The sequence below is a fragment of the Deinococcus radiopugnans ATCC 19172 genome (genome assembly GCF_006335125.1).
In the GTDB taxonomy this organism is placed as follows: Bacteria; Deinococcota; Deinococci; order Deinococcales; family Deinococcaceae; genus Deinococcus; species Deinococcus radiopugnans.
The window spans coordinates 1-230686 of the sequence record NZ_VDMO01000001.1 but is presented as its reverse complement, the minus strand read 5'-3'; the positions used below and the strand labels follow the sequence as shown (position 1 = coordinate 230686).

Genomic DNA, 230686 nt, shown 5'->3' with positions numbered 1-230686 from the left:
TTGATCGCCCGCAACCGGGTTTGCAGGGCTTGCAGGCGCTCGTCGCTCAGCGGCACGTCCCCGCGTTTCCAGTCACGGCGGCGGTTGCCCGCCAGATCGTGGGTGGCGCGGCGCAAGATGACCATGTCGCGGGCCTCGTCCAGCGGCATCCCCAGCGAGCGCAGATCAATCAGATCGCGCAGCAGGCGCAGCGAATAGGGGCCGTACAGCAGGCGCCCCGACGCCGTGGTCAGGTCGGGAGTAAGCAACTCCAATTCGGCGTAATGCATCACTGTGCGGCGCGTGACCCCGGCCTCCCGCGCCAGTTCGGCAGTGGTGTAGAACGTGGTCTGGGCTGGATCGGGGGTGCTCAAGGGGTGATAACCACCTTGCCGATCACGCGGCGCTCCAGCAGATCGCGCATGGCCTGCGGGCCGTCTTCCAACGAGTAGCGCTGACTGACCAGTGGATTGACGGTGCCGTCCATCACCCAGTCGGCCAGCCGTGTCAGGTTGCGGGCGTTGGCCGCCGGGTCACGCTTGGCGAACTCGCCCCAGAATACGCCTACCAGGGACGCGCCCTTGAGCAGCGGAAGGTTGAGGGGCAGTTTCGGAATTTCGCCGCCCGCGAAACCGATCACCAGATAGCGTCCGCCCCAGCCGATGCTGCGGAAGGCCGGCTCGGCGAACCTGTCGCCCACCGGGTCAAAAATCACGTCCGGCCCTTTGCCGTCGGTCAGCGTCTTGACCCGTTCGCGCAGATCCTCGGTGGCGTAATTGAAACCCTCGTCCGCACCGTGTTCACGGGCCAGTTGCAGTTTCTCGTCGCTGCCCGTGGCCGCGATGACCCGCGCGCCCAGCGCCTTGCCGATCATGACCGCCGCCAGTCCCACGCCGCCTGCCGCGCCCAGCACCAGCAGCGTCTCACCTTCCTTCAGGTGTGCGCGGTCGACTAGGGCGTGCATGGTGGTGCCGTAGGCCAGGGGCAACGTCGCGGCCACCTCGAAATCCATGTCGTCCGGCAGCGGCATGACCGTGCCTGCGTCCGCCTTCAGGTGCGAGGCGAAGGCGCCCAGGCCGGTGAAGGCCACCGCCCGCTGCCCGACTTTCAGGTGTTTGACGCCCTCCCCGACGGCGGAGATGACGCCCGCCGCCTCTGCCCCCGGCACGAACGGCAGCGGCGGCTTGATCTGATACTGGCCCATGACCATCAGGGCGTCGGGGTAGTTCACGCCCGCCGCCTTGACCTCCAGCACCACTTCGTTGGGGCCGGGGGTGGGATCAGGCTGGGTCTGGACAGTCAGGGTTTCGGGCTGGTCAAAGGTCTGGCAGGTCAGGGCGCGCATGGTGGAACCTCCTGGGAAAGGAAAGGGGGCGGCGGGATGGAATGCCCTATATTAACGTCAACGTTCAAAATAGACGCAAACGGACATTCGCCTTCCCACCAAGGAGTACCTGCCATGGCCCCCTTCCTGAGCAAACGAGATCTGCGCTTTCAACTGTTCGAGGTGCTGGACACTGCCGCCCTGCCCCAGCGTCCACGCTTCGCCGATCACAGCCGCGAGGTCTACGAGGACGTGCTGAACCTGGCCTACAACGTGGCCGACAAGTATTTTGCCAGCCACGCCCGCGAGGCCGATCTGAACGAGCCGCACCTCAAAGACGGCCAGGTGCAGCTTCTGCCCGCCGTGGGGGAGGCGATGCGCGCCTTCCGCGAGGCCGGGTTTTTCAGCGCCCACCACGACGAGGAACTGGGTGGCCTGCAACTGCCGTGGGTGATGACCCAGGCGGTGCAGGCGCACTTTCAGGCGGCCAACGTGGGCAGCAGCGGCTACCCTTTCCTGACCATCGGCAACGCCAACCTGCAGCGCGTGTTCGCCTCGCCCAAACAGCAGGAAAAATACATGCGCCCGCTGGTGGAGGGCCGCTGGTTTGGCACCATGGCCCTGTCCGAGCCGCACGCCGGCTCCGGGCTGGCCGACATCACCACCACGGCCACGCCGCGCGAGGACGGCACCTACAGCATCAGCGGCAGCAAGATGTGGATCTCGGGAGGCGAGCACGAACTGAGCGAGAACATCGTGCATCTGGTGTTGGCGCGCATCAAGGGAGGGCCGGCAGGCGTCAAGGGCATCAGCCTCTTCCTGGTGCCGCGTTACCGGATCAACGAGGACGGTACCCCTGGCGAGAGCAACCACGTCGTGCTGGCGGGCCTCAACCACAAGATGGGTTACCGGGGCACCACCAACACGCTGCTGAATTTTGGCGAGGGCGGTGAGTCGATCGGCGAGCTGGTGGGGGAGCCGGGTCAGGGCCTGCGCCAGATGTTCCACATGATGAACGAGGCGCGCATCGGCGTCGGGATGGGCGCGGTGATGCTGGGCTACGCGGGCTATCTGGCGAGTCTGGAGTACGCGCGTGAACGCGCGCAGGGCCGCGCCGCCAGCAACAAAGATCCCCTCAGCCCCGCCATTCCGATCATCGGCCACGCGGACGTCAAGCGCCTGCTGCTGCGGCAGAAAGCCTTCTTGGAAGGCGGACTGGCGCTGGGCCTCTACGCCTCCAGTCTGGTGGATGACCTGCAAACCGGGCCGGAGGAGGGCCGTGCCGACACCTCGCTGCTGCTGGACCTGCTGACGCCCATCGTCAAGTCCTGGCCCAGCAAGTACAGCCAGGAAGCGCTGAGCGACGCGATTCAGGTGATGGGCGGGGCCGGCTACACCCGCGATTACCCCGTTGAGATGTACTACCGCGACAACCGCCTGAACCCCATCCACGAGGGCACCGAGGGCATTCAGGGTAACGATCTGCTGGGCCGCAAGCTGACGCAGGCGGGCGGACGCGGTCTGGAAGTGCTGCTGTCACGCATCGAATCCGATTTGCAAGCCGCTGAAGGGCTGGAGGGACTAGACGAGATTCGCGCCGCGCTGAAAACCGCGCTGGAGCAAAATCAGACGGCTCTGAAAGCCATCCTGGGCCGCGCCGTGGACCTTGGGCCTGATCTGTTTTTAGCCAACGCCAACAGCGCCTTGGAGATGCTGGGCCATACCGTTGTGGGTTGGATGTGGCTGCGACAGGCCGCCGCCGCTGCCCGCGCCTTGCCGAACGCGAAGGGCGATGACGCCAATTTCTATCAGGGCAAATTGCAGGCCGCCCGCTTCTTCGCCGTTTACGAGCTGCCCAGAATCGAGTTTCACGCCAACCTGCTGGCGAGCGCCGACGCCACCACGCACGAGATGCAAGGAGAGTGGTTTTGATGACCCCGCAGATTCCTGAACCCCGCTTTTGCAACATCGGCACGCGCACGCTGGCCTACGACGAGGTGCGCCCCGAACACCCGCAGGGCAACGTCCTGTTGCTGACCGGGCTGGGCAGCAACCGCCTGGGCTGGCGCGGGCAGCTCCCAGTCTTTGGGGAGAAGTACCGCACCTTCGCCATTGATCACCGCGACACGGGGGACAGCGACGCTGTGATTGGTGATGGGGGCGACGCCGACTACTCCACCGCCGATCAGGCCGATGACGCCGCCGCCTTCCTGCGGGCCATGAACGCCGCGCCCGCGCATGTGGTGGGCCTCAGCATGGGCGGCTTTATCGCCCTGAATCTGGCGGTGCGCTGGCCGGAGCTGGTGCAGAGCCTGACGCTGGTCTCCACCTCGGCGGGCGGGGCGAGCCATGTGGGGCCGGACCCGGCGGGCCTGGACGCCCTGCGCCCCGATTTCACCCTGTCGCCCGGCGAACGCGCCCGCCGCACCTACGGCCTGATCATGGCCCCCGGTTTTCTGGATGCCCACCCAGAGGCTGCCGACGCCATTGCCGCCAATGCCAGTTACCGCCCGCTGACGCCGGAGCGTTACGCCCGCCAGTTCCGTTCCACGCGCACCCATGACGTGACCGCCGACTTAGAAAAGCTGCTGGTGCCGACGCTGGTGGTTCACGGCGACGCCGATCCGCTGGTGCGCTACGAGAACGGACAGCATCTGGCCGCCCATATACCCGGCGCAGAGCTGGTGACGTACCCCGGCACCGGGCATATTCCGATTGTGGAGCGGGCAGAGGAGTTTAACCGGGAGGTGCTGGCGTTCATGGCGCGGCACTGATCCTTTGCCCGCCCACGTAGACCTCCAGAACGTTCAGAGCCGTGTCCAGCACCACCAGATCGGCGCGCAGTCCCGGCGCCAGCCTTCCCCGGTCGTCCAGACCAAGGGAGCGGGCGGGCGTCTCGCTGGCCATCCGGCTGGCCCCGTCCAGTGGAATGCCCGCCTTGACAGCATTTCTCAACGCCACGTCCATCGTCAGCAGGCTTCCGGCCAGCGAGCCGTTTTCCAGATGGGCCTGTCCATCCTTGACAATCACGCGCTGACCGCCCAGTTCGCTGACGCCGTCGCCCAGGCCAGCGGCGCGCATGGCGTCGGTGATCAGGGTGACGCGTTCAGGGGCGGCGGCGCAGGCCAGCCGAAAGCTACCAGGGTGAACGTGGATGCTGTCCAGAATCACTTCCAGGTAGGCGTGGGCGTCGGCCATCAGCGCGGCGGGGGGGCCGGGGACGCGGCCCTCGATGCCGCCCATCGCGTTGAACAGATGCGTGGCGCAGGTGGTGGCCCCCGCCGCGTTCAGGACGTCCAGAAAGGCGGTCACGGTCTCGGCGTCGGCCCGGGTGTGCCCCACGCCGATGCGGACGCCGGCCTGCGCCAGTGCCTGTGAGGCCTGCAGCGCTCCTGGCAGTTCCGGTGCGATGGTCACGGCCCGCACCACGTTCAGCGCCAGCACCTCGGCGATCAATTCGGGCAGAGGCTCCAGCGTGTTCGGCGGCTGCGCGCCCAGCCGCCCCGAACTGATGAACGGCCCTTCGAGGTGTGCCCCGACGATGTCCGCGCCGCCCGGTGCGCCGCCTCCGTCTATCACCTGCCGGATGCCGCGCAGCGCCGCCATCACCTTCTCCCAGGGGTTGGTGATGGTGGTGGGCAGCAGCGTGGTGGTGCCGTGCTGGGCGTGAAAGCGGGACAGCGTCCTTACCGCCTCCGGGCCGTCCATCGCGTCCGCACCGCCGCCACCATGAACGTGCGCGTCAACGAAACCGGGAAGAATCAGCCGGTCTGTGGGTGCGCCTGCATCGGGCGTGATGGCCGTGATCTGGCGGTCAAACGCCAACCGCGCGGGGATGAAGGTGCCAGTGGGCAGCAGCACCTGCCCGTTCAGGATCTGGGGATGGGAGGAGGTCATCAGTGGGTCCCAGTGTCGCTTATTTTCGGGGCCGGTGGTGCGCCCTTATCGGCAGCCCGGCCCGCCGTTGATCGGAAATCCGTCTGCCTGCTGGCCTGGAACGGTAAAACCAGGCCCGTCTGACCGGCGGCGCCCTTGCCCAGCCCGGCGTCTCCGGGCCTGGGTCCCTGAGCGCGTGATCGTCCTGGCACCCCCTATCGGGCTGCGGGCAGCGCAGTCCGCAACGGCCTGGGTCACGGGTCGCGGACCAGCTCGGCCGGTCTCGGCACTCCCCTGACCGCGTTTCTGCCCGCAGCCTTCGCGGCGTACAGCGCCCGGTCGGCCAGCGTGAGCACCCCGGTGATGTCCTGCTGGCCGTCCAGCACGGCCACCCCGAAGCTGCCCGTGGTCACCAGGCCGGGCGCCAGGTCTGCCCAGGACGCGTTCTGCAGGGTCTCGCGCAGCCGGGCACAGACCACCTCCGCCTCCTGGGCCGTCACGTCCGAGAGGATCACGATGAATTCCTCGCCGCCCAGCCGGGCCAGCAGGTCCTGTTCGCGCAGTTCGGCGCTCAGCAGGCGGGTCACCCGGGTCAGCACCGCGTCGCCGACCAGATGCCCAAACGTGTCGTTGACGCGTTTGAACAGGTCGAGATCCAGCAGCGCCACCGCGCTGGGGTGGCCCTGCCGGGCGCGGGCGTGCAATTCGGCCAGCACCTGCATGGCCCGCGTGCGGTTGGGGGCACCGGTGAGTGGGTCGCGCAGCGCGGCCTCGGCCAGCGCCTCCGCCCGCACCTCCGCCTCACGCGCCTGCTGCGCGATCTGCCGGACCAGGGCGCGCTGCTGGTGGTAGTCCCGGTACAGGTTTTCCATGCCGCGGGTCACCTCCTGCTGGGTCTCGAAGGCCTCGCGGTAGCGCCCACCACGCGCGTAGATGGCGGCGAGCTGTTCGCGTGAGCGGGTCTCCCACAGTTCCGAGGCGGCCTCGTGGAAGTAGCCGACGGCCTGTCCGGCATCCAGAATCGCGCGTTCGAGATCCCCGCTGCGGGCGTACACCCGGCTGCGGTCCAGCAGTGCGCGGCCGTACAGCAGCGGAAAATCGGCCTCGCCCGTAAGCCGGACGTGATCGTCGGCCAGAGTCTGGGCCACGGTCAGGTCGCCGGTCCACAGCGCGTGGCGGGTCAGCGCGTCGAGCACCGCCGCCGTCTCCAGCAGGCTGCGGTCGTGGCGTTCGCTGAGCATGGCGGCCAGCACCCCCGCGGAGACGGCCAGCTGACCCTCGGCGGCCTGCAGCAGTGCCTTGATGTCAGGGTCAAGCTCCGTTCCCGCCAGCAGAGTTTCTGAGACGGAGACCACGAAATTGATGTGGAACGTTTCCCACAGCCCACGGGCATCCGGTTCCCGCAGCGCCTGCATGGACGCGGAGTTCAGCAGCTCCAGCAGGTGCTGGGCAGCCTGCAGGTAATTGCGCCGTTCCAGCTCGAAGTGAGACGCATTGACGGCCACCAGTGCCACGCCCCGGGCGTCGCCGATCTCCTCGGCCAGAATGAGGGCCGCCATGAATTCACGCTGCGCGCCCGCATCGTCGTAGGATTCCATCATGGCCAGCGCCAGCGTCACGTGGGCCTTGACCTGCACGGTAGCTTCCCCGCTGACCCGCGCCCAGTGCAGGCAGTTCAGCGCATGTTCCATCCCCGCCTTGAGGTCCCTGAGATCGAGCGCGAAATACGCCGCTTCACGGTACGCCAGGGACCGGGTGTCTGCCGCGCTGTCGGGATCGGTGGCCCGGTCCAGGGCGGCGCGCAGTTCGGCACGGATGGCCGACGTGCCCGCGCGGATCTGTGCCAGGTCCCCGGTCTCTGCACCCGTGGACGCCGAGCCGAGCCGAGCCCCCGGCAGTTGCTGGGTGGCCGGGTCGTTATCCGTCATGGGTGTCCCCTTCACGGGCGAACAGCGCCTCGAAACACGCGAGCGCGTGCGGATCGAACTGGCTGCCGGCGCCCCGCCGCAACTCCGCCATCGCCTGCGCGTGGGTCCACGCGGCTTTGTAGGGGCGCTTGTTGACCAGCGCGTCGTACACGTCGACCACGCTGAAGATCCGGGCCAGCAGGGGAATCGCCGTGCCGGCCAGGCCGTCCGGGTAGCCGGCTCCGTCCCAGCGCTCGTGATGAGAGCGCACGACGGCGCGCACCTCGCGCGGCACGAAGATCTCGTCGCGCAGAATGTGATCCCCGATGATCACGTGCTTTTGCATCAGGGCACGTTCGCCGGGGGTCAGCGGACCCGGTTTGCGCAGAATGTCGTCCCCCAGGGTCACCTTGCCAATGTCGTGCAGATACGCTCCCCAGCGCAGGTGCTGCAGCGCCTCGTCTTCCAGTCCCAGCGCCTGCCCAAGGCGCAGCGCCAGCGCCGTGACGCGGTCGGTATGCCCGAAAGTCTCGCCGTCCCGTCCCTCCAGCACGCGGCCCACCGCCCGCAGCGCGGCCTCGCGCATCTGACGCATCTGGGTGTAGGTGCCCACCCGCTCCTGCGCCCGGTCCACCCGCGCCGCCACCATATCCAGCAGGGTGACCAGTTCCGGTGGAATCGTGCGCGGCGTGTCCAGCTTCACCAGACCGATGATCCCGGTCATGCGCTCGCCACTGCGCAGCGGCGCGGCCAGGATTGAACGGGCGCGCATCAGTTCGGGCGGTGAATCCGGTTGGGCGCGGTAGTCGGAGACCGCGGCGCTGCGGTTGGTGGCCATGATTTCCGCAATCAAGCCGCGCGGCGCGTCGACGCTCATCAGGGCTGCGGCAATCGCATTGGCCGTGGCCTCATCGCCCTGAATCATGCTCAGGTGGACCAGGCCGCGCTCGTCGACGTCCATCACCGCCCCGATGTCGAATTCGCTCAGGGTCAGCAGCATCCCCAACGCCTCGCGGGCGATGTCGTCCGGGTGGGTCAGGGTCTCCAGCTGGGCCGACAGGTGCGCGAGCTGCTGATACTGCCGGGCGCTGCGCTGCGCGTCCTCCAGCGCCTTCCAGCGGGTGTAAGCCACGCCCGCCGCCTGTCCCAGCACCAGCAGCAGCTGCGCGTCGGGCGTGCCCAGAATCTCGTCGCTGTCCGTGGTGTCGGCGGCCAGCACCCCCAGCACCTGGCCGTCGGGGGCCAGCAGCGGCACCCCCAGGTACATGCCCGAGCGGGGGCGGCCCGCGACGAAGTGCGCGTCGCGGGTGTTCAGGGCCTCTTCGACCAGATACGGCGCCGCAGTTGAGATAACGTGCCAGCCCAGACCCTGGCCCCTGGGCAGACGTCGCCCCACCGCCGCGGAGGCCCGCTGCCCTGCGGCGGCCACGACTTCCAGTTCGCCGGACTCCGCGCAGTGCAGCGAGATCGTCACGGTGGTAGCCCTGGTCCTGTGCAGGGCCAGGGTGACGCAGCGTTCAAAGGCGTCGTCAGCCGACTGGGCCAGCAGCACCACGGTCTGGAGATCCAGTTCGGGTTTCTGATCTGCCTGGGCAGGAATATGGTACTCAAAAGTCATCTTCAAGAAACCCACGGCCTGGACGCGGTACACGGGACAACAGTTCTTCCAGGTGAACGGAATATACCGCCTATCAACTGTCCGAAACCTCACACAGCCCCTGTTCAGGGGTCAGGGTGCCTCAGGATTCAGCTGACGTCAGCCCCTCGCGGACCAGCGGGGCCACCTGCGTGCCCAGCCGCTCAATGCCGCGCAGCATGTCCTGGTGGGGCAGCAGCACGTTGGTCATCTGGAAGGTCAGGCGCGACAGGCCGCCCAGCACCCGGTTCACGTACGCCACTTTCTGGGCCACGGTCTGCGCGTCGCCGATCAGGTACGCACCGGTGGGCCCACACGCCGCGTCGAAGCTCTCGCGCGTGGGAGGCCGCCAGCCGCGTTCCTGTCCCAGCGCCGCGAACAGCCGCTGATGACCGGGCCAGAAGGCGTCTCTGGCCTCCCCTGTGGTCTCGCCCACGAAGCCGAAGGCGTGGACGCCCACCTGAAGCTGTTCGGGGGCGAAGCCGGCCTGCTGCCCGGCGCGGCGGTACAACTCGATCAGGGGCCGGAACTGCCGGAAGTCGCCCCCGATAATCGCCACCATCAGCGGCAGTCCCAGCGTGCCCGCGCGCACGAACGAGGCGGGGGTGCCGCCCGCGCCCAGCCAGATGGGCAGCTGGTCCTGCACGGGCCGGGGGTAGATGCCCTGCCCGGTCAATGCGGGGCGGTGCTGCCCGGACCAGTGGACGTGCGTCTCGTCCCTGATCCGCAGCAGCAGGTCCAGCTTCTCGGCGAACAGCGCGTCGTAGTCCTCCAGGGCCAGCCCGAACAGCGGGTAGGCTTCCACGAACGAGCCCCGGCCCACCACCAGTTCCGCCCGCCCGCGCGACAGCAGGTCCAGCGTGGCGAACTGCTGGAACACCCGCACCGGATCGCTGGCGCTCAGCACGGTGACGGCGCTGGTCAGGCGAATGCGCTGCGTCCGGGCCGCCGCCGCCGCCAGGATCAGGGCCGGCGCGGAATCCAGGTATTCGGGGCGGTGGTGCTCGCCGATGCCGAACACGTCGATGCCGGCGCGGTCCGCCGTCTCGATCTCCTCGATCAGGTTGTTCAGGCGGTCCGTGGCGGCCAGGGTCTGGCCGGTGCGGGGGTCCGAGACCACGGCGGCAAAGCTGTCGATTCCGATTTGCATGGGGGGCGCTCCTGTGGGAAAGAGTAGGGGAACTGCCGACGGTGGGACCGCCGGTCTGAATCGTCCAAGCATACTGTGTTTTTCAAAGTGATGTGTGTTATTCCGGGCTTGTCAGACGTGGCCTCGGGGCCGCCGTGCTGTAATTCCCCATGCCCACTGCGCCTGTCCTGCTGGCCCTCGATATCGGCGGTACCTCCATGCGCGCCGCGCTGATGGAGGGCGCTCAGCTGATCCACCGCGCCGAGAGGCGCACGCCCAAGCCCAGCACGCCCGGAGCCGTGATCGACGCCGCCCTGGCCCTGGCCGCGCCGCTGGCCGCGTCCGCCGCCGCCGTGGGCGTCGCCTGCGCCGGGGCGGTGGCCGCCGGGCGCGTGACCGCCACCGCCACCCACACCTTCCCCGGCTGGACGGACGTGCCCCTGGCCGAGCGGATCGGGTCAGGGCTGGGGCTGCCCTGCGCGGCGCTCAACGACGCCCGCGCCGCTGCGTGGGGGGAATTCGCGGCGGGCGCGGGCCGGGGAACCCGCGAATTCATGTTCATCACCGTCAGCACCGGGGTGGGGGCCGGACTGGTGCTGGGCGGCCGACTGCATCTGGCAGGCAACGGGCTGGACGCCGAACTGGGCTTCGTCAGCGTGCCCGCCGGGTGGACACAGGGGAGGGAGGTGGCGCCGCTGGGTGAGCTGGGACCGCTGGAATTCGAGACCAGTGGTACGGCGCTGGGCGTTCAGGCGCGGAAACTGGGCTTCGAGGATGCCCGCGCCCTGGCCGACGCCGCCGAGGCCGGGCATGCGCAGGCCGACGCGACGTACCGCCGCTCCGCCGCCCTGATCGCCTGGAAGATCGCGGACGTGGCCGCGCTGCTGGGGGTGACCCGCGTGGCGCTGGGCGGCAGCGTGGGCCTGCGGGCCGGGTATCTGGCGCGGGTGCGCGAAAGCCTGGGCGGGTTCCCCCCGCGCTACCAGCCGGAAGTGGTGCACGCCGAACTGGGCGCGGACGCCGGGCTGATCGGCGCGGGCCTGTGGGCGGGACGTGCGGAGCGGGCTTAGAGCAGTTGTCAAAAGAGCTGTTTCCTTTTGATCGAACGGACTGGCACAGCTCGCAGAGAGGGAGTGAATTTTAACGAGGAGTTGGGACTGATTCAGCTCCGAAGGAGAGAATGGAGGCATCAGAAGTCTTCGTTTCTGATGCCGTAATTCGGACAACTGCTCCAGGCCACCGCCTATACTTCAGTCCATGTCAGCCGCTGGCCTGCACCGCTGGAACCGCGCTGGGGCGAACGCCATTGCCCACGCGCTGCGGGCGTGGTGGTGTGCCAGGCTGGGCCGTCCGCTGCGAGATGAGGGGGGCGGCCTGTCCATTTCCCGGATTCCGGGGCCAGTTCTCCAGCTTTTTTGTGAGGTTTTACCATGACCGTATTTGACCGCCTGTTCGCCGATTCCACCCTGAGCCAGTTGCAGGAGAAAGACGTCCGCGATCCGCTGGCCCACAAACGCGCCGAGTTCAAGCTGCCGGAGGGCGTGGTCTACCTGGACGGCAACAGCCTGGGCGCGTTGCCGCTGACGGTGCCCGCCCGCCTGGCCCGCGTGGCCGAGCAGGAATGGGGCGGCCAGCTGATCCGCTCGTGGACGGCCAACGACAGCGCCTCAGTGGGTGCAGAGGCCGCACAGGACTGGATGAACCTGCCGGACCGCGTGGCCGCCAAGATCGCCCCGCTGATCGGCGCGCATCCGCACGAGGTGGCGGTGGGCGACAGCACCAGCGTCAACATCTTCAAGCTGCTGGCCGCCGCGCTGCACATGGCCCCCCCGGAGCGCCGCGTGATCCTCACCGAGGCCGACAACTTTCCCACGGACCTGTACATGGCGCAGGGGCTAAACGCGCTGCTGGGCGGCCGCTACGAGCTGCGAACCGTGCCGAGTGCAGACCTTGAGGCGCAGCTGACCGATGACGTGGCCCTGACCCTGCTGACCGAGGTGGACTACCGCACCGGGCGCCGGCTGGATCTGGCGGGGCTGACCGCCAGGGCGCACGAACGGGGCATCCTGACGGTCTGGGACCTGGCGCACTCCGCCGGGGCGTTTCCGGTGGACCTGAACGCGGCGGGCGCGGACTTCGCCGTGGGCTGCGGCTACAAGTTCCTCAACGGCGGTCCAGGCGCTCCCAGTTTCCTGTTCGTCGCCGAGCGGCATCAGGACTCGGCCCAGGCCTTTCTGAGCGGCTGGATGGGCCACGCCGATCCCTTCGAGATGGCCCGCGAATTCACCCCCGCTCCCGGCGCGCGGCGCTACGTGGTGGGCACCCCCACCGTTCTCAGCCTGAGCGCGCTGGACGCTGCATTAGAGGTGTTCGCGGACGTGGATATGAAGCAGTTGCGGGCCAAGTCGCTGTCGCTGACCGATACCTTTATCGAACTGATGACGCCGCTGGCCGCGCAGCACCCGCTGACGCTGGTGACCCCCCGCAGCCATGACGAACGAGGCAGTCAGGTCTCCTACCGGCACCCGCAGGCGCGCGAGGTGATGCGGCAGCTGATCGAACGCGGCATTCTGGGCGATTTCCGCACGCCGGACATCCTGCGCTTCGGCTTCACGCCGCTGTACCACTCGCACGCGGACGTGTGGCGGGCCGTGCAGGGCATCCAGAACGTGCTGGAAGAGGGTGCGGGGGCGTGACCGGCGGGGATCAGAACGCCGCCGAACGCGCCTATACCGACTTCTCCCAGAGCCTCAGTTACGGCGATTACCTGCGGCTCGACACCCTGAAGGCCGCGCACCAGCCCATCACCGGGGCACATGACGAACACCTGTTCATCACCGTCCACCACGTCTCGGAAGTGTGGCTGGAGCTGATCGTGCGCGAGCTGCGGGCCGCCATGACGCTGCTGGAAGGCGGCATCACCGACGCGCCGCTGAAAATGCTGACCCGCGTGGTCCGCGCCCAGGAACAGCTGACCAACGCCTGGGAAGTGCTGAAGACCATGACCCCCGCCGACTACCTGCAGTTCCGCCACGCCTTCGGGCAGGCGTCCGGGTTCCAGTCAGCCAGCTACCGCACGGTGGAGTTCCTGCTGGGCAACCGCCGCGCCGTGCTGCTGCGCCCGCACGAACACCGCCCGGACCTGCACGGGCCGCTGGAGGCCGTCTTGCACGCCCCCAGCGTCTACGATCTGGCCCTGCGGCTGCTGGCCGAACGCGGACTGCCTGTGCCGGACGAGGTGCTTGGCCGGGACCTGACCCAGCCCCCGGTGCTGAACGAGACCGTGCTGGAATCCTGGCTGACCGTCTACCGCGATCCCGAGACGTACTGGGACCTGTACGAACTGGCCGAGAAACTGCTGGACGTGGAGGACAACTTCCGGCGCTGGCGTTTCAACCACCTGACCACCGTGGAGCGCACCATCGGTTTCAAGCCCGGTTCCGGCGGCACCAGCGGCGCGGGCTACCTGCGCGGCGTGCTGAGCGTGGTGCTGTTCCCCGAACTGTGGGAGGTCAGGACGCGGCTGTAAGGCCTGACCGCGCGTCCCTCACCTCGGCTGCCAGTACCCCTCTCCGACGCAGTCCCGGCACAGCACCGCCCCGTCCCGGCGCACCTCGCGCTCGTTGATGATCTCCTCGCCGCAGCCGCCGCAGATCGCGCGTTTGCCGTTGACGCTGATTACGGCGGCCAGATCCAGGGTCAGGCGCACGGGCGTGACCGTGAACAGGGCCTCGTCGCTCCAGGTCTGGTACGCGTCCATGTAGGCGTCCCAGCGTTTCTGGCCGTCGGCGCGGCCCGCGCGCACCCGCGCCCGCAAGTCGGTGCGGGGCGCGATGCGCACGGCCTGCCCACTCCGCACCTCCACGAACGTTGCGGCCACCTTGCCGTGATCCAGCAGGCGCAGCGTGCGGCGACCCAGCCAGCAGCCCGTCGCCACCGAGAGGCCGTCGGCGAAGCAGCCGTCGGTCTCGGCCAGCACCATCAGCTTCTTGTCGGTGCGCGGCACGGCCATGTCCAGCGCCCGCCCGGCCAGCAGGCCCATGCGGGCGCCCAGCACCTGGCGCGGACACAGGTGGCGGTGCAGCGCGGCGCTCAGGGCCAGCAGCTCGTCCAGCCGGGGCGCGGGCGCCAGCACGGCGGTCACGGGTGCGCCTCGATGCGGTCTTGCAGGTGCGGTGCGGCGCGGTTCATCATCCGCATGATACTCAGGTGCATCCACGCCAGGGCCACCAGCGTGATCAGCAGCACGACGATAAAGGTGCTCTGCGGAAAACCGGTGGCCGACTTGGCGTAGGCGAACAGCGGCGTGAGAAAGAAACCGCCCAGCCCGCCCAGCATGCCCACCAGCCCGCCCACCGCGCCCACGTCGCGCGGGAAGTATTCAGGGATGTGCTTGTACACCGACGCCTTGCCGATGCCCATCGCCACGCCCACCAGAAAGAGCAGCGCGGTGAAGGGCCACACGCCCAGCGTGTAGTGCATTACGTCGCGGGTCACCGTGGTGCCGTTCGGCCCCGGCAGGTACAGCACGATGTGGCCGCTGGGCATGCTCATCACCAGCAGGGCCACGGCCATCAGCCCGAAAGCCCCGTAGGTGGCGGCCCGCGCCCCGTAACGGTCGGACAGGTAGCCGCCCAGCGGACGCAGCAGGCTGGCCGGAAAGATGAACAGGGCGGTCAGCAGCGCCGCCTCGTACAGCGGCAGACCAAACACGTCCACGTAATACTTGGGCATCCACGCCGACAGCGCCACATAGGCCCCGAAGAACACCACGTAGTACAGCCCGAAGCGCCACACCCGCGTGTTGCGCAGCGGCGCGAGCATCTCCCTGAGCGGACGGCCCTGCCCCGGCGTCCGGTCTTGCCGGGGCGCGAAGATCAGCACGGCCAGCCCCATCACCACCAACAGCACGCCGTACAGGAAGGGAATGGCCCGCCAGCCGCCGGGGATGACGCCGCCCAGCAGGCCCGCCGCCGGCACCGCCACGATCATGGCCGGGCCGATAAACTTGGTCACGCTGGCCCCCACGTTCCCGGCCCCGAACACGCCCAGCGCCGCGCCCTGCCGCGCACGCGGGAACCACACGCTGTTCCACGCCACGCCCACCGAGAAGCTGTTTCCGGCGAAGCCCACCAGGAAAGCCAGCGCCAGCAGCGCCGGGTAGCTCTGTGCGAAGGCGATCAGAAAGGCGGGAATGGCGGTCAGCAGCAGCATCGCGCCCATGACGCGGCGTCCGCCCAGGCGGTCGGTGACGATGCCCGCCGGCAGCCGCCACAGCGAGCCGTTCAGCACCGCCACCGCCGAGAGCCACGACAGCTGCACATCGCTCAGACCAAATTCCTGGCGGATGGGCAGGCCCAGGATGCCGAACATCAGCCACACGGCGAACATCAGGGTAAAGGCCACCGTGGACAGCGTCAGCACGCGGCGGGAGGCGCTGGCCTCGGCGGTGGTGGGGGCGGGCGGGATGAGTTCAGGAGGAACAGGGGTGGGGGTGGTCATATCGGGGCAAACCTCCGTCGTCCCACTGCTCCTCTGGGAAGCTGCGGGAGGGTTGCCCGCATGCTCGCCCCCCCACTTACAAACGGATAACAAAACGGTCATCGGCGTTGTTGGAGGACGTGGCAGCGGCAGGGTGGCCGCGTCCTGGCCCTCCTTCGATTGAGCGGTGTGTGGTTCGGCTGTCTGGGACGGCGAATTTTGGAACCCTGCGGCGGTGTTCCCTGTCCAGAGGAACGCGGGCGGCACGGCAGGCTGGACAGCGGGCCACGTCCGTCCGGACTCCGTCTTGTTAGCCGCTTGTAAGTGGCGCACACGACACTCCGCGCATGGCAGACCTTTCCGCAGAGCGAGAACCGCAAAGCCGTCGGCCCCAGTACGTCATGACGCTGTGGCGCACCACTGGGGGCGTGTGGCAGGGCCGCCTCAAATCATTGCAAGACGGGGCCGAGCAGATCGTGGAGGACTTGCGGGATCTGCCGGGCGTCCTGATGGCGATGCCTGACCCCAAGGAGAACCATGCTTAACCCGAATGTACCGGCGCTGCCGCCCCGGCGCGACACCGAACCCGTGCTGGTGCCGGTGATGGACGTGACCCTGGATCGCCGGGGCCTGCTGTACGGGCTGGCCTTTGCCACCCTGCTGACTGTGGCGGTGTACTTCGGCTCGCAGCGCTTCCACGGCTTCGACGGCGCGCTGGCCGGGTACTGCTTCGCCACCGTGTTCGCGCTGTTCGGGGTGGTGTACCGCTACGTGGTGTGGCTGCAGCGCCCGCCCACCCGCATGTACTGGAAACGCGGCTGGCAGCTGTTCTGGCAGCCGGGCCACCGCCTGCAGAACCTGGGCCTGTTCTTGCGGGCCGGCTGGGAAAAGCTGATCGAGCAGCGCTTTATCCGCAAACGTTCCCGCAAACGCTGGCTGGCGCATCAGCTGATCTTCTGGGGCTGCATCATCGCCATTGCCATCACCTTTCCGCTCACCTTCGGCTGGCTGCGTTTCGAGAGCGACTTTGCCAAACCCAGCGACTACATGATCGTGCTGATGGGGCAACGGCTGGACTTCTTCACCTTCCCGGCCCGCAGCGCGCTGGGCTGGCTGATCATGCACGGCCTGAACGTGGCCGCCGTGCTGTGCCTGGGCGGCATCGCGCTGGTGCTGGGGCGGCGCATCAGGGACGAGGCCGAACTGGCCACGCAGCGGTTCGACAACGACATCATGCCGCTGGTGCTGCTGTTCGCGGTGAGCGTGACCGGCATGATGCTGACCGCCTCCAACATGTTCCTGGAGGGCAAGTTCTACTACTGGATCACCACCACCCACGCCGTCACCGTGTACCTGTGGCTGCTGTACCTGCCCTTCGGCAAGTTCTTCCACATCTTCCAGCGCATCGCCAACGTCGGCGTGTGGTTCTACAAGGCCGCCGGGGCCAATGGCCCGCAGGCCAGATGCGCCCGCTGCGACGCCGAGTACATCAGCCAGATGCAGCAAGATGACCTCAAAACCATCCTGCCCGATCTGGGCCTGGACTACACCCATTCGCAGGTGGGCAACTGGCAGAACCTGTGCCCGAGTTGCCGCCGCAAGCTGCTGACCCTGAACCAGTTCCGGGCCACCGGCAAGGAGTTCATGTAATGGCCAACCCGCCCCTGTCCCGCGAGGAATTTCTGGACACCTACGGCCCCACGCTGCACTACTCGCCCCCTGGCGGCTTCCGCAGCGTGGAAGATTACGACGCGCTGGTGGACACCCACTGCTGCTTTTGCGGCCAGCAGTGCGGCATCCGCCTGAAGGTCAAGAACAACGAGGTGGTGGGCTTCGAGCCGCGCTACGAGTTTCCCTTCAACAAGGGCAAACTGTGTCCCAAGGGCATCAAGCGCTACCTGCAAGGCTCTCACCCAGACCGCCTGCTGCACCCGATGCGCCGCACCGAACACGGCTACCAGCAGATCACCTGGGACGAGGCGCTCTCGGAAACCGTGTCCAAGATTCAGGAGATTCAGGCCAAGTACGGCAAGGACAGCTTCGCCATGCTGTCGGGCGTTTCACTGACCAACGAGAAGAGCTACCTGGTGGGCAAGTTCGCCCGGCTGGCGCTGCAAACGGCCAACCTGGACTACAACGGACGGCTGTGCATGGTCTCGGCCGGGGCGGGCAACAAGAAGGCGTACGGCATTGACCGCGCCTCCAACCACTGGGAGGACATCACCGACGCCAAGGTCATCTTCATCATCGGCACCAACATCGCCGAGTGCTTTCCGATCACCACCGACTACATCTGGCGGGCGCGCGACAAGGGGGCGAAGATCATCTACGCGGATCCGCGCATGGTGCCGATGGCCCGCACCGCCGACCTGTTCCTGCCCCTGCGCATCGGCAGCGACAGCGCCCTGCTGATGTCCATGCTGCACGTCATCATCCGCGACGGTCTGACCGACGAGGCGTTCATCGAGGCGCACACGACCGGTTTTGGCGACGTCCGCGCCGCTGTGGCCGACGCGACCCCCGAATGGGCCGCCGAGATCACCGGAGTGCCCGCCGCCAAGATCGAACAGGCCGCCCGCTGGTACGGCGAGGCCGAGACCGGCATGATCCTGCACGCCCGTGGACTGGAACACCAGGTCAAGGGTGTGGAAAACGTGATGAGCTGCGCCAACCTCGCGCTGGCGACGGGCAAGATCGGCAAGCCGGGCTGCGGCCACTCCACCATCACCGGGCAGGGCAACGGCCAGGGCGGGCGCGAACACGGCCACAAGTGCGATCAACTGCCTGGCAACCGCGACATCACCAACCCCGAACACCGCAAGTACATCGCCGAGGTCTGGGGCTGCTCGGAAGACGAGATTCCCGGCAAGGGCATCACCGCGCAGGAAATCCTCAACGAGATTCACGCGGGCAAGATCAAGGGGTTGCTGAGCATCTGCTTCAACCCGCTGATCTCGCTGCCCGACGCCAATTTCAACCGCGAGGCGCTGAACAAGCTCGAACACTACAGCGTGATCGACTTCTTCCTCTCGGAAACCGCGCAACACGCCGACATCGTGCTGCCGGGCAGCCTGCAGGAGGAGGACGAGGGCACCACCACCAGCGGGGAGGGCCGCGTGATCAAGATCAACGCGCCGGTGACCCCGCCCGGCGAGGCGAGGCGCGACTGGGAAATCCTGCTGGACATCGCGGGCCGCCTGGGCCGGGGCAAGTATTTCCAGTTCAGCGACACCCAGGAGATCTTCAACGAACTGCGGCTGGCCTCGCGCGGCGGCACCGCCGACTACAGCGGGATTACCTGGGAAAAGGTGGTGAACAACCAGGGCGTGTTCTGGCCCTGCCCCCAGACCACTGACGAGGGCTTGGCGACCATGCACGCGGAAAATCTGGATGACCGCCATCCGGGCACGCCCCGCCTGTACGAGGGCGGCAAGTTCTACCACCCCGACGGCAAGGCGCATTTCAACGCGGTCAGCTGGCGGGAGAGCGGCGAAGTCGTGGATGACGAGTACCCGATCTGGTTCACCACGGGCCGGGTGGTCAGCCAGTACCTCAGCGGCACGCAGACCCGGCGCATCGGGCCGCTAGTGGATCAGTTCCCGCATCCCAAGCTGGAACTGCACCCCCGCATGGCGAAGGAACTGAACATCAAGACCGACGACTGGGTGACCATCCAGACGCGGCGCGGCGAGGTCATCATCCAGGCCAATGTGGTCAACACCATCCGCCCCGACACCGTGTTCATGGCCTACCACTGGGGTGGCAAGGAGAGCGCCAACCTGCTGACGCAGCGAGCGTTGGATCCCATCTCCAAGATTCCCGAATTCAAGGTCTCGGCCTGCCGCGTGCGCCTCGCCACTCCGGAGGAACAGGTCCAGGGCGAACACACCAAGTCCCTGAGCGCCCGCACCGAGAAGAACCTGCCCGTGGGCTACAACCTCGCGGAACGCCGCAAGGAGCTGCGCCGATGAGGGAACGGCCCTTCCCTTCCACATCCATCCGAAAAGGCAGCGGCTGGCTGCTCCACGTCAGGGCCGTTCCCCAGGCTCCTACTCGCGTCCGCTCGGAACGGGGCGGTTCCCACCCCGCCCGGAGGCTGACATGAGCGACATGCGTTTTTTCGTTGACCCCATCCGCTGCATCGGCTGTAAGGCGTGCATGCAGGCGTGTTCCGAGTGCGACACCCACAAGGGCAAGAGCATGATCCACCTGGAATACATCGAGCGCGGCGCGTCCACGCAGACGGCCCCGATGGTCTGCATGCACTGCGATCTGCCCACCTGCGCCGCCGTCTGCCCCGCCGACGCCATCAAGCGCACCGAGGACGGCGTGGTGCAGAGCAGTCAGGCCCCGCGCTGCATCGGCTGTTCCAACTGCGTCAACGCCTGCCCCTTCGGCGTGCCGCGCTACTACCCCGAAATTGATCAGATGCTCAAGTGCGACATGTGTTATGACCGCACCTCGGTGGGCAAAAAGCCCATGTGCGCCAGCGTCTGCCCGTCCGAAGCGCTGTTTTACGGCACGCTGGAGGAATTCCAGTCGCGCCGGGGCGGCACGCCGCAGAACAGCTTCCAGTTCGGCGAGCAGACCATTACCACCAAGGTCTTTCTGGTGCTGCCCGACGGCGAGATCGGCCTGGATATGGACGTGATCTCGCACATGGATGCCCGCTTCGAGCCGGACGCCTTTGATCACCTCGACCCCTTCGCGCACCTGGAGCCGCTGCCGATGGAGCAGCCCCAGACCCTGAGAGGCCGCCTATGAGCCGGATTCCGTCTGCTCCGTCCATGAGCCGGGACAGCTCCGGCCCATGGACTCCGCGCCCGGCCCCCTCCTGTCTCCTTCTCGCCAATCGTCGCGGACAGACGCCCATGAGGACGCTGCTCCTCCTGCTCGGATTCCATCATTCCTGCGGAACGATTGCATCGGAGTATCTATGACCGAGCCCAAACACCCCAAGAAGGACATTCTGGAAGACCCGCGTCCCATGGGCGATCCGCGCAAGACGCCGCACTGGAAGACCGACTTCAGCGTGGACTGGGACGCCACCGATTACGTCTCGCGCCGCGAGTTCACCCGCTTTCTGGGCCTGAGCAGCGCGGGGATGGCCGTGGGCACCGTCCTGATCGCCGGGCTAGCAAGTGTCGGCGCGCGGCCCGTCGCGGAAGTCCCGCCGCTTCGCCTGGGCCGGGTGGAGGACTTTTCCCCCGGTTCCTCCACCGCCTTCGAATACCCGGCCAAGGGCCAGTACTCGCTGCTGGTGCGCCACGAGGACGGCACCTTCAGCTCCTACAGTCAGAAGTGTCCGCATCTGGGCTGCGCCGTGTACTACGAGCCGCACGAGAAAGTATTGGAATGCCCCTGCCACGAGGGCTTCTTCAACGCCCGCACGGGCGACGTGATCTCCGGGCCGCCGCAGCGTGGACTGAACCTGGTCAAGCTGGACATCCGTGACGGCGAGGTCTGGGCCGTGGGAGGAGGAGGCCATTGACCGGCTCCTCCCGCCCCCGCTACGCCCAGCGCAGCCTGGTTGTGGGCGTGCTGCTGGCCTTCATTCTGATTTTCTGGAGCATCCAGCTGTTCATCCTGATGCTGGCGCTGGACGCCTATCTGGGCAAGGAATACGGCCTGCTGTGGCCCGCCGCGATCAGCAGCGCCCTGCTGGCGGCGCTGACGCTGTGGCTGGTGCGCCTGATTCCGCGCGAACCTCGCGAGTAAACCAGAGCTTCCCGCTGCTCCATCCCCCTGCCGCCCCACCCATTTGAAGTCGCCCCAGACCTCAAGGAGCCTGTGTGACCACCTCCGAATCTTCCAAAGCCAACCACCAGTCCTCCAGCTACCTGCCCGAGTGGACGCCCAACGATCCCGTCTTCTGGGAGCGGGAGGGCAAGGCCCGCGCGTGGAAAACGCTGTGGGTCACCACCTTCGGCCTCACGCTGGCCTTCGCGGTGTGGTTCATGGTGTCGGCCATCGTCGTGCGCCTGAACGACATCGGCTTTAACCTCAGCAAGGATCAATTGTTCTGGCTGACCGCCATGCCGGGGCTCGCGGCAGGCCTGACCCGGCTGCGCCACATGTTCCTGGTGCCCACCTACGGCTCGCGCACCACGCTGACTGTCTCCACGCTGGGTCTGCTGATTCCGGCGGTGGGGTGGGGGCTGGCGGTACAAAACCCGGAGACGCCGTTCTGGGTGCTGCTTTCGCTGGCCTTCCTGGCCGGGATGGGCGGGGGCAACTTCAGCTCGTTCATGCCCAGCACCAGCCTGTTTTTCCCCAAGAAGATGCAGGGCGCGGCGCTGGGCATCCAGGCGGGCATCGGCAACTTCGGCGTGTCGCTGGTGCAGTTCCTGACGCCGTGGGTGGTGGGCGTCAACCTGTTCTGGTTCCTGGGCAGCCAGTCCGAGCAGTGGGTCTTCGCGGGCAAGACCAGCACCATCTGGCTGCAGAATGCCTCGTGGGTGTACATCCCGTGGCTGATCGCCGCCGCCGCCCTGAGCTGGCTGCTGATCCGCAGCGTGCCGATCAAGGCCAACATGAAAGAGCAACTGGCCATCTTTGGGGACAAGCACACCTGGATCATGACCAGCATCTACATGATGACCTTCGGGGCCTTCAGCGGGCTGGCCGCCGCCTTCCCGCTGCTGATCAAGACGCTGTACGGCGGCTTTGAGAACGCGCCGCTGCCCCTAAAATTCGCCTTCCTGGGGCCGCTGATCGGCTCGGCGGTGCGGGTGCTGTTCGGGTTGATTGCCGACAAGACCGGCGGCGCGATCCTGACCAGCATCAGTGCCGTCGGCATGGGCCTCTCGGCCATTGCGGTGACCTTTTACGTCACGCCCACCGATCTGACCACCTTCCCGCTGTTCGTGGGCACCATGCTCGCCATCTTCTTCTTCAGCGGCATCGGCAACGCGGCCACCTTCCGGCAGATGCCCATCATCTTCAACCCGCCGTACAGCTCAGGCGTGATCGGCTGGACGGCGGCCATCGCCGCGTTCGGGCCGTTCATCGTCAGCATGCTGATCAGCTTCAACCTGGCGGCCAGCGGGAATGTCAAGGGTTTCTTCTACGGGCTGGCGGTGTTCTGCGTGCTGAACCTGGGCCTCAACTGGTACTTCTACGGCCGCCGGGGCGCCGAGAAGCCGAGTTGACGCCGTCCTTGTCATCCTGCCCTCTCCCTGGCGAGAGGGTTTTTTTGGTCTCTGGATGGTCACGGAAGTGGACAGCGTGGTGGAGTCGGGCCACGTTCCACCGAGTTTAGGAGCTGGCTTTCAGGTCTTTTTAAGGAACTGGAACAGTCCTCTGAGATGTAATCGTCCATACTGTCAGGATGCCCACCCAACTCATGCAGACCCTGAGCTGGACTGCTGGGACGCTCAGCAGCGATCCACGGCAATTCTTTCACGTGGTGCGGGTCTTGCTCGACGATCTGCGCCGGGCGACGGGCATGGACGTGGCCGAGCTGTTCCTGGCCGACCCGCAGCAGACCACGCTGTTCCTGAGCGGCTATTCCGGGGGAGATCACGCGGCGTTCTTCGAGCGCACGGTGTTCCGCTTTGGCGAGGGTTTTCCGGGCCGCGCCGCCCAGGAGCGGGCGGTGCTGGCGTGCGCTGGCCTGGAAGACGAGCCGCGCTTCGTGCGTGGGCGGGTCAAGACACTGGGCTATCACGCGTTCGTCAGCGTGCCGCTGGCGCTGCCGCACGCGGTGATCGGCGTGCTGAATCTGGCGGCCCACAGCGCCGAACAACTGGAGGGGGCGCGGCACAGTCTGGAACAGATCGCCCCGCTGCTGGCCGCCAGCCTGTACGCGGTGCTGACGTCGCTGAGCGAGCGCACGCTGGAACGCGTGCAGGCGGGTCACTCGCCGGACGAGCGGGCGCTGGGACTGCTCGAGGAGAACCTGCGGGCCACCTCCGCGCTGCGGGCGGCGTTGCATCCGCGTCAGGGCGAGGTGGTGGAAACCCATCCGGGCCAGATTCGCCCGTGTCCCGGCCCGGAGCGCTGTCCGGCCCTGCGCGGGCTGGTGCAGATCTCGGGCCACGCCGAACTGAACTGCCCGTTGCAGCCTGGTGACGTGCAGACGGTGTGCCTGCCAGTCTGGAGCGGCGGCGAGGTGATCGGCGTGGAGACGGTGCAGTTCTCCAAAGCTCTGACCCCCGGTGTGCTGACCGAGGCCGCCGCGCCGCTGCTGTGGATGACCCGGCTGGCCGCGCACGCCCTGGAACTGGGGACCGGGCGGCCCGAAGCTGCCCCGGGGCCGTGGCTGGAAATCGAAACGCTGGGGGCCTTCCGGGTGCGCCGTGACGGTCAGGTGCTCACGCCCCGCGACTTCAAACGGCGGCAGGCCCACGAACTGCTCAAGTTGCTGGTCACCCGCTGGGGCCGCCCGGTGACGGTGGAGGAACTGTGCGACGCGCTGTGGCCGGGCGAGGCGTACGGGCAGCGGGTGCTGGCCCGGTTGCACGTGACCCTGAACGCGCTGCGGCAGGTGCTGGAACCGCCGGAGGCAGAGGACGCACCCGTGCTGGTGCGCGACGGCGGGGCCTACCGGTTCGCGCCGGGCCTGCCCGTGCGGCTGGATGTGCAGGACTTCGAGCTGCTGGTGCGCCGGGGCGACACGCAGCACGGCGAGGAGGCGGTGACCACCTACGCGCGGGCGCTGGAACTGTACCGGGGCGATTTTCTGGAGGATGATCCCTTTACCGACTGGTACGTGCTGGAACGCGACTATCTGCGCGAACTCGCCCTGCGCGCGCTGTTCCGGACGGCGGACATCCAGCGCGAGGCCGGACAGTGGCAGAGCGCCCAGACGGCCTACACCCGCATCCTGACCATTGATCCCAACCGTTTCGAGGCGTACGCGGCGCTGATTGACCTGCTGACCCGGCGTGGCCGCCTGGAGGATGCCCAGAGCTGCTGGGAACGCTACGTTCGCGCCTACGGGGCCGTTCCACCCGACTGTCCCCGCCCGGCCCTGTTTTCCTGACCGGCCAGGGTCGCCCCGGCAAGCGGAAGCCGGTTCACGCCGCTTTCCCGCCGTTCCCAGAATGGGGGGGAAGGGGGGACGCGGCGTGAGCCGGATGCTTTGTGCCGAGGTGCTCTGGCTGGCGCGGCCTACACGAAGCGTCCGCCGTCCTGAAAGACCTCGCCGTCCAGCAGAATCTGCCCGCCCTGCCGCAGGTCCTTGATCAGATCCCAGTGCAGCGCCGAGACGTTGGTGCCGCCGGTTTCGGGGTAGCCGTTGCCCAGCGCCAGATGCACCGTGCCGCCGATCTTCTCGTCGAACAGGATGTTCTGGCTGGGGGCCTGGATGCCGGCGTTGCTGCCGATGCCCAGCTCGCCCAGCCACCGGGCGCCGTCATCGGTGTCCAGCGCAGCCCGCAGCGCCGCCTCGCCCTGCTCGGCATGGGCGTCCACCACCAGACCGTCCTTGAAGGTCAGCCGCACGTTCCGCACCGCCGCGCCCCCGTAGACCGTGGGCAGATCGAACAGAATCTGGCCATTGGCGCTGGTTTCGATGGGGCCGGTGAAGACCTCGCCCGACGGCATGTTGCGCTTGCCGTCGCTGTTGACCCACGCTCTGCCCGCGATGTTCAGCGTCAGATCGGTGTCCTCGCCCACGATGCGGACCTCGCGGGCGCGCGACAGGCGCTCGATCAACCCTGCCTGCAAGTCACGGATCTCGCCCCACTTCGCCACCGGATCGGGCGTATCCAGAAACATGGCGCCCGACACGAACGCCTCGTACTGGGGCAGGGTCATGTTCGCGGCCTGGGCGCCGTAGGCGGTGGGGAACAGGCTCAGGTTCCAGCGCCGCCCGGCGCGGGCGCGGGCCACCGGGTTCATGGCCTTGCGGTGACGGGCCACCCGCTGCGGATCAAGGCCCTCGGCCGGGGTAGAAGGCGTCAGGATGCGGATGGAGGCGTCGAGGCTCTCCACCTCCGCCAGCAGCAAAGGCTCAGTGGCGTCCAGCAACGAATCGGAGGCTAAACGCTGAAAGTCTTCCAGTTGAGTCGGGTATTCCAGCCGGATCAGCGGGGTTGCGCCGCGCTCCAGCAGCAGGCGGTGCAGTTCCTCCACCAGCGGCAGGGCCAGGGTGGTGGCCTGCACCAGCACCCGCTGGCCGGGCTGGGCGTCCACGCAGTAGTCGGTCAGCAGGCGGGCGTGGGCTTTGGGATCGTAATTGGATGGCTCGTTCATCAGCTGGTCACTCATAGACTGGTCACGGCTCCTCCGTCCACCAGCAGCACGCTGCCGTTGACGTAGATGGCGGCGGGCGAACACAGGAACGCCGCCACCCGCCCGAATTCATGTGGTTGCCCCAGGCGGCCCATCGGAATCTGCGCCTCGGAGGCGGTGCGAATCTCGGCGCGGCTGACGCCGCGTTTCTGCGCCTGGGCGTCGTCGAGCTGATTGATGCGCTCGGTCTCGATTCTTCCGGGGGCCAGTCCGTTGACCTGAATGTGGTCCCCGGCCAGTTCCAGCGACAGGCTCTTGCACAGCCCGTACACGGCAGGCCGGAAGGTGTTGGACAGGGTCAGGTTGTCGATGGGTTTCTTGACGCTGCTGCTCAGCAGGGCCAGGATGCGCCCGCCGCCCGCCTGCCGCATCAAGGGCAGCGCCAGCCGGACGCTGCGAACCACGCTCATCAAGGTCAATTGCACCCCGGTGGCCCACTGTTCCTCGTTCAGCGCGGAAAAGTTGCCCGGAGGCGGCCCACCCGCGTTGCACACCAGAATGTCCAGCGAACCAAAGGCCGCCCCCACCTCGCCAAACAGACGGGTCAGATCGGTCTCGCTGGCGACGTCGGCCTCGAAGGCCAGCACCTCGTGGCCCGTTTCCGTGTGAATGCGCGTTGCCGAGGCCTGAGCGCGGCCCAGATCGCGCGAGCAGATCGCCACCCGCGCGCCCTCCGCCGAGAGGGCCGCCGCCGTCGCGTAGCCCAGGCCTGCGCTGGCCGCCGTCACCAGCGCTGTTTTTCCCTGTAATCCAAGATCCATCAGACGTGCCCGTACTTTTCCAGCACTTCGGGCAGGCCCAGGCCCCGGTTCAGATCCTCGCGGATGGCGACTTCCTTGCGGGTCAATTCCTCGGCCCGTTCCAGCACCGGTTCGGCCAGTTCCTGCGGGACCAGGATCACGCCGTCCACGTCTGCCAGAATCAGGTCACCGGGGCGGACCCTGACACGCTCGGCGGTGGCCCCCGGCAGGTACACCGGCACCTGCCAGGCGTTGACCCCCCAGCGTCCGATGGACTGCACCGGGCTGCGGTACTGCGTGAACACCGGGAAATTCATCTTGCCGATCCACTCGATGTCGCGGATGCCGCCGTCGATCAGCGAGCCCACACAGCCCCGGTGCTGCATCCCCAGGGCGATCAGCTCGCCGAAAAAGCAGACGCCCGACGCGCCGCCACCGCTCCAGACGCTGATTTCGCCGTCCTGCAGACCGGAGACGGCCTTCATCTTTTCGGGATCGCCCGTGCCGGAATACGGCGTCATCTGGCCGCGAATGGTGTAGGCCCAGCCTGCCATCTTGTTCTGCGACTCGTGGATGGGCCAGAAGCTGCTGGCCAGGCCGTAATCAGGGTGGCCCAGCTCGTCCAGCACGTCGGCAACGTTGGCCGTATCGACCTTGAGATAACGTTCGCGCAGTTCGGCCCTGCGCTCTTTGGAAAGGGGTTCGTGTGTTGCAGTCATACGGTTCCTTGTGGGTGCTGGCGGCGCATCTCGTCCGCGATCAGGGTGACCGGGGCGCAGCCGTAAGAGAGAAGCCGATCATGGAAGACCTGCGGCGCGAGGTCAAGCTCGGCGCGCAGTTCCCGGATCACCTGCGTCCCCAGCCAGTACATCAGCCGGGTGGCCGGGTAGATGCTGTTGCGCGTCGTCTCGGCCCAGACGCGGCCCGGCGCGAAGCCCACCTCGTCCCGGTAAAACGCCCGCATCTGCGCCAGCGTCCACTGTCCGGTGTGCAACCGGATGTCGGCCAGGCAGCACGCGGCGTTGCGGAACTCGAACTGCTTGAGCAGCAGTTCTTCCTGCGGCGTGTAGAAACCGGGCGCCTCCAGTAGCAGATCCTCGGCGTAGCAGGCCCAGCCCTCCACCAGCGTGCCTGCGCTCAGAAAGGCGATGCCGCTGGCGCAGTCGGTGCCGCCCAGTTGCGCGAGGCGCGAAGCTGCCCCCCGCGCCCGTGCGTTCTGGGTGTGGTGGCCGACGCTGCCGTGGTGGACGGCGTGGACGGCCTTGATGAACGGAATGTTCTGGCCGCGCAGGTACGCCGCCGTGTCGTCGCCGGGCGGAAAGATCCAGTAGAGGCTGCCGCCCCCAGGGTGCTCGGCGGGTGGCGAGCGGTAGAACAGGAAATACAGCGCTCCAGCGGCTTCCCTGGCCCACTCGGGGAGAAACTCGAAGGCCAGGCCGTACTCGCGGGCGGGCGTCACGAGTCCCCCGGCGGCGTCCAGAGCGCGATTGTGCCAGTCCTGATAGGTGGCCTGCACGTCTTCTAAAGCGGGATGTTGCGCTTCCAGGTCGGCCAGTTGCTCCTGCCAGCTTCTGGCCGGGTCCAGCTCGTGGGCCATTTTCACAAGTTCCGAACCCAGGTGGTCAAACGCAGCCTGCGCCCTCTGCTCAGCCGCCGCCGCTGAAGAGGGCAGGGCGTGGGCCTCGCGCATCAGGAATTCCAGATGGTCGCGCCCGCAGGCCGGATCAGCGTCACCCACCTTTAAGGCCAGGGCGAAGGCCTGAACGGCGGCGGCAGCCTGGGCGGCAGGTTCCCGCCACTCCGCTTGAGCGTCGGGATGCTTGGACAGACCGCGCAGGAGTAAGGCTTCCAGCGCTTCCGCCTCCTTCCGGGCCCGTTCCACCCAGTCGGCGGGCAGGTTCAGCGGCGCCAACGTTCTGGTGCCTGTGGCCAGAAATTCGGGCATGGCCTTCAGCCGTGCCAGGACGGCCTCCGTATTCGTCGGGCGTACGCTCGGCAGCAGCAGGCTGATCAGGCCGAAGGCCGCCTCGCCCGTGTAGAAGGCCGGGTTGTGCTGGCGGGGGCGCTCCCGCGCCTCACGCAGGGTGACGCGCAGTTGTGAGCGCAGCAGCCACATATCCAGCCGCTCTCCCGCCGTCCCAGCTTCACCTGTCCAGGCTTCTACCCTCTGCAAGAGGTTGGCGAGATCATGGCGCTCCTTGTCCAGCGCTTCTGCGCCCACCGGAGGCAAACGGTCATCGTGCCCCGGCAACCCCATGAACGAGGCGTCCACCGGGCGGAACTGGGCGTGCAGGGCAAGGTATTGCTCAACCCACCCCTCAAGCTGGCTCACGGCGCCTCAACCTTCGGCAGGTCCACCCAGCGCCGTTCCCGGAACGACTGCACGATGGCGTTGACCGTCTCCTGGCTCTTGGCCCCGTCGTAGAAGGTGCATTCGCCGGGCAGATCGTCCAGAATCTCGTCCACCCAGAAGCGGATCAGATTGCGGTAGTACAGCTCCGGCCAGGGCGTGTGCAGCGTGGTGCCGGGCGGGTAGGCCGCGCTCGGCAGGTCAATTTTGCGGAACTCCACCGCGTCGGGCGTGGCGAAGTGCAGCGTTTCGGCGATGCCGTTCTCCTCCACCAGCCGGGCCACCGCCGCGCCTTTGCTGCCGTAGATCCGCAACTCCACGCCGGGGTAGTTGCCCACCGCGATGTACGACGTCTGCAGGATGCCCTGCGCCCCGCTGGCGAACTCGGCCAGGGCCACTGCGCCGTCCTCCACCGGAATACGCTGCATGCCCTCGTAACCGCGCACGATGCGTTCGGGGACATAGTTATGCAAACTGCCGATCACGCTCTGGTATTCGCCCGCGCACCAGCGCACCAGATCCAGCAGGTGCGAACCGTAGCCCACGATGGACGAGGGAATCAGCTGCGTCCAGTCGGCGTCCTGCGGCACCTGACGCAGTGGGTAGGTGGGATCGAGGAACTGCGAGTTCTGCTCCAGGCCGTGAACGTGGAAGATCTCGCCCAGCGTGCCGTCGTCCACCCACGTCTTGATCTGGCGGATGGCGGGCGAGTAGCGGAAGGTAAAGCCCAGCTTGGTGCGGACCCCCTTCTCCTGGGCGCGTGCGGCGGCGGCAAAGGCATCCTTCGCGTCGTGCGCCAATGGCTTCTCGGAAATGACGTGCTTGCCCGCATGAATCGCTGCCAGACTCAGCGGCAGGTGCGTGTCGGTGGGCGTGCAGACATCCACCATCTCAACTTCAGGATCGTTGATCAGTTCGCTGGCGTCGGTGTAGATCTTGCGGATGCCGAACTTTCGGGCCAGCGCCTCGGCCCGTTCCGGCACGGTGTCGCAGATGGCCACCAGATCGGCGCGGTCATAGGCGTGGTAGCCCGGCAGGTGCGCCTGCTCGGCCCAGGCGTGCGCGCCGATCACACCGACGCCCAGCTTCTTTTCCCCGCTCATGGCAGCGCCTTGCCGATGGAGGCGACGTACGCTTCCAGCTCGTCGTAATTCTCAAAGCCGAGCTGCCGCTGGCCGCCCTCGATCTCGTAGATCATCTCGCACAGCTTGGCGTTCAGGCGGGCGTCGGCCCCCACCTGCGCGGCGTAGTCCACCAGCTTGCCGTTGCTGGAGCGCACCTCGGAGGGCCGGTTGCGGTAGACGATGTCCCACCAGATGCCGCTGCCCTTTTTCTTGAACTGGTGGGCGTCGGGTTTCTGGTCCTTCTTGAGCAGCCAGACCGCGTGGTTGATGTTGTCGATCAGCTTCTGGGTGTCCTGGGGCGTCTGCGGCTTGTAATTGGCCGGATCGAAGAAATCGAAGGCTTCCACCGTGATGCCGTTGGCCTCGGCGATTTCCAGCGCCTCGCGCACCACCGCGCCGGCCACACGGGCGTACCGTTCCACGCCCAGCGTCTCGCGGATCGGCGCGTTGACCAGGGCGCTGAACACCACCTGGGCGCTGTAGACCTCCTTGGCCCAGATCTGCCCCCAGATGTTGTCTGAGAGCTGCACCTCGGTCAGGGCCGAAAGTTTGTCTGCCAGCTCCAGCAGGCGCGGCGTGCGCTCGCCGGTCATCTCGCCCAGCTGAATGGCCCCCTCGTGGACGAATTCCAGGTAGCCGGGGTCCACCAGCGCGCCGCCGTAATTGGGGATGGAGCCGATCACGCGTTCCAGGCCACCCAGTCCTGCCTCGGTCAGCCGGGCGGCGATGTCGTGTTCGTTGAAGCCGTTCTGGTACGACACCACGAACGTGTCGGGGCCGAACAGCGGCAGCACGCTTTCCAGCGCCTCGATGGTGTGCTGGCTCTTGGTGGCGATCAGCACGGCTTCCAGCGGGCCTTCCAGCTCACCCGGATGCAGGGCGTTCACGTGGAAGTGCAAGTCTCCGCGCACGCCGTCCACCTTCAGGCCGTGCGCCTTGATGGCGTCGATGTGCTCGGCCCAGCGGTCCACCAGCGTCACGTCGTGTCCAGCCTTTGCCATGTAGGCCCCGGCGAGGCCGCCGATGGCTCCTGCGCCCAGAATCGTGATCTTCATGTTGTCTCCTTGCTTTGAGTTGGCGGGTTTCAGTTGCGTGGGTCGAAAGCGTCGCGCAAACCGTCGCCCAGAAAGTTGACGGCCAGGACGGTGATCAGGATCATCAGCCCCGGGAAGACGGCCAGCCACGGCGCGGCGGTCAGCCACTGGCTGGCGTAGTTCAGCAGATTGCCCCAGGTGGGCGTCGGCGGCTGCACGCCCAGCCCCAGGAACGACAGCGCACTTTCGAGCATGATGGTGCCGCCCACCGACAGCGTGGTGGACACGATGATCGGGCCGAGGGCATTGGGCAGGATGTGACGGAACATCACGCGGTTGTCGCCGCCGCCCAGGGCGCGCGACGCTTCGACGAATTCGCGCTCACGCAGGCTCAGGAACTGGCTGCGGACCAGCCGGGCGGTGCCCATCCAGCTCAGGCTGCCCACGATCACGATCAGCAGCGTCACGCTGGGCCGCAAGATGCCCGACAGCAGAATGATCAGCGGCAGCAGAGGAATGCACAGCACCACGTCGGTGATGCGCATCAGCACGGTGTCGGTCCAGCCCCGGTAGTAGCCGGACAACGCGCCCACCAGGGTGCCCAGGAAGGTGGCCAGCAGCGCGCTGAACAGCCCCACCATCAGCGAGATGCGCGCGCCGTACAGCACCCGCGTGAAGGCGTCGCGGCCCAGCTGATCGGTGCCCATCGGGTGTGCGGCGCTGGGCGGTTGCGGCTGGCCGATGATGCTGGCGTCCTGACCGTCGAAGGTATATGGCGCGAGAAGCGGCGCGAAGATGGCCAGCAGGCCCAGCAGAATCAGCACCACCAGGCCCAGCACGGCCAGTTTGTGCTTCAGGAAGCGGGCGATCAGGGTGGGCCAGAAGCCCTCGCGCCGTCTGCGGCTGGCCGGAACGGCCTGGTTGCCAAGCGTGTCAGTCATAGCGAATCCTGGGATCGATCAGGCTGTAGGCCAGGTCAGCCACGAGATTGCTGACCACCAGCGCAAACGAGCCGACCATCAGCAGGGCCATCAGCACCGGGTAGTCGCGGCCATTCATCGACTCGATGAACAGGCGGCCCAGGCCCGGCCACGCGAAGATCGTCTCGGTGATCACCGCGCCCGACAGAATGGCCGCCGAATCCAGCGCCACCACCGTGACCACCGGAATCAGGGCATTCCTGAAGGCGTGGGAATACGTGACCCGCCGGGCCGAGACTCCCTTGGCGCGGGCGGTGCGGATGTAGTCCTGGCTCAGGATTTCCACCATGCTGGAGCGCATGTAGCGGCTCCAGCCGGCCACCGAGGCGAAGGCCAGGATAAACACCGGCAGGATCAGGTGGCGCAGGAGGTCGGGCAGCGAGCCGTCCCCGATGGTCTGCATGCCCGCCGAGGGCAGCACTTTCCACTGCACCGCGAACAGCAGCTGCAGCATCAACGCCAGCCAGAACACCGGCATGCTGATGCCCAGAAAGGACATCAGGGTAATGAAGTAGTCCACCCCGGTGTAGCGGCGGGTGGCGCTCAGGATGCCCAGGGGCAGGGCCACGAGCAGGGCCAGGACAAAGGCGCTGCCGCTCAGCATCAGCGTGGCGGGCACGCGCGACAGCACCTCCTCCATCACCGGCTGTGCGCTGCGAATCGAAAAGCCCCACTCGCCCTGGAAGAAGGCGGTGACCCACCGGAAATACTGCACGGGCAGCGGCTGGTCCAGCCCAAAGGCGCGCTTCATGTTCTCCAGCGCTTCCTGGGTCACCGAGGGGTTGTCGGCGTAGACGTCCAGTGGGCCGCCAGGGGCCAGATGCAGCACGCCAAACAGAATCAGCGAGACGCCCAGCAGCAGCGGGATCATGCCCAGCAGGCGTTTGAAAATGTACGACAGACTCATGCAGCTCCCTTCGCAGTGTGGTGGCGTGGAGATCATGAGCGCAGGCCCCGCAGGCCGAATGGTGAGGGCCGATGCGGGGCCTGCGCCTCTTGCTCTACTTCTTCAGATACCAGCCGCTGGTGTTGATGAAGTTGGTCATGTTGGTGGGATTGGAGACGAAACCGCCGAGTTTATCGGTCACGACGATCATGGACGGGTTGGAGGTCACGGGGATCGTGGGCAGATCCTGCATCAGTACCGTCTGGAAGTCGCGCAGGGCCTTGTTCCGGACTGCCGGATCCAGGCTGCTGTCTGCGGTGGCCAGCAGCGCGTCAACCTTGGGGTTGCTGTAGCCCTGGCCGTTGTTGGGGCCCTTGGTGCCGAAGAAGACGCCGTAGGACGGGTCAGCCGAGGTGATCCAGCCGCCGTAGTACAGGTCATAGCCGCCCTTGTAGCGGGCGTCGCGCAGGGCCACGCCGGCCTTGTTGTCGGGCTTGAGTTCGATACCGATGGCCTTCATCTGGGCGATCATCACCTGCTGGGCGTCCTCGTCGGTGGAGCGGCCCGCCTGCGCCATGATGTTGAAGCTCAGACGCTGACCGTTCTTGGCGCGGATGCCGTCGCTGCCCGGCTTGTACCCGGCGGCGTCCAGCAGCTGCTTGGCCTTGGCCGGATCGTAGGGGTACTTCGGCACGTCCTTGTTGCTGTACGAGAAGACGGGCACCACCACGGTGTCGATGGGAATGGGGTAGCCGCCCAGCGCCTTGGAGATGGTGGACCGGTCCAGGCCGTGAGCGACGGCTTTGCGGACGTTGATGTCGCGCAGCGCGGCGGGACCTTTCAGGTTGAAGTCCAAGTGTTGCCAGGACAGCACCGGGTTCTTGATGACCTTCAGGCCGGCCTGGGCGCTGAGCTGGGGCACCTGGGAGTACGGCACGCTGGTGGCCATCTGGATCTCGCCGGACTTGAGCTGGGTGACCAGCGTGTTGCTGTCGGGAATGATCTTGAAGATCATCTTGTCCAGGTACGGCAGCTGCACGCCCGCCTTGTCCTTGCGCCAGTAGTAGGGGTTGCGGTCCAGCACCACGTACTGCCCCTTGACGTACTGGGTGACCTTGAAGGGGCCGGTGCCCAGCGGCATCTGGTTGTAGTTGTCGGTGTTGAGGTCCTTGCCCTCCAGGGTGTGCTTGGGCAGAATGCCGAAGGTGAACAGCGTGCTCTTGAAGTCGGGCGCCACGCGCTTGTAGTTGACCACCACGGTCAGGTCGTTGGGCGTGCTGATGGAGGAGATGTCCTCGGTCCCGTCCTTGGACTCGGCGATGAATTTGGGATTCTTGACGGCCTCCCAGGTGAACTTCACGTCGGCCGAGGTGAACGGCTTGCCGTCGGACCACTTGACGCCGGGCCGGAGCTGGTACGTGACCACCATGCTCTTGTTGTCGGCGGCCACCTTGATGCCGCCGTTCTGCACCGTGGGCACGCGCGTCGCCAGCACCGGCACGTATTCCGCCTTCTCGTTGGGGGCCACCAGACCCTCGGCCACAGTGGCCTGCACGTCGCCCAGAAAACCTGTGGAATAGACGTTGAGCGTGTCGATGTCGTAGCTGAGTCCGACGGTCAGGGTGCCGCCGCGCTGCTGCGCCAATCCCATTCCGCCCAGCAGGATCGCCGCGCTGAGTCCGAGGACCAAGCGCTTCTGCATGGTGGAATTCACTGTCTGAATCTGAGTACCCATATTTCTAACCTCCGATGAGTGAGAAAAGTGCGGCCAGACCGATCAAAACCAGAATATGAGTTAAGGTTTGCACAGTAGTGTATGCATACTTATGCGGTGAAGTCAAGCCCGAATTGCATCCCAGAAAACCTCTTATATTCCGGGATATGGAATGAAGGCTTGACTTTAAGTTCCACTTGACGGAATGATGGGCGGCATTCAGGAGGAACAACATGGAGAACCAGAACGCAGCCCCAAACGACGCTTCGCTGGGCCGCCAGCTCACGGCCCTGACCATCGGGATGGACCACCTCGAACGCCAGCTCTCACGCGGGCACGGCGTACTCGACAGCGAGGGGCTGGTGCCGATCTATCTGGGCGACGAGCTGGTGCCGCCGCTGGCCCTGAGCGACTGGGACGCGGTCCACACCGAGCTCGATGATCTGGAACGGCAGGTGGCCCAGTCCCCGGCGGGCGCGCGGCATGTCTTCCTGGACGACATGCTGCGCTCGCTGAGAACGGCCACCCGGCTGTTCGAGGGCGAGGTCTTGAGCTTCCGCGAGAAGCTCGAGGGCCTGGTGGGCGTGCCGGCCCAGCCGATCAGCGACGATCAGCTGCTGGAGATGCACGGTCAGCTGGAGGGGATGCTGGATCAGGCCGGAATGCGCCACGGCACGCTGGCCGAGCGCATCGGGCGCTGGGAGGAGGAGCGGGCGCTGGACTCGGGCCAGCTCGAACCGGTCTTTACCGAACTGATGGCCGAAGCGCAGCGCCGCACCGACGCCCGGATCTACCCGACGGGTGACTACACCATGCGCCTGAATCCCCTGCGCGACGTCCCGTTCACTGCGCGCTGCAACTTCAACCAGGGGCAGATGGACCTGAACATGGACCTTAACTTCACGCGGGCGGCCCTCAAGCATCTGGTCTGCCACGAGGTCTTTCCGGGCCACTCCACCCAGCTGCTGTACACCCGCGACAAGGCGGGCAGCGGCCAGAGCACCGCCGACGTGCTGCTGTGCACCACCAACGCCGTGACCGGCTGCGTGCAGGAGGGCATCGGGGATCAGGGCGTGGAACTGCTGGACTGGGTTGAACACCAGGACGACGCGGTGCATGCCCAGCTGCGGCGGGTGCGCAGCGCCAGCGCCACGAGTGCGGCGTGGTATCAGATGGGCGAGAACTGGGCCGAGGACCGCGTGATGGACTTTCTGGAACGCTATTCCTTCGGGCAGCGGGCCTGGATCGAGGGGCGCATCCGCTTTGCCAGCTACAGCTTCCGGGGACCGTTCATCGCCTCGTACTGGTTCGGCAACGAGGCGGTGCGCGAGGTGCGCGAGGGCCTGAGCGAGGGGCAATGGTCCGCCTTTATCGACACGCTGTACGGCCAGATGCACTCTCCGCGCAGCCTGCGGATGTTTGGCTCCTAGACTGGGGCATCCTATGAGCGAAACTGTCCAGAGCGTCGAGCGTGCCCTCGACATCATCAATACCATCGTGGCGGCCAACCGTTCGCTCAGTGTGGGGGAGCTGTCCCAGGCCATGGACCTGGCCCCCAGCACCATCCACCGTATCCTCCAGACCCTGACGGTCAAGAACTACGTGTTTCAGGACCCTCAGACCAAACGGTACGACATCGGCCCCGAGATCGTGGACATCAGCAGCGCGCTGTACCTGCGTTACGACCTGGTGCGCCGGGTGCGCCCCTACTTGCAGGAACTGGTGGAGGTGACCGGGGAAACCGCCCACATCGCGCAGCTCTACGGCACCACGGCCATGTATCTCAGTCAGGTGGAGCCGTTCAGCATGGTGCGGATGTTCACCACCCCCGGCAGCATTGCCCCGCTGCACTGCAGCGACGTGGGCAAGGTCTTTCTGGCTGACCTGCCCACCGCCCGCGTGGATGAGATCGTCCGCAAGACGGGCCTCCCCGCCCGCACCCCCCACACCATTACCGACGAACCGGCGCTGCTGGACGAGCTGTTGTGCGTCCGCACGCAGGGATTTGCGCTGGACGATGAGGAGCGCGAGGTGGGCGTGCGCTGCCTGTCGTCGGGCATTCTCAACGGCGCGGGCAAGGTCATCGCGGCCATCGGGGTGGCGGGTCCCACCAGCCGCATGAGCCGTGGCCGCATCGAGGAGGTCAGCGAGGCGGTCATCGGCATGGCCCGGCGCTGCGCCGATGAACTGATTCGTCAGCCGGTGCCGGAACCCGTGGGCGACTGAACGCCGCCGATCAAGATCACGGAGGATTGTCATGACCGAGATCATCTTTACTGAACACGACCGGCTGGAGATCGGCGCGGACGAATACCGCCTGCGGCGCGAACGGGTCTTTCAGTTGCTTCAGGACCGGCAACTGGACGCCATCTGCGTCTTCGGCCCGACGCGCGTGGCGTACCTGAGCGGCTTTTTCTTCTCGCCCACCGAGCGGCCCATCGCTCTGGTCCTGACGGCGGGCGGCGCGGTGGCGGCCCTGTTGCCGAACCTCGAACTCAGTCACTTTCAGCAGCAGGGGCCGCAGCTGGACGACTCAGCCGTTTATCCCGAATACCCTGGCGGCGGCTCCGGGCGTCACCCCATGCTGTTCCTGCGCGAGCTGCTCTCCAGGCTGGGCGTGCTGGGCAAGGTGATCGCGGCGGACGTGGACGGCTACGAACACCGCTGGGGCTACCGGGGGCCGGCCCTGAGCGCCGTGCTGGATCAATCCGTTCAGGCCGACGTGGCCCTGATCGACGATCTGCGCATGGTCAAGAGCGCCGCCGAGATCGCCCTGATGACCGAAGCGTGCCGCTGGGGGGACCACGCCCACCGACTGATGCAGGACAGTATTCGCGTGGGCAGCGAGGAACTGCTGATTTCGCACGGGGCCAGCCTGCAGGCCACCCGCGACCTGCTGGCCGAACTGGGCGGGCGCTACGTGCCCAAAGCGCGCGAGGGGCTGCCCGCCAACGCCATGTTCATTCGAGGCAGCAATACGGCCCACCCGCACGGCCTGCACGAGGCGGGGGCCGTTCAGGCGCGCGACGTGCTGGTGACTGGCGCGTATGGCGTGGTGGGCGGGTACGAATCCGAGCTGGAACGCACCATGATCGTCGGCGAGCCGGATGACCGGTTTCGGAGGTTCTTCGCGGCGATGCTGGCCGCGCAGCAGGTGGGCCTGGAGGCCCTGCGCCCCGGACGCAGCTGCGCTGAGGTGGAGGCTGAGGTCCGGGGGTTTATCCGTGATGAACTGGGCATGGACGATCTGGTCCGCCACCATACCGGGCACGCTTTCGGGCTGGAGGGACATGAACACCCTTTCCTGGATCTCGACGATCACACGGTCATCGAGGCAGGCATGGTGTTTTCGGTGGAGCCGGGGCTGTACGTCCCCGAATTCGCCGGCTTCCGGCATTCCGATACGGTGGTCATCACCCCGTCGGGATCAGAGCGGCTCAGCCTGTATCCGCGTGAGCTGGACGAACTGGTGGTGCCGGTAGCCTAGAGCATTTGTCAAAAGAGCTGTTTCCTTTTGACCGAACGGAGTGAGTGAGTTTCAACGAGCAGCTGGGACTGATACAGCTCCGAAGGAGAGAATGGAGGCATCAGAAGTCTCCTTTTCTGATGCTGTAATTCGGACAACTGCTCTAGGCCGCGCCCCTGATCAACGCTCCGATTCGTTTCAGCGTCGGAAGCAAAAAGAAAGGCCAATCGTTTCTTCTGAGGTCTGAATTTCACTGCTGTGCAGATAATGCCGCCAGGGCCGCCGCGTGCTGCGCCAGCGCCCGTGTCATCGGCTGCGGCGCAACAGCCTCACCCTGGGGCCTGAGCGTGTCCATCACCGCTTTGATGTCGGGGAAAAGTCCGGCGGCGGGCATGGCCAGCAGGGCTGCCCCCTCCGCTGCACCTGGCGCGTGTTCAATGTGCTGAACCGGCAATTCAAGCGCGCCGCTGACCAGCCCCAGCCACAGGTCACTGCGCGCGCCGCCGCCGGTGGCCAGCAGGGTGGTCAGGCTGGACATCGGCCCCATGACCCGGTAGGTGTCCGACAGCGCGCAGACGGTGCCTTCCAGCAGCGCACGGACCAGCTGCGGGCGGCGGTGCGCCAGGCTCAGGCCAGACCACGAACCGCGCACGTCGGGGTTCATCAGCGGGCTGCGTTCCCCGGCCAGGTAGGGGAGGAAGGTCACGCCCTCCGCGCCGTCTGGAACCGTGGCCGCTTCCTCCAGCAGGGCGGGAAAATCCGTTTCGGGAGCCAGAGCGTCGCGAAACCATTGCAGCGCCCCGGCACACGCCAGCGTGACGCCCAGCAGGTTGTAGCCGCCGTCGGCGTGGGCAAACAGGTGGACGCGGCCCTGCGGATCGGGGGTGGGCGTGTCCAGCGGGGCAAACAGCACGCCGCTGGTGCCCAGGCTGACACTGCCCACGCCAGGGCGGTGAGCCCCCAGGCCCAGCCCGATGCCCGCCGCCGCATTGTCGCCGCCGCCCGCCACGATCTTCAGGTCAGGGGGCAATCCGATCTGTGCCGCCATTCCGGGCAGAATCTGGCCCACCACCGCCCAGGACGCCACCACTTCGGGAAAGAGGTCCACACTCAGCGACAGGGCGTTCAGCACCTCCGTATCCCAGGTCTTGGCCGCCAGATTCAGCGCGCCGGTGCCCGAAGCGTCAGAAGGTTCGGTGCAGAAATTGCCGGTCAGGACGTAGCCCAGGTAGTCCTTGGGCAGCAAGACCTTATGGACGCGGGCGAAGTTCTCCGGCTCAGCGGCGCGCAGCCACAGCACTTTGGGCAGTTGAAACCCGGTCACCGCGCGGTTGCCGGTGCGGGCAATCAACTCCCCACGCGGGATTTTCGCCTCGATCTCGTCCACCGCCGCTCCGGTGCGCTGATCGTTCCAGAGGGGCGCTGGGCGGATCACCTCGCCGCCCGCATCCAGAAACACCGCGCCGTGCATCTGTCCGCTGAGGCCCAGCGCCAGGGGCGTGTGGCCCTCTGCTTTCAATCTCGCGGCCAGCTCCGTCAGCGCGTCCAGCGTGGCGGCCGCCCAGTCCTGCGGGCGCTGCTCGGTCCAGCCGGGTTGCGGCGTGAGCAGGGGATAACTGCGCGTGGTGCTGGCCACCACCCTGCCGCCCGCATCCAGCGCCACCGCCTTGACGCCGCTGGTGCCGATGTCGATGCCCAGCGTGACGCCGTTTTCACTCTCTCCGGTCACCCGCGCACGCCCATCAGCAGTTCGATGGTCATCTGGTCCAGGGCTTCCAGGCCCGGCCCACGCGCGCCCAGCGCCTCACGGTCAAATTCACGGTTCTTGAGGGCCTCGGCGTTCTCGGGCGAAAAGTTGCTCAGGGCGGCCAGTTCCTTGTCTTCTACGCGGTAGGCCTCCAGCGCCGCCTTGATCTCGGCGTCAGCGCGGAACTGGGCCACCTTGTCCTTCAAGATCAGGTAGGTCCGCATGCAGCCGCGCGCGAAAGCCCACACGCCCGCCTCGTCCTCGGTGCGCAGGGCGTGGGCGTCGAAGTGCAGCGGGCCGCTGTAACCTGCGTCTTCGAGCAGCATGACCGTGAAGAACGCGCCCTTGAGGTTCTCGGCGCCGAAGCGCAGGTCCTGATCGAAGCGGCCCATCTTCTGATCGTTGAGGTCGATGTGGAACAGCTTGCCCGCGTCCAGCGCCTGCGCGATGGCGTGCGGAAAGCTGAGGCCCGCCATCGTCTCGTGGGCGAATTCGGGATTGACGCCGAACAGTTCGGGCCGGTCCAGCGTGGGAATAAAGCCCAGGGCGCTGCCCACCGTGGGCAAAAAGATGTCCCCGCGCGGCTCGTTGGGTTTGGGTTCCAGCGCGAAACGGTAGCCGTAGCCCTGGGATTCGGAATAGGCGGCCAGGAAGTTGAGGCTTTCGCGGAACCACGCCAGCGCGTCCATCAATTTGCCGCCCGCGTCTACCTCGGTGCCCTCGCGGCCCCCCCAGAACACGTAGGTCGTTGCGCCCAGTTCGGCCCCCAGGTCCATCGAGCGCATCGTTTTTTGCAGCGCGTAGGCCCGCACGCGGCGGTCCGCGCTGGTAAACGCACCGTCCTTGAAGGCCGGGTCGCCGAACAGGTTGGTGGTGGCCATCGGTACTTTAAGCCCCGTTTCGGACAGCGCGGCTTTCAGGTCCGCGACAAGTCGGTCACGCTCGGCAGCCGTCGCGTCAATCGGCACAAGATCGTTGTCGTGCAGACTGATGCCCGACGCGCCCAGTTCAGCCAGCTTGCGAACGATGTCCGGTGCACCCATCGGCTGCCGGGTGGGTTCCCCGAAGGGATCGCGCCCGACGTTGCCGACGGTCCAGAGGCCAAAGGTGAAACGGTCTGCGGCGGTGGGGGTAAAGTCGGTCATGGTTCTCCCAGGGTATAACGAAAACGATTTCTGTTTGATTTGATCAGGGTGACATCGGGCAGGCCGTCTAGACCGTCAGCACATCCCGCCCCGGCAACTTGCCCGCGATGATCATCTCCAGCACCTCGTCCTGCGTGATCTGCGAGGTCAGGGCGCTGCCCACCACTTTCCCGTTTTTCATGACGGTCACGCGGTCGGCCAGGTCGAACACGTCATGCATGTCGTGGCTGATCAGAAAGATCCCCACACCCTCGGTCTTCAGCGACTTGATCAGCTCGTTGACCTGATGCGTTTCCTGCGGTCCCAGTGCGGCGGTGGGTTCGTCCATGATCAGCACCCTGGCCTTGAAATAGATGGCCCGGCTGATGGCGATGCACTGGCGCTGGCCGCCCGACAGGTTGAACACGGGTTTCTTGAGGTCCGGCAGGTTGACTTTCAGGCGGTCCAGCACCTTGCGGGCCTCCAGCTCCATGGTGTCCTCGTCCAGCGCGCCGCCGCGCAGCAACTCGCGCCCCAGGAAGATGTTGGCGGCCACGTCCAGATTGTCGGCCAGCGCCAGATTCTGGTAGATCGTCTCGATGCCCAGCCGCTGCGCGGCGCGGGGACTGGTGAGTTTCACTTCCTGCCCGTCCAGCAGAATCTGCCCGGCATCGGCGGTGTACGCCCCGGAAAGCATCTTGATGAGGGTGGATTTGCCCGCACCGTTGTGCCCCAGCAGCCCCAGCACCTCGCCGGGAGCCAGACTGACATTGACGTGCTCCAGTGCGTGGATCCCGCCAAAACTCTTGGAGATGCCGCGCGCCTCCACCAGCGGCGTGACCTGCTGCGGGGCAGAGGCGGCGCTCATTTGGCCCTCCGGCGCTGGAAGAGGCCGTCCAGCGTGACCGCCAGCATCAGCACCAGCCCCTGCACCACGTTCTGCCACGCGCTGGGCAGGTCCAGCAGCAGCATGCCGTTGATCAGGCTGGCCATCAGGATTGCGCCCAGAAATGCGCCGGGGATGCTGCCGGTGCCGCCCGCCAGCGAGGTGCCGCCGATCACGGCCGCCGCGATCACGCTCAGCTCGGCCAGGGTGCCGGTGGAGTTGGTCCCGGCGTTCAATCGGGCCGTTTGAATCGCCCCGGCCAGGGCGGCCAGCATCCCCATGATGCCGAAGACCAGGATGGTCAGGCGGGTGGTGTTGATCCCGGCCAGCCGCGCGGCTTCCGGGTTGCCGCCATAGGCGAACACGTAGCGGCCGAACCGGGTGGCGCGCACCACCCACATCATCACCGCCGTGACCGCCAGCATGATCAGCACCGGCACCGGAATGCCGCGCGCCAGGCCGCTGCGGGGATCGGGGTAGCTGTTCATCACCAGCACGAAGGCCAGCACCAGCGCCAGCGTGACGCCGGTGAAGACGAGTTGCAGCGCGGCGGAGCGGTTGGGCAATCCACGTCTGGCCCGCTGCCGATAGTTCCGCAGGTCCGTCCAGACGATGGCCGCCGCGATCAGTGCGCCCACGCCCCAGCTTGCCGGGCCGCCAATCGAGCCGTTCAGGCCGCCGCCCAAAATCTGGAAGGTCTCGGTCAGGGGCGCAACCGTCTGGCCGCTGGTCAGCAGCCACGCGCCGCCCCGGAAGATCAGCAGGCCGCCCAGCGTGACGATAAAGGACGGCACGCCCAGCACCGCCACCCACGTTCCCTGCACCATGCCGATGCCCAGCCCCAGCAGCAGCCCCAGCGCCAGCGTGAGCAGCGCGCCCCACCACGTCTCCTGAGTGAACACGCGGATGTTCAGGACCGCCATCGCCATGCCCGTGAAGCCCAGGATCGAGCCGATGGACAGGTCGATGTTCCGCATGACGATGATCAGCACCATGCCGCTGACCATCACGCCCACCGACGCGGTCTGCACCGACAGGTTCCACAGGTTGCGGGAAGTGATGAAGACCCCGTCGGTCAGCAGGTTGAAGGCAATCCAGATGCCGGCAATCGCCAGCACCATGAACAGCAATCGGCCATCCAGGCCCAGTTGTGCCAGTAATCGCCTGGGCGGCGTGGTTGAAACGGTCTTGACACTCTGCATATTCCTCCAGCCCCAGCCGGGCGCGGCACGAAAAGGGGGAAATGACGGGGCGACCCTACGGCCCGCGTTCATTCCCCCTGGCAAGGTCTAGGGATTCAGCGGCAGGCTGCCGGGGCCGCAGCGCCCGTCACGCCGTTGCAGATTTCGGCCTTGGTGGCCCACTTGGCGGTGATCAGCGTGCCGAGGTTGGCCTTGGTGATCACGACGGGCTTGAGGAGGATGCTGGACACCGCCACCTTTCTGGGGCCGCCGTTGAAGGTGCTGCTGCCCTTGATGGCGTTGACTTTGGTCCCGCCCGCCAGTTGCACGGCGATCTTGGCCGCTTCGGTGCCCAGCGTGCGCGAGTCCTTCCAGACGGTCCCGGTCTGCAGCCCCTTGGCAATCCGGTTCAGGGCGGCCTTGTCGGCGTCCTGGCCCGAGACGGGAATCTTGCCCGCCAACCCCACGCCCGCCAGTGCCGAGACCGCGCCGCCCGCCGTGCCGTCGTTGGAGGCCACCACCGCGTCGATCTTGTTCTGGTTGGCGGTCAGCATCTGCTCCATGTTGCGCTGGGCGATCTCGGGCTGCCAGCCCTCGGTGAACTGACTGCCCACGTTCTTGATCGCGCCGGACTTGATCGCCTTGTCCAGCACTTCCAGTTGGCCGGCGTACAGCAGGGCCGCGTTGGGATCGCTGGGGCTGCCCTTGATAAAGGCGTAATTGCCCTTGGGTTTGGCATTCAGGATCATCCTGGCCTGCAAACGCCCGACTTCCTTGTTGTCGAACGAGATGTAGAACGCCCAGGGGTCCTCGATCAGGCGGTCATACGACACCACCGGGATGCCGTCGGCCTTGGCCTTGGCGATGGCAGGCAGCACGGCCTCGGTGTCCTGGGCCAACACCAGCAGCACGGTTGCGCCGCGTGTCACCAGACTCTCGATGTCCGAGATCTGCTTCTCGTTGGAGCTCTGGGCGTCGGCACTGAGGTACTTGGCCCCCAGCTTGTCCAGTTGCGCCTTGATCGCCGCCTCGTCGGTCTTCCAGCGCTCCTCCTGAAAGTTGGACCAACTGACGCCCACCACCACCTGCTTCTGTGCCAGGGCGGGCGAGGCGAGAAGGCTCAGGCCGAGAACGGCGGTCAATAGGCCCATTCGTTTCATAGAACTCCTTGATTTGGCGCTCTGCGCCGCGAAAGAGGCAGGAGAAGCTGGACAACCCAATAGAATTCAATTGAGGAGGAAAGACAGACTTTGAAGCCAAGTCTCAGCGGTTTGAGCTAAGGAAAACGATTTCGGTAGGTGGAGTATACGCTCTTCTTCCGAAAGGTCAAGAGGTCACATCCTTAGGGCGCCACCGACGCCAACTCAGTCCGTGGCTGTGACTCTGGACCTGGGAACAGTCAACGGTGCGGTGCTGCGGCGCACCAGCAGATGTGGGGACAGCAGCGTCTGCGACACGGGCTTTCCCCCCAGCCGGGCCAGCAGAACGCGCACGCCCTCCGCCGCCATTTCCGCTGCGGGCTGATACACCGTCGTCAGGCCGCCCGCGATGTATTCCGCGCCCAGGATGTCGTCGAAACCCACCAGCGAGAGGTCGGCGGGAACGCTCATCCTGGCCCTGGCGAGGGCCTGCACCACCGCCGCCGCGCCCAGATCGGTTTCGGCGAAGACCGCGCTGACCTCGCCCTGTCTGACGGCCTGCACCAGCAGATCACCGCTATGCACGGCCGCCAGGGGGGAGAGTCCGGCGGCGGTCATCGCCTCCCGGTAGCCCTGTTCCCGGCGCTGGAAGTGTTCGACGCCGCTGGCCTCACCGCCGCCGTAAAAGGCGATGCGGGTGTGCCCCAGCCCCAGCAGATGCCCGACGGCCTGCCGCGCGCCCGCCGCATGGTCCACGTCCACGCTGCTGATGCCCGGCGGCACCCGCTGGGTCCACAGCGCCACCACGGGGAGCGGCAGTTGGGCCAGATCCTGAAGCAACTGGTGGCCGCGCAACGGATCGCAACTGACCAGCAGCCCGTCGACCCGCCCGTCCAGATAGGTGTGGTGCAGGCCGCTACTGCCCGGATAAACCACCAGTGCCGGCACGTTCAGGCTGCGCGCCGCGTCGCTGAGGCCCGCCATGATCGCGCCGTCAAAAGTCCGGCGGACTGCGTTGCTGGTGGTCATGGCCCCCAGCAGACTGTCGGGTTCCGACGCGCCCACCGCTTCCAGCACCACGCCCAGTTGCCCGGTCTGCCGGGTCCGCAGGTTGCGGGCGGCCACGTCCGGCACGTAACCCAGCTCCAGGGCCACCCGCCTGACCCGCTCGGCGGTCTCGGCACGCACTGGATAGTCCGCGCGGCCCGACAGCACCTTGGACACCGTGGCCGTGCTGACGCCCGACGCGGCGGCCACCTCGCGGATGCTGACGCGCCCGGTTTCGGGCTTGCTCGACCTAGTCACTGCCTTTCAGGCTAACCCAGTTTCCGTTTGCCGCCGCACTTTCCAGCACGCGCGTCATGAATGCCACGCCCCGCACGCCGTCTTTGACCGTGGGGTAATCAGGGTTGACGCTCTCGCCGCGTTCGCGCGCCGCCAGATCGTCGGCCACCGCGCGGTAGATGTTGGCGAAGGCCTCGATAAACGCTTCGGGGTGGCCGGCGGGCAGCCGGGTCATGGCCCCCGCCGCGTCCCCTGTGCCCGGCCCGCCGCGCGTCAGCATCTGCCTGGGGCTGTCGAGCTGGTCATAGAGCAGGTGGTTGGGGTCTTCCTGCCGCCAGCTCAGGCTGCCCTTTGTGCCGAACACCGACAGGCGCAGGTCGTTCTCGCGGCCAATCTCGATCTGGGAGACCGTCAGCACACCTCTTGCGCCCCCCTCAAAACGCAGCAGCATGCTGGCGTCATCGTCCAGGCGGCGGCCCGGCACGAAGGCCGTCAGCTCGGCGGCCACTTCTTCCAGCAACAATCCGCTGACAAACGTGGCGAGTTGCTCGGCGTGGGTGCCGATATCGCCCAAAGCTCCGGCGGGGCCGCTGCGGGCCGGATCGGTGCGCCACTCGGCCTGCTTGCCCGTCTGCTCGGTGGCCAGCCAGCCCTGGTGGTATTCCACGATCACCTTGCGGACGCGCCCCAGCTCGCCCCCCCGCACCATCTCGCGGGCCTGACGGATCATCGGGTAGCCGCTGTAGTTGTAGGTCACGGCGAAGACGGTTCCAGCCTGTTTGACTGCGGCCTCCAACGCCTGCGCCTCTTCGAGCGTGGGCACCAGCGGCTTGTCGCAGATGACGTGAAAGCCCGCCCCAACCGCCGCCAGCGCCACCGGGAAATGCAGGTGGTTGGGCGTAACGATGGAGATCACCTCCGCGCCGTCCTCGCGCCCCTGTTCGCCGTCCAGCAGTTCCTGCCAGGTGCCGTAACGGCGCTCGGGGGGCAGGCCCAGCGCCGCGCCGGATGCTCTGGAGCGCTCCGGCGTGCTGGACAGCGCCCCGGCCACCAGCACGTAGCGCCCGTCCAGTGCCGCCGCGTGTCGGTGGACAGCCCCGATAAAGGCGTCCTGGCCGCCGCCCACCATGGCCAGGCGGATGGGGCGCTGATAGTCGCTCATGCTTCCTCTTTCGCAAACGCCGCGTCGAAGACCACGTCCGACGGCGGGAAATCCAGGCGGCGCGTGTAGGCCGCGCTTTCGGTGGCCCCGGCCACCCGGTCCATGCGGGCGTCCTCCCACTCGATGCTGAGGGGGCCGCTGTAGCCGATGTCGTGCAGCGCCACGATGATGTCCTCGAATTTCACGTCGCCGCGCCCCACCGAGCGGAAATCCCAGTAGCGCCGCCCATCGCCGAAGGTGGTATGTCCACCGAACACGCCCACCTCGCCGCCCCCGTGGCCCCACCACACGTCCTTGATGTGGACGTGGAAGATGCGCTCCGGGAAGCGCCGGAGAAAGCCCACGTAATCCACGCCCTGGTACGCCAGGTGACTGGGATCGTAGTTGAAGCCGAAACGCGGGTGATTGCCCACGGCCTCCAATGCGCGGGCGGCGCTGGCCGTGTCGAAGGCGATCTCGGTGGGATGAACCTCCAGCGCGAAATTCACGTCCACCTCGGCAAACGCATCCAGAATGGGGGTGAAGCGGCGGGCAAAGTCCGCGAAGCCGCGCTCCCAGTACGCCTGATCGGTGGGCGGGAAAGCGTAGAGACTGTGCCAGATGCTCGATCCGGTAAAGCCGGTCACCACGTTCACCCCCAGCTTTCGCGCGGCCTTGCCGGTATCTATGATCTCCTGTGCGGCCCGCACGCGCACACCCTCGGGATCGCCGTCGCCCCAGACGTATGCCGGAACGATGGATTTGTGCCGCTCGTCGATGGGATCACACACCGCCTGCCCCACCAGGTGGTTGCCGATGGCATGGATTTGAAGATTGTGCCTGGCGAGCAATTCGCGCACACCGTCCACGTAGCCCTCTTCTTTCAGGGCGCGCTGCACGTCGAAGTGATCGCCCCAACAGGCCAGTTCCAGGCCATCGAAGCCCATTGTCCTGGCGAGCGGGGCGAGTTCGGCCAGGGGCAGGTCGGCCCACTGGCCGGTAAACAGGGTGAGAGGTCTGGGCATGGGGTCAGGGTGCCTCCGGGCCACCGTTGGGGTCAAGTTGGGAGATGGGGCTTGGGTGGGGGCTGTTTGCGGTTCAAACCCCTCCGTCCGCTGCGTGGCCGTCTCCCCTGAGGGAGGCCAGGGAGCGCGACAGGCCGGGACATGTGGTCATTCCTGCCCCCGCCGCCGATTCGGGAGGTGATCCGCAGGGTCAACCCGTAGGCCGCCCCTTCACACCGCAAAACAGCCTTAGCCTGTGTATCAGAACGGCGACTTGGGGAAGTAGAACTTGGCGGCGTTGTCCTTGGTGACCAGCACGCTGGGAATGATGGTGGTCTTGGGCATGGCCGTGTTCGTCATGCGCGATTTGGCGGTCAGCAGCATGGCGTCGCGGATCATGTTGGGCGGATAGGTCACGTCGGCGGTGATCAGCGGATCGCCGTCCTGCACCTTCTTGATCATCTCCTTCATGCCCGCGCCGCCCAGCACGAATTTGATGTCCTTGCGCCCGGCCTGCTCGATGGCCTTGAGGACACCCACGGCGATGTCGTCGTCCTGCGCCCACACGGCGTCGATCTTGGGGAAGCGGGTCAGGTAATCCTGCATGACCTTGAAGCCGTCGTCGCGGTTCCAGTTGGCGTACTGCCGATCCAGAATCTTGATATTGGGGTACTTTTCCTTCATCACCTTATCGAAGGCGTCCACCCGCTGGTTGTCGATCACGGTGGCAATCCCCCGCAGCACCACCACGTTGCCCTTGCCGCCCAGCGTCTTGCCCACGTACTCACCGCTGACCCGGCCCAGGCCCGGATTGTCACCAGCCACGTAGGCATCCTGCGCCTTGGGATCGGTCAGGGCGCGGTCGACCACCACCGTGAACACGCCCTTGTTCTTCAGGTTGGCGACGGGGCGGGTCAGCGGCGCACTCTCCTGCGGCAGGATGACCAGCGCGCCTATCTTGTTGACCGTATACATGTCCTGAATCTGGTTGGCCTGCTCGTTGGCGTCCTTGGCCGTCTTCACGATCACGGTCAGGTTCGGGTACATCTTTTCCAGCTCTTTTTTGGTCTCGTTGGCCCAGTACACCACGCCGCCCGTCCAGCCGTGGTCCGCCGAGGGAATAGACACGCCCATCACCTGCTTGGTCTGCGCCAGTGCGGCGGAAGCGAGCAGCGAAAGAGAGAGAACCGCGAATTTTTTCAGGCTGTGCGACATGGTGAACTCCTTGCAGGGCTCGTCTGGAAAGCGGTGGACGACGGAACGCGGTGCGGATACGCCCCTGGGCCGTGCGGCGGCCCGGTGGAGCCGACGGAGTGGAGGTCAGGCTGCGTGAACGGTCGCGCCGCGCTCATGAGCGCTTTCCCCGTTGCAGGAAGGCCACCACGATGATCACCACGCCCTGCACGGCGGCGTTCAGGTACACGCTGATGATCGAGGTCAGGTTCAAAACGTTCTCGATGCTGAGCAGCAACACGGCCCCCACCACCGTCCCCCAGATGCGCCCGGAGCCGCCCTTGAGGGCCGTGCCGCCGATAATCACGGCGGCAATCGCCTCCAGCTCCCACAGGATGCCGGTGCTGGGGCTGGCGCTGCCCAGCCTGGGCACGTACAGCAGCGTCGCCAGCGCCACGCAGATGCCCTGAATCATGTAGGTGATGACCTTGACGCGGTTGACGTCCACGGCGGCGTAGCGCGCCACCTGCTCGTTGCTGCCGATGGCCTGCACGTAGCGCCCGTAGCGCGTGCGGTTCAGGAGCAGCCCGCCGAGCAGCGCCACCACCGCGAACACGATGATGGGCAACGGGACGCCCAGAATCTTGCTGTAATACACCGGGCTGTAGGCGTCGCTGAGGGTGTTGTTCAGCGAGATGCTGCCGCCCTCCGACAGGTAGGTCAGGACGGCGCGGTAGATGCCCAGGGTGCCCAGCGTGACGATAAACGGCTCGATGCGGCCCCGCGCGATGAAGGTGCCTTGCAGCAGCCCCGCCCCGGCCCCGATGGCCAGCGCGCACAGCATGCCCACGGCAATGATGCCCACGCCGCCGCCCCCCCCGCCCAGCGCGTTCATGATCAGGATCATCGAGCCGGCGATCAGGGCGGCCATCGAGCCCACCGACAGGTCAATCCCGCCCGAGATAATCACGAACGTCGCTCCTACCGCGATGATGCCGATGAACGAGGCGCGCGTCAGCACGTTGGACAGGTTGGAGACGGTCAGAAAGTCGCTGTTGAGCAAGGTGGCCACGATCATCAGGGCGAGCAGCCCCAGCAGCGGCCCCAGGCCCCCCAGGCGGGACAGCAGCGGCGGGCGGGCGGTCTTCGTTGCTGTGGAAGGATCGGTCATCGGGGCGCGGCCTCCAGGGCGGGGGAATGGGCTTTCAATCCGGTGGCGTACTGAATCACTTCCTGCTCGGTCAGCTCGCCCCCTGTCAGGTTGCCGACGATGCGGCCCTCGCGCACCACCAGCAGGCGCTGACACAGGCCCAGCAGCTCGGTCAGCTCGCTGGAAATCACGATGACCCCCTTGCCAGAGGCGGCCAGCGCTTGAATCAGCAGGTAGATCTCGCGCTTGGCCCCCACGTCCACGCCGCGCGTCGGCTCGTCCAGCACGATCACGTCAGGATGCACTTCCAGAATGCGGGCGAGGGCGAGCTTCTGCTGGTTGCCGCCGGACAGCGCGCTGGCGGGCACGTCCAGCCGCCCGGTGCGGATGCCGTAGGTCTCTACCGCCTGTTCCAGCGCCCGCGCCTCCGCCCGGGTGTCCAGCAGGGGCCGCGCGTACTCCTGAAGCGTCATCAGGGTGAGGTTGGGGCGCAGCTGAAACTCTACCAGCAGCCCCTTGCCCTTGCGGTCCTCGCTGAGGTAGACGACGCCCGCCTCTGCGGCCCGGCCGGGGCTGTCGAGGCGGGTGGGGCGGCCCGCCACACGCACCTGACGGACGGTGTGGCGGCGCAGACCCAGCAGCCCCTCGAACAGCTCCGTGCGCCCCGAACCCACGAGGCCCGCGAAGCCCAGCACCTCGCCCGCCTGCAGCGTGAAGGAAATGTCGTGCGCCCAGCCGGGAACCTCCAGGCCCTCGACGTGCAGCGCCTCTTTCCCGGAAGGCTGGCCCTTGTCCGGGAACATGTCCTCCAGCTCCCGGCCCACCATCAGGTTTGCCAGATCGTGCGGGGTCTTGCCTGCCGCCGGGCCGCTGAACACCACCGCGCCGTCGCGCAGGACGGTCACCGAGTCGGCCAGCGCCTGCACCTCGTCCAGCTTGTGACTGATGTAGAGAATGGTCACGCCGCCCCCGCGCAGGCGGCGGATCAGCGCGAACAGCACGTCGGTTTCACGGTTGGTCAGGGTGGCCGTCGGCTCGTCCATGACCAGCACGCGGGCATCTCTCGCCAGTGCCTTGGCGATCTCCACGAGTTGCTTTTGCGGCACGCTCAGCTCTTTGACCTTGACTCGGGGGTCAAGCCGCACGTCCAGCCGCGTCAGGGCGTCTGCCGCCTGCCGGTTCATCTCGGCGTCGTTCAGCAGCGCGCCGCCCAGCTCACGCCCTAAAAAGATGTTCTGCGCCACGCTCAGGTCATCGGCCAGATTGAATTCCTGATGAATCAGCACCACCCCGCGCGTCTCGGCGTCGCGGCTGCTGTGAAAAGTGACCGGCTGCCCGTCCAGCAGGATCTGTCCCGAAGTGGGAGGCTGGTAGCCACCCAGAATCTTCATCAGCGTGCTCTTGCCCGCGCCGTTCTCGCCGATCAGGGCGTGGATCTCGGCGCCTCCAATGTCAAAGGTCACGCCGTGCAGCACTTCCACCGGGCCAAAGGTTTTGGTGACGGTGCGGAAGGCCACGGCAGGCACGGCGGTCAAGAGCGTTCTCCAGGTTCAGGCAGACAGGGCCCAGCAGGCGTGGAAGACACAACGTTCCAGATCGGCACGGCATTCTCCAGGAAAAGGGGAGAGGCGAGGGACACGACAACGTGAACAGCACAGCACTTCGGGTTTTCAGTGAGCCAACCATAACATGTCGGAAGAGGAAAGGGAAATCGTTTTCCACCTGATTGAGCGCCGCTGGAGAACGCATAGAGGCGCCGGTCGGCACCGCCTCTGAGCGCTGGCGCGTGCCCCGCCCCGGTGTGCCAGACTGTCGGCACTTTTCAACTCTGGAGGTTCGCCCATGACCCATCCCGCATCTGCCCATGTCGCTGCCCCGCTGCCCGTCGACGGCGTGTATTTCCGTGCCTGCAACCTGTGCGAGGCCATCTGCGGCCTGCAGATCACCGTTCAGGGGGGCCGGGTCACGGACCTGCGCGGCGACCCGCTGGACCCGCTGAGCAAGGGCCACATCTGCCCCAAGGGGACGGCGCTGCCGGACCTGCACGCGGACCCGGACCGTTTGAAACGCCCCATGCGGCGTGACGGCGACGCCTGGCACGAGATGGACTGGGACGAGGCGCTGGATTACGTGGCGGCGCGGCTGAAAGAGGTGCGTGAAGAGTACGGCGCGGATGCGGTGGCCACCTTCCAGGGCAACCCCAGTGTTCACAACAGCGGCACGCTGCTCTCGGCGGGCGGACTGGTGCGGGCCATCGGCAGCCGCAACCGCTTCACGGCCACCAGCATCGATCAATTGCCGCACCACTTTGCGGGCGCGGAGATGTTCGGCCACCCCTTTTTAATGCCCATTCCGGATATTGACCGCACCGACTTCATGCTGATGATGGGCGCCAACCCCCTGGCCAGCAACGGCAGCATCATGACCGCGCCTGACGTGCGGGGCCGCCTGAAGGCCATCCGCGAACGTGGCGGGCGCGTGGTGCTGCTGGACCCCCGCCGCACCGAGAGCGCCGATCACGCCACCGAGTTCCACGCTATCCGCCCCGGCACCGACGCCCACCTGCTGCTGGCCCTGCTGAATGTCATCTTTGCCGAGGGGCTGGAGCGGCTGGGTCATCTGACCGATTTCACGGATGGACTGGACGCGGTGCGGGACGCGGCGGCCGCCTTCACGCCAGAACGTGTGGAAGGCTTGACGAGCGTTTCCGCCGAGACCATCCGCACCCTGGCCCGCGACTTCGCCGTCGCCGAACGCGCCGTGGCCTACGGGCGCATTGGCCTGAGCATTCAGGAATTCGGCGGGCTGGCGCAGTGGCTGGTCAACGTCCTGAACGCCGTGACCGGGCATCTGGACTCGGAAGGCGGTGCGATGTTCACCAAACCCGCCTACGACCTGCTGCAACGGGCGAAAAAAGGCGCGACCTACCACGGGCGCTTTACGTCGCGCGTGCGCGGCCTGCCCGAATTCGACGGCGAATTGCCCAACGTGGTCATGGCCGAGGAAATGACGACGCCCGGCGAAGGCCAGATTCGCGCCCTGGTCACGGTGGCGGGCAATCCAGTGCTGTCCACCGCAGACGGTGCGGTCCTGGACGCCGCGCTCGGCACGCTGGAATTCATGGTCAGCATCGATCCGTACCTGAACGAGACCACCCGTCACGCCCACGTGATCCTGCCGCCGGCCTTCGGACTGGAGGTGGCGCACTATGACGTCACCTTCCACCTGCTGGCGGTCCAGAATACGGCGCGGTACTCGCTGCCGGTCTTTCCGATTGCGGAGGACCAGCGGTTCGACCACCAGATTTTCATGGGCCTGGCCGAGCGTTTGACCGGCAAGGCCGGCAGCACGCCGGAAGAGAAGCTGAACCTGGGGCTACGGCATGGCCCCTACAACACCAGCCTGGAGGAACTGAAGGCCAACCCGCACGGCGTGGATTACGGCCCCCTGCAACCGTGCTTCCCTGGGCGCCTGCTGACCGCCTCCGGCCGCGTCAACCTGGCCCCCGCGCCGATGCTGGCGGACCTGCCCCGGCTGGAGGCGGCGCTGGACGTTCCGCCGCCGCCGCTGGTGCTGATCGGGCGGCGGCAGCTTCGCAGCAACAATTCCTGGATGCACAACACGCCGCGCCTGATGCGCGGGCCGGGGCGCTGCACGCTGCAACTCAACCCTGCCGACGCCGCCGGATTCGTGGACGGGCAGGCGGTGGAGGTCCGCTCGCGCGTGGGTGCGGTGACGGTGCCGCTGGAACTGACCGACACGCTGATGCCAGGCGTGGCCAGCCTGCCGCACGGCTTCGGGCACTCGCGTGCGGGGGTTCGCCTGGGGGTGGCCTCGCAGCACGCCGGCGTCAGTCTCAACGACCTGACCGACTCCCAACGGATCGACGCCCTGACCGGCAACGCGGCCGTGAACGGCACGCCGATCACGCTGCACGCGGCCGCAGCATCGGCGGAGAGCGCGGCGGACTGACACTGTTCCCTTGCCCAAAGGTGGCGCCGGTATTGAAGGAACGCTGAGGGCCAGCCCACCCCCGCAAAGCTAGACTGGCAGGATGCAGACGCGGACGCTGGCGGATCCCGAAACGCTGGCCGCCCGCCGCGCCCGCTTGCAGGAACCCCACATCGCGCCGCTGACGGCTTTTGCAGAGAGACTGCGCCACAGCGAGGCGCTGGGGGCTTATTTCGACGTGCCCGATTTCGATCCCAGGAGCGGCGGCGTCCACAGCGAGATTCTGCTGCTGCTGGAATCTCCGGGGCCGAAAGTCGCGCAGACGGGATTCGCCTCGCCCGATAACCCCGACCGCACCGCCGAGAACCTGAGCTGCCTGCTGAAGCTGGCCGGCATCAGCCGGGAGCGCTGTCTGTTGTGGAACATCGTGCCGTGGCAACTCAGTGCCGCCGGGGTGGTCACGCCCACGGCGGCGCAGGTTCGGGCCGCGACGCCGGCCACCCTGGAACTGCTGACGCTGCTGCCAGCTTTGCGGGTGGTGGTTCTGGTGGGCGCCAAGGCGCAGGGCGGCTGGCGGTTCGTGTCGCCCGCACTGCCCGGCCCCCTGCCCACCGTGAACTGCCCACACCCCAGTCCGCGCTACTTCGCCACCGATCCACAGGCCCCAGTGCGGGCGCTGTCGGCCCTGGTGGAGGCGCGGCTGCTGGTGAAAAACACCTAGCGGGTTTGAGGAAAGCCCAGATCCACCCGGCTGCTCGCCGGATCGGGCCAGCGTGAGGTGATCACCTTGCTGCGGGTGAAGAACTTGATGCCGTCCGGGCCGTACATGTGGGTGTCGCCGAACAGGCTGGCCTTCCAACCGCCGAAGCTGTAGTACGCGACGGGAACGGGAATCGGGACGTTCACGCCCACCATGCCGACTTCGACATCAAACTGGAACTGCCGCGCCGCTCCGCCGTCGCGGGTGAAGATGGCGGTGCCGTTGCCGTACTCGTTGTCGTTGATCAGCTTCAGGCCTTCCGCGTAGGTGTCGGCGCGCACCACGCACAACACTGGCCCGAAAATTTCATCGTCGTAGGCGTCCATGCCGGGTTTCACGTTGTCCAGCAGCGAGACGCCCAGGAAGAAGCCGTCGCCCTCAAACTTCGCCTCGCGCCCGTCCACCACGACTTTGGCGCCCTGCTCCTGTGCGGAGCCGATGTAGCCGGCCACCCGGTCTCGGTGTTCGCGGGTGATCAGCGGCCCCATCTCGTTGCCGGGCTCGTTGCCGGGGCCGATCTTGAGGGCAGGGAGGCGCTCCCCAATGGCGTCAATCAGTTTGTCGCCCGCGTCGCCCACCGCCACCACCACGCTGATCGCCATGCAGCGCTCGCCCGCCGAGCCGTAGGCGGCCGACACGGCGGCGTCGGCGGCCATGCCGATGTCGGCGTCGGGCAGCACCAGCATGTGGTTTTTCGCGCCGCCCAGCGCCTGCACGCGTTTGCCAGCGGCGGTGCCCTTCTCGTAAATGTATCTGGCAATCGGCGTGCTGCCCACGAAGCTCACGGCGGCGATGCCGGGGTGTTCCAGAATGGCGTCCACCGCTTCCTTGTCACCGTGGACGACGCTCAGCACGCCGTCGGGCAGCCCGGCCTCTTTCAGCAATTCGGCCATGAAGTTGGCCGCCGATGGATCTTTCTCGCTGGGTTTGAGGATAAAGGCATTGCCGCAGGCCAGCGCGTTGCCCAGCATCCACAGCGGCACCATCGCGGGGAAGTTGAAGGGCGTAATGCCCGCCACCACCCCCAGCGGTTGCTGGATGCTGTACACGTCCACGCCCGTGCTGACCTGTTCGGAGTAGCCGCCGCGCAGCAGATTCGGGATGCCGCAGGCGTACTCCACGTTCTCCAGCCCACGCGCAATCTCGCCCAGCGCGTCGCTGTGCACCTTGCCGTGTTCGCGGGTGATGATGCGGGCCAGTTCCTCACGCCGTGCCGACAGCAACTCGCGGAACCTGAACATCACGCCCGAGCGGGTACTCAGGGAACTGGAGCGCCACTTCTGGGCGGCGGCGGTGGCGATCTGCACCACGGCGTCAAGCTCGGCCTTGCTGGCCAGTGGCAGCTGCGCCTGCACCTGTCCGGTGGCCGGGTTGTAGACGGAGGCCGTGCGGCCCGATTTGCCCTCTGCGGGCGCGTTGTTGATCCAGTGGGTGAGGGTCTGAATTTTCTCGGTGGTGGCGGTCATGGTGTTGCCTCCGTGGGCTTGGGGGGTGCTGGGTGCGCCGCTCAGCAGCGGGGAGAGAGCAGTGCGAACTTCCCTAGTCCGCCGCCACCCCGCCCGCAATCGCCTGATCCACTAAAGCCAGCGCCTCTTCATACACGTCCAGGCCAGCGTCCAGCTCGTCTTTCGTAATGACCAGCGGCGGGCAGACCCACAGGAAGTTGAAGCGGCTGTAGGCGTAGACGTGCTTGCTTCGCAGGTGAGCGGCCAGTTGGCCCATCTCCGGCGAGGTGCCGCCGAACGGGGCCAGCGGTTCCTTCGTCGCCTTGTCCCTGACCAGCTCCAGCACGGAAAACAGGCCCTTGTAGCGCACGTCGCCCACGCAGGCGTAACGCACCTTCATGGCCTCCAGCCGTTGTCCCAGGTACGCGCCCAACTCCAGCGCGTTCTCGAACAGGCCCTCGTCCTCGTAGATGGCCAGATTCTCTACAGCGGCGGCGCAGCAGACCGGGTGGCCGCTGTAAGTCAGGCCGCCCCACAGCATGTGGGTGTCGAAGTAATCGGCCAGCGGCTGGCTGAGAATCACCGCGCCCAGCGGCATGTACCCGCTGGTCAGGCCCTTGGCGCAGGTCACGATGTCGGGTTTGATGCCGTAGTGCTGCGTTGCCAGCCATTTGCCGGTGCGCCCGAAACCGCTCATGACCTCGTCGGTGATCAGCAGGATGCCGTACCTGTCGCACAGTGCTCGGAGTTTGGGGTAGTAGTCGTCGGGCGGCACCAGCAGGCCGTTGCTGCCGGTGATGCCCTCCACCAGAATCGCGGCGATGGAGTCCGGCCCCTCCATCTGAATCACCTCCTCGATGTGCGACACGCATTCGCGCCCACACGAGTCCGGCGTCTTGCCGAAGGGACAGCGGTAGCAGTACGGGTCAAACACGCGCACCACGCCTGGAACGCCCGGCTCCACCGGCCAGCGGCGCGGATCGCCGGACGCAGTCATGCTGCCCATCGTCGCGCCGTGGTAGCTGCGGTAGCGGGTGATGATCTTGTCGCGGCCCGTGACGAGGCGGGCGATCTTGATGGCGTTCTCGTTGGCCTCGCTGCCGCCCAGCGTGAAAAACGTTTTGGCCAGCCCGGTAACTTCCGCGAGCTTCTGCCCCAACTTGCCGCGTGGCTCGGTGGCAAAACTCGGCCCGGCGAAGCACATCTGATCCACCTGCTTCTTGATCGCTTCCAGCATGCGCGGGTGCTGGTGGCCGATGTTCAGGTTGATCAGCTGGCTGGAGAAATCGAGCCAGGCGTTACCGTCGCCGTCGTAGAACTGGCTGCCCTTGCCGCCGGTCATCACCGGGGGCAGCGCTCCGCCCTGCACCGACCAAGAGAACATGGTGTACTCGCGGTTCTGCTGCGCGATGTCGTGGGCCGACGCGACGGGGCCAGAATGGACGGCGGGACGCTCTTCGGTGCTGGTCATGGGGACAACCTCCGGGCGAGAGAATTGTGGAGCAGGATGCTGCCGCCCATTGTCCCTCTTTCGCAGGGCTGGTCTCAAGAGACAGGGTGTCCAAAAGCAGCACTGTCAGGGCTACTTTCGGGTTTCAGCTTCCCGCGACAACTCCAGCGCCAGCAGCAGCCCCAGTTGCCGCTTCGGATCGTCCAACTCGCCCAGCATGGCGCGCAACTGTTCCAAGCGGTAATACACCGTCTGACGGCGCACGCCCAGGCTGCGGGCCGCCTCGGCCACGTTGAAGTTGCATGCCAGCAGCGCCCTCAGCGTGCCCAGCAGCGTCAGACGCGGGCGCGGCGGCAGCGCGAGCACCGCGCCCAGGTGCGAGGCCACGAAGGCTGCGGCGCGGCCGGTCTCGTTCAGGGCGTCGGTGACCGGTGACAGTGAGGGTAGCGCGACGGCAGGCGGCGGCCTCAGAATCCGGGCGTGGGCGGCGCGGGTGAGTTCGGCGAAGCTCACCTCCTGCCGGAAGACGATCAGCGGAAAGTCGGCTTCCAGTGCCGCCTCCAGCGCGGCCAGGGGCACTTCGCGCACCTCGCGCACCAGTTCCAGCACCAGGCCGTGCGCTCCGCCTCCGGCCAGGGAGCGGATGTAGACCTCCGCGCCGTCCCCGACCAGCGGTGTCCCGGTGCTGAGCAGCAGTTCGCCGCCGCTGAGAAAACGGGCCGCGTCATGAATCTCGGAGACATGAACCCAGGTGACGGGCTGGCCCAGCCGGGCGTGACCGCCCCTGACCTCCGCGCCCGCAAAGGCCGGGAGGGTGAGCAACTCGGCCAGGGTGGGCAGCATGGGCACAGCTTAGCCGCAGTCCTGGTCTGTCCGTCTCTAACGAACGCCCGTTAGGGCAATTGGCCTAAGATGAGGCCATGTCCAATTCAGACCCACGCGGCTTTCGCACGCGCGCCGTTCACGCGGGGCATGGAATCGACCCCGCCACGGGGGCGCACGCCACGCCCATCTACGCCACCAGCACTTTCGCCTACGGCAGCGCCGAGCGCGGCCAGCGCCTGTTCGCCGGTGAGGAGAGCGGTTACTTCTACTCGCGCGTGACCAACCCCACCGTGCGCGCCTTCGAGCAGAAGCTGGCCGATCTGGAAGGCGCCGAGGACGCCGTGGCCTTTGCCAGCGGCATGGGCGCGGTGTCGGCCATTGCCCTGACCCTGCTGAAACCCGGCGACGAGGTGGTGTTCCTGGCCCCGCTGTACGGCGGCACCGAGGGCTTCCTGCTGGAGGTGGCCAGCAAGTTCGGCGTGGCGGTCCACGAGGCTCACGACGAGGCTGACCTGGAAAGCAAGCTGAGCGCCCAGACCCGCATGGTCTGGCTGGAAACGCCCACCAATCCGCGTCTGGGCATCTACGATCTGGCGCGGGTGGCGCGGGCCGCGAAAGCGGTGGGGGCGCTGACGGTGGTCGACAATACCTTCAGCACGCCTTACCTGACGCGCCCGATCGAGTTCGGCGTGGATCTGGTGATGCACAGCGCCACCAAGTACCTGGGGGGGCATGGCGACGCCATCGGCGGCGTGGTGGCCGGCCCGGCAGACATGATGATGGAGTTGCGCGGCGTGGGGTTGCGGCACGTCGGCGCGTCGCTGGGGCCGTTCGAGGGCTACCTGTTCCTGCGCGGCATGAAGACCCTGCCGCTGCGGATGGAGGCCCACTGCGCCGGGGCGATGGCGCTGGCCGAGGCCCTGGAAGACCACCCGGCCATCGAGGCGCTGTACTACCCCGGCCTCAAGAGCCATCCCGGTCACGAGGTCGCCGCGCGGCAGATGCGGGGCTTCGGCGGGCTGATCAGCCTGGACCTGGGCAGCCAGCAGGCCGCCATGACCTTTCTGGACAGCCTGACACTGTTCACGCAGGCGGTCAGCCTGGGGGACGTGGAAAGCCTGACCTGTCACCCGGCCAGCACCACCCACGCCCTGCTGGGCGAGGAGACCCTGCTGCGTCAGGGCGTGACCCCTGGGCTGGTCCGCATGAGCGTGGGCATCGAGGACCCGGACGATCTGGTGAGGGACGTGCTGGCGGCCCTGGAAAAGGTGCGGGTCAAGGAACTGGCGTAAACGCGCCGTCCGCTGTCCTTTTCCGCTAGCCTGACCACATGACCCGCACCTCCATCGACCTGAACGCCGACGCAGGCGAGTCCTACGGGGCCTGGACGCTGGGCGACGACGCAAGGCTGTTTCCCCTGCTGAGCAGCGTGAACGTCGCCTGCGGCTTCCACGCAGGCGACCCGCTGACCATGCAACGGACGGTGGCGCTGGCGCAGCAGCACGGGCTGGGCCTCGGCGCGCATCCCAGCTACCCGGACCTGCCCGGGTTCGGGCGGCGCATTCTGGAGGCGGCCCCCGATCAGGTCTACGCCGACACGCTGTACCAGATCTCGGCGCTGGCCGGGATGGCGCGGGCCGCTGGGGTGGCCCTGCAACACGTCAAGGCCCACGGCGCGCTGTCCACCCGCGCCTGGACCCACGCGCCGACGGCGGCGGCGATTGCCGGGGCCACCCGCGACTTCGATCCGGCGCTGCCGTTGATGGTCCTGCCGGCCACGCTGCTGGAAACCGAGGCCCGCCGGCTCGGCGTGCCGGTGGTGCTGGAAACCTTTCCCGAACGCGCCTACCTGCAAGACGGGCGGCTGGCCCCACGGTCCATGCCCGGCTCCAGCATCCATGACCCCGCCGAGGCCGCCCGCCGCGCCGTGATGATGGCCACCCAGGGCCGCATCGAGGCGATTGACGGCGGCTTTTTCGAGTTTGACGTGGATTCGCTGTGTATTCACGGCGACAACCCCAACGCCGTGCAGATTGCCCGCGCCGTCAGGGACGCGCTGGAAGGCGCAGGTGTGCAGGTCCGCACCTTCGCCGCACCAGTCTGAATGCGGCGGCCTGCCCGTCCCACCGGGTTCTACGTCCAGTTCTCGGCAGGGCTGGACCTGACTCAGAACGCCCGCCTGCACGCCTTTCACCGGGCGCTGCGGGCCGATCTTTTGCCGGGGGTCACGGATCTCGGTCCCGGCTACGTCAACCTGTTCGTGGAATACGATGAATCGCTGGTGTCCGGCGCGGCGGTGCGTGGCTGGGTGACGCGCCATCTGCGGGGGGTTGACGGCGCGGCGGAGGTTCAGGGCCGTCTGACCGAACTGCCCGTGCGCTACGACGGCCCGGACCTGCCCGACGTGGCGGCGCGCACCGGCCTGACAGAGGCCGAGGTGATTCGCCTTCACTCGGGTTCGGAATATCACGTCTACGCGGTGGGCTTCACGCCCGGCTTTCCCTTTCTGGGAGAGGTGCCTGAAGCCCTGAGGCTGCCGCGTCGGTCCACCCCACGCGCGACCGTTCCGTTCAACGCTGTCGCCGTCGCCAATGCCCAGACCTGCGTCTACCCTTTGCCCTCACCGGGGGGCTGGAACCTGCTGGGCACGGCACTGACGACGATCTATGATCCCAACCGTGAGCGGCCATTCCTGATCGCGCCGGGGGACCGCGTGCGCTTCCGGCCCTCGCAGGGGGAGACGCCGCCCCTGCCCACTGTCCGTGAGACGTGGCCCGCCGAACCGCGCTGGCCCGCGTTCCGGGTAGAAAAGCCCGGCCTGCTGGACCTGCTGATGGACGCGGGCCGCCCGCATCAGGCGTCGGTGGGGCTGGCCCGCAGCGGCCCGCTGGACTCGCTCTCGGCCCACTTCGCCAATGGTCTGGTGGGCAACGCACCGGATGCGCCGCTGCTGGAACTGACCCTGAAGGGTCCGGTGCTGACCGCCCTGCGGGACGTGGTGGTGGGCGTGGCCGGATTCGGGATGCAACCCGTGGGCCAGCCCATGCAGCAGGGGTTTCGGCTGCGGGCGGGGGAGACCCTGCGCTTCACCTCCACCCAGATCGGCGCGCGGGCGTATCTGGCGGTGGCGGGCGGCTTCGAGGGCACGCCGTTCCTGGGCAGTTGCAGCACGGACCTGATTGGCCGGGTGGGCCGGCCGCTGCGGGCGGGCGACGTGCTGGGCCTGGCGGACCTGCAGGAGGCCCTTGCCGGTTTTGCCAACCTTCCGTTGGGCCTGCCCCACCACGTCACCCTGCGCCTGCGGCCCGGCCCACAGGCCTCGCCCGAAGCCCTGAGAGCGCTGGGCCGCGCGCCTTTCCGCGTCATGGGCTCAGACCGCATGGGCCTGCGCCTGGGTGGTCCAGAAGTTCCGGGCGGGCAGGTCACCAGCGAGGGCACCCCACCCGGCGCGGTGCAGGTCACGCCCGCCGGGGAACCGATTCTCCTGCTCGCGGACCGGGGGCGCATCGGCGGGTACCATAAGCCGGCCATCGTTCATCCGGAAGACCTGCCGCTCGCGGCGCAGTTGCGGCCCGGTCAGGCCGTGTCGTTTCAGCCTGATCTTTCGGGCACGCCGGACGACTGGGCGCGGCGCTGGTCCGTCTGGGCTGATTCTGCCGCCACCTGACCGCCCGACCTCAACACACCCACAGGAGAACAAACATGACGAACCCACAACGCTTCAGCGAAAAAACTGTCCTCATCACCGGCGCGGGCGGTGGCATCGGGCGGGCGGTGGCCCTGCGCTTTGCTTCCGAAGGCGCCAGGGTGGCCGTCAACGACATCAAGCCGGAGATGGTTCAGGCCGTGGTGGACGAGATCACGTCGGCGGGCGGCGCGGCGCTGGCGGTGCCCGCCGACGTGTCCGACGCGGCGGCGGTGGACGCCATGTTCCGCAAAACTGAGAGCGAATTCGGCCACGTGGACGTGCTGTACAACAACGCCGCTTTAATCGACACCACCTGCCATTTCCTGGAGGCGGACGAGGCGTGGTGGGACCGAATTCAGAAGGTCAACCTCAAGAGCGTGTTTCTCTGTTCCCAGCGGGCAGCAAAGATTATGGCGCGGCGGCGTAAGGGTGTCATCTTGACCACCTCTTCCGGCGGGGCCACCCGCGCCCACCGGGGCAACGTTGCCTACGACGCCACCAAGGGCGGCATCGAGGCCATGACCCGCTCGATGGCCCTTGATCTCGCGCCTTACGGCATTCGCGTCTGCGGCGTGGTGCCGGGCTTCATCAACACCTACGGCCTGACCGAGGAGCAGCTGCGCGAACGCGAGAAGACCGTGCCGCTGGGCCGCTATGGTGTGGCCGAGGACATGACCGGGGCGGCGCTGTTCCTGGCGTCCGACGACGCCTCGTACATCACCGGACAGTTCATCAGCGTGGACGGCGGCGTGCTGGCGCAGCAGCGCTCGGCCAACGTGGACACGTACCCCGTGGAGGGCTTTCCGGTGATCGAGGCGGATCTGGCGTGAGCGCGCCCCTCTTCAGCCCGCACAGCGCCGACATCGTGGTGATCGGCGCTGGGATCATCGGCGCGGCCAGTGCCTACCGACTGGCGCAACGCGGCCTGAAGGTGGTGGTGCTGGACAAAGACCGCCCGGCCAGCGGTTCCACCGGCCGCAGCGTGGCGGGCGTCCGGGCGCAGTTCCACAACGAAACCAACATACTGCTGTCGCGCGAGAGCATCGCGGAGTACGCCGCCATGCCGGGGTCCGGATACCGCGCCGAGGGCTACCTGATGCTGATCCCCGAGGCAGGCTGGCCCGAGCACCGCGAGGCCGTAACCCTGCAACAGCGTCTGGGCATTCCTTCCGAGGCCCTGACCCCCGACGAGGCGCAGCGGTACGCCACCTTCGACACGGCGGGCCTGGGCGGCTGCAGCTACTGTCCCACCGACGGCAAGGTGGACGCCCACAGCCTCAACCACGAATACGTGCGGCTGGCGCGCGAGGTCGGGGCGCGGGTGCTGCTGGACACCCCCGTGACAGGTCTTGAGCGGGTGGGTGAAGTCTGGCACGTCCAGACACCGGGCGGAACCTTTGAAGCCCCGCAACTTCTCAATGCCGCTGGCGCGTGGTCCGGTGAGGTGGGGCGGCTGGCTGGCCTGGACATTCCCGTTCAGCCGGCCCGCCGCATGGTCTTCTGCACCGGTCCGCTGACGCTGCCGCGCCCCGTGCCGATGACCTTTGACCTGGGCAGCGGCGTCTACCTGCGCTCGGAAGGCGAGCGCCTGATCTTTGGCCGGGCGGACCCGCTGGACACCGGCTGGCGGGAGGGCCTGAACTGGGACTGGCTGGACCCCACCCTGGAACTGGCACTGACGCGCTGGCCGTGGCTGGAAGCGGCCTCGCTGGACCGCAACGCCAGCTGGTGGGGCTACTACGAACTGACCCCGGACGGCTTTCCGGTGGTGGGCCGCATGCCGGGCGTGGACGGCTGGCTCAACGCCTGCGGCTTCTCCGGCCACGGCGTGATGCAGGCCGCCGCCACAGGCCGCGTGATGGCCCAGATTGCGGTGGGCGAGACCCCGTTTATCGATGTCTCGCCGCTGGGGATGGAGCGTTTTGACGGCACAGCCGTGCGGAGGGTGGACCTGCAGGTGTAGCGCGGTCAGTGGCCGATGCGCCGAACCAAGCACAGCTGCCGCGCCGGGTGCCCCAGCCACGGCGTCCACAGCCCAGATTCCTTCGAGGCGGCCACGCGGAATCCGGCCGCCTCGTACAACCCCAGCGCCGCGACGTTCTGATCGGTGGTGGACAGTTGAACGCCGGGCACGTTCAGCTCTCCGAGCCGCTCCAGAAACGCCCGCAGCAGTCCGCGCCCCAGTCCCAGCCCCCGCGACTGGGGCAGCAGGTTCAGGTGCAGGTGGGCCGGAAAATCCGTCTCAGACGCGTGCGGTGAGGGAAAACGCAGGCTGCGGATCAGATAGGGCAGGGCCTCCCAGGGCCGGGTGTAGCGCCGGGTCAGCAGGCCGGGCAGCGCCGTGCCGCCCACCACCCGCGCAACGGCCCGCCGGTAGGCGGCCTCGTCCACCGCGCCGACGATGTAACCGATCACCTCGCCGTCCACCTGAGCTGCGAACCCCACCGCGCCCGGCAGGCGGAAGTAGGCCCGCATCCACAGGTCGGCGAACAGCTGCGCGTCCGGGAAATAGAGTCCGGCGCTTTCTCCGAAAAATCCAGTCCGGTACGCAATCTCGCCCAGCCGCGTTTCATCGGCGGGCCGCACCGGACGGATCAGCGGACGGCCCAAGGCGCGTCTACCGCTCGCCGCGCAGGTCGGTCACGCGCCGCAGCTTGCCGCCCTCGCTGCGCGCCAGACTGCCCGGCACGCACAGCTCGCAGCGCACGGTCACGCCCACCTGGGTCTTGATCAGGCGCACGATCTCATCGCGCAGGGAGGCGGCTTCCGTGTCGGCCTCCACCTGCAAGGTCAATTCGTCCATGATCCCGGTGCGGGTCAGGGTGACGTGGTAGTGCGGGCTGACCTGTCCCAGGCTGACCAGCACGGCTTCCAGCTGCGTGGGGTAGACGTTGACGCCGCGCAGGATGATCAGATCGTCGCTGCGCCCCCGGATGATGTCCATGCGGCGCATGGTGCGTCCGGTGGCGTTGTCGCCGGGCAACAGGCGGGTGATGTCCCCCGTCCAGTAGCGCAGGATCGGCAGCGCGCTGCGGCTGATGCTGCTCAGGACCAGCACGCCCCACTCGCCGTCCGGCACAGCGCTCCCCGTCTCCGGGTCCACGACTTCCGGGTAGAAATGGTCTTCCCAGATGTAACTGCCGCGCTGCTCGGCGGCGTCCTCGTTGCTCACGCCGGGACCGATCATCTCGGACAGGCCGTAGATATTGGTGGCGGTCACGCCCAGGCGTTTCTGCACTTCCGCGCGGGTCTTCTCGGCCCAGGGTTCGGCGCCCAGCACGGCGTATTTCAGGGAGTGGTCACCCGGCCCCAGCCCCTGACGTTCCAACGCCTCGGCCAGCACCAGCGCGTAACTGGGCGTGCAGGCAATGACCTCGGGCGCGAGATCTTGGATCAGGCCCACCTGCCGTTCGGTGCCGCCGCCCGAGACGGGAACGGTACACAGGCCCAGCCGCCGCGCGCCGCCGTCCAGGCCCAGCCCGCCGGTAAACAGGCCGTAGCCGTAGGCGTTGTGGAACACCATGCCGGGCCGCGCCCCCGCCGCGTACAGGCTGCGGGCCACCACCTCGGCGAAAATCTCCAGATCGCGCTCGTCGTAGCCCACCACCGTCGGCTTGCCGCCGGTGCCACTGCTGGCGTGCAGGCGGCGCAGGTTACCCTGCGGCACGACGCACAGGCCCAGTGGATAGTTGTCGCGCAGGTCCACCTTGCGCGTAAACGGGAAGCGGACCAGATCGTCCAGCGTTCTCAGGTCGCCTGGCGTCACGCCCGCCGCGCCGAATTTCTCGCGGTAGGCGGGAACGTGTTCGTGCTGCCGGGCCACCATGTCCTGCAGGCGGGCCAGTTGCAGGGCGCGCAGTTCAGCTTGGGGCATCGCTTCAAATTGGGGCTGAAACAAGGGGAAACCTCCTGGGGTGGAGGCAGTCTAGCGGGCTGGCGCGGTTGGGTGTACAAGACACCGGGACACCTGAGTTTCAACCCACGTTCGATCAGCTCGAGGATCAAGTCAATGGAGGCATTGGGGCGGAATGGCATAATAGACAGGCCATCCACCGACTGCAGCCACGCCAGGACATTGTAACGCTCTGTAGTCAAACTGAAACAGCCAGTGTTCGCCGTAGACCTTGACGTCCAGCGCGCCCACGCCTAAGAGTCACTTCTGCAGGGGTTCTACTTGAGCAGATACATTCTTTTGGAGAAGAACTTTGCGTCCCTTTTTGAAAAAGGGAAACTCAATATAGTGAAATGTGGTCAGGCTTGTAGATACTACGATAACGGCGAGAATAAGAATCCAGAGTGAGTAGCCCCACCAGGGAAGCGAATCAAATCGAGTTACTACGTTAACAGCTCTGGAGAGGACATAGAGAATAATGCCATGCAGGATATAAATGCTGTAGCTCGCCAAACCAAGTGCCTGAGACGCAGGCCAACGCAGCACACGTCCCAGAACAGACGTGCCAGGGGTCTTCAACAAGGCCAAAAAAAACACGGTCAGAAGGATGACCTGGGTGGGGCCGTACGCCGATGCAAACAGGATTCCCTCTGCGGACAGGGCTACTAGCGCGATTATTTGTGGGAGATAATTAGGAGGCTGCCATTCCTGAAACTGACGGGAGCGCCAGACGGTCGCCGAAATCATTCCACCGAGAAAGAGAGGAATAACTGTGGTAATCGGCACGCCAAGAACCCCTGCAAAAAGAACGAATAAGCAAGCTACGGCAGTGATAAACGCACCGTTTTTGTAGCGCAACACCACCATCATAATGGGGAGTGCCAGATAGAATTTCCATTCGTACCCTAAGGTCCAATAGACGCCGGAGACCACTTGCCAGGATGGAAAGCCATTAATGTCAGGTCGATTGAGGGCGCCCAGGCCATACCACTGTGCAATCTCCAAGACCACTTTCTGCACAGGCTCGTGCAATGTAAACCCAGTTGAAATGGCAGTGATGATCATTACAATTGTGGTTGCAAAAAGGTAGAGGGGCGCGATCCTAAGGACGCGCCTTTCTAAGTATTTCGGTACATTAAAGCGCCCACGTTTATCCAGGGCTTGTCCCCAAAATAGAAAAGCGGTTATAATAAAAAATATACCGACACTGGTAGTTCCGAAATGGTTATAGAGGCGCGAATTTGTGTCAGACCAGTTGTCGGTCCTGAAGTAGATAATTGTAATTAGTGCGTGATGAAGGAAAACAGCAAACGCGAGATAGCCGCGTATGCCCTCTATGTTATGAATCAGCGGCGGACTGTTTCTATAGTAGTCACGAAAAAATAGACTTTGTCGGGTGAAGTAAAGAGCCACTGCTATCGCGACAGCAAAGCCCACAAGTGCGAAAAGTGGAGTGTCGTACATCGCCTCTCAAATTATCATCGTCTTTGGAGGACGGCACGCATATTTGCGTCGCGCTGTCCACCCGTTCCTTTCGTATGAGGAGAGGCGCGGATCCACACGCTGTCAGACGATAATTCCGAAGCTTCTTCGATCCTGGTTCTCTGGTTTGCTGTGCGCTGCTGCCGACGATTGAAGGGCCAGGGCCGACCGGAGCCTGTGCTCCCAGCGGCTCACTGCGACCTCAGGCCGGGAGGGTTTCCAGCTCTTTCCGGCCTTCCGAATCCGCAGGAAGAACGCCGCCGGGCAGCCTGTACCCCGCCGCCAGCGCCTGATAGGCCTTCACCTGTGCGGCCTGCCACGCTTCATCCTGCCCCAGTTCCTCGGCTATGAGGGCGGCCACGCGCGGCGCGGCCTCGGCGCTGGCCTGGGCATTCAGCAGCAGGGCGCGGGTGCGGCGGGCCAGCACGTCCTCCACGGTGCGGGCCTGCTCCTGCTGAACGGCCCAGCGCACCTCGGCCTCCGAATACGGCAGTTCGGGGTGCAGCAACACCGACGCGCCGGGCATGGCTTGAATGCGTTCGGCGTCGGTGCCGTAGACCTTCCAGGGTTCGTCCAGCGCCTCGGCCGTGGCCCCGTGCAGTTTCAGGCCCTCGGTCAGGCTCATGCGCCGGGGCAGACCGGCCAGCTCGGCGGCGCGGGTCACAGCGTCGGCGCCCATGCGGCGGTAGGTGGTCCACTTGCCCCCGGTCAGCGTGAGCATGCCGCCCGCCGAAATGCGGATGACGTGATCGCGCGACAGGGCCTTGGTATCGGTGCCCTCGGCCGCCTTGACCAGCGGGCGCAGCCCGGCGTAGACGCTGCGCACGTCCGCGCGGGTGGGGGCGGGAGAAAGGTACTGCGCCGCCGTCTTGAGAATGAAGTCCACTTCCTCGGGCAGGGCGCGCGGCTCCCAGGCCACGTCAGGGACGGGCGTGTCGGTGGTACCGATCACCACGTGGTCGTGCCACGGAACGGCAAACAGCACCCGCCCGTCGTCGGTGCGCGGAATCATCAGCGCACTTTCGCCAGGCAGGAAGCGGCGGTCCACCACCACGTGCACCCCCTGGCTGGGCGAGAGCATGGGCTTGACCTTCGGGTCTTCCATGCGCCGCAGATCGTCCACGAACACGCCGGTGGCATTCACCACAACCCTGGCGCGGGCCTCGTGGGTCTGGCCGGTCTCATGGTCGCGCCAGGTTGCGCCGACGACCTTGCCGCCGTCCATCAGCAGGCCGGTCACCGGCGCATGATTGACTGCCACACCACCGTGGTCCTCCAGCGTCCGCAGCAGCGTGATCGCCAGCCTGGAGTCGTCGAACTGGCCGTCGAAATACAGGATGCCGCCGCCCAGCCCGGCCTTTTTCAGGGTGGGAATGTTTGTCAGGGCCTGGGCCTTCCCGATGTACCGACTGGCCTGAAGATTGAGCTTCCCCGCCAGCAGGTCGTACATTTTCAGACCGATGCCGTAGAACGGCGCGGACCACCACTTGTACGCGGCGATCAGAAAGCCCTGGTCGCGCACCAGATGCGGCGCGTTGCGCTTGAGCAGGCCGCGCTCGTGCAGCGCCTCGCGCACCAGCGAGATGTTGCCCTGCGCGAGGTAGCGCACGCCGCCGTGGACCAGCTTGGTGCTGCGGCTCGATGTTCCCTTGGCGTAGTCGTGGGATTCCAGCAGCAGGACGCGGTAGCCGCGGGTGGCCGCCTCCACGGCGGTGCCCAGGCCGGACGCGCCGCCGCCGATCACCAGAATGTCCCAGGGTTGCGGCGCAGTGGCCGCTTCAATGATGTCTGCACGTTTCATATCGCTTCCTTTCGAAAGGAGGTTCAGAACGTTTGGGCGCCCGCTCTCCTTTCGGTTCCGATGATGCTGAACATTCGTCCAGAGAATTTGAACATGTGTACCGCTGTGCTGCAAGGGACGAATGGTTTATGAATCTTGACTGTGGAGCGGGGGAACAGGCAGAGGGTCCTGACCCTCCAGACAGGCGGTCAGGACCCAGGGCGGAAATGGCAGTCCGTGCGCCGTCTCCCCGGTCAGGGGTTCAGGCCTCGGCTTCCTCCCAGTCGCGTGAGCGTGAAACGGCCTTCTGCCACTGGCCCAGGCGTTGCCGCCGCTGATCCTCGCTCATCTGCGGCTCGAAGCGGCGGTCTTCTTGCCACTGCGAGGCGATTTCCTGGCGGTCTTTCCAGAAGCCCACCGCCAGACCCGCCAGGTAGGCCGCGCCCAGCGCCGTGGTTTCGGTGATCTTGGGCCGAACCACTGGAACCCCCAGCACGTCGGCCTGGAACTGCATCATCAGGTCGTTGGTGCTGGCCCCGCCGTCCACGCGCAGTTCCTTGAGGGTCACGCCGCTGTCCTTTTCCATGGCGCTGACCAGTTCGGCGCTTTGAAACGCGATGGCCTCCAGCGCGGCGCGGGCAATGTGGGCGGCGGTGGTGCCGCGCGTCAGGCCCACCATGGTGCCGCGGGCGTAGCTGTCCCAGTACGGGGCACCCAGGCCCACGAACGCCGGCACCACGTACACCCCGCCGCTGTCCGGCACGCTGGTCGCCAGCCGCTCGACGTCGCTGCTGCTGCGGATGATGCCCAGGCCGTCGCGCAGCCACTGCACCACCGCGCCTGCCACGAACACGCCGCCCTCCAGGGCGTAGGTGCGCGTGTCGTCGAACTGCCAGGCCACGGTGGTCAGCAGGCGGTTCTGGCTGGGGACTGCCTCGCCGGCCGTGTTCATCAGCAGAAAGCAGCCGGTGCCGTAGGTGTTCTTGGCCATGCCGCGCTCCAGGCAGGCCTGCCCGAAGGTGGCCGCCTGCTGGTCCCCGGCGATGCCGGCAATGCGGATGCGGCTGCCCAGCAGGCCCTCGGCGGTCTCGCCGTAGACCTCGCTCGATGCCCGCACCTCCGGCAGGATGGCGCGCGGCACATCCAGCAGCGCCAGCAGCTCGTCGTCCCAGTCGCCGGTGTGGATGTTGTACAGCATGGTGCGCGAGGCGTTGGTGGCGTCGGTGATGTGGCACTCGCCGCCGGTCAGGTTGTAGACCAGCCACGAATCCACCGTGCCGAAGGCCAGCTCGCCGCGTTCGGCCCGCTCACGGGCACCGTCCACGTGATCCAGCAACCACTTCACCTTGGTGCCGGAGAAGTAGGCGTCGATGACCAGGCCCGCCTTCTGCTGAATCAGCTCTTCCTTGCCCGCCGCGCGCAGCTGATCACACAGCCCAGCAGTGCGCCGGTCCTGCCAGACGATGGCGTTGTGGATCGGCTTGCCGCTCTGGCGGTCCCAGATCACCACCGTCTCGCGCTGGTTGGTGATGCCGATGGCCGCGATGTCGCTGGCCCGCAGCCGCGCCTGCGTGATGGCTTCCTGCGCCACGCCCAGCTGCGTGCTCCAGATTTCCTGGGCGTCGTGCTCCACCAGCCCCGGACGCGGAAAGATCTGGCGGAATTCCTTCTGGGCCTGGGCCTTGATGTTTCCGGCGTGGTCGAACACGATGGCGCGGCTGGAGGTGGTGCCCTGGTCGAGCGCCAGAATGTATTGGTCGGGCATGCGGGTGACTCCTTTGTCACGGGGTGACAGTGCGGCTCAGCTGGGTGGGCGGAGGATGGCCGGACGGGACTGCTCGCGCTGCTGTGGATGCGGTGAGGTGCGCTGCGGTTGACTGGAGGTTAGCTTTTCTGGTCCAGGTTGTAGGCGGGGTCCGTGCCCTGAATGCCAGTTGTCGCCTCGCCAGCCCTGGCGAGCGGTCGGCCGATGGCGAAGTCGTAGATCACCGCGCCCACCAGTGCGCCGATCAGCGGTCCGACCACCGGCACGATCCAGATCATGCTGCCGTCGGTCAGGCCGTTGTTCTTGAAGCCGGCCATCACCGCGAACAGGCGCGGCGCCAGATCGCGGGCCGGATTGATCGCGTAGCCGTGCATGGCCCCGAAGGAGATGCCCACCGCCATGACCGTGAACGCCACGGCCAGCGCGCCCCAGGCGGCCCCTGCCGCGTTGTTCAGCTTGTCGCCGATTGCCAGGATCATGCCCATCAGCAGCGCGGTGCCGACGATCTGGTCGATCATGCCGGGCCAGAAGGTGCCCGGCACACCCGGAAAGGTGGCGAACACGCCCGCCGTGTGGTCGAAGGCCGGGTCGAAGATGACCCAGCGGGCGTGATACACCGCGAAGACGATGGCCGCCCCCAGAAACGCGCCGACGAACTGGCCCAGGATGTAATGCGCCACTTTCTTCCACGGAAACCGGCCTGTGGCGGCCAGCGCGATGGTTACGGCGGGGTTGAGGTGCGCGCCGCTCACGGTGCCGGCGATCAGGATGCCCATCAGCACGGCGAAGCCCCAGCCCAGCGTGATGTTGGTGTACCCGCCGTTGACGACCTGCCCTGGAATGGCGGCGTCGCCCACGCCGGCGAACAGCACCACCATCGCCACCACGCCGCATCCCAGCAGGATCAGCACCATGGTTCCAACAAGTTCCGCGACGAATTCCTGCGCTGCTGAAAACTTCATATCCCTCCTCTGTGGTCCACGGCAGCCGGCGGCAATCCGCGTCAGCCGTGTGCTGGGCGATCTTGCGCGTTCGTTGTGTGAACCCTGAGCGTTGAGGAGATCAGCTTGCCAGAGGGCTGAACACATGTCAAGTATGATTGAACACATGTTCAGTGTGCCAACAGTTGGCTGCAGACGTCGGTGGGCCACCGCTTCCGGGGTACAGTGACGCGTGCTCAGCGCTGACTCAGACGCATCTCTTCATCTGCCTGCGGGCGATCAGGACATCCAGGCCGTCCGGGTGGCCCGCCTGTATTACGTTCAGGGCCTGACCACCAACACGATTGCCACTGAGCTTGGGCTGTCGCGGCCCAAGGTCTCGCGCCTGCTGTCCCATGCCCGCCGCCGGGGGCTGGTGGAAATCCGCATTCATGATCCCGAGGGCCAGGCCCAGGGGCTCGAAGCCCGCTTACACGCCCGCTACCCGTTCTTGCAGGCGCAGGTGGTCAGTGTGCCGCAGGGCAGCGCCGAGGACGTGTGGCTGGAGCGCACCGCCGCCGCCGCCGCCGCCGAGCTGGGCGAGCTGCTGCGGCCCGGCATGACGGTGGGCGTGGCCTGGGGCACCACCATGAGCGCCATCAGTCACGCGCTGCTGCCCCGGCCTGTGCCCGGGCTGACCTTCGTGCAGCTCAACGGCTCGGCCAGCGCCGCCGACTTCATGAGCGGCTTCGTGACCGACACGATTCTGCGTTTTGCGCGCAATTTCACGGCGGGCGCGCAACTGTTCCCGGTGCCCACCTTCTTCGACGACGCGGCCACCAAGCAGGCCATGTGGCGCGAGCGCAGCGTCCGGCATGTGCTGGACTTGCAGGCGCGGGCCGATCTGCTGATCTACTCGGTGGGCAGCCACGCGGCGGCCATTCCCAGCCACGTCTACAGCGCCGGCTACCTGGACGCCGACGATCTGGCCGCGCTGAATGCCGAGGGCGCGGTGGGGGACATCGGCACCGTCTTCTACCGCGCCGACGGCAGCGACGCGGGCCTGTCCCTGAACGCCCGGGCCAGCGGCCCACCCCTGAGCCTGATCCGGGCCGCCGCCGAGACGCTGTGCGTGGTCAGCGGGCTGGGCAAGGCCGCCGCCCTGCAGGCCGCGCTCGAAGGCCAGCTGATGCGCCGACTGATCGTGGACGAGATGACCGCGCGGGCCGTGCTGGAGCGGATCGAGCCTGCCGGCTGAGGCCCGACCTCCGGGTTGGGCCGACCGGCGGAACGGCGCGTGCCCTCCAGGCTGACCCCCTCAGGCGACGTCGGCAAACCGGGGCCGTCCTGAGAGGGCGGGACTTCCACGATGACGGGGAGAAGTGACACAATCGGCTCAGGACGGGTCTGCGGTCACGCACAGCACAGGCAAGAAGGGGCGAACATGAAGCGACGTTGGACGCGGGGTGTGATGTTGTCGGGTTTGTTGCTGGTGGGGCTGGCCCCGGCTCAGCGCGAGGTTTCGATCTATGGCGGGGTCTACAGGAGCAGCCAGCCGGTCAGCGTGGAAGTGTATGCGCCCGCCGGAACGGTGTTCACCCTCAGCCGGGTGCTGGACCCGGCGGCCCTGTTCGCCGCCTCGCCCGATCCACACGAACCCAGGCTGGGTGCCGCGCGCCGCAGCGCGCCGATCCGCACCATCACGCTGAAGAAACGGGATCAGCGCCTGGACTTTGGAAAGCTGCCCAGCGGCGTGTACGTGGTGGGCACGGGCAAGCTGGGCGCGGTGGTGCTGGTCAGCAACCTGGGGCTGGTGGTCAAGCGCGACGCGGGGCAGGCGCTGACGTTTGCGGCGGACCGTGAAAGCGGACAGACGCGAGCGGCGCGGGTGTGGGCGCTGGGGGGCGGGTCCCCAGTGTTGTCGGGCGCCGATGGCGTGGCCCGTTTCACCAGGAAAGCGAACGCCGATTCGGACAAGGAGACCTTCCTGGCCCGCTACGGCAACGACTGGGCCATCAGCGGGGCGTACTGGAACAGCTACGCGGCCCCATTGGTGCGCGGTTACGTCTACACGGACCGCCCGATTTACCGCCCCGGCCAGCATGTGGAGTTCAAGGCGGTGCTGCGTCAGGCGCGCAAACTGACGCCGCTGGCGAATACGTCGGTGCGCGTGACCATCCAGTCTCCCGACGGCGACGAGGTGTACCGCAAGACCCTGACCACCAACGCGCTGGGATCGCTCAGCGCCGGGCTGGACCTGCCGGTGGGCGCGAAGCTGGGCGAGTACTATTTTTCACTGAAGCCCGACAAGGCCGGTGGTGACAGCCAGAGCGACATCGGCGGCAGCTTTCAGGTGGAGGCGTACCAGAAGCCCGAATACGCCGTGACCCTCGCGCCGGACCGCAAACGGGCCGTGCAGGGCGAGAAGGTCAATCTTCGCATCTCGGCCCGCTACCTGTTCGGGGGCAACGTGAGCGGGGCCAGGGTCAATTACAACGTCACCCGCGCGCCGTATTATCCGCCCGGCTTCGACAGCGATTACCTGCCCCCCGGCGACGAGGGCCGCGACTACGGCTCCGATCTGGTGATTCAGGAGGAGACGCGCCTGAACGCGGGCGGCGACCTGGACCTGACCCTGCCGCTGGCGCGTGACCCGGACGGCCAGCCGGTCAGCTACCGCATCGAGGCCACGGTGGAGGACGAATCGCGCCGCACGGTCAGCGCCCAGACCCAGGTGATCGCCTTTCCCGCCAGCTTGAACGTGGAGGCCAGCACCGACGGCTACGTGTACGACGCGGGCAAGCCGATTCGCGTGTCGCTGGACACCCGGGATCTGAAAGACGTGGGCCGCGCCGCCCCGGTCACGCTGGACCTGATCCGCCAGAGCTACGACTACGACCGGAAGAAGAAGATCTGGGTGCTGAGCGAGACGCGCCTGGCCCGCTCGCAGGTGCAGACGAACGCGGCGGGCGCGGCCAGCACCACCCTGTCCACCCCACGTGGCGGTGGGTATCTGGTGCGCGCCACCGTGAAGGACGCGCGGGGCCGCACGAGTACCTTCGAGAACTTCGTCTGGGTCCTCAAACCCGGCGAGGACTACGGCTGGAACTACCGCGATCTGACCGTGCAACTGGACCGCAAGAGCTACGCCCCCGGCGACACCGCCACCGTGCTGGTGGGGAATCCCAGGCCCGGCGCTCCGGTGCTGGTGACGCTGGAAGGCGACAGACTGCGCAGTTCCACTGTCCTGCGCGGCGCAGGCGCGGTGCTGACCTACCGTTTTCCAGTCACGGCGGACATGGCCCCGAACATCTACGTCGCGGCGGCCACCCTCAGCGACGGCCAGTTTTACAGCAACGACGCCCGCGTGAAGGTGCCCCGCGTGGGCGCGGCCCTGACCGTGAAAGTCACGCCGGAAAAGGCCCGTTACGGCCCCGGCGACACCGGCAAGTTCAGCGTGGACGTGCAGACGGCGGACGGCCAGGGTGTGGCCGGCGAGGTGGCGCTGGGGGTGGTGGATGGGGCCATCTATCTGGTGCAGCGCGACAACAGCACGCCGATTGCCCAGGTGTTCGATGCGCCGCGCAGCAACGCGGTGGGCACCAATTCCAGCCTCAATTTCTACTTCTCGCAGGTGGGGACCGTGGCCTCTGCGCCCAGGCAAATGGAAACCACGCCCGCCTTCGCGCAGGACAAGCAGAGCCGGGCCGCCGACGCTGCCAGCGCCGATCCATTGACACCGCGTCAGGAGTTCAAGGACACCATCCTGTGGGTGCCCAACCTGCTGACCGACGCGCAGGGCCACGCCGAGGTGACGGTCAAGTTCCCCGACAACCTGACCACCTGGGTGACCACCGCCCGCGCCCAGACGAAGACTCCGCGTTTCGGGCAGGGCGCCGCCACCACCATGACCACCAGGGACGTGATCGCCCGCCTGAGCCTGCCCACCTTCCTGGTGCGCGGCGACACGGTCACGCTGTCGGGGATCGTGAACAACACGCTGAATACAGCGGTGACGGGCACGGCCAGCGCGGTCCTGAGCGGCCTGACCCCGCTGGGCGGCGCGGCGCTGAAACCCGGCGGCGCACCGCTCCGTGTGGCCGCCAATGGCCGGGTCCGCACGGACATGCAGGTGCGGGCAGGCAATGTCGGCACAGCGGACGTGACCTTCACGGCGCGCACGGCTTCCGGCAATGACGCCCTGAAACTGCCCCTCCCGGTCAAGGCCAGGGGATACGAGGTGACGCAGACGGCGGTGGGCAGCGCCTCCAGCCCCAGCGTGAAGCTCAATATTCCCAGGGACGCCAACCTGAAAACGCTGGACCTCAGCCTGAGCCTCACGCCGTCGCTGCTGTCCGCCGTCTCGCCCGCGCTGGAGTATCTGGTGGGCTATCCCTACGGCTGCACCGAGCAGACCATGAGCCGTTTCCTGCCTGCGCTGCTGGCCGAGGAAACCCTGGGCCGCGCGGCCCTGCCGCAGAGCGTGTCTCAGAATCTGCCCGACATCGTGAGTGCGGGGCTGGCGCGGCTGGAAGTGTTCCAGCACGAGGACGGCGGCTGGAACTTCTGGCAGTACGACGACAGCACCCTGGAAATGAGCGCCTACGTGGTGGAGGGCCTGTTGCGGGCCAAGCACCTGGGGGCAAAGGTCGACAACGACATGCTCTACAGCGGGCTGCAGTACCTCGCCAAAAACGTGCCCAATCCGAAGCGCCGGCAGGCCGAGCGGGCCAGCGCCTACCGTGCCCTGGCCGACGCTGGCAAAGTGGACAAGGCGCAACTGGCCGCCTTCGCTCGCCGCAAGGATCTGGAACCCTACGCGCTGGCCCAAATCGCGCTGGCACTGAACAAGACGGGGCAGACCCAGGCCGCCCGTGACGTGCTGGACCGCCTCAAGGCCGGACGGATCGGCACCAACGAGGGCGCGCTGCTGCACTGGGAAACGCCGAAACGGGGGGGCGGCGACTCCTGGTACGACTACTGGGACGACAACAGCGTTCAGGTGACGGCCAAGGCGCTGGAAGCCGTCGCCACGCTGGAGCCGAACAGCGCCCTGATTCCCGGCGTCTCGCAGTGGCTGCTGGCCAACCGGCGCGGCCCCAAATGGCTGTCCACCCAGGACACCACCACTGTGATCATCGCGGCGCTGGTCCTGAAGCCCCCGAAGGCGGTGGGCGGGGACGTAGACGTCCTGTTGGACGGCCAGAACGCTGGGCAGGCCACGCTGACCGGACAGGAGGCAGTCACCCTCAACATTGATGCCAGCACGCTAAAAGCCGGAGCGCACACGGTCACAATGACGGGCGCACCCGCCGGGCTGACCTTCAGCACGCAACTGAACTACAGCCGCGAACCCGCCGAGTTGAAGGGCGACGCCAGCAAAGGATTCAGGATGAGCCGCCAGTATCAGCGTCTGGAACCGGTGTGGGACGCGAAGAACAACAAATATACCTACCGGCGCGTCCCGCTCCTGAAAGGCGGGCAGATGCAGCCGGTCACGGTGGGCGACCTGATTCTGGTCACCCTCAGCGTGCAGCCGGTGGGTCAGGCCGCCCGCTACATGGTGGTCAGCGATCCCATTCCGGCGGGCATGAAGGCGCTGGACGAACGCAGTCTGAGCATCGCGGGCCTGCAGGACCCCGACGAGTACGGCTGGGACAACTGGAACTACTGGTACGCGGGCCGTGACCTGCTCGATGACCGGGTGGACCTGTACGCCGACTACCTGAAGGGCGAGCAGAAGATGACCTACCTGCTGCGCGCCCAGACCCCCGGCACCTTCACCGCGCTGCCCACCCACGCCTTCTTGATGTACGACCCGGACGTGGAGGGCTACGCCCCGGCGACGACCTTCACCGTGCGGGACCGGGGGCAGTGACGGGCGGGGGATGAGGAGATCGTCCCTCCGACACGCTGGTGCGGCGCTCGTCTGGCTCGCGCTGCTGGCTCCTGGCGCCCACGCCTTCCAGGCCCAGTACGGCCCCCTGACCGTGACCTACGTGGACCCGCGTGACCGCCAGCAACTCGCGGCGGTCTATAAAGCGTGGGAGACGGCGGCGCGTGACCTGAAGGCGCTGGGACTTGCGCCTCCCGCGAAAGTGCGGATCGAGGCGGCGGGTCACGCGGCAGACTTTGCGGCCCGCACCGGGGAGCCGGTGAACATCGCCGCGTCCACCCGGGGCGCGGTGATCCGCACGCAACGGCTCTCGGCGCTGGCGGCGCGTGGCCTGCTGCCCACCACCATCCGGCATGAGGCGTTTCATACGGCCCAGCCGGCCGGACTCCCGCGCTGGCTGGCCGAAGGGCTGGCCCGCACCTTCAGCGGCGAGGCCAAGACGGACCCGCGCACCCCGACGGGATTGGAGGGCGTCCCAGACTCACGGCTCGACGCTGAGTTGCTGAACCGCGACCCCACCCGCCTGAACGCCGCCTACCGCGAGGCCACCATCCGGGCGGCGCGGCTGGTGCGGGCGCGGGGCTGGACAGGAGCGCTGAAGTGGTGACGGACGGCACACGCGCGTGAAAGACTCGCCAGGATGAAAGCCGTCGTCTACGAGCATTTCGGAATGCGCCCCGAACTCCGCACCGTCCCTGACCCCGTGCCGACAGCGGACGGCGTGGTGCTGCGCGTGGAGGCGTCCGGCGTGTGCCGCAGCGACTGGCACGGCTGGATGGGCCATGACCCCGACATCGCCCTGCCCCACGTCCCCGGCCACGAGATTGCCGGAACCGTGGTGGCCGTGGGCCAGGCCATCACCCGCTGGCGCGAGGGGGACCGCGTGACGCTGCCCTTCGTCTCGGGCTGTGGGCGCTGTCCAGAGTGTCAAAGCGGGCAGCAGCAGGTCTGCCGGGACCAGTTTCAGCCGGGCTTCACGGCCTGGGGATCGTTCGCCGAATACGTGGCCCTGCGCTACGCCGACGGCAATCTGGTGAGGTTGCCCGACGGTCTGGATTTCGTGACGGCGGCCAGTCTGGGGTGCCGCTTCGCCACCTCCTTCCGCGCGGTGGCGCAGCAGGGCCGGGTGCGCGGCGGCGAGTGGGTGGCGGTCCACGGCTGCGGCGGCGTGGGCCTGTCGGCGGTCATGATCGCCCACGCCCTGGGCGCACGGGTGGTTGCGGTGGACATCGGCGCGGACAAGCTTGCGCGGGCGGCGGATCTGGGCGCGGAGGTGACCCTCAACAGCCGCGAGGTGGACGTGGTGACGGCCATCCGCGAGGCCACGGGCGGCGGCGCGCACCTGTCGCTGGACGCGCTGGGGCACGCGCAGACCTGTGCCGATTCCATCCTGTGCCTGCGGACCCAGGGCCGGCATGTGCAGGTGGGCCTGCTGGTGGCCGATCAGGGCCGCCCACCGCTGCCGATGGACGCCGTGATTGCAAAGGAACTGGAGATTTACGGCAGCCACGGCATGGCCGCCCACGCCTACCCGGAAATGCTGGGCATGATCGAGAGCGGCCTGCTGCGCCCGGACCGGCTGATCGGCGCGCGGCTGACGCTGGAACAGTCTGTCGAGGCGTTGATGGGAATGGATTCGTTTGCCGGCACCGGGGTGCAGGTGATTGACCGTTTCCGCCAGTCGTCTGGGGGCACCAGAGCCGGCGCCCCTCATACGGACTCCGATTGAATCGTTTGCAAGAACGATGAAAATCCGAGCGAAGCGAGCAGGAGAAAAGCGGGTTCCGGGCGTGGAGTTTGCAAATCGGCGCTGTCCCGATTTGTAAACGAAACAGACGGAATCCGTATCAGGTCTTCAAGACCTGAACACCGGCTCTGGCGCGGGGTCCTCCTTCCAGTCCCGGTACGAGGCGTAGGCCAGCCAGCCCACCGTGCCCCCCAGTCCGATCAGCAGCCCCACCGGGGCCACCCAGGGAAAGAGCACCTCACGGGGGCACAGCGCGGCGGCGGCGGCCAGGACTCCCCCCAGCGCCGTCAGCCACAGGGCAGAGCGGCGCTGCGAGGCAAACCAGGCCCGGCGGCTGCGATACACCCAGGGGGTCCGCAGGCCCACGAAGACGCTGGGCTGCGCGCGGCCCAGCACGTTGCCCAGCAGCGCCAGCAGCAGTCCGGTGCCGATCAGCGCGGCGCGCGCCATGTCCCAGTTCAGCGCGAGGGCCACGGGCACCAGCAAGGCCATCATCCCCAGGCCCAGCCGCGCGGCCCGCAGGACCGGGCCGTTGGAACGATCACGAGGGGAAAAGTGTTCGATGGCCCACAGCAGCACGGCCGCGCCCAGAAAGATGAGTGGCGGGACAAACAGCGCCTCGAAGCGGGAGCCGAAACGGTCGGGTGCGCTGTCCAGTCCCCAGTGCACCGGCACCGTCTGGGGCAGGCGCGGGTAGGTCAGAGCGGCCACCACCCCGGATCCGAGAAAGCACAGTGCAGCGGGCAATTCCTTGATGTTCATGTCTTGTCCTTTGAGGGTTTTTCTTTCGCCGGTGGGGCGGCGAACAGCTCGAACAGGCCCGCCGAGACCTCCTGAAACACGGTGGTGTTCAGCCGGTAGACCACCGACGTGCCGCGCTTCTCGGAAGCCACCAGATCGGCTTCGCGCAGCACCGCAAAATGGCGGCTGAGGGTGCTCTTGGTCAGTGGGAACAGGTCCGCGAGTTCGCCGGCCGTCATCTCGCCGCCGCGCAGCACGCGCAGAATCTCCCGGCGGGTGGGATCGGCCAGCGCCCTGAAGACCTCGTTCATGACCGGACCGGCGCGGTCATGGAGCGGCGGTCTGGGTCAGGCGGGACTTCAAAAAAGGCGCGGCGGCGGGCAGCAGCGCGGGGCTGAGGGGCACCGTGGGATCGCCGTAGGAGCGCTGATTCAGGGTCAGGTCGTGTCCCACCTGCTTGAGCACATGGTTCATGCCCGGAATCAGCCGCAGTTCGGCCTGTGGATTGGCGGCGGCCAGCCGCCGGGCGTCGTCAGGCGTGACCTGCAGGTCCGCGTCGCCCTGCACGATCAGCACCGGGGCCTTGACCGTTCCGATCAAATGGGCCGGATCATATTGGAAGGCCGAAATCAGGAACGGCTGCACGCTGGGCCGGAACAGCGGGGCCAGGACCGGCGGCACCGACGCCACCCGCCGGCCCGCGCTCAGCTCGGCCAGGATGCGGTCCACCTCGGCCACCAGCTCAGGCGGGTTGGCCGGGTTGGCGCGAATCTGGCGTTTCAAGACGTCACTGAGGTTCTCACCGGCCCCGGCCAGCGTGACCACCGCCCCCACCGGGATGTCGTTGGCCACGGCCAGGGCAATCAGCGCGCCCTCGCTGTGTCCGATCACGCCCACGCCTGCAAAACGCGGGTCAGCCTTCATCTGGCGCAGCCAGGCGGCGGCGTCGTTGACGAAGTCCCCGAACACCAGGTTCTCCTCGCGCAGCGCCGGGCCAGAGGTGGGCACGCTCTGGCCGATGCCGCGCTTGTCGTAGCGCACGCTGGCAATGCCCTGCCGGGCCAGTCCCTGCGCCAGTTGCTTGAGACTATCGTTGGCACCGGGCAACCCGGCACTGTTGCCGTCCCGGTCGGTGGGGCCGGAGCCGGCCACGATCAGCACGGCGGGCCACGGCGCGGGCGTGTCCGGCGTCTCCAGGGTGCCGTGAAGGGTCAGCCCCCCGGTGGCCAGCGTGGTGGGCATGGATGCCGCCAGGGCAGAACCCGTCAGGGCCAGGCTCAGGGCAAGCAATGAAGTTCGCATCTCTTCTCCTTGTTTGACTATTTCGCCAACTAACGAAATATTAGGGGCAGGAGAAGCCGAGTGTCAAGATCGTCTGCCCTGAAGGTCGAAGCGGCGCGGCCTCCAGGGCGTGTCTGCACCGCTCCGCCTGAGCGTCAGGGACGATGGAGCTATGCCGCACCCTCTCATCCCAGCGTGCGAAGTCCCGCCACCTGTGCGGCCAGCATGGGCAGGGACGGGTGAAGCGGGGTGGCGTTGATGGCTCCCGTTCCGCCTCCCCCTGACCCTGGGAGGGTCACCTGCTGTCTACCAGGCCCCGCGTTGCCCGAGGTGTCCTCGGCCCGGCGCGGGGACGGCGAGGGCGTGTCCCAACCGGTTCACCCTGATCTGGGTCAGACCGGCGCTGAGAGTGTGACGGCTCCGGACCCCTTTTGACAGCCCGCCCTTCTCCGAACGTCTTCCGAAGGGGGGTGATTTTCGAGGTGAATGGGAGAGCAGGTGACGAGGGTGGCGCGGCGCCGGGTGCCTGAAAGCGTCCAACTCGTTCTGGCAGGCCAGAACCCAGCTGTCAGTCCCCGAGTAGGCTGACGTTTACCGATTGCTATAGCAACCTCAATCCAGCGCTGAAATTAGGGGAACAGTCACCTTCCAGCGCAGGACCACAGGCCACAGTGCGCCCATGAAAACTTCCAACGTGCTGTACATTCTCGGCTACGCTTCCATCATTCTTTCGGCCACCAACTTCCTGCGTGGCAAGGCCAAGGACGGACAGGCGCAGGACATCAAGGAGCGCGACGGTCTGTTCCTGGGACACTGGGCTCCCACCTTCTTCATTCTCGGCAAGGTTGCCGAGGACCGTGAGAAGGAGGGCCGCAGCCTGCTGGACTTCAGCTGACGGAACGGGTTCGCCTTTGCCGAAGCGGTTTGGTGAAGGCGCGTCGAAGGGCAGGGGACTTGAACGGCAAGTCCCTTGCCTCATGTATTTTGCTCTCCCAGTGGCACTGCTGCATTTTTGGTCTGGAAGGCACAGCCCGCATCCGCCGGCCAAGAGTCCAGTTTGCCCCTGCCAATTCGGGGAGCCAGAGGTGACGGCGCGCCAGTCCGTCCCGGCCCCGTGCCACCTCGCTGCTGTTGCCAGGAATGGACGATGAACGACCCGGGCCTGGATTCCGGTTCACCCGTCACCGCCCTTCACTGTCCTTCCCGTGGGGTTTCTCAGCGCTCGGGTCGCTGTCCACTCGCAATCCCAATCGAGCAGCGGGTCGCCACGGTGCTTGATGCATGGCCACCGAACAGGGGAACACGCTGCGCTACGGTCAGACCGGTTGCCCTCAGATACGCGACAATGCGGCATGGCCTCCACTCCTCTGCCCTTCGACACGGCGCTCTACCGGGTGTACAGCGCCTTTCGCTGCGAGCTGAGTCACTTCACCCACGAGAACCAGCGGCGCATCAAGGCGGCGGGCCTGACGCCTCAGCAGTTCTCCTTGCTGGTGATCCTCGGCGCGGAAGGCCGGGAAGGACTCAGCATCGGGGAGGCGGCCACCCGGCTGCATATCGCCCACAACAGTGTGGTGGAACTGTCGCAACGCGCAGAGGCGGCGGGCCTGTTGACGCGCAGCTCGGCCGGTGGGCGGCGTCAGGGCACCCAGTTGCAGCTGACCGGGCCTGGCCTGCGCCGTCTGGATGACCTGACCGCCCAGCTGATCGACGAGATGGCAGGTGACCGGCAGACGCTGATTGAAGCCCTGACGCACTGGAACACCGTTCTGGCGGCCAAGGGCGCAGACAATCCTGCTGCGCCGCCCGCCGCTACCCTGCACCGTGCCGGGCCTGACCAGAAAGCCCTGATCTGGCGGCTGCTCCAGCTGTACCTCGATGAGTTGAGCGTGCCGCTGCGCAGCGCCCTCAATGACCGTGGTGAATACGAGTATCCGGCTTTCGAGCAGTACTGGGAACAGGAGGTCCACGCCGCCTATCTCTTTCAGGTGGGGCGGCGGCCTGCCGGCTTTGCCCTGGTTCGCCGCCTGGGGGACCGCCCGGTCTGGCACACGCTGGACGAATTCTGCGTGCTGCGGGTCTACCGGGGGCAGGGTCTGGGCGCGGCGCTGGCGGGTGAGGTGCTGCGTGCCCACCCAGGGCGCTGGTCTGTGGCCCACCTGCCGCAGAACCTGGGTGCCATCCGGTTCTGGGACCGCGTGCTGCCCCGTCACGCCCGCCACGCGCCCGAACGCCGCGAAAGCCCGGCCCGCCCCGGCGTGTGGCAGTACCAGTTTGAGGTGGCGCCAGACGCCGCCCTGAGCGCCGACTGAGCCACAAGGAACTGCAGACCATTCACGTCAGCGCAGTGGCAGATCGCTCAGATGGTTGAGCAGGTCCAGCGGATCGTTGTAGACCCCCACCGCACCGTCCAGCCGGGTGTCCCCGCCGCAGCGCAGGGCCACGGTCCTGACGCCGCTGCGGCCCGCGCTCTCGATGTCGTAGGGCGTGTCGCCCAGCATCAGTACCTCGTCGGCCTTCCGTCCCAGTTTCTCCAGCGCCGCCTTCACGATGTCGGGGGCAGGCTTGGAATCCTCCACGTCGGAGGCGGTGGTGCGCTGCGGCACCAGATCCGCCACATCCGCCCGCATCAGCAAAGCCTCCACCACGGCCTCGTCGCCCGAGGTGCCGATGATCAGGTCCAGACCGCGCCGCCGCAATTCCTCCACCAGCTCGCGCGCCCCCGGTTGCGCCCGGACGGTGGGCAACTCGCCGCGCTGAAAGTGATTTTTCCAGGCGTCCGAGAGCTGCCTGTACGCCTCGCTGCCGGGCGACACCCCGGTCAGGCGCGGCACCAGCTGATCGCCGCCCATGCCGATCAGGGGCCGCACCTCCTCGAAACTCAGGTGAAAGCCCTTGTCGGCGAAGGCATGGACCCAGGCGCGGGCGTGGGCGTCGTTGCTGTCCACCAGCGTGCCGTCCAGATCGAGAATGACTGCGTGGTAGGGGGTCATGGCTGCCAGGGTAGCGGGGGCGCGGGCAGGGAAGATGGGCGGCGCTTGGCCGGGACTTTATTGGCCGGGACCTGATGTGCCCGCGCGGCTGGCACCCTAGAGCATTTGTCAAAAGTGCTGTTTGCTTTTGACCGAACGGAGTGAGTGTATTTTGCTGAGCATTGGGGAGAATGGAGGCATCAGAAGTCTTTTTTCTGATGCGGCAATTCGGACAAATGCTCTAATCCACCGCCCCTGCCGCGCAGCGCCCCGCCACCCGCCCGCTGAACAGGCAGCCGCCCAGGAAGGTGCCCTCCAGCGAGCGGTACCCGTGCATGCCGCCGCCGCCGAAGCCCGCCACTTCCCCGGCGGCATACAGCCCCGGCATCGGCTGACCGTCAGGCCGCAGCACCCGCGCGTGCAGGTCCGTTTCCAGGCCGCCCAGCGTCTTGCGGGTCAGGATGTTCAGCTTGACCGCGACTAATGGGCCAGAAGCCGGGTCCAGCAGCGGCGCGGGCTTGACGATGCGGATCAGCCGCTCGTTGATGAAAGCCCGCGCGCCGCGCACCACCGCCAGTTGCGGGTCCTTGCCGAACACGTTGGCAACCTGCAGGTCCCGGTCTGCGATCTCGCGCGCCACCTTCTCGTAATCCACGGTGTCATTGCCGATGGCCTCGTTCATGCCGCGCACCAGTTCGGGCAGCGTGTCGCGGACCACGAAATCTGCTCCCTGATCCATGAAGGCCTGCACCGAGGGCGCCACGTTCTTGCCCAGCCGCCCGGCCACCTTGCGAAGATCACGGTCGGTCAGATCGAGGTTCTGCTCGGAGCCGCTGAGGGTGAATTCCTTCTTGATGATCGCCCGGTTCAGCACGAACCAGGTGTATGGGTAGCCGTTCGTCGTGATGTGTTGCAGCGTGCCGAGGGTGTCGAAGCCAGGGTAATTCGGGTACGGCAGGCGCGTGCCGTCTGGAGACAGCCACAGGCTGCTGGGGCCGGGCAGGATCCGGATGCCGTGCATCGGCCAGATCGGGTTCCAGTTGCGGATGCCCTCGGTGTAGTGCCACATGCGGTCGCGGTTGATCAGGTGCGCGCCCGCCGCCTCGGCCATCGCCTGCGCCGCGCCGTCCACATGCTTCGGCACGCCGGAGATCATGAACTCCGGGGCGGGGCCGAGCCGCGCCGTGGGCCAGTTCCGGCGCACCAGTTCCTGATTGCCGCCGATGCCGCCGGAAGTCAGGATCACCGCCCCGGCATTCAGGTCAAAGTCGTCCACCACGACGCGCGAGCTCGGCTCGCCGCGTCCCACGTCCGACGGTTCCAGAATGTCGCCGTGCACGCCATGCACCACGCCGTCCGTGATGTTCAGGCCGCGCACGCGGTGGCGGAACCTGAACGCGATTCGGCCCGCCGTCACATGCTCGCGCACGCGTCGCTCGAACGGCTCCACCACCCCTGGCCCGGTGCCCCAGGTGATGTGGAAGCGCGGCACGCTGTTGCCGGGGCCGCTCGCGCCCTGCCCGCCGCGCTCGGCCCAGCCCACGCCGGGAAAGAACTTGACGCCCTGCGCGGCCAGCCAGCCGTATTTTTCCCCGGCGGCGAAGTCCACGTAGGCCTCGGCCCAGCGGCGCGGCCAGTGGTCCTCGGGGCGGTCAAATCCCGCCGTGGTCTGCCAGTCGCGCCACGCCAGCTCGTGGCTGTCGCGAATGCCCAGGCGGCGTTGTTCGGGCGTGTCGATCACGAACAGCCCGCCAAAAGACCAGAAGGCCTGCCCGCCCAGGTTCTGCTCGCCCTCCTGGTCCAGCAGCAGCACGCGCTTGCCGGCGTCGGCGGCCTCGGCGGCGGCCACCAGTCCGGCCAGGCCCGCGCCGATCACGATGATGTCAGTGTCATGGATTGTCATGGGGTCTCCTTCCAGCCGCGTGCGTCACGGCGGCCCGTGTGCAATGGATCCGGTGTGCAATTGGTGATGGGGCCATTGTGGCGCATGAGCGCAGGCGGGGGGCTTCCACAGGCCACTGTGGGCCGTGGCCCTACTCCTGCCCATCCCCCTTGAGTCGGCTTGCGGGTCGAGGCCCACCGGGGAACAGCTCATCGTTCTGGAGAAGCAGGGCGCTCCACCCGGACCCCGGACGGCATCAGCCACAGCAGGCCGGGAGCCAGAGGGCCGATCTCCATGCTTCCTTTTTAGATCCGGTGCAAACTTTCTGAGGGGGGCTATGCAGATGAGTTACTTAGGCGTAAAATTAAATGACACCAAAACAGGTTGCTGTTCTGCATGGATAACCAGCGACCCGCCCTTGTATCTTCACCGGCGCGAACCATGTACTTCGGCTTCCTCGTGAAGCGCGGGTACATCGCAGCGCCGGGCTTGTCGTTTGGACGAGAGGGAGAGGATATGGACAGCTTCACGGTCACAGTCAACGGACAACCCCGCGAGGTGCAGGGCGCGCGGCCCCACACGACGCTGCTGAACTGGCTGCGCGACGGCGGCCTGACCGGCTGCAAGGAGGGCTGCGCCGAAGGCGAATGCGGCGCCTGCGCGGTGCTGGTTTCCCGCCCGGACGGACGCGGCGGCACGCGGCTGGAAAGCGTCAATGCCTGCCTGGTGATGCTGCCGGCCATGAACGGTCAGGAGGTCATCACCGCCGAAGGACTGGGCACTCCGAACCACCTGCACCCTGTCCAGCATGAAATGGCGGTGCGCGGCGGCTCGCAGTGCGGGTACTGCACGCCGGGCTTCGTGGTCAGCATGGCCGCCGAGTACTACCGTCCCGAGCGCCGTGAAGGCGAACACCACGCCCCCAACGGCTTCGACATCCACTCGCTGAGCGGCAACCTGTGCCGCTGCACCGGCTACCGCCCCATCCAGGACGCCGCGCACGCGCTGGGCACGCCGCCGGAGAGTGACACCATCGCCATGCTGCGGACGCGCCCGGCCCCCGCGCCACAGGCCCTGCACCTGTCCGGCCCCGACGGCGACTTTCACCGCCCCGCCGACTTGCCGGAGGCGCTGGACCTGCTGGCCGAACACCCCGACGCCACGCTGCTGGCCGGCGGCACCGACTGGGGCGTGGAGGTCAACATCCGCCACGCACGGGCCGGGGTCACCATTGCAGTGGACGCCCTCGACGAACTGCGCGAACTGGAGTGGCATGACGATCACGTCCGCATTGGCGCGGGCCTGAACCTCTCGGAGATCGAGCGCCGCCTGGACGGGCGCATTCCGTTGATGGCCGAGTGGTTCCCGCAGTTCGCCAGCCGGCTGATCCGCAACAGCGCCACGCTGGGCGGCAACCTGGGCACCGCCTCGCCCATCGGCGACAGCCCGCCCACCCTGCTGGCGCTGGACGCCTCGCTCATACTGGCCTCGCGGGGGGGCGAGCGGGACGTGCCGCTCTCGGAGTTTTTCAAGGGCTACCGCCAGACCGAACTGCGGGACGGCGAGCTGATCCGCGCGGTCAGGATTCCGCTGCCGCTGGCGCCCGTCACTGGGTTCTACAAGTACGCCAAGCGCCGCTTCGACGACATCTCCAGCGTGGCGGTGGGCATTGCGATGGAACTCGACGGCAACATGGTGGGGCGAATTCGCATCGGCCTGGGCGGGGTGGCGGCCACGCCCATCCGCGCCCTGAAAGCCGAGGCCGCCCTGATCGGCCAGCCATGGACGGAGCGCACCGTCCGCGAGGCCGCCCGATTGATGGGCCAGGAGGGTACGCCGCTGAGTGACCACCGCGCCAGCGCCGAATACCGCGCCGCCATGCTGGAACAGGCGCTGCTGAAGTTCTTCTATGAGAAGACGGAAGTGGTTGGTGGGTAGGAGGGCGCGGGACGCGGGACGCAGTACGCGGTCTGCTGCCCCCTTTTCCCGCATCCTGCGTACCGCAACCCGCGCGCCTTTCCCGTCACCGGAGGTGACCCATGACCAGCCTGCATGAACGCCCCCACAACGGCGCCGTCGGCGACGCCGTGCCGCACGAGAGCGCGTCGGCGCACGTCACCGGACACGCGCTGTACACCGACGATCTGGGCGTCCGGCTGTCCAACCTGTTGCACGCGTGGCCGGTGCAGGCCCCGCACGCCCACGCCCGCGTGACCCGCCTGGATTATTCGCAGGCCCTCAACGTGAGCGGCGTGGTGCGCGTGCTGACCGCCGCCGACGTGCCGGGCGCCAACGACGCCGGGGTCAAGGGCGACGAGCCGCTGTTTCCCACGGAAGTGATGTACCACGGCCACCCGGTCTGCTGGGTGCTGGGCGACAGCATCGACGCGGCCCGGCTGGGCGCGCAGGCGGTGGAGGTCGAGTACGAACCACTGCCCTCGCTCGTCTCCATTCACGACGCCATCGCCGCCGAGTCGTTCCAGGGCGCGCAGTCCACCCTGCGGCGCGGCGACATCGTGCTGGGCTTTGAAGGCGCGGCCCACACCTTCGAGGGCGAATTCGAGTTCGGCGGGCAGGAACATTTCTACCTGGAAACCAACGCGGCGCTGGCCTACGTCGACGAGGGGGGGCAGGTCTTTATCCAGTCCAGCACCCAGCACCCCAGCGAGACGCAGGAGATCGCGGCGCACGTGCTGGGCCTGGAGGCCGCGCAGGTCACCGTGCAATGCCTGCGCATGGGCGGCGGCTTCGGCGGCAAGGAAATGCAGCCGCACGGCTACGCCGCGATTGCCGCCCTGGGCAGCGTCCTGACCGGACGCCCGGTGCGGCTGCGCCTGAACCGCACCCAGGACATCACCATGACCGGCAAGCGTCACCCCTTCCACGCGAAGTGGAAAGTGGCGTTCGACGCGGACGGCCGGTTGCATGCCCTGCAGGCCACCCTCACCAGCGACGGCGGCTGGAGCCTGGATCTCTCCGAACCGGTGATGGCGCGGGCGCTGTGCCACATCGACAACGCCTACCACATCCCGCACGTGGAGGTTCACGGGCGCATCGCCAAGACGAACAAGACCTCCCAGACCGCCTTCCGGGGCTTCGGCGGGCCGCAGGGCATGCTGATCATTGAGGACATCCTGGGCCGCTGCGCGCCGCTGCTGGGCCTGGAAGCGCATGCGCTGCGCCGCCTGAACTTCTACCAGCCCGGCGAGGCCACCCCCTACGGCCAGCCGGTGCGCCACGCCGAACGCCTGGAAGACCTGTGGGCGCAGCTGATGGTCAGCAGCGCCTTCGAGGCCCGGTACGCGGAGATCAACGCCTTCAACGGCGCGCACCCGCATACCAAGCGCGGGCTGGCGATCACGCCGGTCAAGTTCGGGATCTCGTTCAACTTCACCGCCTACAACCAGGCGGGCGCGCTGGTGCACGTCTACAAGGACGGCAGCGTGCTGATCAACCACGGCGGCACCGAGATGGGCCAGGGCCTGCACACCAAGATGATTCAGGTGGCCGCCACGGCGCTGGGCGTGCCGGTGGGCTGGGTGCGGCTGGCCCCCACCCGCACCGACAAGGTGCCCAACACCAGCGCCACCGCCGCCAGCAGCGGCGCGGATCTGAACGGCGGCGCGATCAAGAACGCCTGCGAGCAGATCAAGGAACGCCTCTCGGCAGTGGCTGCCGGGGCGCTGGGCGTGCATCCCAATGACGTGCGCTTCGAGCAGGGCCTCGTTTATCCGCTGGGCCACCCCGACAAGGGCATGGATTTCAAGCGGCTCGTCCACGACGCCTACCATCTGCGGACGCAGCTGTGGGCCGCGGGCTACTACCGCACGCCGGGCCTGCACTGGGACCGCGTGGCGATGCAGGGCGAACCCTTCAAGTATTTCGCCTACGGAGCCGCCGTGGCCGAGGTGGAGGTGGACGGCTTTTCCGGGCTGTACCGCACCCGCCGGGTGGACATCCTTCAGGACGTGGGCGACAGCCTCTCGCCGCTGGTGGATCTCGGGCAGGTGGAGGGCGGCTTCGTGCAGGGCGCGGGCTGGCTGACCCTGGAAGAGTTGCGCTGGGACGAGTCCGACGGCCCCAACCGGGGACGCCTGTCCACCCAGGCCGCCAGCACCTACAAGCTGCCCAGCTTCAGCGAGATGCCGGAGGTGTTCAACGTCGCCCTGATGGAGCGGGCCACCGAGACCGGCGTGGTGTACGGCTCCAAGGCCGTGGGCGAGCCGCCCCTGATGCTGGGCATCAGCGTCCGCGAGGCGCTGCGTCAGGCCGCCGCCGCCTTTGGCCCGGCTGGACGGGCGCAGGAGTTGGCCTCGCCCGCCACCCCCGAGGCCGTCTTCTGGGCACTGGACGGGGCGCGGCAGTCGGCCGGGGAACTGGTGGCAGCGGATGACTAGGCCACCTGAGCACCTGCCGTTCCGTCCCGCGTCATGAACTGGCTTTCCGCCGTCCAGCACCTGCACGACACCGCCACTCCCGGCGTGCTGGTGACCGTCGCCGCCGTGCGGGGTCACGCGCCGCGCGAGGCGGGGGCCAAGATGGTGGTCAGCTTGGAAACGAGCTGGGACAGCGTGGGCGGTGGCAACCTGGAGGCCACTGCCACCGAGCGGGCGCGGGCCATGCTCACGGTGTCGGCGACGGCGCCGGAACTGCTGACGCTGCGCCTGACCGACGCGGCCAGCAACGAACATGGCCGCCAGTGCTGCGGCGGCGAGGTCACCCTGCTGCTCGAACCCCTTCAGACGGTGCGCCCGCACGTCGCCATCTTCGGCGTCGGGCACGTGGGGCTGGAGCTGGGGCTGATCCTCTCCAGGCTGCCGCTGAACCTGCATCTGGTGGATTCGCGGGCCGCGCAACTGACCCCCGAACGGCTGGCCCCGTTGCAGGGCGGCGCGGCGAGAACCGAAATTCACCACTCGCCCATTCCCGAAATGACGCTGCACGAGCTGCCGCCTGGCTCGCACATCCTGATCCTGACCCATGACCACGCCGAGGACGCCGCCCTGTGCGACGCGGCGCTGCGGCGGCCTGAATTGGGCTTCATCGGGCTGATCGGCTCGGCGGTCAAGTGGATTCGCTTTCAGGATCAGCTGCGGCGCGAGGGCCACACCGACGCAGACCTAGCCCGCATCACCACCCCCATCGGGCTGCCGGGCATCGTCGGCAAGACGCCCGCCGTGATCGCCGTGGGCGTGGCCGCGCAGCTCGTGCAGCGGCTGGAAGCCGACGGGGCGGCCACCCTCCACCCCCTTTCTTCCGCATCCCAGTCGGCCCAACACCGGCCAGCCCAACACCAGACCCCCCAGAGGCAACCATGACCCCCACCCTGTACCGCGCCGCCTTCATGCACACGCCCTTCAACGCCTTCCAGAACGAGGGCGCCCTGCACGTTCAGCAGGACGGCGGGCTGCTGGTGAACGGCGGCACCATCCTCGCGAGCGGCGAGTTCTCGGCGCTGCGCGCCGCCCATCCGACGGCCCGCGTGACCGAGCTGCGCGGCGGCGTGCTGCTGCCCGGCTTCATCGACACGCACGTGCATTACCCGCAGGTGCGCATCATCGGCGGGCTGGGCCGCCCGCTGCTGGACTGGCTCGAACACGTCACGCTGCCGGAAGAGGCGCGGCTGAGCGACAGCGCCTACGCCCGCGCCGTGGCCCAGGATTTCCTGCACGGTCTGCGCTGCAACGGCACCACCACGGCGCTGGTCTTCGGCTCGCACTTCAAGGGGGCAATGGACATCTTTTTCGAGGAGGCCGCGCAGACCGGGCTGCGAACCGTGGCCGGACAGGTGGTCAGTGACCGGCTGCTGCGCCCCGAACTGCACACCACCCCGGAGCTGGCCTACGCCGAGGGCAAAGCGCTGATTGAGCGCTGGCACGGGGTGGGCCGCGCCCGCTACGCCGTGACGCCGCGCTTCAGCCTGTCGGCCAGTGAGGGCATCCTGGAGGCCTGCGCCGCGTTGATGACCGAATTTCCGGACGTGCACTTCACCAGCCACATCAACGAGAACGTGGCGGAGGTGCAGACGGTGCGCGAGCTGTTTCCCGGCCACCTGGATTACCTGGACACCTACGAGCGTGCCGGGCTGCTGGGCCGCCGGGGGGTGCTGGCGCACAGCGTCCACACCACCGACCGCGAACTGGGGCAGATGGCCGCGCACCGGTGCAGCGCCGCGCACTGTCCGTGCAGCAACTCGGCGCTGGGCAGCGGGCTGTTTCCCCTGAGGCGCCACCTGAACGCCGGGGTGCATGTGGCCCTGGGCACCGACGTGGGCGGTGGCACCGGCTTCTCGATGCTCAAGGAAGGCTTGCAGGCGTACTTCATGCAGCAGCTTCAGGGCCGTGATGGCCTGCCGCTGACGCCCGCGCACCTGCTGTACCTGTCCACGCGGGCGGGGGCCGAGGCGCTGGATCTACACGATCAAATTGGGGACTTCAGTGCCGGCAAGGCCTTCGACGCCGTGTGGTTGCGTCCGCCTGCGGGCAGTACGCTGGCCGCGATTCTGAACCACGCTGGCAGCCCCTCCGAGACGCTGGCCGCCCTGTTCGCTAACGGCACCCAGGCCGACGTGGCCCAGGTGTGGGTGGGCGGCGAAGAGGTGTACGCGCGTCCTGCCGATCCCCTGCGCGACGAGTCGGGAAAACAATCGCCTGTCCTGGCGTCTTAATGCTGGCCTCACCTGAACCGCATGTACAGTAGTCTGGCTCATACATCTTCCGGCCCCCATGAACTGTTCCCGTACCAGCCCTTTTCCGGTTCCGCGAAGGGCGCAAAGGAGACCCTATGTCTGATCCAGCCGCACCCCGCCCCGCTGCCCCCCTCGCCCCGCTGTCGGGCCTGGACCGCTACTTCGGGATCAGCGCCCAGAACTCCAGCGTCACGCAGGAGATGCGCGCGGGCCTGACCACCTTCCTGACCATGAGCTACATCCTGTTCGTCAACCCGCAGGTGCTGTCCACGGCGATCAACGTGCCCAACGCCTTCGTGCAGCTGCTGATGACCACGGCGATTGCGGCGGCCTTCGGTTCGCTGGTCATGGGCGTGGTGGCCAAGTACCCCTTCGCGCAGGCGCCGGGCATGGGCCTGAATGCGTTCTTCGCCTTCACGGTGGTACAGGGCATGGGCGTGCCGTGGCAGACGGCGCTGGGGGCGGTGTTCATCAGCGGCGTGCTGTTCGTGCTGCTGAGCGTGCTGGGGGCGCGGCAGGCCATCGTGCAGGCCATTCCCAACTCGCTGAAGTTTGCCATCACCGGGGGCATCGGGGCGTTCCTGGCGTTTCTGGGCCTCAAGAACGCGGGCATCGTGATTGCCAACCCGGCGACGCTGGTGGGCATGGGCTCGTTCGCCTCGCCGACGGTGTGGCTGGCGTGCGTCGGCGTGATCCTGACCGCCGCGCTGATGGCCCGCCGGGTCACCGGAGCCATCCTGTACGGCATCCTGGCGACCACGGTGCTGGGCATCGTGACCGGGGCCGCCGTGTACGCGGGTGGGCCGGAGGGCGCGCTGCGTGCCTTCCCCGGCTTCGATGGCTCGTTCCTGGGCATTTTCGGCACGCCGGTCTGGCCGGGCGCGCTTGTGGGCCAGATGGACATCGTGGGCGCGCTGGGCCTGGGCCTGCTGAGCGTGGTCTTTACCTTCTTCTTCGTGGACTTCTTCGACGCCACCGGCACCCTGACCGGGCTGTCGCAGCGCGCGGGTTTCATTGACGCGCAGGGCAACATGCCGCGTGCCCGCCGCCTGTTCTCGATGGACGGCCTGGCCGCCATGTTCGGCGCGTTCATGGGCACGTCGACCACCACTGCCTACGTGGAATCCGCCGCCGGCGTCGGCGAGGGCGGCCGCACCGGCCTGACCGCCGTGACGGTGGCGGTGCTGTTCTTGCTGAGCATGTTCCTGTGGCCGCTGGCCTCGGCCATTCCCGGCGCCGCCACCGCCCCCGCCCTGATCCTGGTGGGCGCCCTGATGATGGACGGCGTGCGCCACATCGACTGGGACGACATCGCCGACAGTCTGCCAGCCTTCCTGACCATCATCACCATGCCGCTGACCTTTTCCATCGCCAACGGCGTGAGCCTGGGCGTCATCAGCTACTGCGCCATCAAGCTGCTCAGCGGCCGGGCCAAAGAAGTCAGTCCTATTCTGTATGTGGTGGGCGCCCTGCTGCTGGCCCGCTACATCTGGCTGAACGAGGGCTAGCGCCCCAGACGGGACAGGGGAGAGGTGGAGCCGGGTCTGTGGCTCCACCTCTCTTTTGATTCCATTTCGGTGCTCGCGCCGATATCATACGGACTCCGATTGAAAGGTGTTGATAACACCTGGAAATCCGAGCAGAGCGGGCAAGAGAAAAACGGGTTCCGGACGTGGAGTGTAGAAATCGGAGCTGTCCCGATTTCTACACGAAACAAACGGAATCCGTATCAGGGCAACTTTGGGTTCAGCCGCTGGCCATCGCGGCCCGCGCCGCTTCCTGCAGGGGCCGCCACGCCACCTTCCCGGTGGGGCTGCGCGGCAGGCTGTCCACGAACTCATAGTCGCGCGGCACCTTGTAGCTGGCCATCTGCTCACGCGCCCATTTCTCGATGTCCTCGCCGGTGGCGGTGGCTCCAGGCTTCAGCACGATCAGGGCGCGGGCACGCTCGCCGCTGCGCTCGTCCGGCACGCTGATCACGCAGGCTTCCTGCACGGCGGGGTGGGCGTGCAGTTTGTTTTCCACCTCGGCGGGCCAGACCTTCATGCCCGACACGTTCACCATGCGCTTGAGCCGGTCCGTGAAGAAGAAATACCCCTCCTCGTCCATATAGCCCAGGTCGCCGCTGCGGAAGAACGGCTGGCCGTCGATGTCCATGAAGGCCTCGGCGGTGGCTTCCGGGCGGTTCCAGTAGCCCTGCATGACCTGCGGACCGCGAATGACGATCTCGCCGATCTGGCCTGCAGGCAGTTCCTGCCCGGTGTCCAGGTCAATGATGCGCGAATCGACGTTGAACAGCGGCACGCCCAGGCACTGCAGCTTCTGGCGGCCCTTGGGATTGCTGTGTGACTGCGCCATGGTCTCGGACAGGCCGTAGCCTTCCAGAAACAGGATGCCGGTGGCGTCCAGCAGTTTCTGGCCCACGGAGGCGGGCAGGCTGGCCCCGCCCCCGGTGACGTTGCGCAAACTTCTCAGATCCGCCGGATCGAAGTTCGGCGAGGCCATCATGTCGATCACCATGGTGGGCGTGTTGGTCCACAGCGTCACGCCCTGCTCGCGGATCAGCGTGCGGGCCACGTCGCGGTCCCAGCGCGACATGATCACGATCCTGGCGCCGTTGGTCAGGCCGGTCAGCAGGCTGTTGACGAAACCGGTGACATGAAAGTACGGCAGCGCGGCCAGGAAGACGTCTTCCAGGTTGCCGTCCACCCACACGCCCGCGCCGAACACGTTGGCCTGCACGCTGCGGTGCGTGTGCATGCAGCCCTTGGGCAGCCCGGTGGTGCCGCTGGTGTAGGGCATCACGCACAGATCGTCCGAGGACACGTCGGCGGCGGGAGCGGGGTCCGCCTGCAGCGCGTCTTCCAGGGTGACGTCGCCGTCCTGCGGCGCAGCCTCCACGTCCAGTCCCTCGGGCAGCGGGACGCCGGCCGCGCCCGCGTCGGTGCCGCGCATCACGTTCGCCACGACGGCGTGCTGCAGCCCGGCCTGTTTGGCCTTCTCGTACAGCTCTGCCCCCACAACGCCCACCCGGATGCCCGCGTCTTGCAGGAAGAAGCCAAACTCACGCGCCTGAAGCATCGGGGCCAGCGGCACCACCACCGCCCCCAGCTGCCACGCGGCGAAGGCGCCGATCACCCACGCGGGGCTGTTCTGCATCCACAGCGCCACCCGGTCGCCCTTGCCCACGCCCTGGGCGGCCAGATGCCCGGCCAGACGGGTGGCCTGGTCGTGCAGTTCGCGGTAGGTCAGCTCTCGCCCGTAGTGCCACAGCGCCACCTTGTCGGGATAGCGCTCGGCACTGACGCGCAGGTTATGCATGATGCCGGTCTGCGGCAGGGTCAGGGTGCGGGGTTTGAAGGGCGGCCAGTAGTGGCCCTGGCTCTGGGAAGGGGCTGCCGTGGTTGCGGGAGAGTGCTGGGTCATGAAATGAACCTCCTGGTCGGTTGCTCGCCGTGATGACGCTGGAAAAACAGGATTGTTGATGCCCAGAGTGTAGCGTGCCAGACCAATCTCACGTCACCGTCGGGGGCAGCGGCCCGAAATTTCTTAATCAATGGCTTTTGGCGTGTACCACGGCGTTTCACTGCCTTAACGAAAAAGCGTGTGCTGGACAGAGTTTTCCCAAATGAAAAGAGAATAAGGACGTGCTGGCGGGCGTCTTTGCACCCCACCCCCCTTCCCAAGCGCCATTCCATATGTCATGCTGCTCACCATGACGAAAAAGACTGCGAAGCCCGCCGCCAAAAAGCCTGCTGCCAAAGCTGCTCCTGCCAGCGCCAAGGCCGCCCCCAGCGCCAGCAACAAGGTCGCCAAGACCCAGCTGGTGGAAATGGTCGCCGACAAGACCGGCCTGACCAAGAAGCAGAGCGAGGAAGCCGTCAGCGCCATGCTGGACGCCGTGGTCAGCTCGATCAAGGGCGGCCAGAGCGTCGGCCTGCCCGGCCTGGGCACCCTGAGCGTCAAGGACACCGCCGCCCGCACCGGCGTGCGCCCCGGCACCAGCGAGAAGATCCAGATTCCCGCCGGCAAGAAGGTGGCCTTCAAGGTCGCCAGCACCCTCAAAGGCAACCTCTAAGCCTGTAAGCCTCATGCTCAGGCGGGCCGCTTCCCTGGGAGGCGGCCCGTCCTGTGCATGTCGGGGGGCTTGAAGTGCGGCTCTTCCTGAAGGTCGTGTCCCCGCCGGAGCACGGCATGGGGCTGCCGTGGCCTTGACCTGCCTGCCCCGGCCCCACAGGGCGTGTGATAGTGGGCGCATGGAGGATGGATGACGGCACTGGAAGGGCAGCTGGACGAGGTGCGCCGGGCGCTGCGCGAGGAGGGGACGGCCCCTCTGGACACGGTCACCGGCCCATTGGGCGCGGCGGAGTGGGCCTGGGTCCTCGTGCGGCTGCCGTCCCACGAGTTGCGAGAGGCGGCCCTGCGTCTGCCCACCGCACTGCTGCCCGAGATCGTGGCCGAGGTGCCGCCGCGCACCGCAGCGGAGCTGGCCGAACAGTTGCCGCCGCCGCAGGGGGCCGCGCTGTTGCGGGCCCTGGACCCGGACGACGCGGTGGACTTGCTGGCGCACCTGCGGGCCGGGGCTGCCCAGGAGTTGCTGGGCCGGCTGCCCGCCGAGCAAGGCGCCCGCCTGCGCCAGCTGCTGACCTACCCGCCGGACACCGCGGGCGGGCGCATGACGCCGCAGTTCGTCGCCGTGCAACCGCACCTCAGCGCCGATCAGGCCATCGGGGCCATCCGGCAGGCCGCCCGCGAGGCGGAGACGGTGTACTCCGTCTACGTCGTGGACGGCGGCGGGGCGTTCCTGGGCATTCTCTCGCTGCGTGACCTGGTGCTGGCCCCGCCAGAGACGCCCGTGCGTGGGCTGATGACCCCCCACCCGGTCTCGGTGCAGGTGGACACCGATCAGGAGGTGGCCGCGCGGCTGCTGGTGCGCCTCGATCTGCTGGCCCTCCCGGTGCTGGACGCGCAGGGCCACCTGGTCGGCATCCTGACCGAGGACGACGTCGCCGACGTGCTGGAAGAGGAGGCCACCGAGGACTTCGAGCGCCTGGGCGGCTCGCAACCGCTGGAGATGCCGTACCGCCGCGCCGGGGCCACGCTGCTGTTTCGCAAACGGCTGCCCTGGCTGCTGGCCCTGTTTGTCGCGGAGGCGTACACCGGCAACGTGATGCGCTACTTCGAGGACACGCTGGAGCAGGTCGTGGCCCTGGCGTTCTTTATCCCGCTGCTGCTGGGCACCGGGGGCAACGTCGGCAGCCAGATCACCACCACCCTGGTCCGCGCCATGGCAGTGGACGATCTGGGCCTGCGGGACCTGCGCTGGATTCTGGGCAAGGAATTCGCGGTGGGGCTGCTGATCGGCGTGGTGATGGCCGTCATCGCCTTCGGGCGGGCGTGGATGCTGGGCGTGGGTATGGACGTGGGCACGGTGGTGGCCCTGGCCATCGCGGCCATCACGATCTGGTCCTCGGTGGTGGCCGCGGCGCTGCCGCTGGCGCTGCGCCGGCTGCGTTTTGATCCGACGGTGGTATCCGCGCCCTTCATCACGACGCTGGTGGACGGCACCGGGCTGGTCATCTATTTCCTGATCGCCCGGTCTGTTCTGGGGCTGTAACGACTGACCCTGGCTGCGGCGTCCGTCGCCGGGCCGCTCATCTCCCGATCCACGCCATCGTTCGGTCCGTCAGCCGATCCAGCGCCTCCACGCTTTGCAGGATGTGCGCTTCCTCGGTGTCCTCGATCTTGTTGTGGCTGATGCCGCGCAGGCTCTGGACGAACAGCATCACGGTGGGGACCCCGGCGCGGGCCACCTCTGCCGCGTCGTGCAGTGGGCCGCTGGGCAGGCGGTGACTGACAGGAACGATTTCGAGGATGGAGGCGTCGGCCGCCTCAATCAGCTCCGGGTGAAACAGGATGGGTTCGATGTTCCACAAATCGCCGAAGGTCACGGTGCAGCCGCCTTCCTCGGCAAACTGTGTGGCGGCGGCCTGCGCGTCCTGCCACATGGCCGCGAGTCTGTGCGCCTCCAGATTGCGCTGATCCAGGGTGATCTCGCAGGTCTCCACCACGCTGGTGACGATGCCTGGAAGCGTGGTGCAACTGCCAATCGTACACACTCCGCTGTGGCGCTCGGCAATGGCATAAATCTCCTGCGAGAATTGCCCGGCGGCCCGGAAGGCGTCGCGGCGCACGTTCATGGGCGTGCTGCCCGAATGCGCCGCCTGCCCGTGAAAGGTGATGGTGTGCCGCTCTACTCCGAATGTCCCGAGAACCGTGCCCAGCGGCAGCCCCAGGCCTTCCAGCACCGGCCCCTGCTCGATGTGCAGCTCCAGATATGCGGCGGCGTTCTTGAGTTCCTCGCGCGCGTTGGGGGCGTCCGCCAGCGTGATGCCCACCCGCTCCAGCGCCTCCTCTAACCCGATTCCATCCCGGTCCCTGAGCTTCTGCATTTCGGCAACGTCGATGTTGCCCCCCGCCGCGCTCGATCCGTACAGGCTGCGGCCAAAGCGGGCCCCTTCCTCGTCGGCCCAGTCCACCAGTCGCACGGTCACGGGCGGTTTGCCCTGCTCCGACAGGCGGCGCAGCACTTCCAGACCGGCCAGCGTATTCAGGCAGCCGTCCAGCCAGCCGCCGTTCGGCACACTGTCGATGTGGCCGCCGATCAGCAGTTCTTTGCTGGACTCACCCGCCAGGGTGGCCCACAGGTTGCCCGCCGCGTCGGTGTGGACCTCAACCGGCAAATCCGCGAGTTTATCGGTCAGGAATTTACGGGCCGTGACCCACAGGTCTGTAAAGGCCACCCGCTGCGCCCCATCCGCGTCGCCGGTCAGTTCGCGCAGCGCTTTGAGTTCGTCCAGGGTTCGCGTTGGATTGAGGGTCATGGTCCAGCTTAGCGAAAAAGCCGGGTCAGGGCGACTCTGTGGCCAGTGCGCCGCGCACCGCCCCCTTCAAAAAGGCCAGTTCCTGCGGCAGTCCGGCGGGACTGCCGGCCCGGTGGCCCCACACTGAGGGGATGGGGTTCAGTTCACCGTGTTTCAGGTGCGCCCGTTCGGCGGCGTTGTCGGCCACCCGGAAATACAGGTCCGTTTCACCCGGCAGCAGCAGCACCCGCGCCTGAATTGCGCCCAGCGCCGCCGCGAGGTCGCCGCCGTACAGGGCGTTGGCGCTGATGTCCCCGTGGAACCACGTCAGCGCCTGCGCGTACAGATTGGCGGCGTCGCGGGCCGCAAAACTCGCCTCCCAGTCGGTCTGCAGGTACGTCTCCAGATCGGGGGCGCCCAGGACGGTGCGAAACAGGTCCTGACGGTAGAAGTCCTGACTCAGGCCCCAGCCCGCGTAGATGTGGCCGAAGGCCCGTAGCGTGCCGTGCGGTACGGCGCTGAACTGGCCGTTCCCGATGTACTCCGGCGCGGCCTCCAGCGTTCGCAGCAGCCCCGACAGGAACACCCGGTTGTGCGGGGCGGTGCGGGCGCTGCCGCACACCACAAAGGCACGCTGCACCCGCTCCGGAAACAGCGCGGCCCAGTGGTAGGCCTGCATGGCCCCCATCGAGAAGCCGTAGGCGGCGGCCAGATGTGTAACCCCGAACACCTCGCGCAGCAGCCGCTCCTGCGCCAGCACGTTGTCGCGCAGGGTCACCACCGCCGGGTAGTCCGGGGTGTTCGCAGCGCCCGACGACAGCCCGTTGGAGAACATGTCCGGAATGACGATGAAATACCGCTCTGGATCAAGGATGCTGTCCGGGCCGATGGCCCAGCTCTGGCCGTCGTGCGTGGCCGTGTAGCTCGTCGGGTACACGATCACGTTGTCGCGGGCCGCGTTCAGCGTGCCGTGCGTCTGCCACGCCAGCCGGGCGCTGCGGATCACGCCGCCGCGTTCGGCTGGCCAGTCGCCCAGCTCGAACACCCCCTCCTGGACCGGCCAGGGGGTCATGCCCGTCCCCCGGACTGACCGGGGCAGGAACGCTCAGCGAGACAGAGTGTGGGGCGCGGCAGAGTCGCAGACATGCCCCCAGCCTACGCCCCACCGTTGGAAGTTGGTTGGCCCGGTCCTTACTTCGCCTTCTTGCCCGTCGCCTTCTCCCACACGCTGTAGGTCACGGCCCCGGCGCTGGGGGCCGATTTCAGGATGCCCAGATCCATCAGTTGCTTGACGTTGGCGTCGTACGTGACCCGGTCAAGCAGTCCGGCGTTGCCCTTGAGGGTCTGCCCGGCCCGGTACAGTTTGGCGACCTCGGCCATCTGCCAGGTCTGGTGCCCGGCGGCGCTGGAGCGCGTGCCCGAGCCCTTGCAGGTGTTGCCGCAGTTGACCAGCACGATCTGCACGGCTTCCTTCTGGTTGGCCACGGCGTAATTCCAGCCCTTGAGGGTGGCGCGCACCAGCCGGGCCGCCACCTCCTGCCCGCTCAGGCCGCTGTTCTTGAAATTCTTGCTGTCCAGCGTCTTCTGGGTGGTGAACATCAGGTCTTCCAGCAGGTTGACGCCGAAATCGCTGACGTTGAAGACCTTCAGCTTGTCCAGCGGGTAGCCCAGCCCCACGATCTGATCGATCTCGTTGTAGGTCATGGCCGAGACCAGGTCCACCTTGTCGGGGAAGACCAGGCTGGGATCGAAAGGGTACGTCACGGCCTGCACGCTGGGGTTGGCCACCGTGCTGTCCAGGCTGGTGGTCATGCCGTATTTTTTCAGCAGCGCCACCGCCGGATACTCGTTGCCGCTGGGCCACACGCCGACGCGCTTGCCGGCAAACTGCTTGGGGTCGGTCAGTCCGCTGGATTTCAGCGCCACCAGGGTGTAGCCGCTCTTCTGGAACAGCTGCGCGATGTGCACCACGGGCAGGCCCTGCTGGCGGGCGGTCAGCAAGTCGGTGATCCAGGTGGTGCCGAAGTCCGCAGCTCCAGTGGCGACGGTCTGAATCGGCGACTGGTCCCCGATGGGCAGCAGCGTCACGTCCAGCCCCTCGGCCTTGTAAAAGCCCTTGGCCTGGGCCACGAAAAAGCCCGCGAACTGCGCCTGCGGAAACCACTTGAGCTGCATCCTCACCGGCACATTGGCCGCGCTGGCACTGCTCAGGGCCGAGACAACGAGGACGGCGGTCAGGGCGGACAGGATGCTTTTGTTCATGTGTTCCTCCGGGCGCGCGGTGGCGCAGTGGTGGGAAAAGTCGGATTAAGACAGGTGGAGGAATCTGATCTTTCAGCCCGGTTGTCGACGGCTGGCGTGCCAGCTTGTAAACCTCATTTCCAGCCACGAGATCACCCCGTAGAACGCAATGCCCAGCACCGAGGCGATCACGATGGCCGCCCACACGATGTCCAGATTGAAGCGCCCAGCCTCGATCTGAATCCGGAAGCCCAGGCCCTGCCCGGTGGTGCCGAAGAATTCGCCGACAATCGCGCCGATCAGGGCCAGCGTCGCCCCGATTTTCAGGGCGTTGAACAGAAACGGCAGGGCGCTCGGCACCCTCACCAGCCGGAACGAGGCGGCGGGGGTGACTGCGTAGGTCTGCATCAGGTCCAGTAGCAGTGGACTGGCACTCTGAAGGCCGCGCACCACGTTCACCACCACCGGAAAGAACACCGTGATGGCGACGATGATCGCCTTGCTCGGCCACTCCAGCCCGAAGGCCTTGACGATGACCGGGGCCAGCGCCACGATGGGAATGCTGGCGAACAGGCCGGCGTAGGGCAGCGCGCCGCGTTCCAGGAAGGGGAAGCGGACGGCAGCCAGCGCCACCACGATGCCGGCCCCCACCCCGGCGAGGTAGCCCAGCAGCGCCTCCTGCACGAAGGTCACGCGGGCGTCGCCCAGCAGCACGCTGCGGGAGGTGTACAGCGCCGTCGCCACCCGCGTGGGCGTGGGAATCAGGCCCGGCGGGACGCCGTAAGCGCGCAGCAGGCCCTCCACCGCGAGGAGCGTGAGCAGGGCGGCCAGCAGCGCCGGCACCAGACCGGTCATCCGGCGGGCCAGCGCGGCCAGGCCAGATATTCCCCCCGCCAGCCCCAGCACGATCAAGGCGAGGCTGGTGGCCTTGCGTCCGGGCGGCACACCGTCCAGCGGAAAGCTCCAGACGTTCCAGACGGCGGCCAGCAGCAACGCCGCACCCAGCGCGAGCGCCAGCCACCCCCGCCCCGGCAGCCGGCCCGTCCGGCCCCGGCCTAGCGCGACTGTCCGGCTCGCCACGGCGTCACCAGCCTCTCGATCAGGCCCAGCACGGCCACCAGCGCGATGCCCAGCCCGGCGCCGTACAGCATGATCACCCACAGCGCCAGCGTGTCACTGGCCCGCGAATTCTCGGCCAGCATCTTGCCCAGCCCCGAAAAACTGATGGTGCTGATTTCCGCCACAATCGAGCCGATCAGCGCGGCGGTGGCGGCCACTTTCAGCGACGTGAACAGAAAAGGCAGGCTGGCGGGCAGCCGCAGGGTCCAGAAGGTCTGCCAGCCCGAGGCGCGGTAGGTGGTCAGCAGGTCTTCCTGCATGGGATCGGGGCTGCGTAATCCTGCCGCCACGCCCACCGCCACCGGAAAAAACGCGATGTAGGCGGCGATCAGCGCCTTGGGCAGCCAGCCCTGCACGCCGTACTGCCCCAGCACCACCGCCAGCATGGGGGCCAGGGCAATCACCGGCACGGTCTGCGAGGCGATCAGCCACGGCAGGGTCAGGCGTTCGAAGGCGCGGCTGCCCACCAGCGCGACGGCCAGCAGGACGCCCAGCACGGAGGCGATCAGCAGGCCCACGACGGTTTCCCTCGCCGTGACCAGCGTGTTGTACGGCACGCTGGTGGGGGCCAGCGGCGGCACGCTCATGGCCTGCAGGCTGCGGCCCAGTTGCGCCGGGGCCGGCAGCACCGGGTTTCTGAGCTGGGTGGCGCAGGCCAGGGCCGTGGCGCAGCCCAGTTCCGCGCCGCTGTTCAGGCTGCGCTGCGCCGCGCCGACGTTGGCCCACAGCATCAGCGGCCAGTACAGCAGCAGCGCGGCGGCGGCCACGACCAGCATGGGGCCGAGGCTTCCAGCCATGACGGGACGGCGAGCTTTAACCATCGGCGTCGAACCCATGCCCCCGGCGCAGCAGCTCGCGCACCCGCGTCGCCAGCTCAAAGAAGCGCGGACTCTCGCGGGTTTCGACGTTTCGGGGGTACGGCAGGTCAATGTCCACCACGCCCTCGATCTTGCCGGGCCGCGAGGTCATCACCACGACGCGGGTGCTGAGGAAGACGGCCTCGCTGATGCCGTGCGTCACGAACACCACCGTCTTGCCCGTTTCCTGCCACAGCCGCAGCAACTCGCCGTTCAGGTGTTCGCGCGTGATCTCGTCCAGCGCGCCGAACGGCTCGTCCATCAGCAGCAGGCCCGGATCGAAGGCCAGGGCGCGGGCGATGCTCACGCGCTGCTGCATGCCCCCCGACAGCTGCCAGGGGTAACGGCCCGCGAAGCCTTCGAGCCCCACCAGCCTCAACATCTCGTGGGCGCGGGCCTGTCGGGCGGCCTTCGACATCTTTTGCTGAGACCCGGCCATCACGTCCAGCGGCAGCAGCACGTTGTTCAGCACGGTGCGCCATTCCAGCAGGGCGGGGGCCTGAAACACGTAGCCGTAGGCGCGTTCCTGCCGCGCCTGCGCGGGCGACCGGCCGCCGATCAGCAGTTCGCCGCCCGTGGGCGTGATCAGGTCCGCCATCAGCCGCAGCAGCGTGGTCTTGCCGCAGCCGCTGGGGCCGATCAGGCTGATGAACTCGCCCTGCCCGATGTCCAGATTGGCGTCCTGCAGGGCCACGGTGTCGCCCTGCGCCCCCCGGAAGACCATGTTGAGGTCCTTGAGGTGAACGGCCGGCTGCCCCGTTCCCCGCAGCGTCGGCACGGGCGCGGCGGCCGTCAACCCGGAACCTTTTGCCGCGGTGCCGGGCGCGGTGAGCGCCGCAGCAACTGCCCACGCCCCGGTTCGCCCACAAACTGGCCGTCGCGCACGGCGACCTGCCCGCGCACCGTGACCACGCGGGGCCGCCCGTCGATCTCGAAGCCCTCGAAGCCGCTGTAGTCGTTGTTGACGTGTGACGTGGCCGCGCTGATGGTGCCCCGGTACTGCGGATCGTAGATCACCAGATCGGCGTCTGAGCCCACCTCGATCGCGCCCTTCTTCGGGTACAGCCCGAAAATCTGCGCCGCGCGGGTGCTGGCGGCGTCCACGAAACGGTTCAGGCTCAGGCCGCCCCGACTGACGCCGTAGGTGTACAGCAGGTTCACGCGGTCTTCGATGGCGGGAATACCGTTGGGAATCAGGGTAAAATTATTGTCCCCCATGTGCTTTTGCGCCACGTCGAAGGGGCAGTGATCGGTGGCCACCGTATCGATCTCGCCGTCCTTGAGCGCCTGCCACAGCGCCGCCTGGTTTAATTTGTCGCGCAGCGGCGGACTCATCACGTATTTCGCGCCCTCCACGCCGGGGCGCTCGGCAAACGTCTTGTCCAGCAGGAAATGGGGGATCACGGACTCGATATGGATGTTCACGCCGCGTTTACGGGCGTCCAGCGCGGCTTTCAGGGCTTTGGCGTTCGAGAGGTGAACCACGTAGCCCTCCGCCCCGGTCATCTCCAGAAAGGTGGCGAAATGGGCGGTGCCGTCGGCCTCCACCTGTTCGGGGCGGCTGGGTTCGTGCCACCCGGACCCCGTCTTGCCTTCCGCCAGCAGCTTGGCCTGAAGTTGCGACACCAGCTCGGCGTTCTCGCAGTGGGCGGTGACCACCACGCCCAGTTCTTTCGCCAGCGTCAGCGTGTTGAACAGGGCGCTGTCCTCGATGCCGAACGCACCCTTGTAGGCCAGAAACACCTTGAACGAGGTCATGCCGTCCGCCACCAGTTCACGTAGGGTTTGCTCGGTCTCTCCGTCCCAGCGCGTCACGCCGATGTGGAAGGTGTAGTCGCAGGCGCTGCTGTTCTTGGCCATCCCCGTCCAGGTGTTCCAGCCGTCGCGCAGTTCATCGCTGCCGGCGGGGGCCAGCATCTCGATGAAGGTGGTGGTGCCGCCGATCAGCGCGGCCTGGGACGCGGTGGCGTGGGTGTCCTTGGCAAACGTGCCCATGAACGGCAGGTGGACGTGCACGTGCGGATCGATAAAGCCGGGAAAAACGTAGTGCCCCGCCGCGTCGATGGTCTCGATGCCCTCCGGCGCAATCAGGTTCTCCCCGATCATGGCAATGGTCTCGCCCTCGATCAGAATGTCTGCCGCGTACTGCTGTTGTGCCGTGACGATCTGGCCGTTCTTGATGAGCAGGGTCATAGTTGCGTCCTCACAGGCGGCGGTCAGGGGGTCTGGCCTCACTCAACGCCTTGTCAAATCGGTTCTTGTCAATGGATTTCGATGCCCTGCTCCGCGCGGTAGGCCATCATGGCGTCCCAGCTGGAGGCGATCTCGGGTCGCTGGGCCGTCAGGGCGTCCCAGCTGACGCTCTGCTGGGTGCCCGGCACGCTGACCATCGTGATGCAGCCGTCCACCGGGCAGACGTTGGCGCACAGCGCGCAGCCCACGCAGTCCGGCTCGCGCACGACGGGCGTCGGGCGGGTGTCGGCCACCGCCTTGCCGTTGACCCGCACGTCGTAGCCGGGATCAACCCTCACCCCGTTTCCGGCCACCAGATCGATGCACTGGTGCGCCGTGTCGTTGCAGGCCACGTAGCACAGGTTGCACTGGATGCACTTGTCCGGGTCAATCCGCGCCACCGCCTGATAGCCCAGGTCCAGCTCGCCAAAGGTGCTGACCTGCGGCAGCGCCCGGCCCGAAACGTCGGCAATGGTGGCAAAGCCCTTGTCGTCCATCCAGTTGGACAGGCCGTCGATCATGTCCTCCACGATGCGGTAGCCGTAGTGCATGGCAGCGGTGCACACCTGCACGGCCCCCGCGCCCAGCAGCAGGAACTCGGCGGCGTCCTTCCATGTGACGATCCCGCCCATCCCACACACCGGGACGCCGCTTCTCAGCACCTGAGGGTCGGTCAGCAGTTCGGTGAGCATGTTCAGGGCAATCGGCTTGACCGCCGGCCCCGCGTAACCGCCGTGGGTGCCGCGCCCGCCGATGTTGGGCGTGATCTGCAGGGTGTCGAGATCCACGCTCATTACCGAATTGATGGTGTTGATCAGGCTCAGCGCGTTGGCCCCGCCCGCGATGGCGGCGTGGGCCGGTTCGGTGATGCGCGTGACGTTGGGCGTCAGCTTGACGATCACCGGCAGCCTCGTCACCGACGTGACCCAGTGCGTGTTCAGCTCGCACATCTCCGGCACCTGACCCACCGCCGCGCCCATGCCGCGCTCGCTCATGCCCTGGGGACAGCCGTAATTCAGTTCGATGCCGTCCGCCCCGGTGTCCTCGATCATCATCACGATCTCGCGCCACGCTTCGGGGCTGGCGTCCACCATCGCCGAGACGATCACGGCCCGGTCCGGCCACAGCCGCTTGATCTCGGCGATCTCGCGCAGGTTCACGTCCAGCGGGCGGTCGCTGATCAGCTCGACGTTGTTGATGGCCAGCAGCCGCTGCCCGGCGATGCTCAGGCCCGCGTAGCGGTTGCTGATGTTCAGCACCGGCGCGCCAATGGTCTTCCACACGGCTCCGCCCCAGCCGTGCTCGAAAGCGCGGTGAATCTGCGCCCCGCTGTTGGTGGGCGGTGCGGAGGCCAGCCAGAAGGGGTTGGGCGCGCGGATGCCGGCAAAATTGACCGAGAGATCAGCCATGGGCGGCCTCCTGGGGGTGGGATTCGGCGTGTTGCAAGAGCTGCCCGTGAATGGCGGCGGCGGCGTACTTGCCGTCCTGCACCGCCATCACCGTGCTGGCGGTGCCGCGCACCCTGACGCAGTCGCCCCCGGCGTACACGCGCGGCAGGCTGGTCTGCATCTTGGGGTTGACGACGATATAGCCGCCAGAAACATCCAGCCCCAGTTCGTGGGCCAGCGCGGGTTTCTCCTGGCCGATGGCCTTGATCACGGCGTCGCCGGGCACCACAAATTCACTGCCGGGCAGGGGTCTGGGCGTGGGCCGCCCCCCGGTGTCCGGGACGCCCAGCACCATTTTTACGCACTCCACGCCCTTCACTTTTCCGTCTTCTGAGACCACCCGCACCGGCTGGGTCAGGAAACGGTACCCAATGCCCTCCGAGAGCGCGAACTCGTACTCGTGGCGGTAGGCGGTCATCTCCGCTTCGGTGCGGCGGTACAGCATGGTCACGTCCGCGCCGCGCCGCCGGGCAATCGTGGCGGCGTCGATGGCGGTGTTGCCCGCCCCGATCACCACGACATTTGCCGAGTGAGGCAGCCGTTCAGGATGCAATTTGCTGTCCTCGATGTACTGCAGGCCGTCGATCAGGTGTTCCTCGCCGGGAATGCCCATGGCCGGCACCGCGCCCAGGCCCAGGCCCAGGAACACGGCGTCGTACTCCGACAGCAGCGTGTCCAGCCCAGCCTTGCCGGTCAGTTCGTGCCCGGTTTCCACCGTCACGCCCAGCGCCCGCACGGCCTCCACCTCGCGCAGCGAGACCTCGACCGGCTCGCGCAGGACGATGATGCCGTAGGTGCTCAGGCCGCCGCCCAGCTCGCGTTTTTCCAGCAGCGTGACGGCGTGGCCCAGTTTGGCCAGCTCGGCGCTGACGCTCAGGCCCGCCGGGCCGCTGCCGACCACGGCGACGCGGCGGCCGGTGGGCGGCCCAGGCTGGAACAGCGGCACGCCGCGCTGCTGAACGTGATCCACGGCGTGGCGTTGCAGCCGCCCGATGGCGATGGGCTTGTCCTCGGCGTTTAGCACGCAGGCGCCCTCGCACAGTTCCTCGACGGGGCAGACGCGGGCGCAGGTGCCGCCCAGGAAGTTGGCCTCCAGAATGGTGCGGGCGCTGCCGCGCAGATTGTCGGTGGCGATCTTGCGAATAAAGGTGGGAATGTCGATGTGGGTGGGGCAGGCCTGAATGCACGGCGCGTCGTAGCAGTACAGGCAGCGATGCGCCTCCACCGTGGCCTCGTGGGCGCTCAGCGGAGGGTGGGTGGGGGCGAAGCGGGGGTCATACCGGTCGTGGGTGTCGGGCGAATGGTTCCGTTCGGATAGGGCGTCGTCTCCCAGCGCATGGTCTGTCAAGGCGTCCTCCGGTCCTGCGTGCGTCCTGAAGTGAAGACATGGAAACCGGCCACCGCCCGGGCCGCGTCGAGGCCACTGGGCAGCGGTCCAGACCCTCACCGGAGACGATTAACCGCGTGGGCGTATGGTAGGGCGAAAATGAAGGAAAAGTCAATGCTGCCCGAATAAAGTTGTCATCTGGCGGTGCTTCGGCGCTGGCGCCGCACCGGACTGCGGGCGGCCCTCGGGCCTTTCCGAGTCGCCCCACCAGAGCTGGGGGTGGTGTGCCCCGCCCCACACGTTCAATGCCCCTTCACCTTCACGGTAAGGGGAAGAACTCCTGGACTGCCGTTAGGGCGGCTGCGTCACCTGCGCCTGTGTGACGGGGTGCATGACCCTGGGAAGATTGCTGCCCAGCACAAACACCCCCATGACCACCAGAAAGCCCGCGAAGCTGCGCCGGAGCCGGACATTCGAGACCCGGCCGCCGAGGCGTGCGCCCACGAGACTGCCCGCGACGCCGATGGCCGCGAAGGTCAGGATCAAGGGCCAGTTCAGGTGGTCCGGGGTGCCGCGCAGCAGCTGGGCGTGCCGGTAGAAGCCCGTGAAGCTGTTCAGCGTGATGATCGCCAGACTGGTGCCCACCGCCATGCCCATGGGCAGGCCGCCCAGCAAGACCAGCGCGGGAAGAATCAGAAAGCCGCCGCCCACGCCCACCAGCCCGGTCAGCATGCCCACGCCCAGACCGTCCAGGGCGGTCAGCAGCGCCGGGCGGCGCCCGCTGGCGGCCGCCGCGCGGGCCGGTGGGCGAAACATCATGACGGCGGCCAGCAGCATCACCACGGCGAAGATCGTGAGCTGCACGCTGCCCGGCAGCCCGCGGCTCAGGGCGGCGCCGATGGCTGTTCCCAGCACGCCGGGCAGCCCGAACATCACCACCCGGCGCCACTCCACCTGTCCCTTCAGGGTGAAGCGCAGCGCTCCGAACACGCTGATCGCGCCCACGATGGCCAGGCTTTCGGCGATGGCGAGTTTGTCCGGTTCGCCCACCAGATAGACCAGCACCGGCACGGTCAGGATGCTGCCGCCCGAGCCCAGCAGGCCCAGCGCCAGTCCGATCAGCGCCGCGCCGATCAGGGGCAGCGTCAAGGGTGGGGGCCCTGCGTGACCTCGCGGCCCTCACTGATCCAGCCCATGGTGCCGCCGTTCAGGTTCATGACGTCCTGTTTGCCCTGCGCGGCCAGATGCCTGGCGGCCTGCGCGCTACGGCCTCCGCTCAGACACACGATGATGGCGGGGGTCTGAATCTCGTTCTCGCGGCCGGCCAGTTGCGAGAGCGGCAGGCTGATGGCTCCGGGGATGTGGCCCTGCACGTACTCGTCTGTTTCACGCACGTCGTACAGGTAAGCGCCCTCGCGGACGCGGGTGGCCACCTCGGCGGTAAAAATATCCTGATAGCTCACGGGTGGTTCTCCTTTTGCGGTGGGCCGCTCAGGCCGCTGGACGACCTGACTGCTCTGGAGACGGATGGACTTGGGCGTTTCGGAGCTGAATGTGCCGCAGAGGCACTACTTCGATTTGGTCGGCAGGCCCGCACCCTGCCAGGCGGCGATGCCGCCGCGCAGGTTGCGGGCGTCCAGTCCGGCAGCGCTCAGCAGGCGGGTAGCCAGAGCGCTGCGCCTGCCGCTGGCACACTGGCAGATGATGGTCTTCTGCCGGGGCAACTGGGCCAGCTTCGTCTGCAGTTCGTCCAGCGGGATGTGGGTGCTGCCGGGAATAAAGGCGGCCCTGCGCTCGGCGGCGCTGCGGACATCCAGAATGACCGCGCCAGATGTTGCCAGCGCCTGGGCGTCCTGCGGCGAGAGGGAGGCGGGGCCGGATGCGCCCCCCAGCCATTTTTTGAGGAATCCGAACATGGGTCAGCCTTTTGGAACAGGAGAGGGAGGCGGTGAGGGTCAGGCGGGTGGCGAGTCGGTCCGGGCCTTTGCCCAAGCCTCGTAGCCGCCCTCCAGCTCGGTGACGTTGAAGCCCTCGGCGCGCAGCAGGCTCGCGGCAGCGGCGCTGCGGGCCCCGCTCTGGCAGTGCACCACGATGTCCTGATCGCGGGGCAGCTCACCCAGCTTCCACGGCAGGCGGCCCGCGTGCAGCTGCACGCTGCCGGGAATCGCGCCGTCTTGATGTTCGGTCTTGTTGCGAACGTCCAGAATCAGCGCGCCCTGGTGCCTGGGCCACTCCGAGGCCGGGAAGGGCCGAGCGTCCTGGGTCTGGAGGCCGGCCACTTCCTCGACGAAGCCCACCACGTGGTCCACGCCCACCATCCACAGGCGGCGGCGGATGGCCTCGGCCCGCCCAGCCGGAGCGATCAGCACGTAGTCGCGCTGCGGCTCCAGCAGCCAGCCGGCCCAGGTTTCCAGCGTGTTGCCGTCGGGCAGGTGGATGCTGTGTTGCGGCGCGGCGGCGTGATGCTCCCCCCGGACGCGGGTGTCGATCAGGCGTGTGCCGGTCTGCAGGCGGGCCAGAACGTCGGCCGGCCTCAGCTTGTGCAGCGCTGGCACCTCGCCCAGCAACGCGGGGCCGGCCTTGTTCTGCGTTTTCATGCGGCCGTAATACAGCGGAGCGTCGGGCTGGCCGCCCAGCAGCTCATCGGTAAAGCCCTGCTCGTCACCGCGCTGAACGTAGCCCGCCCACCACGCCAGCGCCCGCTCGTAGCCGACGGTCGTGCTGGGCACCGCGCCCAGGGCCTTGCCGCAGGCACTGCCCGAGCCGTGGGCGGGCCAGACCTGCACAAAGTCCGGCAGCGTCAGAAACTGATTCTTCAGGCTGGCAAACATCTGCCGCGCGCCTTCAAAACGGGTGTCCACGCCGCCCGCCGCCTCGTCCAGCAGGTCGGGGCGGCCAATGTCACCCACAAACACGAAGTCGCCGGTAAAGATCATGATGGGCTGATCGCCACGCGGGGTGTCCGTGACCAGCAAGGAGATGCTCTCGGGGGTATGGCCGGGGGTATGCCTCACCTCGATTTGCAGGTGGCCCACCATGAAGGTGCTGCCGCCATAGACCTTGATGCCCCCAAATCCGTACTTCCAGTCGATATTTCCCTCGTCCGACAGATACAGCGCTGCGCCCGTGGCGTGGGCCAGCTCGCGGCTGCCGCTCAGGTAGTCGGCGTGGATATGGGTCTCGGTGACGTGGGTGATTCGCAGCTTCTGAGCCTCAGCCTCGTTCAGGTACAGGGCAATGTCGCGCACGGGATCAATGACCAGGCATTCGCCGGTTTTCTGGCAGCCCAGCATGTACGAAGCCTGGGCCAGATCGGTGTCATAAAAACGTTTGAAATACATCTTCAACCTCCTGGGCAGGGGTGGGGCAGAGCGCCAACGTCTTGACCTTAAACCCCCGGGGGGTATACTGTCAACAAAGTGACCGGAAAGGTCAACTCGTGCGATTGCTGCCCATCCGCCCCGCTTTGACAGGAGAATCCCAGACCCATGACCCGCCAGAAGCTCCAGATCCTGTTTCCACTCACCGGCGCCCTGATGCTCGTGGCCTGTGCGCCGCACGCCAGCAGTTTCTCCACTGTCACGGTCAACGACTTGAAGACTGCTGTGGACGGCGGCGCGTACCTGCTGGATGTCCGGACGCCGGCCGAATTTGCGGAAGGACACATTGCCAGCGCCATCAACCTGCCCCTTGACCAGGTGGAAGCCCGCGCCGACGAGGTGCCGGGTGACCGCCCGGTCTACGTTATCTGCCGCAGCGGCAACCGCAGCGCCCAGGCCACCGTCATCCTGAAAAAAGCAAACAGGGACGTCCGGAACGTGGGCGGCGGCATGAACGACTGGGCCGCCGCCGGATATCCGGTGACCCGGTGACCTTGGGGACCGCCGAGGTGGGGCCATGACCCTCGGTCTGGACGGCCTGGGCCTGGGGCCGCTGCACCTGAGCTGGCCGAGCCTGACGCTGGTGCTGGGGGCGGTGACGTGGCTCACCCTGGCCCGTTTTGCCCACGTGGAACGCGCCCTGCTGGTCACGCTGCTGGTGGCGCGGGTGTGGGCGGCGCTGCCGGGCCTGGACGGCGGCCGACCGCTGCTGGAAAACGTCCTGGACCTCGTGGACCTTCGCCGGGGCGGCTGGGCGTGGGGGCCTGGAATGGTGGCGGGATTGACGACGCTGTGGTGGCCGCGGCGCCGCTTCCCCGCCGGGCTGGCGCGTGCGCTGGCCCTGACCGTGGTCGCCGCGGCCCTGCCCGGGCTGCTCCGGCCTGCCCCGCAGGAGCTGCAGACCGTCCTGCCCCGCACCCCGCTGCCCCGGCTGACCGCGCTGGGGCTTCAGCCGGCGGCCCCGGTGCCCACCGGCGGTGTCGTTAACTTCTGGGCCACCTGGTGCGGGCCGTGCCGCTCGGAGCTGCCGCTGCTGGCGGCCCGGCAGGCCCAGGGGGCGAATGTCCTGCTGGTCAATGTCGGAGAATCGGCCGCGACGGTGGAGACTTTCCTGAACACCAACACTCTTGAGGTGCAGACGTGGGTGCAGGGCCAGGACCTCAGTGCCCCGCTGGGCATCACCGGCTTTCCCACCACCCTGGCGGTCAGCGCCACCGGCCGCGTGGTGGCACGTCATCTGGGTCCGCTCAGCGGCGCCCAGCTTCGCCATCTGCTTGACCTTGCCAAAGGAGCGCCATGACCACTGCCCCATCTTCCCCGGCCCCGCTGACCGAGACCGACGAGAAAGTTCTGAAGAGACTGCGCCGCATTGAGGGTCAGGTGCGCGGCCTTCAGCGCATGATCGAGGAGGCGCGGGACTGTCACGACATCCTGATTCAGCTGAGCGGCGTGCGCAGCGCCCTGGACGCCGCCGGCGAGCAGATTCTGGAGCAGTACGCCTCGGGTTGCCGCGCGCATCCCGGCGAGCCGATCACGCCGCAGGACGTGGTGCGGGCGGTGAAGTTGCTGCGGCGCTGATTCCGCTGCTCATCGTGTCGGCCGTCGGTCATACGGATTCCGTTTGTTTCGTGTAGGAACCGGCGCTCTCCCGGTTCCTACACTCCACGTCCGGAGGGATGTTTTTCTCTTTCTCGCTATCGTCGCGGACAGACGCCCATGAGGACGCTGCTCCTCCCCCTCGGATTTCCAGGTGTTTCCAACACCTTTCAATCGGAGTCCGTATCAGTGGCAGAACACCGGTCCACCGTGCCTACCGGGACGCGTGGTTGGGCGTCCGGCGTTGCTTTGCGGCGTCCCGATTGAAGGCCTTTGCTGCGGCGTCCGGAGAGCCGCGCGGGGTGGGCCGGTCTTCCCGGCTCAGCGGGGGGTGTGCAGGCTGCCTAGCCGCCGCACCACGGCCAGCACCGTGAACGCCACCAGCACCATCACCGCCGACAGCACCAGCGCCGGGGCCAGGTCGGATTCCAGGGCCGAATAGATCGCCAGGGTAATGGTGCGCGTGCGGCCCTGCAGGGAGCCGGCAAACAGAATGGTGGCCCCGAATTCGCCCAGCGCCCGCGCCCAGGTCAGGACCAGACCCTCCAGCAGGAACGCGGAGGCCAGCGGCCAGGTGATGTAGCGGAAGACGGTCCAGCGGTCCGCCCCGTCGGTGCGGGCGGCGTCTTCCACGTCGCGGTCCACCGCCATGAAGCCGGCCTTGGCGGTCCGCAGGTAAAAGGGAGCCGCCACGAACAGCTGCGCCAGAACCACCGCCGCCGGCGAGAACGCCACGCTGATGCCCGCCAGCTCCAGCGGCGCCCCCAGCAGGCCGCTGCGCCCAAAGGCCAGCAGCAGCCCCACGCCCGCCACCACCGGCGGCAGCACGATGGGCAGGTCCAGCAGCGTGTCCAGCGCCGTCTTGCCGGGAAAATCGTACCGGGCCAGCAACCACGCCACCGGCGTGCCCAGCAGCACGGTCAGCACCATCGTGCAGCTGGTGGTCAGCAAGCTGATGCGCAGGGCGTCCAGCACCACCGGCCCCAGCAACGTGGGCAGAAACTGCGCGTTCAGGCCGCGCAGCAGCAGCGCCAGCACCGGCAGCACCAGAAAAACCACCAGCAGTGCGCTCAGCGCCAGCGGCACGCCCGGCACGCCGCGCCGTCTGGGGCGGGCGGACGGGCGGCGGGCGGCCGCGTCGTCGGGAAGGGGCCGGCTGATCAGCGCGTCACGCCTGGACTGGACGGGAGCGGAACTGGACGGGCGGACACGGAACAGTCAAGGGGATAGGGACGGCTGAGCGACATGGGTCTCCCTGGGTGGCGCGGAGAAGGCTGGGGGCTGCGGGCAGGTGGGCATTACTGTGGTTTCAGAAAGCCCCATTTCTTCAAGATGGCCTGTCCCTCGCCCGACAGCACGAACTTCACGAAAGCCTGCGCCGCCTCCGGACTGGCCGCGTCCTTCAGCGTCCCGATGGGGTAGCTCGCGCTCTGGTTGAAGCGGGTGGGCAGCGTGATCACCCGGACATTGGGCCGCAGGGCAGGCGTGACGTCCGAGCTGTAGACCACGGCGGCGTCCGCCTCGCCCAGTTGCACCTTCAGGGCCACCTGCCGCACATTCGGCTCCTCGCTCACCACGTTTTTCAGGAACTGCCCCGAGAAGTCCTGACCGTAAGCGCCGGACTTGTCAATGGCGCTGATCATACGGCGGGTGTAATCGCCGACGGGCACGGCCTTGTCGGCGATCACCAGTTTGAGGCCCGGTTTGCTCAGGTCTGCCAGCGTCTGTACTTTCGCGTTGTTCTTCGGGGCGATCACGGCCAGCCGGTTGCTCAGGAACGGCTGACCGGCCGTGACCAGCCCCGATTTCACCAGTGGGTCGAACTGCGCGTTGTTGGCGCTGGCGTACACGTCGGCCCGCGCGCCGTGGTCCAGTTGCGTCCTCAGGGCCTGCGATCCAGCGAACTGGAAGCGGGTGGTGTGCCCGGTCTTCGCGTCGAAGGCCTGACCGATCTCGGCGAAGGCGTCGGTCAGCGAGGCGGCGGCGAACACGGTCAGGTTGGCCGCGCTGGCACTGCCCAGGCTCAGGAGAAGGGTGGACATCAGCAGTTTTTTCTTCATCGTGAACCTCAGCTGGACTGGAATGGGGCCGGAGTGAAGGTCATGCGACGATGCCCCGCAGATGCCCCACCTGCGCCGCGTCGTAGCCGCCCAGCGCGGCCAGTTCCAGCAGGAAGGCCGGGCTGCGGGCCGTGTGCAGCAGCGCCTGGACTGCCGGATGGTTCAGGTGGGCCTCAGGCACGATCAGGTCAAAGTGTTCGCGTTGCAGAGGCACGAAATGCAGCCCCAGCGCCTGCGCGGCGATGCGGGGGCCGGGCGCGACGTCGGCCGCGCCCGACTGCACTCGGCGGGCGGCCTCCAGCGGGGAGTCCACCTCGTCGCGGTAGCCGGGCAGCGCCTGCCGTTCGGGGCCGCCGATGCCCGCCGCGTCCAGCCACGCGTCCAGCATCAGACGGCTGCCCGCGCCGGGGTCACGGTTGATCAGGCGCAGGGTGCCGCCGCGCAGGTCGCCCACGCCCCGGACGTGCCTGGGATTGCCCGCCGCCGTCAGCAGGCCCTGCTCCCAGGTCCACAGCGCGATGACATGCACCGGCTGGTTCAGACCCAGGCGGTGCACGAACGGCAGGTTGGATTCCTGGCTCTCCGCGTCCCACAGGTGAACGCCCGCCACGTGCGCCTCGCCCGCCGCCAGGCTTGCCAGCGCCGCCTGACTGGAGGCCGGGCGCGTGATTACCCGTGTCCCTGGCGCGGCCCGCCCGGTGTGGGCGGCCAGCAGATCCAGCGAGGGATCGCAACCGGTCAGGACGGCCGAGCGCCCGGCCAGCTCCAGGTCGCCGCCCAGGTCCACGTCCACCTGCGCCCCCCGCTGCGCCGTGATCATGCCGTCGGCCTGGTGGGTCAGGCCCGCCGCGCCGTGCAGCGGCACGGCCAGCAGCTCGTGGGCCAGCCGGGCCAGCCGCACGCGTCCCCCCGGCGCGGCGTCGCCGGTCAGGCGGGCCTGCACGGTGCCGGGACTCAGGCTGAACAGTTCGTCGACGCGGCAACCCAGCGCCTGGGCCAGCCGCAACGCCACCACGGTGGTGGGCGCCGAATGGCCCGTTTCGATGTTGTGCAGCGCCTGACGGGTGATGCCCGCCCGGCGGGCCAGCTCGGCGGCCCCCAGCCCCGCCTGCTTCCGCTGCTCCTGCACAGAGGAGCGCAGCACACCCAGCGCGTAAGACATGCCTGAGCGTAGCGTCGACTGTACGGGGCGTCAAGTCCAGTTGACGAACTGTTCTGGTGGGATCATCTGCGCCGCTGGCGGCTCCCGGCAGCGGCGCGGCCCACGCGCAGTTAGGACAGGTGCAGGCCACCGAAGACTGGCTGCGCTGCCGGGCGGCCCAGGTGGTAGCCCTGGCCGTAATCGCTGCCCAGCGCGGTCACCAGGGCCAGTTCAGCGGCGGTTTCAATGCCCTCGGCCACCACGCGGATGCCCAGATCGTGGGCATACGTGATCAGGGCCTGCACCAGCGGCATCCGGGCGTCGTCGCCGGTCAGCCCATGCGTCAGGCCACGGTCCAGCTTCACCACATCCGGCTGCAACTCGGCCAGGTAGGTCAGGCTGGTGTGCCCGGCCCCCAGATCGTCCAGCGCCACCTGCGCGCCCTCGGCCCGGTAGCGCCGCAGCAGCGTCAGGTCAGGGAACGCCTCGCTCTCGGTCACCTCGAACACCAGCCGGGAGAAGTCGGCCCCCACCTGACGGCAGGTCTCAAAAGTCGAGCGCAGACAGACGTCGGGGTTGTAGACCACGCTGGGCGAGAAGTTGATGAACAGCCGCTGGTCCCGGGGCAGCGCCGGATACACCTGGGTGATGGCGCCCAGGCGGGCGTGGGCGTCGAAGGCGCGGCGCTGCCCGTGGGCGGCGGCGGCGCGCAGCAGGGCGGGCGCCCCCAGCCGCTGCCCGTCCCACTGCGCGCGGACCAGCGCCTCATGACCGTAGACCTGCAGGCCGCGCAGCTCCACGATAGGCTGGACGTCAAAAGACAGGTGCTGGCAGGCGTCGGAAAACCAGGCGGTGTCCAGGCGGTGCAGCCACTGTTCCAGCGGTGCGGTCTGCCAGGGGTCCGGGCCGTCCCCGTGCCACGGCGTGGCGAGCACTTCCTGACGTTCGGTGGACGTGAAGGTGCAGAGCAGTGCCCGGAGCGTGGCGAAGGTCTCGGGAGCCAGGACGAACGCCGCCCCGTGGCTGTGGAAGCGGACGTGGTGCGCCTCCAGGGCGGTCCAGAGCTTGCGCTGAAGGTGGGTGGACGCCGCCCGGACAGCCAGCCCGTCCGGACCGTTGGCGGCTGTGGGCCGGATGGCCTGACAGTCGCACCTCGCCGGGAGCGGGGGGGTGGGCGGGAGGGGCACAGACACGAAAATATCCTGACAAACCCCTTCTGACAAACTCATTTTCTGAGGTGTTCCGCAAGGGATGGCCGGCGATCCTGACCGTGATGCACGGCCCGGTGTCTAAACAGACCGCACTTGTCTAAACAGCGAGTGGAACGGGCCGCCAGCGTGAGTCTGGAGCCCCAGGATCAGCGGGATATGCTGGAGCCGGACGAGCCAGTACCAGACGAGCCAGCACCAGACGAGGGGGAAGACTGATCTTGGACGCACCCGCAACGAACCCTGAGACACACATCGAGATGGCCGACGAGCGCCTGCGCCCCTTGCTCAAAGCCGGAGCCGTGCTGGAGCGGCTGTGGACCGGGTCCACCTGGGGCGAGGGGCCGGTGTACCTGCCGGATGGCCGCGTGGTCTGGAGCGACATTCCCGGCAACCGCCTGCTGGTCTGGCAGGAGGGTCACGAGGTGCAGGAGTACCTGAAGCCCTCGCACTTCCAGAACGGTCACGCCCTGGACCACCAGGGCCGCATCGTCGGCTGCTCGCACGGGGAGCGCGCCATCGTCCGGCAGGAGCAGGACGGCCGCTGGACGGTGCTGGTGGGCGAGTACCGGGGCCGGCGCCTCAACAGTCCCAACGACGTGGTGGTGGCGCGTGACGGAAGCATCTGGTTTACCGATCCACCGTACGGCCTGATTCAGCCGCAGGAAGGCTACGGCGGCACCCAGGAGCAGCCGGGGCAGGAGGTCTACCGCTTTGATCCCGAAACGGGGGACCTCCGGGCAGTGGTGCGCGGGATGGTCTGTCCCAACGGGCTGGCCTTCAGTCCGGACGAATCGGTGCTGTACGTGGGCGACACGGCGGGGACGCATTCGGGTGAAACGCACTGGCCCGAGCGGCATCACCATATCCTGGCCTACGACGTGGTGGACGGTGACGTGGTGGACGGCGAGGCGGCCCATGCCCGCGTGTTCGCCGAGGTCTCGCCGGGCTTTCCCGACGGCTTCCGGGTGGACGTTCACGGCAACCTGTGGACCAGCAGCGGCAGCGGCGTGCAGGTCTTCGCGCCGGACGGCACCCGCCTGGGCGAGATCGCGGTGCCCGAGGCCATCGGCAACCTGACCTTCGGCGGCCCGGACGGCACCACCCTGTTTATCGCGGCCAGCACCAGCCTGTACCGCTTCGAGGTCAACGTGCGCGGCGTGACGGCGTAACGGCGTGAGCGCCCGTTCAGCCTCCTGGCCGAAGGTGGCCTTTCTCGGCACCGGCCTGATGGGCCGCCCGATGGTCCGGCGACTGCTCGCGGCGGGCGTGCCGGTGACCGCCTTCAACCGCTCGCCGCAGCCGCTGGCCGAACTGGTGGAGGCCGGGGCGGGGGCGGCCCCCAGCGCGGCGGAGGCGGTGACAGAGGCGGACGTGGTCATCACCATGCTGCCCGACGGCCCGGTGGTGGGCGAGGTGCTGCGCGGCGGCGTGCTGGAAGCCGCGCGCCCCGGCACGCTGTTCGTCGACATGAGCAGCATCCACCCGGCGCTGGCCCGTGAACACGCCGGGCTGATCGCCGCGCGGCAGGGCCAGGCGCTGGACGCCCCGGTCAGCGGCGGCACCGTGGGGGCGGCCGAGGGTACGCTGGCGATCATGGTGGGCGGCGATCAGCCCGATTTCGAGCGCGCCGCGCCGCTGCTGAGCGTGCTGGGCCGGCCCACGCTGGTCGGGCCGCACGGAGCCGGCCAGCTGTGCAAGCTGGTCAATCAGGCGATTGTGGCCGTGACCATCGGCGCGGTGGCCGAGGGCCTGAGCCTGGCGCGTGCGGGCGGGGCCGATCCCGTCCAGGTGCGTGAGGCGATCATGGGCGGCTTCGCCCACAGCCGCATCCTGGAACTGCACGGCCAGCGCATGAACGAACGCCGCTTCGAGCCGGGCGGCACCGTGACCACCCAGCTCAAGGATCTGGACGCCGTGCTGGACGTGGCGGCCACCGTGGGCCTGACCCTGCCGCTGAGTCGGCGCGTGCATGACCTGTTCGGCGCGCTGGCGCGGGACGGTGGGGGCGGGCTGGACCACAGCGCCCTGATTCTGGAAATCGAGCGGCTGGCGGCCGGGGACCGGACTGGACCGGAGCGGTCCTAATCCGCCTCAGCGTGGGCGGGCCAGGGGAGAAGCACAGGTCGGATCAGCCGCTCAGGACGAGAGGGCCTGCTGTTGCCGCACGGCCTGCCGCCGCCGTTTGACCCCGTACATGCGCTCATCGGCCAGCGCCAGCAGCGCTTCGCCCTCGCCCTCGTGGCTGTGGGCCACCCCCACGCTGGCTCCGCGCAGCGCGCCCACCTGCCGGGCGGCCAGCACCGCCATGTCCACCGCGTGATGAACCGCGTCCTCGTCCACGCTCTCCAGGATCACGAATTCGTCGCCGCCCAGGCGGTAGACCTCTCCCGCCTTGCCCACCTCCATCCGGAGGGTGCGGGCGAACACCTGCAGCAGCTTGTCGCCCTGCGCGTGGCCCTCCTGATCGTTCAGCGCCTTCAGGCCGTCGAGGTCCAGCCCGGCCAGCAGAAAGGGCGCGCCGTCCTGCTGGCGCTGCCGCAGGTCCTCCTCCAGCGCCCGGCGGTTGAGCAGGCCGGTCAGCGCGTCGTGCCGGGCCTCCTGGCGGGCCAGCTGCATTTCCAGCCGCCGGTCCAGGGCGCCCCGCACGCTGCGCCCCGCCGCCTCCAGCAGCGCCCGGTCGCTGCCCCGCCAGCGCGTCACCGGATTGTCGCGCAGCCGCACGGCCATCAGCAGCGAGGTCACGCCGCCGCGGGTGCCCAGCGGTTTCCAGGCCACCTGCTGAACCCCGGCGTCCACCATCGTTGTCAGCGCGCCGGGGACCGACGGGTAGTCGTCCAGGTACAGCGGGCGCCTGAGATCGGTGAGGGTCCGCGTGATCGAGCCGGACCAGTCGGGCCGCGGGGCGGGCAGGGCGCCCATGGCCGGAGCCACCTGCGGGGTCTGGTGAGCGGCCTCCACGCGCAGCTCGCCGCCCTCGAAGATCAGCAGCCCGATGTAGTCCGCGTTCAGCGCCTCGCCCAGCAGGGCCGCAGCGCTCAGGGTCGTTTCCTCGGGGCTCAGGTCCAGGTCCATCAGGCTGCTGACGCCTTCCAGGACGTGGGCGTGGGCGAGACTGCGCTGCAAGTCGGCATTGCGCAGTTGCTGGGCATTGAGCTCATGGGCCAGCGCCAGGGAACTGGCCCGCAGTTCCAGCTCGCCCATGACCAGCGCGGCCAGGTCCTGCAGGGCCTGCAGGTCGTCCGGGGTCAGGGGGTGGAACTGGTGATGGGTGACGCACAGCGTGCCGATGCGCTGCCCCGCCGGGGTGGTCAGCGGCGCGCCCGCGTACATGCGGATGTGCGGTTCGCCGGTCACCATCGGGTTGTGCGCGAAGCGTGGATCGGTCTGGGTGTCCTCGATCACCAGCGGCCCGTCCTGCAGGATGGTCCACGCGCAGAACGAATCGTGGCGTGGGGCCGTCGTGTCGCCCACCCCCACGCTGGACTTGCCCCACTGGCGGTCCTGGTCCACGAAGTTGATCACCGCCACCGGGGTGCCCAGCAGGCGGGCGGTCAGCCGGGTGATGCGGTCGAACACTTCCTCACGGGGGGTGTCGAGAATCTCGTAGCGGGCCAGATCCAGCAGCCGGACGTATTCGTGAGGTGGCAAGGGGGCGCCGATCATGGTCCGCATCCTGCCGGGCGGCGTCTGTCCCGCGTCTGACAAGCGGTTTTTTATAAGTCTGGTCATGGGCAACCGAACGCCGCCGATGGGGCACTTTGCCAGGCCACCAGGGGAGGGGAGGGAACACTCAGGTGAGCAAGCGCCGCGTGCCGGGTGTCCATCACACCCCGAGGTCAACCCTGTCCGGGCCGCCCACGCCCAGCCGCGGCCCAGGCGTCGGCCAGCAGCTCCAGCGGCAGGGCCTCGATCTGCTGACCGTCATGGGTGGTCACCGGCACCGCCATGCACAGCGCGTTGAGGATGGCCTCCTCCGCCGCCTCGATGGCGGCCAGGAACAGCGGCGAGACCAGATCGTTGGGCAGCTCCAGCGGGGTCCAGGGTGCGCCGCGCCTGGGTGGGGTGCGCCGCACCGCCTGCGCCGTTGAAAAGGCCAGCGCGTAGTCCCCGCTGCCGCTGCTCATGGCCGAGCCGGTGCGGCCCAGGCCCAGAAAGGCCCGCCCGGCCAGCCGGCGCAGGTTGCGGTCCGACAGCGGCGCGTCCGTCGCGAGGATGAACACCACCGAGCCGTCCGCGTCGCCCCGGTCCAGCTCGCCGCGCAGGTAGTGCCGTCCGGTCCGCTGGCCCACCGGCAGGCCGGCCACCTGCAGCACCCCGCCGAAATTCACCTGTGCCAGCACGCCGACCGTGTGGCCGCCCAGCGAGGCCGGCAGCACGCGGGAACTGGTGCCCATCCCGGCCTTCCAGCCGAAGGCCACCGTTCCGGTGCCCGCGCCCACACAGCCCTCCTGCACGGGGCCGCCACGCGCCGCGGCCAGCGCGCGAAGCGCATGTTCGGGGGTCAGCGCCCGCGCCCGGATGTCGTTGACCACGCCGTCGTTGGTCTCGCCCACCACGGCGTTCACGCTGAGGGCCTGCGGGTTGCGGGCCAGCGTCCATTCCACCAGTCCCTGCATCGCCGGGGCCACGCTCAGGGTGTTGGTCAGCAGGACCGGCGTTTCCAGTTCCCCCAGCTCCTGAACCTGCGTCAGCCCCACGAATTTTCCGAAGCCGTTGCCGATGGCGACGCCGGCGGGAACGCGGTCCTCGAAGACGTTGCCGCGGTGGGGGAGAACGGCGCTCACGCCGGTCCGCAGGCCCGGTTCCACCATCAGGGTTTCGTGCCCCACCAGAACGTCAGAGACGTCGGTGATGGCGTTGAGCGGGCCGGGCGCCAGGATACCGGGCACGATGCCCAGCTCGCGCAGGCGCCGCCGGAAGGGTGGGGGTGGGTCGCGGAACATGCGTCACGCTAACAAACAGCCGGGCAGGTGCGGTCCTGGCCCACGGAGCTTCAGCACCCGGCGCCCACCTCCAGGCTCTCAGCCCGGTGGAAAGATGGGGCAGCCCACCGTTGCGGTGAGGGTGGTGGGGCTGTCCGTCCCGTGCGCGGCCCGTTCATGACGCCGTTGTGCCTCCTGCGGACGGCTCAGGCCAGGCGCACCACCACCGTCGCGTATCCCCCGCCCGGAGGCAGCTCCCGGGTGCTTGCTGCGGCCCAGGTGACGCTGTGGGTGGCGCGCAGCAACTCTTCGGTGAACACGTGCAGTTCCAGGGTGGACAGCGCCCGTCCGGGACAGGCATGCGGTCCCAGGCCGTAGACCAGGTTGTCAGGCGCATGCTTCGCGGGACAGAAGGCGTCAGGATCGGCAAAGACGCGCGGGTCGCGGTTGGCCGCCGTCCAGTTGACCTGCACCACCTCTCCCCGGGCGACGGCCACCCCGCCCAACCGGGTGTCCCGGAGCGCCACGCGGCGGTTGGCCACGAAGGGGTCATCCATCCGCAGGATCTCGTCCAGCGCGGCGTCAAATTCCTGCGTCGTCACTCCCGCCCGGAGCCGGGCCTGAACCTCGGCGTGCTCGGCCAGGAAAGCCACGATCACGCCGGCGCACAGCGCCAGAGACCCCAGGTCGCCCGAGGTCCAGTTGCGCAGGACCGACACCAGTGCCTCATCCTGCAGCGGGCGGCCCGAGCCCTGTTCGTTCATCAGGCGGGCGGTGACGTCGTCCCGTTCCTGCCCACGCCGGCGGGCCAGTTCGCCGCGGATGATCGCGTCGAACGCCTCGGCCACCCGGCCCGTCCACGCGTGGTCCCCGGAGCGGGAGGCGCGGCGGTTTTCCTGCACCCAGTCCAGCAGCTGGCCCTCCAGATCGGCCTGCCAGCCCAGCCAGCGCAGCTGCACGCGCACCGCGTAGCGCGCCCCCAGGTCGCTGACCGCCTCCACGGTGGCGGGCAGGGTCAGGCCACCCAGCACCTCGCGCATCACCTGCCGCGCGAGGTGCTCGACCTCACGCAGGTTCTCGGGGTCCATCAGGTACGGGTCCGTTAACGCCCGCCACTGCTGGTGCTCGGCCCCGTCCAGCCCGTTGGGAAGTTGCCGGAAGCGTGACACCGCGCTTGAAAAGAGCTCAGGCTGAGTGACGACCTCGGTCACTTCAGGATGCCCGTAGACGATCACCTTTCCGGCCTGCCGCTGCACAGGGCAGGTCTGGCGGGCCTGGTCGTACTCGCGGCGGGGGTCACGGTCTTGGAGGGGCGGCGCAGGCATGGCCGGATGTTATCCGGACGCCGACTGAAGAGTCGACCCGTCGACCTGAACGCCGTGAGGAGTGTTCAAGGCGCAGAAGAGGCGAGGAATTTCGCGATCTGGAACGGCAGGAGGCAGGTGCCGGCTTCAGGCCGGACGGGCCTGTGCTTGACTGTCGGGCATGATCAATCTAAGCGGCAAAGTGGTCCTGGTCACCGGAGCCTCGCGCGGCATCGGCGCGGCGTGTGTGCGCAGCCTGCTGGAGGCGGGCGCGTCGGTGGTGGCCCACCTGGGGCGCCGTGGGCAGGGCGGCGAGGCGCTGCTCCAGGAGTTCGGGGCGGCGCGGCTGCACCTGCTGACCGGTGACCTGGCCCAGGAGGGCGAGGCGGCCCGCCTGTTTCAGGCCGCCGCCGCGTGGCAGGGCCGCGTGGACGTGCTGGTCAACAACGCCGGGATCGCGCCGGCCGTGACGGTGGACGATCCTCTGGACGCGTGGTCCGCCGTGTGGCACGAGACCCTGCAGGTCAACCTGCTGAGCGTGGCGGAGACCTGCCGGGAAGCCATCCGGCAGTTTCGGGGCCAGGGCGGCGGCATCATCATCAACATTGCCAGCCGGGCCGCCTTCCGGGGCGATCAGCCGGACGCCATGCATTACGCGGCCTCGAAGGGCGGGGTGATTGCGCTGACCCGTTCGGTGGCCCGCGGCTTTGCCCACGAGGGGGTGCTGGCGTACGCGGTGGCCCCCGGCTGGGTCCGCACCGAGATGGCCGAGGCGTACCTGCAAGAGCACGCGGCGGATCTGACCCGTGAATTCCCGCTGGGCGACGCCGCCCCGCCGGAGGACGTGGCCGCCACCGTGGTGTTCCTGGCCTCGGGGCTGGTGCGGCACATGACCGGGGCGACGCTGGACATCAACGGCGCGTCCTACGTGCGCTAGCGCGGGCAGCCGCCTGAACCTCGGCGGTGGGGGTTCGCCCCTGGGCACCGGGGAAGGCGGGGCGGCGTCATGATCACCCGGACGCTGCCGTTCTCCTGAGGCTGGGGGCTAGAATGGGGAGACGGCCCGCCGTGGTGGGGGCGCGGAACGGCGCAGGGGCGCCTGACCGTCCCCAACGGATCGCGCGGCAGGATGGCCGTGCCACGCTCGGTCCCTGCCCTGACCCCTTGCGGTTCGGTGCGGCCCGCCCCTGGCTCCGGAGGTTCCCATGAAGATCCGCGATCAGATGACCCGCGATGTGGTCACGGTGACCCCTCAGACGCCGCTGGGCGAGGCGCGGAGTTTGCTTGAAGAGGGCCACCTGCGCTGCCTGCCGGTGGTGACGGCGGGCCGCCTGACTGGTCTGGTGCTTCAGTCCGATCCCCGCGTGAGCGCCGCGCCGCCCCACACGCCGGTGCAGGACGTCATGGCCCCGGCCACCGCGACAGTCGGGCCGCAGTCGCGCATCGAGCGCGCCGCCCGCCTGATGCTGCAGCACGACATCCGTGGCCTGCCGGTGGTCGATCAGGACGGCATGCTGCTGGGCGTGTTGACGGCCAGCGACCTGCTGCGCGCCATGGTCCACTCCCCCCCCGTGAGCATCTGGTACTGAGCCTCGACGCTGCGGCGCGGGCTGTCGGTCCACGATTTCGCCTTTTCCTGGGCGGCGGGCCTCAGTCAGCCACCTTGATGCGGCGGTACAGCGCCTGGGTGAGGCACCACACGCCGTAGCACAGCGTTCCCAGCGCCACCGCGCCCAGCAGGAACTGTCCGGCGGGCTGTTCACGCAGCCAGGCCAGGGCCTCGGCCGTGCCGATGACGACGCTGGCCTGACTGCGCCACGCGGCCACCAGCAGAAAAACGCCCACGAGGCCCAGCAGCAGGCCGCGCGCCGCGATCCCCAGCTGCCCGATGCGTTTGAGGGTGCCTTTGTACTGCGCCCCCACATCGGTCAAGGCCATGCGCTTCATGAATCTGGCCTCGTAAGCGTTGTAGAGCTGGTGGGCCGCGACGGCCAGCAGCGCCACGCCAGCCAGGCCCAGCAGCAGCTGGCCGCCGGGCAGTTGCAGCACCTGCTGGGCCGCCTGGGCCTCGCTGTTCGGGTCGCGGGGGGCGCTGCCCTGGGCCGCGACGCGGGCGCTGAACACGGCCAGGACCAGATACGCGCCGCCGCTGATCAGATAGCCCGCACGCTTGACCAGCCCCCTGGCCCCGGTGCCCTGGTGTTCAGGGTCCAGCATCGCCCGCACCAGTTGCCACAGCGCGTAGCCCACCAGCCCCACCATCAAGATCCACAGCACCACGCTGCCGCCGGGAAGGTCTTGCAGGCGCAGCAGCGCTCCCCTGGTGTCGGTGGTGCTGCCCCCGGCCCCCAGCGCCAGACCCAGCGCCAGCGCGCCCACCGTGCCGTAGACCACGCCCTTGCTGGCATAGCCGAAGCGGGCCAGCGTTTCCAGGCCCGGCGCCACCTGAAGGCTGGCCCGCTCGACCTTTTCTCTGGCATCTGACATCGCTGCACTATGCCCCGCGGCCGTTCATGCCGGATGCGCCGGACCTTCCCGCGTCTTAAGGATCCGCGCGGCCCTGAACCGTCCGGATTCAAGTTACCCTGTCGGCAGTGAACACAACCGAGGCCCATGCCCCAAGTTGACAGCGCTCTGGAAGGCTGGACCGTGCGGGTGAGCCGGCGGAAGGGGCCTCCAGCGGACGCTCAGGCCCTGCCGCGCCTCCTGGATCAACCCTTCGCCGTGGGCCAGACCTAGGTGGAGTTCGGCGCCCTGGGGACCCGGTTCCTGGTGCTGCCCGAGCGGGGCCTGGCCGTGGTGCTGCGGGGAGAGCTGTACAGCCACGACCTGCAGGCTGTCCTCGCCCTGTACACGCGGCATGGTGCCACCTTTGCCCAGCACCTGGAAGGCTCGTTCGCTCTGGCCCTGGTGGACGTGCCGGCCGGTCACCTGTGGGCGGTGACGGACCGCATGGCGTCCCTGAAGGTGTACGCCGCGCAGGAGGAAGACACCCTGCTGGTCTCCACCCAGCTGAACCGTCCGGAGTTCACCCAGCGTCCCTTAAGCCCGGCTGGAGTGGCCTGCGCCGTGGCCAGCGGGGTCATGCTTGGTGACCTGACCCTTTATCAGGGAGTGAGTTCGCTGGACCGCGCCTGCGTGCATGCCCTGGCGCCGGACGGGGCGACGGCCCGGCCCTACTGGGCCTTCCGCTTCGGGCCGCCGTCACGCCGCCCGGTGGCCGAGCTGCGCGCCGAACTGGCCGGGCTGCTGCGCGCGGCGGTGGACCGGCGCCTGAGGCGGGCCGGGCCGCGCGTGTTTCTGTCGCTCAGTGGCGGCTACGACTCGCGCGGGCTGCTGACGTTGCTGAGCAGTTCGGGGCGCGAGATTCACACTTTTTCCTACAGCGACGGTCCGCCGCGCCCCGGCAGCGACGCGGACGTCGCCCGGCAGCTGGCCCGGCAGTACGGCGCGCCGCACGTGACCCTGCAGGCCTACCGGGGGGACGTGGGGGCTGCCCTGCGGCGCAATGCGGCCTGGGGCCAGGGCGTCGCCAATTTCTGCGACGAGGCCGACGCCTGGGCCGAACTGGCCGGGCACGCGCCCAGCGCTATCTTTGCCGGCGAACAGCTGTTCGGCTGGTACGACCGGCCCGCGCGGTCGATGACCGAACTGCTGCTGCACGCCCGTCTGCCGGACGCCCAGGCGCTGGCCGGATTGCAAGGGGTGCTGCCGGCTGCCGGCCACGCCAGGTTGCAGGGCGCGTACGGCCACGAGCTGCAGGCGCTGATCGGGCGGCTGCCGTCCGGGCTGGACCCCACGCAGCTCGAAACCCTGGCCTACCTCGAACAGCTGGGACCGCGCCGGCTGATGCCGTGGCGCGAGCAGTTCGCCGGCCGGGTGGCCCCGGTTCATCTTCCGCTGCTGGACGGCGCCCTGCTGGAATTCATGCAGACCCTGCCCAGACGCCTGATCCGCGAGAAGACCCTGTTCAAGCAGGCGCTGCTGGAACTGGACCCTGGGCTGATGAGGGTGCCGCTGGCGCGCGTCTCGGGCTACGCCCCCGACTGGACCGCCGAATTGCTGCGCGGCCGTGACACCCTGGCGCGGCAGCTGGGCGCTGCGGCCCCAGCCGCCTGGACGGGTTCGTGCCCCCCGAGGCGATCCTGGCCCTGCTGGACAGCCTCTCGCCGCTGCGCCGGCATCCACTGCGCAGTGCCCTCGGCACCCTGCGGCGCAGCCCATTGGTGGGGGCCGCGCGGGGGCTCAGGCCGCCGGCGGCCCGTCCGGTGGACCGGACGACGCTGCTGCTGCGTCTGCTGACGCTGCGCCAGCTGGTGTAGGTCACGGCGGGTTCCCTTCCTGAATGGGGCCGGCCGCCGCGCGGCCTGCCTTCAGTCCTGCCGGGACGAGGCTCCGCCGGCGCCCTGCCGCTCGCTTTCAAGACCCACCGGATTGGTGTGGGTGACGGGTTCGGCGATGGTGATCAGGACGGCGCTGTCCTCCAGCGCGGTCACCTCGTGTGGAACGCGGACGGGCAGGGTCGCCAGCTCATGCGGGCCGAGTTCCAGGCGGGTGTCCTGGGCCGTGAAGGCGACCCGCCCGTCGAGCACCAGCACGCTGATCGGGCCGGGGGCGGTGTGGTTCGGCATGCCCTTTCCGGCCTTGAGGACCACCAGCAGCAGGGTAAAACCGGCGTCACGAACCAGCGTGAGGGAATCGCGCCCGTGTTCCGCCAGAGGTGTGTCGCCGCGCAGCCGGGCCAGCTGACCCTGCAGGTCATAGCGGTTGAGGGCGATGGGCTGGGGTCGATCCGGGCGTCCTTCAGGCATGTTGACCTCCCTTTCCCCTCATCCTACCCAATCGCTGACGCCCCGGCCGCCTGCACCGTCTCCAGGCAGGTGAGGACGCGTGCTCAGCAGCGTCGTCGCGGTCAGGGGGCGGACGCGCGCCGTTCGGGGGTGCCCAGCGCCTGGGCCAGGTACGGGGCGGTGCGGCTGCCCGCAGCCTGCGCCACGTCCTGGGGGCGGCCCTGCGCCACGATCTGGCCGCCCTCGTCTCCCGCACCGGGGCCGACGTCGATCACCCAGTCGCTGCCCACCACCAGCTGCATGTCGTGCTCCACCGCGATCACGGTGTGTCCCGCGTCCACCAGCCGGTCCAGCTGCCGGGCCAGCCGGTCCACGTCGGCCGGGTGCAGGCCAGTGGTGGGTTCGTCCAGCAGGTACAGCGTCTTGCCGCGCCCGGCGCGCTGCAGTTCGGTGGCCAGCTTGATGCGCTGGGCCTCGCCGCCCGAGAGTTCGGTGGCGGGCTGCCCCAGCCTCAGGTAGCCCAGCCCCACCTCGCGCAGGGTGTCCAGGCTGCGGAACACCGCCGCGTCGTCCTGGAAGAAGGCCCAGGCGGTGTCCACGGTCATGCCCAGCACCTCGGCGACGTTGCGGCCGCGGTACTGGACGTCGAGCGTCTCGGCGTTGTAGCGCGCTCCATGACACACCGGACACGGCGCGTACACGCTGGGCAGGAACAGCAGCTCTACCATCACCCAGCCCTCGCCCTGACAGTGTTCGCAGCGTCCGCCCTTGACGTTGAAGGAAAAGCGCCCCGGCCCGTAGCCGCGCTGCCGGGCCAGCGGGGTGGCGGCAAACAGCTTGCGGACGTGATCGAACAGCCCGGTGTAGGTGGCCATGTTGCTTCTAGGGGTGCGGCCAATCGGCTTCTGGTTGACCTGCACCAGCCGCGACAGCGCGGCCACGTCGCCCCCCAGCTGCGTGGTGAGGGCCGCCGGGGCGTCGCCGGGTTCCCCGTCATCGGGGGCGTCGGCGGCCGGGTCCACCGGGGGCTGCCCGAAGTGGCGGGCCAGCGTCTCGGCCAGCACCCCACTGACCAGGGTGGACTTGCCCGAGCCGGAGACGCCGGTCACGCACGTCAGCACGCCCAGCGGAAACCGGACGCTCAGGTCTTCGAGGTTGTGGCGCGTGACTCCGCCCAATTCCAGCCAGCCGGAGGGCGTGCGCGGCGGGTGAGTGTGGACCGGGACGGTTCGGAACAGATATTCGGCGGTCCTGGACGTCGTCACCTGCCGCAGCCCTGCCGGCGGCCCGCTGTACAGGATCTCGCCGCCCTGTTCCCCGGCGCCGGGACCGACGTCGACCAGCCAGTCGGCGCGGCGCACCACGTCCAGGTCGTGTTCCACCACGAACAGCGAGTTGCCTGCCGCCTTCAGGCCCCCCAGCGCCGTGAGCAGCGCCTCGGTGTCGGCGGGATGCAGGCCGGCCGACGGTTCGTCCAGCACGTACACCACGCCGAACAGGTTGGAATACAGCTGGGTGGCCAGCCGCAGCCGCTGCAACTCGCCGGGCGACAGCGTGGGCGTCGAGCGTTCGAGCTGCAAGTAGCCCAGGCCCAGGTCCAGCAGCACCTTCAGCCGGGCGCACAGGTCCCCGCTCAGGCGCCGCTGCGCCAGGGCCTGCTCCGGCTGCTGCTGGACGAGCCGGGCGTGCCCGCTCTCCTGACCGCTGGCGTAGGGGCGCAGCAGGGCGGCCACCTGTTTCAGGGGCAGCCGGGAGAGTTCGGTGATGTCGAGGCCGGCGAACGTGACGGCCAGCGCCTCGGGGCGCAGCCGCTTGCCGCGGCACACCGGGCATTCGGTGGAGATCATGTACCCCTGCACGCGCCGTTTCATGGACGCGCTTTCGGTGGTGGCGAACGTGTGCAGCACGTGCCGCCGCGCGCTGCTGAAGGTGCCCATGTAGCCGGGCTCGGCGCCGCGTTTCACGGCCCGCCGGGTTTCCTCGGGCGTCAGTCCTGGATACACCGGCACCACCGGCTGCTCGTCGGTGAACAGAATCCACTGGCGCGTGTCCTGCGGCAGCTCACGCCACGGCCGGTCCACGTCGGTGCCCAGCGACACCAGGATGTCGCGCTGGTTCTGTCCACCCCAGGCCTGCGGCCAGGCCGCGACGGCCCGCTGCCGGATGGTCAGCGACGGGTCCGGCACCATCGAGGCCTCGGTGACCTCGTAGACCCGCCCCAGGCCGTGGCAGTTGGGGCAGGCCCCTTCCGGGGTGTTGGGCGAGAAGCCCTCGGCGTAGACGATGCCCTGGCCCGGGGGGTAGGTGCCGGCGCGCGAGTACAGCATCCGGATCAGGTTGGACAGGGTGGTCACGCTGCCCACCGAGGAGCGGGCTGTGGGGGCGCCGCGCTGCTGCTGCAGGGCGACGGCGGGAGGCAGGCCCTCGATGGCGTCGACCTCGGGCGCCCCCACCTGATGAAACAGGCGGCGGGCGTACGGCGAGACCGATTCCAGGTATCTCCGCTGCGCCTCGGCGTACAGCGTTCCGAAGGCCAGCGAGGATTTGCCTGAGCCCGAAACTCCGGTAAACACCACCAGGGCGTCGCGGGGCAACTGCACCGAGAGGTCTTTGAGGTTGTGTTCCCGTGCGCCGCGCACCTGCACGAAACCGGAGAACTGGGGGGAAGCGGACATGGTCAAGCAGTATGGGCGGCCAGCGCCGCACGAGGCTGAGAGTCCCAATGTTGACTGAACGTTCTTCCGGATTCCGCTCAGAATGGAGCTTGGCTGAGGCGCTGAGCCGACATGCAACCGGCGTTACCAGATAAAGCCGCATATCCCACAACTTGATGCGCCCGTTTTTTTTAGCTCATCCTGTGTACCGGACAACTCCATATTGAGAATGTGCTGGACGGCAAATCCCTGAACGTGTGACTGGTTGCGAACCGGCACGACAAATGGCGGTGTCTTGGGTCTGTGACCACGCCAAAACCCGCCGACCTCCAGCGGAGCGAACTGACCCGCCACTTCAAAGCCTGCGTCCTTTTCCTGCGCCACGACACGCTGCAGCGTGTCGTGGACATCGTCTTCGCGATGGTCACGGCCAGGAGCGTGAATCAGAGTGACCTGTGTGCTCATCTCCCCGGCACGAGTTCCATCGAAGCGAAGAAACGCCGGGTGGAACGAGGTTGCCGGGATCCTCAGCTCATAGAGCCCGTCTTCCTGGCGTTTCTCCTGGCCTTACTGCCTCCAGGGAAGTTGCTGCTCAGCCTGGACCGCACCACCTGGGAACGTGGGGAATCCCCCCTGAATCTCCTGGTCCTTGGCGTCGTCCTCCACGGGTACACCGTGCCACTCGTCTGGACCGCGCTGGACCATGACGGCAACAGCGGCACCGTGTGGCGCATTCAACTGGTCTCCAGGTTGCTGAAGGCCCTTTCAGCAGCTTGGGCAGGTGCAGAAGCGTGGGAATTAAGGAGGAGGTATACTCTCATTTGTCTGGTAACGCCGGTTGGTCATAAAAGCCTGTGTGTCTCAAGGGTCATAAAAAGGACTGTTAACCCTGGGCGGCCTGTCGACTGCTCTGAAGGGTTCGCAAGGCCAGGGGCGTCACGCCAAGCCATAAGATCAGCGCGCAGCCCAGCCCCAGCAGCGGCGTCCGCACCGCCGCAGGCAGCAGCAGGGACGCTCCACCGAGCAGACAGAAGGCACCCGCCACCCACGCGAAGATGCCGTTGCGAAACGCGAAGATGAGCCCGATGAAGTGAAGGCCCACGATGATCACGGCGGCGGCCATGATGGCCTGCTCCCAGCCGTTGGCCGTCAGGAGGCGGGCGGTGAGGGGAAAGGCCACGATCATGGCGCCCAGGGACACCCGGTAGGCCGTGGTCGTGAAGGGGTTGGGGCCGGGCGAATCCGGGCCGACGGGCGCGTGGGGCACCCGTCGGCCGAGCGTCCGCACCAGCCACGCCAGCGCTGCGGTGACCAGCAGCACCACGCCCAACGCCAGGACGCTCCACCCTCCTGGCAGCGCCAGGCTGCCATTGATGCCCCAGATCAGCGCGAAGACCGCACTGATCAGTATGGAGGAGGCTGCGCCGCGCAGCTGCGACTTGCTGAGACTGGACACCGGGGCGGAGGAGGACATCACGTGTCAGCGTACAGGCCCAGTGCGGGCGAAACCCACCAGGAACGTGAACCAGTGGCGCTCCGGAAGATCAAACGGCCGCCCCTCTGCCTGCTCCGGTCTACTCTGTAGATTGAGCCAGGGCGGGCCAGGACTGGCCGCCGGTTGCATCGGTCAGGTCCACCACCATATCCACGCGGTCCAGACCCGGTCCGTAGCCGTTGGGCGTGCGCCGCACCTCCTGGAACCCCAGCCGGGCGTAGAACGGGGCGGTGAATTGACTGGTGTCCAGCACCGCCCGCGTCACCCCCAGCGCCTGCAGACGCGCCAGCCGCACCCGGGCCAGCGCGTCGCCCAGCCCCTGCCGCTGCCAGGCCGGATGCACCATGCCCCAGGCCAAGCCCGCCGACCGCTCCGCATCCTCGCTGACCCACAGGCCGCCGCAAGCCACCACGCCCGGTGGCCCCTCCATCACCAGGTAGTCGGCCCGGCCTGGCGCTTCGTCCAGCCAGGCCTCAAACGCTGGCCGCTCACCCGGCACGAACGACTGCGGCGTGTTCGCGTCGAAGATATCCAGGCAGGCGGCCCGGTCAGACGGCTGGTACGCACGGATCACGGGGGTCACCCCCCCACCATGCCATGAACCACTGACCGGCAGGCCAGATGGGTGGCACAGCCGTTCAACCGGCCTGGAACCCCGGTGGCCAGGGGGACCGAGGTTCCAGAGGACGGGGACGGTCCGGGCTGGGGTGTTCCGGAGCGGCAAAGTTGCGGCCCTGACCTCACGGCCGGGCCACCTGTTCGATGGCGTGATAGACGGCGTCCCTGACCCGCCCTGACACCACGGACCCTGGACTGGTGTACACGTCCACGAAGGCGTGGCCGAGGAACGTCCCGCCCGGCTGCCCCGCCGCCACCGTGCGGTCATTGGCTTCCAGCACCGGGAACACCAGTCGCAGGGCCCCCAGCACGAGGTCCGCCTGGGTCGAGACGTACGGTCCACCGGCAGGAGACTGCCCGTTAGGGACGGCGACGCCAACAACCGCAAACCGGGCGGTGGACACACCCCGGCGCGCGAGTTCGCGGTGCACGACGTCGGCATACAGGTTGCCCTGGCTGTGGGCGACGAGCACCACCCGCAGCCCCCGGCGCAGGTAGACCTCCACGCCGTCCGTGAGCTGCCGGGCATTGTCGTCCATATACGTGGTGGTGCCCAGGCGCTCCCGCATCTGCACCGTCGCGCGCACCAGCTGCTTCAGGTAGACCTCCGCGTACTGGCGCACGGCACCCGTGATCTCGTCGGGCGTGGGCATCAGGGCACCGGCCCCGGAGAGAAGCCTGCCCGGCTGCGTCAGGGCCGTCGCCCAGCCCGCCAGCGTGGTTGGAGGCTCCGCTGCGGCCTTGAGCCTGGCCTGAAGCAGGCTGGCAGCCACGCCCGAGAGCGCGCCCGGCTCCCCGAACGTCCCGGCGAAGGCTGCCGCCGTATCCTGCTCGCCGAATTTCTGGCGGAAGACCTCGACAAAGTCGCGCATTCCCTCGGTGGGGTTGTAGTTCAGCGCGTATAGCAGGCGCTGGTTGGCCGCCGTCTCGCCGAGGAGCCGCCGCAGGGCCAGCACGCTTTTCAGGGCCGTCTCCTCCGAGGTCAGGATTCCATTTTGGAAGATGACCACCGTGCAGTTGCCGGCAGGGCACTCGCCTTCACCGTCCGGCTGGAGCGGAACAAACTGGGGCCCCGCCGCATCGAGCGCTGCGGCGTAGGCGTTGAGCCGCGCGCCCGTGTTGACCGTGCGGGCCCGCAACTCTCTGGCCCACTCGGCCCAGCCCCTGACCTCGTTGTCCTGTCCCTCGCTACCCAATGCCCCACTGCCCAGTGCGCCGCTGTGGAGAAGGGCCAGCAGTGGGGCTTCTGCGCCCGCCGTTGGCGGTACGCCCGTCACCAGGCTCTGGATGGCCCGCGCATACTCCTGCGCCGCCGCCCGCGTGGCTGAGGACGCGGGGGTCTGCTCGGCAATGTACGTGTCGATGTCGTCGCGGATGCCGTTGTGATCGGCGTCTGTGCCGGCAATGCCTGAACCGTGGGCCAGGCTGCACAGGAACAGGGACGTGGAGAGAAGCCAGAAGAGAGAGCGTCGCACGGGGGCAAGGTAGAAGGAGGCATGTGACTGGGGCGTGACACCGCCGGGCGCATCCATCCACCGCCGTGACCTGTTCTCAAGTTGCCCCAATTCCCCTCAGCGCACGCACGGTGACAACCTAAGCGTGTTGGCAGATGGAGGCAAAACCAGGCCAGGTCACACTGCTGCGGCCCAGGATCCCCAGGGCGCTTGTCAGGCCGCCTTAGGGCTGCGTGACGGGCTGGAACGGAGAGCCCAACCTGACGTCCCGCCCGAGTTTTTCGAACCGTTCAGGCAACGGGCCCAGGCGCTCCTCGGCGGCGTCCAGAAACAGGGAGACAGCGAGTCAATTCCAACGCGGTAACGGCCGTTCAGTCGGCGTCCTGGGCCAGTTCCGAGTCGAGCATGGCCTTCAGATTCCGTTTCGGTTGAGCGCCGACAGTGGTGCGGACCGGCTCGCCGTCCTTGAACAGAATCAGCGTGGGCAGGCTCATGGCCCGGTAGCGCAGGGCCGTGGCGGCGCTCTCGTCGACGTTCAGCTTGGCCACCGAGATCCGGCCCTGGTATTCGCGGGCGAGTTCCTCAAGGACCGGGCCGATCAGGCGGCAGGGCGCACACCAGGGTGCCCAGAAATCCACCAGGGTGTAGCCCTCGGCCACGCCAGCGGCGAAGGTTATGTCGTTCAGCCTGTGCATGTTCATGGCGTCTCCGGTGTTGAGAGGGGGGGGCAGGGCACGGTCCGGTGCAGACGTTGCGCGCCGAAGGGCGCTCAGGCGGGGGCCAGCCTCCTCTGCCCAGGGAGGCGGACGCGGAGGACCAGCGTGTTGTGGGTGATCCACAGGGCGTTCCGTCTGCATACCGCTCATGCGCCTCTTCCCGCCAGTGTCCAGAACCAGGTGGACAGGCCACCCTCTCCGGGCCTGTCCACCCCTTCGCCTGTCAGCGCTGGGCCGTTTTGGCCGCAACGGTGAAGGGGCGCAGCATGCCCAGAACGGCGTGCGGCGCTCCCTGATGGCCGGGGCTGGGCACCATGCAGACCATCACGTACTCGCCGGGTGCGAGATCCAGATGCAGATAGGACACCCGCCCTTTTGCCATCGCCTGTGCCCCGCCCAGCGGAATCAGCGGCATGGCGCCTTCGGGATTTTTCAGGTAAGCATTCACGTCCTCCATCGTCTTGCCAGGTGCGAGCCGGAATACGGTCATCTCGTGACCCTCGGGGCCGTCGTTGGCGATCTCCCAGACCTGCGGACCTTCGGTGACGGTCACGCCCCTGGGCAGCTCGAAGCCGTAATCCACCAGCTTGACCTGGAAGTCGGCCTGGGGTGGCTGGGCCTGAACCGCTCCGGCGGGGGCCACCTGCAAGGTCTTGACCATGCCCAGCGCCAGGTGGGGCACGCCGTTGGCATCAGGAATCAGGCACAGTTCCAGGTACGTGCCGGGTTCGCTCAGGTTCACGGTCACCTGCTGCGACTGGCCGGGCAGCAGCATCCCCACGCCGCCCACCATCTCCACGCTGGCGAGGGTGGCGCCCTCGTTGGCCTGAAGACCCGCCAGAAAGCTGGCCTGGGTCATGCCGTCCGGCAGGCGGACCAGTTGCAGATGATGGGGTTCCTGGCCGGTGTTACGGAACTCAAGCGTGGTCCAGCCGGCAGGCACGCTGGCCGGGCCGCTGTACTGGTAGTCCTGTCCCTGGATCTGAACGGCGGGCAGGCTGTGCGCCCCGTGCTGGGCCAGTGCGGGGGTGGTCAGGGCAGCGCTCAGGATGAGAGGGAGCAGAAAACGGGCGGAGGCAGGGTTTTTCATGGTGGGTTCTCCTGTGTCAGATCGGCGCATGGGCCGAACCTGGCCGACAGTAGAAGCCGGGGTGTGACTGAAGCGTGACCAGCCACGGAGCGTCGGGTCAGCGAGCCGCAAACGGCAGCTCTGCCGCACTACTGCACCTGTACGGTCCCGGTCATGAAGGGATGCGGCAGGCAACGGTAGACGAAGTTGCCCGTCTCGGGAAAGGTGACGCTCGCCCGGCCCCCCGGCGGCAGCGTCACCCGCTGTTCCTGACCGCCCACACTCACGGCCAGTTCGTGCCCCACGCTGTCGTGATTCTCCCAGGTGACCCTACCGCCCACCCGCACCCGCACCGCTTCCGGGGCATACTCGAAGTTCGAGATCCTGACCACAGCGGCGGTCTCAGCTGGGCCGGGCGTGGATGCAGGCGTGGGCAGAGTCATCGTCGTCGCGCCGTGATCATGCCCGGCAGGTGGGGCCAGCGTGCCATCCGCCCGCAGCGCCGGGCTGCCCGCCACGTCGAAGTGCATCCCACCCGGATACTCGCCCTGGTTGGTGTTGGCATTGCTGTTGTGATCATGCCACACGAAGGTGCCGTCACGGCCTTTCACCAGCACGTCGTAGCGCTCTCCCGGCAGGATCGGCAATGTGTCGGCCACATACGGCGCGGGCAGGTCATGGCCGTCCTTGGCCATCACCAGAAAGCTGGTGCCGTGCAGGTGCAGGCTGTGCGGCTGCGCCCCCAGGTTCACGAACCGCACCAGCTGCGTCTGACCCGCTGGAATGTCGAGTTCAGGAATCAGCGGAAAGGCCTTGCCGTTCACCAGAAACTCGTCGTAGTGCGGCGTGTAGGGCCGCTGCTCGGGGTCATGGTGGCTGTCCCACTCGTCCAGGATCAGGGTGTGTTCGGCGGTCCAGACAGGCTTGACGTCCGGGTCTTCGACGATCAGCGCCCCGTACATGCCCATGTCCAGATGCACGTTGGTCTGAACGTGACAGTGGTAGGCAAACGTGCCCGCCTCGGTGGCGACGAATTCGTAGGTGAAGGACTGACCCGGCAACACGGCGTGGCTCAGGTGCGGCACGCCGTCCATCTCCTGAGCGAGGCTGGTGATGCCGTGCAGGTGCAGCGTATGCGGCTGGTCATGGGTGTTGTGCAGGGTGATCCGCACCAACTCCCCCACCTTGACCCGCAGTTCGGGGCCAGGCACGCTGGCAGGCTGACTCGGAAAACCAAAGGCCCACTGCTGTACCCGCACGCCGGGCGCGATCTCGGTCTCGATGCGGTGAACGTTCAGCGTGAAGGCGTGGACGCCGCGCGTGGCCTGGGACAGCGACACCGTGCCCTCAGGGCGGGCGAGAAACTGCCGGATCAGTTGCCCTGACGGGCGGGCGGCAGGTGAGGACGGCAGCCCGTGGGCCAGGGCCGCGCCAACGGTCAGCACACTGAGCAGGAGCGTTCGGAAGGCTGGGCGTGCATTGAACATGAAGGTCTCCTTGGCGGGCGGGTGTGAGGCGCGGTCCCGCAGGTGTCGGCAGCCTAGGAAAAGGGGGGTGATTGGGATGTGACTGCGTGAAAGGTGACTGCCGCCGCACCTGCCAGACCTGGCGGGGCGGCAAGAACAGTCACCTCTCAACCCCCGCCTCTCTGTGACGGTCACCGCGACACGCCACAGCGTGCAAAGAGGCTGTTCCCATGCGGCGGAATCTCGATTCTTCCCGTCCTTCGACGTTCTCAGCGCCGCAGTGAGGGGTGATGTGGCCTTGCCCCTTCTGTGTCCTCTACGAGATGGCCTGACAAGAAGCCGGCAAGGCCCGCCGCCCGCCGTCCGTCAAAGCAGACGGTGTCGATCCAGAGCGGCCGACACGCGCTGAGACAGGTGTCTTCTGGGTCGCCTCGCTCCAGTCCCGGCAACTGCAGGTCCAGTGGTCACGGCGACGCGCTCGTCCACCCGCAACCAGGCCAGGAGACTGGCGGCACGCCGGTCCACTCCAACGCCGTCAAAAGTTCTGTGGCCAGGACGGGAAGGGGCAGCAGCTCCAGATCAGGGAGAGCTTCGAGGGCGCAGCGGAGAAGAGTGTTGGGTTCCAGCCGGGGAAGAGTCCGCAACGACGCCCGGAAGGCAGCGTCGCGGCCCAGTGACCGTGCGTGACCGCACAGGACGTCGTAGGGTCCCGGCACGGCAGAATCGGCCTTGCGGGAGACGCTGAGCAGTAAGCCATTCTGGGTCATGACGGCACGGTAACCAGGAGACCATGATCACAGCATGATCTGCGTTCGATCAAAACCTGGCGGCGGATGTGCCCCGCAAGGGGGCCGGCCTGTCCAGGGCTTCGCTTGAGGCACGGCATCACTGCGCCCATCCAGAGGGGGGCGCCGCTGGATGATCTCAGACCACTCAGCGGTCGTACCTGGCCAGCAGTCGGCGCTGTGTGCCGGTGACCCGCGCCAGCCACCCCAGGGCGGTCATCACCGGGTTCAACGTCGCCAGCGGCCCGATCAGCCGGGTGTCGGTCAGGCTGGAGAACAGGCCCAGGTGAAGCGGATGGCGGGGCCGTCCCTGCATGTCGGTGCGGTCGTCGTTGGCGAGGCCGTACAGCACGATCAGCCCCCGCTCGAAGCCCCGGTGGCCGGGCTGGATTTCCACCTCGAAGACCACCGGTTCGTCCGTGGGGTTGTAGAAGCGGTGAACCGAGCCAATTGGGGCGGTGACTGTCTCACCTGATTGGAGCCGCAGTTCACGCCCATCCAGATGCAGGCCCAGCGTGCCTTGCCGCGCGGTAAACGTTTCGGCGTAGGCCGAGTGGCGGTGAGGCGGATTGCCGCCGCCGGGCGCGAGTTCCACACGAACCAGGGTGCTGAGCTGTCCGTCGGTGCGGCGCAGGAACGTCACGCTGTCACGCTGAATCTTGTTGTGGATGGTCAGGGGCTGGCCGCGCAGAGACGCGGGAGTGGTTGGGTTCATGTGGAATCCCCTTTGGGAATTGGAGGCCGTCCCACGGCTCATACGGACTCCGATTGAAAGGTGTTGAAAACACCTGGAAATCCGAGCGGAGCGAGCAGGAGAAAAACGGGTTCCGGGCGTGGAGTGTGGGAACCGGCGCTGTCCCGGTTTCTACACGAAACAGACGGAATCCGTATCAGTCCTTCGATAGGGCTGCGTAACGGGCGAAAATCATGTCTGTTCCCGCCTTGCACGCCGGTTTGGTGGTGTCGGGTCTGGCGAAACCGCCGGAATCGTCGGAGGCCGAGTAAGTCACCACGGCGCGGCCATCCGGGGCGATGGCGACGGACGGATCGTAGAGAAACCAGGCCGAGAGGGTGCAGTTGGGGTAGGGGATGATCTTATCGGCGGCCAGATCACTGCCGGACTCCACCGCAGAGACTTTCCAGGACTTGACGCCCGAGCAGTTGCTCTGGCAGCTCAGCAGCCTCACGTCACCGCCGTAGGACAGGGCAATCACCGGTTGATTCCCCCGCAAGGCCAGGCCAAGCCCTGGGTAAAGAGACTCGCCCTGCAACAGACCGGTGTTCGTCCAGTTGTCTTCCGTGCAGTTCTGATCGCAGCTCAGGTACCTCAGGTAGCCGAGTTCATAGTTGGGTAGCGTGGCGATCAAAGCGACTCTCGGCGCTCCCGATGAGGTCAGTTGCAGCGCCACCGTGGGCTTGGAGGTCAGCCGTGCCGTAACATAGACCGGTTGCAGCCCCACGGCATTCCAGCGGTCTGCGCGGTCACAGGCGCTGTCGCACTCGGCATATCCCACCACATCACTGTTGTTGGGGCCGCTGATCCCTTTGATCCGGCCAATCAGCGCCAGCCGCATCTGACCCCTGGCATTGAACCGCAACTGCACGTCACGCCACGCCTGATCGTCGTACAACAGCGCCGACCTCCAGTTCTGCGCCTGGGAACAGCCCGCGTCGCACCCCACAAAGTAGGTGTCGAAGCGGTTCTGGAGGGAAGCGATGATTTGCGGGTAACTGGACATGATGAAGCGCGGACGGTCCTGCGCGTCGAGCGCAAACGCCTCGCCGGAAATGTCCAGACCACGCTCGCCGAATGCCTGACGGTCCAGAATCACGGTGGTCTTCCAGTTCCTCTGTGCCGCACAGCCGGAGTCACAGGTGGCGTAGTGAACCCGCTGCGATGTGCTGATCAACACACGGGGCTGTCCGGCACGGGTCAGCGCCAGCATCACGTTCTGGACCGCGCCGTCGGTCTTGAAGCGCACGGCCTTCATCTGCGCTCCCTTGTTGCACGCAGAGGCACAGAAGCTGTAAAACGCGTCCCCCCGCGCATAGACCCGGTACACCGAGTGGACATTGCCCTGGGCGTCGGTTTTGACGGTGCTGCCCGCCGTATTTTCGGGAACATCGGTGGGCATGAAAAAACGGGCCGGACTGGAACCGGCGGGCGGCACATTCCCGCCCTGGACTGGATTGGGGGCGAGAAGACTCACCGCCACAGCGCCGAACACTGCGATCTGCTTGAAAAGGTTCATCTCTGAACTGCACCTCCTGGAGTCACGGATGTATCGGGCGAGATTGGGGTGTGACCGGGCAGTGGGCCTCAGCGTCTGGGCCTGGCCGCCTGCTTCTTCCGTGTTTTGGCAGAAGGTGAATCAGGCCCGCTGGAACCGATCCCCGGATCGTTGCCGAAGACGGCCAGCAGGAGACCCAGCCAGTCCCACAGGCGGATGCGTTCGGGGCGCTTCCAGCGGCGCCTTGGTGCGTGGCGGCGGGAGAGGTACCAGACGAAACAGCCCAGCACGAACAGCACCCACAGCAGGATCAGGACAGCTTGAACTGCTTCAAAATCCATCCGGATCAGGTCCCTGGCACGCTGGGCATGAAGCTGACCGAACTGCCCGGCCCCTCGAATTCCAGCCCCGCGCCCAGCTCGACAGCGCCCAGATTGAACTCGGCCCCAACGCTGGTGGAGGTTTCGCCCTTGATGCCGAAGTCCACCACCTTGCCGGTGCTGTCCACGGTCAGGTACAGGCCGTCTTTGGCGGTCGCCCCATTGCCCATCACCGCCGTGCCGCTGGACACGCCCGCCGAGATGGTGTAGATGCTGACGTCACTCTTCTGCTGCCCAAATTCTGGGAGCTGCTGGGGGCGCACGTTGCCCGCGCCAATCGCCTTGATAAATTTGTCGCGGGCGGTGGGGGGTCCCTGCCGCGCCCCTGCCGACGCCCGGCGCTCCACGTTGGCGAAGAGGCCGACACTGGTGCCCGGAAACGTTTTGGCCAGTTCCACCGAGACCTTCTCGCAGTTCATGCCGAACTGCACCAGCATGACCTTGACCGTGGCCGTGGCGGCGGGCTTGCAGCCGTTCCCCACCAGTTCGGTGTAGACCCCCATCTGGTCGTCCGGCACCGGCTTGGGCGGCATGGTCCGGGCGATGTACAGGCACGGCTCGTTCATGCGGTCCAGAGTGGAAAGATGCTCGCTGAAATAGCCAGGGACGATGCTGATGAAGGTCTTGCGGATCATCTGGTGATGCAGCCGCAACCCGGCCAGCAATCGTGGTTCGGAGGCGTACGAGATCACGGTGGTGTAGAAGAGGTCGATCTCCTCCACCAGGGGGCGGACGCTATGCGCCACGAACGATGAGCTGCCGCGCCACATGTTATTCCAGGTCACCAGACTGGAACATTTCTTGAGCTTCTGGTCGTATTCGGCCTTGTCGCGGCAGTACGAGTTATCGGTGGCGGAGTCGCAGGCCCGGTAGGCCGCGTCATGCTGTGCGTCAGCATTGGCGAACTCTCCTTTCAGGTGCGTCATGGCGTCTTGCTCGTTCTTCTGGTAGGTGGCCAGATCTTTGCCCAGCTTGCTGTACAGCGCCGTGAACCGGGTCTCGCGGAACAGCTGAAATTGCCCGGTGTGGAGCAGGCGAATCCTTGGCCCACTCAGGCGGTCATTTCGGACACTCGTGAGCAGATTGGCCACGCCTCGCTGGACTTGAGACAAGTGCGCCGCATCTGTTTTGGGGTCCAGCTTGCCCTTCATCTGCTCGTACTCTGCAGCCCGGCGGTCCAGCTTCGCCTCGTCGTAGGGGTCAAAGACCGTGGCAAAGTACGGCCACTCACCCACCGTTCCCCGCGAGAAGTCCAGCACGTCGCGCAGGTTATAGTCGGTGTCCTCCTTCTGATCAGCGGCAGGTATGGGAATGGGTAGCGGCACTGGAGAAGCAGATGCGGAGGACGGCTGAGCGGCTGGTGAAGTGGAAGCTGATTTCTGAGGAAGGGTATGGCGACTGCTGGACCGCGCCACTGCCGCCCGCGCTGGGCCGCACTTGCCCTGATTGCCCAGGGCCGCCGCCAGATTGCGCTGGGCCTCGGCCATCCGGGGGGCCAGCTTCACCGCCTGGGTCAGGAGTTGCTCGGCCTCCCTGTCGCGGTTCACCAGCATCAGCGCGTACCCCCGGGCCGTCAGGAGCTGGGCGGCGGGCGGATAGAAAGTGTTGCGCGGCCCCCCCCGCGCCTGTGACGCGTCCAGCAGGGCTAGCGCCTCGTTTGGCGCGCCCAGCACGGCGGCCAGCGAGCCAAGATTGAACAGGGCGTCCGCGTTCTTGGGCGTCTTTTCCAGCACCTTCAGGTAGGCGGCCACTGCCAGCAGCGGCACGCCCCGGCCGACGGCCAGCACCGCCGCCCTGTCTGCCCGGTCTGGGTCTGAGAGGGCGGCATTCTCCACCCACTCCTTCCACGCCTCCGGTGACAGGTGATCGGCCAGCGAGCCGTACAGGTTGGCGAGGGCCTGCACCACGCTCAGCTTGCGGTACTCCAGTACCTTGACGGCGGGCTGGGCGGCCTGTTCCTGCTTCAATCCCGCCTTCAGGGCGTCCAGCGCGGCCCTGAGTTGCCTGTACCCTTCGGACTGAGGAGGCATCTGTGCGAGCTGTTTTTCCAGCAGGGCCAGCTGTTGCGCCATCTGGGGGTTGGTCGCCTGGGACGCGTTCCCCGGGACCGGGCGTCTGGGAAAGATCGGGCAGGGCAACTGATCGCTGGGCGGCGGCTTGTGCAGGTCCATCAGGCCACGCACGGTGGAGGCGGCGTCGGCACTGGAAGAGAGCGGGGCGCACAGCACGCCCAGGGTGAGCCAGGTCATCCGAAGAGTGTTCGCCTGACTGACCATCAATGCCTGACTTCCAGAAACAGCGAGGGCTTGAGCTGGTAAAAGCCTGTCACAAAGGGGCCGGTGTAGCTGCTGCCCCAGGCGTAGTCCTCGTCCTCGCCGGGGCGTGGGCGGCGGCTGATCTGGAGGGGCTTACCCTCGTAGGTGGCCGTGACCCGGTACGTTCCCCACATGACGTTCGCCAGTACCGCCCCATCTGCCGACTTCAGAGGGTGGCCCCTGATGACGCTTCCCGCACTGCCGTCGGCCAGCTTGCCCACCGGGGTCAGGGTCAGCTCCACTTTGGTCTCGTCGATGTCGTAGACGCCGATGGCCGAACCCAGAAACACCCAGCCCAGGCTGCCGTAGGGATCGGCGCTGGTGGCGGGTTTCGGCTTGAAAGTGAAATTGCGGACGCCACCCTCGGTGCCGGCCAGCAGCTTGGGGTTCTCGGGAATCAGGTCGATGCCCACCTCGTAATCGCCGTACTTCAGGTTCACCTTCGCCGTGACATTCCAGGTGCCTATGGGCTTGCTGATATCCAGCTTGTACTTGCCGTTGGCATCGGTGTAGCCGATCACGTTGGTGTTGTAGAACAGCGTGTTGTCGGCAATGACGGTGGCGTTCTTGACGGGTTGGCCCGCCGCGTCCACCACGCGCCCAGTCACACTAGCCGACAGTGCCGAAGCCGAGCAGAGCGCGGTGAGGAGGAGCAGGCGGGAAAAAATGATTGTGGTCATGGGGACTCCTGAGTCACGGTTTGGCCGGCACGAAGTAATACAGGTTGCGGGTGGCCGTCCAGGTGGAGAGTTTGCCGACGCAGCTCTCGCCCGCCTTAAGGCCCTCGAAGGTAAAGGTGACGCTGGGCGCGGGCTGGCCGCTGTATTCCCCGGCCAGCAGCACGGGGCGCCTGGCTCCAGCGGGGGTCACGGCCACCGCGCTGGCCGCGTAGGTGCCCACCGGGACGTCGTAAATCTGCGAGATCTCGTTGGTCTTCAGCACCAGCTTCTTGCCTGGGCTGCCGTCAATCAGGGGGCCAACCGGGGTCAGGGTGACTTCCAGACGGTCCTCCGCTTCCAGACTGCCCATGTCCTCTCGGTAGGCAGCAGGCGGGAGGGCCAGCGTGCCGCCGTAAAAGCCGGTGCCCTTGTAGTCCTCCACGCCGGGGATCTTCCCGGACAGCTGCCACCGGAAGTTACGGGTGGTGCCGCTTTGCGCGTTGAAGGGCTGGTATTCGGCGGCGCTGGGGTGGGCCAGCCGGTAACAGTAGGTCTGGCCCTTGTACGTCACCGGATACCACGCGTGGGCGGTGTAGGGCAGGTATGGCAGGCCGTCCACCCGGTAGCGGCCATCCGGCCCGGTCAGCACGTCCACCACACCCGTCGTCAGGCCGGGCTTGATCCAGACGTGGAGGCCAGCCAGCGGTTTGCCCTTGTGATCCACGGCCTGCCCCTGCACCGTCCCGGCCTTGACCGGGGCAGCGTGAACCACGCTCAGCACCCCCAGGCCACAGGCGAGGGCCAGCGTGCCGGCCAGCACGGCAGGTCTAAAATCTGAGCGTCTGGAACGAGGTTCTGGGCGTTCGGCGGTCTGATCTCCGATCAAATTATTTTTCATGGACATTCCTCGTGACGTTGACCGAGACCTGAGCCTCATGCCAGCACCGCCTTTTCTTCTCGCCGCAGCGCCAGCGGCAGCAACACGACGCCGTAGACCAGCACGCCCAGCAACGCGGCGGCGGGCAGGGCAGGCTTGGCGAGCATCAGGAAGAAGACCCAGATCAGCGTGGCGAAGCGGACGCGGGCGCTCCAGCGCAGCGCCGAGTCCTGCCGCAGACCGGACAGGGCGTCCGCGCCGCCCCGGTGCAGGGCTTCCCCGAACCGCCCCAGCCGGGGCAGCTCCACGACATGCACCAGCGCGGCGATCAGGGCCGTGCCCAGCATGGACAGGATCAGCCACGGCGCGGCGAAGGCCCCGGCCAGCCCCGCCAGCCACAGCCCCGAGCCGATTAAAGTCAGAGGCGCGATGCGCGACAGGACGGTCAAGCGCTGGAGCGAGCCGAGCAGATGCCGGGCGGTGGGGGCGTCCTGGGCCGAGCGCAGGGCGGACATGCCCTGAAGCGTGGCGGCCTCCACGCAGACGAGGGTCAGGGCGCTGGCGACGTGAACGAGCAGCAGCAGGGCAAGGGTGGGTTGGGGCATGGACTCTCCTCCCAGGCACGGATCGCCGTGTCTTCGGGGCATGGGTCAGCCCGGCGATGGCCTGGAGGTCCGAGCCTGCCGCGCCGGGTGTGACTGGGCCGTGACTGGGCCATTCCCGGGCTGGCCCGCGTGGATCACGGGCCAGTCACAGCCCACGGCGCAGGCTCAACCCTCAAGGAGAGCCACCATGATTCAGACCGCCCCAGAACAGACGCCCACCGCCCAGACGCCCACGGCCCAGACCCTTGCCCTCCGATTGCTTACGGCCTTTGACGAAAAGGATTTGCCGACTCTTCAGGCGCTGATCGCCCCCAGCGCGGTCTTGCATGTGCCGGGCCGCAACCCGATGGCCGGCGACAAGCACGGGCTGCCCACCATCCTGGGTTTTTTCGCGCAGGTGGCCGAGCGCAGCGCCGGAACGCAGCAGGTGGACGTGACCGACGTGCTGGGCAGTGAACGCCATGCGGTGGCCCTCTGCACGGTGACCGCCACCCGGCTGGGCCGCACCCTGCACAATCAGGTGGCCTACGTGATGACCTTCGGGAACGGGCAACTGCTGTCGCTGCGGATGCACAACTATGACCAGCACCATGTGGACGGGTTCTGGGCGTGAGGGGGTGGGCATGAAGGTGACCGCCTCGGTCTGGATCGACCGCCCGGTGGGCGAGGTCTACGCCCTGATCGCCACGCCTGCCCACGATCCGCTGTGGCGCGAGGGCCTCCTGAAGATGAGCGCCGATCAGCCCGGCCCCGTGCAGGACGGCATGATCACCACCGACGTGCTGACGTTCCTGGGAACGGTTCACACCACCCGTTGCGTCGTTTCCCAGGTCAGGGAGGGCAGCAGCTACCAGTTTCGCAGCGTGGAGGGAGCCACTGCGGTGCGCGGCAGCCGCCTGACCGTGGCCGAGGCCGGTGGGACACGGTTCGTCGGCACGCTGGAGCTTGGGCTGACCGGGGCGTTGCGGCTGGCCTCACCCCTGCTGAAGCTGCTGTCCCGGCAGAGATTTGGGCGGGAACTGGCGCGGCTCAAACGCCACCTTGAGGCCCAGTCTGCTGGGCAGCGTTCATCCCTGGCCTCGCTGCCCTGAGAGTGGCAGGTCAAGGCTGTCCAGCACGGTCAGGAGGGCCTGCTGGGTGGGCCGGGCCAGGAAGGCATCGCGGTAGGGCGGCGGGAGCGGCTGACCAAGGATGCTGACCATCCAGTCCCGCGCCGCATGAGCCACGGCCAAGCGGCGTGCTGGATCAACGCCGGGCAGTTCCAGAAAAACCTGCCACGGCAGGGCGTGATCGTCGCGGGGTGGGGCGGCGGTCATGCGTGCGAGGGCGTCCTCCGCGTCCCGCGTGGCGGCGGGCCAGTCCTGACCCCCCGCGTGCCACTGCGCCCGCAGGGCCAGGGCGTGGGTCAGCAGTTCCGGGTGGGCCTTTTGCCGGGCCACGGCCAGCGCCTCCTCCAGCGAGTGGCGGCGTTCCTCGCGCGTGCGGCCCCCGAATCCTGCGTACGCCAGCTGCCACAGCCCCCGCGAGTACGTCAGGTGGGGCGCGGCGCTCAGGAAGGCGTCGGCGTTGGCAAACGCCCGCTTCGCCTGTTGATCCTGCCCCAGCAGGGCGTGAATCTGGGCCAGCCGGATCCACGGCACGCCTGCCGCGTCGTCACCCGGCATGGGGTCAGACAGCGCGGCTTCCGCTGCCGTCTGGCACTGGGGCACCGCCCCCAGCAGCCACAGCAAGTCCACCTGCACCCGCCACAGCACGCCTTTTGGCAGGGCTTCCCCAGTCGGCCATTCTCCAGCCGGCGCTGCCTTATCGGCAGCCTGTGTCATTCGCTCCAGCAGAGCCAGGGCTTCGGCGTAGGCGTGGCGCTGCACCAGATTGGCGGCCAGCCGCAACTGGTTGAAGTACTGGAGGCGGCTGAGCTGAGGCCCGCTGCCCGGTGAGCCCAGTTGCCGCCGGAAGCTGGCCGCCTCCGCCCGTCGCCCCTGATCTTCGAGGAGGGCGGCCACGCTCAGCTGTGCCGCCAGGGTTGCGTAGCGGTCTCCCAGGGCCGTGAACATGGCGGCGCTGCGCCGCGCGGCGTCCAGGGCGTCGCCGGGCTGCCCCTGCCGCATCAGCAGGGCCGCCACCGTGTACAGCAGCAGCGCCGCCGCCTGCGACTCCGGGAGCCGGGTAAACAGCGCCGTGGCGGCGTCCAACCGCTCCCGCAGCCCGGTCTGGTCGTGCAGGAAAGCCAGCGTCCTCAATTCGGCACGCAACAGCAGGGCGGACAGGGTGGCGTGCGGCAGCCCGCCGTCAGCGGCCAGCAGCGCCTGCCCCTCCCGCGCCAGGGTCAGGGTCTGCCACAGGGCCTGCCGCGCCTCATGGGAAGCGGAGGCGCGGCCCAGCATGTCCGGGGCGGCCAGGGCCACCGGTTGCAGTCTGGACTCGGCCAGACGCAGCGTGGCCTGCCCCAGCCGGGCCGCCGCACGCTGCACGTCGTCGGAGGCGAGGCGCAACAGCCCGTCCACGACGGGGCGCAGCGCTTCGGGCTGCTCCTCGGCCCACAGGGCGCTCAGGGTGTCCAGCCGCACGCCCAGGGCCAGGTCGAACTCCAGCGCTTCCTCGTACAGCGCCGCCGCCTGTTCGCGCAGCTTCAGGGCCGCCCCGTACTGCATCAGGTCGACCAGCCCCTGCGAGGCTTTCAGGAACCATGCCGCCGCCTGAAGGGGCAACCGGCCGCCCTGGTAGTGCCGGGCAATGCGCGCGGCGTTTGCGCCGCCCGGCCCGGCGGCCCTTTCCAGGGTACGGGCCGCGCCCCGGTGCAGCAGGATCTGGGTGGCCTCCGGCGTCCCGGCGCGGATCGCCACCCGCATCAGGTCATGCGCCAGCGCCTCGCCGCGCACAATGCCGGCGTGGCCCAGCTCGTCCCAGCCCTGCGCCGCCGCCAGCGGGCCGAGGTCCAGCACCTCGCCCACCTGATCCAGCGTGAATTCGCCGCCCAGCGTGGCCGCCGCCCGCGCCATCTGCAAGGCCGCCGGACTCAGCCGCGACAGCCGCCGGGCGATCACCGCCGCCACCTTCGTGGGCAGGCGGGGTGGATCGTCCAGCCCCCACCCGGACAGTCCCAGCCCGGCCTCCTCGCTCAGGTCGCGCACGGTCTCCAGAATGAACAGGGGATTGCCCCCGGTGGAGTCGCGGTAGCGGGCTGCCTGGTGCTGGGGGCGCTGCGGCAGATTCAGACTGCCCAGCAGCTCGCCTACCCCCTCCACCGACAGGGGCGCGAGGCGAAGATTGATCGCCAGGCCCGCGTCGGTCAGCGTCTGCACGCTGCGGCGGGCCGCTTCGGGCAATTCGTCGTCGCGGTAAACGTCGATCCAGACCGGAAAGCGCGCCTGCGGCGACGAGGCGAGCCGGGCCAGAAAATACTCGGCGAATTCGCTGGTGGCGTCGTCGGCGAAGTGGGCGTCGTCCAGCACACACACGTCGATGTCGGCGCAGGCCAGGCGGTTGAGTTCGATCATGGCGTCGAAAAAGCGTAGCCGGTCTGCCGCCGAGGTCAGCGGCGGACCTGCCTGCCCGAACACGTCCGGCACCAGGCGGGCCACCTCAGCGGCCACCCAGTCGGGCAGGCCCCCTGGTTCCCGGCCCGTGGGCCAGTGCTCGAGCAGGCGGCGGGCCATCCGGGCGGCGGTGGCGTAGGGCACGTGCCGGTCACCGGGCAGGGCCTCGAAGCGCAGCACGCGCCCGCGCCCGGCGGCGAAGGTCAGGGTCAGCAGGGTCTTGCCGATGCCCGCCTCGCCGCTGACGAAGATCATCTGGCCCTGTTCCCACGCCTGCGCCAGCACGCCCAGTTCGTGGTGGCGGCCCACCAGCGCGGGCAGCGCCACCGGTTCCGGGACAGCGCGGGGGAGGGCAGCGGGAGGCGGCGCGTCCTGCCGAATCCGCTCGGCCAGCGCCTGGGTTTCGGGCAACGGCTCCACGCCCAGCCGGTCACGCAACACCTGACGGCAGCGTTCGTAGGCCTGCAGGGCCGCGCCCCGATCTCCGCGTCTGTGGTGCAGCGTCATGACCTGTCGGGCGGCCTCCTCGCTCAGCGGTTCCAGACTCAGGGCGTGCTGGGCGTGCAGCAGCGCTTCGGCCAGCTGTCCCGCTGCGCGCAGCGTCTCCGACGCGCCCAGGGCCGCCCGCAGCCGCAGTTGCAGCAGACGTTCGCGCTCGCTTTCCAGCCACTCGGCGAAGTCCGGCGCGTCGTCGAAAGTCAGGTGTTCCAGCAGTTCACCCTGCTGGGCCGGGGGGTCCGGGACAGCGCCGGCCTCCATCTGCCGCTGAAATTCCAGGAGATCCACCCTGACCCCTGGGTTGAGTTCGATCTCGCCCGCGCCCTGAATGAATTCCGGCCCCAGGGTCAGCCGCACCCGCCGCAGCAACTGCCGCATGTTGGCCCGCGCCGCCGTCTCGCCCGCGTCCGGCCACAGCCACCCGGCCAGACGGTATTTGTGGGTGCGGCCCCGCAGCGCCAGATACGCCAGCACGGCGGCCAGACTCGGCTCGATGCGCCGGTGCGCCGGGCCGTCCAGCACATACACGCCTCCCAGCAGCTTCAGGAACCAGTCGTGGCCTGCCGCTGTTCTGGTTGGGGGAGGGGTACCGCCCGTCATGGGGCCTCAGTGTAAAACGGTGACTCCCGGCCGTGGTGCCCTTCCCCGGTGTCCGGGGCCGGCCTGAGCCAGAGCGCGTTCAGGGCAGGAACTGCTGCTTGAGCGTTCGGGCCAGCCACGCCTCGTAGGCGCCGGGCGTCCAGCCCCACGCTTCGACGAGTTCCTGATACACCTCGGCGCGCGTCAGGGCCAGGTGAATGGCGCAGATCTCCTCAAAGGTCAGGTCGGCGCGCAGCAACGGGGCGGTCTCCGCCAGCCAGGCCTGCATGCTCCTGCGCCGTCCGCTGAGCGCCGTTTCCAGTTCTGCTGCCGCCTCGCTGTCGACGGCGGCGGCAGAACTGTAGATCCTGATGATCGCCGCCCCGGTCTCCCACTGTCGCCGACTGGCCTGGGCATACAGTTCGAGCCGCCGCGCCGGGTCACTTTCCAGATGGGCCAGCCGGTACAGGTCGCGCACCTGTGAGGCGAGGTGCCACGTTTCGCGGATGGCCTTCAGCAGCCCGCGCTTGTTGGTGAAGATGGCGTAGACCGTGCTGACCGCCACCCCGGCCTGATCGGCGACGGCCTGGATGGTGGTCGGCCCATAACCCTGCTCCAGAAACAACGTCCTGGCGGCCTCGACGATCAATCGCTGCGTTTCCAGCGCCTGCCGCTGGCGGTGCGTGAGTCCACTCTTGACATCGTTCACAGGCAGGAGTATAACCCGAATCAATAGAGTTGGACTACAACGAGAAGGGGAGGTTGCTATGTCGGCTGAGCAGCACAGAGCGTTGACCCTCGAAACCCTGGAGCGGGGCATGAATCAGGGCGATCTGTCGGTGTTCGATGAGGTCGTGGCGGCGCACGGCGTGGATCACCAGGAGCCGCCCGGCACCGTGTATGCCGAGCACCTCAAGGAGGTGTTCACGCTGATGCGCGCCGCTTTCCCCGACCTGCATTTCGAGCTGCACCACATGCTGGCCGAGGGCGACATCGTCGCCTTCCACTCGACCATGACCGGCACGCACGAGGGCGTGTTCGGGATCGGGCCGTTCAGGAATCTGCCGCCGACCGGCAGAAAGGTTGCGGTGCGGCACATGCATTTCATCCGGTACGAGAACGGCAAGAGCACCGAGCTGTGGCACCTGATGGACACCCCCACGCTGATGCGGCAGCTGGGCATGATGCCGGCCTCGCCCCCGCAACCCAGGGCGTAACACGGTTCCTCTCCCGCTTCTTCAGCCCCCGGCGTCCGGCAAAAGCAGCCGCTCCAGCGTGGCCTGAAGGGTCTGGAACGGCCCTTCACCGAGTTTCCGCGTGAACTCCGCCGTGATCTCGCTTTTCAATGCTGCCGCGTCGGCCAGGAAGGCCTCACCGCGCGCAGTGAACACCACCAGCACGGCGCGTCCGTCGTCCGGATCGGGCTGGCGCTGGACATAGCCGGACTTCTCCAGCTCCGTCACGATCTGGCTGGCCGCCTGCTTGGTCATGGTGGCCCGCTCCGCCAGGGTGTTGATGCGGGTGCCGCCGACATCCAGGTACGGCAGCAGGCCCAGGTGGGTGGCGGTCAGGTGCGTGTGGCCGCGCTCGCGCAGTTTCTGGAGGGCGCGGGCGTTGAAGTGCCGCGCCGCCTGCTGCAACCACCAGCCGATGTGCTGCTGGCGGGGATTCGCCGCCGTGAGGGGGAGAGAGTCCTGGCGATTCATTGGTCAACCTCCTTGACTAAATTAGTCAGGTGGGTTTACTCTATCCACATCGGCGCTCAGATCGCCACCTCTGATCGCAAGGAGAAGCTATGAAAATTGTGCAGGCCCAGCACCAGCAGACCTTCACCACGCCCAACGCCGCCGTCGTTCCGCTGGCCACGCCGTCGCTTGGTGCGGCGCAGGTCAGCGTGATCCGGCAGCGGATGGCCCCAGGGCATCAGAATCCGGCCCACACCCAGACCCACGAGGAGGTGATGGTGATGCTCGGCGGCGCCGTGACCCTCACGGTGGCCGGGGAGAGCGCGGAGCTGCGCCGCGGAGACACCGCGATCATTCCCGCCCAGACCCCGCACAGCCTGTCTAACGTGGGGCAGGAGGACGCGGAATGGCTGATCGTCAGCACCGCCGACATGCAGTTTCATGGGGCAGACGGGAAGCTGATGACCCCGGAGTGGGCCAGGTAGACGGCGTGTTCCAGCGGTGCAAAGTGAATCCCCTCTGCCGATCTATCCAGCAGAGGGGTTCGTCGTTCGCCCACACTCAGATCAGAACCTTTGCCTCCTGGACACCCTCCGCAACGTCCTGGTTGAGGTAGGTCTCGTACTTCAGGATCTGCGCGATGGCCCCGGCGTGGTAGGCCGCGTGCGTCAGCTGGTTGATGATCAGGAGCAGCCTGTCGGTGGAGAGCGGCCCGGTCTGAAGCGTGCCGACCAGCGTTTCCAGGCGATCGGCCTCCGCAGTCAACAGGTGCAGGAGATCGGCCCAGGTCTCGTCGTCGATCTGGACGTCCCCCCACGACAGGCCCCAGTCCACGCTTTCCGGTGGCCGATCCGGATCCGTGTTCATGACGTGGAGGCAGAACAGGACGTGGGCGGCGTGCCGGGCGATGGTGGAGTTGCCGAACACCGAGCGGGACGCCTGGGTGCTGTCCACTCGCCTCAGTTTCGTGAGCAGGCCCTCAAACCAGTGGGTGTGGTGCGTGCCGCCGAACACCTGCTGGCACTGCCACCGCAGGGCGCGTTGCAGCTCTCTGGACAAGTTGTGCGGCGTCATGCGTCCTGCCGGGGATCGAAGGCGTCACGGGCGGCGTCGCCGACGAGGTTCCAGCCCAGGCTGAACAGCAGGATGGCCGCTGCCGGAAACACGGTGACGAACCAGTACGCCAGCGGCTGGCCGGGCGGCCCCTGGATCCACGCGCGGGCGAAGTTCATCAGTTGCCCCCAGTCGGCGTAGCCCACCGGAAAACCCAGCCCCAGGAAGGACAGGGCGGCGATGCCCAGCGGCACGGTGCCCAGATCCAGCACCACCTGGGTCAGCAGCGAGGTCAGGCTGTTGGGCAGGATGTGCCGGAAGATCAGCCGGGTGTCGCTGGCCCCCAGCGAGCGGGCGGCGTCCACGTATTCCAGCTCGCGCGTCCGCAGGATGTCGCCGCGCAGGATGCGGGCGTAGGAGGCCCAGCCGGTCAGCACGAAGGCCAGCAGGATGGTGGCCGCGCTGGGCTTGAACAGGGCCACCAGCACCACGGTCAGGATCAGGCCGGGAAACGCGAAGATGACGTCGATGACCCGCTGGATCACGTTGTCCACCACGCCCCGGTGGTACCCGCTGATGGCCCCGATCACCGTGCCGGTGACCAGATTGATCAGCACGATGATCAGCCCCAGCCGCAGCATGGTGCGCGCGCCCCACACGATGCCGTAGTAGATGTCGTAGCCCTGGCTGGTGCCGAACGGCGCGCCGGGTGCCGGGGGCGTCGGCACCGGGCTGAAGCTGATGCGGGTGATCTGGGCGCAACTGGCCGGGGCCAGAAACGTCTCGCGCAGGTACGCGGCCACCCCCGCCCCGAACCCGGTGGCCGGCAGGCCCAGATCGCGGGCGCAGTTGCCCCGGGGCGGCGCGAGGGCGGGCGCGAACACCGCCATCAGCACGAACGCGGCGATGATTGCCAGGCCGATGCGCGCCGACGAATCCCCGAGCAGTCGGCGGGCGGGCTTGCTGCGCAGCCACGCGAGGCGGGCAGGGCGCGGTGACTCGGACATGGAAGCGGGGTGCGGCTGCGTGGTCATGAGCCCACCCTCACGCGCGGATCGACGACGCCGTACAGCAGGTCGCTGACGGTGCTGACCACCACCACGATCACGGCGTTGAGCAGGGCGAAACCGATCACCCCGGGCACGTCGAAACGCAGCGCCGCCTGACCGCCCCACTCCCCGATGCCGGGGTAGCCGAAGATCGTTTCCGTGAACAGCACGCCGCCCAGCAGGCCGATCACCGTGAAGCCCGCGAAGGTCACGATGGGCAGCAGGGCGTTGCGCCGGACGTGCCGGGCGTTGACGACCTGCGCGGCCAGCCCCTTGGCCCGCGCCGTCCGCACGTGATCGGCCCGCAGGGTCTCCAGCACCTGCGCCCGCATCACCTTGAGGATCACTGCGCCGCTGGTGATGATCAGGGTCAGCGCGGGCAGCGCCAGATGGTGCAGCGCGTCCAGGAACATCGCGGGCCGCCCGTTGACCAGGCTGTCCACCAGGATCAGACCGGAATAGCGGTGGTACGCCGGATCGGTAAGGTTCAGCTGCTGCACGACGCTGAGGTTGCCATTGCCCGGAAACCAGCCCAGCGCCCCGTAAAAGACCACCAGTAGCAGGATGCCCATCACGAAGGTCGGCAGGCTGAAACCCACGATGGCCAGCAGGCGGAGGCTCCGGTCGAGCAGATCGTTGCGGTGCAGCGCGGCCAGCATCCCCAGCCACACGCCGACGCCAATGATGGGAATGGCACTGACCAGCGCCAGTTCGATGGTGGCGGGCAGGCGTTCGCGGATGGTCTCGGTCACCGGTCTGTTCGAGGCCCTGGAAAAGCCCAGATCCCCGTGCAGGGCGTCGGCCATCCAGTGACCGTACTGCACCAGAAACGGCTGATCGAGCCCGTGTTCACGGATGATGACCTCCAGATTCCGGGTCTGGGCTTCAGAGGTGACGTACGCCTGGGCGCGTTCCTCGGGCGACAGGAATTGCAGCAGCCCCACGATCAGCAGGGTCAGCGCCAGCATCACCAGCGGCAGCTGCGCCAGCCGTTTGACGACAAAGATCAGCATGAGTTGTCCTCGGGTGTCCTTGAGAAGCTGGAGTGGGGCCGGGGCAGCTTGACCTCCGCCGCCGGCCCGCGTGCTGTGCGCGGGGGGATCTACTTCTTGCTCAGTTCCCGCCAGTACGTGCCGGTGTAGCTGAAGCTCAGCATGGGGTTGAACTGCTCGGCACTGACGCCCCTGAGGTTGTCGCGCACCACCGTGAAGCCGATGCCCGCCGGCATCAGCAGGAAAGGGGCCTGCTCGAAGGCGCGGTTGCCGATCAGGCTGTACAGGCGGTCACGTTTGGCGCTGTCGGTGGTCGATCGCGCCTGCCTGACCCAGGCGTCGATGGTGGCGTCCTTGAAGTTCAGGCGCGGGCTGTAGAAGCCCTGCGAGCTGTAGAAGGTATTGATGAAGTTGTCGGGATCGGCGTAGTCCGGTACCCAGGCGATCAGGATCATGGCCTCGCGGCCGTCTTTGGAGTCGCGCAGCATCTCCGACCACTGCTTGCCCTCCACGTTGACCTTGAAGCGGGGATTGATCGACTCGACCGCCTGCTTGAGCAGTTCCATCAGGGTCTGCTGCGCCACGGCGCCCGCCCGGTAGTGGGCCGTGAACGTGAAGCCGTTTTTCCACAGCTGGCCGCCGAAGGCCCGCTTGAAGTACTGCTCGGCCTTCTTGGGATCGAAGGCGTATTTTTTGACCTTGGGGTCATAGCCGGGGAACGAGTCCGGCAGGGCCATGGTGCGCTGCATCCCCTGGCCGAGCTGCACCTCCTTGATGTAGCGCCCGTAGTCCATGGCGTAGGAAAAGGCCCGGCGCACGTTGACGTCGCTGAAGAAGTCGGCCGGGATGCCCTGGCCGTCCAGCTTGCCGCTGCCCAGCGCCCTGGCGTCGCTGATCTTCTCGTTCATGAAGATGACGCTGGCCGTGTTGTTCGGCAGATCGTCGATGATCCGCAGGCCCGGCTGCCCGCGCAGCTGCGCCAGCACGGGACGCGGCCCGGTTTCCACGATGTCGGCGTCCCCGCGCTTGAGCGCCTCCAGGCGCGTGGCCTGCTCCACGACGCGCTGGACGATGACGTTTTGCAGCGCGGGCGCCCCACCCCAGTAGCCCGGGAAGGCCCGCAGCACCGTGTTGTTGGCGTCGCGCTTGACCAGCGTGTAGGCGCCCGTGCCCGACGGGTTCTTGGACAGCGCCGAGTCGTTGAGGTTCTTGCCCACCCAGCTTTTCCACGTCTTCTCGGTGCCGTCCCATTCGCCGATCTTGATGGCGTGCTGCCGGTCGACGATGCTGGCCCCCACAAAGACGAGCTTGGCGAGAAAGGCCGGATCGACAGCCGCCAGGTTGAACACCAGCTGGTTCTGGGTATTGCACGCCACGGCCTTCGTGATCCTGGCCCAGGTGATCGACTTGTCGTTCAGCGCGTTGTCCGGGGTGCCCAGCAGCGGCTCGCTGAGAAACCAGGTCCACGACTCGGCGGCGTTCACCACCAGCGCGCGCCGGAAGGTGTACTCGGCGTCCGCGCAGGTGAAGGGATTGCCGCTGTGGAACTTGACGTTCTTCCGCAGGTCGAAGGTGTGGGTCTTGCCGCCGTTGCTGGCCTTGTGGCCCGTCGCCAGCAGGGGTTGCAGGTCTTTGACCGAACTGCCCTTGTACTGGTACAGCGTTTCGTAGATGTTTTCCACGTACTGCCCGGAGCCGGTGTCGTAGGTCATGACCGGGTCGAGGGTGGGGATATCGGTGGCCGTCTGAATCACCAGCGCGTTGCTGGGCGTGGCGGCGGTGGCGGTGGGCAGCAGGGCGAGGGTGAGGATGGACAGGGCTCGTTTCATGGGCTGCTCCTGGGCCGGTGCTGGGCTGCACGGCCGGGTGAAGATCCCAGCGCGCATGGGCACGGCCGCACAATCACGCGCTGCATCTGCATAGCGGCGATCTGAGGTCCGGTCCATCTGGGTCTGCCCGGCACCGTAGGCCCGCGGGTGTGACTGGGCCGTGACGGCCAGAGGCGCTGGCTGCCTTCCAGATGGATGGCGAGCGCCGGATCCCGCACTGGACCCCACCCGCGCGGCACAGACCCACACAAACGGTGGCAAAGTGGCGGCTTCAACCTCAGTCAGCCAGGGACGCCCGCGAAGCTCACTTCTGCAGGTCGAACAAATCTCTTGTGCCTGGGAAACGTGAGGCTACTGGTCCTGACATCGCTGCAAGATGGGCGGGCACTCCACATCGCTCACCTCCAGAAACATCGTGGGTCTGAGGGCGTAAAAGTCCCGCCAGAAGCCACCGGTGAAGCTTTTGCCGTACGTCGCATCCGGACCGCTGCTGACGGCCTTTCGGACGAAGAGATCCTGACCCTGGTAAGACACGGTTGCCAGATAGGTGCCATACATCACGTTCTTGATGATGTAGCCGTCGCCGGATTGCACGGGCTTGGCGGCAATGGTCTTGTTGGAAGAGCCGTCGGCGAGCGTTCCCACCGACTTCAACGTGACAGTCATCTCGCCGGGATCGCCGTAAAAGCCGATGCCCGTGCGGATATTGACCAGCCCCAGATTGCCGTACTGCGTTGCTGCGGGCTTGAAGGAGAAATTTCTGACCCCACCCACGGTGCCGGCCAGCACCTCGTCCGACTCGGGAACCAGATCGATTGGGATGGTCTGCCCCTCGTAGTTGAGAGTCATGGTGGCCGTCACGTGCCAGGTGCCGACGGGCTGACGGATATCCAGCCTGTAGGTTCCCGAGGCGTCCGTGTAGCCGATGACATTGGTGTTGTAGAACAGCGTGTTGTCGGCCACGACCTCGGCACGAACGATGGGATGTCCCTGTTCGTCCACGATCTTCCCGGTGACGTACCCCGCCTGGGCCGGCAGCGGTTCTTCCTTGCCGGGCGGGGGGCTGGCGCCTGCGTCACCACCCCCACAGGCCGTCACGGTCAGGCTCAGGCCCAGCAGGGCCGTCAGAAGAAGCGCGGACTTGGAAAGACGGTTCATGGTTGTTCCTCCAGAGGTCAGGGGCGAGGCCACCGGCAATGTTTTCCCGCTGACCGCTCGGGCACGCTAGGCCTCCACGCGTGACCCGGCTGTGACAACCGCGGGCGCCGGTGCCGCCGCAACACCGGGGTCGGTTGCGAGCTCGAGTGACCCTGCTGTGGCAACGCGCCCACTTCGGGCGACGTTCCATGCCGCTCTGAAGAACAGCGCCCCGGTTTTCCACGAGGCGGTGGCGTGACTGGGCAGCGGACTGAACCCTCCGCGCGAGGCGTCATCCGCCACCCTGTCACGCGTCAGTCACAGCGTGACCCATAACGTGCCCCCGCCCTACTGGCGAGGAGAGATCACCCATGCAAAAGAAGAAGCTGCACAGCCTGAATGCCGTCCTGCTCACCGCCGTCCTGTCTGCCTGCACCACTGGGGGGCCGGTCCCAAGCGCCACGATCAAAACCATTGAACTCAGTGCCGCATCGGCCAGCCTCGCGGTGGGCCAGAGCACCACCCTGACCGCCGTCGCCAGGGACGCTCAGGGAGAGATCGTGCCGAACACCGACTTTGCCTGGAAGTCGAGCCGCGAGACAGTGGCCTCGGTGGCGGGCGGGGTGGTCAAGGGACTGACCGCAGGTGACACGCAGATCACCGCCAGCGCAGATGGCGTGACCAGCACCGCCGCCCAGGTGACCGTCACCCAGACCCAGCCCGCCGGCAGCTTTGACCTGACGCTTTCCGCCGACAAGCTCCCGGTCGTCACGGGCAAAAGCGCCAGCCTGACGGTCAATCTCGTCCGCAAGCCCGGCTTTACCGGCGCGGTGGGTGTCGGCCTGTCCGGCCTGCCCACCGGAGCCACGAGCAGCGCCGTGACCATCCCCGAGGGGCAGACCAGCGCCACGGTGACGGTGAGCGCGGCTGCGGGCGCCGCCCACTCGCTGCCCACCGCCGTGACCCTGAGCGGCACCGCCACCGGCTCTGCAACCGTTTCCAAACCGATCACCGTGACCGTCCGTGGCCCGGCGGGGAGCCTGGACACCACCTTTGGAACGGGCGGCATCGCCCGGCAGCCTATCGGGGAGGCTGCCGACTACGGCTACGCCGCGGCGCTGCAACCCGACGGAAAGCTGATTCTGGTGGGCAGTGTCTATGGTCCCCATTTCGAGAATTTCGGCATTGCCCGCTTCACCCGCGACGGCGCGCTCGACGCCTCGTTCGGGAGCGGCGGCAAGGTCGTCGTGGATTACGCCCAGGGCCGCGACATCGCCCGCGCCGTCGCGGTCCAGCCGGACGGCAAGATTGTCGTGGCGGGCGGCACGGTCGTTGACGGGGACGGAGAACGCTTCGGATTGCTTCGCCTGAATGGCAACGGCACGCTGGACACCAGTTTTGGGACGGGCGGCAAGCTCACCACCGCCTTCACGGGCAGCGACCATGACCGCGCGAACGCGCTGCTGATTCAACCGGACGGCAAGATCGTGGTGGGGGGCCAGGCCAGTTTCAGCAGCGCGGCCGGCGGCGTGGACTTCGCGCTGGCCCGCTATCTGCCCAGCGGGGCGCTGGACGCCAGCTTCGGCACGGGTGGCCGGGTCACGACCCCGATCAGCGCTGAGGGTGGCTCGGACAAGATCCTCGCGCTGGCGCTCCAGGGCGACCGGATCGTCGCGGCGGGCGGCGACACGTTTCAGCTGGCCCGGTACACCGCGTCTGGGGCGCTCGACCCCACCTTCGGCACTGGCGGGAAAGTGCCGAAATTCTTCCCCGGCAACAACAGTGGGGCCACATCGGTCGTGGTGGACGCCCAGAACCGCCTGGTGGTCGGCGGGCATGACCAGATGAACACCGCCGTGGTGCGGCTAACCAAGGATGGTGCGCCCGACCCGACCTTCGGCAACGCGGGCAGGACCGTCTTGAAACTCAACCCCAGCAACTGGAACGTGGCGACCGCCGTCGCCGTGCAAACCGACGGCAAGGTGGTTGCCGGCAGTTGGGTCTACGAGGGCAACAGCTCCAACGACAACTTCGCGGTGACCCGGCTGATGGAAACCGGTCAGGTCGACCCTGACTTCGGAACCGGTGGGACCACCATCACCAGGGGGCCTGCGGGCAAGCGGTCCACCGCCCGCGCCGCACTGCTGCAACCTGACGACCGCATTCCCGCCACGCGGATCGTCCTGGCCGGCGACAGCAACTCCGACTTCACCCTGACCCGCTACTGGCCCTGAGACGCGAGCAGGGAAGGCCAGTCTCCGTGAACAGCCTGAGACGGCCTCTGCTCCGTGGGGGAACGCCGGAGCAAATGCCACCTGCTCCTCTCAGCGCCGCTCCTTGGGCCACTGTGCCGCTTTCCGGGATACTGTGAAGGCAGAGAACGCCCGGTCACATTGCGTGCTGCCGCCGCCGAGGTCAGGTGGGTGGCGGGAGACGCAAGACCGGGGCGGGAGCGGGGCCTCCAGGCCCGGCAGCCGGTAACGCCAGTTGGCTTACACTGGCCTATGCCTCCCACCGATGAGCGTGCCCGCAAACTCATCCAGGCCCTCGAACGCGCCGATCTCGATGGCCTGATCCCGCTGTTGTCCGGGATCTGGCCGCGCCCCGACAACGAGGTCTACACCGCCCTGCGCCTGATTTTCGCCCAAGCGCAGCAGGACCAGATCAACCTGGCCGATCCGCCGGACGACTTCCATACCTGGCTGCTGCAGGCGGCGGCCCGCAACCAGAACGGGGCAGAGGCCCGGTCCAACACCATTCGCCTGCGGCTTTCGCTGCTCTCCAAGATGTACAGCACGCTGCAGGACGAGGGGCTGCGGCCCAGCCATCCCCTGCGCGGCATGCCCCGGCCTCCCAACGAGCGTCTGAGCGAACCGCTGCTCTCACGCACCGATCTGGAACGTCTGCATCAGCAGGTGCAGGCTGATGCGGTGCTGTACGCTGCGCTGATTCTCATTGACCAGCACGCCTACCGGGTGCGCGATCTGCTATCCCTGCACTGGGAGGATTTCGATCCCGACACCGGCTCGGCCCTGCGCCCCCACGCCCTGACCCGACTGAGCGACACGGCGCTCGCCGCGCTCAGGCCGCTGCGCTCGGCGGCGGGCGGCGAGTTCTACGCCCGTGGACGGGTCTTTCCCTACAAACAGGAACGCGACCTGCGCGCCGCCCTGTTCAGGGCCTGCAAGGCCGCCAACGTGCCGTACACCCCTCCCGGCGAGCTGCGGCGGGTGTCGCTGCGGGACTACCCGCACACGCCGCAGAGCGCCGGCTTCAGCGCCCGGGATACCCGCAAGCTCGCCCAGGCCACCAAACTCGCCCAGGGGCTGGCAGACGCCTTGACACCTTCCTCAGAGGCCTGAAGCCAGCTGTCGGTCGATCTGCACCAGGAAAGGGCAGGAGCGGTCCTGACAAACCCACCGGCTACGTCGGCACGACGACGTCGCAGCCCCCGGAACGAAACGAGAAGCAGGCCGGCAGGGACGCTATGCTGAGACACATGACGTTTCGCTGGGGCATTCTTGGCGCGGCCCGAATCGCCCGCGCGTTCATTCCTGCCATTCGGTCCGCAGGGGGCGAGGTGGTGATGCTGGGGGCGCGGGAGCCGCAGTCGTCCCGCGTTCAGACCTTTGCGAGCGACTGGGCCATTCCGCGGACCGGCACCTATCAGGAGCTGATCGACGCCGAGCTGGACGCAGTCTACATCGCCCTGCCCAACGCCCTGCATCTGCCCTGGAGTACGGCGGCGCTCCAGGCCGGCAAGCACGTGCTGACTGAAAAACCGCTCACCCTCAACGCGCAAGAAGCGCGCCAGCTGGCCGAGGTGGCCGCGCAGACCGGCCTGGTCCTGCTTGAGGGCTTCGCCTACCGCTTTACGCCGCAACACCGCGCGCTGGCGGACGCGGTCCATACCGGCCAACTGGGCGAGGTCCGGGCCTACCGGGGAGCGTTCGGGTTTACTGTCCGCAATCCCGAGGACATTCGCCTGAACGCCGGACTGGGCGGCGGCGCCCTGTACGATATCGGCTGTTATCCGGTCAACCAGGCCCGGATGCTGCTGGGCGAGCCCCTTGCGGTGACGGCCCAGGCCCGCTGGACCACAGGCGGCGTGGACGTGTCGATGTCCGCCGTGCTGGATTACAGCCACGTCGGAAGCGGCGCGCTGGCCAGCATTGACTGCGGCTTCGACTGGCTGTCTGGAGGCCGGATCGGCCGCGCTCAGGTGCTGGGCACCGGCGGCGTGATGGAACTGGACCGGGCCTTTTTCAGCGATGAGCCGGAGTTCATCCTGACCCGCGACGGCGAGCCGCAGACGCCGGCCCCCGGCAATGGCTACGCCCTGATGGCGGCCCACTTCCAGCGGGTCGTGCGGGGCGAAGAGACGGCGCTGTACCCGCCTGAAGACGCGGTCAGGCAGGCCAGGGTGCTGGACGCCCTGCTGCAGTCGGCGCGCGAGGGGCGTCGGATTACGTTATGAGGTGATCACCGGCGCGGCCATTGCACCGGGCACGGCCAATTCAGAGGGCGCAGGTGAAAGAGAGGAGCGACAGAGCGCGCCTGACTCTTCGGGGGCAGCGCTGCCCCCGTCAGCCCGCACGCCATGAGGCAGATGGGAACGGCAGACTGGCCAGCCCTTCACGGCTCAGAGTCAAGGGATGCGGGTATGTCATTTCAGGTCCATTGAGAAGCCACCGACCTTAAAGACTCGCCCTACCCATCCAACATTCACACCATGAGACCAGGACACCGACTTTATGCGTCGGTTCTGAACTGGTCACCTGCCAGGGCGTGCCTGAATCTACGTTCCCACCGACAAAAACCTGCAGAAATCAACCCGTCTTGGCTTGCCGACGCTTGAGTTTTACTTTGCTCATTCCGCTAACAATGGCAAATCAAAGCCAACTGCCGTTTCAGCCTCTTTAACGACGCGCCCGAAGGCGAAATAAGCGTACAGCTACAGCCTTTCTGTGCTGTCTGCGTCTCACCGCCTCCCCGGAACGCTAATTCATCGACGATTATATTAACGACATTCTAATTTTATTTAAATATTAGATTCGAGCGCGAAGTATTCTCAACGACAATCGATAAAATTGCTGTCTCAAACGGCATTTACACTTTGCCAAACATGTGCGAAAGGTGATAGAGAACTGGGAAATGCGTCCAATGTAGGAAAAAATAGCAACGTCTAGTCTCATAAAGAATGTCCTCCCGCTTAACCGAGGCGTAACGCACCATTTACTACCTTCACATCACACGCGGCACACACAAAGACGAGAGGTGCGGCGCTTTCTGACAAAGGGGGAAGAGAGATAGGGGGAAACACAGTGCGCTCAGGCCGATCTGCAATGACCACAAGTGAGGGTAGGGGAAGGAAAGGGGAGTACACCATGCGTAAATTTTGGATGACCGCTCTGATGATGACTGTTGCTGTGGCAGGAGCTCAAACCATTAGTTACACTACGGAGTCTGGACCAGACGACGTGGATATCGGCAAGAAGACCGCAACGGTTCACCAGACGGTCAACCTCAAGCTACCCGAAGCGACGGCGCTCCATCTGGACGCTACCAAACTGACCTTCGATATCAGTAAGCTCAGCGCAGATGAACAGAGAGAATCCAAGATGTACTGTGCCTACGGCTTTGGCCCTGACGTCGCTTCCTCGACTAATCCTAACTTTTGGAATCAGCAGCAGGTTCTGCCGCTAGGAACGAAATACGAAACCACTGATACGTGGGGCGAAATTAACGTTATTGCAGGTGAGCAGATTACAAGTTACCCACCCATCAAAAAAGACGCCAATAAAGAAGTTGACAACGCGACCAAGGCCTACTTTGTGTGTTACCGGTCCTTCATCATCCAGAAGTTCTCCAACGTGGGCAATTTCAAACTAAGCGTGACACGAAATAACCCAGCTGTTGGGGAACAGGGCCGGCAGATGATGTATATCCAAGACAATCCTTGCAGCACTTTTGGTGGGCCAACCGGGCTCTATAAGCTTGAACCCGGAGCCACCCGAGAGCTTATTCCTATGGATAAAACCACTGGAACCACAGGAGCGCGCGCTGCCGGCACCACCGGACAAACTCAGCCAGAACTCGGTGGTGGATCGAACAAGTGCCGTCCACTTACCAGCTGGCTTGATGATCTGGTCGTTATCGCGGTGGTGGTGGATGGCGACCGGGCCGGTAACAACAATGCCGTACTGACCTACACGTTGGAATCAAAAGACACGCCCTTCGAGCTTGCCGACTCTGACGCCACCGGTAACTAAGTGACGGGGAGCAGCGCCAAGGCCAATAGGCGCTGCTCCCATTTATCGGGGCGGCCGGCTTTCCGGTGTTACTGAATTCGGAGCAGCTCCCTTTCGCACTCTCATCCTGTCCGGAGGCTTCATGCGTCCCCTTGCCCGTTTGCTTGCCTTACTGCTCTTCCTATTTGCAGTCACGGCGGTCGCTCAGGCCACCGTCGGCGTGGACCCAGTAGCTCGTCTGTACACTGCCACCCCAGGCCAGACCATCACACAGGTGCTGAACATCTACAATCCTAACCCCAGCGAACAAAAGTTGCGGGTCGTCGCCTACCTGACCGATATGAACGTCAGTGAGATTGGCGAGACCGAGTTTCCCCCGGCGGGTACCGTGAAGGAAAGTAGTGCGGCGTGGACCACCTTCACCCCGGCTGAGATCGAACTAGGCGGCGAGGAGACCAAACAGGTCCGGTACACCATTCAGGTACCCGCCGACGCCACGCCTGGCACACACTGGGCAATGCTGATGTTTGAGGCTCAGGAACCGGCGGCGATACCCGGCAAAACACTGGCCTCCTTCCGGCTGCGGGTGGCCCATACCATTTACGTCAACGTTCAGCCAACCAAGGCAGACGGCAGCATCACGGGCATTTTTGATTCTCTTCCACAAAATGAGACGGGGAACTACCAAATTGCAGTGCAATACACTAATACTGGAAATGCCGTTACCGGAGTGAAAGGACGAGTGGAACTGCGTGACGCGGACGGGAATCTGGCCGCCACTCTGCCGCTCTCACTGGTCGTGGCATTGCCCAACCGCACCGTACTACTCAAGAGTGCCTGGGGCGGGCCCGTGCCCAAGGGCCAGTACAGCGCCCTGGTGATTCTGAACAACGGGGACAAGAACAAGGACATTCTGGGCGAACATGTGGTCACCCTACCCTTTGATCTCAAACCGCCGGCCACCACGGCAGACCCTGAGTCCAACGGTGCCAACTCGGCCCCTTCTGGCCCTGCTAAGACAGGAGGCAAACCATGATCCGCCCGCTGCTGATCGCTGTTCTATTGAGCGCGCTCTTCGGGGAACATGCTACAGCGCAGAGCCTGCCACCTCTGCCTGGCACACCTGTCCCCGGCGCGCCTCTGCCGGGCTCGGGCAACCCAGGGGCACCTTCTCAAACCGACGCTACTGTGCGGCCATTGATTCCCGATGTCATCTCACTGCGCCGCCCGAACACCGCCGTGATTTTCGACATCAATGCCGGCAACTACCCGCCCACGACGTTTCCGGCCCGCTATCTGGCCCCAGTGCAAGCCTTCGGCGTGTTCAGCAATGCCGCCAAGCCTTGGACGGTGCAGATGGAGGTTCATTCCCAACCAGACACGCAGGGCCGGGCCCTGCCCAGCAAGCAGATGCACTACCGCGTCAACGGGGGGCCGTGGCTAGACGTGACCGGCACGCCCCAGATGGTGTTCAGTAACGTCGGGCCGTCGGGTGGCTGGCTACCATTAAACATCGAGTTCGCGCTGGATCTGACCGGTGCAGAGGCCGGCGGTAGCTACCTGTTCGACGTAGCGTTTACGGCGCTCGTGCTGCCCTAAACCCAACAACCGCCTCTGGACACGGACGCCGGCGACCGGCGAATACGCTGTCGGTGGGCGTGACCCCACGTTTCATTCAGAAGGAGTGCCCTGCATGTCCCGCCGCCTCACTTTGCTTGCGTTATTGCTCCTCGTGCCCCCTGCCCTGCCATCGCTGACTGCTGCGGCGCAGGGCAGCGGACCGAGTGTGACGGCCCCAGTTGCCCGCGAGGGGAAGCCAGGCGGCTATGTGACATTGACCTTCCAGGCCCAGGGTCAGGGCGACTACGAGTTGCAGGTAGACAGCCCGCCTGAGTGGGTGCCGGTCACGCGGACGCGCACAGTGAAACTAAATGGCAACACTTTGATTCCGGTGACCTTCCAGGTTCCGGCGTTGGCACCAGCCGGGGACTCGCCCCCGCTGGTGCTGCGTATCTTACAGGGCGGCAAGGAAGTGGCCCGCGCCCAGACCCAAGTACGTGTCCTGCCGCGTGCGCGCGTATCGCTGCGGAGTCCCGAGATCCTGAGCGGGACGCCGGGGCAGACCCTGACGGTGCCACTGGAGATCACCAATCTAGGCAACCAGACCGACACCATCCGGCTGGAGATCACCAACGTGGACCGCCGCCCGCAACTTGATACCAGCGAGGTTGCGCTGAAGCCCGGCGAGTCGCGAAGCGTCAACGCCACCCTGAAACTCGACCGGGTTTCGGAGGGGTATCTCTACATCCTCTTCTTCGAGACGACTTCAACCAACAATCCGGAAATCAGTGCACGCGCGCGCACCAACATTGTGTACACCTCGGTGGCCGGGCGCAGCGGAAACGCCATCCGTGGTCCACGCCTGACCTTCAGTGTCCGGGCCGCACTGGATGCGGACATGGATTGGTCTCCATCAGGCCGCAGCACATCGCTGAGGTACAGCCTACAGCCCACCGTTGGCGGCCAGCTGTCCGATTACGTGGAGGGAAACCTGCGGATCTCTGGATTGGATGGCAGCCTAGTCCGGCCACTGCCAGACAATCCGACCTTCGGCGTGCAACTCGACGGTGGACGTTGGACCGCTGATCTGGACGGAGGAAGAGACGGCTTCGGGGTCCGCGGAACGCTCGATAAAGGCGTCTGGAAACTCCGCTCACAGGCCCGCTACAGTCGGCTAGTGGCCGGGCAAATCTACAATGTCGGGGTGGGGGCGACCACCCAGGTGGCGGGCGGTCCTGTGGATGTGGAGGCCGCGACCATCGTGGTTCGTCAGGGCGGGGAGACACAGCGCACCGACACTGTGGGCATCCGCTACGGTCGCCGCCTGAATCCCAATCTGGTCATGAATGTGGGATTGGCAGGCGTAGGCTTTAGCGCAGCGGGGCGGTATCAGGGCGATGTATTCGTTACCGAGGAACTAAGCTACGTGACCAACGCCCTCGACGTAACCCAGACGTACAGCGGCAGCCTGTCGGGCATCCACACCCTGGGCGTCTCAGGGGGATTGAATGGTATCCAACCCTTCGGGGTCCGGGCGGCGGCCTCGCTGCAGCGGCAACCGGGGGGGCTAACCTGGTCCGCGTCCGGACTAGGCCTGTACAACGGCCCCGGAGGCTTCGGGGCCAACGTGTCGGGCCGCATCCAAGGAGGTACCCTGCCCAGCCGCCGCACGCAGTGGCAGGCCACAGCAGGAGTGAGCTCGCCCTATTTAAGGGTGCGGGGGGCAGTGCTATCAGGCTCAGCAGCCTATACGGTTGCCAGCGACGACGACACGCCCGGTGCACTGGCGCACACGGTCCAGGGTAATGCCGCGCTCAGCGCCAGTGCCCTGAGCGCCAACACCCTGGTCAAATGGGACCGCAATCCAGCGCCAGCGGGCGGAAGCCAGGACAATGTGTACCTGGCACTAACTGGCGCGTACGTGTGGAAGAGCAACACCTTTGCAGCGCTGTACAGCTTCGAGCGCCGCAGCGGAGCGGTGCAGGGCGCACCTGTGGGCAGCCCGCAGGACCCCAGCATCACCCAGACTCTGGGACTGAGTTGGGAACGCGCGTGGACGGACCGCATTGATACCCGGCTGGATTTCAACCACGCCGAGATCTGGACTGGCACCGAGCGCCGCAGGCCGGAGCAGGCCGCGCTGACCTTCGGCGTCCGGGACGTGGGCCTGCCTGGAATCAGCGTGAGCGCCGGCTACCGGGTGATCGCGCCCAACAGCCTGCTGGCCGGCTCCCTGACCCAAGGGGTCCGGGTGGGCGTGTCCTATGACTTTAACCGGGTAATCGCCACCCCCGACTTCCTGGTGAAAACCTTCGGGGGCCGCCGGGGCGGCGAGGTGCGAGGCATGCTGTATCGGGACACTAACCTGAACGGCAAGCGCGACGACGGCGAGGCGGGACTGTCCGGCGTCACCGTGCGGGTGGATACAGCCACCGCCGTTTCCGACGCGCAGGGCCGCTACAGTGTACGCGCGCCGGTGGGCGGCTTCCCGCTGACCTTCCCGAGCGGGCTGCCGGCCACGGTAGAAGCGCTAGATCCACCGAACGTCACCGTGATCGAGAATGGCCGCGTGGAGCAGGACGTGGCCTTCGCGCCGGTGGGCAATCTGGAAGTGCTGGTGTTCGACGACACCAACCGCAACGGCACCCCCGATCCGGGTGAGCTGCCCATACCGTACGCGGGCGTATCGCTGTCGGGTCCAGCCGTACGTGCTGTGCAGGCCGACAGCCGCGGGTACGCCCGGCTGGGCACGTTGCCGCCGGGGGTGTACACCGTGGCCCTCAACCCCGCCAGCCTGCCCGAGGACTACGTCCCGACCACTGAAGTTCAGCGCACCGAGCTGAAGATCGGCGAGCGCCTGCCTGCCCTTGCACTGGGCGCGGCACGGCCGCCCCGACAGGCCGTCACGACGTACACCGGCGGCGCACTGGCCGTACTGGGCCGCCTGTCGTCCGGCCCCAGCGCGCCAGGAGACAAGGTCGAATTGACCGTCCAGACGCAGGGCGCCCGTACCCTCAGCGTGGAGGTGCTGGGCCAGACCCTCAGCCCGGTCCTGGAGAGCAACCGTGCCTCGCTGGAGTTCACAGTGCCGGCCGGCACGGCCCCCGGAACCTACGACGTCAAGGTCACGGCAACCGGCGACGGCGGCAGTAAGGTTCTGATTCTCAAGCTGCTGGTGGTGGCACGCTGAACATGGTGGCCTGAACACAACCAGCAACCCTGTTGCCCTTCACTTCCGATCGGCGCCGCCTCCAGGTGGCGCCGATGTCCTGTGTCGTGCGGCAGGACTTGACCTCTCGTCAGCACTCAACACGAGAACAAAGACAGCCCCTGACCCGCTGAGCCTCGACCTGAAGTCCGGAGCGTTACTGGCCCGCGGGCGTCACGCACCGACATTAACGCTGCGGACCTCGCCAGTGGAATGGCCCGGCAGTGCCGACGAGTCCGTGCTGCCTGGCCATTTCTGCATGCGGCACACAGAACAACATGCTATGTTAATGACCTCACAACAGCATTAACGTTGCGGCGGCGGTCGCTGTAGCGTAGCGATCCGGTTTCAAGTCACCCATCAGTGCCTTCATGCATTACCACACAACCGCAGCGAATGACGGCCGCGAGCAGGTCGCCAGGCGAAATGGCCCACAAGAAGACGGAGCGGCACGCCTGGTCACCGCCGCGCCCAGCATTGGAGACCCAGGGGGAGCCATGCTTACCATGCATCTGCTAGGTCATGTCCACGCCAGCCGCGGGAAACAGCCCCTGCAGCTGTCCAGCAAGTCGGTGGCGCTGCTGAGTTACCTGACGCTCGAAGGCCGCCCCTATCACCGCGAACATCTGGCCGGACTGCTGTGGGAGACCCCGGACGCGCTGAGAAACCTGCGGGTGGAACTGACCCGGCTCAAGAGCCGGGGGGTGGATCCCTTTCCGGCCAGACAACCGATGCTGTCGCTCAGTTGTCCCACCGATCTGGATGACTGGCTGGCGGCTCCACATCCTGCTCAGGAACGTGACCTGATCGGCTGGCTCTCGCACCTGCACGGCCCGGCCCTGAGCGGATTGGAGGATCTGGGCACCCCGGACTTTCAGGCGTGGGTGGATCAGCAGCGTCAACTGATCCACGACCGCATCGAGGAGCGGCTGCGGCTCGTCCTGTCACGGTACGAACAGCAGGGTCAGGAGGCCTGCGCCGCACTGGTTCGGGCCCGCGCCGACCTGCTGGGGCTGGAACTTGGCGGACACCGGCCGCCCGTTGATGAGGCGGTTCAGACCTTCGAGTGGCCCATCCAGGAAGAGCAGTTCCGGCGGGTGCTGATCCAGGGCAAAGACGGCCCGCAACTGGTCGCATTGCAGGGCTTCAGCGAGACCCGGCGTAATCTGCTGCGCCGGGTGGTCCAGAACACGCCCTGGACCGCCGTACAGCTTCAGACGACCGGACGGCAATCTCTACTGCTCGCGGCCCTGACCCAGCACCTGTGGCAGCTTCTGCCCGCCGACCAGCGCACACCGCTGAACTCCAACCATGGTCACAATCCCGAAGCCGAACTGATCGAATTCGGGCAATTGATGGTCACGCTGGGCAAGCCGCTGCTGATCGCCTTTCACGACCTGCCGCATCCAGCTCAATGGCCCGACTGGCTGGGTCCCATGCTGGGCTTTCTTCTGGACCTGCCCGTGCCGCTGGTGGTGGTGGTCAGCACCATCTCAGCTGGAGTCGCTCGGGCGCTGCGGCCCGCGCTCGGCCAGTTCGCCGGACCCCGCCTGCATGCCCTGACCTTACCGCCCATCAGCGTGCAGAACGTGCTGCACATTCTGGAGCAGCAGATTACAGAGCCGAACCAGGGTGCGGCGACCGCCAATACGCGCCGCGTCCGCGCCGCACAGGTGGTGCAGCGTTCGGAGGGCATCCCCATGTACGTGCGGGCGCTACTGACCGAGCATGACGGATCACTGAACGGCGGCGCCCGGCTGCCGGTGGCGGTGCGTGACCGGCTGCTGGCCCATCTGTCCAGCTTTTCTGGCCCTCTGCGCGAACAGTTTGCAAGGCTGGCGCAGATCTACGGACGATTTGACCCAGCGCTGGCGGGTACCCTGCTGGGCGACGCTGCCCCAGAGGTTCTGCGGCAGGGTCTCCTGGGCGGCCTGCTGGTTCCGGCAGGAGCCGCTGAACGGCTGACGCTGCCGCAGCTGACCCACCGCATCAGCGACACCGAAGACCACCTGACCTTCGCCAGCGAGGTGCTGCGCAGCGCCCTGGCCTCCTCGCTGCCCCCGTCCGAACGCCACGACGTCCGCGCCAGTCTGGCGGCCACACTGCTGCCGTGTCGGCCGGCTTTGAGCCTGATCTACGCCGCTCGCGCCGGCCTGCCTGAATTGCTCGAGGCGGCGCAGGGCGCCCTGGGCGACGCGCCGCTCCCTTGTCAGCGCCACGCCTGCACGCAGCTGGTCGGTGAACCCGAATCTCTTCCACACGCCCGCCATGAGGTCCGCACCCCCGGCGGCTACCGGGTGGCGCTTGAAGGCGGATTTCTGGAGGTGCTGCGGCGAGGGCCCCCTGGTCCGCCACCGCTGCTGACCCTGCCGCTGCCCGGCCAGGGCACAGGTCACTGGACGTTGACCGCACGGGTGGATGTGGCCAGTCCTGCACAACCTGACGCGTCGGTGACCCCCTTTCTGCTGGGGGTGCAGGCCGGCGCAGGGCCACGTCTGGTCTATGCGACGGGGCCGGTTCCAGATCAGGACGTCGATGGTGTGGCGCAGCGCTGCGGAGGAGTGTTGCCCCTGGGCCACTGGTTTTCCCTGACCGGCCAGGGCGAACCGGGACTGCTGGAACTCAGCGTCCGGGCCGGTGACGTCGCCCTGACCGTGGGAGCGCTGCGGTGGGGAAACCACAGCCTGAGGGATCTGTGCCGGACGGCGTTTCTCCAGGATCCACGCGTGGTAGAGACGTGACTCATCCCGACCTGAACGCCTCGCTCTGCCAGCAAGCGAGGGCACCGTCCTGATATTGGAGCGTGAGTGAGACCGTCCTCGATATCTGCTCCCCGCACGGTCAGTCCGTTCAGCAGGACACTGCCCCTTTCAGAGGCGCTCGATGATGGTGGCCGTCGCCATCCCGTGCCCGATGCACATGGTCTGCAATCCAAGTGTGCCGCCCGTCGCCTCCAGGCCGCTGAGCATCTTGGCCATCAGCCCCGCGCCGCTGGCCCCCAACGGGTGGCCGTGGGCCACCGCGCCGCCCCAGGGGTTCACGCGGGCCGGATCGGCTTTCAGCTCGTGGGTCCACGCCAGGGCCACGCTGGCGAAAGCCTCGTTGATCTCGATCCAGTCGATGTCGGCCAGGGTCAGTCCCGCCCTGTCCAGCGCCTTGCGGGTGGCCGGGATGACCCCGGTGAGCTGCATGGTGGGATCGTCTCCCACCGCTACGCGGGCGCGGAAGCGGGCGCGTGGGCGCAGGCCGTCCGCCAGGGCCGCCTCGCGGTCCCCCACCAGCACGGCGGCGGCCCCGTCGCTGATCTGGCTGGCGTTCCCGGCGGTGACCACCCCGGCCTCGCGGAACGGCGTCTTCAGGGCCGCCATGCGCGCCGGGTCGACGTCGCCGCGGACGCCCTCGTCGTGCTGCACGGTGATGGCCTTTCCGCCCGCGTCCAGCCCAGGCGCGGGCAGCAGCTCGGCGTGCCGCCCGCGCGACGCGGCGGCCCGGCGGTGGCTCTCGGCGGCGAAGGCGTCGAGCATCTCGCGGGTCAGACCCCATTTGTCGGCGATGCGCTCGGCGCTCTCGCCCTGGTGGATCAGATCGACGGCTGAAAGCAATTCGGGGTTGAGGCGCTCGAAGCCGCCGCCGATGTCGCTGAACATCGGCACGCGGGTCATGCTCTCGACGCCGCCGCCGATGGCGTAGGTCAGGTCCCCGGCGTCCACGCCCTGCGACGCGAAATGCACCGCCTGCTGCCCGCTGCCGCACATGCGGTTCAGGCTGACGGCCGGCACCTCGGCGGGAAATCCGGCCAGCAGGACCGCCAGCCGCCCGATGTTCGCGCCCTGCTCGCCGGTCTGGGTCACGGCCCCGGTGATCACGTCCTCGATTTTGCCCGCCTCCAGGCCCGCGCGCTCCAGCAGCCCTTTCAGCGTGAAGGCCAGCAGGGCGTCGGGGCGCACCTCGCGGTAGACCCCGCCCCGCTTGCCGTAGGGGGTACGAACCGCTTCCAGAATGACCGCTTCTCTCATGGGTTCTCCTCGTCGTTCTGAGCTGTGTCGGGGCGCGGCGCGAACCGTTCGCGCAGCTCCCGTTTCAGGATCTTGCCCGCCGTGTTGCGGGGCAATTCCCCCACGAAATGGATGTGTTTGGGCACCTTGAAGGGGGCCAGGCCAGCGCGGGCGTGGGCGCGCAGCTCCTCACCCGTCGCGGTGGCCCCGGCCCGCAGCACCACCACGGCGGTCACGGCCTCGATCCAGGCGTCGTCGGGCAGCGCGATCACGGCCACTTCCGAGACGGCGGGGTGGGTGAACAGCGCCTCCTCCACCTCGCGGCCCGCCACCAGCACGCCGCCGGTGTTGATCACGTCCTTGACGCGGTCCACCACGTACAGGTAGCCCGCGTCGTCCAGGTAGCCCAGATCGCCGGAATGGAACCACCCTCCGTCAAAAGCGGCCTGCGTTTCCTCCGGCTTGTCCCAGTAGCCGGTCAGCAGTTGCGGGGAGCGGTGGACGATCTCGCCGGGCTCGCCAGGAGCGGTGTTCTGCATCTCAGGCGTGACCACGCGGCTCTGCACGTTCAGCACGGGCCGTCCGGCAGAGGCGGGACGCTCGCGGTGTTCTTCCGGCCTCAGGACCGTGGCGAGGGGACCGAGTTCGCTCTGGCCGTAGCAGTTGTAGAAGCCCGCGTGAGGCAACGCCTCCATGATTTCGTGCAAAACCGGGGTAGGCATGATGGACGCGCCGTAGTACAGCTTTTTCAGGCGGCCCAGATCACGGGTGCGGAATTCGGGGTGCCGCAGCAGGCCCACCCACACGGTCGGCGGCGCAAAAAAGGAGGTGATGCCCTGGCCTTCGAGCAGCGGCAGCACCGTGTCAGGCGTGGGCGAGGCGATCAGGTGGCAGGTGGCCCCCGCCAGCAGGCCCGGCATCAGAAACACGTGCATCTGCGCCGAGTGGTACAGCGGCAGGGCGGCCAGCGCCACGTCGTCCCGCGACAGGTCGAGGTCATGCAGGCAGCTCAGGTAATGGGCGTGCAGCGCGGCGTGCGTCATCATCGCGCCCTTGGGCAGCGCCGTGGTGCCGGAGGTATACAGCAACTGGGCGAGATCCTCGCCGCTCAGTTCAACGTCGGGCAGCGAGAGGTTCAGGCGCTCGTCCTGCGCCCACGTGAGGACGTCGCCCTCCTGACCGCCGTGGAAGGTGCCCCGCAGTTTCAACGGATTGGCAAGTGCCTCTTCCAGATGCGGCAGCAGGGCGGGATCGGTGAAGGCGGCGACGGCACCCGACTGTTCGGCCAGATAGCTCAGTTCGCTGCGGCGCAGGGCGTAATTCACAGGCACGTGAACCAGCCCGGCGCGGGCGCAGGCCAGCCACAGCAGGACGTAGGCGTCGCTGTTCTGACCGAAGGCCAGCACCCGATCCCCCTTGATGAGGCCCGCCGCCAGCAGCGCGTGCGCCACCCGGTTGGCCCCCTCCTCCAGCGCGGCGTAGCTCCATGACCGCCCGGCGAAGGTCAGGGCCAGCGCGTCCGGCTGGCGGCGCACCGAGCGGTGTAGGGCATCGGCCAGGGTGTCGCGCCGTGCCCGGCCCAGCAGGGTGGGATGGGCGCTCACCGGGGAGCCATCCTGATCGCGCCGTCCAGCCGGATGGTCTCGCCGTTGAGCATCCCATTTTCGAAGATGTGCCGCACCAGCGCGGCGTACTCGTCGGCGCGGCCCAGACGGCTGGGAAACGGCACCTGCTGGCCCAGCGAGTCCTGGGCCTCCTGCGGCAGCCCCTGCAGCATCGGCGTTTCGAAGATGCCGGGGGCCACCGTCACCACGCGGATGCCGCTGCGGGCCAGATCACGCGCGATGGGCAACGTCATGCCCACCACTCCGCCCTTGCTGGCCGCGTATGCAGCCTGCCCGATCTGACCGTCGTAGGCGGCGACGGAAGCGGTGTTGACGATCACGCCGCGCTCGCCCGAGTCACCGGGTTCGTTGTCCAGCATGGCCTGGGCCGCCAGGCGGATCACGTTGAAGGTGCCGATCAGGTTGACCCGCACCGTGCGCTCGAAGACGTCCAGCGGGTGCGGGCCGCGCTTGCCCGCCGTGGTGGCCGCCGGGGCGATCCCGGCGCAGCTCACCGCGCCGTGCAGGGCGCCGAAGCGCTCAAGTCCAGCGTGGAGGGCCGCCTGCACGTCCGCCTCACTCGCCACGTCCGCCCGCACGAACAGGCCGCCGAGTTCCCCGGCCAGCGCCTCGCCCGCCTCCGCATTCAGATCGAGCATCAGCGGAAAGCCGCCGGCCTGCGCCACCATCCGGGCTGTCCCGGCCCCCAGCCCGGAGGCCGCCCCCGTGATCAGCACCGTCTTGTCGTTGAGATTCATGTTCTTTCTCCCTGTTCGTGGTGTCCTGGCTTACCGCTGCAACTCGCGGGCGATCACCAGCTTCTGGATCTCGCTTGTGCCCTCGTAGATCTGCAGCACCTTGGCGTCCCGGAACAGCTTTTCCACCGGATATTCCGTCGAATACCCCATGCCGCCGAAGATCTGCACGGCCTCGGTGGCCGCCGCCATCACGCTCTCGGCGGCGAACAGCTTGGCCTGCGAGGCGGCCAGGGTGTTGCGCTGGCCGTGGTCGATCAGCCACGCGGCGCGGTAGGTCAGCAGCCGGGCGGCTTCCAGCGAGGTGGACATCTCGGCCAGCTTGGCAGCAACGAGCTGATGGCGGATGATCGGCTGCCCCATGGTCTGCCGGGTCTGCGCGTAGGCCAGACTCTCTTCCAGGCAGCGGGCGTGCACGCCCACCCCGAAGGCCGCCACCATTGGGCGGGAATGGTCAAAGGCGTCCATCGCGATGCGGAAGCCCTGACCCTCCTCCCCGATGCGCTGCGAGGCGGCAACGCGGCAACCGTCGAAGAAAACCTCGCAGGTGGGGGCGCAGCGCTGGCCCAGCTTGTCCAGCGGCTCCCCGACGCGCAGCCCCGGCGTGCCGCGCTCGACGATGAAGACGCTCAGGCCCCGGCTGCCCCCCTCACCCGTCCGGGCAAACACCACGAAGAACGAGGCGAGGTTGGCGTTGCTGATCCACGTTTTGCTGCCCGACAGGACATATTCATCGCCGTCGCGCACCGCACGGGTCTGCAGCCCGGCCACGTCGCTGCCCCCGCCCGGCTCCGTCGCAGCGTAAGAGGCCAGTTCACCCGCCACCAGTCGGGGCAGCACCCACTGCTTTTGCTCCTCGCTGCCGTGGTGGATGATGGCGTCGGCGGCCAGCGAGTTGATGCTCAGCGCCGCGCCGACGCCCACGCAGCCCCGGCACAGTTCCTCGGTGACCAGGGTCAGGGCCAGACAGCCCAGCCCCGCGCCGCCATATTCCTCCGGCACCGTCAGGTTCAGCAGCCCCAGGGCCAGCGCCTGATCATAGATGGCCTGCGGAAAGGCCTTGGCGCGGTCCAGTTCCGCCGCCTGCGGAATGATCTCGCGCCCGGCAAAGGTGCGGGCGAGTTGCTGAAGCTGACGTGCCTCGTCGTTGAGCATGAAATCCAAGAGACCCTCCCTGGGCATGTGCCTGCGGCCGGGCGCCGCTGCGTTCTGATGTGGGCGAAAGTTTGATTGAGTGTACTCAATTTACGGCGTCCGTTCAGCACGGTCCCCGCGTCGCGGCAGCAATGGACCAAAACATCGACTTCTAGCATCCATGACAGGTGATGGACTGCCCAGGGTCACGCCTCCGATGCCCTGTTGCAGCGCGGTCAGTGCAGAGCGGACCTTGCCTTTGCCCTAAACTGCGCGGACCCCATGCCCACCGACGCCCATGTTCCCCCCCCGATGCCACCCCGGTCACGGGTCAGCGACGGGGTCGCGGCCCACATCCAGCAGGAGATTCGCCGCCGCCGCCTGCAGCCTGGGGACCGCATCTGCGCCGAACGGGACCTGCAGGCGGCCACCGGGGTGAGCCGGGCCGGGGTGCGCGAGAGCCTGCGGATGCTGGAGCACGAGGGCCTGATCCGCACCAAGACCGGTCCTGGCGGCGGAATTCTGGTGGGTGAACCGGCCGCCGCTCCCCTTGGGCGCACCGTCGAGGCGTTCCGCCACCTGTCGGGCACCGGCCCCGAAACGCTGCTCGACGCGTGGTTCGAGCTGACCGTCACCTGCACGCGGCTGGCCGCAGAGCGGGCGCAGGCGCATGACCTCGTGGAGCTGCGGCGGATCGCGGACGCTTACCGGGCGCTGGATTTCGGGAGCGCGAGCTTCGACAGCGTGGCCCGGCTCAACCTCGGCTTCATCCGCCGCACCGCAGGGGCCGCCCACAACCCGATTCTGAGCCTGTTTCTGGACGCGCTGATCGACCTGATCTACTCGGCGGCGGCGGCCCGCCCGCCCAATCTGGCCCAGCGGCGGGAGCTGGTGGGGGTTCACGACGGCATCGTGCAGGCGCTGGAGAACGGCGACGCCGACGCCGCCGTGCGCCGCATGACCCGTCATCTGTTCGCCGTCCGGACGCTGCTTTCCGGCGGGAGCCAGGGCACCGCGACGGACCCGGTCTGAGCAGCCCGCCGTACCGGGGGCCCTAGTGTCACGCCCGGCCATCGAAAGCCGTGATCAGGTGACGTCGGTGACCGCACCTGGCCCCACCCTTCCCGCTCCTCCTGCCAAGGCTGTTCATAGCTTTCCCGAACGTGATTACACTGAGAATCCGTGTGCTGGCGCCGGATTCGGGGCCGCACAGCGGGATGGGTGAGGCTGCAGGTCTGCGCGGGCGCGGACGCATTCCTGTGCCCGGGCAGGCCAGTCTTTATTCAGCCCGGCTGGCAGGCCGTTGTGAGCATTTGCCTTCTACGCTGCAAGCATGCGACTCTCCCTGCCGGGTGTCCGGCTCGGCATTACCGGAAAGAAGGGGCACATGCTCCGAACTTCCGGGCCATCTGCGACGCCCCGCCCCGCTGCGGACGGGACGTTGGCACAGGCGGATTGGGGTCAGACCCGCTGGTGCAGCGCGGTCTCAGGAGACCTGTCTTCGGTCCGGGACAGGTCACATTCTTCCGGCGGCCAGGTTTTCGCCATACGGCCCTGCAGCAGAGGGCTTCTCCCAGACGCGGACCCTAACCGCTTTACACCTCGACTCTGCCCGGAGTTCACCGTTTTTGCAGACCCTGCGGTCGGAATCCGATGACACTTTTAGCCGTTCTTTTCGTGCAGCCGGCGCGTGACCAGCGCGCGTCTCCTTGAGCATGTTGGCCTGGTGGATCACTGGCCGCCTCGCCGCTCATTCTGAGGACAGCGAAGCACAGGAAGCCTGCGTGCAGGTCCTGGGGCAGATGTTGCAGGCGCGCGACCACAGCACCGGGGACCACACGGACCGCGTGACGGAACTGGCGCTGCGAATGGCCGGGGCGCTGGCGTGGTCGCCGGCCCAGACGCAGGCGTTGCGCTGGGGGGCGCTCCTGCACGACATCGGCAAGCTCACCCTGCCCGGCACCCTGCTGACCAAACCGGGGCAGCTGGCCCCTTCCGAGCGCGCGCTGCTGCGTTCGCATGTCGAGCGGGGCCTGAGTCTGGCCACGGGGCTGGAGTTCCTGCCTGACGCCGCCCTGCAAGGCATCCGGGACCACCATGAGCGCTGGGACGGTCACGGCTATCCGGCCGGCCGGGTGGCGGGCGAGATCAGCGTGGCCGGGCGGATCATTGCCCTGTGCGACGTGTACGACGCGCTGACCAGCGCGCGGCCATACAAGGCGGCCTGGACCGCGCAAGAAGCGCTGGCCAAAATCTCGGCCGGGGCGGGACGGCACTTCGACCCCGTGCTGACACCAGTGTTCGTGTCGTTGCTCCAGCACCAGAACCCGCAACCTGAATGCCGGGCACCCCGCTGAGCGCCCACAGCGCTGTCCGCGCGTGGCAAAGGGAAACTGGCCGTGACCGGAGAACCAACCCCATCGGCCCCCTGAGTCAGCGACAATCGGGCCTTCCCCAGCCACCCATTTCCCACTTGCCTTCGTCCTTGCAAAAAGTAAGGTTTGAGTCTGGCACCGCTGCGTATTATCGCCGGGACAATGACGCGTCTCGCCCGCTATTTCCTCGCCCGCTCAGCCCAGTCAGACGGCTGGCGGCTGATTCTGCTGCTGGCGATGCCGGTCGCGGCCGTTGCTTTTTTCCTGGGCGCGGTCCTCGATCCCCTGAGCGGCCAGGCCAATGCTTTCGACCGGCTGGCCTACCCCGCCCTCACCAGCGGGCTGCTGATTCTGGAACTGGTGCTGTGGCGCAGGCCGCGCCTCACCGACCGGGTGGTCACGGCCCTGGTGCTGCTGTCCTGCGGGTTTTTCCTGAGCAAGCTGATCTATCTGCTGTATTTCCTGCCGCCCGGCCCCTCCATCCAGGTGGAAATGACCGAATCGTTTTTCTGGATTCCGGCGGTCTACGTGCTGTCGCTGTTCATCCCCAGCCTGAAGGCGGCGCGCAGCTTCACCTTCGCTTTCTTCGCGGCCATGGTGCTGTGCAGCGTCGGCTACGCCGCGCTGAACGGCTGGACCGCGCAGTCCGGCGGCGTGCTGTTCGCGCTGATCGAGATGCTGCTCGCCAACCTCACGCTGCTGACGCTGACCCAGGCGTTCATCGGGTACAAGGACCGCCTCTCCAGCGTCCAGGCGCGGGCACAGACACTGCAGCGCCTGGTGCATACGGACCTGCTGACCGGCCTGCCCAGCCGCCTGCGTCTGGAACGGGAACTGGGCGAGGCCGTGGACCGCGGCGAGCCCTTCACGCTGCTGTTTATCGACGTGGACGGCTTCAAGATGGTCAACGACACCCTGGGGCACAGCGCCGGCGATGAGGTGCTGCGCGACCTGGCTGGGCGGGTGCAGGCGGTCCTCAAGCCGCGAGATCTGGCGGCCCGCATTGGCGGGGACGAGTTCGTGGTGATCGTCCGGGACACGCCGCCCGCCTGGGCGCCCGCCCTGGCCCAGCAGCTGCTGGCGGGACTGGCCCTGCCCTTCCTGGTGTGCGGCCAGCAGATCCAGCTCAGTGCCAGCATCGGGATCAGCGTCTATCCCGACGACAGCCAGGACGCCGAGACCCTGCTCAGGCACGCGGACGCCGCGATGTACCAGATCAAGAAGGCGGGCCGCAACGGGATCCGGCGCTTCGACGCGGCGCTCGACGCCGAGCTGGAACGCACCATTCTGCTGACCCGCGAATTCCAGTTCGCCCTGAGCAGAGACCAGTTGTCGCTGGTCTATCAGCCCATCTACGACCTGAAGACCGGAGAGATGAGCAAGATTGAGGCGCTGGTGCGCTGGAGTCACCCCGAGTTCGGGGCCATCTCGCCGGGCGTCTTTATCCCCATCGCCGAGACTAGCGGGCAGATCATGGCGGTGGGCCGCTGGGTGCTGGAGCAGGCCTGCTTTCAGGCGCGGCACTGGCGCGAGAACCACGGCTGGGCCGGAAAGATCACGGTCAATGTCTCGCCGGTGCAGTTCGCGCAGCCCACGTTCGTCGACGAGGTCAAGCAGACCCTGCTGCTCAGCGGCCTGCCGGCCCACCGGCTGGAACTCGAACTGACCGAGGGCGCGGTGATCCACAGTCCCACTCTGGTGCAGACGGCCCTGCGGGGCCTGCAGCGGCTGGGGGTGGAGATCGCCATCGACGACTTCGGCACCGGCTACTCCTCGCTGGCCTATCTGCGCGACCTGCCCATCGGGTGCATCAAAATTGACCGCTCGTTTATCGAGGACCTGGCCTCCCCGCGCCGCGCGCCGCAGTACGCCGTGGCGCTGATCACGGCCATTGTGGGCATCGCGCGCACCCTGGACCTGCAGGTGGTGGCCGAGGGCGTCGAGACGCAGGAGCAGGTGGACGCTGTGCGCGGCCTGGGCTGCGACTTCGCGCAGGGCTACTTTTTTGCCCGGCCGCTGGACGCCGCACGCCTGGAAGCCCTGCTGGATTCGGGCCAGCCGGACCTGAACGCGGGCTGGCACCAGCGCCTGAACTAGGACCGGCCAGGCGGGCCGCGCCGCAATGCGAAGATTTGCGGTTCGTTGGGCCGGGTGGACACAGTACCCTGAAACACCCAGTTCAACCGACATTTCCGGAGGTTCCATGGTCCCCAGTGCCAGTCCAGTACTCTGCCGCCCCACCAGTCCCCGTCTCGACGCCCACGATCTGCTGGGCCGCATCTGTGTTCGCCCCCCCTACTTTGCGCTGGACGCGCTGCGCCGCGAGGACCAGGACCTGCTGGCCGAGGTTCAGGCGGAGCTGCCCCCCAGTGCGGAACTCGGCCCCATTCAGGGCGCGGAACTGAGCCGGCACGCCGCCATCGCGGGCCTGTGTGCGGCGGCCCTCGCACAGCCTGACGATCAGCGCCGCTATTACCTCGCGCAGCGCGCCGCCTACCAGGGCTTTGCCAGCCACGCGCCCTACGGCGCCCGGATCACGCTGCGCGCCGGCCTGCTGGACCTGACCCGGCGGGAGGCCACGGCCCGCATCCAGGCGTCCGCCGCGGGGCAGCCGCTGGCCGAGGTCGAGGTGCAGTACACCATCCTGACCGACAACGCCTTTGCCCGGCTGTTCCGCTCACGCGAGCGGCCCGACTTCGTGGGGCAGCCCCTGGACCGGATGCCGCCGCTGCCGGCCGGCGAGCTGTCGCTGGAGGACGGGACCTGGACCCGGCACATCGCCGAGGTGCCGGCCGCCGCGTGTGCCGGTCATTTCGAGCGCTACCCCGCCATGCCGGTGGCCATCCTGATGGGCCAGCTCTCGCAGCTCGCCGGCCTGAGCCTGGGCGAGGGTGCGCCGTTCTGGATTCCGCAGGCCAGCGTCGAGGCGCATGATTTCTGCTGGGCCGGCGAGTCGGTGACCTTTGGGGCGCGGGCCACCGCCCAGGAGGGGGAGCGTCACCTCTTCGCGTGTCAGGCCGTCGCCTCGGAGCGGACGGTGGGCCGGATGCAGCTGACCCTGCAGCGGCCCGCCGATCATCGCCCGTAGCACGGAGGAGCGGGGCGGGCCACTGGCCGCCGTCATCCGGACGCGGGAACCATCACAGCGCACCGTCCAGAAGGCAGATTCAGGGCCGCAGCGGCGCGGCGGTGACGGCTTGCCGGGCAGTCCCGCGAGCCTGAGCTTTCCTGTCACGGCCGCCGGAAAGCTCAGCCCCACATGAAGCGTTCGCTCTTTCGGGGAGGAGGGCACCGGCACTAGGCTGACGCATGGCCCTGCCCCCCTCTCCGACACCTCCCGCCGTTCGCCGCAGCGGCCACACCGACACCTACCACGGTCAGGTGGTGGGCGATCCCTACCGCTGGCTGGAAGACGCCGACAGCCCCGAGACGCAGGCCTTCGTCGAGGCCCAGAACGCCCACACCCGCAGGGTGCTGGACGCCCTGCCGCAGCGCGAACAAATGCTGGAGCGGCTGGCCGAGCTGTGGGATTTTCCCCGGCGCAGCGCGGTGTGGCAGGAGGGCGAGGTGTTTTTTCAGCTTCGCAACAGCGGCCTGCAGGACCAGTTCGTGCTGTACGTCATGGCCTCGCCCACCGACGAGGGCCGCGTGCTGCTCGATCCCAACGCGCTGTCGGACGACGGCACCGTCTCATTGAGCGGGCTGGCGGTCAGCCGCGACGCGTCGCGAGTGGCCTACGCCGTGTCGAGGGGCGGCAGCGACTGGCAGGAATGGCGGGTGCGCGACGTCGCCAGCGGTCTGGACCTGCCCGACGTCCTGCCCGACAGCAAGTTTAGCGGGGCCAGCTGGTTGCCTGACGGCCGCGGCTTCTATTACGCCCGCTACGACCGCCCCGACGACGGGCAGCGTCTGAGCGGGGCAAACCTCAACCAGCGTCTGTGGCTGCATCGCCTGGGCACCGGCCAGGACGCCGACGAACTGGTTCTGGAGCGGCCCGATCAGCCCGAATGGGGCTTCGGCGCCGCCGTCACCGACGACGGGCAGTGGCTGGTCGTCAACGTCTGGAAGGGCACCGCCCGCCAGAACCTGATCTGGGTGCGTCCGCTGGGCGAGGGCGGCGCGTTTCAGGAGGTGGTGGCCGAATTCGGGGCCAGCTTCCAGTTCGTCGGCAACGACGGGCCGCGGCTGTACTTTCTGACCGATCAGGACGCGCCGCTGGGCCGCCTGATCTCGCACCATCTGGAAACCGGCGAGCGTCAGGACATCGTGCCCGAGGGTCAGCACCGCCTGCTGGGCGCCACGCTGGTGGCGGGCGGCTTCGTGCTGCACACCCTGGAAGACGCGTCGAGCCGACTGACGCTGGTGGACCGGCACGGCCAGCACGCCCGCCTGGTCGCGTTGCCGGGGCTGGGCACGGTGGACGCCCTGAACGGGCACCCTGACCGCCACGAGGTCTTCCTCACCTTCACCAGTTATCTGTCCCCGGCCGCCGGGTATCGGCTCGACGCGGTGGACGGAACCCTGACCCCGCTGTGGACGCCGGAACTGGCCGTGAACCTCGGCGATTACGAGGTCCGCCAGGAGTTCGCCGCCAGCGCGGACGGCACGCGGGTGCCGCTGTTCATCGTGGCGCGGCGGGACCTGCCCCTGGACGGCTCGCATCCCACACTGCTGTACGGCTACGGCGGCTTCGACGTCAGCCTGACCCCGGCTTTCGACGTCTCGCGGCTGGCCTGGCTGGAGGCGGGCGGGGTGCTGGCGGTGGCCAACCTGCGCGGGGGCGGCGAGTACGGCGAGCGCTGGCACCAGGCGGGAACGCGGGCGAACAAGCAGAACGTGTTCGACGATTTCGCCGCCTGCGCGCGGTTTCTGGTTACGCGCGGCTACACCTCGCCGCCGCACCTGGGCATCGAGGGCGGCAGCAACGGCGGCCTGCTGGTCGGCGCCACGCTGACCCAGCACCCCGAACTGATCGGCGCGGCGGTGGCGCACGTCGGCGTGATGGACATGCTGCGCTTCCAGCACTTCACCATCGGCTGGGCCTGGGTCAGCGACTATGGCAGCAGCGACGACGCGCAGGATTTCGACGTGCTGCGCGCCTACAGCCCGCTGCACAACCTGAGTCCGCAGGCCTATCCGCCCACGCTGCTGACCACCGGGGACCACGACGACCGGGTGGTCCCGGCCCACAGCTACAAGTTCGCCGCCGAGATGCAGCGCGCTCAGGCCGGCGAGGCTCCGGTGTTGCTGCGCGTGCAGACGCTGGCCGGGCACGGCGCGGGCAAGCCCACCCGCCTGATCTTGCAGGAAAAGGCCGACGTGTACGCCTTCCTGCTGGCGGCACTGGGCTAGGTGGCGCGCTGGGCTGGGCTCCCGGTCAGGGCGCCTGCACGGTGAACGACAGCTGAAAGGCAGGCAAGCGCTCGCCGGGATGGTCCCTGAAGTTCAGCATCGGCAGCTGAAAGTACGTCGCGTTGGGGGTGGCCCCAGCGGCCAGACCCGGACCGGCCAGCGTGCCCGCGTAGATGGCGGGGAACAGGTTCACGTAATGCACGCCGGGCTGCCCGGGGGCCTTGAGATGAATGGTCACGTCGCCCCGGCTGTTGAAGGCGCAGCCGTAACCGAGAAAGCTGTTGTCCAGCAGCAGGGTGTAGATGTTGGCGGTCTCGGTCCAGCCGACGCCTTTCATGGTGACCGTAATGTCTCCGCCCGGCGCCACCACCCGGGGCGCAACTTCCGCCACGCTCGGCGTGATGGTGTACTGGACGCTGACGCGGCCGGCCGGCGTGTCGGCGCTGATGTCGTGCGCCCCGCCCAGGTCGTCGGGGGTCAGCCACAGCAGCTCGAAGCGGCCCTGGGCGTCGCTGGTCACGCTGGGCAGGGGGCGCTGCTGGGTTTCCCAGCCCTGGCCGGAAATGCGGTTCCCGGTCACGCTGCTCCAGCTCAGGGCCACCGGCTGGTTCGCGGCGAACCCCTCACCGCGAATCACCACCGGGCTGCCCACCGGGCCGTCCAGATGGTCGGTCCACAGGTGCGGGGTGCTCCCGGAAGCTGGGGCAGGACGGGACGTGCGCGCCAGGCCCTGCCCGGCGGCAGGCGGACTGGGCACCGCGGCGCCCGGCGTGACCGTGAACGTCTGGCTGAGGACCGTGGGCACCAGCGGCAGGTAAATGGGAGCCTGCTGCTGGTTCAGATACGGCACCGGGTGCGTGCCGGACAGCACCTGAAGCACGTTCAGGCCGGTGCCCGTCGCCGGAATCACCGCCGTGGCCGTCCCCTTGGTCGTGATGGCCGATAGCCAGCCGGTGTGCTTGCCCTCGTACAGCAGGTGCCACACGCTTTCCCAGAAGCGGTAGCCCACGCCGGTCAGCTTCACGGTAATGGGCGTTCCTGCCGGACCCGAGGTCGGGCTGAGGCTCAATTCCGGCACCACCGTGAGACCCTGCCGGGCCGCCTCCTCGCCGCCGCGCTCCAGTTTGACGTTGTGAACGTAGCCGTAGTCCTCGGGTACCGTCCAGGTAAAGACCGCCCTCCCCGCCGCGTCCGAACGCACCTGCTGCAGGGTTCGCCGGGTTTCCGGCGCGGTGATGCCGCCAAACTTGCCGTCGGCGGCCACCCATTGCGCGTCGCCGCTGTACCACACCAGATCGTAGGTGCTGTCCGGCGCGAGGTCCTCGGCCTCGGCCTGAACCGTGCTGCCCACCGTGGCGCCCGGCACGTTGAAGGTCAGGGTGCCGGCGGCGGCCAGCGACGCGGTGGCCAGGGCCAGCAGGGCGGACAGCACCCGCGCGGAACGGTTCATCATGACGGCTCCTCGGCATGGGAGAGAGCGTGACGCCGCCGGCCACCTCGGCGGGGGCCTGCGGCATGGGGCAACCTACTTGGTGGTGGCGGGCTTGGCCGCGATGGTCAGCACCGCGAGGCCGACGTCCTGCCCGATGGGCTGGAAAGTGGCCGTGTTGCCCGCCTTGTCCCTGACGGTCACGGTCCATTTCAGCGTGCCGGTGGGCGTCTTGCTGGTCGTCTGCCAGCCGCCCGCCCAGAACAGGTCCATCTTCCCGTTCGAGCCGTGAGGCACGTAGTTCAGCGTCGCCTTGGCCCCGTTGTCGAGACTCGCCGTGAGCACCAGGCCCGCCGCCTTGACCTGGGCCTCGGTGAGTTCCTTGCCGGTGGTGGTGTCGAAGACCTTGGCCCGCCACACCACCTGCTCGCCCGGATAGAACACGCTGTTGGCGACACAGACCGCCCCCTGTGCTCCGGGCGCCCCGCGCACCACGTCCGCCTGCACGAAATACTTGGGGGCCGCCTGGGCCACGCCCACCAGCGCCATCACGGAAACCGCCGTCCACAGTCGTCGCATACAGACCTCCGGGGAGTGAGATCGTCCATCTTACCAGAACGGCCCGGCCCGTTGTTGTGGGTCCCTGTGCGCGGATGCGGGCCACTGCCCCCCCATGACCCTCCGCCCGTCAGGCGCCGCTGCGCGGCTCAGCGCCAGCCCAGGGCCTGAAACGCCAGCAGCAGCCCCAGCCCGCTGGCCAGGGTCCACAGCACGTCGCGTGTTTTCCAGGCCACCGCCGCCGCGAGCAGGCCGGCCGCCAGCCGTGGACCACCCGGATCGAACGCGCCCGTCGACGGCGCGTACAGCAGTTCGGGCGCAATCAGCGCGGCCAGCACGGCGGCAGGCACCAGACCCAGCGACGCGGTCACGCTCTGCGGCCAGGGCCGGTCACGCAGCAGCACCAGCACCGACGCGCGCAGCAGCAGGCTGCCGGCCCCGACGCCCAGAATCAGCAGCCAGATGATCACGGCCGGCGGCCCAGCACACGCTGCGCGAGCAGCCCCGCCGCGACGCCGCACAGGGCACCCAGCATCAGGTTCAGGCGGAACGGCAGGCCGTGCGCCGCCACGGCCACCAGCGCGGAGACCACCGCGGCCAGCAGTTGCGGGCGACTCCTCAGCACCGGTGCCAGCAGCGCGATGAAGCTGAGCGGCACGGCGAAGTCCAACGGCCAGTCGGCGGGAATCCGCGCGCCCAGCAGCGCGCCGACTGCCGTGCCCACCTGCCAGGTCAGCCACATCAGCGTGGCGGCCCCGGCGTAGTACGCGGCCGGGTTCGTCTCGGCCGCGGGGCGGCCCAGCGCCACCGCGTACGACTGGTCGGTCAGGCCGTAGGCCAGCGGCCAGCGCCGCGCGGCCGACACGCCGGCCAGCAGCGGGCGGATCGAGGCCGAGTACATAGCAAAGCGCAGGTTCACGACCAGGGTGGCCAGCACAATCAGGACGACCGGCGTGTGGGCGGCGAACAGCTGCGACGCGATCAGCTGGGCCGACCCCGCGTACCCGATTACGGAGAAGGCCATCGACTGCAGGGGAGAGAATCCGGCCTGAACCGCCGCGATGCCCGCCACCATGCCGAAGGGCACCACGCCCGGAATCAGCGGCACAAAGGCGCGCAGCCCCCTCCAGAACGCGGGAGGCAGCCGGGAGGACCCTGAGGTCAGGTCCGTCATGGCCTGCGCCCCAGCCCGGCGCGCCCGGTGCTCACGTGTCCGGTCTCCCAACGTCGGTTCAGTCCGGATTCAAGCATGACCGCATTTGACACGACACAATGGGGGCATGAACCACTCTGAACTACACATCACCGGAACGTGTGCCCGCCGGGCCGGAAGCCGTCATGTCGTCTGAACTGCGGGCGCTGGGCTGGGGCGACGACTTCGAGCAGGCCTTCGAGGCGTACGTCGCCCCGCTGTCATCCGAGGAGCGTGCCCGCCTCACCCCGGTACGCGTCGTCGGAGTGCAGCGCCAGACGTTTGGCGTGCGCGGCCTGCACGGCGAGGAGGAGGCCCGGCTGGCGGGCGCGTCGCGGCACGCGGGCACCCTCACGCCCGCCATCGGGGACTGGTGCGTGCTGGACAGGGCCGCCGACGGCGCCGGGCGCATTCTGGCCGTGCTGCCCCGGCGCACCACCTTTGCGCGGGCGCTGGGGGCGTCGGAGGACACGCGGCGGTCCCAGGCGCTGCGGCAACAGGTGATCGCGGCCAATGTCGATCTCGTCCTGATCGTCACCGCGCCCGACGCGGACTTCGATCTGGAACGGCTGGAACGCTACGTGCAGGCCGTGCAGCAGAGTGGGGCGCGGCCCGTGCTGGTGCTCAACAAGGCTGATCTGCACGCGGACACGGGGTGGTGGGTCCGGCAGCTCGGCACGCTGGGGCCAGGGCTGGAAATCCACGTCACCCTGGCCGAGAGCGGCCAGGGTCTGGAGGGGCTGCGGGCGCTGCTGACCAAGGGGGTCACGCTGGCGCTGATCGGCTCGTCAGGGGTGGGCAAATCCACCCTGACCAACGCGCTGCTGGGCCGAGCCGCCGCCCCCACCGGGGAGGTGCGGGCCAGCGACCAGCAGGGCAGACACACCACGACCAGCCGCACGCTGTATCTGGTGCCTGGTGGGGGGCTGCTGATCGACAATCCGGGGCTGCGCGACATCGCGGTGTGGGACGCCGACGCCGGCGATTTTGGGGAACTGGAGGCGCTGGCCGCGCAGTGCCGCTATCGCAAGTGCACCCATACCACCGAACCCGGCTGCGCGGTGCAGGCGGCGGTGCGGGCCGGCGAGGTCTCCGCGGCGCGGCTGGCCGCCTTCCAGGGGCGGCGCACGCGGCGCTGAGGCTGTGGCCGCCCGGTGCTGCCGTGCGCTGGGAGGGTTCAGCCTCCAGGTCCGGGAAAGGGCGCGAACCGCCAATCAGGGTGGCGCAGGGTCAGCGCGGTCCAGAATCAGGGCGGCGCAGTGCAGGCTGGAGCACCAGCCCTCACACTCGCTCGGGCTGCCCCGGCGTCTGCGCGCGTTCCAGCGCCGCGTACCGGCCATTTCTGGCGCGCAACACGGCGGGCGGACCATCTTCCACGATCACGCCGCCCTCCAGAACCACCACCCGGTCGGCGCTGCGGGCCAGCGACAGCCGGTGCGTCACGATCAGCGCACTTCGCCCCTGCATGGCCTCCTCCAGCGCCCGCACGATCAGCGCCTCGGACTCGGCGTCCACGGCGCTGGTCGGCTCGTCGAGCAGCAGCACGGCCGGATCGGCAAGCAGCACGCGGGCAATGGCCAGCCGCTGGCGCTGCCCGCCCGAGAGCCGCACGCCGCGCTCACCCACCACCGTGTTCAGGCCCTGGGGCAGCGCCGCGACAAAAGAGGCCGCGCCGGCCCGCTCCAGGGCCAGGTCCACCTCCTGCGGTGTGGCGGCGGGGCGGGCGTAACGCACGTTCTCCAGCACCGTGTCGTAGAACAGGAAGGTCTCCTGCGGCATCACGGCGGCGGCGCGGCGCAGCGAGGGCAGGGTCAGGTCCCGCACGTCGTGGCCGTCCAGGGTGACGCGCCCGGCCTGGGGATCGTACACGCGGGTCAGCAGCCCGATCAGGGTGCTCTTGCCCGCTCCCGACTCGCCCAGCAGCGCCACCCGCTCGCCGGCACCCACCCGCAGGTTCAACCCGCGCAGCACCGGCTGGGCTGGATCGTAGCCGAACGTGACGTCCTCGAACGCAATCTCGCCGCGCACTGGCCGGGGCAGCGCCACGGCGTCCGGACGCTGCAGCACCGTCACCGGGGCGTCCAGCACCTCGAAAATGCGCCGCCCGCTGGCCTCGGCGCGCTGCAACAGGTCATTGAGACTGACCAGATCGTCGATGGGGCCGTAGAAGTACCGTCCGTAGCCGCGGTACGCCAGCAGGCCGCCCAGCGTGAACTGCCCGCGCGCAATCAGCACCACCCCGCCGCCCAGCATCAGGATGTTGCCGAAGTTGGCGATGAAACGCACCAGCGGGAAGGCCCGGTTGCGGATCACCACCGCCTTCATGCCCTCGTCGTACAGGGCCTGGCCGATGGCGGCCACCTTGCGGGCCTCGGCGTCCTCGCGGGCGAAGCCCTGCACCACCCGGATGCCCGAGAGCCGGTCCGCCACGGTGGCCGACAGGTCCCCCAGGCGGGTACGGGCGGCGCGGTACGCCGGGCGCACGGTCTGGTTGTAGCGGGCCAGCAGCAGGGCCACGGCGATCATGGGCAGCACCACCACCGCCCCCAGCAGGGGTTGCAGCGCGAGAAAGATGACGATGACGCCCGTCAGGCGCAGCGCGTTGCCCAGCACGGTGTTGATGCCGCGCAGCAGCACGTCCTGAATGCCGTCCACGTCCGCCGTCACGCGGGCCAGCAGATCGCCGGTGCGCTGCTCTCCGAAGTACGCTGCCGACTGTCCCGCGAGCTTCTCGTACAGCTGCAGCCGCAGGTCCAGCGTGAGCTGTTGCCCGGTGCGCTCCAGCAGCAGGCCCTGGAAGGCCGACAGCAGTTGTTGGAGGGCATAGACGCCGACCAGCAGCGCCAGTTGCCACGCGACGAAGGTCCAGTCCCGCCGCGCCAAACCGACGTCGATCACCCGGCCCCACACTAGCGGCGGGTACAGTTCAGCCGCGACGCTGCCCACCAGCAGCAGCATGCCCAGGCCGAGGGTGGCGCGGTACGGCCACAACAGACGGTACAGGCGGCGAATCACGGAGGGGGACGGTGGGGTGGTGGGCATGGCGCTACCTCTGCGGGTCAGCCCAGGTTGAAGACTCCGGCCCCGCGCGGGGCCAGCATACGCGCTCCGATCAGGATGACCCGTGAGCGGCAGTACACAGCAGGTTTCAGGGCGGAGCGCTCTTCGGCGCCCGCCGTGGGCCGCACCATATATAGATATATAGGGGTGTCACTGCTGCTCGCGTCCGCCCAGCGCGACGGATCATATTTTTCTCGGCCACGGGTGCGGTGACGGTTTCCCGCTCGGCTTCCCGCTTGGCTCAAAGGTGGCGGGATGTCGGACCCACCGGTTTCCCCCTTCACTGCTGAGATTCGGTGACAGACCTCTGTCCCAGTGGGCGGCGGGTGTGTCGGAGCTGGGACACCCACTGTATCTGCCGTGGCGTCGAAGATTGGGCTTACTGTTGCTTAGTGTTATAAGCAACAGTAACATGATTGAGTGACTGATCTTGTCCTGGCCTCTCCCTGGAGCCACACCGCCGCCCGGCGCAGTCAGGCGATGCAGGCGGTCCAGGCTCGGGACGTGGCCGCCCTGTGCGGGTTGGTGACGTATCACGTTCGCCTCAAGGGGGTGGCCGGCTCCGACACCAGTGACCGAACGCTGCGCAACTACCATCTGGCGATTCGCGACTTTCTGGCGTGGTGCTGGAGCGGGGCGCAGACCCTGGCCCTCAACCAGCTGACCAGCGAGCACGTCGAGCAGTACCTGCTGCACCTGCGCACCCGGCCGCGCCGTCCGCGCACCGCGCACGAGTCGCCAGGCACCGCCCGCCTGTCCGCCGACAGCGCCCGCACCTACCTGTATGGGGTGCGGGCCCTGACCCGCGCGCTGGTCTGGGCCGGGGTGCTGGACGAGGACCCCACGCGTGAGGTGCGCGCCCCCAGGACCCGTACGGCGGCCCATGAGCGCAAGGGGGCGCTGCCCACCCCGCTGCTGGGCGAATTGCTGGCGCTGCCCCAGGCCCTGGGCCATCCCCCCGAGCGGCAGGCCCGGGACCTGGCCATTCTGGTGCTGGGCGCGCGGCTGGGCCTGCGACTCGACGAGATGGTGCGGCTGGATGTGGGGGATCTCGACCTGCGCGCGGCCCGGTTGCGGGTCCGGCACGGCAAGGGGCGCAAGGCGCGCACCGTCGACATTCCGCCGGGCACGCTGGCGATCCTGAGCCGCTGGCTGACGGCCCGCGCCGCCCTAGTGCCACACGGTCCAGCAGACCACGGGGCGCTGCTGGTGTCCTTCCAGCCGGCGGCCCGCCACGGGCGGCTCTCGAACCGTGGGCTGTACAGCGTGGTTTCGGCTTACGGGCGGCTGCTGGGACTGGACGAAACCCTGCGCGGGGTGCACGCGCTGCGCCGCACGGCGGGCACGCGACTGTACCGCGCCACCAAAGACCTGCACGTCGTTGCCGATGTACTGGGCCACGCGTCTATCGCCACCTCGGCGGTCTACGCCAAGCTGGACAGGAACACCCGCCGGGCCGCGCTGGTGGCCGCGGAAGAGGTCGAGTGAGCGTTCCTGCGGTGCGCCGCTGACCCCTGACCACGCTGAGCCGTCACACCAGGCGCCCTCCCATCCGTCTGCCACGACGTGGGCCACGGCTCGTGGCGCCAGCCGTCACAGAAAAATCGGACCACGCGCCGGCACCGCAGTCCGGGGCCGGGTCCGCAGTGGGGGCCAGCCCAGACTGCGGCTGCGTCGGTGGCCGCCGGGACAGCCCTCAGCCCGTTTCAGCGGCCATGGCCGGCAGGGTCAGGAAGAAGGTGGTGCCCTCGCCCGGCGTGCTTTCCAGCCAGACCTCGCCGCCGTGCCGCTGGGCAATCTTGCGCGTGATCGACAGGCCGATGCCGTTGCCCTCATACTGCTCGCGCCCGTGCAGGCGCTGAAAAATGGTGAAGATACGCTCGTAGAATTCCGGCGCGATGCCAATGCCGTTGTCCGACACCGAGAAGCGGATGAACGCTCCGTCGTGCGCCGCGCTCACCCTGATCAGCGGGGGGCGGGCCGGATCACTGAATTTCAGGGCGTTGCCGATCAGGTTCTGGAACACCTGCCGCAGTTGCGAGACGTCGCCCAGCACGGCGGGCAGCCGGTCCACCCGCACCTGCGCGCCGGTCCGCTCGATCTGCGCATGCAGGTCGCCCACCACCTGCGCCAGCACGGTGCCGGTGTCCACCGGCACCAGCGTCTCGGCCCCGCTGGTCACGCGCGCAAAGGCCAGCAGGTCCTGCAGCAGCTGGGCCATGCGCCCGGTGCCCTCGTTGATCAGGCGGACGTAGGTCTCGGCCCGGGGGTCCAGCTGGCCGCTGTACTTGCTGGTCAGCAGCTGCGAGAAACTGGTGATGGTGCGCAGCGGCTCTTGCAGGTCGTGCGACGCGACGTAAGCAAACTGTTCGAGTTCGGCGTTGCTGCGCTGCAGGGCCTCGTTGGCGCGCTCGATGCGGCGCTGCGCTTCCAGGCGTTCGGTGACGTCCAGCGACACGCCCACCACCTCCGTCACCGCGCCCCGGCTGTCTTTGACCGGAATGAACCAGCTTTCCAGCGACACCCCAGTGCTCGCGAAATGCGTCAGGTCGTGGGCCACCTCGCCGGCCAGCGCCTGCGCCAGCCGCCGTCCCTCGCGCAGGTCCGGCTCGCGGGCGAACAGGGCCGTGGCCGAATGGCCCACCGCCTGACCGGGCCGCAGCCCGAGCTGCGTCAGCAGACGTCCCTCCGAGAGCGTGAAGACCCCCTGGGCATCGGTGACGAACAGCAGAATCGGCGCGTTCTCGGCGGCCACCCGCAGGTAGTGCTGGGTCTGGTCCAGGGCGCGCTGCACCTCCGAACGCTCCAGCGCCAGCCCCAGACTGCGGACCACCGTCTCCAGCACCGCCCGGTCGGACTCGCTCCACGCCCGCACGTCAAACAGCGGCACGTTGAAGACCCCGCGCACCTCGCCGTTCACCAGGACCGGCAGGGTGGCCACGGCATTGACGTGACTGACCGCCCTGGCCGGTGTGTCGGCCCCCTGCGGGTACACGTCCTGGTAAAACGGCGCGCGCGTGCGCTGCGGAATGTCCAGCGTGGGGGTCTGGCCGGCGGGCAGCCCCGCGTCGATCACCGCCTGCAACTCTGCGCTGCCCACGTCACCGGTCAGCCGGGTGGCGTGCCAGCGCCCGTCCTGGATTTCCCAGAAGGCCGCGTAGCCGGGGGGCAGCAGCGACAGCACCGTGGCCTCGGCCCGCTCGATCAGGCCGTAGGGGTCGGCGCTCAGGGACAGGTCCCGGGTCAGCTCGGCGAAGGCCTCCAGCGCCGCCGTGCGGGCGGCCAGGGTGGTGCGTTCCTGTGCCAGCTGCCGCAGATGTTCGGTGCGCTCCAGCGTCAGCCCCAGCCCGCGCGTCACCGCCCGCACGATGGCCCGCTCACGCTCACTCCAGGCGCGGGCCTCGGCGGTGCCCACCGCGAACAGACTGTGCAGCGTCTCACCGATCATCAGCGGCACCAGCGCCACCGCGCCGTACGACTCGGTGCTGGGCAGGCTGTTGGCGCCGGCGTCCCAGCCGTCGGCGAACACGGCGGCGCGCGTGCGGGCGGCCTCGGCGAAGTTGGCGGCGTCCAGCGGCACCCCCGCCCGGATCTGCTGCATGACCTCGTCAGAAACGTCGCTGGACCACGCCCGCGCCTTCCACAGCGGGCCGTCGAGTTCGTAGTACGCGGCGCTGACGTGCGACAGACTGGTGCGCAGCACGTGAATCGCCTGCTGGGCCAGCGCCACCACGTCGCGCTCGGCCCCGATCGACTCCTTGTACGCCACGAAGGCGTCGAGGGCCGCGCCCTCCTCCTGCAGCGCCCGGTTCTGCGCCTCCAGCTCGGCGGTGCGGGCCGCCACCCGCGCCTCCAGCTCGCTGAGCAGCTGCACGCGGCCCAGCGCGGTGGCGCCCTGCGCGGCCAGGATTCGCAGAAAAGACTGCTGTTCGGACCTGAAGACGTGCGCTTCCCGAAACTCCACGAGCAGCGTGCCGATGCCCTGCCCGTCCAGCACCAGCGGCAGCGCGGCGCAGGCCGACAGGGGGATGGGCCGCGCCGCGAGATGCGGGTAGGCGTGGGTCAGTTCGGCAGGGGTGCTGAAGTACAGCGCTTCGCGGCGCCGTACGGCGTCACCGGCGGGCGAGGGATGGCCTGGGACGCCATGCCAGCGTGGTTGAGCGTCCGCCCCCTCTCCCCGGTGGGCGATCACTTTCAGCTCTCCGGCCTGCGGTTGCCCGTCTGCAACAAGCAGCGCGATGGTGGCCGACACCGCGCCCAGGGCACCCACCACCGACGCGAGGATGCTGCCGCAGACCGCCTCGGCAGACGAGGCGCCCGCAAGCTGTTCGGAAACGGCCTGCAAGTCTGCTGCCAGAGAGGAAAACGGCGTGCTGGCCGCCGGGGCCGGATGAACCATTCCTCAAGATAGCTTAAAGGCAAGCCGGGAGACGTGATGAATCAGGTGTGGTGGCACAGGATGCAGCAGCGGGACAATGGGCCGCCGTCCGCCTCCGCCGTTCAGGCCAGGACCACGCTTGACAGCGCCATACGGCCCTCCTACGATGCCCCATGATCCCCGTCCATTTCGCCCGGTGGCCCGCGTGAGTCTGACACCCCCGGCAGACGGCGAGGCCTTCCCCACCCTGCTGACCCGGCACCTGTGTTTTCCGGTCCAGGCCCTCGACGGAACGACGGTGCAGATTGGTGGCCGCCTGCAACTGCCGGTCGGGGCGGACGGGCCAGGACCAGCGGTCGTGATCGCGCACGGCTCCAACGGCATCGACTCGCGCGGGCAGGCGCACGCGCTGGACCTGAACCGCGCGGGTGTCACCACGCTGGAACTCGACATGTTTGGCGCGCGTGGCCTGGCGGGCGGCGCGGCGGGCCGGCCAGCGGCGGCGCACGAAAACCTGCCGGATGTCTTTGGGGCCTTCGCGGTGCTGGCCGCACACCCGCAGGTGGACGCCCGCCGCATCGGCCTGCTGGGTTTTTCCTGGGGCGGCGTGGTGACCCTGCTGGGCGCCACCCGGCAGGCCCGTGACCTGTACCTGCCCGCAGGCCAGCAGTTCGCCGCCCACGCGGCCTTCTACCCGGCGTGCTGGATCTACAACACTGTTCCTGGGTACGCCCTGCGCGGGCTGACCGGGGCCAGCGTCCTGGTGCTGGTGGGAGGACAGGACCGCTACGACGACCCTGGCGAGGAGGACCGCGAGCTGATCGCCGGTCTGGACCCCGTGGACCGCGCCCATATCCGGACCGTCGTGTACCCCGGCGCCGAACACGGATTCAACATGTTCGAGGCCCCGTATACCTACCACGATCCTTTTGTGCACCGGGGCCGCGGCGGCGAGGGCTTGTCGGCCCCCCATCCGGCGGCCAGGGCCGCCGCCCGCCTCGAAGTGGTCCAGTTTTTCAGGCAGGCGCTGACCGAATGACGCCCCATGCCTGCCACCCCGCCCACGTGGAACACGCTGGGCTGCCGCAACCGTGTGGGACGGCGCCGAAGTCGGCCCGTGGGTTCCGTGGGCGCTGAGGCCCGCCTGCGCGAACTCGGCCTGAGCCTGCCGCCGGCCGTTCAGCTGCCGGCCGGCGTGGCGCTGCCGTTCGCGATGGTGCGGGTGGTGGGCCTGCGGGCCATCGTGTCCGGCCACGGCCCGCAGGCGCCGGACGGCACGCTGGCCGGGCCGCTGGGCAAGGTGGGCCTGGAGGTCTCGCCGGCCCAGGCCCAGGCCGCCGCGCGGCTGGTGGCGCTGTCGGTGCTGGGCAGCCTGCGCCGCGAACTGGGCAGCCTGGACCGGATCGCCGCCTGGGTGCGGGTTCACGGCATGGTCAACGCCGCGCCCGGATTCACGGCCCTGCCGCAGGTGATCAACGGCTTTTCCGCCGTGGTCCTGGAGGTATTTGGTCCGGACACCGGCCAGCACGCCCGGTCGGCGGTGGGCCTGGCCGAACTGCCCTGGGGCATTCCGGTGGAGGTGGAGGCCGAGGTCCTGCTGCGGCACTGACGCGAGGGCTGGCCGCAGGGCTCAGTCCAGGATCTTCCAGCGGTACACGCCCAGAAAGTTGGGGTTGCTGCCCGCCGGGTGAAAGGCGCGCTCGGCGTAGCGCAGCAGGCTCTGGACGCTCAGCAGCCGCACCTCGCCGCCCTCCTGGGGGCTGGCCCCGGTGTGGTACACCACTCGGCCGTCTCCCAGGTACACCATGCTGTGGTACGAACGCAGGTCGGGCCGGATGAAGATCAGCAGGTCACCGCGTCTGGCCCGCGCCAGGTCCCGCGAGACCCGGACCATCGAGTACGTCGAGAGGTACTGGACGGTGGTGCGTCCCACCAGTTTTCCGGCCTGGATGTCGCCCGACTGGTACGCCCCGCCGGCCACCCGAAACACCGAGCGGCTGACCACCGGCAGCGGGTAGCTGAACGCCTGCACCGGGCCGAGACGGGGGCGGGGCAGGAATTTGAACCGGGCGAACCACGCCGCGTCGTGCGGCATCAGCGCGTTGACAAAGGCGTAGCGCAGCAGGCCGCCGCAGTCGCGGTCCTCGGGTTTCCAGTCGGCGTTCATCCCGTAGTACTGGCTCTCGGCCACGGCGGCGAACCAGTCGGCGAAGTTGGCGCGGTCCTGGCCCACCAGTTCGGCGGCGTCCGGATAGCCGTCGCGGTCCCGGTCCGCCGCGCCGGGGGTGCGCAGCGGAGCGGCCGACTGCGATACGCCTGCGCCCGGCAGGAGGCAGGCCAGCAGGCACAGAGCGCACCGGATGAGCTGCCGCGTCATGGGTCCAGTATCGGCCCAGGTTCAGCGCAGCGGGTGAGCGAACACCATCCTTCGGTGGGAGCACGGCACCTGATCAGGAGTTTGGTTGAACAGGGATGAAAGGGAGAAACGGACGGTGACAGGGCGGAGTGGACGTCGCGGATGCGCCGGAGTCCTCAGGACCACTCATCCGCACGGACGCGCCGCGACGCCGGCAGTCAGCCCCCCTCCCCCACCGGGCGCGACAGCTTCCCGGCGATCACCGCGTGCCGCGCCCCGGTGGTGTGCGGCAGCGTATTTTGCCAGCCCTGATACGCGTAATACCCCAGAAGAGCGAAGGCGGCGGCTTCCCTGGCGCTGGAGTTCCAGCCGCGTTCCTCGAAGGTCAGCACCGGGATGGGGGCCAGGGCGGCCCGCAGCTGCGCCATGAACGTCGGGTTGTAGGCGCCGCCGCCCGCCACCACGATTTCGTCGAGACCACGCGGGACGATGAACCGCGCGTAGGCATCGGCCACGGTCTGGACGCTGAAGGCGGTCACGGTGGCGGCAATATCGCGGGCATTCAGCTCGAAGACGCCCGGCAGGCGCTGCAGGTTCCAGCGCTCGCGGCCGGTGGACTTGGGCGGCGGCGCGGCCAGATAGGCGTCGTTGCGCCACGCGGTCACCAGGGAGTCAGCCACATGCCCGCTGGCCCCCATGCGCCCGCCGTCGTCGAAGCGCCCCCCGAACAGTTCGGCGGCCTCGTCGATTAAGGCGTTGGCCGGGCCGGTGTCGAAGGCGATCACCCCCGCCTCGTCCAGTCCGGGCAGGTACGTCAGGTTGCTGATGCCCCCCAGGTTGTGAACCGCGCGGCGCACCCCCGCCTCGGCGTACATCAAGCGGTCCGCGAAGGGCACCAGCGGCGCACCCTGGCCCCCGGCCACCATGTCGGGGGCGCGGAAATCGGAGACCACCGGTTTGCCGGTGCGCTCCACGATCACCGACGCCTCGCCAATCTGCAGCGTGGAGCGGGTGTGCCAGCCGCGCGCCTCATCCGGCGCAGGAATGTGGTGGACTGTCTGGCCGTGGCTGGCGATCAGGTCCGCGTCGGCCGAGAGTTCGGCGGCGGCCTCGGCCAGCGCCTCGCCCAGCCAGACATTCAGCTGGGTGATCTCGCTGGTCCTCGCCTCGTCGCGGCTGGCGGCCAGCAGCGCGGCGCGCAGGTCATCGGCAAAGGGGGTAAAGCGATGTTCCAGCACGGTGGCGCGCGGCGCTGGCCCCACCAGTGCGGGTGGGCGGCCCCCCCCACCCACGGCGGGCCAGCCGGGAAGCTCGATCAGCACGGCGTCGATGCCGTCCACGCTGGTGCCGTTCATCAGGCCCAGCAGGCGGGGGGCGCGGGTCATGGTCGCCTGCCAGACCCACGGGACACCCGGCCCCGGACGCGGTGAACGGAACTGGCCTCGCCGAACCGCCCACACGACTCTTCCAAACGGTGTTCCATAGGCCGTCACTATAGACCACTTCCATACCAGAATCGGACCACCACAGGTGGGTGGTTGCCGTCAGGCGCCGGAGTGGGCCAGGCCCGTCACGGCGCCGCGTAAGCCTGTAGATACGCCCAGCCGTTGCCCTGCCGGCCCACGCGCCGCAGGCCAGCCGCTGCCGCCCAGCGGTCCACGGTGCGGGGCCGCACGTATTCCGGGCCGAAAAATTCCTCGCCGACAATGATCCGGCCTCCGGGGCGCAACACCCGCAGGCATTCGCGCAGGGCAGCCACAGGCGTGGGCGTTTCGGTCAGCACCGAGATCAGCACCACGGCGTCCAGACTGCCGGACGCGCAGGGCAGGGCCGCCACGTCGCCCTGCCGCAGCGTCAGATTGCCGAGCCCCGCCGTTCGGGCCGCCGTCTGGGCCAGGTAGCGGGGCTCAATGTCCAGCGCAGTCAGGTGGGCACAGCGTTCGGCCAGGGCGCGGGTGAACAGCCCTGACCCGCAGCCAGCTTCCAGGACGTGATCGTCAGGGCGCAGGGCACAGGCCCCGGCCAGCCGCACAGGATCGCGGTAGCGCCGCCGCCAGGGGTTTTCCAGCAGCCACGCCCAGCCATAGGGAATGGGGCGCGGACGGCGCCGAACCCATACGCGCAGGGCAACCTGCACCACGACAAAACCACCCAGGCCACTCAGCAGGGCGCGGCGTGCCCAGCGGGCCAGGATCCGGGCGCGGGCGGACTGCACCATGTCTTTGCCTCCTGAGCCGAGAGAAAACGTTGGTGCGGGATGCCGGGGCGGGGACGAAAAAACCGCCCTTTCAGGCGGTGATGGGAAAAATATAGCGCGGTATGCGCGGGGCGTCAACTCTATTCAGCGGCTCTGGGTGTCCGCCGCATCTCTCAGGGCGTCTCCCATGAAATTAAAAGCCAGCACCGACAGCACGATCATCACGCCGGGCAGCAGCAGCCAGGGATACAGGTTGAGGGTCTCGAAATTCTGCGCGTCCTTCAGCAGCAGCCCCCAGCTGGTCATGGGTTCCTTGATGCCCAGGCCCAGGAAACTCAGCGCGCTCTCGCCCAGGATGTACCCCGGCAGCGCCAGCGTGGCGGTCACGATCAGGAATGAACTCAGGTTGGGCATGATGTGGCGCAGAATGACCCGCAGATCACTGCTGCCGATGGCCCGCGCCGCCTGCACGTAGTCGACGTTGCGGGCGCTGATGACCTGCCCGCGCACCACCCGCGCCAGCCCCGCCCAGCCGATCAGCGCCAGCACGCCGATGATGCCCAGGTACACCCAGGTGCTGGGCCAGCTCGCGGGAATGATGGTGGACAGCGCCAGCAGAATCGGCAGGCGGGGAAAGGACAGCAGCACCTCAATCACGCGCTGGATCAGGTTGTCCACCCAGCCGCCGAAGTACCCGCTGACCCCGCCCAGCACGATGCCTATAGTAAAGCTGATCAGAATCCCAATGAGGCCCACCGTCAGGCTGACTTGAGAGCCGACCAGCATGCGCGAGAACAGGTCACGCCCGAACTTGTCGGTGCCCAGCGGAAAGTAATAGCCGTCCTGCACGCCGAACAGGTGCCACTGACTCCTGAAGACGCCCAGGAAGTTGTAGCGCGATTCCAGCGGATCGTCGCCGCGCACGAAGAACAGGATCGGCTTGGGGTTGGCGGTGTCCGGCGCGAAGGTGGAGCGGAAGGTCACCGGATCGCGGGTCTTCTTGACGCCGTAGACGAAGGGGCGCATCAATTTCCCGTCGTGAACGATGTGTACGGCCTGCGGGCGCTGGAACGGAAAGTCGGCGTGCTGCGCGGTGATCGAGTACGGCGACAGAAACCCGGCCAGCAGCGCCACGAGGTACAGCGCGGCCAGAATCCACGCGCTCCACACGCCCACGCGGTTGCGCCGGAAGCGCCGCAGCGCCAGCGCCAGTGGGGTCTGCCGTTCCGGCCCCTTCACCACGGGAGTTGCAGGAAGGGCCGTCATTCGAACCGGATCCGGGGATCGGCCCAGGCCAGCGCCAGATCCGAGAGCAGGTTGCCGATCAGCAGCAGCAGCGCGCTAAAGAGCAGCAGGGTCATGGCCACGTATTGATCCTTATTGAGCAGGCTGTCGTAGAGGTAGGGCCCGATGGTGGGCAGGTTCAGCACGATGGAGGCGATGATGGTGCCGCTGATCAACGTGGGCAGGCTCAGGCCCGCCAGGCTGATCAGCGGGTTGACGGCGTTGCGAACCGCGTGCCGCCACAGCACCGCCCGCCCGGCCAGCCCCTTGGCCCGCGCGGTGCGCACGTAATCCTGGTTGATCACGTCCAGCATGGAGGCGCGCATCTGGCGCATCAGGCCCGCCACCCCTTCCAGGCCGATGGCAATCATGGGAATCCACAGGTGGTTCAGCAGATCCAGCACCTTGGGCCAGCTCCACGGCTCCCCGATGTACTGCGGGCTGAACAGTCCGCCCACGTTGGTGCCGCCCGCGCCCAGCACCAGGGCAATCAGCAGCAGCGCCACCAGAAAGTCGGGGATGGCGAGGCTGATGTAGCCCAGGAAATTGGTGATGGTGGCGCCCAGTCCATAGCGGTTCAGCGCCGTGTAGATGCCCAGCGGAATGGCGATCAGCCACGACACGATCAGCGTCAGGACGGCCAGAAACACCGTCCAGCCCAGCCGTTCCCAGATCAGCTCGGCCACCGGCCGCCCGTTGGCGAAGGAATAGCCGAAATCGCCGTGCAACACGATGCCCTTGATCCAGCTCAGGTACTGCACCCACAGCGGCTGATCGAGGCCCAGCTGTCGGGTGATGGTGGCGACGGTTTCCTTGGTCACGCGCGGGTCTTCCAGGTACTGATCCAGAAAGCTGCCGGGTTGCAGCTGAATGACGACAAAACACACCACGCTGATCAGCAGCAGCGTGGGCACCATGCCGAGGATGCGGCGCAGGGCGTAGCTCAGCATGGTGGGTGGGCCGTGAGGGGGGGACGGGGGTCAGGAACGCGGGGTAACAGCAACGGGGGACACTCCATTCTTTTGCAGCGGCGGGGCGGACGGGGCGGGGCACGCGCAGGGCCTCTCCCCCGTCCGCCGCCTCACTTCAGGTAGATCAACGTGTTGGTGTTGTAGGTGGGAATCGGGCCGAGGTTGTAGATGAAATTGCCCACTTTGTTGTTCACGGCCGCCAGGTTGTCAGCCTTGGCCACCATGATCACCGGCAGGTTCTTGGAAAACAGGGCCTGCCACTCGCCGTACAGCGCGCGGCGCTTGATCGGGTCGACGACGGTGGCCCCCTGCTCGAAGATGTCCCAGATCCGCTTTTCCCAGGGCTGCATGCTGGCGAAAACCGGCTTGCCGTCCGCGCCACGCGCCGACATGTGCCAGTAGTTCAGCGGCTGGCCGGGCTGCCAGATTTCCCGCCTCAGCTGCGGATCCGGCTGATCGCCGAACGCGTACAGCATCGCCTCGTAGTTGCCCGCCTGCCCGGTCGACAGCATGTTCGCCACCAGCAGGCCCTTGAGGTTCACTTTCACCCCGATGCTCTTCAGATCGTTCTGGAAGATGGTGGCGATGGGCGGGTACACCGTGCTGTCGGTGGCGTAGGTCAGGTCGAACTCCAGGTTCTTGCCGCCCGGCAGATTGCGAATGCCGTCGCCGTTGGTGTCCTTGAGGCCCAGCAGATCGAGTTTCTGGCCCGCCGCCTTCAGATCGAACTTGCCCAGGGCACCTCTGGTGTTCACGTAGAACTCGCTGATGGGGGCCACGCCGTGACCGGGCAGGGTCGCCACCGTGTTGAACACGTCGTCGATGATGCGCTGACGGTTGACCGCAAACTGCATGGCCTGCCGGAAGCGCAGGTCACGGAAGACCTTGGCGAGCGCCGGATCCTTGGCGTCGAAATTGAAGGCGATGTGCGGGGGGCTGCCGAACAGCGCCTTGCTGCGCACCACCTTGAACGGCGCGCCGGCCAGCTCTTTTTGCTTCAGGTCTGGAAACTGCGCCCCGGTGATGTTCACCTGATCCACGTTGCCGGCCAGGAACTGCGCCACCTGCGCCTGTGGGTCGCGGATAATCAGGTATTCCAGCCGGTTCAGGTATGGCAACCGGGTGCCCTTGGCGTCCACCTTCCAGTAGTCGGGGTTCTTGACCAGACTGATCTTTTGCCCGGCCACGTAGCCCGCGAACTTGAAGGGGCCGGTGCCGATCACCTCGGTGGCCTTGTCGGTGCCCCACATCTTCATGTAGTCGGCGGGGTTTTTCAGCGGGTCGATCTTCTCGAAGACGTGCTTGGGCAGGATGAACGTCCTCAGCGGCTGGGTAAAGGCCCCCGCCGCCTGCTTGAGGGTCATGCGCACCGTGGAGGCGTCCACCTTCTCCACCTTGACCGGCTCGCCGCCGAAGCTCAGGTTCGGAATCTGGTTGGCACGGACGCCAGGGTTCAGGATGATGTTGTTGTAGGAAAACACCACGTCGTCCGCGCTGAAGGGCACGCCGTCGTGCCATTTGACGCCCTTGCGGATCTTGAACGTCCACACCTTGCCGTCCTTGCTGGTCGTCCACGACTCCGCCAGACCCGGCTCCAGCTTGTACGTCGCCAGGTTGTACTCCACCAGACTTTCCAGCACGTTGTTCAGCACGGTGTACGTGTTGTTGTCGATCGCGCCGTAGTAGTTGAAGGTCTGGGGGCTGTCGCTCAGCGGCAGGGTATACGTCCCGCCGACTTTGCCGGGCACGACGCCCAGGCTGCCCAGGTCACCTCCCATGGTCTTGGCGGCCAGAGCAGGAGTGGACAGCAGGGCGAGACTGAGGGCCAGCAGAGCAGCGGGGCGTGATGTCATGAATCCTCCGGGACAGGTGGGGGCGCGTGGCGCCAGGACGGGGTGGGCCGCAGGTGTAGGAACGGCAGGGACGGTGGCCACGGCCCGCCGCGCCCCTGCCTGAGGAGTGGCTTACTTCTGGTAGATCAGCGGAACGGGGTTGTAGCCGGGAATCACGCCCAGGTTGTAGATGTAGTTGCCGTACTTGTTGCTGATCGCGCCGATGTTTTCCGGCTTGGCAATCGGCGTGACCGGCAGGTTCTGGGCGAACAGCAGCTGCCAGCGGGTGTACAGCGCCTTGCGTTTGCTGGCCACGGTGGTGGTGGCGGCCTCATTGAAGATGTTGTAGATCTCCTTTTCCCACCCGGCCATCTTCGCCAGGTTGGGCGCGGCACCGTCGGTGGCCGGCTGGGTGCTGCGGTGCCAGAAGTACAGCGAGCCGCCCGGCTGCCAGATGGGCTTGCGCAGTTCGGGATCCGGCTGATCGCCGAAGGCCGCCAGAATGGCCTCGTAGTCGCCCGACAGGCCGGTGGACAGCAGCTTGCTGCTCAGCACGCCCTTAAGGTTCACCTTGACGCCCAGCTTCTTGAAATCGCTCTGGAGGATGGTGGCCATCGCCGGGTACACCGAGCTGTCGGTACCGTAGGTCAGGTCAAATTCCAGGTTCTTGCCGCCGGGGACGTTGCGAACGCCGTCGCCGTTGGTGTCCTTGACGCCCAGCGCGTCCAGCGCCTTGCCCGCCGCCGCGAGGTCAAACTTGCCCAGCTGCGCCTTGGTGTTGGTGTACCACTGGGTGTTGACCGGCGCGACGCCGTGACCCGGCAGGCTGGCCAGACCGTTGTAGACGGTGTCAATGATGCGCTCGCGGTCGACGGCACTCTGCATGGCGCGGCGGAAACGGGCGTCGCCGAACAGCTTGGACAGCCCGGCGTCCTTGGCATCGAAGTTGTAGGCCAGGAAGGGCGGGCTGCCGAACAGGGCGGTAGAGCGGATCACCTTGAACGGCGCGCCCGCGACCTCCTTGGACTTCAGATCGGGGAACTGCGCGCCGCTGATGTTCAGCTGATCCAGGTTGCCGGCCAGGAACTGCGCCACCTGCGCCTGCGGATCGCGGATGATCAAGAAGTCCAGCGCGTTCAGGTAGGGCAGCGGCGTGCCGCTGGCGTCCACCTTCCAGTAGTTGGGGTTCTTGACCAGGCTGACCTTCTGGCCCGCCGTGTAGCCCGCGAGCTTGAAGGGGCCAGTCCCGACGACTTCAGCGGGCGCGACGTTGGTGGGCCACGCGTTGTTGATGTCGGCGGCCTTGGCCCCACCGTCCTGCGAGAACTTGGCGAGCTTGTGCTGCGGCATGATGAAGTAGCGCTGCTGCAACAGGAAGGCGGGCGCGGCGCGCGGCAGGCCAAACTGCACGGTGTTCGCGTCCACCTTCTTGATGGTGATGTCCTTGCCGTCCAGCTTGAAGTTCCCGGCGTCGCCCGCGCGGGCTTCGGGGTTCATGATGATGTTCTTGTACGAGAAGACCACGTCGTCGGCGTTGAAGGCCTGACCGTCGCTCCACTTGACCCCCTGCCGCAGCTTGAAGGTGTAGGTCTTGCCGTCGGGGCTGATCGTCCAGCTCTCGGCCAGCGCGGGCTCGATCTTGTAGGTGTTGAAGTTGAATTCCACTAGCCCGTCGAACAGCTGCTGCGAGATCAATCCCAGGTTGTTGTCGATCACGCCGTAGTAGAACAGGCTCTGCGGGCTGTCGCCCAGCGCCAGGGTCATGCTGCCGCCCGCCTTGCCCTTGACGACGCCCAGCGAGCTGTAGCCGTCCACCTTCTTGGGCGCGGCGTGCGCGCCGCCGATCAGGGCGAGGGAAATCAGGGCCAATACAGGACGACTCAGGGCGGAACGTGAACGGGAATAGGTGGACATCGAAGACCTCCAGGTGGGGGCGGGTGCCCCGGACGGGGGCGAGGACATGCGTTGCGGGGGAGGGGTGGTGGGGCGGGGCATGACGCGCCAACCCGGCACACGGCCCAGATCCGGGCCTGAACGTGAACTGTGATTCTCATCCAGTAGCTTAGTACCACTTTGGGGCCAATGGCAAGCCCCTTGCCAAAAGGTTCGGGAGTGGTATGTTCTGCAGACATGTCCGCCACCTCACCCCCCTGGGCCATTCCGCTGGACGCGGCCAGCGCCCTGCCCGTCTACATGCAAGTCGCGCAGGGACTGGAGCAGCGGATCGTCAGCGGCGATCTGCGCCGGGGCAGCGCCCTGCCGGCCGAGCGCGAGCTGGCGGCCGGCCTGCACGTATCGCGCGTGACCGTGCGTCAGGCGCTGGCGCTGCTGGCCCAGCAGGGGCTGCTGACCCGCAAGCACGGCAGCGGCACCTTCGTCACGCCGCCCACGCCGGAGGAGCGGCCCAGCCGCACCCTGGGGCTGCTCAGCTCGTTTTCCGACGACGTGCGCTCGCGCGGGCAGACGCCGGGGGCGCGGGTGCTGGGCTTCGAGCACACCCGCCCCAGCCCGCAGGAGGCCATGAGTCTGGCCCTGTCGCCAGGGGAAAAGGTCTACCGCGTGCGCCGCCTGCGCACCTCGGACGGGGAGCCGCTGGCGGTGGAGGACAGCACGCTGCCGGCCGCGCTGGTGGGCCGGCTGGGCCATGCGGACGTGACCGACGCCAGCCTGTACGCGCTGCTGGCCACGCGCGGCCTCAACCCGGTGCGGGCCATCCGGCACCTGCGGGCCGTCAGCGCCGACCTCACGCTGGCCGAACTGCTGGGCCTCGCCCCCGGCGCGGCGCTGCTCGCCACCGAGCGCGTGTCGTGGACGCGCGGCGGGCGCCCGGTGGAGTACGCCCGCGCCCATTACCGGGGCGACCGCTACGATTTCGTGATGGAATTGCACGGAGACGGCGAATGAGCGCGGATTCACGCTCACCTGGCGCCCTCCTGCCCGATCCACGCCGCACCGAGGGCGTCCACCCGGATCACCCCGATCTGGATTGCCTGGAGATTCCCGAACTGGTGCGGGTGCTGGCCGACGATCAGCGTGGCGCGGTGGAGGCGGTGCGCGCGGCGGCCCCGGCCATCGCGCGGGCCGTCGCGGCGGCGCTGCCCCGCCTGGAACGTGGCGGGCGGCTGGTCTACGCGGGCGCGGGCACCAGCGGACGCCTGGGCGTGCTGGACGCCACCGAACTGACCCCCACCTTCTCCTGGCCGCCTGAGCGGGCCGTGCCGCTGATTGCCGGGGGTGACCGGGCCATCCGCGAGGCGGTGGAGGGGGCCGAGGATGACCGGGCGGCAGGGGCCGCCGATGTCGCGGCGGCGGCGGTGGGGCCGGACGACGTGCTGATCGCCGTGGCCGCCAGCGGCACCACCCCCTACGTGCTGGGCGCGCTGGACGCGGCGCGGCAGGCCGGGGCGCTGACCGTGGGGTTGTCGAACAACCCCGGCACACCGCTGCTGCGGGCCGCCGAGTGCCCGGTGCTGCTGGACACGGGGGAAGAGGTGATCAGCGGCAGCACCCGCCTGAAGGCCGGCACCGCGCAGAAGATCGCCCTGAACACCTTTTCCAGCGCCGTGATGGTGCGGCTGGGCAAGGTCTACGGCAACCTGATGGTGGACGTGCGGGCCACCAACGCCAAGCTGGAGGGCCGCGCCGTGCGGCTGGTGCGCCACGCGACGGGAACGGACGAGGCGGTGGCGCGTGAGGCGCTCTCCAAGAGTGATGGGAGCGTCAAAGTCGCCATCGTGACGCTGCGGCTGGGCGTCAGCGCCGAAGAGGCGGCCACCCGGCTGGAGGCGCACCACGGACATGCCCGCGCGGCTTTGGAAGAGCAATGATTCCCGAACGAACGCGCGAACTTCTGGAAAGGGCAGTGAACTCAGGTGGGTTGCCTGGGGCGGCGCTGGGCGTGGTTGACGCGGCGGGAAGACGGGACACCCTGATTCTGGGCCACGCGCAGCTTCAGCCGGAGAACGTATCGCTGCAAGAGGACTTCTTCTTCGATCTCGCCAGCCTGACCAAGCCGCTGTTCACCGCCCGCAACGTGATCCGCGCCGCTGAGCAGGGACGACTCGATCTGGACGACACGGTGGCGACGCACCTGCCCGAACTGGGCTGGATGCAGGACACGCCGCTGAAAACGCGCACCCTGCGCCAGTTGCTGACCCACACGGCGGGGCTGCCCGCCTGGGTGCCGCTGTACACCTGGGGCAGCGCCGACACCATCCGCGCCCGCTTCATGCAGGAGCCGTGGGCCATGCAAGAGGCTGGAGAGGTGGTCTATTCGGATCTGGGTTACGTCCTGCTGGGGCGCGTGCTGGAGCGGGTGTATGACAGACCTCTGCGGGAATTCGCGCTGGATTCCGGCCTGACGTTTGCCCCAGACCCGGCACACAGTGTCGCCACCGAGCGCTGCGCGTGGCGCGAACGAGTGTTGCGTGGAGAGACACACGACGAGAACGCGGCAGCCCAGGGCGGGCTGGCCGGACACGCCGGGCTGTTCGGCACGCTGGGCGGCGTGCTGGCTCAGGCCGAGCGGCTGCTGGGCGGCGGCTGGCTCTCCCCCGCCGCCCAGGCCGAGGCGACGCACCTGCAGACACCGGGCCGGACGCTGGCGTTCGTGGCCGCGCAACCCGGCTGGAGCGGCGGCAGCCTGTGCAGCCCGGCGGCGTTCGGGCACACCGGCTTTACCGGCACGGGGCTGTGGGCCGACCCCGCGCGCGGGCTGGCCTGGACGCTGCTGACCAACCGCGTTCACCCCACGCGCCACAGCGCCTTCGACATCCAGGGCCTGCGGCGGGCGGTGGGCAACACGCTGCTGGCGGGCCAGGGTCCTAGCGCGTCTTCGTCACCTTGCTGAGCAGTGGGGGCGCGTCGGGGTCCAGGCCCCGGCCCAGCGCCAGGTGCGCGGCGAACAGGTAGAAGGCCAGGGCGCTGGGCACCGTGTCGGTCAGGCCGTGCCCGGTGCCAGGGGTCCGCAGCGTGCTGCCGGCCGCCGGTCCCAGCGTCCGCAGATCGGCCCCGCCTTCCCGCAGGTCCGCGTACGCCGCCTCGGTGGCGGGCCACGCCGCGTCGTCGGAGGCAAAACCCAGCAGCGGCAGGCCCTCGGCCAGCAGGCGTTTGGGACCGTGGCTGAACTCGGCGGCGCTGTAGGCCTCGGCGTGGATGCCCGAGGTCTCCTTGAGTTTCAGGGCGGCCTCCTGAGCCACGCCGTAGTGCAGGCCGCGCGCCAGGATCAGCAGGTTCTGGGCGAAGCGGTAGCGCGCGGCCAGAGCGTTGGCGGCGTCCTCCAGCTCCAGCGTGCGGCGCAGCGCGTCGGGCAGGCCGTCCAGCGCCGCCCGCAGCCTGTCGTCCGGTCCCAGCGCCGCGATCACCGGCAAGAAGGCGGTCAGGCTGGCGAGGTAGCTCTTGGTGGCGGCCACCGCCCGCTCCTCGCCGCAGCGCAGCGGCAACACGAACTCGGCCGAGTGGGCCAGCTCACTGTCCTCCACGTTGACCAGTGCCACGGTCAGCGCGCCGCTCTCGCGGGCCATGCGGACATTTTCCACCACGTCCGGGCTGGCCCCACTCTGCGACACGGCGATCACCAGTGCGCCGCGCAGGTCCAGCCGCGTGCCGTACAGCGTGTGCACGCTCGGCCCCAGCGAGGCCACCGGCAACGACAGCTCGGTTTCCAGAGCGTACTTCAGGACCGTGCAGGCGTGATCGCTGCTGCCGCGCGCGATGGTCACGGCGTAGGGCGGGCGGCGCTCGCGCAGCACCGCTGCCAGCGCGTCGGCGGCCTGCGCGTTCTCGGACAGCTGCCGCGCGATCGCGTCGGGCGTCTGGCGGGCTTCTTGCAGCATCAGCGGATCGGCGGGCAACGAACGGGGCATCATGGGGCTACTGTAGTCAATTTCCTGGGCAGCCGCGCCCCGCAGTCCAGCGCGGCCACGCCAGACCCCACCGGCTGACCTGCGGAACTCGGTCAGCCGGTGAGGCACGGCCCGGACTTCAGTTCAGGGTCTTGAGGTCCATGCGCGTCAGGGCGATCACCAGGAAACCGTCCTGAGGATGGAAGATCGCCTCGCGCCCCGCGTAACGCAGGGTCACGGCCTGCAGTTCGTCTCCCAGCAGATGCTGGCCGATGACGCTGGCGGTGGCGACGAAATGCCGGGCGTACATGGGCAGGCGCTCCGCGGCGCCGGGCGTCCCGGCCTCGCCGCCGGCCAGCACCAGCTGCCCCTGGGCGTCCAGCACGATCAGGTCTTCCACGTCGCCCCGGCGGCGGTATTCGGCGATCAGGCGCTCCAGCTGACTGGGGGCGGCCGGTTCGGCGGCGGGGGCTTCGGCGGCTGCGGGCGCGGCGGTGAGCGCGGCGGCGGTCTGGGCCTCGGCGGCGCGCAGCAGGTCCTCGACCATCGGGATCAGCTCGTCGGGACTGAAGGGCTTACGCAACACGCCGTTGGCGCCGACCTCACGGGCCTGGCGCTTGATGTCCTCGTCGACGTTGCCGCTCATCAGCACGATGGGCAGGTGATCGAAGCGCCCGTCGCGGCGCAGCTCGGAACACAGCTCCAGGCCGCTCATGCCGGGCATGATCACGTCGGCCATCATCAGGTCGAAATGGGGATCGGCCGCCAGGGTTTCCAGGGCCTGTTCGGCGCTGACGGCACTGAACGAGTCCAGCGAGTGGCGTTTAAAGGTGATCTCCAGTGCCTTGCGGACACTGATGCTGTCGTCGACGATAAAGATCTGGGGCATGGGGTTCCTTTGGAGGGTGGAAGCGGGGGAGCGGGAAGGGTAGGGTGCCTTGGATCAGTGCGGGTGGGCGGACGTTTCGTCGAGGTCGACGGCGAGTTCCATCAGCAGCCGGTTGGTCGGGGCCGCCAGATCAGGCTGTCGGCCCGGCGGCAGGCTGGGGCAGTGGTAGAAGCGGAACTGGCCGCCGCCCTGCTCGCTGCGGCGCAGCAGTTCCAGCACCGCGCCCCGGCCCGCGCGGCCCGCGAACTCGGCGTAGGTCAGCCGCCCCTCGTGCATGGTCAGGTGGCCGCCGCGGGGCAGCTGGCCCGCCGCACTGACCGTGATCAGCCAGTGGCCGCTGCAGGACAGCTCGGCGGCCCAGTTCAGGAATTCGCTCAGGCTGAACGGCTCGAGCTGCCCCGAGAGCTGGGGCCGGGCGGTGGTGCGCAGCGGCAACGGATAGGCCGAGTCGTCCACGCCCAGCGCTTCGAGCGCCTCGGCCAGCACCTGCGGCCCGGCCGAGTTGGTGGCCCGTCCCGGCGCGCCGTGCTCGTCGTCGCCGATCAGGTAGATCGGGAGCGCCCCGGTGTGGGCGTCATCCTCCAGAATGCTGCGGAACTCGGCGCCGCTCATGTCGGTCATCTGCGCGTCACAGATGATCGCGTCCACCGGGGTGCGCTCCAGCTGGGTCAGGGCATGCAGCGCGCCGTCGGCCTGGATCACCGTCACCCCGGCCAGTTCGGCCAGGTGGCTGTACATCGCGGCGCGCGAGGCGTCGTTGAGCACCGTCAGGACCGAGAGCCCCGTCTGAAAAGCGGTCACGCGCCGGCCCCGGAGGTCGCCGGCACCGCGGCCTGGGCCAGCACGCTGCCGATCCGGCGCAGCAGCAGCGCCTCGTTGACCGGCTTGGTGAAGTAGTCGCTGGCGCCCAGTTGCAGCGCCAGACGCTGGTGCTTTTCCCCGGCGCGGGTGGTCATGATCATCAGCGGCACGTGGGCGGTGGCGGGACGGGCCCGCACGGCAGACAGCAGCTCGTAGCCGTTCAGGCGCGGCATTTCCAGGTCACTCACCACCGCGCCGAAGTCGGCGTCGAGTTGCAGCAGGTCCAGCGCCTCCTGGCCGTCGTTGGCCGTGACCACCGCGTAGCCGCCGTTTTCCAGCATGCGGCCCACCAGCCGCCGCACGCTCAGCGAGTCGTCCACCAGCAGGATGCGGGTGCGCTGCGCGGAGGTGCCGGCCGCGTCCAGCGGCTTGAGGAAGTCCTGCGGGCGGCGGGCCAGGCGGCCCAGGCCCGAAGGGTCCAGCAGCGGAAAGGCGTTGCCCGAGGCCGACAGCGCCGTGCCCGACAGGTATTCCAGTCCGCTGAGCAGCCCGCCCAGCGGCGTCACGCTGACTTCCTCGATCTGCCCGAAGTCGTCGACGCGCGCGGCCAGTTCCCCGGTGGGTGTGGCCAGCACCACCAGCCGGAAGGCCGACTCGTGCGCGCCCTCCTGCGGCTGGCCCCAGACCTCGCGCAGGTCGATCACCGGCACCGGACGGCCCTCGAAAATCAGCTCTGGGCCGGACTCGCCGCTCCCGATCTCGTCGGCGCGCACCTCGCGCAGCGCACGCACCGTGCCCACCGCGAAGGCCAGTTCGTGCCCGGCCACCTGCACCGGCAGCACGTCGATGATGCGGCGCGTGATCGGCAGGCGCAGCGTGAAGGTGGTGCCGACGCCGCGCTCGGTCTGGATCAGCAGTTCCCCGCCCAGCTGGCGCGCGGCGGTGGCCACCACGTCCATGCCCACGCCGCGTCCGGCCACCGTGCTGACCGCCGAGGCGGTGGACAGCCCCGGCAGCAGGATCAGCCGCGCCCGGTCCTCGGCCGACATCCGGTCCAGTTCCTGCACCGAGCGCAGGCCCTTTTCCAGCGCGCGGTTGCCGATGGCCTCCAGGTCCAGCCCGGCCCCGTCGTCCTGCACGCTGACTTCCAGAAAGTTCTGGCGCTCGGCGGCGCGCAGCCAGACCCGGCCACGCGCCGGCTTGCCCGCCGCCACCCGGTCTGCGGCGCCGCCGACACCGTGGTGCAGGGCATTGGTCATCAGGTGCATCAGCGGATCGGTCAGCCGCTGCAACACCGCGCTGTCGACGCGCACGTCCTCGCCCTCGCCGATGAACTCGAAGCGCTCCGAGTGGTCACGGGCCCAGCGCCGCAGCCGGAAGGCCGCCTGCGAGAAGGGCACCCGGCTGGTCTGGGTCAGGTCCAGCCGCAGCCGGCGCAGCAGCTTGCCCAGCAGTTCGTTGTCGCCCTGCAGCCCCACCACGTGATCCGACAGGCGGCGGCGCACCTCGGCGAAGTCGGCGCTCAGCTCGGTGATCGAGCGGGCCAGGATGTTCAGGTCGTTGTAGGTGTCGAATTCCAGCTCGTCGAACTGCTGGGTCAGGTTGGCCCCGCCCATGCTGTCCTCGCCCGTGGGCGCGGCGCGGTCCGGTGCGGCGCGCACCATGTCGGGGTTCAGGTGCCGTTCCTCGAAATCGCGCACGGTGCGCTGGAATCGGGCCTGCGAGTCCTGCATGGCGCTCTGCAGGGCGTCGAGCCGCCCCAGCGTCTGTCCCTGCCGCGAGCGCACCGTCACCAGTTCGCCCATCTGCTCCAGCAGCAGTTCGATCTGCCGCGCCGGAACGCGGATCGAGGCCGCTTCCTGAGGGGCCGTGGGGGTGAGCAGGGGCGCGTCCACAGCTGCAGGGGCCGGGGCGGCCGGACGAACCGGACTGATGAAGTCGTGCCCCCCGGCCAGCGCCGCCATCCGGGCGCTGAGCACCTGCAGTTGCTGGCCCAGACCACCCCCGTCGCCGCCCCCCTCGGCCACGTCCAGAATGTGGTCCATGCCGGCCAGCGCCGCGTCCAGCACCTCACGGGTGCCGGTGTCCAGGCGCAGGACGCCGTCGCGCACGCCGCCCAGCAGGTCTTCCAGGCCGTGCGCGAAATCGCCCAGGCCCGGCAGGCCCACCATGTACGAGCTGCCCTTGACGGTGTGGGCGGCGCGGAACATCACGTCCAGGTCTGGAGTCTGGTCCGCTGACGCGCCGCCCAGCTGCTCGCGCAGGCTGCCCAGGTGCTCGCGCACTTCCGGGGCAAAGTAGGACCAGACCTCGGCGTTCTCGCGGTGAAACTGCCGCAGCTCGGCCTCCAGCGCGGAGGCGTGGTCCGGGTCCCGGTCCGCCGGCGCCGGGTCATCCTCGGCAGGCAGGCGGCGGTGGTCCTCGGGTGGCCGGGGCTTGAAGGCTTCGGGGTGGCTGCGCAGCAGCGCCTGCAGCTCCGCCGCCCCGCCGCCGCGCGCAAAGGCCAGTCCCAGGTCACTCTCGCGCTCGCCGCGCAGGATGCGTTCCAGACCCGAGCGCAGGGTGGCGTGCGAGTGCCCCAGCAGGTCCAGGTACGCCGCGCGCGCCTCGCCGGACAGCAGCGGGCGGGAATCCAGCATCCGCTCCAGCAGGGCCGCCATCTTGGACAGTTGCGGAAACCCGTACAGGCCCGCGCTGCCGCGCAGCCGGTGGGCCAGCACGCCCAGACCTGCCAGCTGCGCGCCGTCTGTCGGTCCCGCCGCGGCCCGGTGCAGTTCGGCCAGTCCGGCGTCCAGACTGCCCAGCACCTCCCCGGCTTCTTGCAGGAACCCGCCCAGGAGATCGCTGTTCTCGCCCCGCTGCTGGGCGGCGTTCGTGGTGGCCTGTGCGTGTGCCTGTGCCTGTCCCGGCGCGGCGTGCCCTGCGGCAGTGTCCTGTGGCATTTGCAACTCCCCCTTCACCTTTCACCCACCCCCTAGGACGGCAACCGGAAGCGGGTCAGGCTGGCGTTGAGGTTCTGGGCCAGCGTCTGCAGCTGCTCGGCGGCGGCGCGGCCCTGGGTCACCGAATCCTGCGAGTCGCGGGCGACGGCGGCGATCTGCTCCACCGCGCTGCCCATGTCCTCGATGCCCTGCACCTGCGCCTGCTGCGACGTGGCGATGGTCTCGGCCAGCTGCGCGGACTGCTGCGTCAGCGCGCCGATCTCGCGCAGCCGCTCCCCGGCGGTTCCGGCGACGCGGTAGCCCTGCTCCACCTCGCGGGTGCCGTCTTCCACGCTCACGATCACGTCCTGAATCTCGGCCTGCACGTTCTTGATCAGCGTGGCGATGCGCGCCGTGGCCTGGCCGGAGGTGTCGGCCAGCTTGCGCACCTCGTCGGCCACGATGCTGAAGCGTCCGCCCGCTTCCCCGGCCCCGGCCGCCTCGATGCTGGCGTTCAGGGCCAGCAGGTTGGTCTGCCGGGCGATCTGCGAGATGGTGTCGACGATTTCTTGAATTTCGAGCGAGCGGTCCCCCAGACCCTTGATGCGCTTGGCGACGCCCTGCACCTCGCGGCGGATGTTCTGCATGCCGTCCAGCGTGCCGGTCACGGCCTCCTGGCCCTGCTGCGAGGCCTTCAAGGCGGCGCGCGCGGTCTCGGCGGAGTTCTGGGCCTGCAGCGCCACCTCGCGGATGGCGGCGGTGACGCTCTGCACCTGGGCCGCCACGCGGGCGGCCTCGGCGGCGGTGAGCTGCGTGCCCAGGCCGATCTGCTCGGTGGTCGCCAGCAGGGCCTGCGAGCCGCCCGTCACCGAGGTGGACGCCCGCTGCACGTCGCCCAGCACGTCGGCCAGCTCGGCGGTCATCAGGTTGATCGAGTCCACCACGTTGCCCAGCACGTCCTCGGTCACCTGGCCGCGCCGGGTCAGGTCCCCTTCGGCGATGTCCATGGTGACGTCCAGGAACTCGGAGATGTTGCTCTGCAGGCGCGTGGCCTCCAGGCGTTCGAGCTCGTTCTTTTCCTGGTTGCTCTGCAGCTGCGCCGACGCCTCGTTAAAGGCCACGGCCACCAGCCCCAGCTCGTCTTGGGAGTTGACCTGCACCGTCTGGCCGAAATCCCCCTGCGCCAGCGACCGCGCCGAGCGGGCCAGCTGCGAGAGTGGGTTGATGATGGCGCGGCTCACCGCCACCAGCAGCAGGGCGGCCAGCACGGTCAGCAGCGCCACGCCCAGCAGCTCCAGCAGCTGGGCGCTGCGCTGGGCCGCGAGGCGGTCGGCCAGCAGCCGGTTGACTTCCTCGCTGCCCAGGGTCACGGCGGCGGCGGTCTGCTCGGCGGCGCTGCGCAGGCTCCCCAGGCTGGCACGCTGATCGACACTGCGCAGCAGGTCCGCGTTGGCGGCGGTGGCGATGGCCTGGCGCACCGGCTCCAGGTTGCGGATGGCCGCGCCCAGGGTGGGGGTCAGGCTCTCGTCCTGGGCCTCGGCGTTCTTGATCGAGCTGAACGCGTCGTCGAGGGCCACACCCGCGCGAACCGCCAGGTCCCGGTACTGCGGCGCGATGATGTCCACCAGGTCGCGCTGGCCCTTGACCTCTTCGAGCGAGGTGGCCAGCGCGGTCAGGGCGGCCAGCCGGGCGCGCACCTCGGGCAGCCGGATCAGGGCCGCCTGGATGGCGAACGATGAGGTGGCCGTGGAGTCCAGCCGCAGGTTGGATTCCTGCAGCAAAACGTTCAGGCTGGGCAGCACCTGATCCTCGTAGAACTGCTTGTAGTTCGAGGCCAGCAGCAGTCCGGCGGGGCCGAGGTCACTGGCCTGCAGCTGCGTCCACTGCTCGGTCATCTCGGCCACGCTGGCCTGGGTGGTGTCCAGCCGCGCCGCGCCGGTGCTCTGTTCCAGGGCCGTCAGCGCCTGCGTGGCGGCCTCCTGCGCCTGGGTCGCGGCGGCCGCGTCCCCCTGAATCCGGGCGTCCACCAGGCTGGCCAGTTCGGTCTGGAAGCGCTGGTAGTCGGCAATCTGGCTCACGCCCGCCTGTTCCCGCTGGATGAAGTTGATGTCCTGCTCCCGGCCGCTGACGGCCAGAAACAGCAGCGCCGTGATGGGCAGCGCGAAGATGCCGGCCGTGAGGGCCAGCTTCTGGCCCACGCCGATGCGGCCCAGCAGGCTGCTGCGGTTCTGGCGGGGGGCGGCGGCGGCCGCTTTGCGGCGCGCAGGCTGGGGCTGGGCGGTGTTCAGGAAGGGATCGAGACGGGCGTTCTGGGACATGGGGTGGCTCCTTTGCCGGGACGGGTGAAGCTGACGGATCGCTGCGGGGGCTGGGACGACTCGGGGACGGGCAGGGGCTCAGCCGGGCAGACGGAAGCGGGCCAGGCTGCCGCTGAGGCGCTGGGCGAGCTGCTGCAGCTGTTCGGCCACCTCGCGGCCTGTTTCGGCGGAGCGCTGCGACTCGCGGGCCACGTCGGCGATCTGGGTCACCGCGCCGCTCATGCCCTGCACTTCCTGCATCTGCTCGCGCGCGGCGTCCGAGATGTTGCTGGCGAAGTGCGCGGTGACCCCGGCCAGTTCGGCAATCTCACGCAGGGCCTCACCGGCCTGTCCGGCCACCACGTAGCCCTGCTCGACCTGCGCGCTGTTGACCTGCATGTCCTGCGCCACGCCCTGCACGTCGCCCTGGACCTTGGCGATCAGCTCGGCAATGCGCGCGGTGGCGTCGGTGGACAGGTCCGCTAGTTCGCGGATTTCCTCGGCCACCACGGCGAACCGTTTGCCCGCTTCCCCGGCGCCGGCCGCCTCGATGCTGGCGTGCAGAGACAGCAGGTTGACCTGTGAGGCGATGTGGCTGATCGAGTCCACGATTTCCTCGATCTGTTCCGAGCGCTGGGTCAGCGACCGCACGCGCACGGCGACGCCCTGCGAGGACTGGCGGATGGCCTCCATGCCCTTCAGGGTGCTGCTCACGGCCTGCTGTCCGGTCTCGGAGGCCACCAGGGCGCGCTGCGCCGAGTCGGCCGAGGCCTGCGCGATGGCCGACATCTGCCGGATGGCCGCCGTCATCTCCTGGGCCTGCCGGGTCACGCGGCCGGTTTCCAGCGTGGTCACCAGCGTGCCCTGCCGGATCTGCTCGGTGGACTCCAGCATGGACTGTGAACCGCCCGTCACCGACGTGGACGCGCGCTGCACGTCGCTGAGCACGGCGGCCAGCTCTTCGGTCATCAGGTTGATCGAGTCCACCACGTTGCCCAGCACGTCCTCGCTGACCCGTCCGCGCGCCGTCAGGTCGCCGTCGGCAATCTGCATGGTCACGTCCAGGAACTCGCCGACGTTGGCCTGCAGGCGCTGGGCGGCCTGACGCTCGGCCTCGGTCTGCTCCTGGTTGACGCGCAGTTTGGCCGTGGCCGCGTTGAAGGCCAGGCCCACCACGCCCAGCTCGTCGCGGGTGGTGACCGGCACCGACACGCTCAGGTCTCCCTGCTCCAGCGCGCGCGCCGACTGCGCCAGGCGGGTCAGCGGGCGGGTGATGGCGCGGGCCACCGCCAGCAGCAGCAGGCCGGCCAGCACCGTGAGCAGCGCCACGGACAGCAGTTCCAGGGCCATGCCGCGGCGCTCGGCACCGACGCGCGCGCCCAGCAGCCGCTTGACCTCGGTGTTGCCCACGCCGACGGCCGCCGAGATTTTGAGGGCCGCCTTCTGGAGGGTGGTGGGGTCCAGCCGTTCACTGGCGACGCTGATGTTGTCCCCGGCCCCGTTGCTCAGGGTCTGGCGCACCTCGTCGAGCCCGGCCATCGCCTTGCCCAGGGTGGCCTTCAGGCTGGGATCCTGGGCCTCGGCGCGGGCCACCGCGCTGAAGGCCGCGTCCAGCGCCACGCCGGCGCGGATGGCCTCGTCGCGGTACTGCGGCAGCAGCAGGTTGGACAGCGCGGGCATGTTCTGGATCTGGTTGATGGACTGGGCCAGCAGCGCCAGGGTGGACAGCCGCGCCTGCACTTCCGGCAGATGCACCAGCGCGCCCTGAACCGCAAAATACGACGAGGGCGTGGAGTCGAGCAGCAGGTTCGACTCCGTGAGCAGCGTTTCCAGACCGGGCAACATGGCATCGCTGGTGAACGTGTTGAACATCGAAACGGCGAAGGTCCCCTGCGGTCCGGCACCGGCCTCCTCCAGCAGCTTCCACTTCTGGGTCACGTCCTCGAAGGTGGCCGAGCTGAGGGCCAGGCCCCGCGCGGCCATGTCGCTTTGCAACGTGGCCAGCGCCTGGTCGGCCGCGGTGCCTGCCGACGCCATCTTGGCCTGATCGCCGCCGAGCTTGGCCCCGATAAAATCGGTCACGGAGGTCTGCAGCTGTCCGTAGGCCTCGATCTGCTGCGCGCCGCTCAGCTCACGCTGCACGAAATTGATGTCCTGCTGCCGACCGCTGGCGGTCAGGTACAGCAACACGGTGATCGGCAGCGCGAACAGCCCCGCCGTAAGGGCCAGTTTCTGCCCCACCCCGATGCGGCCCAGCAGCGCGCCGCTGCTGACTCTGGGCGCACGTTGCGGTTTGGGGGGACTGCGGAGGCCCTCGGTGATCAGGCTGGGGTCGAGGCGGGCATTTTGCGACATGGGGGAAACTCCTTGAACAGGGTGGAGGTTGAGATGGCAGTGCGGCGTGGGCCAACCGCAGGCCGGACGCGGAACGGACCTGGGGGTCAGACCGACTGCAGGCGTCCGCCGACGGCCACGCTCAGGGCCGTCAGGCTCAGCAGCGACGCCGGGTGTTCTCCGAACTGGGCGTCTTGCAGCAGCGCCTGGCCCTCCTGGACCTCCGCGTTCACGTTGCCGATCACGTCGTCGATAGGCAGCAGCAGCGGCTCACCGGCGGACTCGCACAGCAGGCCCAGCTGGCTGCCGTCGGCCTGCGGCGCGGGGCGGCTCACCCCCAGCAGCGCGGCCAGGTTGACCACCGGCACGGCGCGGCCCTGGGCGGGGGCCAGGCCCAGCAGACTGCCGCCCGTGGCAGGCAGCGGCGACAGGGCGCCGACGGGCACCACCTGCCGCACCACGCGGGTGGGCAGCGCCAGCAGCCGCGCGCCGCTGCGGAACAGCAGGAACGTCTGAGAGGTCAGGGACTGCGACATGGCGTTCAGACGTGCCGGGCGATCAGGCTCAGGAGCTGTTCGGGGGTATACGGCTTGATCAGGTAGTCGACCGCACCCTGGCGCATGCCCCACTTCACGTCGGTTTCCGCGCCCTTGCTGCTCACGAACACCACCTTCATGCCCTCGGCAGCGGGCAGCCGTTTCAGGGCGCGCAGGGTTTCGTAGCCGTTACGATCGGGCATCACCACGTCCAGCAGCGCGAGTTGTGGCCGCTCGGCCTCCACCGTGGCCTCCACGTCCCTGGACTCGGTCAGGGTCACGCAGTCGTGCTTGGTGCCCTTCAGCGCGTCGGTCATGAAGCGGATATCGGAGGGAGAGTCGTCGACGATCAGAATTTTTGCCATGTGCTTACCTTCCTGTGGATGCGAATAGGCGCGGGCTGCGCGGGCGTCCCCCAGAGGGGTTTTGTGAAGGGCAAATGGAGAGGGCGGACTGAGCCGTTGAGGGTCCTGCTGCACGTTTTGCCCATTGCCGGCAACGATATGCAGCCCCGCGACACAGAATTCTTACAGCCAGATGAGTTGGGGAGTGCCGCCGCCAACGACATGAATTACCTCACATTAAAGAGGCATTTGCGGCCGATATTCACGTCCGTGTCCCGGTTATGCAGGCGCGACGCCCGCATCGCCGGCAAATCTCCCTTGACGTTCATAATTGACGCGCACGTAAATTCTGGCCTATGCTGGGTGCCGTCCGCACATTCGATCCCACGCGTTTCCATCTTCCGTCTGGAGGTTCAAAGTGGCCCTGAAAGACCTGTTCAACCTGAGTGGCAAGACTGCCCTGATTACTGGAGGCTCGCGCGGCCTGGGCCTGCAAATCGCCGAGGCACTGGGCGAGTACGGGGCCACCGTGGTCCTGACCGCCCGCAAGCAGAACGAGCTGGACGAAGCGAAAACCCATCTGGAGGGGCTGGGTGTCACCGCGCACGTCTACGCCAGCGATCTGGGCGATTTCGCCAGCATCGATCCCACCGTCGAGAAGATCGTGGCCGAGGTGGGCCGCATCGACATCCTGGTGAACAACGCCGGGGCCACCTGGGGGGCGCCCACCGCCGAGCACCCGCTGGACGCGTGGCTGAAGGTGATGAACGTCAACCTCAACGGCACCTTTCTGATTACTCAGAGTGTCTTGAACCGCTGCATGTTGCCGGCGGGCAGCGGGCGCATCGTGAATGTCGCCAGCGTCGCGGGCCTGCAGGGCAACGATCCGCACATGGCCGCCACGCTGGCCTACAACACCTCCAAGGGCGGGCTGGTGAATTTCACCCGCGCGCTGGCCGCCGAGATGGCCGACAAGGGCATCACCGTCAACAGCATCTGCCCCGGCTACTTTCCCACCAAGATGACCAAAGGCACGCTGGCCTACGGCGAGCAGGCCATTCTGGAATCCACGCCGATGCACCGGCTGGGCGGCGCGGAGGATCTCAAGGGCTTGGCCCTGCTGCTGGCCAGCGACGCCAGCGCCTTCATGACCGGCCAGAACATCGCCGTGGACGGTGGGGCCATGATCGTATGACGCGTGGGCTGAGGGCGGACGAACTGGCCGCGAATATCGGGCAGGAAGTCGCGCTGTCCGAATGGATCCTGGTGGATCAGGCCCGCGTTCAAGCTTTTGCCGATGTCACCGGGGATCACCAGTTCATTCATGTGGACGCCGAGAAAGCCGCCGCCGGGCCGTTCGGCACCACCATCGCGCACGGCTTCCTTACCCTGTCGCTGCTGGCCGGGGAGTTCATGACCCACGGCGGCGCGCCGCACATCGAGGGCGCCCAGATGACCGTCAACTACGGTCTGAACCGCGTGCGCTTCATCACGCCTGTCCGGGTCGGCAGCCGCCTGCGCAACCGCGCCGTGTTGCAGGCCGCCGACCCGGGTGCGGGCCATCTGCAGATCACGGTGCTGAACACCATCGAGATCGAGGGCGAACAGCGGCCAGCGGCGACGGCGGAGAGTGTGTTCCGGGTGTACGTGTGACCGATGCGCTGACTCCCGGCACCACCGTTTACCTGCTGGAGCGAAACGGAGAGGTGCTGGGCCGGATGCCGCTTCAAAGCGTGGAGATGTTCGCCATCCATTGCGGCTTCGAGCCGACGCCCGCCTTCGAGCCGTACCGCGCCCTGTTCGACGAGGACGCGGCGCTGGCCGACAGAATGAACGACGACGACTCATCCGAGTTGATGGCACAGGCCGAAGCGGTGCTGGACCGCATCCTCGCCCTGAACCTGCTCATTCGCCGTGTCGGCGGCGGCGTTCACCGTGGCGCCATGATCAGCGTGGAAGGCGATCACGCCAGCTTTCGCCCCCTCGACCTTCAGGAGGAATCCCTATGACCGTATTCGACGTGACCGACCGCTCGCGTGACCTGCGCCAGCGCCTGCTGGCCTTCATGGACGAGCACATCTACCCCAACGACGCCGAGGCCACCCGCCAGATCAACGAGGGCAACCGCTGGGAACACCTGCCGCTGATCGACGAGCTGAAGCCCAGGGCGCAGGAGGCCGGCCTGTGGAACCTGTTCCTGCCCCCCGCCAGCGACCCGGACGGCACCTTTGGTCCAGGACTCAGCAACCTGGAATACGCGCCGCTGTGCGAGGTCATGGGGCGGGTGTGGTGGGCACCGGAAGTCTTCAACTGCGCCGCGCCCGACACCGGCAACATGGAGGTGCTGGCCCGTTACGGCACCCCCGAACAGCAGCAGCAGTGGCTGATTCCATTGCTGAACGGCGAGATTCGCAGCGCCTTTTCCATGACCGAGCATGACGTGGCCTCCAGCGACGCCACCAACATCGAATCCAGCATCACCCGCGACGGCGAGGAGTACGTCATCAACGGCGAGAAGTGGTGGACGAGTGGTGCGGGCGATCCACGCTGCGCGGTCAGCATCTTCATGGGCAAGACGGACCCGAGCGCCGAGCGCCACCTCCAGCAGAGCATGATCCTGGTACCGATGGACGCCCCCGGCGTGACCAAGACGCGCATGTTGACCGTCTTCGGCTACGACGACGCGCCGCACGGCCACGCGCAGATGACTTTCAAGGACGTGCGCGTGCCCGCCTCGGCGCTGCTGCTGGGCGAGGGCCGGGGATTCGAGATCGCGCAGGGCCGCCTGGGGCCGGGCCGCATCCACCACTGCATGCGCCTGATCGGTCAGGCCGAGCGGGCGCTGGAACTGATGGTGGCGCGGGCCTCTTCCCGCGTGGCTTTCGGCAAACCGCTCGCGGCGCACCAGCATGTGCGGGAACTGATCGCGCAGAGCCGTATGGAAATCGATCAGGCCCGGCTGCTGACCATGAACGCCGCGCACATGATGGACACAGTGGGCAACAAGGAGGCGCGCGGGCAGATCGCGGCCATCAAGGTGGTGGCGCCCAACATGGCGCTGGCCGTGATCGACCGGGCCATTCAGGTCTTCGGCGGCGCGGGCGTCAGCCAGGACACCCCGCTGGCGATGATGTACGCCCAGGCCCGCACCCTGCGGCTGGCCGACGGCCCCGACATCGTGCATATCGGCACCGTGGCGAAGGAAGAACTGCGCCGTCAAGGTGAGTCGGCGCGCGGGCGCGAGAGCGTGTTCTCGGCGGCGAAATAGGCTAGGCTGGGGTGGTAAGGAGGTGGGTAAGGAATGACGGTGAACGAAACCAGACCCACGGACGAGCGCGTCTTTACCGCCACCATGACCAGCAAGGGGCAGGTGACCGTGCCCAAAGAGTTGCGCGACGAGTTGGGCCTGGAGGCCGGCAAGAAACTGGAGTTTGTTGTCCGTGACGGCGCGGTGACGCTGCGAACCGCCAGGCCACGCCGCCGCAGTTTCTTTGAGGCCATCGGCACGCTGACCCCACCGGACGGCATGACCGCCGAGGAGTACGTGGCCGACATGCGCTATGACCCTGGGGACCGCGAAATCCTGCACAGCATGGGCACGGGCAAGCAGAAGGTGATCACGCTGCAAGAGTTTCTGGAGCGTCAGAACGGAACGCCTCAGAACAAAACGGCAGGAGGCGAGTCCTAGGTTGCCGCGACATGACGCCCTGGTTAACCTCAGCCTGGACACCAGCGCGCTGATCGCCATCCAGGCCGGGGAACCACGCGCGCCATGGGTGGCCGAACAGCTCGACGCGGCCCATTCACTGTTGGTCTGCGCCCCCGTGATCGCCGAATTGCGCCCCTCGCTGCCCGACGCCGAGAACTGGGTGACCTCCTTTGGCATCGACATCGACTGGGAGTTCAGCCGCGCCATGTGGCAGAGAATCGGCGATCTTCACGCCGAGTACGCTCTGCGTCGTCAGAAAGCTGGAGCGGGCCTGCCACGCCGCCTCGTCACCGATTTCCTGATCGGCGCACATGCGGAGGTGCGGGGATACCCTCTGCTCACCCTCAATCCTGCCGACTATGCGATGTTCACGGATCTGACCCTCGTTCAACCCTGACAGCCCCCCATTCGTGGGCTGCAAAGGACTTCTCTATGGAATTCAAAAACAAAACCATCGTCATCACCGGCTCCGCCTCGGGCATCGGGCTGGCCCTCGCCACCCGCTTCGTGCAGGAGGGGGCCACCGTGATCGCTTCTGACCGCAACGCGGAGGTGGGCGCGCAGAAGGCGCAGGAGATCGGGGCGCGCTTCGTGGCCGCCGACGTGGGCCAGGAGGCCGACATCAAAGCGCTGATCGACGACGTGCTGGGGAATGAGGGCCAGATTGATCTGTTCTGCTCGAATGCCGGCATCGCCGTGGGCGAGGGGCCGGAGACGCCCGACAAGACCTGGGACCTGATCCACCGCGTCAACGTGATGAGCCACGTCTGGGCCGCGCGGCATCTGGTGCCGCACATGCTGGAACGCGGCGAGGGCTACCTGCTGAACACCGCGTCGGCGGCGGGCCTGCTGACCGAATTGCACTCCGCACCCTACGCCGTGACCAAGCACGCGGCGCTGGCCTTTGCCGAGTGGCTGGCGATCACCTATGGCGACCGGGGCATCCGGGTGGCCTGCCTGTGCCCCGAAGGCGTCTGGACGCCCATGATCCAGAACGCACCAATCCTGCAGCAAACCGCCGTGACCACCGACGTGCTGGTGGAAGAAACCCTGAAGGTGCTGCGGACCGACGGCTTCCTGATCACCACCCACGACACCACCCTCAAGTCCTTCCAGAACAAGGCGGCCAATTACGGCGAGTGGATCAGCAAGATGCGCCACCTGCGCAAGAAGGCGATGGCGCTGCTGGAGGGCAGTGCGGCCTCCAAAGGCAACGAGGCCCCGCGCACCGAGGGTCATCCTTGACCCGCCCGGACACGGCGGCGGTTCGGCCCGGCGAGGAACTGCCGCTGGACACGCTGCGCGAGGTGCTGCGCGGCAAGGTGGAGGGTGATCTGGAGAGATTGGAGGTCACACAGTTTCCTGGGGGCTTTTCCAACCTGACCTACCTGCTGCGGCTGGGCGAGCGCGAGTACGTGCTGCGCCGCGCGCCGCTGGGGCCGGTGGCGAAGGGCGCGCACGACATGGCCCGCGAGTTTCACCTGCTGGAGAAGATTCATCCGGTGCTGGACGTGGCCCCGGAGCCGCTGCTGCTGGTGGAAGACCCCGATCTGCTGGGCTCACCCTTTTACCTGATGGAGCGGCGGCGCGGGCTGGTGGTGCGAACCCAGATGCCCGCCGAATACCGCGATCTGCCCGACGCGCCCCGGCAGATGTCGGAGGCGGTGGCCGACACGCTGGCGCAGCTGCACGCGGTCGACATCGACGCGGCGGGCCTGCGGGCCATCGGCAAGCCGGAAGGCTTCAACGCCCGGCAGGTGGGCGGCTGGGCCGGGCGCTGGCGGCGGGCGCGCGAGCTGCTGGCGGACTCGGGCGATCTGCCCCCGCCCGCCGAGTTGCGTGACGAGCTGGTGATTGCCTGGCTCGAAGCCCATACCCCCGAAGAATCGGCGCACACCCTGGTTCACAACGATCTGAAGCTGGACAATCTGATGCTCGACCCCGCCGATCCCTCGCGCGTGGTGGCGTTGCTGGACTGGGAAATGACCACCGTGGGCGATCCGCTGGTGGATCTGGGCCTGACGCTGACGTACTGGACGATGCCCGAGCAGCCGGGGCGCGGCGCCAACGAAATCGGGGCCAGTTTCCCCGGCTTCCTGAGCCGCGAGGGGTTCATTGCCCGCTACGCCCAATCTTCTGCTCGTCATGTGACGAGCGACTCGGTGACGTGGTATGAGGTGCTGGGTCACTTCAAGCTGGCGGTGATCGTCCTGCAAATTTTCGCCCGTTACCGACTGGGCCAGACGCAGGATCCGCGCTTCGCCCCGCTGGCCGGACAGGCCGAGTGGCTGATCCGCGAGGCGTGGCGCAGAATCTCGGCGGACTCCACCGGGGATGAGGGAGCGGTCTCTCCAGCAGATGAGTGAGCTGATCTTGATCCGCCACGGTCAGGCGACGCCGTTCGAGGCGGACACGGATCGCCTCTCGCCGCTGGGGGAGCAGCAGGCACGGGCGGTGGGGCTGGCGCTGAGCGCCGAAGGGTTCACGCCCACCCACGTCGTTCACGGTCCCCTGGTTCGGCAACGCCGCACCGCGCAACTCGCGGCCGGAGCGGCCCACTTTGCCGATGCCGACGCGCCTGCGCCCTGGCCGGAGGCGGTGGAGGACGCCCGGCTGGCCGAGTACGACGGCGACGGCTTGATCCGCACGCTGGCTCCGCTGCTGGTCACCCAGGACACGGGGTTTGCCGCGTCGATGGAGCAGTTTCAGGAGCGCCGGAACGCGCCGGATCGCAACCGTGCCTTTCAACCCATGCTGGAGCACCTGGCCGGGGCGTGGCAAGAGGGCAGCGTGACCCATCCAGGTGTCGAGGGCTGGTCAGCCTTTCGCTCACGGGTGCAGGCGGCCCTGGCCGAGCTGACGCGCCTGCCTTCGGGCTCATTCGTCCTGGCCTTTACCAGCGGCGGCGTCATCGGACTGATGGTGGCGCTGGCCCTCGACGCGCCTGACGCGGCGGCCCTGCGGCTCAACTGGCGCGTCCGCAACGGCAGCCTGACCCGCTTCACCTTCAGCGCCGGTCTCCCGGGGAGCGGGCGCCTCAGCCTGGATTCGTTCAACGAGGTGGCGCACCTGCCACCAGAACTCCGAAGCTGGCGGTAAGAGCTTTAACGGAGCAGTTGCATGAACGCCGTGAACGTGCCCAGCGCGTGCGGGTGGGCGTGGAACAGCACTTCGGGATGCCACTGCACGCCGATGACGCCGTCGCCCTCCACCGCTTCCACGAGGCCATCAGGGGCCACGGCGGTGACCGTCAGGGTCGGGGCCACCCCGTCGATGGCCTGATGGTGAGATGAATTGACCAGCGCCCGCTCGCCGTGGGTTCCGGCCAGGCGGCTGCCCGGCGTGAACGTGACCTCGTGGCCCAGGGTGTCGGCGTGGACGCGCTGGGCGTGATCGGCCCAGGCCCCCGGCACGTCCGGCAGATGCTGGTGCAGCGTGCCGCCCTCCAACACATTGATCATCTGGACGCCCCGGCAGATGCCCAGCACGGGTTTGCCCAGCGCGCGGGCCGCGCGGTACAGCGCCGTCTCGAAGGCGTCGCGGGCCTCGTCGATCTCGCCCAGACCGCGCCGGGGATGCTGTCCAAAGTGACGCGGATGCACGTCCACGCCCCCGGTCAACAGCACCGCGTCCACCCGCTCGGCATAGTCGGCGGCCCGTTGGGGCAGGTTGGGCAGCAGCGTGGGCAAGCCGCCGACGGCCTCGACCGCCTCGGAATAGCGCCGCGACAGACCATGGTGGGTGCGGGGCGCGGTGTCTGCGAGGTGAGAGGTGGTCAGGCCGATCAGGGGGCGTGCGGGCATGACCCCAGGATAGGGGCCGGGCGCCGGACAGGGTGCGCGCTGGACCGTGACCTACAGGAACATTCATCCGCTCCACAGCCACCGCACCCCCACCAGCGGCAGGCTGGACAGGTGAGTGTTTCTCCACCGCCGCCCGAACCCCAGACCGGCCTGTCCCGGCCGCCGGCCTTTCAATCTCCGTTCTGGGGCGGTTTCGAGTGCAGCACCCAGCGCAGGCCGTCGGGGCGGCGGATCGACGTGATTGACGCCACCGCGCACGACCGCTTTGCCCAGCAGGACTATGACCGTCTGGCCGCGTCCGGCCTGCGGACGGCCCGTGACGGGCTGCGCTGGCACCTGATCGAGCGGCTGCCCGGCGAGTACGATTTCGCCTCGGCGTTGAATCAGGTTCAGGCCGCCCACGCGGCAGGGGTGCAGGTCGTCTGGGACCTGCTGCACTACGGCTTTCCGGATTTCGTGGACCCCTTCTCCCCCGACTTTCCCGCCACCTTCGCGCGTTACGCGGCGGCGGCGGCGCAGTTCCTGCGCGGGCATACCGACGGAACGCTGTGGCTGTGCCCGGTCAACGAGATCTCCTTCACGGCCTGGGGCGGCGGTGACGTGGGGTACCTCAACCCCTTCGCGCAGGGCCGGGGGCTGACCCTCAAGGCACAACTGGTCCGCGCCGCCATCGCCGGGATGGACGCGGCGCGCGAGGTAGACCCCGGCGTCCGCTTTCTGCACGCCGAGCCGCTGATCAATGTGCAGCCGCATCCGGAGCGTCCCGACGAGGCGGCGGAGGCAGCTCTGGGACACGAGTCGCAGTTCGAGGCGCTGGACATGCTGCTGGGCCGCCTGCGTCCCGAACTCGGCGGGGCCGAGCGCTACGTGGACGTGGTGGGCGTGAACTATTACCCCTACAACCAGTGGTGGCACCATCCGGAGCCGCCGCTGCGGCAGGCGGTCCCCCACGGGCACGCGGCCCACCGTCCGCTGCGAGACCTGCTGGCCGAGGTCCACGCCCGCTACGGCCGTCCGCTGGTTATTGCCGAGACCGGCGCGGAGGGGGAGGACCGCGCCGCGTGGTTCGAACAAGTGGTGCGCGAGGTGGGGGCCGCGCAGGCCGTGGGCGTGCCGGTCGAGGGGCTCTGCCTGTACCCGGTGGTCAACCATCCCGGCTGGGACGACGACCGCCACTGTCACAACGGGCTGTGGGATTACCCCGACGCGCTGGGCGGGCGCGCCATCTACCCGCCGCTGGCCGGAGCACTGGCCCGCGCCCAGGCGCAGCAGCCGGACGCCGGAGCGGGCGGGGCTGCGGCTCAGCCTCCCGACCCCGCTCCACTAGGCGCGGTGCTGGCCCGCTTCGCGCGCGCCGCGCCCATCATCGACGCCGAGGCCGCCCGTGATCTGGATGGAAGCTTTCCCGCCGCCGCCTTGACAGCCCTGCGCGAGGCCGGACTGCTGAGCGCCGTGCTGCCCACGCAGCATGGGGGGTTGGGCCTGACCGGCACGCGGCTGCTGGCGCTGATGCGCCGGGTGGGCCGCGCCAGCCTGCCGGTGGGCCGCATTTACGAGGGCCACGTCAATGCCCTGCTGCTGATCCTGACCCACGGCACCAGACCGCAACAGGCCCGCGCCGCCGCCGACGCCCTGCACGGCGAGCTGTTCGGCGTCTGGAGCAGCGAGGAAGCGCCGGGACTGCAGCTGGAGCCGGACGACACGGGTGAGGGCTGGACCCTGGTGGGCGGCAAGACCTTCGCCTTCGGCGCGCATTTCGTGACCCGGCCGCTGCTGCCCGCCGACCTGCCCCACGGCGGAGGCCGCGTGCTGGCGCTGCTGCCGCACGCCGCGCCGCCGGAGCGCCTTGACACGGATTTCTGGCAGCCGCTGGGCGTGCGCTCCACGGGCAGCGCCCGCGCCGATCTGACGGGCCTGCGCGTGGCGGCGGCGGACCTGATCGCGCAACCGGACGACTTCTCCCGCCAGCCGGATGTCGGGGGCGGCGAGCTGCGCTTTCTGGCAGTGCAGCTGGGCGGCGCAGACGCCGTGCTGGCCGCCGGGCGCGACGTGCTGCGCCGCCTTTCTCGCACAGACGACGCGCAGCGCCTGCGTTTTGGCGCGGTGGCCGCGCGGCTGGAGGCTGCCTGGCAAACCGTGCTGCGCGGGCAGGCGCTGCTGGAACGGGCCACCCCCGATGATCTTCCGCGCGCCCTGGCGTACGTGGCCCTGGCCCGTGAGCTCACTGAGGCTGCCTGCGGGGCCGTCTGCGAGGCGGCGGAGCGGGCGGTGGGGGCGGGCGGCCTGCTGGCCCCCACCCCCGCCGAACGCCTGCTGCGCGACCTGCGGATGTCCCTGCGTCAGCCGGCCCCCGACGCCGCCTGCCTGCAGCTGGGCCGCTTCATTCTGGAGGCCCCGGACCTGCCGGACGAGGCCTACAGCCCCTGGGGAGACGAGGGCCTGTGAGGGTGTCAGCGCCTCTCTGCGGCGCACATCCGCTGACCTCCCGAATCTTGGCCGACCCGGTCTGATACGGACTCCGATTGACAGGTGTTGAAAACACCTGGAAATCCGATCGAAGATAGTTGGCTGGAACTATGCCCGACAGGGGACGCCCTGCGGCTGTGATAGCCAGTCCCGCACCTTCCAGACGTGATCGGTCAGCCCGATCGTCATGGCCGGTGTGCGCTGGAGATATAGCTGACGT

General features: G+C 67.9%; 192 protein-coding genes (1 of these 192 cut by a window edge). 78 read left to right on the top strand and 114 right to left on the bottom strand.

Going from position 1 to position 230686, the window contains the following annotated elements; genetic code table 11:
- Together FHR04_RS00955 and FHR04_RS00950 are read right to left on the bottom strand one after the other, a co-directional pair.
- On the bottom strand, positions 1-353 hold the 5' portion of the coding sequence (locus FHR04_RS00955; RefSeq protein ID WP_139400021.1) for a MerR family transcriptional regulator. 127 nt of this gene lie to the left of the window's left edge; 353 of the gene's 480 nt are visible here — the first part of the coding sequence; the start codon lies at positions 351-353; the stop codon falls past the left edge of the window.
- Positions 350-1324, bottom strand: a complete 975-nt coding sequence (locus tag FHR04_RS00950) for an NADPH:quinone oxidoreductase family protein (RefSeq protein WP_139400019.1) — start codon at positions 1322-1324, stop codon at positions 350-352. Before FHR04_RS00950 ends, FHR04_RS00955 begins: the two co-directional genes overlap by 4 nt.
- 114 nt (positions 1325-1438) lie before the next feature.
- Between FHR04_RS00950 and FHR04_RS00945 the strand changes: the two genes are divergently transcribed.
- Both FHR04_RS00945 and FHR04_RS00940 read left to right on the top strand, forming a co-directional pair.
- Entirely contained in the window at positions 1439-3235 is a 1797-nt protein-coding gene (locus FHR04_RS00945) for an acyl-CoA dehydrogenase (protein ID WP_170213800.1), read from the top strand.
- On the top strand, positions 3235-4077 hold the full coding sequence (locus FHR04_RS00940) for an alpha/beta fold hydrolase (protein WP_139400015.1): 843 nt from the start codon (positions 3235-3237) through the stop codon (positions 4075-4077). Before FHR04_RS00945 ends, FHR04_RS00940 begins: the two co-directional genes overlap by 1 nt.
- Here the strand turns inward: FHR04_RS00940 and nagA are convergent.
- The 4 genes from nagA to FHR04_RS00920 form a co-directional block, all read right to left on the bottom strand.
- Complete coding sequence (nagA, locus tag FHR04_RS00935) at positions 4061-5200, bottom strand: N-acetylglucosamine-6-phosphate deacetylase (RefSeq protein ID WP_139400013.1); 1140 nt, start codon at positions 5198-5200, stop codon at positions 4061-4063. The two genes, FHR04_RS00940 and nagA, sit on opposite strands and share 17 nt — an antisense overlap.
- 233 nt (positions 5201-5433) lie before the next feature.
- Positions 5434-7107, bottom strand: a complete 1674-nt coding sequence (locus tag FHR04_RS00930) for a GGDEF domain-containing protein (protein WP_139400011.1) — start codon at positions 7105-7107, stop codon at positions 5434-5436.
- Positions 7097-8704, bottom strand: coding sequence for an HD domain-containing phosphohydrolase (locus FHR04_RS00925; protein ID WP_139400009.1), 1608 nt, complete (start codon positions 8702-8704; stop codon positions 7097-7099). The genes FHR04_RS00930 and FHR04_RS00925 overlap by 11 nt, the downstream gene beginning before the upstream one ends.
- Positions 8705-8825: 121 nt before the next feature.
- Positions 8826-9872 (bottom strand): LLM class flavin-dependent oxidoreductase, encoded by a 1047-nt coding sequence (locus FHR04_RS00920; RefSeq protein WP_139400007.1) that lies wholly within the window; start codon positions 9870-9872, stop codon positions 8826-8828.
- Between the two features lie 149 nt (positions 9873-10021).
- Here FHR04_RS00920 and FHR04_RS00915 point away from each other — a divergent pair, with 149 nt between their 5' ends.
- The 3 genes from FHR04_RS00915 (at position 10022) to FHR04_RS00905 (ending at position 13380) form a co-directional block, all read left to right on the top strand.
- Positions 10022-10921 carry an ROK family protein gene (locus FHR04_RS00915; protein WP_139400005.1) on the top strand — a complete coding sequence of 300 codons (900 nt, stop codon included), beginning with the start codon at positions 10022-10024 and terminating at the stop codon, positions 10919-10921.
- A 360-nt stretch (positions 10922-11281) separates the two neighbouring features.
- A complete protein-coding gene (kynU, locus tag FHR04_RS00910) occupies positions 11282-12547 on the top strand; it encodes a kynureninase (RefSeq protein ID WP_139400003.1) in 1266 nt (421 codons plus the stop codon).
- Positions 12544-13380, top strand: a complete 837-nt coding sequence (locus FHR04_RS00905) for a tryptophan 2,3-dioxygenase (RefSeq protein WP_139400001.1) — start codon at positions 12544-12546, stop codon at positions 13378-13380. The genes kynU and FHR04_RS00905 overlap by 4 nt, the downstream gene beginning before the upstream one ends.
- Before the next feature lie 18 nt (positions 13381-13398).
- Here the strand turns inward: FHR04_RS00905 and FHR04_RS00900 are convergent, their stop codons facing one another.
- Together FHR04_RS00900 and FHR04_RS00895 are read right to left on the bottom strand one after the other, a co-directional pair.
- A complete protein-coding gene (locus FHR04_RS00900) occupies positions 13399-13995 on the bottom strand; it encodes an FmdE family protein (RefSeq protein WP_139399999.1) in 597 nt (198 codons plus the stop codon).
- Positions 13992-15353 carry an MFS transporter gene (locus FHR04_RS00895; RefSeq protein ID WP_139399997.1) on the bottom strand — a complete coding sequence of 454 codons (1362 nt, stop codon included), beginning with the start codon at positions 15351-15353 and terminating at the stop codon, positions 13992-13994. Before FHR04_RS00895 ends, FHR04_RS00900 begins: the two co-directional genes overlap by 4 nt.
- A gap of 326 nt (positions 15354-15679) precedes the next feature.
- Between FHR04_RS00895 and FHR04_RS00890 the strand changes: the two genes are divergently transcribed.
- The 8 genes from FHR04_RS00890 to FHR04_RS00855 all read left to right on the top strand — a co-directional run bounded on the left by FHR04_RS00890 (position 15680) and on the right by FHR04_RS00855 (position 24318).
- Positions 15680-15877, top strand: a complete 198-nt coding sequence (locus FHR04_RS00890) for a hypothetical protein (protein ID WP_139399995.1) — start codon at positions 15680-15682, stop codon at positions 15875-15877.
- Positions 15870-16982: a respiratory nitrate reductase subunit gamma gene (locus tag FHR04_RS00885; RefSeq protein WP_139399993.1), complete on the top strand. Its 1113-nt coding sequence runs from the start codon at positions 15870-15872 to the stop codon at positions 16980-16982. The genes FHR04_RS00890 and FHR04_RS00885 overlap by 8 nt, the downstream gene beginning before the upstream one ends.
- Positions 16982-19303 carry a molybdopterin oxidoreductase family protein gene (locus FHR04_RS00880; RefSeq protein ID WP_139399991.1) on the top strand — a complete coding sequence of 774 codons (2322 nt, stop codon included), beginning with the start codon at positions 16982-16984 and terminating at the stop codon, positions 19301-19303. The genes FHR04_RS00885 and FHR04_RS00880 overlap by 1 nt, the downstream gene beginning before the upstream one ends.
- Positions 19304-19433: 130 nt before the next feature.
- Entirely contained in the window at positions 19434-20096 is a 663-nt protein-coding gene (locus FHR04_RS00875; protein WP_139399989.1) for a 4Fe-4S dicluster domain-containing protein, read from the top strand.
- A 172-nt stretch (positions 20097-20268) separates the two neighbouring features.
- Entirely contained in the window at positions 20269-20823 is a 555-nt protein-coding gene (locus FHR04_RS00870; protein ID WP_170213799.1) for a QcrA and Rieske domain-containing protein, read from the top strand.
- Complete coding sequence (locus FHR04_RS00865) at positions 20820-21050, top strand: DUF6755 family protein (RefSeq protein WP_139399986.1); 231 nt, start codon at positions 20820-20822, stop codon at positions 21048-21050. Before FHR04_RS00870 ends, FHR04_RS00865 begins: the two co-directional genes overlap by 4 nt.
- Positions 21051-21124: 74 nt before the next feature.
- A complete protein-coding gene (locus FHR04_RS00860) occupies positions 21125-22483 on the top strand; it encodes an MFS transporter (protein WP_139399983.1) in 1359 nt (452 codons plus the stop codon).
- A 179-nt stretch (positions 22484-22662) separates the two neighbouring features.
- Positions 22663-24318 (top strand): AfsR/SARP family transcriptional regulator, encoded by a 1656-nt coding sequence (locus FHR04_RS00855; protein ID WP_139399982.1) that lies wholly within the window; start codon positions 22663-22665, stop codon positions 24316-24318.
- Between the two features lie 128 nt (positions 24319-24446).
- Here FHR04_RS00855 and FHR04_RS00850 read toward each other — a convergent pair whose 3' ends face one another.
- From FHR04_RS00850 to FHR04_RS00810, 9 genes are all read right to left on the bottom strand, one after another.
- On the bottom strand, positions 24447-25547 hold the full coding sequence (locus FHR04_RS00850; protein ID WP_249038905.1) for an aminopeptidase: 1101 nt from the start codon (positions 25545-25547) through the stop codon (positions 24447-24449).
- Positions 25544-26332 carry an SDR family oxidoreductase gene (locus FHR04_RS00845; protein ID WP_139399980.1) on the bottom strand — a complete coding sequence of 263 codons (789 nt, stop codon included), beginning with the start codon at positions 26330-26332 and terminating at the stop codon, positions 25544-25546. The genes FHR04_RS00850 and FHR04_RS00845 overlap by 4 nt, the downstream gene beginning before the upstream one ends.
- Positions 26332-27030, bottom strand: coding sequence for an RraA family protein (locus tag FHR04_RS00840; protein WP_139399978.1), 699 nt, complete (start codon positions 27028-27030; stop codon positions 26332-26334). Before FHR04_RS00840 ends, FHR04_RS00845 begins: the two co-directional genes overlap by 1 nt.
- Positions 27027-28643: a DUF885 family protein gene (locus tag FHR04_RS00835; protein WP_249038904.1), complete on the bottom strand. Its 1617-nt coding sequence runs from the start codon at positions 28641-28643 to the stop codon at positions 27027-27029. Before FHR04_RS00835 ends, FHR04_RS00840 begins: the two co-directional genes overlap by 4 nt.
- Positions 28640-29764, bottom strand: a complete 1125-nt coding sequence (locus tag FHR04_RS00830) for a Gfo/Idh/MocA family protein (protein ID WP_139399976.1) — start codon at positions 29762-29764, stop codon at positions 28640-28642. Before FHR04_RS00830 ends, FHR04_RS00835 begins: the two co-directional genes overlap by 4 nt.
- Entirely contained in the window at positions 29761-30840 is a 1080-nt protein-coding gene (locus FHR04_RS00825) for a ketopantoate reductase family protein (RefSeq protein WP_139399974.1), read from the bottom strand. The genes FHR04_RS00830 and FHR04_RS00825 overlap by 4 nt, the downstream gene beginning before the upstream one ends.
- Before the next feature lie 29 nt (positions 30841-30869).
- Entirely contained in the window at positions 30870-31760 is an 891-nt protein-coding gene (opp4C, locus tag FHR04_RS00820) for an oligopeptide ABC transporter permease (protein ID WP_139399972.1), read from the bottom strand.
- The gene (locus FHR04_RS00815) at positions 31753-32706 is read right to left on the bottom strand and encodes an ABC transporter permease (RefSeq protein WP_139399970.1); all 954 of its coding nucleotides are present in this window, start codon (positions 32704-32706) and stop codon (positions 31753-31755) included. Before FHR04_RS00815 ends, opp4C begins: the two co-directional genes overlap by 8 nt.
- Positions 32707-32800: 94 nt before the next feature.
- Positions 32801-34399, bottom strand: coding sequence for a peptide ABC transporter substrate-binding protein (locus FHR04_RS00810; protein WP_249038903.1), 1599 nt, complete (start codon positions 34397-34399; stop codon positions 32801-32803).
- Between the two features lie 233 nt (positions 34400-34632).
- Between FHR04_RS00810 and FHR04_RS00805 the strand changes: the two genes are divergently transcribed.
- Genes FHR04_RS00805 through FHR04_RS00795 form a run of 3 tightly spaced genes read left to right on the top strand, consistent with a single transcriptional unit; the run spans position 34633 to position 37886 of the window.
- Positions 34633-35829, top strand: a complete 1197-nt coding sequence (locus FHR04_RS00805) for a hypothetical protein (protein WP_139399968.1) — start codon at positions 34633-34635, stop codon at positions 35827-35829.
- Between the two features lie 13 nt (positions 35830-35842).
- Positions 35843-36625 (top strand): IclR family transcriptional regulator, encoded by a 783-nt coding sequence (locus FHR04_RS00800; protein WP_139399966.1) that lies wholly within the window; start codon positions 35843-35845, stop codon positions 36623-36625.
- A 31-nt stretch (positions 36626-36656) separates the two neighbouring features.
- Complete coding sequence (locus FHR04_RS00795) at positions 36657-37886, top strand: M24 family metallopeptidase (RefSeq protein ID WP_139399964.1); 1230 nt, start codon at positions 36657-36659, stop codon at positions 37884-37886.
- A gap of 229 nt (positions 37887-38115) precedes the next feature.
- On the opposite strand, the gene xylB is transcribed toward FHR04_RS00795, so the two are convergent.
- The 11 genes from xylB to FHR04_RS00740 all read right to left on the bottom strand — a co-directional run bounded on the left by xylB (position 38116) and on the right by FHR04_RS00740 (position 51220).
- Positions 38116-39594: a xylulokinase gene (gene xylB, locus FHR04_RS00790; RefSeq protein WP_139399963.1), complete on the bottom strand. Its 1479-nt coding sequence runs from the start codon at positions 39592-39594 to the stop codon at positions 38116-38118.
- On the bottom strand, positions 39591-40757 hold the full coding sequence (gene xylA, locus FHR04_RS00785) for a xylose isomerase (RefSeq protein WP_139399961.1): 1167 nt from the start codon (positions 40755-40757) through the stop codon (positions 39591-39593). Before xylA ends, xylB begins: the two co-directional genes overlap by 4 nt.
- A gap of 67 nt (positions 40758-40824) precedes the next feature.
- On the bottom strand, positions 40825-41604 hold the full coding sequence (locus tag FHR04_RS00780) for an ATP-binding cassette domain-containing protein (RefSeq protein WP_139399959.1): 780 nt from the start codon (positions 41602-41604) through the stop codon (positions 40825-40827).
- Positions 41601-42824 carry a sugar ABC transporter permease gene (locus tag FHR04_RS00775; RefSeq protein ID WP_139399957.1) on the bottom strand — a complete coding sequence of 408 codons (1224 nt, stop codon included), beginning with the start codon at positions 42822-42824 and terminating at the stop codon, positions 41601-41603. The genes FHR04_RS00780 and FHR04_RS00775 overlap by 4 nt, the downstream gene beginning before the upstream one ends.
- A 95-nt stretch (positions 42825-42919) precedes the next feature.
- Positions 42920-43963 (bottom strand): D-xylose ABC transporter substrate-binding protein, encoded by a 1044-nt coding sequence (gene xylF, locus FHR04_RS00770; RefSeq protein WP_139399955.1) that lies wholly within the window; start codon positions 43961-43963, stop codon positions 42920-42922.
- Between the two features lie 204 nt (positions 43964-44167).
- On the bottom strand, positions 44168-45247 hold the full coding sequence (locus FHR04_RS00765) for a LacI family DNA-binding transcriptional regulator (protein WP_139399953.1): 1080 nt from the start codon (positions 45245-45247) through the stop codon (positions 44168-44170).
- The gene (locus tag FHR04_RS00760; RefSeq protein WP_139399951.1) at positions 45240-46388 is read right to left on the bottom strand and encodes a Gfo/Idh/MocA family protein; all 1149 of its coding nucleotides are present in this window, start codon (positions 46386-46388) and stop codon (positions 45240-45242) included. Before FHR04_RS00760 ends, FHR04_RS00765 begins: the two co-directional genes overlap by 8 nt.
- Positions 46385-47392, bottom strand: coding sequence for a sugar phosphate isomerase/epimerase family protein (locus FHR04_RS00755; protein ID WP_139399949.1), 1008 nt, complete (start codon positions 47390-47392; stop codon positions 46385-46387). The genes FHR04_RS00760 and FHR04_RS00755 overlap by 4 nt, the downstream gene beginning before the upstream one ends.
- 240 nt (positions 47393-47632) lie before the next feature.
- Positions 47633-48586 (bottom strand): ABC transporter substrate-binding protein, encoded by a 954-nt coding sequence (locus FHR04_RS00750; protein WP_139399947.1) that lies wholly within the window; start codon positions 48584-48586, stop codon positions 47633-47635.
- Positions 48587-48719: 133 nt separating this feature from the next.
- On the bottom strand, positions 48720-49715 hold the full coding sequence (locus tag FHR04_RS00745; protein WP_139399945.1) for an ABC transporter permease: 996 nt from the start codon (positions 49713-49715) through the stop codon (positions 48720-48722).
- Positions 49712-51220 (bottom strand): sugar ABC transporter ATP-binding protein, encoded by a 1509-nt coding sequence (locus FHR04_RS00740; RefSeq protein WP_249038917.1) that lies wholly within the window; start codon positions 51218-51220, stop codon positions 49712-49714. Before FHR04_RS00740 ends, FHR04_RS00745 begins: the two co-directional genes overlap by 4 nt.
- Before the next feature lie 316 nt (positions 51221-51536).
- Between FHR04_RS00740 and FHR04_RS00735 the strand changes: the two genes are divergently transcribed.
- Positions 51537-53666, top strand: coding sequence for a molybdopterin-dependent oxidoreductase (locus FHR04_RS00735; protein WP_139399941.1), 2130 nt, complete (start codon positions 51537-51539; stop codon positions 53664-53666).
- Between the two features lie 82 nt (positions 53667-53748).
- On the top strand, positions 53749-54366 hold the full coding sequence (locus FHR04_RS00730; RefSeq protein WP_139399939.1) for a uracil-DNA glycosylase: 618 nt from the start codon (positions 53749-53751) through the stop codon (positions 54364-54366).
- Here FHR04_RS00730 and FHR04_RS00725 read toward each other — a convergent pair.
- The 3 genes from FHR04_RS00725 to FHR04_RS00715 all read right to left on the bottom strand — a co-directional run bounded on the left by FHR04_RS00725 (position 54363) and on the right by FHR04_RS00715 (position 58143).
- Entirely contained in the window at positions 54363-55871 is a 1509-nt protein-coding gene (locus tag FHR04_RS00725) for a CoA-acylating methylmalonate-semialdehyde dehydrogenase (protein ID WP_139399937.1), read from the bottom strand. The two genes, FHR04_RS00730 and FHR04_RS00725, sit on opposite strands and share 4 nt — an antisense overlap.
- A gap of 73 nt (positions 55872-55944) precedes the next feature.
- A complete protein-coding gene (locus tag FHR04_RS00720; protein ID WP_139399935.1) occupies positions 55945-57321 on the bottom strand; it encodes an aminotransferase class III-fold pyridoxal phosphate-dependent enzyme in 1377 nt (458 codons plus the stop codon).
- A 111-nt stretch (positions 57322-57432) separates the two neighbouring features.
- Complete coding sequence (locus FHR04_RS00715) at positions 57433-58143, bottom strand: PucR family transcriptional regulator (protein WP_139399933.1); 711 nt, start codon at positions 58141-58143, stop codon at positions 57433-57435.
- Positions 58144-58220: 77 nt separating this feature from the next.
- Between FHR04_RS00715 and FHR04_RS00710 the strand changes: the two genes are divergently transcribed.
- Genes FHR04_RS00710 through FHR04_RS00690 form a run of 5 tightly spaced genes read left to right on the top strand, consistent with a single transcriptional unit; the run spans position 58221 to position 63776 of the window.
- Positions 58221-59417, top strand: a complete 1197-nt coding sequence (locus tag FHR04_RS00710) for a trans-sulfuration enzyme family protein (protein ID WP_139399931.1) — start codon at positions 58221-58223, stop codon at positions 59415-59417.
- A 38-nt stretch (positions 59418-59455) separates the two neighbouring features.
- Positions 59456-60229, top strand: a complete 774-nt coding sequence (locus tag FHR04_RS00705) for a LamB/YcsF family protein (protein ID WP_139399929.1) — start codon at positions 59456-59458, stop codon at positions 60227-60229.
- On the top strand, positions 60230-61792 hold the full coding sequence (gene pxpB / locus FHR04_RS00700; RefSeq protein WP_139399927.1) for a 5-oxoprolinase subunit PxpB: 1563 nt from the start codon (positions 60230-60232) through the stop codon (positions 61790-61792).
- 35 nt (positions 61793-61827) lie between these two features.
- Positions 61828-62643: an SDR family NAD(P)-dependent oxidoreductase gene (locus tag FHR04_RS00695; protein ID WP_139399925.1), complete on the top strand. Its 816-nt coding sequence runs from the start codon at positions 61828-61830 to the stop codon at positions 62641-62643.
- Positions 62640-63776 (top strand): NAD(P)/FAD-dependent oxidoreductase, encoded by a 1137-nt coding sequence (locus FHR04_RS00690; protein ID WP_211344159.1) that lies wholly within the window; start codon positions 62640-62642, stop codon positions 63774-63776. Before FHR04_RS00695 ends, FHR04_RS00690 begins: the two co-directional genes overlap by 4 nt.
- Before the next feature lie 5 nt (positions 63777-63781).
- Here the strand turns inward: FHR04_RS00690 and FHR04_RS00685 are convergent, their stop codons facing one another.
- The 6 genes from FHR04_RS00685 to FHR04_RS00660 form a co-directional block, all read right to left on the bottom strand.
- Entirely contained in the window at positions 63782-64423 is a 642-nt protein-coding gene (locus FHR04_RS00685; RefSeq protein ID WP_139399924.1) for a GNAT family N-acetyltransferase, read from the bottom strand.
- A 7-nt stretch (positions 64424-64430) separates the two neighbouring features.
- On the bottom strand, positions 64431-65711 hold the full coding sequence (locus FHR04_RS00680) for an AMP-binding protein (RefSeq protein ID WP_139399922.1): 1281 nt from the start codon (positions 65709-65711) through the stop codon (positions 64431-64433).
- 255 nt (positions 65712-65966) lie between these two features.
- Positions 65967-67169 carry an acyltransferase family protein gene (locus tag FHR04_RS00675; protein WP_139399920.1) on the bottom strand — a complete coding sequence of 401 codons (1203 nt, stop codon included), beginning with the start codon at positions 67167-67169 and terminating at the stop codon, positions 65967-65969.
- Between the two features lie 220 nt (positions 67170-67389).
- Positions 67390-68988, bottom strand: a complete 1599-nt coding sequence (locus tag FHR04_RS00670; protein WP_139399918.1) for a glycerol-3-phosphate dehydrogenase/oxidase — start codon at positions 68986-68988, stop codon at positions 67390-67392.
- A 241-nt stretch (positions 68989-69229) separates the two neighbouring features.
- On the bottom strand, positions 69230-70732 hold the full coding sequence (glpK, locus tag FHR04_RS00665) for a glycerol kinase GlpK (RefSeq protein ID WP_139399916.1): 1503 nt from the start codon (positions 70730-70732) through the stop codon (positions 69230-69232).
- 119 nt (positions 70733-70851) lie between these two features.
- On the bottom strand, positions 70852-71694 hold the full coding sequence (locus FHR04_RS00660) for an MIP/aquaporin family protein (protein WP_139399914.1): 843 nt from the start codon (positions 71692-71694) through the stop codon (positions 70852-70854).
- Positions 71695-71905: 211 nt separating this feature from the next.
- Here FHR04_RS00660 and FHR04_RS00655 point away from each other — a divergent pair, with 211 nt between their 5' ends.
- The 4 genes from FHR04_RS00655 (at position 71906) to FHR04_RS00640 (ending at position 79277) form a co-directional block, all read left to right on the top strand.
- Positions 71906-72910, top strand: coding sequence for a sugar-binding transcriptional regulator (locus FHR04_RS00655; protein ID WP_139399912.1), 1005 nt, complete (start codon positions 71906-71908; stop codon positions 72908-72910).
- Between the two features lie 186 nt (positions 72911-73096).
- Positions 73097-77530 carry an alpha-2-macroglobulin family protein gene (locus FHR04_RS00650; RefSeq protein ID WP_170213798.1) on the top strand — a complete coding sequence of 1478 codons (4434 nt, stop codon included), beginning with the start codon at positions 73097-73099 and terminating at the stop codon, positions 77528-77530.
- A 10-nt stretch (positions 77531-77540) separates the two neighbouring features.
- Complete coding sequence (locus tag FHR04_RS00645; RefSeq protein WP_139399908.1) at positions 77541-78155, top strand: hypothetical protein; 615 nt, start codon at positions 77541-77543, stop codon at positions 78153-78155.
- 33 nt (positions 78156-78188) lie between these two features.
- A complete protein-coding gene (locus FHR04_RS00640) occupies positions 78189-79277 on the top strand; it encodes a zinc-dependent alcohol dehydrogenase family protein (RefSeq protein WP_139399906.1) in 1089 nt (362 codons plus the stop codon).
- A 126-nt stretch (positions 79278-79403) separates the two neighbouring features.
- Here FHR04_RS00640 and FHR04_RS00635 read toward each other — a convergent pair whose 3' ends face one another.
- The 3 genes from FHR04_RS00635 to FHR04_RS00625 are packed head-to-tail and all read right to left on the bottom strand — an operon-like array spanning position 79404 to position 81338.
- Positions 79404-80057, bottom strand: coding sequence for a DUF1648 domain-containing protein (locus FHR04_RS00635; protein WP_139399904.1), 654 nt, complete (start codon positions 80055-80057; stop codon positions 79404-79406).
- Positions 80054-80347 (bottom strand): autorepressor SdpR family transcription factor, encoded by a 294-nt coding sequence (locus FHR04_RS00630; protein WP_139399902.1) that lies wholly within the window; start codon positions 80345-80347, stop codon positions 80054-80056. Before FHR04_RS00630 ends, FHR04_RS00635 begins: the two co-directional genes overlap by 4 nt.
- Positions 80348-80363: 16 nt before the next feature.
- Positions 80364-81338: an alpha/beta hydrolase family protein gene (locus FHR04_RS00625; protein WP_139399900.1), complete on the bottom strand. Its 975-nt coding sequence runs from the start codon at positions 81336-81338 to the stop codon at positions 80364-80366.
- A 658-nt stretch (positions 81339-81996) separates the two neighbouring features.
- Between FHR04_RS00625 and FHR04_RS00620 the strand changes: the two genes are divergently transcribed.
- Positions 81997-82212, top strand: coding sequence for a hypothetical protein (locus tag FHR04_RS00620; protein ID WP_139399898.1), 216 nt, complete (start codon positions 81997-81999; stop codon positions 82210-82212).
- Positions 82213-82669: 457 nt separating this feature from the next.
- On the top strand, positions 82670-83629 hold the full coding sequence (locus tag FHR04_RS00615; protein ID WP_170213797.1) for a GNAT family N-acetyltransferase: 960 nt from the start codon (positions 82670-82672) through the stop codon (positions 83627-83629).
- 27 nt (positions 83630-83656) lie between these two features.
- On the opposite strand, the gene FHR04_RS00610 is transcribed toward FHR04_RS00615, so the two are convergent.
- Together FHR04_RS00610 and FHR04_RS00605 are read right to left on the bottom strand one after the other, a co-directional pair.
- Positions 83657-84310, bottom strand: coding sequence for an HAD family hydrolase (locus FHR04_RS00610; RefSeq protein WP_139399894.1), 654 nt, complete (start codon positions 84308-84310; stop codon positions 83657-83659).
- Between the two features lie 220 nt (positions 84311-84530).
- Positions 84531-86192: an FAD-binding dehydrogenase gene (locus FHR04_RS00605; RefSeq protein WP_139399892.1), complete on the bottom strand. Its 1662-nt coding sequence runs from the start codon at positions 86190-86192 to the stop codon at positions 84531-84533.
- Between the two features lie 495 nt (positions 86193-86687).
- On the opposite strand from FHR04_RS00605, the gene FHR04_RS00600 reads away from it, so the two are divergent.
- From FHR04_RS00600 to FHR04_RS00580, 5 genes are all read left to right on the top strand, one after another.
- Complete coding sequence (locus tag FHR04_RS00600; RefSeq protein WP_139399890.1) at positions 86688-88109, top strand: xanthine dehydrogenase small subunit; 1422 nt, start codon at positions 86688-86690, stop codon at positions 88107-88109.
- Positions 88110-88210: 101 nt separating this feature from the next.
- Positions 88211-90568 (top strand): xanthine dehydrogenase molybdopterin binding subunit, encoded by a 2358-nt coding sequence (gene xdhB / locus FHR04_RS00595; protein WP_139399888.1) that lies wholly within the window; start codon positions 88211-88213, stop codon positions 90566-90568.
- A gap of 33 nt (positions 90569-90601) precedes the next feature.
- Positions 90602-91489, top strand: a complete 888-nt coding sequence (xdhC, locus tag FHR04_RS00590; protein ID WP_139399885.1) for a xanthine dehydrogenase accessory protein XdhC — start codon at positions 90602-90604, stop codon at positions 91487-91489.
- Complete coding sequence (gene guaD, locus FHR04_RS00585) at positions 91486-92838, top strand: guanine deaminase (RefSeq protein ID WP_139399883.1); 1353 nt, start codon at positions 91486-91488, stop codon at positions 92836-92838. Before xdhC ends, guaD begins: the two co-directional genes overlap by 4 nt.
- A 116-nt stretch (positions 92839-92954) precedes the next feature.
- Entirely contained in the window at positions 92955-94367 is a 1413-nt protein-coding gene (locus FHR04_RS00580) for an NCS2 family permease (RefSeq protein ID WP_139399881.1), read from the top strand.
- A gap of 238 nt (positions 94368-94605) precedes the next feature.
- Here the strand turns inward: FHR04_RS00580 and FHR04_RS00575 are convergent, their stop codons facing one another.
- Positions 94606-96285, bottom strand: coding sequence for a long-chain fatty acid--CoA ligase (locus FHR04_RS00575; protein WP_139399879.1), 1680 nt, complete (start codon positions 96283-96285; stop codon positions 94606-94608).
- Between the two features lie 277 nt (positions 96286-96562).
- Between FHR04_RS00575 and FHR04_RS00570 the strand changes: the two genes are divergently transcribed.
- Together FHR04_RS00570 and mgtE are read left to right on the top strand one after the other, a co-directional pair.
- A complete protein-coding gene (locus FHR04_RS00570) occupies positions 96563-96937 on the top strand; it encodes an HU family DNA-binding protein (RefSeq protein WP_139399877.1) in 375 nt (124 codons plus the stop codon).
- Between the two features lie 189 nt (positions 96938-97126).
- Complete coding sequence (mgtE, locus tag FHR04_RS00565; RefSeq protein WP_139399875.1) at positions 97127-98476, top strand: magnesium transporter; 1350 nt, start codon at positions 97127-97129, stop codon at positions 98474-98476.
- A 37-nt stretch (positions 98477-98513) separates the two neighbouring features.
- On the opposite strand, the gene FHR04_RS00560 is transcribed toward mgtE, so the two are convergent.
- The 13 genes from FHR04_RS00560 to FHR04_RS00500 all read right to left on the bottom strand — a co-directional run bounded on the left by FHR04_RS00560 (position 98514) and on the right by FHR04_RS00500 (position 112287).
- Positions 98514-99743 (bottom strand): hydantoinase/carbamoylase family amidase, encoded by a 1230-nt coding sequence (locus FHR04_RS00560; RefSeq protein WP_139399873.1) that lies wholly within the window; start codon positions 99741-99743, stop codon positions 98514-98516.
- A gap of 25 nt (positions 99744-99768) precedes the next feature.
- Entirely contained in the window at positions 99769-100794 is a 1026-nt protein-coding gene (locus tag FHR04_RS00555) for an alpha/beta fold hydrolase (RefSeq protein ID WP_139399872.1), read from the bottom strand.
- A gap of 119 nt (positions 100795-100913) precedes the next feature.
- On the bottom strand, positions 100914-101984 hold the full coding sequence (locus FHR04_RS00550) for an ABC transporter substrate-binding protein (protein WP_139399870.1): 1071 nt from the start codon (positions 101982-101984) through the stop codon (positions 100914-100916).
- Positions 101985-102056: 72 nt separating this feature from the next.
- Positions 102057-103043, bottom strand: coding sequence for an ABC transporter permease (locus tag FHR04_RS00545; RefSeq protein ID WP_249038902.1), 987 nt, complete (start codon positions 103041-103043; stop codon positions 102057-102059).
- The gene (locus FHR04_RS00540) at positions 103019-103858 is read right to left on the bottom strand and encodes an ABC transporter permease (protein ID WP_139399868.1); all 840 of its coding nucleotides are present in this window, start codon (positions 103856-103858) and stop codon (positions 103019-103021) included. Before FHR04_RS00540 ends, FHR04_RS00545 begins: the two co-directional genes overlap by 25 nt.
- Positions 103859-103895: 37 nt before the next feature.
- Positions 103896-104735 carry an ABC transporter ATP-binding protein gene (locus FHR04_RS00535; protein WP_249038901.1) on the bottom strand — a complete coding sequence of 280 codons (840 nt, stop codon included), beginning with the start codon at positions 104733-104735 and terminating at the stop codon, positions 103896-103898.
- Positions 104732-106132 carry a dihydropyrimidinase gene (gene hydA, locus FHR04_RS00530; RefSeq protein ID WP_139399865.1) on the bottom strand — a complete coding sequence of 467 codons (1401 nt, stop codon included), beginning with the start codon at positions 106130-106132 and terminating at the stop codon, positions 104732-104734. The genes FHR04_RS00535 and hydA overlap by 4 nt, the downstream gene beginning before the upstream one ends.
- 68 nt (positions 106133-106200) lie before the next feature.
- Positions 106201-107580, bottom strand: a complete 1380-nt coding sequence (gene preA / locus FHR04_RS00525) for an NAD-dependent dihydropyrimidine dehydrogenase subunit PreA (protein ID WP_139399863.1) — start codon at positions 107578-107580, stop codon at positions 106201-106203.
- The gene (locus tag FHR04_RS00520) at positions 107573-108967 is read right to left on the bottom strand and encodes an NAD(P)-dependent oxidoreductase (protein WP_249038900.1); all 1395 of its coding nucleotides are present in this window, start codon (positions 108965-108967) and stop codon (positions 107573-107575) included. The genes preA and FHR04_RS00520 overlap by 8 nt, the downstream gene beginning before the upstream one ends.
- Before the next feature lie 330 nt (positions 108968-109297).
- Positions 109298-110095 (bottom strand): sulfite exporter TauE/SafE family protein, encoded by a 798-nt coding sequence (locus tag FHR04_RS00515; RefSeq protein WP_139399861.1) that lies wholly within the window; start codon positions 110093-110095, stop codon positions 109298-109300.
- On the bottom strand, positions 110092-110409 hold the full coding sequence (locus FHR04_RS00510) for a rhodanese-like domain-containing protein (protein ID WP_139399859.1): 318 nt from the start codon (positions 110407-110409) through the stop codon (positions 110092-110094). Before FHR04_RS00510 ends, FHR04_RS00515 begins: the two co-directional genes overlap by 4 nt.
- 105 nt (positions 110410-110514) lie before the next feature.
- Complete coding sequence (locus tag FHR04_RS00505) at positions 110515-110862, bottom strand: rhodanese-like domain-containing protein (RefSeq protein ID WP_139399857.1); 348 nt, start codon at positions 110860-110862, stop codon at positions 110515-110517.
- A gap of 39 nt (positions 110863-110901) precedes the next feature.
- Positions 110902-112287, bottom strand: a complete 1386-nt coding sequence (locus FHR04_RS00500) for an MBL fold metallo-hydrolase (RefSeq protein WP_139399855.1) — start codon at positions 112285-112287, stop codon at positions 110902-110904.
- A 147-nt stretch (positions 112288-112434) separates the two neighbouring features.
- On the opposite strand from FHR04_RS00500, the gene FHR04_RS00495 reads away from it, so the two are divergent.
- Genes FHR04_RS00495 through FHR04_RS00485 form a run of 3 tightly spaced genes read left to right on the top strand, consistent with a single transcriptional unit; the run spans position 112435 to position 113904 of the window.
- Complete coding sequence (locus tag FHR04_RS00495; RefSeq protein ID WP_139399853.1) at positions 112435-112818, top strand: rhodanese-like domain-containing protein; 384 nt, start codon at positions 112435-112437, stop codon at positions 112816-112818.
- Between the two features lie 25 nt (positions 112819-112843).
- Entirely contained in the window at positions 112844-113626 is a 783-nt protein-coding gene (locus FHR04_RS00490) for a TlpA family protein disulfide reductase (protein ID WP_139399851.1), read from the top strand.
- Positions 113623-113904: a metal-sensitive transcriptional regulator gene (locus FHR04_RS00485; protein ID WP_139399849.1), complete on the top strand. Its 282-nt coding sequence runs from the start codon at positions 113623-113625 to the stop codon at positions 113902-113904. The genes FHR04_RS00490 and FHR04_RS00485 overlap by 4 nt, the downstream gene beginning before the upstream one ends.
- Before the next feature lie 339 nt (positions 113905-114243).
- On the opposite strand, the gene FHR04_RS00480 is transcribed toward FHR04_RS00485, so the two are convergent.
- The 4 genes from FHR04_RS00480 to FHR04_RS00465 form a co-directional block, all read right to left on the bottom strand.
- Entirely contained in the window at positions 114244-115017 is a 774-nt protein-coding gene (locus FHR04_RS00480; protein ID WP_139399847.1) for an ABC transporter permease, read from the bottom strand.
- 203 nt (positions 115018-115220) lie between these two features.
- Positions 115221-115982, bottom strand: coding sequence for a molybdate ABC transporter substrate-binding protein (gene modA / locus FHR04_RS00475; protein WP_139399845.1), 762 nt, complete (start codon positions 115980-115982; stop codon positions 115221-115223).
- A gap of 40 nt (positions 115983-116022) precedes the next feature.
- The gene (locus FHR04_RS00470; RefSeq protein ID WP_139399843.1) at positions 116023-117144 is read right to left on the bottom strand and encodes a substrate-binding domain-containing protein; all 1122 of its coding nucleotides are present in this window, start codon (positions 117142-117144) and stop codon (positions 116023-116025) included.
- A 110-nt stretch (positions 117145-117254) separates the two neighbouring features.
- Entirely contained in the window at positions 117255-118316 is a 1062-nt protein-coding gene (locus tag FHR04_RS00465; protein ID WP_249038899.1) for an EAL domain-containing protein, read from the bottom strand.
- Between the two features lie 236 nt (positions 118317-118552).
- Between FHR04_RS00465 and FHR04_RS00460 the strand changes: the two genes are divergently transcribed.
- Positions 118553-119503 (top strand): SMP-30/gluconolactonase/LRE family protein, encoded by a 951-nt coding sequence (locus tag FHR04_RS00460; protein ID WP_249038898.1) that lies wholly within the window; start codon positions 118553-118555, stop codon positions 119501-119503.
- A 4-nt stretch (positions 119504-119507) separates the two neighbouring features.
- Positions 119508-120419, top strand: coding sequence for an NAD(P)-dependent oxidoreductase (locus FHR04_RS00455; protein WP_211344158.1), 912 nt, complete (start codon positions 119508-119510; stop codon positions 120417-120419).
- 51 nt (positions 120420-120470) lie between these two features.
- Here the strand turns inward: FHR04_RS00455 and FHR04_RS00450 are convergent, their stop codons facing one another.
- From FHR04_RS00450 to FHR04_RS00440, 3 genes are all read right to left on the bottom strand, one after another.
- The gene (locus FHR04_RS00450) at positions 120471-121997 is read right to left on the bottom strand and encodes a sensor domain-containing diguanylate cyclase (RefSeq protein WP_139399840.1); all 1527 of its coding nucleotides are present in this window, start codon (positions 121995-121997) and stop codon (positions 120471-120473) included.
- A gap of 173 nt (positions 121998-122170) precedes the next feature.
- On the bottom strand, positions 122171-123277 hold the full coding sequence (locus tag FHR04_RS00445) for a P1 family peptidase (protein ID WP_139399838.1): 1107 nt from the start codon (positions 123275-123277) through the stop codon (positions 122171-122173).
- 185 nt (positions 123278-123462) lie between these two features.
- A complete protein-coding gene (locus FHR04_RS00440; protein WP_139399836.1) occupies positions 123463-124581 on the bottom strand; it encodes a cytochrome P450 in 1119 nt (372 codons plus the stop codon).
- Between the two features lie 160 nt (positions 124582-124741).
- Between FHR04_RS00440 and FHR04_RS00435 the strand changes: the two genes are divergently transcribed.
- Both FHR04_RS00435 and FHR04_RS00430 read left to right on the top strand, forming a co-directional pair.
- Positions 124742-125497 (top strand): SDR family NAD(P)-dependent oxidoreductase, encoded by a 756-nt coding sequence (locus FHR04_RS00435; protein ID WP_139399834.1) that lies wholly within the window; start codon positions 124742-124744, stop codon positions 125495-125497.
- 268 nt (positions 125498-125765) lie between these two features.
- Positions 125766-126149: a CBS domain-containing protein gene (locus FHR04_RS00430; RefSeq protein WP_139399832.1), complete on the top strand. Its 384-nt coding sequence runs from the start codon at positions 125766-125768 to the stop codon at positions 126147-126149.
- A 61-nt stretch (positions 126150-126210) separates the two neighbouring features.
- On the opposite strand, the gene FHR04_RS00425 is transcribed toward FHR04_RS00430, so the two are convergent.
- On the bottom strand, positions 126211-127047 hold the full coding sequence (locus tag FHR04_RS00425; protein WP_139399830.1) for a DUF1206 domain-containing protein: 837 nt from the start codon (positions 127045-127047) through the stop codon (positions 126211-126213).
- Positions 127048-127299: 252 nt separating this feature from the next.
- Here FHR04_RS00425 and FHR04_RS00420 point away from each other — a divergent pair, with 252 nt between their 5' ends.
- Complete coding sequence (locus tag FHR04_RS00420) at positions 127300-128862, top strand: asparagine synthase-related protein (RefSeq protein WP_139399828.1); 1563 nt, start codon at positions 127300-127302, stop codon at positions 128860-128862.
- Positions 128863-128933: 71 nt separating this feature from the next.
- Here FHR04_RS00420 and FHR04_RS00415 read toward each other — a convergent pair whose 3' ends face one another.
- The 16 genes from FHR04_RS00415 to FHR04_RS00345 all read right to left on the bottom strand — a co-directional run bounded on the left by FHR04_RS00415 (position 128934) and on the right by FHR04_RS00345 (position 146674).
- Positions 128934-129371 carry a cupin domain-containing protein gene (locus FHR04_RS00415; RefSeq protein WP_139399826.1) on the bottom strand — a complete coding sequence of 146 codons (438 nt, stop codon included), beginning with the start codon at positions 129369-129371 and terminating at the stop codon, positions 128934-128936.
- A gap of 101 nt (positions 129372-129472) precedes the next feature.
- The gene (locus FHR04_RS00410; RefSeq protein WP_139399824.1) at positions 129473-132025 is read right to left on the bottom strand and encodes an excinuclease ABC subunit UvrA; all 2553 of its coding nucleotides are present in this window, start codon (positions 132023-132025) and stop codon (positions 129473-129475) included.
- A gap of 123 nt (positions 132026-132148) precedes the next feature.
- Positions 132149-132469: a hypothetical protein gene (locus FHR04_RS20830; protein WP_170213796.1), complete on the bottom strand. Its 321-nt coding sequence runs from the start codon at positions 132467-132469 to the stop codon at positions 132149-132151.
- 418 nt (positions 132470-132887) lie between these two features.
- The gene (locus tag FHR04_RS00400; protein ID WP_139399822.1) at positions 132888-133478 is read right to left on the bottom strand and encodes a hypothetical protein; all 591 of its coding nucleotides are present in this window, start codon (positions 133476-133478) and stop codon (positions 132888-132890) included.
- Positions 133479-133578: 100 nt separating this feature from the next.
- Positions 133579-134082: a GNAT family N-acetyltransferase gene (locus FHR04_RS21145; protein ID WP_211344157.1), complete on the bottom strand. Its 504-nt coding sequence runs from the start codon at positions 134080-134082 to the stop codon at positions 133579-133581.
- Between the two features lie 157 nt (positions 134083-134239).
- Positions 134240-135592 (bottom strand): hypothetical protein, encoded by a 1353-nt coding sequence (locus tag FHR04_RS21140; protein ID WP_211344156.1) that lies wholly within the window; start codon positions 135590-135592, stop codon positions 134240-134242.
- Between the two features lie 350 nt (positions 135593-135942).
- Positions 135943-136272: a thioredoxin gene (gene trxA / locus FHR04_RS00390; protein WP_139399818.1), complete on the bottom strand. Its 330-nt coding sequence runs from the start codon at positions 136270-136272 to the stop codon at positions 135943-135945.
- Between the two features lie 238 nt (positions 136273-136510).
- A complete protein-coding gene (locus FHR04_RS00385; RefSeq protein ID WP_139399816.1) occupies positions 136511-137377 on the bottom strand; it encodes a cupredoxin domain-containing protein in 867 nt (288 codons plus the stop codon).
- A 128-nt stretch (positions 137378-137505) separates the two neighbouring features.
- Complete coding sequence (locus FHR04_RS00380) at positions 137506-138843, bottom strand: multicopper oxidase family protein (protein ID WP_139399814.1); 1338 nt, start codon at positions 138841-138843, stop codon at positions 137506-137508.
- A 912-nt stretch (positions 138844-139755) separates the two neighbouring features.
- On the bottom strand, positions 139756-140322 hold the full coding sequence (locus FHR04_RS00375; protein ID WP_170213795.1) for a cupin domain-containing protein: 567 nt from the start codon (positions 140320-140322) through the stop codon (positions 139756-139758).
- Positions 140323-140497: 175 nt separating this feature from the next.
- Positions 140498-141859 carry a hypothetical protein gene (locus tag FHR04_RS00370; protein ID WP_139399810.1) on the bottom strand — a complete coding sequence of 454 codons (1362 nt, stop codon included), beginning with the start codon at positions 141857-141859 and terminating at the stop codon, positions 140498-140500.
- 68 nt (positions 141860-141927) lie between these two features.
- Positions 141928-142179: a hypothetical protein gene (locus FHR04_RS00365; RefSeq protein WP_139399808.1), complete on the bottom strand. Its 252-nt coding sequence runs from the start codon at positions 142177-142179 to the stop codon at positions 141928-141930.
- A 5-nt stretch (positions 142180-142184) separates the two neighbouring features.
- Complete coding sequence (locus FHR04_RS00360; protein WP_170213794.1) at positions 142185-144467, bottom strand: tetratricopeptide repeat protein; 2283 nt, start codon at positions 144465-144467, stop codon at positions 142185-142187.
- Positions 144468-144493: 26 nt separating this feature from the next.
- Positions 144494-145213 (bottom strand): carboxypeptidase-like regulatory domain-containing protein, encoded by a 720-nt coding sequence (locus FHR04_RS00355; protein ID WP_139399804.1) that lies wholly within the window; start codon positions 145211-145213, stop codon positions 144494-144496.
- Between the two features lie 13 nt (positions 145214-145226).
- Positions 145227-146090: a carboxypeptidase-like regulatory domain-containing protein gene (locus FHR04_RS00350; RefSeq protein WP_170213793.1), complete on the bottom strand. Its 864-nt coding sequence runs from the start codon at positions 146088-146090 to the stop codon at positions 145227-145229.
- 35 nt (positions 146091-146125) lie between these two features.
- Positions 146126-146674 carry a hypothetical protein gene (locus FHR04_RS00345; protein ID WP_139399800.1) on the bottom strand — a complete coding sequence of 183 codons (549 nt, stop codon included), beginning with the start codon at positions 146672-146674 and terminating at the stop codon, positions 146126-146128.
- Between the two features lie 187 nt (positions 146675-146861).
- Between FHR04_RS00345 and FHR04_RS00340 the strand changes: the two genes are divergently transcribed.
- Positions 146862-147287 (top strand): nuclear transport factor 2 family protein, encoded by a 426-nt coding sequence (locus tag FHR04_RS00340; RefSeq protein WP_170213792.1) that lies wholly within the window; start codon positions 146862-146864, stop codon positions 147285-147287.
- The gene (locus FHR04_RS00335; RefSeq protein ID WP_139399796.1) at positions 147253-147765 is read left to right on the top strand and encodes an SRPBCC family protein; all 513 of its coding nucleotides are present in this window, start codon (positions 147253-147255) and stop codon (positions 147763-147765) included. Before FHR04_RS00340 ends, FHR04_RS00335 begins: the two co-directional genes overlap by 35 nt.
- On the opposite strand, the gene FHR04_RS00330 is transcribed toward FHR04_RS00335, so the two are convergent.
- On the bottom strand, positions 147742-151308 hold the full coding sequence (locus FHR04_RS00330) for an ATP-binding protein (protein WP_139399795.1): 3567 nt from the start codon (positions 151306-151308) through the stop codon (positions 147742-147744). The two genes, FHR04_RS00335 and FHR04_RS00330, sit on opposite strands and share 24 nt — an antisense overlap.
- A 79-nt stretch (positions 151309-151387) precedes the next feature.
- On the bottom strand, positions 151388-151996 hold the full coding sequence (locus FHR04_RS00325; protein WP_170213791.1) for a TetR/AcrR family transcriptional regulator: 609 nt from the start codon (positions 151994-151996) through the stop codon (positions 151388-151390).
- A gap of 82 nt (positions 151997-152078) precedes the next feature.
- Here FHR04_RS00325 and FHR04_RS00320 point away from each other — a divergent pair, with 82 nt between their 5' ends.
- Positions 152079-152504 (top strand): ester cyclase, encoded by a 426-nt coding sequence (locus FHR04_RS00320; protein WP_170213790.1) that lies wholly within the window; start codon positions 152079-152081, stop codon positions 152502-152504.
- A 21-nt stretch (positions 152505-152525) separates the two neighbouring features.
- Here FHR04_RS00320 and FHR04_RS00315 read toward each other — a convergent pair whose 3' ends face one another.
- Positions 152526-152993, bottom strand: a complete 468-nt coding sequence (locus FHR04_RS00315) for a MarR family winged helix-turn-helix transcriptional regulator (RefSeq protein ID WP_139399788.1) — start codon at positions 152991-152993, stop codon at positions 152526-152528.
- An 89-nt stretch (positions 152994-153082) separates the two neighbouring features.
- On the opposite strand from FHR04_RS00315, the gene FHR04_RS00310 reads away from it, so the two are divergent.
- On the top strand, positions 153083-153457 hold the full coding sequence (locus FHR04_RS00310) for a cupin domain-containing protein (RefSeq protein WP_139399786.1): 375 nt from the start codon (positions 153083-153085) through the stop codon (positions 153455-153457).
- A gap of 76 nt (positions 153458-153533) precedes the next feature.
- Here the strand turns inward: FHR04_RS00310 and FHR04_RS00305 are convergent, their stop codons facing one another.
- From FHR04_RS00305 to FHR04_RS00285, 5 genes are all read right to left on the bottom strand, one after another.
- Positions 153534-154046 (bottom strand): hypothetical protein, encoded by a 513-nt coding sequence (locus FHR04_RS00305; protein ID WP_139399784.1) that lies wholly within the window; start codon positions 154044-154046, stop codon positions 153534-153536.
- A complete protein-coding gene (locus tag FHR04_RS00300; protein ID WP_249038897.1) occupies positions 154043-155032 on the bottom strand; it encodes an ABC transporter permease in 990 nt (329 codons plus the stop codon). The genes FHR04_RS00305 and FHR04_RS00300 overlap by 4 nt, the downstream gene beginning before the upstream one ends.
- 23 nt (positions 155033-155055) lie before the next feature.
- Positions 155056-156087, bottom strand: a complete 1032-nt coding sequence (locus tag FHR04_RS00295; RefSeq protein ID WP_139399780.1) for an ABC transporter permease — start codon at positions 156085-156087, stop codon at positions 155056-155058.
- A gap of 89 nt (positions 156088-156176) precedes the next feature.
- On the bottom strand, positions 156177-157895 hold the full coding sequence (locus tag FHR04_RS00290; protein WP_139399777.1) for an ABC transporter substrate-binding protein: 1719 nt from the start codon (positions 157893-157895) through the stop codon (positions 156177-156179).
- Positions 157896-158246: 351 nt separating this feature from the next.
- On the bottom strand, positions 158247-159053 hold the full coding sequence (locus FHR04_RS00285; RefSeq protein WP_139399775.1) for a carboxypeptidase-like regulatory domain-containing protein: 807 nt from the start codon (positions 159051-159053) through the stop codon (positions 158247-158249).
- A gap of 350 nt (positions 159054-159403) precedes the next feature.
- Between FHR04_RS00285 and FHR04_RS00280 the strand changes: the two genes are divergently transcribed.
- The 8 genes from FHR04_RS00280 to FHR04_RS00245 all read left to right on the top strand — a co-directional run bounded on the left by FHR04_RS00280 (position 159404) and on the right by FHR04_RS00245 (position 172792).
- On the top strand, positions 159404-161266 hold the full coding sequence (locus tag FHR04_RS00280) for a hypothetical protein (protein ID WP_139399773.1): 1863 nt from the start codon (positions 159404-159406) through the stop codon (positions 161264-161266).
- A gap of 270 nt (positions 161267-161536) precedes the next feature.
- Positions 161537-162394, top strand: coding sequence for a site-specific integrase (locus FHR04_RS00275; protein ID WP_139399771.1), 858 nt, complete (start codon positions 161537-161539; stop codon positions 162392-162394).
- Positions 162395-162531: 137 nt separating this feature from the next.
- Positions 162532-163509, top strand: coding sequence for a Gfo/Idh/MocA family protein (locus FHR04_RS00270; RefSeq protein WP_139399769.1), 978 nt, complete (start codon positions 162532-162534; stop codon positions 163507-163509).
- Positions 163510-164419: 910 nt separating this feature from the next.
- The gene (locus FHR04_RS00265) at positions 164420-165304 is read left to right on the top strand and encodes a hypothetical protein (RefSeq protein ID WP_139399767.1); all 885 of its coding nucleotides are present in this window, start codon (positions 164420-164422) and stop codon (positions 165302-165304) included.
- A gap of 121 nt (positions 165305-165425) precedes the next feature.
- Complete coding sequence (locus tag FHR04_RS00260) at positions 165426-166319, top strand: hypothetical protein (RefSeq protein WP_139399765.1); 894 nt, start codon at positions 165426-165428, stop codon at positions 166317-166319.
- Positions 166316-166882 carry a hypothetical protein gene (locus tag FHR04_RS00255; protein WP_211344155.1) on the top strand — a complete coding sequence of 189 codons (567 nt, stop codon included), beginning with the start codon at positions 166316-166318 and terminating at the stop codon, positions 166880-166882. Before FHR04_RS00260 ends, FHR04_RS00255 begins: the two co-directional genes overlap by 4 nt.
- Positions 166883-167111: 229 nt before the next feature.
- Complete coding sequence (locus FHR04_RS00250; RefSeq protein WP_139399763.1) at positions 167112-170033, top strand: hypothetical protein; 2922 nt, start codon at positions 167112-167114, stop codon at positions 170031-170033.
- A 515-nt stretch (positions 170034-170548) separates the two neighbouring features.
- On the top strand, positions 170549-172792 hold the full coding sequence (locus FHR04_RS00245; RefSeq protein WP_139399761.1) for an AfsR/SARP family transcriptional regulator: 2244 nt from the start codon (positions 170549-170551) through the stop codon (positions 172790-172792).
- A gap of 129 nt (positions 172793-172921) precedes the next feature.
- Here the strand turns inward: FHR04_RS00245 and FHR04_RS00240 are convergent, their stop codons facing one another.
- Genes FHR04_RS00240 through FHR04_RS00225 form a run of 4 tightly spaced genes read right to left on the bottom strand, consistent with a single transcriptional unit; the run spans position 172922 to position 177560 of the window.
- A complete protein-coding gene (locus tag FHR04_RS00240) occupies positions 172922-174067 on the bottom strand; it encodes a thiolase family protein (protein WP_139399759.1) in 1146 nt (381 codons plus the stop codon).
- Complete coding sequence (locus FHR04_RS00235) at positions 174064-175650, bottom strand: fatty acyl-CoA synthetase (RefSeq protein WP_139399757.1); 1587 nt, start codon at positions 175648-175650, stop codon at positions 174064-174066. The genes FHR04_RS00240 and FHR04_RS00235 overlap by 4 nt, the downstream gene beginning before the upstream one ends.
- Positions 175647-176408: a 3-hydroxyacyl-CoA dehydrogenase gene (locus FHR04_RS00230; RefSeq protein ID WP_139399755.1), complete on the bottom strand. Its 762-nt coding sequence runs from the start codon at positions 176406-176408 to the stop codon at positions 175647-175649. Before FHR04_RS00230 ends, FHR04_RS00235 begins: the two co-directional genes overlap by 4 nt.
- Positions 176409-176438: 30 nt before the next feature.
- Positions 176439-177560, bottom strand: coding sequence for an acyl-CoA dehydrogenase family protein (locus tag FHR04_RS00225; protein ID WP_211344154.1), 1122 nt, complete (start codon positions 177558-177560; stop codon positions 176439-176441).
- A 261-nt stretch (positions 177561-177821) separates the two neighbouring features.
- On the opposite strand from FHR04_RS00225, the gene FHR04_RS00220 reads away from it, so the two are divergent.
- From FHR04_RS00220 to FHR04_RS00200, 5 genes are all read left to right on the top strand, one after another.
- Positions 177822-178571 carry a FadR/GntR family transcriptional regulator gene (locus FHR04_RS00220; protein ID WP_139399751.1) on the top strand — a complete coding sequence of 250 codons (750 nt, stop codon included), beginning with the start codon at positions 177822-177824 and terminating at the stop codon, positions 178569-178571.
- A 683-nt stretch (positions 178572-179254) separates the two neighbouring features.
- Positions 179255-179896 carry an HD-GYP domain-containing protein gene (locus FHR04_RS00215; protein WP_139399749.1) on the top strand — a complete coding sequence of 214 codons (642 nt, stop codon included), beginning with the start codon at positions 179255-179257 and terminating at the stop codon, positions 179894-179896.
- Positions 179897-180076: 180 nt separating this feature from the next.
- Complete coding sequence (locus tag FHR04_RS00210; RefSeq protein WP_139399747.1) at positions 180077-182011, top strand: putative bifunctional diguanylate cyclase/phosphodiesterase; 1935 nt, start codon at positions 180077-180079, stop codon at positions 182009-182011.
- 106 nt (positions 182012-182117) lie between these two features.
- On the top strand, positions 182118-183002 hold the full coding sequence (locus tag FHR04_RS00205) for a hypothetical protein (protein ID WP_139399745.1): 885 nt from the start codon (positions 182118-182120) through the stop codon (positions 183000-183002).
- Positions 183003-183223: 221 nt separating this feature from the next.
- Positions 183224-185266, top strand: a complete 2043-nt coding sequence (locus FHR04_RS00200; protein WP_139399743.1) for a prolyl oligopeptidase family serine peptidase — start codon at positions 183224-183226, stop codon at positions 185264-185266.
- Between the two features lie 25 nt (positions 185267-185291).
- Here the strand turns inward: FHR04_RS00200 and FHR04_RS00195 are convergent, their stop codons facing one another.
- From FHR04_RS00195 to FHR04_RS00180, 4 genes are all read right to left on the bottom strand, one after another.
- On the bottom strand, positions 185292-186719 hold the full coding sequence (locus FHR04_RS00195; protein WP_139399741.1) for a hypothetical protein: 1428 nt from the start codon (positions 186717-186719) through the stop codon (positions 185292-185294).
- A gap of 72 nt (positions 186720-186791) precedes the next feature.
- Complete coding sequence (locus tag FHR04_RS00190) at positions 186792-187274, bottom strand: hypothetical protein (protein ID WP_139399739.1); 483 nt, start codon at positions 187272-187274, stop codon at positions 186792-186794.
- A gap of 128 nt (positions 187275-187402) precedes the next feature.
- Positions 187403-187723: an AzlD domain-containing protein gene (locus FHR04_RS00185; RefSeq protein ID WP_139399737.1), complete on the bottom strand. Its 321-nt coding sequence runs from the start codon at positions 187721-187723 to the stop codon at positions 187403-187405.
- Entirely contained in the window at positions 187720-188427 is a 708-nt protein-coding gene (locus FHR04_RS00180; protein ID WP_139399735.1) for an AzlC family ABC transporter permease, read from the bottom strand. Before FHR04_RS00180 ends, FHR04_RS00185 begins: the two co-directional genes overlap by 4 nt.
- A gap of 164 nt (positions 188428-188591) precedes the next feature.
- Between FHR04_RS00180 and rsgA the strand changes: the two genes are divergently transcribed.
- Positions 188592-189584 (top strand): ribosome small subunit-dependent GTPase A, encoded by a 993-nt coding sequence (rsgA, locus tag FHR04_RS00175; RefSeq protein ID WP_139399733.1) that lies wholly within the window; start codon positions 188592-188594, stop codon positions 189582-189584.
- A 142-nt stretch (positions 189585-189726) separates the two neighbouring features.
- Here the strand turns inward: rsgA and FHR04_RS00170 are convergent, their stop codons facing one another.
- Positions 189727-191487 (bottom strand): ABC transporter ATP-binding protein, encoded by a 1761-nt coding sequence (locus FHR04_RS00170; RefSeq protein ID WP_139399731.1) that lies wholly within the window; start codon positions 191485-191487, stop codon positions 189727-189729.
- A 438-nt stretch (positions 191488-191925) separates the two neighbouring features.
- Here FHR04_RS00170 and FHR04_RS00165 point away from each other — a divergent pair, with 438 nt between their 5' ends.
- On the top strand, positions 191926-192993 hold the full coding sequence (locus tag FHR04_RS00165) for a tyrosine-type recombinase/integrase (RefSeq protein ID WP_139399729.1): 1068 nt from the start codon (positions 191926-191928) through the stop codon (positions 192991-192993).
- A 208-nt stretch (positions 192994-193201) separates the two neighbouring features.
- On the opposite strand, the gene FHR04_RS00160 is transcribed toward FHR04_RS00165, so the two are convergent.
- Positions 193202-195904: an ATP-binding protein gene (locus FHR04_RS00160; RefSeq protein ID WP_139399728.1), complete on the bottom strand. Its 2703-nt coding sequence runs from the start codon at positions 195902-195904 to the stop codon at positions 193202-193204.
- Between the two features lie 184 nt (positions 195905-196088).
- Here FHR04_RS00160 and FHR04_RS00155 point away from each other — a divergent pair, with 184 nt between their 5' ends.
- Together FHR04_RS00155 and FHR04_RS00150 are read left to right on the top strand one after the other, a co-directional pair.
- Positions 196089-196922 (top strand): dienelactone hydrolase family protein, encoded by an 834-nt coding sequence (locus FHR04_RS00155; protein ID WP_170213789.1) that lies wholly within the window; start codon positions 196089-196091, stop codon positions 196920-196922.
- Positions 196923-196928: 6 nt separating this feature from the next.
- Complete coding sequence (locus FHR04_RS00150) at positions 196929-197492, top strand: RidA family protein (RefSeq protein ID WP_139399724.1); 564 nt, start codon at positions 196929-196931, stop codon at positions 197490-197492.
- 21 nt (positions 197493-197513) lie between these two features.
- Here the strand turns inward: FHR04_RS00150 and FHR04_RS00145 are convergent, their stop codons facing one another.
- The 7 genes from FHR04_RS00145 to FHR04_RS00115 all read right to left on the bottom strand — a co-directional run bounded on the left by FHR04_RS00145 (position 197514) and on the right by FHR04_RS00115 (position 206437).
- Entirely contained in the window at positions 197514-198260 is a 747-nt protein-coding gene (locus FHR04_RS00145; RefSeq protein ID WP_139399722.1) for a DUF1175 family protein, read from the bottom strand.
- Between the two features lie 197 nt (positions 198261-198457).
- On the bottom strand, positions 198458-199624 hold the full coding sequence (locus FHR04_RS00140; RefSeq protein WP_139399720.1) for an anhydro-N-acetylmuramic acid kinase: 1167 nt from the start codon (positions 199622-199624) through the stop codon (positions 198458-198460).
- A 185-nt stretch (positions 199625-199809) separates the two neighbouring features.
- Positions 199810-200457, bottom strand: coding sequence for a class I SAM-dependent methyltransferase (locus FHR04_RS00135; RefSeq protein ID WP_139399718.1), 648 nt, complete (start codon positions 200455-200457; stop codon positions 199810-199812).
- A gap of 123 nt (positions 200458-200580) precedes the next feature.
- On the bottom strand, positions 200581-201702 hold the full coding sequence (locus FHR04_RS00130) for an ABC transporter permease (protein WP_139399716.1): 1122 nt from the start codon (positions 201700-201702) through the stop codon (positions 200581-200583).
- Positions 201699-202670: an ABC transporter permease gene (locus FHR04_RS00125; protein WP_139399714.1), complete on the bottom strand. Its 972-nt coding sequence runs from the start codon at positions 202668-202670 to the stop codon at positions 201699-201701. Before FHR04_RS00125 ends, FHR04_RS00130 begins: the two co-directional genes overlap by 4 nt.
- A gap of 131 nt (positions 202671-202801) precedes the next feature.
- The gene (locus FHR04_RS00120) at positions 202802-204544 is read right to left on the bottom strand and encodes an ABC transporter substrate-binding protein (RefSeq protein WP_139399712.1); all 1743 of its coding nucleotides are present in this window, start codon (positions 204542-204544) and stop codon (positions 202802-202804) included.
- Between the two features lie 111 nt (positions 204545-204655).
- Entirely contained in the window at positions 204656-206437 is a 1782-nt protein-coding gene (locus tag FHR04_RS00115) for an ABC transporter substrate-binding protein (protein ID WP_139399710.1), read from the bottom strand.
- A gap of 216 nt (positions 206438-206653) precedes the next feature.
- Between FHR04_RS00115 and FHR04_RS00110 the strand changes: the two genes are divergently transcribed.
- The 3 genes from FHR04_RS00110 to FHR04_RS00100 are packed head-to-tail and all read left to right on the top strand — an operon-like array spanning position 206654 to position 209372.
- Entirely contained in the window at positions 206654-207427 is a 774-nt protein-coding gene (locus FHR04_RS00110) for a GntR family transcriptional regulator (protein WP_139399708.1), read from the top strand.
- A complete protein-coding gene (gene murQ, locus FHR04_RS00105) occupies positions 207424-208350 on the top strand; it encodes an N-acetylmuramic acid 6-phosphate etherase (RefSeq protein ID WP_170213788.1) in 927 nt (308 codons plus the stop codon). The genes FHR04_RS00110 and murQ overlap by 4 nt, the downstream gene beginning before the upstream one ends.
- Positions 208347-209372: a serine hydrolase domain-containing protein gene (locus FHR04_RS00100; RefSeq protein WP_139399706.1), complete on the top strand. Its 1026-nt coding sequence runs from the start codon at positions 208347-208349 to the stop codon at positions 209370-209372. Before murQ ends, FHR04_RS00100 begins: the two co-directional genes overlap by 4 nt.
- Here FHR04_RS00100 and FHR04_RS00095 read toward each other — a convergent pair.
- From FHR04_RS00095 to FHR04_RS00060, 8 genes are all read right to left on the bottom strand, one after another.
- Positions 209347-210390, bottom strand: coding sequence for an SIS domain-containing protein (locus tag FHR04_RS00095; RefSeq protein ID WP_139399704.1), 1044 nt, complete (start codon positions 210388-210390; stop codon positions 209347-209349). The two genes, FHR04_RS00100 and FHR04_RS00095, sit on opposite strands and share 26 nt — an antisense overlap.
- Before the next feature lie 115 nt (positions 210391-210505).
- On the bottom strand, positions 210506-211255 hold the full coding sequence (locus FHR04_RS00090) for a response regulator (RefSeq protein ID WP_139399702.1): 750 nt from the start codon (positions 211253-211255) through the stop codon (positions 210506-210508).
- 54 nt (positions 211256-211309) lie between these two features.
- Positions 211310-212056: a response regulator gene (locus FHR04_RS00085; RefSeq protein WP_249038896.1), complete on the bottom strand. Its 747-nt coding sequence runs from the start codon at positions 212054-212056 to the stop codon at positions 211310-211312.
- On the bottom strand, positions 212053-214998 hold the full coding sequence (locus FHR04_RS00080) for an Hpt domain-containing protein (protein ID WP_139399700.1): 2946 nt from the start codon (positions 214996-214998) through the stop codon (positions 212053-212055). The genes FHR04_RS00085 and FHR04_RS00080 overlap by 4 nt, the downstream gene beginning before the upstream one ends.
- Before the next feature lie 32 nt (positions 214999-215030).
- Entirely contained in the window at positions 215031-217295 is a 2265-nt protein-coding gene (locus tag FHR04_RS00075) for a methyl-accepting chemotaxis protein (RefSeq protein ID WP_139399698.1), read from the bottom strand.
- A 78-nt stretch (positions 217296-217373) separates the two neighbouring features.
- The gene (locus FHR04_RS00070) at positions 217374-219629 is read right to left on the bottom strand and encodes a methyl-accepting chemotaxis protein (RefSeq protein WP_139399696.1); all 2256 of its coding nucleotides are present in this window, start codon (positions 219627-219629) and stop codon (positions 217374-217376) included.
- Between the two features lie 86 nt (positions 219630-219715).
- Entirely contained in the window at positions 219716-220144 is a 429-nt protein-coding gene (locus tag FHR04_RS00065; protein ID WP_139399694.1) for a chemotaxis protein CheW, read from the bottom strand.
- Positions 220145-220149: 5 nt separating this feature from the next.
- Complete coding sequence (locus FHR04_RS00060; RefSeq protein WP_139399692.1) at positions 220150-220509, bottom strand: response regulator; 360 nt, start codon at positions 220507-220509, stop codon at positions 220150-220152.
- Positions 220510-220906: 397 nt separating this feature from the next.
- Here FHR04_RS00060 and FHR04_RS00055 point away from each other — a divergent pair, with 397 nt between their 5' ends.
- From FHR04_RS00055 to FHR04_RS00015, 9 genes are read left to right on the top strand one after another with little or no spacing between them, the layout of a single operon-like run.
- Positions 220907-221683: an SDR family oxidoreductase gene (locus FHR04_RS00055; RefSeq protein ID WP_139399690.1), complete on the top strand. Its 777-nt coding sequence runs from the start codon at positions 220907-220909 to the stop codon at positions 221681-221683.
- Complete coding sequence (locus FHR04_RS00050; protein ID WP_139399688.1) at positions 221680-222141, top strand: MaoC family dehydratase; 462 nt, start codon at positions 221680-221682, stop codon at positions 222139-222141. Before FHR04_RS00055 ends, FHR04_RS00050 begins: the two co-directional genes overlap by 4 nt.
- Positions 222138-222497 carry a hypothetical protein gene (locus FHR04_RS00045; RefSeq protein WP_249038895.1) on the top strand — a complete coding sequence of 120 codons (360 nt, stop codon included), beginning with the start codon at positions 222138-222140 and terminating at the stop codon, positions 222495-222497. The genes FHR04_RS00050 and FHR04_RS00045 overlap by 4 nt, the downstream gene beginning before the upstream one ends.
- Entirely contained in the window at positions 222494-223756 is a 1263-nt protein-coding gene (locus FHR04_RS00040; protein WP_139399686.1) for an acyl-CoA dehydrogenase family protein, read from the top strand. The genes FHR04_RS00045 and FHR04_RS00040 overlap by 4 nt, the downstream gene beginning before the upstream one ends.
- Before the next feature lie 33 nt (positions 223757-223789).
- Entirely contained in the window at positions 223790-224176 is a 387-nt protein-coding gene (locus FHR04_RS00035) for an AbrB/MazE/SpoVT family DNA-binding domain-containing protein (protein WP_139399684.1), read from the top strand.
- A 1-nt stretch (position 224177) separates the two neighbouring features.
- Complete coding sequence (locus FHR04_RS00030) at positions 224178-224594, top strand: type II toxin-antitoxin system VapC family toxin (RefSeq protein WP_139399682.1); 417 nt, start codon at positions 224178-224180, stop codon at positions 224592-224594.
- 35 nt (positions 224595-224629) lie between these two features.
- On the top strand, positions 224630-225442 hold the full coding sequence (locus FHR04_RS00025) for an SDR family NAD(P)-dependent oxidoreductase (protein ID WP_139399681.1): 813 nt from the start codon (positions 224630-224632) through the stop codon (positions 225440-225442).
- Positions 225439-226563: a phosphotransferase family protein gene (locus FHR04_RS00020; RefSeq protein WP_139399679.1), complete on the top strand. Its 1125-nt coding sequence runs from the start codon at positions 225439-225441 to the stop codon at positions 226561-226563. The genes FHR04_RS00025 and FHR04_RS00020 overlap by 4 nt, the downstream gene beginning before the upstream one ends.
- Positions 226556-227296, top strand: a complete 741-nt coding sequence (locus FHR04_RS00015) for a histidine phosphatase family protein (RefSeq protein ID WP_139399677.1) — start codon at positions 226556-226558, stop codon at positions 227294-227296. The genes FHR04_RS00020 and FHR04_RS00015 overlap by 8 nt, the downstream gene beginning before the upstream one ends.
- A gap of 5 nt (positions 227297-227301) precedes the next feature.
- On the opposite strand, the gene FHR04_RS00010 is transcribed toward FHR04_RS00015, so the two are convergent.
- The gene (locus tag FHR04_RS00010) at positions 227302-228000 is read right to left on the bottom strand and encodes a gamma-glutamyl-gamma-aminobutyrate hydrolase family protein (protein ID WP_139399674.1); all 699 of its coding nucleotides are present in this window, start codon (positions 227998-228000) and stop codon (positions 227302-227304) included.
- 111 nt (positions 228001-228111) lie between these two features.
- On the opposite strand from FHR04_RS00010, the gene FHR04_RS00005 reads away from it, so the two are divergent.
- Positions 228112-230445 (top strand): acyl-CoA dehydrogenase family protein, encoded by a 2334-nt coding sequence (locus FHR04_RS00005; RefSeq protein WP_249038894.1) that lies wholly within the window; start codon positions 228112-228114, stop codon positions 230443-230445.
- The last annotated feature ends 241 nt before the right edge of the window (positions 230446-230686 follow it).

Coding starts and splice junctions, on each gene's coding strand:
- FHR04_RS00060 (WP_139399692.1), bottom strand. CDS start 220,509: ATGGCAAAAATTCTGATCGTCGACGACTCTCCCTCCGATATCCGCTTC.
- FHR04_RS00825 (WP_139399974.1), bottom strand. CDS start 30,840: ATGAAGATCACGATTCTGGGCGCAGGAGCCATCGGCGGCCTCGCCGGG.
- FHR04_RS00620 (WP_139399898.1), top strand. CDS start 81,997: ATGAAAACTTCCAACGTGCTGTACATTCTCGGCTACGCTTCCATCATT.
- FHR04_RS00855 (WP_139399982.1), top strand. CDS start 22,663: ATGCCCACCCAACTCATGCAGACCCTGAGCTGGACTGCTGGGACGCTC.
- FHR04_RS00340 (WP_170213792.1), top strand. CDS start 146,862: ATGATTCAGACCGCCCCAGAACAGACGCCCACCGCCCAGACGCCCACG.
- FHR04_RS00505 (WP_139399857.1), bottom strand. CDS start 110,862: ATGTTCGGATTCCTCAAAAAATGGCTGGGGGGCGCATCCGGCCCCGCC.
- FHR04_RS00220 (WP_139399751.1), top strand. CDS start 177,822: ATGCCCACCGACGCCCATGTTCCCCCCCCGATGCCACCCCGGTCACGG.
- FHR04_RS00640 (WP_139399906.1), top strand. CDS start 78,189: ATGAAAGCCGTCGTCTACGAGCATTTCGGAATGCGCCCCGAACTCCGC.
- FHR04_RS00895 (WP_139399997.1), bottom strand. CDS start 15,353: ATGACCACCCCCACCCCTGTTCCTCCTGAACTCATCCCGCCCGCCCCC.
- nagA (WP_139400013.1), bottom strand. CDS start 5,200: ATGACCTCCTCCCATCCCCAGATCCTGAACGGGCAGGTGCTGCTGCCC.
- FHR04_RS00260 (WP_139399765.1), top strand. CDS start 165,426: ATGCGTCCCCTTGCCCGTTTGCTTGCCTTACTGCTCTTCCTATTTGCA.
- FHR04_RS00265 (WP_139399767.1), top strand. CDS start 164,420: ATGCGTAAATTTTGGATGACCGCTCTGATGATGACTGTTGCTGTGGCA.
- FHR04_RS00575 (WP_139399879.1), bottom strand. CDS start 96,285: ATGACCCAGCACTCTCCCGCAACCACGGCAGCCCCTTCCCAGAGCCAG.
- FHR04_RS00630 (WP_139399902.1), bottom strand. CDS start 80,347: ATGAACGAGGTCTTCAGGGCGCTGGCCGATCCCACCCGCCGGGAGATT.
- FHR04_RS00695 (WP_139399925.1), top strand. CDS start 61,828: ATGACGAACCCACAACGCTTCAGCGAAAAAACTGTCCTCATCACCGGC.
- FHR04_RS00280 (WP_139399773.1), top strand. CDS start 159,404: ATGCAAAAGAAGAAGCTGCACAGCCTGAATGCCGTCCTGCTCACCGCC.
- FHR04_RS00225 (WP_211344154.1), bottom strand. CDS start 177,560: ATGCTCAACGACGAGGCACGTCAGCTTCAGCAACTCGCCCGCACCTTT.
- FHR04_RS00735 (WP_139399941.1), top strand. CDS start 51,537: ATGACCCATCCCGCATCTGCCCATGTCGCTGCCCCGCTGCCCGTCGAC.
- FHR04_RS00845 (WP_139399980.1), bottom strand. CDS start 26,332: ATGGATCTTGGATTACAGGGAAAAACAGCGCTGGTGACGGCGGCCAGC.
- modA (WP_139399845.1), bottom strand. CDS start 115,982: ATGAAGAAAAAACTGCTGATGTCCACCCTTCTCCTGAGCCTGGGCAGT.
- FHR04_RS00925 (WP_139400009.1), bottom strand. CDS start 8,704: ATGACTTTTGAGTACCATATTCCTGCCCAGGCAGATCAGAAACCCGAA.
- FHR04_RS00675 (WP_139399920.1), bottom strand. CDS start 67,169: ATGTACGACACTCCACTTTTCGCACTTGTGGGCTTTGCTGTCGCGATA.
- FHR04_RS00315 (WP_139399788.1), bottom strand. CDS start 152,993: ATGAATCGCCAGGACTCTCTCCCCCTCACGGCGGCGAATCCCCGCCAG.
- xylA (WP_139399961.1), bottom strand. CDS start 40,757: ATGACCGACTTTACCCCCACCGCCGCAGACCGTTTCACCTTTGGCCTC.
- FHR04_RS00710 (WP_139399931.1), top strand. CDS start 58,221: ATGTCCAATTCAGACCCACGCGGCTTTCGCACGCGCGCCGTTCACGCG.
- FHR04_RS00410 (WP_139399824.1), bottom strand. CDS start 132,025: ATGTCCGCTTCCCCCCAGTTCTCCGGTTTCGTGCAGGTGCGCGGCGCA.
- FHR04_RS00300 (WP_249038897.1), bottom strand. CDS start 155,032: ATGTCCGAGTCACCGCGCCCTGCCCGCCTCGCGTGGCTGCGCAGCAAG.
- FHR04_RS00365 (WP_139399808.1), bottom strand. CDS start 142,179: ATGGATTTTGAAGCAGTTCAAGCTGTCCTGATCCTGCTGTGGGTGCTG.
- FHR04_RS00550 (WP_139399870.1), bottom strand. CDS start 101,984: ATGAACAAAAGCATCCTGTCCGCCCTGACCGCCGTCCTCGTTGTCTCG.
- FHR04_RS00120 (WP_139399712.1), bottom strand. CDS start 204,544: ATGACATCACGCCCCGCTGCTCTGCTGGCCCTCAGTCTCGCCCTGCTG.
- FHR04_RS00190 (WP_139399739.1), bottom strand. CDS start 187,274: ATGCGACGACTGTGGACGGCGGTTTCCGTGATGGCGCTGGTGGGCGTG.
- xdhB (WP_139399888.1), top strand. CDS start 88,211: ATGACCAGCCTGCATGAACGCCCCCACAACGGCGCCGTCGGCGACGCC.
- FHR04_RS00780 (WP_139399959.1), bottom strand. CDS start 41,604: ATGAGCGCCGCCTCTGCCCCGCAGCAGGTCACGCCGCTGGTGGAGGCG.
- FHR04_RS00650 (WP_170213798.1), top strand. CDS start 73,097: ATGAAGCGACGTTGGACGCGGGGTGTGATGTTGTCGGGTTTGTTGCTG.
- FHR04_RS00625 (WP_139399900.1), bottom strand. CDS start 81,338: ATGCGAACTTCATTGCTTGCCCTGAGCCTGGCCCTGACGGGTTCTGCC.
- opp4C (WP_139399972.1), bottom strand. CDS start 31,760: ATGACTGACACGCTTGGCAACCAGGCCGTTCCGGCCAGCCGCAGACGG.
- FHR04_RS00380 (WP_139399814.1), bottom strand. CDS start 138,843: ATGTTCAATGCACGCCCAGCCTTCCGAACGCTCCTGCTCAGTGTGCTG.
- FHR04_RS00875 (WP_139399989.1), top strand. CDS start 19,434: ATGAGCGACATGCGTTTTTTCGTTGACCCCATCCGCTGCATCGGCTGT.
- FHR04_RS00065 (WP_139399694.1), bottom strand. CDS start 220,144: ATGTCGCAGTCCCTGACCTCTCAGACGTTCCTGCTGTTCCGCAGCGGC.
- FHR04_RS00035 (WP_139399684.1), top strand. CDS start 223,790: ATGACGGTGAACGAAACCAGACCCACGGACGAGCGCGTCTTTACCGCC.
- hydA (WP_139399865.1), bottom strand. CDS start 106,132: ATGACCCTGCTCATCAAGAACGGCCAGATCGTCACGGCACAACAGCAG.
- FHR04_RS00310 (WP_139399786.1), top strand. CDS start 153,083: ATGAAAATTGTGCAGGCCCAGCACCAGCAGACCTTCACCACGCCCAAC.
- FHR04_RS00915 (WP_139400005.1), top strand. CDS start 10,022: ATGCCCACTGCGCCTGTCCTGCTGGCCCTCGATATCGGCGGTACCTCC.
- FHR04_RS00940 (WP_139400015.1), top strand. CDS start 3,235: ATGACCCCGCAGATTCCTGAACCCCGCTTTTGCAACATCGGCACGCGC.
- FHR04_RS00070 (WP_139399696.1), bottom strand. CDS start 219,629: ATGTCGCAAAATGCCCGCCTCGACCCCAGCCTGATCACCGAGGGCCTC.
- FHR04_RS00445 (WP_139399838.1), bottom strand. CDS start 123,277: ATGTTCCGCGACCCACCCCCACCCTTCCGGCGGCGCCTGCGCGAGCTG.
- FHR04_RS00290 (WP_139399777.1), bottom strand. CDS start 157,895: ATGAAACGAGCCCTGTCCATCCTCACCCTCGCCCTGCTGCCCACCGCC.
- FHR04_RS00110 (WP_139399708.1), top strand. CDS start 206,654: ATGTCCGCCACCTCACCCCCCTGGGCCATTCCGCTGGACGCGGCCAGC.
- FHR04_RS00090 (WP_139399702.1), bottom strand. CDS start 211,255: ATGCCCCAGATCTTTATCGTCGACGACAGCATCAGTGTCCGCAAGGCA.
- FHR04_RS00795 (WP_139399964.1), top strand. CDS start 36,657: ATGACCGAGATCATCTTTACTGAACACGACCGGCTGGAGATCGGCGCG.
- FHR04_RS00720 (WP_139399935.1), bottom strand. CDS start 57,321: ATGACCAGCACCGAAGAGCGTCCCGCCGTCCATTCTGGCCCCGTCGCG.
- FHR04_RS00130 (WP_139399716.1), bottom strand. CDS start 201,702: ATGACGGCCCTTCCTGCAACTCCCGTGGTGAAGGGGCCGGAACGGCAG.
- FHR04_RS00430 (WP_139399832.1), top strand. CDS start 125,766: ATGAAGATCCGCGATCAGATGACCCGCGATGTGGTCACGGTGACCCCT.
- FHR04_RS00145 (WP_139399722.1), bottom strand. CDS start 198,260: ATGACGCGGCAGCTCATCCGGTGCGCTCTGTGCCTGCTGGCCTGCCTC.
- FHR04_RS00305 (WP_139399784.1), bottom strand. CDS start 154,046: ATGACGCCGCACAACTTGTCCAGAGAGCTGCAACGCGCCCTGCGGTGG.
- FHR04_RS00285 (WP_139399775.1), bottom strand. CDS start 159,053: ATGAACCGTCTTTCCAAGTCCGCGCTTCTTCTGACGGCCCTGCTGGGC.
- FHR04_RS00100 (WP_139399706.1), top strand. CDS start 208,347: ATGATTCCCGAACGAACGCGCGAACTTCTGGAAAGGGCAGTGAACTCA.
- FHR04_RS00705 (WP_139399929.1), top strand. CDS start 59,456: ATGACCCGCACCTCCATCGACCTGAACGCCGACGCAGGCGAGTCCTAC.
- FHR04_RS00180 (WP_139399735.1), bottom strand. CDS start 188,427: ATGACGGACCTGACCTCAGGGTCCTCCCGGCTGCCTCCCGCGTTCTGG.
- FHR04_RS00025 (WP_139399681.1), top strand. CDS start 224,630: ATGGAATTCAAAAACAAAACCATCGTCATCACCGGCTCCGCCTCGGGC.
- FHR04_RS00570 (WP_139399877.1), top strand. CDS start 96,563: ATGCTGCTCACCATGACGAAAAAGACTGCGAAGCCCGCCGCCAAAAAG.
- FHR04_RS00635 (WP_139399904.1), bottom strand. CDS start 80,057: ATGAACATCAAGGAATTGCCCGCTGCACTGTGCTTTCTCGGATCCGGG.
- FHR04_RS00745 (WP_139399945.1), bottom strand. CDS start 49,715: ATGACCGATCCTTCCACAGCAACGAAGACCGCCCGCCCGCCGCTGCTG.
- FHR04_RS00610 (WP_139399894.1), bottom strand. CDS start 84,310: ATGACCCCCTACCACGCAGTCATTCTCGATCTGGACGGCACGCTGGTG.
- FHR04_RS00600 (WP_139399890.1), top strand. CDS start 86,688: ATGGACAGCTTCACGGTCACAGTCAACGGACAACCCCGCGAGGTGCAG.
- FHR04_RS20830 (WP_170213796.1), bottom strand. CDS start 132,469: ATGAGCACACAGGTCACTCTGATTCACGCTCCTGGCCGTGACCATCGC.
- FHR04_RS00040 (WP_139399686.1), top strand. CDS start 222,494: ATGACCGTATTCGACGTGACCGACCGCTCGCGTGACCTGCGCCAGCGC.
- FHR04_RS00730 (WP_139399939.1), top strand. CDS start 53,749: ATGCAGACGCGGACGCTGGCGGATCCCGAAACGCTGGCCGCCCGCCGC.
- FHR04_RS00350 (WP_170213793.1), bottom strand. CDS start 146,090: ATGAAAAATAATTTGATCGGAGATCAGACCGCCGAACGCCCAGAACCT.
- FHR04_RS00010 (WP_139399674.1), bottom strand. CDS start 228,000: ATGCCCGCACGCCCCCTGATCGGCCTGACCACCTCTCACCTCGCAGAC.
- trxA (WP_139399818.1), bottom strand. CDS start 136,272: ATGAACATGCACAGGCTGAACGACATAACCTTCGCCGCTGGCGTGGCC.
- FHR04_RS00015 (WP_139399677.1), top strand. CDS start 226,556: ATGAGTGAGCTGATCTTGATCCGCCACGGTCAGGCGACGCCGTTCGAG.
- FHR04_RS00125 (WP_139399714.1), bottom strand. CDS start 202,670: ATGCTGAGCTACGCCCTGCGCCGCATCCTCGGCATGGTGCCCACGCTG.
- FHR04_RS00800 (WP_139399966.1), top strand. CDS start 35,843: ATGAGCGAAACTGTCCAGAGCGTCGAGCGTGCCCTCGACATCATCAAT.
- FHR04_RS00560 (WP_139399873.1), bottom strand. CDS start 99,743: ATGACCCTCAATCCAACGCGAACCCTGGACGAACTCAAAGCGCTGCGC.
- FHR04_RS00870 (WP_170213799.1), top strand. CDS start 20,269: ATGACCGAGCCCAAACACCCCAAGAAGGACATTCTGGAAGACCCGCGT.
- FHR04_RS00470 (WP_139399843.1), bottom strand. CDS start 117,144: ATGTCTTACGCGCTGGGTGTGCTGCGCTCCTCTGTGCAGGAGCAGCGG.
- FHR04_RS00355 (WP_139399804.1), bottom strand. CDS start 145,213: ATGACCACAATCATTTTTTCCCGCCTGCTCCTCCTCACCGCGCTCTGC.
- FHR04_RS00920 (WP_139400007.1), bottom strand. CDS start 9,872: ATGCAAATCGGAATCGACAGCTTTGCCGCCGTGGTCTCGGACCCCCGC.
- FHR04_RS00160 (WP_139399728.1), bottom strand. CDS start 195,904: ATGGTTCATCCGGCCCCGGCGGCCAGCACGCCGTTTTCCTCTCTGGCA.
- FHR04_RS00850 (WP_249038905.1), bottom strand. CDS start 25,547: ATGAGTGACCAGCTGATGAACGAGCCATCCAATTACGATCCCAAAGCC.
- FHR04_RS00200 (WP_139399743.1), top strand. CDS start 183,224: ATGGCCCTGCCCCCCTCTCCGACACCTCCCGCCGTTCGCCGCAGCGGC.
- FHR04_RS00660 (WP_139399914.1), bottom strand. CDS start 71,694: ATGAAGTTTTCAGCAGCGCAGGAATTCGTCGCGGAACTTGTTGGAACC.
- FHR04_RS00885 (WP_139399993.1), top strand. CDS start 15,870: ATGCTTAACCCGAATGTACCGGCGCTGCCGCCCCGGCGCGACACCGAA.
- FHR04_RS00205 (WP_139399745.1), top strand. CDS start 182,118: ATGGTCCCCAGTGCCAGTCCAGTACTCTGCCGCCCCACCAGTCCCCGT.
- FHR04_RS00295 (WP_139399780.1), bottom strand. CDS start 156,087: ATGCTGATCTTTGTCGTCAAACGGCTGGCGCAGCTGCCGCTGGTGATG.
- FHR04_RS00255 (WP_211344155.1), top strand. CDS start 166,316: ATGATCCGCCCGCTGCTGATCGCTGTTCTATTGAGCGCGCTCTTCGGG.
- FHR04_RS00230 (WP_139399755.1), bottom strand. CDS start 176,408: ATGAATCTCAACGACAAGACGGTGCTGATCACGGGGGCGGCCTCCGGG.
- FHR04_RS00140 (WP_139399720.1), bottom strand. CDS start 199,624: ATGACCCGCGCCCCCCGCCTGCTGGGCCTGATGAACGGCACCAGCGTG.
- FHR04_RS00670 (WP_139399918.1), bottom strand. CDS start 68,988: ATGAAACGTGCAGACATCATTGAAGCGGCCACTGCGCCGCAACCCTGG.
- glpK (WP_139399916.1), bottom strand. CDS start 70,732: ATGCCCGACCAATACATTCTGGCGCTCGACCAGGGCACCACCTCCAGC.
- FHR04_RS00080 (WP_139399700.1), bottom strand. CDS start 214,998: ATGCCACAGGACACTGCCGCAGGGCACGCCGCGCCGGGACAGGCACAG.
- FHR04_RS00335 (WP_139399796.1), top strand. CDS start 147,253: ATGACCAGCACCATGTGGACGGGTTCTGGGCGTGAGGGGGTGGGCATG.
- FHR04_RS00170 (WP_139399731.1), bottom strand. CDS start 191,487: ATGCCCACCACCCCACCGTCCCCCTCCGTGATTCGCCGCCTGTACCGT.
- FHR04_RS00345 (WP_139399800.1), bottom strand. CDS start 146,674: ATGCCCCAACCCACCCTTGCCCTGCTGCTGCTCGTTCACGTCGCCAGC.
- FHR04_RS00840 (WP_139399978.1), bottom strand. CDS start 27,030: ATGACTGCAACACACGAACCCCTTTCCAAAGAGCGCAGGGCCGAACTG.
- FHR04_RS00075 (WP_139399698.1), bottom strand. CDS start 217,295: ATGTCCCAGAACGCCCGTCTCGATCCCTTCCTGAACACCGCCCAGCCC.
- FHR04_RS00240 (WP_139399759.1), bottom strand. CDS start 174,067: ATGAGAGAAGCGGTCATTCTGGAAGCGGTTCGTACCCCCTACGGCAAG.
- FHR04_RS00605 (WP_139399892.1), bottom strand. CDS start 86,192: ATGACAATCCATGACACTGACATCATCGTGATCGGCGCGGGCCTGGCC.
- FHR04_RS00245 (WP_139399761.1), top strand. CDS start 170,549: ATGCTTACCATGCATCTGCTAGGTCATGTCCACGCCAGCCGCGGGAAA.
- FHR04_RS00375 (WP_170213795.1), bottom strand. CDS start 140,322: ATGAACCCAACCACTCCCGCGTCTCTGCGCGGCCAGCCCCTGACCATC.
- FHR04_RS00540 (WP_139399868.1), bottom strand. CDS start 103,858: ATGCTGGTCGTGGCCGCCGCCGCGCTGCTGCTGTACTGGCCGCTGATG.
- FHR04_RS00725 (WP_139399937.1), bottom strand. CDS start 55,871: ATGACCGCCACCACCGAGAAAATTCAGACCCTCACCCACTGGATCAAC.
- FHR04_RS00360 (WP_170213794.1), bottom strand. CDS start 144,467: ATGACCTGGCTCACCCTGGGCGTGCTGTGCGCCCCGCTCTCTTCCAGT.
- FHR04_RS00495 (WP_139399853.1), top strand. CDS start 112,435: ATGACCCGCCAGAAGCTCCAGATCCTGTTTCCACTCACCGGCGCCCTG.
- FHR04_RS00195 (WP_139399741.1), bottom strand. CDS start 186,719: ATGATGAACCGTTCCGCGCGGGTGCTGTCCGCCCTGCTGGCCCTGGCC.
- FHR04_RS00435 (WP_139399834.1), top strand. CDS start 124,742: ATGATCAATCTAAGCGGCAAAGTGGTCCTGGTCACCGGAGCCTCGCGC.
- FHR04_RS00930 (WP_139400011.1), bottom strand. CDS start 7,107: ATGACGGATAACGACCCGGCCACCCAGCAACTGCCGGGGGCTCGGCTC.
- guaD (WP_139399883.1), top strand. CDS start 91,486: ATGACCCCCACCCTGTACCGCGCCGCCTTCATGCACACGCCCTTCAAC.
- xylF (WP_139399955.1), bottom strand. CDS start 43,963: ATGAAACGAATGGGCCTATTGACCGCCGTTCTCGGCCTGAGCCTTCTC.
- FHR04_RS00760 (WP_139399951.1), bottom strand. CDS start 46,388: ATGAGCGACTATCAGCGCCCCATCCGCCTGGCCATGGTGGGCGGCGGC.
- FHR04_RS00615 (WP_170213797.1), top strand. CDS start 82,670: ATGGCCTCCACTCCTCTGCCCTTCGACACGGCGCTCTACCGGGTGTAC.
- FHR04_RS00385 (WP_139399816.1), bottom strand. CDS start 137,377: ATGAAAAACCCTGCCTCCGCCCGTTTTCTGCTCCCTCTCATCCTGAGC.
- FHR04_RS00500 (WP_139399855.1), bottom strand. CDS start 112,287: ATGTATTTCAAACGTTTTTATGACACCGATCTGGCCCAGGCTTCGTAC.
- FHR04_RS00150 (WP_139399724.1), top strand. CDS start 196,929: ATGCCTGCCACCCCGCCCACGTGGAACACGCTGGGCTGCCGCAACCGT.
- FHR04_RS00400 (WP_139399822.1), bottom strand. CDS start 133,478: ATGTCCTCCTCCGCCCCGGTGTCCAGTCTCAGCAAGTCGCAGCTGCGC.
- FHR04_RS00890 (WP_139399995.1), top strand. CDS start 15,680: ATGGCAGACCTTTCCGCAGAGCGAGAACCGCAAAGCCGTCGGCCCCAG.
- FHR04_RS00580 (WP_139399881.1), top strand. CDS start 92,955: ATGTCTGATCCAGCCGCACCCCGCCCCGCTGCCCCCCTCGCCCCGCTG.
- FHR04_RS00750 (WP_139399947.1), bottom strand. CDS start 48,586: ATGTCGCACAGCCTGAAAAAATTCGCGGTTCTCTCTCTTTCGCTGCTC.
- FHR04_RS00805 (WP_139399968.1), top strand. CDS start 34,633: ATGGAGAACCAGAACGCAGCCCCAAACGACGCTTCGCTGGGCCGCCAG.
- FHR04_RS00950 (WP_139400019.1), bottom strand. CDS start 1,324: ATGCGCGCCCTGACCTGCCAGACCTTTGACCAGCCCGAAACCCTGACT.
- FHR04_RS00815 (WP_139399970.1), bottom strand. CDS start 32,706: ATGAGTCTGTCGTACATTTTCAAACGCCTGCTGGGCATGATCCCGCTG.
- xdhC (WP_139399885.1), top strand. CDS start 90,602: ATGAACTGGCTTTCCGCCGTCCAGCACCTGCACGACACCGCCACTCCC.
- FHR04_RS00945 (WP_170213800.1), top strand. CDS start 1,439: ATGGCCCCCTTCCTGAGCAAACGAGATCTGCGCTTTCAACTGTTCGAG.
- FHR04_RS00115 (WP_139399710.1), bottom strand. CDS start 206,437: ATGTCCACCTATTCCCGTTCACGTTCCGCCCTGAGTCGTCCTGTATTG.
- FHR04_RS00275 (WP_139399771.1), top strand. CDS start 161,537: ATGCCTCCCACCGATGAGCGTGCCCGCAAACTCATCCAGGCCCTCGAA.
- FHR04_RS00830 (WP_139399976.1), bottom strand. CDS start 29,764: ATGAGCGGGGAAAAGAAGCTGGGCGTCGGTGTGATCGGCGCGCACGCC.
- FHR04_RS00215 (WP_139399749.1), top strand. CDS start 179,255: ATGTTGGCCTGGTGGATCACTGGCCGCCTCGCCGCTCATTCTGAGGAC.
- mgtE (WP_139399875.1), top strand. CDS start 97,127: ATGACGGCACTGGAAGGGCAGCTGGACGAGGTGCGCCGGGCGCTGCGC.
- FHR04_RS00095 (WP_139399704.1), bottom strand. CDS start 210,390: ATGATGCCCCGTTCGTTGCCCGCCGATCCGCTGATGCTGCAAGAAGCC.
- rsgA (WP_139399733.1), top strand. CDS start 188,592: ATGTCGTCTGAACTGCGGGCGCTGGGCTGGGGCGACGACTTCGAGCAG.
- FHR04_RS00370 (WP_139399810.1), bottom strand. CDS start 141,859: ATGAACCTTTTCAAGCAGATCGCAGTGTTCGGCGCTGTGGCGGTGAGT.
- FHR04_RS00330 (WP_139399795.1), bottom strand. CDS start 151,308: ATGACGGGCGGTACCCCTCCCCCAACCAGAACAGCGGCAGGCCACGAC.
- FHR04_RS00270 (WP_139399769.1), top strand. CDS start 162,532: ATGACGTTTCGCTGGGGCATTCTTGGCGCGGCCCGAATCGCCCGCGCG.
- FHR04_RS00755 (WP_139399949.1), bottom strand. CDS start 47,392: ATGCCCAGACCTCTCACCCTGTTTACCGGCCAGTGGGCCGACCTGCCC.
- FHR04_RS00450 (WP_139399840.1), bottom strand. CDS start 121,997: ATGATCGGCGCCCCCTTGCCACCTCACGAATACGTCCGGCTGCTGGAT.
- FHR04_RS00880 (WP_139399991.1), top strand. CDS start 16,982: ATGGCCAACCCGCCCCTGTCCCGCGAGGAATTTCTGGACACCTACGGC.
- murQ (WP_170213788.1), top strand. CDS start 207,424: ATGAGCGCGGATTCACGCTCACCTGGCGCCCTCCTGCCCGATCCACGC.
- FHR04_RS00425 (WP_139399830.1), bottom strand. CDS start 127,047: ATGTCAGATGCCAGAGAAAAGGTCGAGCGGGCCAGCCTTCAGGTGGCG.
- FHR04_RS00485 (WP_139399849.1), top strand. CDS start 113,623: ATGACCACTGCCCCATCTTCCCCGGCCCCGCTGACCGAGACCGACGAG.
- preA (WP_139399863.1), bottom strand. CDS start 107,580: ATGGCTGATCTCTCGGTCAATTTTGCCGGCATCCGCGCGCCCAACCCC.
- FHR04_RS00415 (WP_139399826.1), bottom strand. CDS start 129,371: ATGCCTGAAGGACGCCCGGATCGACCCCAGCCCATCGCCCTCAACCGC.
- FHR04_RS00715 (WP_139399933.1), bottom strand. CDS start 58,143: ATGCTGCCCACCCTGGCCGAGTTGCTCACCCTCCCGGCCTTTGCGGGC.
- FHR04_RS00135 (WP_139399718.1), bottom strand. CDS start 200,457: ATGGTGCAGTCCGCCCGCGCCCGGATCCTGGCCCGCTGGGCACGCCGC.
- FHR04_RS00440 (WP_139399836.1), bottom strand. CDS start 124,581: ATGCCTGCGCCGCCCCTCCAAGACCGTGACCCCCGCCGCGAGTACGAC.
- FHR04_RS00490 (WP_139399851.1), top strand. CDS start 112,844: ATGACCCTCGGTCTGGACGGCCTGGGCCTGGGGCCGCTGCACCTGAGC.
- FHR04_RS00050 (WP_139399688.1), top strand. CDS start 221,680: ATGACGCGTGGGCTGAGGGCGGACGAACTGGCCGCGAATATCGGGCAG.
- FHR04_RS00555 (WP_139399872.1), bottom strand. CDS start 100,794: ATGACCCCCTGGCCGGTCCAGGAGGGGGTGTTCGAGCTGGGCGACTGG.
- kynU (WP_139400003.1), top strand. CDS start 11,282: ATGACCGTATTTGACCGCCTGTTCGCCGATTCCACCCTGAGCCAGTTG.
- pxpB (WP_139399927.1), top strand. CDS start 60,230: ATGCGGCGGCCTGCCCGTCCCACCGGGTTCTACGTCCAGTTCTCGGCA.
- FHR04_RS00210 (WP_139399747.1), top strand. CDS start 180,077: ATGACGCGTCTCGCCCGCTATTTCCTCGCCCGCTCAGCCCAGTCAGAC.
- FHR04_RS00645 (WP_139399908.1), top strand. CDS start 77,541: ATGAGGAGATCGTCCCTCCGACACGCTGGTGCGGCGCTCGTCTGGCTC.
- FHR04_RS00775 (WP_139399957.1), bottom strand. CDS start 42,824: ATGCAGAGTGTCAAGACCGTTTCAACCACGCCGCCCAGGCGATTACTG.